Origin of the sequence: Tardiphaga sp. 37S4, assembly GCF_021044645.1 — a bacterium.
Lineage (GTDB): Bacteria > Pseudomonadota > Alphaproteobacteria > Rhizobiales > Xanthobacteraceae > Tardiphaga > Tardiphaga robiniae.
In genome coordinates this window covers 2336628-2563404 of sequence record NZ_CP088008.1, presented here as the reverse complement: position 1 = coordinate 2563404, position 226777 = coordinate 2336628, and the positions used below count along the sequence as shown (strand labels likewise).

At 62.1% G+C, this 226777-nt stretch carries 211 protein-coding genes, 5 tRNA genes and 1 other RNA gene (2 of these 217 only partly in view); 97 read left to right on the top strand and 120 right to left on the bottom strand.

Annotated elements, in window-relative coordinates; genetic code table 11:
• A protein-coding gene (locus LPB73_RS12515; protein WP_184516344.1) for a lytic murein transglycosylase crosses the window boundary here: on the bottom strand, nt 1–533 show its 5' portion. It extends 280 nt beyond the left edge of the window; the window shows 533 of its 813 coding nt (coding positions 1–533); its start codon is at nt 531–533; its stop codon lies off the left edge, out of view.
• A gap of 526 nt (nt 534–1059) precedes the next feature.
• Here LPB73_RS12515 and LPB73_RS12510 point away from each other — a divergent pair.
• Both LPB73_RS12510 and LPB73_RS12505 read left to right on the top strand, forming a co-directional pair.
• The gene (locus LPB73_RS12510; protein ID WP_089264465.1) at nt 1060–1434 is read left to right on the top strand and encodes a DUF3597 domain-containing protein; all 375 of its coding nucleotides are present in this window, start codon (nt 1060–1062) and stop codon (nt 1432–1434) included.
• 114 nt (nt 1435–1548) lie between these two features.
• Nucleotides 1549–2340: a fumarylacetoacetate hydrolase family protein gene (locus tag LPB73_RS12505; RefSeq protein ID WP_231080754.1), complete on the top strand. Its 792-nt coding sequence runs from the start codon at nt 1549–1551 to the stop codon at nt 2338–2340.
• 160 nt (nt 2341–2500) lie between these two features.
• Here LPB73_RS12505 and LPB73_RS12500 read toward each other — a convergent pair whose 3' ends face one another.
• Nucleotides 2501–2773, bottom strand: a complete 273-nt coding sequence (locus LPB73_RS12500; protein WP_231080753.1) for a GNAT family N-acetyltransferase — start codon at nt 2771–2773, stop codon at nt 2501–2503.
• Complete coding sequence (locus LPB73_RS12495) at nt 2770–3054, bottom strand: GNAT family N-acetyltransferase (RefSeq protein WP_093758688.1); 285 nt, start codon at nt 3052–3054, stop codon at nt 2770–2772. Before LPB73_RS12495 ends, LPB73_RS12500 begins: the two co-directional genes overlap by 4 nt.
• Nucleotides 3055–3338: 284 nt before the next feature.
• On the opposite strand from LPB73_RS12495, the gene LPB73_RS12490 reads away from it, so the two are divergent.
• Nucleotides 3339–3743, top strand: coding sequence for an SPW repeat domain-containing protein (locus LPB73_RS12490; RefSeq protein ID WP_089264717.1), 405 nt, complete (start codon nt 3339–3341; stop codon nt 3741–3743).
• A 67-nt stretch (nt 3744–3810) separates the two neighbouring features.
• Here the strand turns inward: LPB73_RS12490 and LPB73_RS29125 are convergent, their stop codons facing one another.
• The gene (locus tag LPB73_RS29125) at nt 3811–4236 is read right to left on the bottom strand and encodes an HAD-IA family hydrolase (protein WP_256461300.1); all 426 of its coding nucleotides are present in this window, start codon (nt 4234–4236) and stop codon (nt 3811–3813) included.
• A complete protein-coding gene (locus LPB73_RS29120) occupies nt 4166–4447 on the bottom strand; it encodes an HAD hydrolase-like protein (protein ID WP_256461299.1) in 282 nt (93 codons plus the stop codon). The genes LPB73_RS29125 and LPB73_RS29120 overlap by 71 nt, the downstream gene beginning before the upstream one ends.
• 228 nt (nt 4448–4675) lie before the next feature.
• On the opposite strand from LPB73_RS29120, the gene LPB73_RS12475 reads away from it, so the two are divergent.
• Complete coding sequence (locus tag LPB73_RS12475) at nt 4676–4816, top strand: hypothetical protein (protein ID WP_165826921.1); 141 nt, start codon at nt 4676–4678, stop codon at nt 4814–4816.
• Nucleotides 4817–4893: 77 nt separating this feature from the next.
• Here the strand turns inward: LPB73_RS12475 and LPB73_RS12470 are convergent, their stop codons facing one another.
• The 3 genes from LPB73_RS12470 to LPB73_RS12460 form a co-directional block, all read right to left on the bottom strand.
• Nucleotides 4894–5931 carry an FRG domain-containing protein gene (locus tag LPB73_RS12470; protein WP_231080752.1) on the bottom strand — a complete coding sequence of 346 codons (1038 nt, stop codon included), beginning with the start codon at nt 5929–5931 and terminating at the stop codon, nt 4894–4896.
• 7 nt (nt 5932–5938) lie between these two features.
• Nucleotides 5939–8917 carry an excinuclease ABC subunit UvrA gene (gene uvrA, locus LPB73_RS12465; protein ID WP_231080751.1) on the bottom strand — a complete coding sequence of 993 codons (2979 nt, stop codon included), beginning with the start codon at nt 8915–8917 and terminating at the stop codon, nt 5939–5941.
• A 252-nt stretch (nt 8918–9169) separates the two neighbouring features.
• The gene (locus tag LPB73_RS12460) at nt 9170–9901 is read right to left on the bottom strand and encodes an outer membrane protein (RefSeq protein WP_231080750.1); all 732 of its coding nucleotides are present in this window, start codon (nt 9899–9901) and stop codon (nt 9170–9172) included.
• A gap of 464 nt (nt 9902–10365) precedes the next feature.
• Here LPB73_RS12460 and LPB73_RS12455 point away from each other — a divergent pair, with 464 nt between their 5' ends.
• Both LPB73_RS12455 and LPB73_RS12450 read left to right on the top strand, forming a co-directional pair.
• Nucleotides 10366–10875, top strand: a complete 510-nt coding sequence (locus LPB73_RS12455) for a single-stranded DNA-binding protein (RefSeq protein ID WP_092142634.1) — start codon at nt 10366–10368, stop codon at nt 10873–10875.
• Between the two features lie 305 nt (nt 10876–11180).
• Complete coding sequence (locus LPB73_RS12450) at nt 11181–11387, top strand: hypothetical protein (RefSeq protein WP_231080749.1); 207 nt, start codon at nt 11181–11183, stop codon at nt 11385–11387.
• 161 nt (nt 11388–11548) lie between these two features.
• On the opposite strand, the gene LPB73_RS12445 is transcribed toward LPB73_RS12450, so the two are convergent.
• Complete coding sequence (locus LPB73_RS12445) at nt 11549–12286, bottom strand: class I SAM-dependent methyltransferase (RefSeq protein WP_231080748.1); 738 nt, start codon at nt 12284–12286, stop codon at nt 11549–11551.
• 228 nt (nt 12287–12514) lie between these two features.
• Between LPB73_RS12445 and LPB73_RS12440 the strand changes: the two genes are divergently transcribed.
• Nucleotides 12515–13339, top strand: coding sequence for a sulfate adenylyltransferase (locus LPB73_RS12440; protein ID WP_231080747.1), 825 nt, complete (start codon nt 12515–12517; stop codon nt 13337–13339).
• Between the two features lie 458 nt (nt 13340–13797).
• Nucleotides 13798–14202, top strand: coding sequence for a DUF2306 domain-containing protein (locus tag LPB73_RS12435; protein WP_093758683.1), 405 nt, complete (start codon nt 13798–13800; stop codon nt 14200–14202).
• Nucleotides 14203–14260: 58 nt separating this feature from the next.
• Here the strand turns inward: LPB73_RS12435 and LPB73_RS12430 are convergent, their stop codons facing one another.
• Nucleotides 14261–14668 (bottom strand): DUF1127 domain-containing protein, encoded by a 408-nt coding sequence (locus LPB73_RS12430; protein WP_231080746.1) that lies wholly within the window; start codon nt 14666–14668, stop codon nt 14261–14263.
• A gap of 507 nt (nt 14669–15175) precedes the next feature.
• On the opposite strand from LPB73_RS12430, the gene gyrA reads away from it, so the two are divergent.
• A complete protein-coding gene (gyrA, locus tag LPB73_RS12425) occupies nt 15176–17947 on the top strand; it encodes a DNA gyrase subunit A (RefSeq protein ID WP_231080745.1) in 2772 nt (923 codons plus the stop codon).
• Between the two features lie 144 nt (nt 17948–18091).
• Here gyrA and LPB73_RS12420 read toward each other — a convergent pair whose 3' ends face one another.
• Nucleotides 18092–18748, bottom strand: coding sequence for a hydrolase (locus LPB73_RS12420; RefSeq protein ID WP_120289867.1), 657 nt, complete (start codon nt 18746–18748; stop codon nt 18092–18094).
• Nucleotides 18749–18902: 154 nt separating this feature from the next.
• Between LPB73_RS12420 and LPB73_RS12415 the strand changes: the two genes are divergently transcribed.
• Complete coding sequence (locus LPB73_RS12415; protein ID WP_089264716.1) at nt 18903–19796, top strand: LysR family transcriptional regulator; 894 nt, start codon at nt 18903–18905, stop codon at nt 19794–19796.
• An 81-nt stretch (nt 19797–19877) separates the two neighbouring features.
• Here LPB73_RS12415 and LPB73_RS12410 read toward each other — a convergent pair whose 3' ends face one another.
• The 3 genes from LPB73_RS12410 to LPB73_RS12400 form a co-directional block, all read right to left on the bottom strand.
• A complete protein-coding gene (locus LPB73_RS12410) occupies nt 19878–21785 on the bottom strand; it encodes a potassium transporter Kup (RefSeq protein ID WP_089264451.1) in 1908 nt (635 codons plus the stop codon).
• Between the two features lie 211 nt (nt 21786–21996).
• Nucleotides 21997–22254 carry a hypothetical protein gene (locus LPB73_RS12405; RefSeq protein ID WP_089264450.1) on the bottom strand — a complete coding sequence of 86 codons (258 nt, stop codon included), beginning with the start codon at nt 22252–22254 and terminating at the stop codon, nt 21997–21999.
• A gap of 12 nt (nt 22255–22266) precedes the next feature.
• Nucleotides 22267–22509, bottom strand: a complete 243-nt coding sequence (locus LPB73_RS12400) for a hypothetical protein (protein ID WP_184516379.1) — start codon at nt 22507–22509, stop codon at nt 22267–22269.
• 70 nt (nt 22510–22579) lie between these two features.
• On the opposite strand from LPB73_RS12400, the gene coaD reads away from it, so the two are divergent.
• The 6 genes from coaD (at nt 22580) to tgt (ending at nt 26945) form a co-directional block, all read left to right on the top strand.
• On the top strand, nt 22580–23077 hold the full coding sequence (gene coaD / locus LPB73_RS12395; RefSeq protein WP_231080744.1) for a pantetheine-phosphate adenylyltransferase: 498 nt from the start codon (nt 22580–22582) through the stop codon (nt 23075–23077).
• Nucleotides 23078–23118: 41 nt separating this feature from the next.
• The gene (locus LPB73_RS12390) at nt 23119–23688 is read left to right on the top strand and encodes a peptidylprolyl isomerase (RefSeq protein ID WP_089264448.1); all 570 of its coding nucleotides are present in this window, start codon (nt 23119–23121) and stop codon (nt 23686–23688) included.
• 5 nt (nt 23689–23693) lie between these two features.
• Nucleotides 23694–24137 carry a hypothetical protein gene (locus tag LPB73_RS12385; protein ID WP_120290341.1) on the top strand — a complete coding sequence of 148 codons (444 nt, stop codon included), beginning with the start codon at nt 23694–23696 and terminating at the stop codon, nt 24135–24137.
• On the top strand, nt 24113–24580 hold the full coding sequence (locus tag LPB73_RS12380) for a peptidylprolyl isomerase (protein ID WP_231080743.1): 468 nt from the start codon (nt 24113–24115) through the stop codon (nt 24578–24580). Before LPB73_RS12385 ends, LPB73_RS12380 begins: the two co-directional genes overlap by 25 nt.
• Before the next feature lie 152 nt (nt 24581–24732).
• A complete protein-coding gene (queA, locus tag LPB73_RS12375; RefSeq protein ID WP_231080742.1) occupies nt 24733–25815 on the top strand; it encodes a tRNA preQ1(34) S-adenosylmethionine ribosyltransferase-isomerase QueA in 1083 nt (360 codons plus the stop codon).
• Entirely contained in the window at nt 25812–26945 is a 1134-nt protein-coding gene (gene tgt, locus LPB73_RS12370; RefSeq protein WP_231080741.1) for a tRNA guanosine(34) transglycosylase Tgt, read from the top strand. The genes queA and tgt overlap by 4 nt, the downstream gene beginning before the upstream one ends.
• 51 nt (nt 26946–26996) lie before the next feature.
• On the opposite strand, the gene lpxD is transcribed toward tgt, so the two are convergent.
• Nucleotides 26997–28043 (bottom strand): UDP-3-O-(3-hydroxymyristoyl)glucosamine N-acyltransferase, encoded by a 1047-nt coding sequence (lpxD, locus tag LPB73_RS12365; RefSeq protein ID WP_231080740.1) that lies wholly within the window; start codon nt 28041–28043, stop codon nt 26997–26999.
• A gap of 445 nt (nt 28044–28488) precedes the next feature.
• Nucleotides 28489–28707, bottom strand: a complete 219-nt coding sequence (locus tag LPB73_RS12360; RefSeq protein ID WP_231080739.1) for a hypothetical protein — start codon at nt 28705–28707, stop codon at nt 28489–28491.
• A 344-nt stretch (nt 28708–29051) separates the two neighbouring features.
• Between LPB73_RS12360 and LPB73_RS12355 the strand changes: the two genes are divergently transcribed.
• Complete coding sequence (locus LPB73_RS12355) at nt 29052–29291, top strand: BrnA antitoxin family protein (protein ID WP_231080738.1); 240 nt, start codon at nt 29052–29054, stop codon at nt 29289–29291.
• Nucleotides 29292–29313: 22 nt separating this feature from the next.
• On the opposite strand, the gene LPB73_RS12350 is transcribed toward LPB73_RS12355, so the two are convergent.
• The 8 genes from LPB73_RS12350 to LPB73_RS12315 all read right to left on the bottom strand — a co-directional run bounded on the left by LPB73_RS12350 (nt 29314) and on the right by LPB73_RS12315 (nt 37416).
• Nucleotides 29314–30744, bottom strand: a complete 1431-nt coding sequence (locus LPB73_RS12350) for a caspase family protein (protein WP_231080737.1) — start codon at nt 30742–30744, stop codon at nt 29314–29316.
• Between the two features lie 129 nt (nt 30745–30873).
• Entirely contained in the window at nt 30874–31752 is an 879-nt protein-coding gene (locus LPB73_RS12345; RefSeq protein ID WP_231080736.1) for a DMT family transporter, read from the bottom strand.
• Between the two features lie 221 nt (nt 31753–31973).
• On the bottom strand, nt 31974–32471 hold the full coding sequence (locus LPB73_RS12340) for a hypothetical protein (RefSeq protein WP_349768808.1): 498 nt from the start codon (nt 32469–32471) through the stop codon (nt 31974–31976).
• Between the two features lie 22 nt (nt 32472–32493).
• Entirely contained in the window at nt 32494–32853 is a 360-nt protein-coding gene (locus LPB73_RS12335) for a hypothetical protein (RefSeq protein ID WP_068730757.1), read from the bottom strand.
• 190 nt (nt 32854–33043) lie between these two features.
• A complete protein-coding gene (locus LPB73_RS12330) occupies nt 33044–33631 on the bottom strand; it encodes a formyltransferase family protein (protein ID WP_231080734.1) in 588 nt (195 codons plus the stop codon).
• 73 nt (nt 33632–33704) lie between these two features.
• Nucleotides 33705–33779 (bottom strand) — tRNA-Lys (locus LPB73_RS12325).
• A gap of 191 nt (nt 33780–33970) precedes the next feature.
• Nucleotides 33971–36640: a glycosyltransferase gene (locus tag LPB73_RS12320; protein WP_231080733.1), complete on the bottom strand. Its 2670-nt coding sequence runs from the start codon at nt 36638–36640 to the stop codon at nt 33971–33973.
• A gap of 200 nt (nt 36641–36840) precedes the next feature.
• Entirely contained in the window at nt 36841–37416 is a 576-nt protein-coding gene (locus LPB73_RS12315; protein WP_089264404.1) for a beta-1-3, beta-1-6-glucan biosynthesis protein, read from the bottom strand.
• Between the two features lie 202 nt (nt 37417–37618).
• Here LPB73_RS12315 and LPB73_RS12310 point away from each other — a divergent pair, with 202 nt between their 5' ends.
• Nucleotides 37619–39286 carry a beta-(1-6) glucans synthase gene (locus tag LPB73_RS12310; RefSeq protein ID WP_231081142.1) on the top strand — a complete coding sequence of 556 codons (1668 nt, stop codon included), beginning with the start codon at nt 37619–37621 and terminating at the stop codon, nt 39284–39286.
• On the opposite strand, the gene LPB73_RS12305 is transcribed toward LPB73_RS12310, so the two are convergent.
• Nucleotides 39246–39626, bottom strand: coding sequence for a hypothetical protein (locus LPB73_RS12305; RefSeq protein WP_068730752.1), 381 nt, complete (start codon nt 39624–39626; stop codon nt 39246–39248). The two genes, LPB73_RS12310 and LPB73_RS12305, sit on opposite strands and share 41 nt — an antisense overlap.
• 122 nt (nt 39627–39748) lie before the next feature.
• The gene (locus tag LPB73_RS12300) at nt 39749–40990 is read right to left on the bottom strand and encodes a hypothetical protein (protein ID WP_231080732.1); all 1242 of its coding nucleotides are present in this window, start codon (nt 40988–40990) and stop codon (nt 39749–39751) included.
• A gap of 171 nt (nt 40991–41161) precedes the next feature.
• Between LPB73_RS12300 and glmU the strand changes: the two genes are divergently transcribed.
• The gene (gene glmU, locus LPB73_RS12295; protein ID WP_231080731.1) at nt 41162–42514 is read left to right on the top strand and encodes a bifunctional UDP-N-acetylglucosamine diphosphorylase/glucosamine-1-phosphate N-acetyltransferase GlmU; all 1353 of its coding nucleotides are present in this window, start codon (nt 41162–41164) and stop codon (nt 42512–42514) included.
• 22 nt (nt 42515–42536) lie between these two features.
• Here the strand turns inward: glmU and LPB73_RS12290 are convergent, their stop codons facing one another.
• Complete coding sequence (locus LPB73_RS12290; RefSeq protein ID WP_231080730.1) at nt 42537–42686, bottom strand: hypothetical protein; 150 nt, start codon at nt 42684–42686, stop codon at nt 42537–42539.
• Between the two features lie 266 nt (nt 42687–42952).
• On the opposite strand from LPB73_RS12290, the gene glmS reads away from it, so the two are divergent.
• Entirely contained in the window at nt 42953–44779 is a 1827-nt protein-coding gene (gene glmS, locus LPB73_RS12285; RefSeq protein WP_231080729.1) for a glutamine--fructose-6-phosphate transaminase (isomerizing), read from the top strand.
• A gap of 148 nt (nt 44780–44927) precedes the next feature.
• Complete coding sequence (locus LPB73_RS12280; protein WP_374725664.1) at nt 44928–45701, top strand: DUF502 domain-containing protein; 774 nt, start codon at nt 44928–44930, stop codon at nt 45699–45701.
• Nucleotides 45702–46736: 1035 nt separating this feature from the next.
• On the opposite strand, the gene recG is transcribed toward LPB73_RS12280, so the two are convergent.
• The gene (gene recG, locus LPB73_RS12275; protein ID WP_231080728.1) at nt 46737–48842 is read right to left on the bottom strand and encodes an ATP-dependent DNA helicase RecG; all 2106 of its coding nucleotides are present in this window, start codon (nt 48840–48842) and stop codon (nt 46737–46739) included.
• Between the two features lie 178 nt (nt 48843–49020).
• Between recG and LPB73_RS12270 the strand changes: the two genes are divergently transcribed.
• Together LPB73_RS12270 and mfd are read left to right on the top strand one after the other, a co-directional pair.
• Nucleotides 49021–49311 (top strand): succinate dehydrogenase assembly factor 2, encoded by a 291-nt coding sequence (locus LPB73_RS12270; RefSeq protein ID WP_089264393.1) that lies wholly within the window; start codon nt 49021–49023, stop codon nt 49309–49311.
• Nucleotides 49308–52826 (top strand): transcription-repair coupling factor, encoded by a 3519-nt coding sequence (gene mfd / locus LPB73_RS12265; RefSeq protein WP_231080727.1) that lies wholly within the window; start codon nt 49308–49310, stop codon nt 52824–52826. Before LPB73_RS12270 ends, mfd begins: the two co-directional genes overlap by 4 nt.
• Before the next feature lie 55 nt (nt 52827–52881).
• On the opposite strand, the gene LPB73_RS12260 is transcribed toward mfd, so the two are convergent.
• From LPB73_RS12260 to LPB73_RS12245, 4 genes are all read right to left on the bottom strand, one after another.
• Complete coding sequence (locus LPB73_RS12260) at nt 52882–53274, bottom strand: PRC-barrel domain-containing protein (protein WP_093758623.1); 393 nt, start codon at nt 53272–53274, stop codon at nt 52882–52884.
• A 72-nt stretch (nt 53275–53346) separates the two neighbouring features.
• Complete coding sequence (locus LPB73_RS12255) at nt 53347–54582, bottom strand: GGDEF domain-containing protein (protein ID WP_231080726.1); 1236 nt, start codon at nt 54580–54582, stop codon at nt 53347–53349.
• Between the two features lie 105 nt (nt 54583–54687).
• Entirely contained in the window at nt 54688–56196 is a 1509-nt protein-coding gene (locus tag LPB73_RS12250) for a class I adenylate-forming enzyme family protein (protein ID WP_231080725.1), read from the bottom strand.
• Between the two features lie 4 nt (nt 56197–56200).
• Nucleotides 56201–57928 (bottom strand): extracellular solute-binding protein, encoded by a 1728-nt coding sequence (locus LPB73_RS12245; RefSeq protein WP_231081140.1) that lies wholly within the window; start codon nt 57926–57928, stop codon nt 56201–56203.
• Nucleotides 57929–58294: 366 nt separating this feature from the next.
• On the opposite strand from LPB73_RS12245, the gene LPB73_RS12240 reads away from it, so the two are divergent.
• On the top strand, nt 58295–59113 hold the full coding sequence (locus LPB73_RS12240; protein ID WP_093758618.1) for an invasion associated locus B family protein: 819 nt from the start codon (nt 58295–58297) through the stop codon (nt 59111–59113).
• 185 nt (nt 59114–59298) lie between these two features.
• On the opposite strand, the gene hspQ is transcribed toward LPB73_RS12240, so the two are convergent.
• The gene (gene hspQ / locus LPB73_RS12235) at nt 59299–59631 is read right to left on the bottom strand and encodes a heat shock protein HspQ (protein WP_089264388.1); all 333 of its coding nucleotides are present in this window, start codon (nt 59629–59631) and stop codon (nt 59299–59301) included.
• Nucleotides 59632–59752: 121 nt separating this feature from the next.
• Between hspQ and LPB73_RS12230 the strand changes: the two genes are divergently transcribed.
• Nucleotides 59753–60706: an AEC family transporter gene (locus tag LPB73_RS12230; protein WP_231080724.1), complete on the top strand. Its 954-nt coding sequence runs from the start codon at nt 59753–59755 to the stop codon at nt 60704–60706.
• A 14-nt stretch (nt 60707–60720) separates the two neighbouring features.
• Here LPB73_RS12230 and LPB73_RS12225 read toward each other — a convergent pair whose 3' ends face one another.
• Nucleotides 60721–61923, bottom strand: coding sequence for a UbiH/UbiF family hydroxylase (locus LPB73_RS12225; protein ID WP_231080723.1), 1203 nt, complete (start codon nt 61921–61923; stop codon nt 60721–60723).
• 136 nt (nt 61924–62059) lie between these two features.
• Between LPB73_RS12225 and pcsA the strand changes: the two genes are divergently transcribed.
• From pcsA to LPB73_RS12210, 3 genes are read left to right on the top strand one after another with little or no spacing between them, the layout of a single operon-like run.
• Nucleotides 62060–62794 carry a phosphatidylcholine synthase gene (gene pcsA / locus LPB73_RS12220; protein ID WP_231080722.1) on the top strand — a complete coding sequence of 245 codons (735 nt, stop codon included), beginning with the start codon at nt 62060–62062 and terminating at the stop codon, nt 62792–62794.
• A complete protein-coding gene (locus LPB73_RS12215; RefSeq protein ID WP_089264384.1) occupies nt 62791–63528 on the top strand; it encodes a TerC family protein in 738 nt (245 codons plus the stop codon). The genes pcsA and LPB73_RS12215 overlap by 4 nt, the downstream gene beginning before the upstream one ends.
• Nucleotides 63529–63584: 56 nt before the next feature.
• Nucleotides 63585–64559, top strand: coding sequence for a quinone oxidoreductase family protein (locus LPB73_RS12210; RefSeq protein WP_068731670.1), 975 nt, complete (start codon nt 63585–63587; stop codon nt 64557–64559).
• A 302-nt stretch (nt 64560–64861) separates the two neighbouring features.
• On the opposite strand, the gene LPB73_RS12205 is transcribed toward LPB73_RS12210, so the two are convergent.
• Both LPB73_RS12205 and rimO read right to left on the bottom strand, forming a co-directional pair.
• A complete protein-coding gene (locus LPB73_RS12205; protein ID WP_231080721.1) occupies nt 64862–65515 on the bottom strand; it encodes a TrmH family RNA methyltransferase in 654 nt (217 codons plus the stop codon).
• Between the two features lie 188 nt (nt 65516–65703).
• Nucleotides 65704–67032 carry a 30S ribosomal protein S12 methylthiotransferase RimO gene (rimO, locus tag LPB73_RS12200; protein ID WP_231080720.1) on the bottom strand — a complete coding sequence of 443 codons (1329 nt, stop codon included), beginning with the start codon at nt 67030–67032 and terminating at the stop codon, nt 65704–65706.
• A 111-nt stretch (nt 67033–67143) separates the two neighbouring features.
• Here rimO and LPB73_RS12195 point away from each other — a divergent pair, with 111 nt between their 5' ends.
• The gene (locus tag LPB73_RS12195; RefSeq protein ID WP_089264382.1) at nt 67144–67734 is read left to right on the top strand and encodes an ANTAR domain-containing response regulator; all 591 of its coding nucleotides are present in this window, start codon (nt 67144–67146) and stop codon (nt 67732–67734) included.
• Nucleotides 67734–68903, top strand: coding sequence for a CmpA/NrtA family ABC transporter substrate-binding protein (locus LPB73_RS12190; RefSeq protein WP_231081139.1), 1170 nt, complete (start codon nt 67734–67736; stop codon nt 68901–68903). The genes LPB73_RS12195 and LPB73_RS12190 overlap by 1 nt, the downstream gene beginning before the upstream one ends.
• Nucleotides 68904–68911: 8 nt before the next feature.
• On the opposite strand, the gene LPB73_RS12185 is transcribed toward LPB73_RS12190, so the two are convergent.
• A complete protein-coding gene (locus LPB73_RS12185; RefSeq protein WP_231080719.1) occupies nt 68912–69613 on the bottom strand; it encodes a phosphoadenylyl-sulfate reductase in 702 nt (233 codons plus the stop codon).
• Nucleotides 69614–69829: 216 nt separating this feature from the next.
• Here LPB73_RS12185 and cysD point away from each other — a divergent pair, with 216 nt between their 5' ends.
• The 14 genes from cysD to LPB73_RS12115 all read left to right on the top strand — a co-directional run bounded on the left by cysD (nt 69830) and on the right by LPB73_RS12115 (nt 87174).
• Nucleotides 69830–70669 carry a sulfate adenylyltransferase subunit CysD gene (gene cysD / locus LPB73_RS12180; protein WP_068731681.1) on the top strand — a complete coding sequence of 280 codons (840 nt, stop codon included), beginning with the start codon at nt 69830–69832 and terminating at the stop codon, nt 70667–70669.
• Between the two features lie 10 nt (nt 70670–70679).
• On the top strand, nt 70680–72602 hold the full coding sequence (gene cysC / locus LPB73_RS12175; RefSeq protein ID WP_231080718.1) for an adenylyl-sulfate kinase: 1923 nt from the start codon (nt 70680–70682) through the stop codon (nt 72600–72602).
• Between the two features lie 473 nt (nt 72603–73075).
• Nucleotides 73076–74863, top strand: coding sequence for a NirA family protein (locus tag LPB73_RS12170; RefSeq protein WP_231080717.1), 1788 nt, complete (start codon nt 73076–73078; stop codon nt 74861–74863).
• Entirely contained in the window at nt 74860–76464 is a 1605-nt protein-coding gene (locus LPB73_RS12165; RefSeq protein WP_231080716.1) for a sulfite reductase subunit alpha, read from the top strand. Before LPB73_RS12170 ends, LPB73_RS12165 begins: the two co-directional genes overlap by 4 nt.
• A 438-nt stretch (nt 76465–76902) precedes the next feature.
• Complete coding sequence (locus LPB73_RS12160; RefSeq protein ID WP_175369097.1) at nt 76903–78000, top strand: ABC transporter substrate-binding protein; 1098 nt, start codon at nt 76903–76905, stop codon at nt 77998–78000.
• Nucleotides 77978–79018: an ABC transporter permease gene (locus tag LPB73_RS12155; RefSeq protein ID WP_231080715.1), complete on the top strand. Its 1041-nt coding sequence runs from the start codon at nt 77978–77980 to the stop codon at nt 79016–79018. The genes LPB73_RS12160 and LPB73_RS12155 overlap by 23 nt, the downstream gene beginning before the upstream one ends.
• The gene (locus LPB73_RS12150) at nt 79012–79803 is read left to right on the top strand and encodes an ABC transporter ATP-binding protein (protein ID WP_231080714.1); all 792 of its coding nucleotides are present in this window, start codon (nt 79012–79014) and stop codon (nt 79801–79803) included. The genes LPB73_RS12155 and LPB73_RS12150 overlap by 7 nt, the downstream gene beginning before the upstream one ends.
• Nucleotides 79804–79919: 116 nt before the next feature.
• Complete coding sequence (locus LPB73_RS12145) at nt 79920–80876, top strand: ABC transporter substrate-binding protein (RefSeq protein WP_231080713.1); 957 nt, start codon at nt 79920–79922, stop codon at nt 80874–80876.
• A 25-nt stretch (nt 80877–80901) separates the two neighbouring features.
• Entirely contained in the window at nt 80902–81765 is an 864-nt protein-coding gene (locus LPB73_RS12140; RefSeq protein WP_231080712.1) for an ABC transporter permease, read from the top strand.
• A complete protein-coding gene (locus LPB73_RS12135; protein WP_231080711.1) occupies nt 81758–82564 on the top strand; it encodes an ABC transporter ATP-binding protein in 807 nt (268 codons plus the stop codon). Before LPB73_RS12140 ends, LPB73_RS12135 begins: the two co-directional genes overlap by 8 nt.
• A 168-nt stretch (nt 82565–82732) precedes the next feature.
• Nucleotides 82733–83875, top strand: coding sequence for an acyl-CoA dehydrogenase family protein (locus tag LPB73_RS12130; RefSeq protein ID WP_231080710.1), 1143 nt, complete (start codon nt 82733–82735; stop codon nt 83873–83875).
• 25 nt (nt 83876–83900) lie between these two features.
• Nucleotides 83901–84995 carry an LLM class flavin-dependent oxidoreductase gene (locus tag LPB73_RS12125; protein WP_231080709.1) on the top strand — a complete coding sequence of 365 codons (1095 nt, stop codon included), beginning with the start codon at nt 83901–83903 and terminating at the stop codon, nt 84993–84995.
• On the top strand, nt 84992–85936 hold the full coding sequence (locus LPB73_RS12120; RefSeq protein WP_175369091.1) for an ABC transporter substrate-binding protein: 945 nt from the start codon (nt 84992–84994) through the stop codon (nt 85934–85936). The genes LPB73_RS12125 and LPB73_RS12120 overlap by 4 nt, the downstream gene beginning before the upstream one ends.
• Before the next feature lie 197 nt (nt 85937–86133).
• Nucleotides 86134–87174 (top strand): aliphatic amidase, encoded by a 1041-nt coding sequence (locus LPB73_RS12115; RefSeq protein WP_175369090.1) that lies wholly within the window; start codon nt 86134–86136, stop codon nt 87172–87174.
• Nucleotides 87175–87339: 165 nt separating this feature from the next.
• On the opposite strand, the gene LPB73_RS12110 is transcribed toward LPB73_RS12115, so the two are convergent.
• From LPB73_RS12110 to pxpB, 3 genes are read right to left on the bottom strand one after another with little or no spacing between them, the layout of a single operon-like run.
• Nucleotides 87340–88110, bottom strand: a complete 771-nt coding sequence (locus LPB73_RS12110) for a LamB/YcsF family protein (protein ID WP_231080708.1) — start codon at nt 88108–88110, stop codon at nt 87340–87342.
• Nucleotides 88111–88141: 31 nt separating this feature from the next.
• Nucleotides 88142–89188, bottom strand: coding sequence for a biotin-dependent carboxyltransferase family protein (locus LPB73_RS12105; protein WP_231080707.1), 1047 nt, complete (start codon nt 89186–89188; stop codon nt 88142–88144).
• Complete coding sequence (pxpB, locus tag LPB73_RS12100) at nt 89185–89916, bottom strand: 5-oxoprolinase subunit PxpB (RefSeq protein ID WP_068731715.1); 732 nt, start codon at nt 89914–89916, stop codon at nt 89185–89187. The genes LPB73_RS12105 and pxpB overlap by 4 nt, the downstream gene beginning before the upstream one ends.
• A 252-nt stretch (nt 89917–90168) precedes the next feature.
• On the opposite strand from pxpB, the gene LPB73_RS12095 reads away from it, so the two are divergent.
• Nucleotides 90169–90867, top strand: a complete 699-nt coding sequence (locus tag LPB73_RS12095) for a ribonuclease activity regulator RraA (RefSeq protein ID WP_089264363.1) — start codon at nt 90169–90171, stop codon at nt 90865–90867.
• 138 nt (nt 90868–91005) lie between these two features.
• Nucleotides 91006–91410, top strand: a complete 405-nt coding sequence (locus LPB73_RS12090) for a (R)-mandelonitrile lyase (protein WP_089264362.1) — start codon at nt 91006–91008, stop codon at nt 91408–91410.
• Between the two features lie 37 nt (nt 91411–91447).
• On the opposite strand, the gene LPB73_RS12085 is transcribed toward LPB73_RS12090, so the two are convergent.
• Nucleotides 91448–91912, bottom strand: a complete 465-nt coding sequence (locus LPB73_RS12085; protein ID WP_089264361.1) for an Lrp/AsnC family transcriptional regulator — start codon at nt 91910–91912, stop codon at nt 91448–91450.
• A gap of 156 nt (nt 91913–92068) precedes the next feature.
• Between LPB73_RS12085 and LPB73_RS12080 the strand changes: the two genes are divergently transcribed.
• Nucleotides 92069–93082, top strand: a complete 1014-nt coding sequence (locus tag LPB73_RS12080) for a 1-aminocyclopropane-1-carboxylate deaminase (RefSeq protein ID WP_231080706.1) — start codon at nt 92069–92071, stop codon at nt 93080–93082.
• A gap of 53 nt (nt 93083–93135) precedes the next feature.
• On the opposite strand, the gene LPB73_RS12075 is transcribed toward LPB73_RS12080, so the two are convergent.
• The 5 genes from LPB73_RS12075 to LPB73_RS12055 form a co-directional block, all read right to left on the bottom strand.
• Nucleotides 93136–93927 carry a transporter substrate-binding domain-containing protein gene (locus tag LPB73_RS12075; RefSeq protein ID WP_231080705.1) on the bottom strand — a complete coding sequence of 264 codons (792 nt, stop codon included), beginning with the start codon at nt 93925–93927 and terminating at the stop codon, nt 93136–93138.
• A 109-nt stretch (nt 93928–94036) separates the two neighbouring features.
• On the bottom strand, nt 94037–94795 hold the full coding sequence (locus tag LPB73_RS12070; RefSeq protein ID WP_231080704.1) for a DUF2147 domain-containing protein: 759 nt from the start codon (nt 94793–94795) through the stop codon (nt 94037–94039).
• Nucleotides 94796–95013: 218 nt separating this feature from the next.
• Nucleotides 95014–95499: a hypothetical protein gene (locus LPB73_RS12065; protein ID WP_231080703.1), complete on the bottom strand. Its 486-nt coding sequence runs from the start codon at nt 95497–95499 to the stop codon at nt 95014–95016.
• 98 nt (nt 95500–95597) lie between these two features.
• The gene (locus tag LPB73_RS12060; RefSeq protein WP_231080702.1) at nt 95598–97022 is read right to left on the bottom strand and encodes an amidase; all 1425 of its coding nucleotides are present in this window, start codon (nt 97020–97022) and stop codon (nt 95598–95600) included.
• A gap of 70 nt (nt 97023–97092) precedes the next feature.
• The gene (locus LPB73_RS12055; protein WP_089264355.1) at nt 97093–98082 is read right to left on the bottom strand and encodes a hydroxyacid dehydrogenase; all 990 of its coding nucleotides are present in this window, start codon (nt 98080–98082) and stop codon (nt 97093–97095) included.
• Nucleotides 98083–98285: 203 nt separating this feature from the next.
• Between LPB73_RS12055 and LPB73_RS12050 the strand changes: the two genes are divergently transcribed.
• The 4 genes from LPB73_RS12050 (at nt 98286) to LPB73_RS12035 (ending at nt 100098) form a co-directional block, all read left to right on the top strand.
• Entirely contained in the window at nt 98286–98966 is a 681-nt protein-coding gene (locus LPB73_RS12050) for a Spy/CpxP family protein refolding chaperone (RefSeq protein ID WP_231081138.1), read from the top strand.
• A 65-nt stretch (nt 98967–99031) separates the two neighbouring features.
• Nucleotides 99032–99253, top strand: coding sequence for a hypothetical protein (locus LPB73_RS12045; RefSeq protein ID WP_120290333.1), 222 nt, complete (start codon nt 99032–99034; stop codon nt 99251–99253).
• A gap of 86 nt (nt 99254–99339) precedes the next feature.
• Nucleotides 99340–99594: a hypothetical protein gene (locus LPB73_RS12040; RefSeq protein ID WP_231080701.1), complete on the top strand. Its 255-nt coding sequence runs from the start codon at nt 99340–99342 to the stop codon at nt 99592–99594.
• Nucleotides 99595–99789: 195 nt separating this feature from the next.
• Nucleotides 99790–100098, top strand: a complete 309-nt coding sequence (locus LPB73_RS12035) for a DUF930 domain-containing protein (RefSeq protein WP_120289765.1) — start codon at nt 99790–99792, stop codon at nt 100096–100098.
• A 42-nt stretch (nt 100099–100140) separates the two neighbouring features.
• Here LPB73_RS12035 and LPB73_RS12030 read toward each other — a convergent pair whose 3' ends face one another.
• A complete protein-coding gene (locus LPB73_RS12030; RefSeq protein ID WP_231080700.1) occupies nt 100141–101016 on the bottom strand; it encodes a LysR family transcriptional regulator in 876 nt (291 codons plus the stop codon).
• Between the two features lie 287 nt (nt 101017–101303).
• Here LPB73_RS12030 and LPB73_RS12025 point away from each other — a divergent pair, with 287 nt between their 5' ends.
• Nucleotides 101304–101534, top strand: a complete 231-nt coding sequence (locus LPB73_RS12025; protein ID WP_089264350.1) for a hypothetical protein — start codon at nt 101304–101306, stop codon at nt 101532–101534.
• An 8-nt stretch (nt 101535–101542) separates the two neighbouring features.
• Here the strand turns inward: LPB73_RS12025 and LPB73_RS12020 are convergent, their stop codons facing one another.
• Nucleotides 101543–101731 (bottom strand): hypothetical protein, encoded by a 189-nt coding sequence (locus tag LPB73_RS12020; RefSeq protein ID WP_092142869.1) that lies wholly within the window; start codon nt 101729–101731, stop codon nt 101543–101545.
• A gap of 200 nt (nt 101732–101931) precedes the next feature.
• Between LPB73_RS12020 and LPB73_RS12015 the strand changes: the two genes are divergently transcribed.
• The gene (locus LPB73_RS12015; protein WP_068731744.1) at nt 101932–102156 is read left to right on the top strand and encodes a hypothetical protein; all 225 of its coding nucleotides are present in this window, start codon (nt 101932–101934) and stop codon (nt 102154–102156) included.
• A gap of 70 nt (nt 102157–102226) precedes the next feature.
• Here LPB73_RS12015 and LPB73_RS12010 read toward each other — a convergent pair whose 3' ends face one another.
• The gene (locus LPB73_RS12010) at nt 102227–103030 is read right to left on the bottom strand and encodes an outer membrane protein (RefSeq protein WP_120289759.1); all 804 of its coding nucleotides are present in this window, start codon (nt 103028–103030) and stop codon (nt 102227–102229) included.
• A gap of 167 nt (nt 103031–103197) precedes the next feature.
• Nucleotides 103198–103452, bottom strand: a complete 255-nt coding sequence (locus LPB73_RS12005; RefSeq protein WP_175369082.1) for a hypothetical protein — start codon at nt 103450–103452, stop codon at nt 103198–103200.
• Nucleotides 103453–104143: 691 nt separating this feature from the next.
• Between LPB73_RS12005 and LPB73_RS12000 the strand changes: the two genes are divergently transcribed.
• Complete coding sequence (locus LPB73_RS12000; RefSeq protein WP_231080699.1) at nt 104144–104734, top strand: hypothetical protein; 591 nt, start codon at nt 104144–104146, stop codon at nt 104732–104734.
• A 13-nt stretch (nt 104735–104747) separates the two neighbouring features.
• Here the strand turns inward: LPB73_RS12000 and LPB73_RS11995 are convergent, their stop codons facing one another.
• On the bottom strand, nt 104748–104990 hold the full coding sequence (locus LPB73_RS11995) for a hypothetical protein (protein WP_231080698.1): 243 nt from the start codon (nt 104988–104990) through the stop codon (nt 104748–104750).
• Between the two features lie 28 nt (nt 104991–105018).
• A tRNA-Ser gene (locus LPB73_RS11990) sits at nt 105019–105108 on the bottom strand.
• 167 nt (nt 105109–105275) lie between these two features.
• Here LPB73_RS11990 and LPB73_RS11985 point away from each other — a divergent pair.
• Together LPB73_RS11985 and ssrA are read left to right on the top strand one after the other, a co-directional pair.
• Entirely contained in the window at nt 105276–105638 is a 363-nt protein-coding gene (locus tag LPB73_RS11985) for a hypothetical protein (protein ID WP_231080697.1), read from the top strand.
• Nucleotides 105639–105669: 31 nt separating this feature from the next.
• Nucleotides 105670–106022, top strand: a transfer-messenger RNA (tmRNA) gene (ssrA, locus tag LPB73_RS11980).
• Between the two features lie 82 nt (nt 106023–106104).
• On the opposite strand, the gene LPB73_RS11975 is transcribed toward ssrA, so the two are convergent.
• Nucleotides 106105–106344 carry a hypothetical protein gene (locus tag LPB73_RS11975; RefSeq protein ID WP_175369058.1) on the bottom strand — a complete coding sequence of 80 codons (240 nt, stop codon included), beginning with the start codon at nt 106342–106344 and terminating at the stop codon, nt 106105–106107.
• Nucleotides 106345–106725: 381 nt separating this feature from the next.
• A complete protein-coding gene (locus LPB73_RS11970) occupies nt 106726–106983 on the bottom strand; it encodes a hypothetical protein (RefSeq protein WP_231080696.1) in 258 nt (85 codons plus the stop codon).
• 207 nt (nt 106984–107190) lie between these two features.
• Here LPB73_RS11970 and LPB73_RS11965 point away from each other — a divergent pair, with 207 nt between their 5' ends.
• A complete protein-coding gene (locus LPB73_RS11965) occupies nt 107191–107343 on the top strand; it encodes a hypothetical protein (protein ID WP_158596799.1) in 153 nt (50 codons plus the stop codon).
• Nucleotides 107344–107418: 75 nt separating this feature from the next.
• Here LPB73_RS11965 and LPB73_RS11960 read toward each other — a convergent pair whose 3' ends face one another.
• Nucleotides 107419–107583: a Flp family type IVb pilin gene (locus tag LPB73_RS11960; RefSeq protein ID WP_089264337.1), complete on the bottom strand. Its 165-nt coding sequence runs from the start codon at nt 107581–107583 to the stop codon at nt 107419–107421.
• A 337-nt stretch (nt 107584–107920) separates the two neighbouring features.
• Between LPB73_RS11960 and LPB73_RS11955 the strand changes: the two genes are divergently transcribed.
• The 7 genes from LPB73_RS11955 (at nt 107921) to LPB73_RS11925 (ending at nt 115216) form a co-directional block, all read left to right on the top strand.
• A complete protein-coding gene (locus LPB73_RS11955) occupies nt 107921–108856 on the top strand; it encodes a septal ring lytic transglycosylase RlpA family protein (RefSeq protein ID WP_231081137.1) in 936 nt (311 codons plus the stop codon).
• A gap of 122 nt (nt 108857–108978) precedes the next feature.
• Entirely contained in the window at nt 108979–110238 is a 1260-nt protein-coding gene (locus tag LPB73_RS11950) for a D-alanyl-D-alanine carboxypeptidase family protein (RefSeq protein WP_231080695.1), read from the top strand.
• Between the two features lies 1 nt (nt 110239).
• Complete coding sequence (gene tmk, locus LPB73_RS11945; protein ID WP_231080694.1) at nt 110240–110926, top strand: dTMP kinase; 687 nt, start codon at nt 110240–110242, stop codon at nt 110924–110926.
• The gene (locus tag LPB73_RS11940) at nt 110923–111969 is read left to right on the top strand and encodes a DNA polymerase III subunit delta' (protein WP_115028791.1); all 1047 of its coding nucleotides are present in this window, start codon (nt 110923–110925) and stop codon (nt 111967–111969) included. The genes tmk and LPB73_RS11940 overlap by 4 nt, the downstream gene beginning before the upstream one ends.
• A gap of 72 nt (nt 111970–112041) precedes the next feature.
• Entirely contained in the window at nt 112042–113607 is a 1566-nt protein-coding gene (metG, locus tag LPB73_RS11935) for a methionine--tRNA ligase (RefSeq protein ID WP_231080693.1), read from the top strand.
• 8 nt (nt 113608–113615) lie between these two features.
• Nucleotides 113616–114422: a TatD family hydrolase gene (locus tag LPB73_RS11930; RefSeq protein WP_231080692.1), complete on the top strand. Its 807-nt coding sequence runs from the start codon at nt 113616–113618 to the stop codon at nt 114420–114422.
• The gene (locus LPB73_RS11925; protein ID WP_231080691.1) at nt 114419–115216 is read left to right on the top strand and encodes an MBL fold metallo-hydrolase; all 798 of its coding nucleotides are present in this window, start codon (nt 114419–114421) and stop codon (nt 115214–115216) included. The genes LPB73_RS11930 and LPB73_RS11925 overlap by 4 nt, the downstream gene beginning before the upstream one ends.
• On the opposite strand, the gene LPB73_RS11920 is transcribed toward LPB73_RS11925, so the two are convergent.
• From LPB73_RS11920 to LPB73_RS11905, 4 genes are all read right to left on the bottom strand, one after another.
• Entirely contained in the window at nt 115197–115883 is a 687-nt protein-coding gene (locus tag LPB73_RS11920; protein WP_231080690.1) for a hypothetical protein, read from the bottom strand. The genes LPB73_RS11925 and LPB73_RS11920 overlap by 20 nt on opposite strands.
• Before the next feature lie 185 nt (nt 115884–116068).
• Nucleotides 116069–117718 (bottom strand): acyl-CoA synthetase, encoded by a 1650-nt coding sequence (locus LPB73_RS11915; RefSeq protein ID WP_231080689.1) that lies wholly within the window; start codon nt 117716–117718, stop codon nt 116069–116071.
• 121 nt (nt 117719–117839) lie between these two features.
• Complete coding sequence (locus LPB73_RS11910; RefSeq protein ID WP_231080688.1) at nt 117840–119735, bottom strand: TRAP transporter large permease subunit; 1896 nt, start codon at nt 119733–119735, stop codon at nt 117840–117842.
• Between the two features lie 11 nt (nt 119736–119746).
• Nucleotides 119747–120766 (bottom strand): TRAP transporter substrate-binding protein, encoded by a 1020-nt coding sequence (locus LPB73_RS11905; RefSeq protein ID WP_093758575.1) that lies wholly within the window; start codon nt 120764–120766, stop codon nt 119747–119749.
• Between the two features lie 231 nt (nt 120767–120997).
• On the opposite strand from LPB73_RS11905, the gene LPB73_RS11900 reads away from it, so the two are divergent.
• Complete coding sequence (locus LPB73_RS11900) at nt 120998–121771, top strand: SDR family NAD(P)-dependent oxidoreductase (RefSeq protein ID WP_231080687.1); 774 nt, start codon at nt 120998–121000, stop codon at nt 121769–121771.
• A 128-nt stretch (nt 121772–121899) separates the two neighbouring features.
• Here the strand turns inward: LPB73_RS11900 and LPB73_RS11895 are convergent, their stop codons facing one another.
• Nucleotides 121900–122748, bottom strand: a complete 849-nt coding sequence (locus LPB73_RS11895) for a helix-turn-helix transcriptional regulator (protein WP_231080686.1) — start codon at nt 122746–122748, stop codon at nt 121900–121902.
• 96 nt (nt 122749–122844) lie between these two features.
• On the opposite strand from LPB73_RS11895, the gene LPB73_RS11890 reads away from it, so the two are divergent.
• Nucleotides 122845–123735 carry an SDR family oxidoreductase gene (locus LPB73_RS11890; protein ID WP_231080685.1) on the top strand — a complete coding sequence of 297 codons (891 nt, stop codon included), beginning with the start codon at nt 122845–122847 and terminating at the stop codon, nt 123733–123735.
• A gap of 193 nt (nt 123736–123928) precedes the next feature.
• On the opposite strand, the gene LPB73_RS11885 is transcribed toward LPB73_RS11890, so the two are convergent.
• Entirely contained in the window at nt 123929–125206 is a 1278-nt protein-coding gene (locus tag LPB73_RS11885; protein WP_231080684.1) for a serine hydrolase domain-containing protein, read from the bottom strand.
• Nucleotides 125207–125339: 133 nt separating this feature from the next.
• Entirely contained in the window at nt 125340–126098 is a 759-nt protein-coding gene (locus LPB73_RS11880) for a hypothetical protein (RefSeq protein ID WP_231080683.1), read from the bottom strand.
• A gap of 65 nt (nt 126099–126163) precedes the next feature.
• Here LPB73_RS11880 and nthA point away from each other — a divergent pair, with 65 nt between their 5' ends.
• Together nthA and nthB are read left to right on the top strand one after the other, a co-directional pair.
• Nucleotides 126164–126787 (top strand): nitrile hydratase subunit alpha, encoded by a 624-nt coding sequence (gene nthA / locus LPB73_RS11875; RefSeq protein WP_231080682.1) that lies wholly within the window; start codon nt 126164–126166, stop codon nt 126785–126787.
• A complete protein-coding gene (gene nthB / locus LPB73_RS11870) occupies nt 126784–127443 on the top strand; it encodes a nitrile hydratase subunit beta (protein ID WP_231080681.1) in 660 nt (219 codons plus the stop codon). The genes nthA and nthB overlap by 4 nt, the downstream gene beginning before the upstream one ends.
• Before the next feature lie 5 nt (nt 127444–127448).
• Here the strand turns inward: nthB and LPB73_RS11865 are convergent, their stop codons facing one another.
• Complete coding sequence (locus tag LPB73_RS11865) at nt 127449–128192, bottom strand: Crp/Fnr family transcriptional regulator (protein ID WP_231080680.1); 744 nt, start codon at nt 128190–128192, stop codon at nt 127449–127451.
• A gap of 209 nt (nt 128193–128401) precedes the next feature.
• Here LPB73_RS11865 and LPB73_RS11860 point away from each other — a divergent pair, with 209 nt between their 5' ends.
• Genes LPB73_RS11860 through LPB73_RS11840 form a run of 5 tightly spaced genes read left to right on the top strand, consistent with a single transcriptional unit; the run spans nt 128402 to nt 132581 of the window.
• Nucleotides 128402–128599, top strand: coding sequence for a nitrate reductase (locus LPB73_RS11860; protein ID WP_184516569.1), 198 nt, complete (start codon nt 128402–128404; stop codon nt 128597–128599).
• A 9-nt stretch (nt 128600–128608) separates the two neighbouring features.
• Nucleotides 128609–128905 carry a chaperone NapD gene (locus LPB73_RS11855; protein WP_184516572.1) on the top strand — a complete coding sequence of 99 codons (297 nt, stop codon included), beginning with the start codon at nt 128609–128611 and terminating at the stop codon, nt 128903–128905.
• A gap of 12 nt (nt 128906–128917) precedes the next feature.
• On the top strand, nt 128918–131413 hold the full coding sequence (gene napA, locus LPB73_RS11850) for a periplasmic nitrate reductase subunit alpha (RefSeq protein ID WP_231080679.1): 2496 nt from the start codon (nt 128918–128920) through the stop codon (nt 131411–131413).
• On the top strand, nt 131386–131880 hold the full coding sequence (locus LPB73_RS11845; RefSeq protein ID WP_120289709.1) for a nitrate reductase cytochrome c-type subunit: 495 nt from the start codon (nt 131386–131388) through the stop codon (nt 131878–131880). Before napA ends, LPB73_RS11845 begins: the two co-directional genes overlap by 28 nt.
• Before the next feature lie 5 nt (nt 131881–131885).
• On the top strand, nt 131886–132581 hold the full coding sequence (locus LPB73_RS11840) for a NapC/NirT family cytochrome c (protein WP_089264317.1): 696 nt from the start codon (nt 131886–131888) through the stop codon (nt 132579–132581).
• Between the two features lie 37 nt (nt 132582–132618).
• Here the strand turns inward: LPB73_RS11840 and LPB73_RS11835 are convergent, their stop codons facing one another.
• The 4 genes from LPB73_RS11835 to LPB73_RS11820 form a co-directional block, all read right to left on the bottom strand.
• Complete coding sequence (locus LPB73_RS11835) at nt 132619–133596, bottom strand: Bug family tripartite tricarboxylate transporter substrate binding protein (RefSeq protein ID WP_231080678.1); 978 nt, start codon at nt 133594–133596, stop codon at nt 132619–132621.
• 108 nt (nt 133597–133704) lie between these two features.
• A complete protein-coding gene (locus tag LPB73_RS11830) occupies nt 133705–134682 on the bottom strand; it encodes a Bug family tripartite tricarboxylate transporter substrate binding protein (RefSeq protein ID WP_120289705.1) in 978 nt (325 codons plus the stop codon).
• 53 nt (nt 134683–134735) lie between these two features.
• Complete coding sequence (locus LPB73_RS11825) at nt 134736–136169, bottom strand: FAD-binding oxidoreductase (protein WP_231080677.1); 1434 nt, start codon at nt 136167–136169, stop codon at nt 134736–134738.
• 13 nt (nt 136170–136182) lie between these two features.
• Nucleotides 136183–136932 carry a FadR/GntR family transcriptional regulator gene (locus tag LPB73_RS11820; RefSeq protein WP_093758565.1) on the bottom strand — a complete coding sequence of 250 codons (750 nt, stop codon included), beginning with the start codon at nt 136930–136932 and terminating at the stop codon, nt 136183–136185.
• 304 nt (nt 136933–137236) lie between these two features.
• Here LPB73_RS11820 and LPB73_RS11815 point away from each other — a divergent pair, with 304 nt between their 5' ends.
• Both LPB73_RS11815 and LPB73_RS11810 read left to right on the top strand, forming a co-directional pair.
• Nucleotides 137237–138001, top strand: a complete 765-nt coding sequence (locus tag LPB73_RS11815) for an SDR family NAD(P)-dependent oxidoreductase (RefSeq protein WP_231080676.1) — start codon at nt 137237–137239, stop codon at nt 137999–138001.
• A gap of 91 nt (nt 138002–138092) precedes the next feature.
• Nucleotides 138093–138992: a dihydrodipicolinate synthase family protein gene (locus LPB73_RS11810; protein WP_231080675.1), complete on the top strand. Its 900-nt coding sequence runs from the start codon at nt 138093–138095 to the stop codon at nt 138990–138992.
• On the opposite strand, the gene queC is transcribed toward LPB73_RS11810, so the two are convergent.
• The gene (gene queC, locus LPB73_RS11805) at nt 138989–139705 is read right to left on the bottom strand and encodes a 7-cyano-7-deazaguanine synthase QueC (RefSeq protein WP_089264310.1); all 717 of its coding nucleotides are present in this window, start codon (nt 139703–139705) and stop codon (nt 138989–138991) included. The two genes, LPB73_RS11810 and queC, sit on opposite strands and share 4 nt — an antisense overlap.
• A 119-nt stretch (nt 139706–139824) precedes the next feature.
• On the opposite strand from queC, the gene mazG reads away from it, so the two are divergent.
• Both mazG and LPB73_RS11795 read left to right on the top strand, forming a co-directional pair.
• Nucleotides 139825–140649 carry a nucleoside triphosphate pyrophosphohydrolase gene (gene mazG / locus LPB73_RS11800; protein WP_120289699.1) on the top strand — a complete coding sequence of 275 codons (825 nt, stop codon included), beginning with the start codon at nt 139825–139827 and terminating at the stop codon, nt 140647–140649.
• Nucleotides 140650–140680: 31 nt separating this feature from the next.
• Nucleotides 140681–141466: a sulfite exporter TauE/SafE family protein gene (locus LPB73_RS11795; protein ID WP_231080674.1), complete on the top strand. Its 786-nt coding sequence runs from the start codon at nt 140681–140683 to the stop codon at nt 141464–141466.
• Nucleotides 141467–141483: 17 nt separating this feature from the next.
• Here the strand turns inward: LPB73_RS11795 and hflX are convergent, their stop codons facing one another.
• The 8 genes from hflX to dusB all read right to left on the bottom strand — a co-directional run bounded on the left by hflX (nt 141484) and on the right by dusB (nt 151776).
• On the bottom strand, nt 141484–142875 hold the full coding sequence (gene hflX / locus LPB73_RS11790) for a GTPase HflX (RefSeq protein WP_175369010.1): 1392 nt from the start codon (nt 142873–142875) through the stop codon (nt 141484–141486).
• A 23-nt stretch (nt 142876–142898) separates the two neighbouring features.
• The gene (gene hfq / locus LPB73_RS11785; RefSeq protein WP_068731834.1) at nt 142899–143144 is read right to left on the bottom strand and encodes an RNA chaperone Hfq; all 246 of its coding nucleotides are present in this window, start codon (nt 143142–143144) and stop codon (nt 142899–142901) included.
• A 187-nt stretch (nt 143145–143331) separates the two neighbouring features.
• The gene (locus LPB73_RS11780; RefSeq protein WP_089264306.1) at nt 143332–144189 is read right to left on the bottom strand and encodes a D-amino-acid transaminase; all 858 of its coding nucleotides are present in this window, start codon (nt 144187–144189) and stop codon (nt 143332–143334) included.
• 40 nt (nt 144190–144229) lie between these two features.
• Complete coding sequence (locus tag LPB73_RS11775; RefSeq protein WP_089264305.1) at nt 144230–145600, bottom strand: sigma-54-dependent transcriptional regulator; 1371 nt, start codon at nt 145598–145600, stop codon at nt 144230–144232.
• 32 nt (nt 145601–145632) lie between these two features.
• Nucleotides 145633–147918 (bottom strand): sensor histidine kinase NtrY-like, encoded by a 2286-nt coding sequence (locus tag LPB73_RS11770; RefSeq protein ID WP_089264304.1) that lies wholly within the window; start codon nt 147916–147918, stop codon nt 145633–145635.
• Between the two features lie 191 nt (nt 147919–148109).
• On the bottom strand, nt 148110–149552 hold the full coding sequence (gene ntrC / locus LPB73_RS11765; protein ID WP_068731842.1) for a nitrogen regulation protein NR(I): 1443 nt from the start codon (nt 149550–149552) through the stop codon (nt 148110–148112).
• A gap of 14 nt (nt 149553–149566) precedes the next feature.
• Complete coding sequence (locus LPB73_RS11760) at nt 149567–150745, bottom strand: two-component system sensor histidine kinase NtrB (RefSeq protein ID WP_231080673.1); 1179 nt, start codon at nt 150743–150745, stop codon at nt 149567–149569.
• Nucleotides 150742–151776 carry a tRNA dihydrouridine synthase DusB gene (gene dusB, locus LPB73_RS11755; RefSeq protein ID WP_414716888.1) on the bottom strand — a complete coding sequence of 345 codons (1035 nt, stop codon included), beginning with the start codon at nt 151774–151776 and terminating at the stop codon, nt 150742–150744. Before dusB ends, LPB73_RS11760 begins: the two co-directional genes overlap by 4 nt.
• Nucleotides 151777–152008: 232 nt before the next feature.
• Here dusB and LPB73_RS11750 point away from each other — a divergent pair, with 232 nt between their 5' ends.
• The gene (locus LPB73_RS11750) at nt 152009–153205 is read left to right on the top strand and encodes a bifunctional 2-C-methyl-D-erythritol 4-phosphate cytidylyltransferase/2-C-methyl-D-erythritol 2,4-cyclodiphosphate synthase (protein ID WP_231080672.1); all 1197 of its coding nucleotides are present in this window, start codon (nt 152009–152011) and stop codon (nt 153203–153205) included.
• A 1-nt stretch (nt 153206) separates the two neighbouring features.
• A complete protein-coding gene (locus LPB73_RS11745; RefSeq protein ID WP_093758557.1) occupies nt 153207–153830 on the top strand; it encodes a CinA family protein in 624 nt (207 codons plus the stop codon).
• Here the strand turns inward: LPB73_RS11745 and LPB73_RS11740 are convergent.
• Nucleotides 153820–154305, bottom strand: coding sequence for a type II toxin-antitoxin system RatA family toxin (locus LPB73_RS11740; RefSeq protein WP_231080671.1), 486 nt, complete (start codon nt 154303–154305; stop codon nt 153820–153822). The two genes, LPB73_RS11745 and LPB73_RS11740, sit on opposite strands and share 11 nt — an antisense overlap.
• A 10-nt stretch (nt 154306–154315) precedes the next feature.
• Complete coding sequence (gene lipA, locus LPB73_RS11735) at nt 154316–155275, bottom strand: lipoyl synthase (protein ID WP_231080670.1); 960 nt, start codon at nt 155273–155275, stop codon at nt 154316–154318.
• 100 nt (nt 155276–155375) lie between these two features.
• Between lipA and LPB73_RS11730 the strand changes: the two genes are divergently transcribed.
• Nucleotides 155376–155978, top strand: coding sequence for a DNA-3-methyladenine glycosylase (locus LPB73_RS11730; RefSeq protein WP_231080669.1), 603 nt, complete (start codon nt 155376–155378; stop codon nt 155976–155978).
• Between the two features lie 139 nt (nt 155979–156117).
• Here the strand turns inward: LPB73_RS11730 and LPB73_RS11725 are convergent, their stop codons facing one another.
• From LPB73_RS11725 to LPB73_RS11705, 5 genes are all read right to left on the bottom strand, one after another.
• Nucleotides 156118–158991, bottom strand: a complete 2874-nt coding sequence (locus tag LPB73_RS11725; RefSeq protein ID WP_231080668.1) for a valine--tRNA ligase — start codon at nt 158989–158991, stop codon at nt 156118–156120.
• A gap of 175 nt (nt 158992–159166) precedes the next feature.
• On the bottom strand, nt 159167–159916 hold the full coding sequence (locus LPB73_RS11720; protein ID WP_231080667.1) for a PopZ family protein: 750 nt from the start codon (nt 159914–159916) through the stop codon (nt 159167–159169).
• A 291-nt stretch (nt 159917–160207) separates the two neighbouring features.
• On the bottom strand, nt 160208–161599 hold the full coding sequence (locus LPB73_RS11715; protein ID WP_175369002.1) for a TolC family outer membrane protein: 1392 nt from the start codon (nt 161597–161599) through the stop codon (nt 160208–160210).
• A gap of 232 nt (nt 161600–161831) precedes the next feature.
• Nucleotides 161832–162410, bottom strand: a complete 579-nt coding sequence (locus LPB73_RS11710; protein WP_231080666.1) for a protein-L-isoaspartate O-methyltransferase family protein — start codon at nt 162408–162410, stop codon at nt 161832–161834.
• A 151-nt stretch (nt 162411–162561) separates the two neighbouring features.
• Nucleotides 162562–162636, bottom strand: a tRNA-Asn gene (locus LPB73_RS11705).
• Nucleotides 162637–162912: 276 nt separating this feature from the next.
• On the opposite strand from LPB73_RS11705, the gene LPB73_RS11700 reads away from it, so the two are divergent.
• A complete protein-coding gene (locus tag LPB73_RS11700) occupies nt 162913–163086 on the top strand; it encodes a hypothetical protein (protein WP_170849674.1) in 174 nt (57 codons plus the stop codon).
• A 48-nt stretch (nt 163087–163134) separates the two neighbouring features.
• Here LPB73_RS11700 and LPB73_RS11695 read toward each other — a convergent pair whose 3' ends face one another.
• From LPB73_RS11695 to LPB73_RS11680, 4 genes are read right to left on the bottom strand one after another with little or no spacing between them, the layout of a single operon-like run.
• Nucleotides 163135–163839 (bottom strand): ABC transporter ATP-binding protein, encoded by a 705-nt coding sequence (locus LPB73_RS11695; protein WP_231080665.1) that lies wholly within the window; start codon nt 163837–163839, stop codon nt 163135–163137.
• Nucleotides 163826–165706 carry an ATP-binding cassette domain-containing protein gene (locus tag LPB73_RS11690; RefSeq protein ID WP_414716887.1) on the bottom strand — a complete coding sequence of 627 codons (1881 nt, stop codon included), beginning with the start codon at nt 165704–165706 and terminating at the stop codon, nt 163826–163828. Before LPB73_RS11690 ends, LPB73_RS11695 begins: the two co-directional genes overlap by 14 nt.
• Nucleotides 165703–166578, bottom strand: coding sequence for a branched-chain amino acid ABC transporter permease (locus LPB73_RS11685; protein ID WP_175368999.1), 876 nt, complete (start codon nt 166576–166578; stop codon nt 165703–165705). The genes LPB73_RS11690 and LPB73_RS11685 overlap by 4 nt, the downstream gene beginning before the upstream one ends.
• An 8-nt stretch (nt 166579–166586) precedes the next feature.
• Nucleotides 166587–167903: an ABC transporter substrate-binding protein gene (locus LPB73_RS11680; RefSeq protein ID WP_175368998.1), complete on the bottom strand. Its 1317-nt coding sequence runs from the start codon at nt 167901–167903 to the stop codon at nt 166587–166589.
• A 346-nt stretch (nt 167904–168249) separates the two neighbouring features.
• Here LPB73_RS11680 and LPB73_RS11675 point away from each other — a divergent pair, with 346 nt between their 5' ends.
• From LPB73_RS11675 to LPB73_RS11660, 4 genes are all read left to right on the top strand, one after another.
• Nucleotides 168250–169221, top strand: coding sequence for a LysR family transcriptional regulator (locus tag LPB73_RS11675; RefSeq protein ID WP_231080663.1), 972 nt, complete (start codon nt 168250–168252; stop codon nt 169219–169221).
• 172 nt (nt 169222–169393) lie between these two features.
• Entirely contained in the window at nt 169394–169573 is a 180-nt protein-coding gene (locus LPB73_RS11670) for a hypothetical protein (protein WP_068736432.1), read from the top strand.
• A gap of 85 nt (nt 169574–169658) precedes the next feature.
• Nucleotides 169659–169732: transfer RNA gene (locus LPB73_RS11665), tRNA-Cys, on the top strand.
• Between the two features lie 131 nt (nt 169733–169863).
• On the top strand, nt 169864–170187 hold the full coding sequence (locus LPB73_RS11660) for a hypothetical protein (protein WP_231080662.1): 324 nt from the start codon (nt 169864–169866) through the stop codon (nt 170185–170187).
• Between the two features lie 27 nt (nt 170188–170214).
• On the opposite strand, the gene LPB73_RS11655 is transcribed toward LPB73_RS11660, so the two are convergent.
• From LPB73_RS11655 to LPB73_RS11635, 5 genes are all read right to left on the bottom strand, one after another.
• Complete coding sequence (locus tag LPB73_RS11655; protein WP_231080661.1) at nt 170215–170949, bottom strand: tRNA-uridine aminocarboxypropyltransferase; 735 nt, start codon at nt 170947–170949, stop codon at nt 170215–170217.
• Between the two features lie 56 nt (nt 170950–171005).
• Nucleotides 171006–174083, bottom strand: a complete 3078-nt coding sequence (locus LPB73_RS11650) for an efflux RND transporter permease subunit (RefSeq protein ID WP_305801706.1) — start codon at nt 174081–174083, stop codon at nt 171006–171008.
• A gap of 32 nt (nt 174084–174115) precedes the next feature.
• A complete protein-coding gene (locus LPB73_RS11645) occupies nt 174116–177238 on the bottom strand; it encodes an efflux RND transporter permease subunit (RefSeq protein WP_231080660.1) in 3123 nt (1040 codons plus the stop codon).
• Nucleotides 177239–177300: 62 nt separating this feature from the next.
• Nucleotides 177301–178689 (bottom strand): efflux RND transporter periplasmic adaptor subunit, encoded by a 1389-nt coding sequence (locus LPB73_RS11640; protein ID WP_231080659.1) that lies wholly within the window; start codon nt 178687–178689, stop codon nt 177301–177303.
• A complete protein-coding gene (locus LPB73_RS11635) occupies nt 178679–180115 on the bottom strand; it encodes an efflux transporter outer membrane subunit (RefSeq protein ID WP_414716908.1) in 1437 nt (478 codons plus the stop codon). The genes LPB73_RS11640 and LPB73_RS11635 overlap by 11 nt, the downstream gene beginning before the upstream one ends.
• 685 nt (nt 180116–180800) lie before the next feature.
• Between LPB73_RS11635 and LPB73_RS11630 the strand changes: the two genes are divergently transcribed.
• Together LPB73_RS11630 and LPB73_RS11625 are read left to right on the top strand one after the other, a co-directional pair.
• Entirely contained in the window at nt 180801–182030 is a 1230-nt protein-coding gene (locus tag LPB73_RS11630) for an SAM-dependent methyltransferase (RefSeq protein WP_231080658.1), read from the top strand.
• A gap of 125 nt (nt 182031–182155) precedes the next feature.
• Nucleotides 182156–183196, top strand: a complete 1041-nt coding sequence (locus LPB73_RS11625; RefSeq protein ID WP_231080657.1) for a cysteine synthase A — start codon at nt 182156–182158, stop codon at nt 183194–183196.
• Nucleotides 183197–183207: 11 nt separating this feature from the next.
• Here LPB73_RS11625 and LPB73_RS11620 read toward each other — a convergent pair whose 3' ends face one another.
• The 4 genes from LPB73_RS11620 to LPB73_RS11605 are packed head-to-tail and all read right to left on the bottom strand — an operon-like array spanning nt 183208 to nt 187726.
• Entirely contained in the window at nt 183208–183954 is a 747-nt protein-coding gene (locus LPB73_RS11620) for an amino acid ABC transporter ATP-binding protein (protein WP_305801704.1), read from the bottom strand.
• 6 nt (nt 183955–183960) lie between these two features.
• A complete protein-coding gene (locus LPB73_RS11615) occupies nt 183961–185481 on the bottom strand; it encodes an amino acid ABC transporter permease (RefSeq protein ID WP_231080656.1) in 1521 nt (506 codons plus the stop codon).
• Nucleotides 185478–186689, bottom strand: coding sequence for an amino acid ABC transporter permease (locus LPB73_RS11610; protein WP_231080655.1), 1212 nt, complete (start codon nt 186687–186689; stop codon nt 185478–185480). The genes LPB73_RS11615 and LPB73_RS11610 overlap by 4 nt, the downstream gene beginning before the upstream one ends.
• Before the next feature lie 20 nt (nt 186690–186709).
• On the bottom strand, nt 186710–187726 hold the full coding sequence (locus tag LPB73_RS11605; RefSeq protein WP_093758538.1) for an amino acid ABC transporter substrate-binding protein: 1017 nt from the start codon (nt 187724–187726) through the stop codon (nt 186710–186712).
• Nucleotides 187727–188062: 336 nt separating this feature from the next.
• On the opposite strand from LPB73_RS11605, the gene metC reads away from it, so the two are divergent.
• Nucleotides 188063–189259, top strand: a complete 1197-nt coding sequence (gene metC, locus LPB73_RS11600) for a cystathionine beta-lyase (RefSeq protein ID WP_231080654.1) — start codon at nt 188063–188065, stop codon at nt 189257–189259.
• Nucleotides 189260–189285: 26 nt separating this feature from the next.
• Here the strand turns inward: metC and LPB73_RS11595 are convergent, their stop codons facing one another.
• The 6 genes from LPB73_RS11595 to LPB73_RS11570 are packed head-to-tail and all read right to left on the bottom strand — an operon-like array spanning nt 189286 to nt 200495.
• Nucleotides 189286–189624 carry a lipid-A-disaccharide synthase N-terminal domain-containing protein gene (locus tag LPB73_RS11595; protein WP_089264280.1) on the bottom strand — a complete coding sequence of 113 codons (339 nt, stop codon included), beginning with the start codon at nt 189622–189624 and terminating at the stop codon, nt 189286–189288.
• Nucleotides 189625–190380: a glycosyltransferase family 2 protein gene (locus LPB73_RS11590; RefSeq protein WP_120289651.1), complete on the bottom strand. Its 756-nt coding sequence runs from the start codon at nt 190378–190380 to the stop codon at nt 189625–189627.
• A gap of 56 nt (nt 190381–190436) precedes the next feature.
• Nucleotides 190437–191279, bottom strand: a complete 843-nt coding sequence (locus LPB73_RS11585) for a phosphatase PAP2 family protein (RefSeq protein ID WP_175368988.1) — start codon at nt 191277–191279, stop codon at nt 190437–190439.
• Nucleotides 191279–193021, bottom strand: coding sequence for an ArnT family glycosyltransferase (locus LPB73_RS11580; protein WP_184516726.1), 1743 nt, complete (start codon nt 193019–193021; stop codon nt 191279–191281). Before LPB73_RS11580 ends, LPB73_RS11585 begins: the two co-directional genes overlap by 1 nt.
• Before the next feature lie 50 nt (nt 193022–193071).
• A complete protein-coding gene (gene pbpC / locus LPB73_RS11575) occupies nt 193072–195279 on the bottom strand; it encodes a penicillin-binding protein 1C (protein WP_414716886.1) in 2208 nt (735 codons plus the stop codon).
• Nucleotides 195276–200495 carry an alpha-2-macroglobulin family protein gene (locus LPB73_RS11570; RefSeq protein WP_231080652.1) on the bottom strand — a complete coding sequence of 1740 codons (5220 nt, stop codon included), beginning with the start codon at nt 200493–200495 and terminating at the stop codon, nt 195276–195278. The genes pbpC and LPB73_RS11570 overlap by 4 nt, the downstream gene beginning before the upstream one ends.
• A 508-nt stretch (nt 200496–201003) precedes the next feature.
• Between LPB73_RS11570 and LPB73_RS11565 the strand changes: the two genes are divergently transcribed.
• The 4 genes from LPB73_RS11565 (at nt 201004) to LPB73_RS11550 (ending at nt 206015) form a co-directional block, all read left to right on the top strand.
• The gene (locus LPB73_RS11565; protein WP_231080651.1) at nt 201004–201357 is read left to right on the top strand and encodes a hypothetical protein; all 354 of its coding nucleotides are present in this window, start codon (nt 201004–201006) and stop codon (nt 201355–201357) included.
• Nucleotides 201358–201627: 270 nt separating this feature from the next.
• Nucleotides 201628–201704, top strand: a tRNA-Arg gene (locus tag LPB73_RS11560).
• A gap of 405 nt (nt 201705–202109) precedes the next feature.
• A complete protein-coding gene (locus tag LPB73_RS11555) occupies nt 202110–204017 on the top strand; it encodes a hybrid sensor histidine kinase/response regulator (protein ID WP_231080650.1) in 1908 nt (635 codons plus the stop codon).
• Nucleotides 204018–205820: 1803 nt separating this feature from the next.
• Nucleotides 205821–206015 (top strand): hypothetical protein, encoded by a 195-nt coding sequence (locus LPB73_RS11550; protein WP_231080649.1) that lies wholly within the window; start codon nt 205821–205823, stop codon nt 206013–206015.
• A gap of 86 nt (nt 206016–206101) precedes the next feature.
• Here the strand turns inward: LPB73_RS11550 and LPB73_RS11545 are convergent, their stop codons facing one another.
• From LPB73_RS11545 to LPB73_RS11500, 10 genes are all read right to left on the bottom strand, one after another.
• Complete coding sequence (locus LPB73_RS11545; RefSeq protein ID WP_231080648.1) at nt 206102–206455, bottom strand: response regulator; 354 nt, start codon at nt 206453–206455, stop codon at nt 206102–206104.
• A 66-nt stretch (nt 206456–206521) separates the two neighbouring features.
• Nucleotides 206522–206698 carry a hypothetical protein gene (locus LPB73_RS11540; protein ID WP_170849671.1) on the bottom strand — a complete coding sequence of 59 codons (177 nt, stop codon included), beginning with the start codon at nt 206696–206698 and terminating at the stop codon, nt 206522–206524.
• 121 nt (nt 206699–206819) lie between these two features.
• Complete coding sequence (locus LPB73_RS11535; RefSeq protein ID WP_231080647.1) at nt 206820–208568, bottom strand: ABC transporter ATP-binding protein/permease; 1749 nt, start codon at nt 208566–208568, stop codon at nt 206820–206822.
• 89 nt (nt 208569–208657) lie between these two features.
• The gene (locus tag LPB73_RS11530; protein WP_231080646.1) at nt 208658–210931 is read right to left on the bottom strand and encodes a TonB-dependent hemoglobin/transferrin/lactoferrin family receptor; all 2274 of its coding nucleotides are present in this window, start codon (nt 210929–210931) and stop codon (nt 208658–208660) included.
• A gap of 189 nt (nt 210932–211120) precedes the next feature.
• A complete protein-coding gene (locus LPB73_RS11525) occupies nt 211121–212029 on the bottom strand; it encodes a ChaN family lipoprotein (RefSeq protein WP_231080645.1) in 909 nt (302 codons plus the stop codon).
• Nucleotides 212029–212757 (bottom strand): hypothetical protein, encoded by a 729-nt coding sequence (locus LPB73_RS11520; RefSeq protein ID WP_231080644.1) that lies wholly within the window; start codon nt 212755–212757, stop codon nt 212029–212031. The genes LPB73_RS11525 and LPB73_RS11520 overlap by 1 nt, the downstream gene beginning before the upstream one ends.
• 224 nt (nt 212758–212981) lie before the next feature.
• Nucleotides 212982–213596, bottom strand: coding sequence for an Isoquinoline 1-oxidoreductase subunit (locus tag LPB73_RS11515; RefSeq protein WP_231080643.1), 615 nt, complete (start codon nt 213594–213596; stop codon nt 212982–212984).
• A complete protein-coding gene (locus tag LPB73_RS11510) occupies nt 213593–214123 on the bottom strand; it encodes a (2Fe-2S)-binding protein (protein ID WP_184516750.1) in 531 nt (176 codons plus the stop codon). The genes LPB73_RS11515 and LPB73_RS11510 overlap by 4 nt, the downstream gene beginning before the upstream one ends.
• The gene (locus LPB73_RS11505; RefSeq protein WP_231080642.1) at nt 214120–216894 is read right to left on the bottom strand and encodes a xanthine dehydrogenase family protein molybdopterin-binding subunit; all 2775 of its coding nucleotides are present in this window, start codon (nt 216892–216894) and stop codon (nt 214120–214122) included. The genes LPB73_RS11510 and LPB73_RS11505 overlap by 4 nt, the downstream gene beginning before the upstream one ends.
• A gap of 40 nt (nt 216895–216934) precedes the next feature.
• The gene (locus LPB73_RS11500) at nt 216935–218023 is read right to left on the bottom strand and encodes a hypothetical protein (protein WP_231080641.1); all 1089 of its coding nucleotides are present in this window, start codon (nt 218021–218023) and stop codon (nt 216935–216937) included.
• Between the two features lie 383 nt (nt 218024–218406).
• Here LPB73_RS11500 and LPB73_RS11495 point away from each other — a divergent pair, with 383 nt between their 5' ends.
• On the top strand, nt 218407–218835 hold the full coding sequence (locus LPB73_RS11495; protein WP_231080640.1) for a DUF1801 domain-containing protein: 429 nt from the start codon (nt 218407–218409) through the stop codon (nt 218833–218835).
• A gap of 6 nt (nt 218836–218841) precedes the next feature.
• On the opposite strand, the gene LPB73_RS11490 is transcribed toward LPB73_RS11495, so the two are convergent.
• Complete coding sequence (locus LPB73_RS11490; RefSeq protein ID WP_231080639.1) at nt 218842–218985, bottom strand: hypothetical protein; 144 nt, start codon at nt 218983–218985, stop codon at nt 218842–218844.
• A 117-nt stretch (nt 218986–219102) separates the two neighbouring features.
• Between LPB73_RS11490 and LPB73_RS11485 the strand changes: the two genes are divergently transcribed.
• Both LPB73_RS11485 and LPB73_RS11480 read left to right on the top strand, forming a co-directional pair.
• Nucleotides 219103–219996, top strand: coding sequence for an FkbM family methyltransferase (locus LPB73_RS11485; RefSeq protein ID WP_231080638.1), 894 nt, complete (start codon nt 219103–219105; stop codon nt 219994–219996).
• 124 nt (nt 219997–220120) lie between these two features.
• Entirely contained in the window at nt 220121–221056 is a 936-nt protein-coding gene (locus LPB73_RS11480; RefSeq protein ID WP_231080637.1) for a TRAP transporter substrate-binding protein, read from the top strand.
• Nucleotides 221057–221072: 16 nt separating this feature from the next.
• On the opposite strand, the gene LPB73_RS11475 is transcribed toward LPB73_RS11480, so the two are convergent.
• From LPB73_RS11475 to LPB73_RS11465, 3 genes are all read right to left on the bottom strand, one after another.
• Complete coding sequence (locus LPB73_RS11475) at nt 221073–221573, bottom strand: FKBP-type peptidyl-prolyl cis-trans isomerase (protein WP_231080636.1); 501 nt, start codon at nt 221571–221573, stop codon at nt 221073–221075.
• A gap of 136 nt (nt 221574–221709) precedes the next feature.
• Complete coding sequence (locus LPB73_RS11470; RefSeq protein ID WP_089264262.1) at nt 221710–221889, bottom strand: hypothetical protein; 180 nt, start codon at nt 221887–221889, stop codon at nt 221710–221712.
• Nucleotides 221890–222026: 137 nt separating this feature from the next.
• Nucleotides 222027–222188 carry a hypothetical protein gene (locus LPB73_RS11465; protein ID WP_231080635.1) on the bottom strand — a complete coding sequence of 54 codons (162 nt, stop codon included), beginning with the start codon at nt 222186–222188 and terminating at the stop codon, nt 222027–222029.
• Between the two features lie 309 nt (nt 222189–222497).
• Here LPB73_RS11465 and LPB73_RS11460 point away from each other — a divergent pair, with 309 nt between their 5' ends.
• Nucleotides 222498–222839: a DUF6481 family protein gene (locus LPB73_RS11460; RefSeq protein WP_089264260.1), complete on the top strand. Its 342-nt coding sequence runs from the start codon at nt 222498–222500 to the stop codon at nt 222837–222839.
• Nucleotides 222840–222896: 57 nt separating this feature from the next.
• Here LPB73_RS11460 and LPB73_RS11455 read toward each other — a convergent pair whose 3' ends face one another.
• Complete coding sequence (locus LPB73_RS11455) at nt 222897–223385, bottom strand: cupin domain-containing protein (RefSeq protein ID WP_147421638.1); 489 nt, start codon at nt 223383–223385, stop codon at nt 222897–222899.
• 125 nt (nt 223386–223510) lie between these two features.
• Nucleotides 223511–223753: a pentapeptide MXKDX repeat protein gene (locus LPB73_RS11450; protein ID WP_120290317.1), complete on the bottom strand. Its 243-nt coding sequence runs from the start codon at nt 223751–223753 to the stop codon at nt 223511–223513.
• 250 nt (nt 223754–224003) lie between these two features.
• Here LPB73_RS11450 and dctP point away from each other — a divergent pair, with 250 nt between their 5' ends.
• Complete coding sequence (dctP, locus tag LPB73_RS11445) at nt 224004–225026, top strand: TRAP transporter substrate-binding protein DctP (protein ID WP_231080634.1); 1023 nt, start codon at nt 224004–224006, stop codon at nt 225024–225026.
• 27 nt (nt 225027–225053) lie between these two features.
• Here dctP and LPB73_RS11440 read toward each other — a convergent pair whose 3' ends face one another.
• A complete protein-coding gene (locus LPB73_RS11440) occupies nt 225054–225950 on the bottom strand; it encodes a hydroxymethylglutaryl-CoA lyase (protein WP_231080633.1) in 897 nt (298 codons plus the stop codon).
• A gap of 32 nt (nt 225951–225982) precedes the next feature.
• A protein-coding gene (locus LPB73_RS11435) for an acetyl/propionyl/methylcrotonyl-CoA carboxylase subunit alpha (RefSeq protein ID WP_231080632.1) crosses the window boundary here: on the bottom strand, nt 225983–226777 show its 3' portion. It continues 1218 nt past the right edge of the window; 795 of the gene's 2013 nt are visible here — the last part of the coding sequence; its start codon lies off the right edge, out of view; its stop codon occupies nt 225983–225985.

Here is a 226777-nt window from a genome sequence, read left to right as displayed (position 1 = left end):
TGCATCTCGGCAGGCGCGAGGTCGCCGCGGTCGACAATGCGCAGGGCATCGAGCAATTCACCGCGAAACATCTCGGCGCGTCGGCAATCATATGCGAGCGACGCGATGGCGCGGATGGTAGGGAATTTGCCGACATTCACGCCATAGTCGGTCTCCAACCCCCAGATCGCCACCAGCACCGGACCGGGCACGCCATATTGCTGTTCAATGCGCCCGAGCACCGAGCCGTAACGCTTCAGCATGTCGCTGCCGCGACGCAGCCTTGGTGGCACCATCCGTCCGGAAAATTCCTCGAAGCTTTGTTTGAAGACCTGCTGGCCGCGGTCGCGCGACAATACGCTGTTGTCGAGGGTGACGCCGGTCAGTGCCGCATCGACGGTCTTCTGCGAAATGCCCTTGCCGACGGCTTCCGTCTTGAAGGCGGCGAGCCAGCCATCGAAACTCCCGGTGCCGCAGGAAGGCGCAGCAAGGGCCGGCGCTAGCGGCGAGATCAGGACTGTACCAAGCAGAAACGTACAAAGCAGGGCGCGCATGGTCTCAAGGCTCTCATTCGATCGTGAATAATGTCGCGACGATATTGCGCGATAAGCCTTCCGGTGAACCGCGGCCAAAACAAGGCTTGCGCAGTGATATCAGAACAGCATGACGGCCTCTCGCGCAATTCTGCGAGAGGCATCATTGGGCGAGATCAGACTATCGGTCCACGTTACTCGTCGCTGCGCCATTGAAGACGATGAACTGCCAGCCTTGCCGCGCGGTCAGCACCTGACGCCGTGGCTCACGCTTCGGTGAAAATGTCGTCCGACATTCACAGCGCTGCAATGCAGCGGCCGGGCTTTTGCCTCAATTCAGTCGGACCTTGCTACCGATGTCAAACGGTCTGCCGATAACTTTGCCAACTGGCTTGGGCAGTTGCTTGGAACGACTCTTCCCCGCAGTCTATCGCGTCGCATTGGCAAGCGAACGGTGGGCGGATACAAGTATGAACCGGCTGGTGCTGCCGGAACCAAACACGGCACGAATTCTTCAATCTGTCACGAAAGCTATTGGGAGCGACATATGAGCATTTTCGGAAAGATCATGGGCGCGATTTTCGGCACCAGCGCCAGTGCAGCATCCCCTGATGCCGCGCCGGCCGCCGGCGGTTCGGCTCCCGCAGGCGCCGCGCCGATGGACAGTGTTGACGTTGCTGCGATCCTCGACAAGGCCGTGGCGGCCAAGGGCGAGAAGCTGGAATGGAAGACCTCGATCGTCGACCTGATGAAGGCGCTCGACATCGACTCCAGCCTGTCGGCTCGCAAGGATCTCGCCAAGGAGCTCGGTTACACCGGCGACACCAGCGATTCCGCCAGCATGAACATCTGGCTGCACAAGCAGATGATGACCAAGCTCGCTGCCAATGGCGGCAAGCTGCCGGCCGACATCAAGCACTAAACTTCCCGTTTGGGACGGAGTCGAAGGCCCGCGCTCGCGCGGGCCTTTTTGCTGTGGTATACCAGCGCGCATAAATACAAGACCAGAAAACAAGAACATACGAGGAGAAACGCCATGGACCCCATCAACCGCAGAACGATTCTGACCACCGGTGCCGTTGCCCTGGCTGGCAGCGCATTGGCGGGCGAGGCCGCGCAGGCGCAGGCCGGTCCCAAGGGCATATTCTCGGTCGCGACGGTGACGATTCCCATCGTCGGCGAGACCGACGTGTTTCCGGTGCGCCGCATCTATTGCATCGGTCGCAACTACGCGGCGCATTCCCGCGAGATGGGATCGGACCCGACGCGCGAGCCGCCGTTCTTCTTCCAGAAGCCAACCGACGCGATCCAGAACGTCAAGATCGGCGAGGTCGCCGATCACCCGTATCCGTCGCTCACCAAGAACTATCATTACGAGGTCGAACTCGTCGCCGCGCTGAAATCCGGCGGCACCAATATCCCCGTCGATAAGGCGCTCGACCATGTCTATGGCTATGCTGTCGGACTCGACATGACCCGCCGCGATCTGCAGCGCGCCATGGGCGACGAGAAGAAGCCATGGGAGATCGGCAAGAGTTTTGACCACGCCGCAGTCATCGGCCCGATCCATCCGGTCGCCAAGACCGGGCACATGACCAAGGGTCCGATCTCGCTCGCGGTCAATGACACCGTGAAGCAGACCTCCGACCTCGACAAGATGATCTGGAGCGTCGCCGAGCAGATATCGAAACTCTCGGACGCCTTCGAGCTGAAGGCCGGCGACATCATCTATTCCGGCACACCGGAGAATGTCGGCCCGGTCGTGAAAGGCGACGTGCTGCTCTGCAAGATCCAGGGCTTGCCGGACATGTCGATCAAGGTCGTTTGAGGTTTTGCCACACACTTGTCATTCCGGGATGCGCGCAAGTCGGCAGAGCCGACTAAAGCGCAGACCCGGAATCCCGATGCAATGAGAACTCAAAACATTTCCAGATTCCGGGTTCGCGATCGCCAAGTCGCGCTCGCGCCCCGGAAAGACGTGTGTGTGGCTAGCCGACCAGATCCGCATAGTCCGGATGCTGGTGAAGATAGTCCACCACAAACGAGCAACCCGCCACGACCTTCAGCCCATCCGCACGGATCAATCCGAGCGCGCCCTTGACCAGTTCTGACGCGATGCCGCGGCCGCGCAGGGCAGGCGGCGTCTCGGTATGCGTGATGATGACGCGATCGCCGGCACGGCGATAATTCGCAAAGGCGACGGAGTCGCCGACATCCAGCTCGAAGCGATTGAGCGCCTTGTTGTCGCGAACGCCGGTCATGCCGCGTCTTTCAGCAAATCCTGATAGTCCGCATGCTTCGCGATATATGCCGCGATGAAGGGGCACTGCGCCACGACCTTCAATCCCTGTGCACGGACGGCATCGAGCGCGCCGCGGGCAAGCTGTGAGCCGATACCTCTGCCGCCCAATTCCTGCGGCACGACGGTGTGGACGAAGGTGATGGTATCGGACGTCCGGGTATATTCGGTGAAAGCAATATGGCCGTCGACCGCAAGTTCGAAACGGTGAAGCGAAGTATTGTTATAGACCGCGTTGCTCATTCTCATTCCATTCACAGGTGTCCGGGAGAAGGTAGCAGTCATTTCTAAACGGGTGCAATACAGCCGCCGCATGCTTCATCTGATAGGGGAAATCCATGTCGTCGCGCAGGGCTCTTTGCCGTTCTGCGCGCTGTGAAAAATGGCTTTGGCGTGGCCTTGCAAAGGCAAAGCGGGTTCCTACGTCAATTGTAGACATACGCCCCGAAGCGGCCGGATCGGTCGTTTGACAGTTGGAGTGTCATGCCAACGGCCGCTGACGTATGCCTCTTTTGGAGGAGGTCACGATGTCAGACTCTCGGTTTCTCGGTACGCATCGCACGTGGGAAGACTGGTTTGGCATGGCGCTTGGCGTTCTGATTGCGCTCTCGCCCTGGTTTCCTACGCAGAACGGTCATCAATATACCGGGGGGACCCCCAGCGCCATAATCATTAACACGGTGGCGGTTGGCGTCCTGGTATTTGGCCTTGCGCAGCTTGAGTATGTCGCGCTGCAACGCTGGGAGGAGGTGGCCGCGATCATTCTCGGTCTGTGGCTGATCGCCTCGCCACTTTTCTTTGGTTATTCCGGCGACGGCATGCTCAGATTCATCCATACCTGCCTCGGCGGTCTCGTGGTGCTGCTGGCAGCACTGCAGTTGTGGCAGGACTGGGATTTGAGTGATGGGGAAATGGCCCAGCACGGGCAGTGACAACAAGCGATCAGGCCCGCCGGTCTTGTCGTGAGGCCGGCGGGTTTCGTCTGTCTTTGGCCGGCCGTTAGCGTCCTGGCACAGCCAGCGTCGCGATGACTTCGTCGATCCGGGAAAACACATAATTCGGCGTGCGCGCTTTCAGGGCCGCTCCGCTGGTATAGCCCCACGTCACCGCGCCAAAATCGATTCCGGCCTCGCGTGCAGCGTCGATATCGCGGATCTCGTCGCCGATGCTGATCGTGTCATCGACAGAGATGCCGGTGAGCTCAAGGATGCGCTGGAATTTCGCCGTCTTGCCGAACAGGCCGGCGCCGCAGGCGAAATAGGCGACGTGCTGGTCGAGATCGCCGAGCACGTGTCGGACATTGTCCTCGCTATCGGAGCTGACGATCGCAATCGTCATGCCACGCGCCTTCAATTCACAGAACATGCGGTCGACGCCTGGAAACAGCGAAATGCGGTCGATCTGCTGCGCCTTGCGCTTGCGCATGTCGCGCGCAATCAACGGGATCCCGCCATTTGGCGACACCGAGCAGCCGGATCAGCTCACCGGCGCCGACGCTCCGCAACTCGTCGATGCGGTCGCGTTCGACGCGCTGAAACTTGTGTTTGTCGGCGACGGAATTGATGACGCTGAGGAACCACGAAAAGCTGTCGGACAGCGTGCCGTCGAAATCGAAGATGGCGAGCTTATAGGGCATGGCTGGCGGGCGGGGCGGTGGCCGGGGTCTCGGTCTCGGCTGGATGTTTGGCAGTGGCGGTCACGGGCTGGTTCTCGTCTGAGTCGTGGCCGATATGCGACCCGTCGCAAGGATGATCCCATCAGACCCGGTTTTCAACCCGCATCCGCGCGGCGAAACGATGCACGAGCCGCACGCAAGCGTGCTAAGTCCGTCATTACCGTTTCATATCACCCGCAGGAGGCCCTCATGGCAGACGATAGACCGAACCAGAAAGGCCCCAACACCAAGAAGAAGCAGAAGTGCAAGAATTGCGAAGGCAAGGGCCTGTTGAAGAAGGGCGAGAAGGTGGTGAAGTGCCAGCGCTGTCACGGGACGGGGCTGAGGTAACTGAAGCTAACAGAGGCTCATATAGAAGAGCATTCGTAAGCAACAGTGTTCGATAACTCGGCATAACAAGTCAAAAATTACTGTTGCGCCCGAAGCAGCCAGCGACGCTCCACATCTGAAGAAACATTATCTAATGTTGGCATGAACGACGCTCTGTTAATTCGTTCACGACGCAGAATGTCAGCTACGCCGGAAACATGCTCGTGCGAAAGAGTAACCTTCCGCAGAATAGGTAAGCCGACATTTGACTCGCGAACGAATTCATCCAAACTTGGGCGAGCTCCAGCATTCAGCATATAATAAATGCCGCTGCCGCCTATACAGGTGAAGAGCCCCGACTGAGCGGCAAGGTATGGATTGTCCCGGATAGGTGGACGATAAACGATGATGGCAGGTTGGATGTTTGCATCCAGACCATTCGGGAAAGTTACGCCGGGTGTTTTAACCGTTGCAGCATTGATCCGATGAATAGCCCAAACTGCAATCTTCTTTCCAATTTGAGGCGTTGTTATCTTTTCAATAGAGAAGAAGCACGCAGCGAGCGGATTGACTGACCAATCGAGTAATCGCGTCGGCAAACCATGATGCTGAGCGAGCGCTAGGCCGGCCGGTATGTCGCTATACCAAAAAATCTCGTCGGCTATTAGTGGCACGCCGGGATTATGCAGCCAATCGCCGTTCACATACGGATCGATAACGGATGGCATGGGCGTATTTAGCCCGGTATCGTTGCAAGAACTTGCGAAATCCCAAAGAGGCAGCAGCTCAGCGTTCGCGTCAACGACGAGCTGGCGAGCTAAACCCGCGTCATTTGCGCCAAAAACACGCTCACTAGTGGTAAAGTTATTGGGCGGAAAGACCCACTTTAATCTTGGGTCCGGCTGCGTGCGATCAAATCGAGCAGTCGCCTCGATTTTAGCGGCACCGATGATTGGATTTCCTGGCCTCCACGCGGACGGCAATAATCCCCACGATTCATCAGAATGACCTCTAAAGGCCCAAGGCATGCTGTCGCCATCCCACCAAGCTTTGTGAGAGCGGCGCATGAGTGAAACGAACTCTAACGGCGTCTGAGCCTCTGCAACCTCGATTCCTGGTCCTGCAGAGGTCCACATCTGAGTCTCACTCCGCTGCTTCGCTCGCCTGCTTCCGCTTCTTCGGCTTGCCCGCCTTTTCCAGCACCGGCTTCAAAAACTTGCCCGTATAGCTGCGCGGTGCCTTCACGATATCTTCCGGCGGACCCCAGGCGACGATTTCACCGCCGCCGTCGCCGCCTTCGGGGCCGAGGTCGATGACCCAATCGGCGGTCTTGATGACTTCGAGATTATGCTCGATCACCACCACCGTGTTGCCCTGCGCCACCAGCTCATGAAGCACTTCCAGCAGTTTGGCGACGTCGTGGAAGTGAAGTCCCGTGGTCGGCTCGTCGAGAATGTAGAGCGTGCGACCGGTCGCGCGCTTGCTCAGCTCCTTGGCGAGCTTCACGCGCTGCGCTTCGCCGCCGGATAGCGTCGTCGCCTGCTGGCCGACATGGATATAGTCCAGCCCGACGCGATGCAGCGTCTTGAACGTCTCGCGCACGCGCGGCACCGCCTTGAAGAAGTCGGCGGCTTCTTCCACGGTCATGTCGAGCACGTCGGCGATCGACTTGCCCTTGAACAGAACTTCCAGCGTCTCGCGGTTGTAGCGTTTGCCCTTGCAGGTGTCGCAGGTGACATAGACGTCGGGCAGGAAGTGCATCTCGATCTTGATGACGCCGTCGCCCTGGCAGGCCTCGCAGCGGCCGCCCTTGACGTTGAACGAGAAGCGGCCGGCCTCGTAGCCGCGTGCCTTGGATTCCGGCAGGCCGGCAAACCATTCGCGGATCGGCGTGAAGGCGCCGGTATAGGTCGCCGGATTCGAGCGCGGGGTGCGGCCGATCGGCGACTGGTCGATCTCGATGATCTTGTCGATATGCTCCAGGCCTTCGATGCGGTCATGCGGCGCGGCGCCTTCGCTGGCGCCGTTGAGCTTGCGCGCGATGGCCTTGTAGAGCGTGTCGATCAGCAGCGTCGACTTGCCGCCGCCGGAGACGCCGGTGACCGCGGTGAACAGGCCGAGCGGGACTTCCGCCGAGACGTTCTTGAGATTGTTGCCACGCGCATTGATCACCTTGATGGTGCGGCGATGGTTCGGCGGACGACGCTCCGGCACCGGCACCGACATTTCGCCGGTGAGATATTTTCCGGTCAGCGACTTCGGATTCTTCATCACCTCTTGTGGCGTGCCCTGGGCGACGATGTTGCCGCCATGGGTGCCGGCGCCGGGGCCGACGTCCACGACGTAGTCGGCCGCGATCACCGCGTCCTCGTCATGCTCGACCACGATCACGGTATTGCCGAGATCGCGCAGCCGCCGCAGCGTATCCAGCAGCCGCGCATTGTCGCGCTGATGCAGGCCGATGGATGGCTCGTCGAGCACATAGAGCACGCCGGTGAGGCCCGAGCCGATCTGTGACGCCAGGCGAATACGCTGGCTCTCACCGCCCGACAACGTGCCGGATGAGCGCGCCAGCGTGAGATAGTTGAGGCCGACATCGAGCAGGAAGGAGAGGCGCTCGCGGATTTCCTTGAGAATGCGGACGGCGATCTCGTTCTGCTGCTTGTTGAGCAGATCCGGCACGGACTCGAACCAGTCGCCAGCCTTGCGCACCGACATTTCCGAGATGTTGCCGATATGCTTGCCGCCGATCTTCACACTGAGCGCTTCGGGCTTCAGCCGATAGCCCTCGCAGGCATCGCAGGGCACGTCGGAAAAATACTTGCCGAGTTCTTCGCGCGCCCATTCGCTTTCGGTCTCACGGAAGCGGCGGTCGATATTGGTGACGACGCCCTCGAACGGCTTCTTGGTGTCGTAGGAGCGCACGCCGTCTTCATAGGAGAACTTGATCTCGTCATCGCCGGAGCCGTGCAGGATGGCGTTCTGCGTCTTCTTCGGCAGGTCCTTCCACTTGGTGTCGAGGGTGAACTTGTAGAACTTGCCGAGCGCCGTCAGCGTCTGCACGTAATAGGGCGACGACGACTTCGCCCATGGCGCGATGGCGCCCTTGCGCAGCGTCAGTTCCTTGTCGGGAATGACGAGATCGGCATCGATGGTCTGCTCGACACCGAGGCCACCGCATTTCGGACAGGCGCCATAAGGGTTGTTGAACGAAAACAGTCTGGGTTCGATTTCCGGAATTGTGAAGCCGGAGACCGGACAGGCGAACTTCTCGGAAAACAGGATGCGCTCGGCACCTGTCTTGTCGTGAATCTTCGCCACCTTCTTGTCGGATTTCTTTTCTTCCGCGGGAGCGGCAGGAGCGTCCGCATATTCGATGACCGCAAGACCTTCGGCGAGCTTCAGCGCGGTCTCAAAACTTTCCGCGAGGCGCTGGCCGATATCCGGCCTGACAACGATGCGATCGACGACGACGTCGATGTCATGCGGAAACTTCTTGTCGAGTACGGGCGCTTCGGCGAGTTCATGGAAGGTGCCGTCGATCTTGACGCGCTGAAAACCCTTCTTGAGATATTCCGCCAGCTCCTTGCGATACTCGCCCTTGCGGCCGCGCACCACGGGCGCAAGCAGATAGAGACGCGTGCCTTCCGGCAGCGCCAGCACGCGATCGACCATCATCGACACCGTCTGGCTCTCGATCGGCAATCCGGTCGCCGGCGAATAGGGAATGCCGACGCGCGCCCACAACAGGCGCATATAGTCGTAGATCTCGGTCACAGTGCCGACGGTCGAGCGTGGATTCTTCGACGTGGTCTTTTGCTCGATGGAAATGGCCGGCGACAACCCGTCGATCTGATCGACATCCGGCTTCTGCATCATCTCCAGGAACTGCCGGGCGTAAGCCGACAGCGACTCCACGTAGCGGCGCTGGCCTTCGGCATAGATCGTATCGAAGGCGAGGGACGATTTGCCGGAGCCGGACAGACCGGTGAACACCACCAGCTTGTCGCGCGGAATCGTCAGATCGACATTCTTGAGATTGTGCTCGCGCGCGCCGCGGATGGTGATGCTGCGCATGTTGGCGGCGGCCTGCTGCCGCTTCGCCTTGATGATCTCGTCCATACAGGCAATTCCCCGGCGCGTCGGGCGCGCCACATCCGGGCGCGCATCGCCGGCCGGGCCGGGATCAACGCCGATTGATTGTCATCGGAACATAGGAAGAACGAGGACGGATTTCCAGTGCTCCGCAGCAACGATCAACGGTTTGTTGGCGGAGGGGTTGCAGGGAGGGCGCTGGTCAGTCCTCCAAAAGCAAAAAGGCCGGCGTTTCCGCCGGCCTTTCCGTAGTCATGAGCCTGAAATCAGGCGCGAAGCTCAGTACTTCGCGACGACCGGGCCACCCCAGTTGAAGCGGTAGTTCAGGCCAGCCTTGACGGTGTGCTCGTCGTTCTTGGACGACAGGCCGATGATGCCAACCGGCGACGGAGCAGCGAAGGTGGTCTTGCCGAAGTCGTAGTACTGGTACTCAACCTTGCCCGACCAGTTCTGGGTGAACAGGTATTCGAGGCCGGCGCCGACGGTGTAACCGTCATGCTTGGTGCCAGCTGCGAAAGCCACCGGAACGGCGCCAACGGTCGTGACCAGCGATTCGCTGTAGTCGGAGTAAGCGTAGCCGCCCTTCACGTAGAGCAGTGCCGGACCCCAGGTGTAACCGATGCGACCGGTGACCGAGGCGAGGCCCTTCTGGTTCAGGTTGTAGGTGACGCCAGCCGGAACGAAAGCGACGTTGGTGTTGTTCGAACCAACCCAGCTGTACTGACCTTCGATGCCGAACACCCAGTTCGGAGCGAACTGGTAGTCGTAACCGATCTGCACGCCGCCGAGGAAACGGCCGTCCGAATTGTCGGAGGTGCCGCCGAAGCCGTTCGAACCGTTGAACGCGCCGCCGACGTGACCGCCGATGTAGAAACCGGTCCAGTTGTAGATCGGGGCGGGAACATAGGCCGGAGCCTTGGTGTAGGGACGAGCGGCCAGGTCAGCGGCCATTGCCGGAACCGAAGCGCCCAGAGCGATCAGGGCAACGGTGCCCAACAGAAACTTCTTCATGTGAATTCTCCCCAAAATTGCTTCGCGTCGGCGAAGCCTCGTGTCCCGGCGCAAGCGCCAAATGCAATTCAGTGATCGAAATATACGCAAGTCTGCCAAAAAGTCCGTCACTCAAATAGCACACTCGTCTTCGATGTTTGGCCGTTTCTAAGTTAATGAAAGGTATATGAATTTTGGCCGGGTGCGGTTCCCTTCGGGTTCCACTATTGCTCGACTCAGACGCGACAGCGACGACTCGGCACTTCGTCGTCGCCCAACAATTCGCCAAGGGGTGTCCTTGAGAACAAAAGTGGAACATGCTATATGCGAGGACGATCATATAAGAGATCGTGGATAACCCCGTCGCGGGGGCCTGCGCGGGAGCGCGGACCGTATAGGGTCCCATTATCAGCGGCGTTTGCGCGCGGGCCAGGGCCTGCGCCGGCGCCCAATCAGCAATTCAGATTCGAGAGTAGGAGAGTGGCATGGCGGGTAGCGTCAACAAGGTGATTTTGGTCGGCAATCTCGGCAAGGATCCAGAAGTCCGCCGGATGCAGAACGGCAATCCGGTCGTCAACCTGACCGTCGCGACTTCGGATACCTGGCGCGACAAGGGCACCGGCGAGCGCAAGGAAAAGACCGAGTGGCATCGTGTCGTGATCTTCAGCGAAGGTCTCGCCAAGGTGGCCGAACAGTATCTGAAGAAGGGCGCCAAGGTTTACATCGAGGGCGCGCTGCAGACCCGCAAATGGACCGATCCGCAGGGTGTCGAGAAATACTCCACCGAGATCGTGCTGCAGGGCTTCAATTCGACGCTGACCATGCTCGACGGCAAGGGCGGCGGCGCGGGTGGTGGCGGCGGTTACGGCGGTGATGACATGGGCGACAGCTTCGGCGGCGGCCAGTCGAGCGCTCCGCCGCAGCGCCGCGTGGCCGCACCGGCAGGTGGCGGTGGTGGCCGCGGCAGCGACATGGATGACGACATCCCGTTCTGACTGTTGGTTGGAGCTGTGTGTAAACTAAAAAACGCTTTCGTCGCTTCTTCAATGACTTAGCGTTTTTCAGCTTCCGGATTGCCGACGAGACTCGAATCAGATTCTGCGGGGCCCGCTTGTGTAAACAAGGGGGCTTTCGTTTGATAAATCAACGCATTGCCAGCCGATTTCGCGTAAAACCCGTTGTAATGGAGGGCGGCGAGAGGTTTGGGCTTCTCTTGGACAGGGAGAGCGGGCTGCCGGACCCTTGGGCTACTCGCTACAGCGCCGTATTCCTCAGGAGCAAAGCCGGATCGATCAACACGATGTTGAAGGTGCTTCGCTCGATCGCGGCGACCGAAGAGTGGGCCGCATTGCGCGGGGTCAGCCTGATCGAGCGGCTGGAGACCGGCGATCTACTGACGCAGGAGGAAACCATCGATCTCGTGAACTCGCTTCGTCTTGCACGCTCACCTGCCGTGGGAGGGCATGAGGCGTCGGTGACGCGAGAGGTGGTGGCTCCGAATAGCTGAGCACAACATTCGCATGATGGCCGCGCTCGTTGAGCCGCTTGCACAGCGCGTGGGCGAAGGTGGTGCCGGGCCAAAGAACTCGATGATCATGCTCCCGAACCTCAAGAGGTTGTTGGTGCCTGCACGATTCGCCGAGGGTCCTGCACCTGAGGAAACAGGCGTTACCGCTTTCGCGCCGCGACAATAAAACTCTCCGCCAATAATCCCGGCACCTTGAGCCTCCGGCACGCCTTTTCGAATGGCTCGATCAGCGCCTCGCAGAGATGTGGAAACAACCGGCCCGGTCGCGGGAGATAGCCGTAATACGTGCTCTCCACGACCTCAAATCCCTCATCCGACAGCAGGCTTGAAAATTGATACAAAGTCAGGGTGTGTCGAGGTCTGCTCGGATATGCCCAGTTCAGGACACGACTGAACGACCCGATGGGTGACGTTGCATTGAGCTGGATATTGCACACCAATACGCCGTCGTTGCGAAGATGCCGATAGATCGCCCGCAATGCGTCGCGCCTAAGCGTGTCTTCTGCATTCAAGAAGAACCGAAATGCGGTGGCAACGTCAAATGTCTGTTCGAGAGGAACCTTGGTGACGTCGACGCATAGCAGCGTCACGTTGTCTGGCACCGAAGCTGCCGAAAGCATCGCTTCTGACACATCGACCCCGACAACCGAGCCGAACAACCGAGCGGCGACCTTCGCAATGCGTCCGGTTCCGCAGGCGAAGTCGAGGCTTGTTCGCTGTGGCCCTCCGAGCCGGCGCAGAATGCTTTCGAGCAAGGGCTGTTCGACGTCCCGCCACAATGCCGCGCAATGGCCCACCTCGAAGGTGCTGACGTAGTCGGCAACGACATCAACCGACTGGTGGCTCGCGCGATAGCTGAACGTGTCTCCGTTGAGCATAAGGATATGTCCCTCGAGTCCGCCGACGCTAACCTCGATGTCGGGACGACGTCTTCATGCATTCGCACGATGCCGGAACGGAGCGGCAGGCGTGATCCGACTAGTCGACGGGCGGCAGTCCGCGGATCCGAACAGTCATTCAAATGAACGTTGGTGTGGTTTGTAATCCGGCTAAGCTCTGACCTGCAGGTAAATGACAGCTTGTTCCGAGGCGCTGGGCATTCCACCATGATCATCGAGTTATTTGGGCCGCCTGGTGCAGGCAAGACCACACTTCTTCGCGGCCTCTGCCGGGGGCTGGCGCAAGAAGGCATCAACCTGAAGACAGTGAACGGTTATCGCCTGATTGAATATGCGTCGGCCCAGGATGACGGCCCGGAGACGCGCCATGGCATTGGGCGTATTGGCAGAAAGATTGCCACCTCCGGTCCTGTCTTGCTATCGACCCTGCCGAAGGACGGTGTCGCGGCGCGGCTTCTAGCATCAATCCCGCTACGAAGCCGCACATGGTCATGGCGCATGAAGGTCGACATCGCTCTACTGTGCGAATCTTGGCGTAAAGCGCAGGAATCGGAAGGTTACTTCATTTTTGAAGAAGGCCTGATCCAGGCATTGTGTGCGCTAGTTTTGCTGGCGCGAACTCCAAGCATTGACGTGGTTCGTGACTGCCTAGCGTTCCTGCCGCGACCGGACCTGCTTGTCCAGCTCGATGCGCCGCAGGAAACGTTGCGCCGCCGTCTTACGGATCGGCATGCGCACCAGCCGCTCATCGAAGTCCTCCTGTTCGAACTCGGCGTGGACAGGGGCTTGAAGCAGGCCAATATCTCAAGGGAGATCGGCGAGTGCTTGCGCCGGGACGGATGGTCCTTGATACAAGTCAACGGTGCCGACCCCCTCAATTTCGATAAGGTCATCACGCGAGTCCTGGGAGAGCATATCAATGAGACCGTCCTGGGTGACCAAGGCGATAAAAGCCAAACCGCTGGATTAGCTGGCAACTGTGAACTTGATGGATCTCAACATTTCGCACGGGGGCCTGGTGGCAGCATCTGACGCTCGCTCACGATTTGAATCATTGCGTGGTCGAGCCCCGGTCCGCCCGGAGCGAGGCATGGATACTTTGGGTCGCCTCGACTAGCGCGGTCCCCTGTCTCGGAGAGCCTTGCGTCCGAAACCAACCATTCAGCCACGATCAGCCCGTGAGGCGCGCACGAAACAAGGTGCAGCCGTCCGCCAGGCGCGACCTGGAGATATCCCGGAATCCAGCCTCGGTCACCGGCGCGCTCCTCGACCGCCTCACGCATCACGTCCATAACCACATATAACCCTTCTGATCTGCTGTCAGGACGTCCTGAACTTCTGCATCGCGCGCTGTGAGCTGATTGCTTGCAGCGCGTTTTGCTTTTTTGAGGGGACGGTTAGCTGCGGCAACGTGGCGGCAATATGATCTTTACAATGGAAAGATTTCTGCGATGGTGAGCTGACTCTGCCTGCTGAACGCGAGGGCCACCATGTCGCTGCAGCCGCTGCTTGATGCCGCCGCTCCAATCCCGCTGCATGCTTTTGCGGCCATGGTCGCATTCGTGCTCGGTGTCGTTCAATTGATCGCGCCCAAGGGCACGCTGCCACACAGGACGCTCGGCTGGATCTGGGTGATCCTGCTCGCCACCGTTGCGATCAGCTCGTTTGGGATCCATGGCCATAGCTACCGGCTCTGGCGAGACTGGAGCCCGATCCACCTGCTGTCGATCATCGCGCCGGTGATGCTGGTGGTCGGAGTGGTCGCCGCACGCCGGCACCGCGTCAGGGCGCATGCCATCACCATGATTTCGATCTTCGCCGGCGCCCTGGTGATCGCCGGCGTGTTCACCCTCGTGCCCGGCCGGGTCATGCACACCGTGGTGTTCGGTCGCTGAGTGAGGCGGCGATCGGCGACGCCGCCATCGGGCGGTTGCGAGCCTTCCCGAAGTCGCATCAGGTCCCGGAATGCATCCATAGACGCGTCATGCCGTCCCTCTGTCTATCGGCCGCTCGGTGAGCGACGATGCACTCGATCTCGGAGCTCGTTATTCCGATATCCATCAGCTCTCTTTCAGTCAGGTTGCGTAGAGTAGCTCGCGACCTGTGACGTTGGCGCCGCGTCTGAATCACGAGCCAATATCGCCTGAGCAAGTCGAAGACGCTTCGCGTGGATGCCACCGGCGGTCCAGCAGCATCCTTTTCCGACAAAGCGTCGTCCCGCGCAGCGATGGCGGCATTCGGGCGCACCGCTGCCAAAACGTCGTCAGCGGCGTCTTGCGCCAGTGCGACGGAGGCGTCGGTACCGAGCCCTGCGATATCGCGCCTGGTCTCGGCTGTGAAATTGCTGTGTTGGGTTGGCATCGGGTGCTCCTGCTGTTGCGCACGGCAGGAAGAGGCCAAACAAAAGGCCCCGCCCGATGCCGGCGAGGCCTGATGAGAAGATCGCGTCGTCGAATTCCTAGCGCACGACTCCCTCCACGGCCCAGCCAAAGCGGGACATGTGTTTACGGTTGACGATGCGCGCTGATCTAATCATCTGACTAGAATACCGTTTAAGGCATGAAAATCAAGGGTTGCTTCGGTGGAAGTTGCACCCTGGAGGCGATCTCGTCGCACGCCTTCGCGATCATCAGAGCCTTCCTGCTCGCGTCGTTCAATTCATCGCGCACGCAAGATTGCCGCTGGATTTCCGCAAGATTCGGCGGGTTCGGGCTGGCTTATTCGGGGCCACTTCACAAGCCCTGTACAGCTCCCGTAAGCATTTGAAAAATCAGCAGGAAAATAGAGCCACGGGCGTTGTCTGCGGGGTGGCTTGAAGCCGCGCGATGCGCTATATGATTCCCAGCAAAACCTGACCGGAAATCATCCTTGTCCGACACTGAAGACCAGAAGCCTGGGGAGCCACCGGCCCCCTCGGATATTCGTCCCGTATCCATCCTCGATGAGATGAAGCGTTCGTATCTCGATTACGCCATGAGCGTGATCGTGGCGCGTGCGCTGCCGGATGCGCGCGACGGCTTGAAGCCGGTGCATCGGCGCATTCTCTACGCGATGTATGAGAACGGCTTCGAGTGGAACAAGCCGTATCGCAAGTCGGCGCGAACCGTCGGCGACGTGATCGGTAAATATCATCCGCATGGCGACCAGTCGGTCTATGACGCCATGGTCCGCATGGCGCAGGACTTCTCGATGCGCGTGCCGCTGATCGACGGTCAGGGCAATTTCGGTTCGGTCGATGGCGATCAGGCCGCGGCCATGCGCTATACCGAGTCGCGCCTGACCAAGATCGCGCAGTCGCTGCTCGACGATCTCGACAAGGACACCGTCGACTATCAGGACAACTACGATGGCTCGTTCCGTGAGCCACGCGTGCTGCCGGCCAAGTTTCCGAATCTGCTGGTGAATGGCGGCGGCGGCATTGCCGTCGGCATGGCCACCAACATCCCGCCGCACAATCTCGGCGAAGTCATCGACGCCTGCGTCGCGCTGATCGATGATCCGTCACTGACCATTGACGATCTGAACAAGATCATCCCGGGTCCGGATTTCCCGACCGGTGGCATCATTCTCGGCCGGGCCGGGATTCGTACGGCCTATCACACCGGCCGCGGTTCCATCGTGATGCGCGGCAAGGTCTCGATCGAGCCGACGCGCAAGGACCGCGAAGCGATCATCGTCTCGGAAATTCCCTACCAGGTGAACAAGGCCACCATGGTGGAGCGCATTGCCGAACTGGTGCGCGACAAGAAGATCGAAGGCATTTCCGATCTACGCGACGAATCCGACCGCGACGGTTTTCGCGTCGTCGTCGAATTGAAGCGGGACGCGGTGCCGGAGGTGGTGCTCAACCAGCTTTACAAGTTCACGCCGCTGCAGACCAATTTCGGCGCCAACATGGTGGCGCTCGACACCGGCCGTCCGTTGCTGATGAACCTGAAGGACCTGCTGACGATCTTCGTCGCGTTCCGCGAACAGGTCGTCACGCGCCGTACCAAATTCCTGCTCAACAAGGCGCGCGACCGCGCGCATATCCTCGTCGGCCTCGCGATTGCGGTGGCGAATATCGACGAGGTCATTCGTGTGATCCGGACCTCGCCGGATCCGACAACTGCGCGCGACATCCTGATGGAGCGCCGCTGGCCAGCGCAGGATGTGGCGACGATGATGATGCTGATCGACGATCCGCGCCATCGCCTCGAGGAAGACGGCACCGCGCGGCTGTCCTTCGAACAGGCCAAGGCCATTCTCGATCTGCGCCTCGCACGTTTAACAGCTCTGGGCCGCGAAGAAATCTCCGACGAGCTGGACAAGCTCGCCGTCGAGATTGCGGACTATCTGGAGATCCTGCGTTCGCGCGCGCGCGTCCAGGGCATCATCAAGGACGAACTCGGCGCGGTGAAGGCGGAATTCGCGACGCCGCGCAAGACCGTCATCATGGAGCAGGAAGGCGAGGTCGAAGACGAAGACCTGATCCAGCGCGAAGACATGGTGGTGACGGTATCGCATCATGGCTACGTCAAGCGCGTGCCGCTCTCGACCTATCGGGCGCAGCGCCGAGGCGGCAAGGGCCGCTCCGGCATGGCGACGCGCGACGAGGATTTCGTCTCGCGTCTGTTCGTGGCCTCGACCCATACGCCGGTGCTGTTCTTCTCGTCGCGTGGCCAGGTCTACAAGGAAAAGGTCTGGCGCTTGCCGATCGCGCCGCCAAACGGCCGCGGCAAGGCGATGATCAATATCCTGCCGCTGGAGCAGGGCGAACGCATCACCACGATCATGCCGCTGCCTGAGGACGAGGCGACGTGGAACGATCTCGACGTGATGTTCGCGACCACCGGCGGCAACGTCCGCCGCAACAAGTTGTCGGACTTCGTCGATGTCAGGCGTTCGGGCATCATCGCCATGAAGCTCGATGAGGGCGAAGCGATCGTCGATGTGCAGATCGCTACCGAGCATGATGACGTGCTGCTGACCGCTGCCGGCGGCCAGTGCATCCGTTTCCCGGTGACTGACGTCCGTGTGTTCCAGGGCCGCAGCTCCATGGGCGTGCGCGGCATCTCGCTGGCGGACGGCGACAAGCTGATCTCGCTCACCATCCTGCGCCACCTCGAGGCCAATTCCGACGAACGCGCGGCCTATCTGCGTCGTGCCAATGCGGTACGTCGCGGCGGCGCCGAGGAGCGTGCCGATGTTGCGGACGAAGCGGCGGCTGCCGTGGAGACCGAAGAGGCGACGGGAGCCATCGAACTCGGCGAGCAGCGCTATGTCGAGATGTCGGCGTCCGAGCAGTTCGTGCTGACCATCAGCGAAAACGGCTATGGCAAGCGGACCTCGTCGTTCGAGTACCGCACCACCGGCCGCGGCGGTAAGGGCATCGTCGCCATGTCGGTCAACAACCGTAATGGCAAGCTGATCGCTTCGTTCCCGGTCGAGGACAGCGACCAGATCATGCTTGTCACCGACAAGGGCCAGCTCATCCGCTGCCCGGTGGAAGGTATCCGCATTGCCGGCCGTTCGACCCAGGGCGTCATCGTGTTCAACACGGCTGACGACGAGCACGTCGTGTCGGTCGAGCATATCGGCGAGGCGGGCGAGGGCGAAGAGGGCGAGAATGGCAACGGTGTGCCGGTGGCGGAGGGCTGAGGCTCTCCGCAGCGGCTGGCACGTTGATAAAAAACCCGCGGTCATGCCGCGGGTTTTTCTTTTATGTATGTGATGTGCGGGATGGGTTGAGCGAAGCGAGAACCCAACACCTCGCGCTTGCTCGGTCGAAAGAGGTTTTCGGCGCTATGCGCCTGCGCTCTTCGGCACCGGCGTATTGAGCAGCTGTTGCTCCCACAGATACGCAATGCCGCTGCCGCCTGCATGCTGCGTCATCACTTCCGTTAGCTTGGCGGCACTCTCAGCCCGCGCCCAGTCGCGCTGCCATTCGGCGGCCACTGCCAGCCAGGTCATCATGTTGGCGCCGGCCGCGATCATGCGCTGGATGGCGACCTGATGGGCCTCGACCGAAACGGCGCCCGAGGCATCGGTGACGACCGTTACGTCCCAGCCCTCGCCGAGGGCCTGGATCGTCGGCATCGCGACGCAGATCTCAGTCCACAGGCCCGCGATGATCAATTGCTTGCGGCCCGTTGCCTTGACGGCGTCCACCGCCTTCGGGTCTTCCCAGGTGTTGATGAAGGTCCGGTCGATCACCTCCTGGCCGGGGAACACGTCGGTGATCTGAGGGAATAAGAGACCGCCACGCTCGGCGAGCACCGAGGTCAGGATGGTGGGAACGCCGAACGCCTTGGCGGCCTTCGCCAGGCCCGCCGTATTGTTGATCACCATCTGCGGTTCATGGCTGTTCACGTTGGCGAGCTGGTAGGGCTGGTGGTCGATCAGAATGAGGACCGAGTCTTCGGGACGAAGGAGCGACGCAAGGCCATTACGAAAGGTCATGAATATATCCTCTGGTGCCGTTGTGAGTGAGATTGGTCTTCTTGATGGGACATGCGCCAACGGCGGCGCTGTCTCGAGGGGTATTGCCGTTCTTGGGCTTGATGAGGTAGTGCCCTTCCGTGGCAAGCTGTGTTGCGGAATGGGGAACGCCGAATTGGATATCGAAGCGCTCAGGACATTCGTGGAAGTTGCCGATGCCGGGGGCGTTTCGCCCGCTGCGCGTCGGCTCAGCGTCTCCAAGTCGATCGTCAGTCGGCAGCTTGCTCGCATTGAAGCGGAACTTGGCGTGCAGCTTCTCGCACGAACCACGCGCGGCGCTGCGCTCACCGAAGCGGGAGTCGCGTTTCGCGACCATGCAGCGCGAGCTTGCGCCGAGATCGACGCGGCCAGGGAATTGCTCCTGCCTGATGGTGAGCTTTGCGGCCGCTTGCGCATTGCCGTGCCGCTGACTTTCGGCCCAACGCACTTAGCTCCTGTGCTTGCGGACATGGCGCGACGGCACCCGCAGCTCCACATCCATAGCGTCTACAGTGATCGCTTCGTTGATCTCATCGCAGAAGGTTTCGATTGCGCCATCCGGGTTGGCTATCTTCCGGACTCCAACCTGATCGCGCGACACGTCGGGCCAATCTATGGAAAACTGGTCGCCAGCCCGGACTATATCGCAGCGCATGGTTCCCCCGAGACGCCGGACGACCTCGTTGCGCATCAGGCTCTCATGCAGGGCACAGAAGCCTGGCAATTCATGGATGGCGACAAGACAATCACGGTGCGCCCGCAAGGGCGCTTCAAAGCCGATAACGGCACGGCTCTCCGCGCCGCAGCATTGGCAGGACTGGGCATCGCTTGGCTCCCCGATGGCATCACCCATGACGATGTCGCCTCGGGAACGCTTGTTCCGGTCATGACACGCCATCCGCCGCCACCGGCAGGTGTCTATGTCATCCGCCCGCCAAGTCAGCATCCCCCTCGAAAGGTACGAGTCCTCACCGAAATGCTCATCGCGTGTTTCGCAGAGGCTCCGCGCCTTGCGGGCGTGGGTCGCTAGAGCGCAGGCAGGCAGACCTCGACGTTCGGCCAGGCCTGCTGCGAGCAGTCGCGGCCGGCCGAGGCTTAAGTCGCGCGCGGCTTAAATCTCGATCTCGGTGCCGAATTCGACGACCTGCTTGGTCGGCACGCCGAAGAACGCCGCGGAGCGCTCGGCGTTGCGCTGGAGGAACGCGAATACGGTTTCGCGCCACACCGCCATCCCGGCGACCTTGTCGCTGGGAATGATGGTCTCCCGGCCGATGTAATAGGTGATCTCGGCGAGGTCGATGCCGGGCAGCTTACCCTGTTCGGAGGCCAGGCCGAGCCCGTCGGAAATCGTTGGATATTGCATGAAGCCGTAATGCAGGATGACGCGCGTGATCCCTTCAATGACTTCGATAATCTCGGCGCGATCGGCATCCGGGACGCGCGGCACTTCGGAGATCAGCACAGTCACCAGAATGACGCGCTCATGTAGGACGTGGTTGTGCTTGACGAATTGCGTCAGTGCCAGCGGCACGCCATTCGGCATGGATGCCAGGAACACCGCGGTGCCATTGAGGCGCGCATGGCAGCGACTCACGGCCGTCTCGATCAGGTCCTCTTCGGGTTGACGCAGTTTGGCGCGGGCGCTTTCAACGAGTTTGACGCCGCTGCGCCATGTCAGCATCAGGAACGCCACAGCAGCCGCCAAGAACAGCGGAAACCAGCCGCCTTCGAACAGCTTCGTGGAATTGGCGGCGAAGAAGATGCAATCGATGATGAAGAAGAAGCCATTCACCGACACGACGAGAAGCGGCGGATAACCCCATTGCAGCGCGACCAGTGCCGCGAGCAGCGTGGTGATCGCCATCAGCAGCGATACGGCGATGCCATAGGCACCTGCCAGCGCGTCGGATGTGCCGAAGCTGAGCACGGCGGCCAGCGTCGCCGCCGCCAGCAGCCAGTTCACCAGCGGCACATAGATCTGGCCCATGGCGTGGCTGGTGGTGTGCCGGATCTGCATCCGCGGCAGGAAGCCGAGCTGGATCGATTGCTGCGTCAGCGAGAACACGCCGGAGATGATAGCTTGCGAGGCGATCACCGTCGCGACGGTGGCAAAAGCCACCAGCGGGTAGTGCAGCCAGTCCGGCGCCAGTTGATAGAACGGGTTGTTGATGGCGGTAGGGTCGGCGATCAGCAGTCCCGCCTGGCCGAAATAGTTCAGCACCAGCGCCGGCAGGGCGATGGCAAACCAGGCGAGCCGGATCGGCATCCGGCCGAAATGGCCCATATCGGCATACATCGCTTCGCCGCCGGTCACGGCTAGGAAGGCGGCGCCGAGAATGGCAAAGCTGATGTGGAAGTCCTGGTGGATCAGGAATTCGAAGGCATAGAGTGGACTGACGGCAGCGAGCACGCCGGGCGATTGCACGATGCCATGGATGCCGAGCAGCGCCAGCACGGCAAACCAGCCCAGCATCACTGGCCCGAAGATGCCGCCGATGAAACCGGTGCCCTTGCTCTGCATCAGAAACAGCCCGATCAGAATGATGACGGTGAGCGGCACCACGGCCGGCGCAAGCGACGGTGCATCGACCTTGAGGCCTTCAATGGCTGATAGCACCGAGATCGCCGGCGTAATGGCGCCATCGCCATAGAGCAGGGCGGCGCCGACGAGACCGACGACCAGCAGATGTATGCGCCACGTGCCCGGCTCTGCGTTGCGCGCGTGGAGCAGTGCCAGCAGGGCAACGATGCCGCCTTCGCCGCGGTTGTCGGCGCGCAAAATCAGAAGCGCGTATTTCAGGGAGATAATCAGGATCAACGCCCAGAGGATCAGCGACACCACGCCGAGCGTTGCTTCGGACGTGAGAGGCCCGCCATGGGCGGCTGCCTTCACGGCTTCCTTGAGTGCATAAAGGGGGCTGGTGCCGATATCACCATAGACGACGCCGAGCGCGCCGATCGTTGCCGTGAGAGGAAGTCCGCCAGAGTGGCCTGGCGATGCGGCTGGGATGGCGGTCACTGGCAGCCCTCACGGGACTCGCGCTTTCACGATCGCGCTTGACCAGCAGTCTGCGACGTTGCGTCGCGAATTGCTATGAAATTAGTTGAAGTAGCTGTCGCGAGAATTTCACTGAACTATGCCTCGCGCGCGTTGGGGGAGTGTAGTTCGATGGCCCGGATTAAGTATCAGTACACCCCGGTTCTGACCGGGGTGCGGTATCCTTTGCCGCTTAGCGACGCTCGGTGGTCACGAGGCGGACTTCGCGGACAGTGATCGTCTTGCTGGCTGCGTTACGCAGGCAGGACGCCTCGAAGTTCGGCCAGGCCTGCTCGGAGCAGTTGCGACCTACCGTGTGGATGTCCAGGCGGTCGGCCTTGGCGAGGGCCACCGGCACCGACGCCTCGACCTTCGGAGCGAAGCCCGGCAGAACGGTGAGGGCGGCTGCGATGAAAGCTGCGACGGCAACTGCTGAGAGAGTCTTGATCATGACGGTCCCCTGTCATTCGGGCCGTTTTGGCCCGGTTTGTTTGTCGCTTCCTGTGCTTGCCTGATTAATCAGACCCGGTTTCAGGAAGTTGTCGTGTCCGGGCAAAGTGGTTTCATCCGGCCCGGTTTGTGTTTCGTCCGTACGCGCATGACGACACATGAGGCTCGAAAGCCCAATGTTTTCAATATCGTTGCTGCGTACCCAGTAGACGCGCTGACCCGGCATCCGGTTCGAGCCCTGTCCGAAAATAAACATCGGCCATTCGGCCCCAGCGGGCGGAACCAAGTTGGCTTGCGGCTCGAACGGGGGCGGGGTAGGAGGGGGAATGCCCCGTATCGCGCTTTATCCCGGTTCATTCGATCCCGTCACCAATGGCCATCTCGATGTGGTCCGCCATGCCGTTGGCCTGTGCGACAAGCTCGTGGTCGCGATCGGCGTGCACCCCGGCAAGAAGCCGCTGTTCTCGACGGACGAGCGGCTGGAGATGGTGAAGCAGGTGTTCGGACCGCTGGCCTCAGCCGCCTGCTGCGAATTCGACTGCACGACCTATGACAATCTCACCACCACACTGGCGCAGCAGATCGGTGCGACCATCATGATCCGCGGGCTGCGCGACGGCACCGATCTCGATTACGAGATGCAGATCGTCGGCATGAACGAGACCATGGCGCCGGATGTGCAGACGGTATTTCTTCCGGCCTCGGTGAGCGTCCGCCCGATCACCGCCACACTGGTCCGGCAAATCGCCGCCATGGGCGGCGACGTTTCGGCTTTCGTCCCGGACGCGGTTGCCAAGAGCCTCAAGTCCAAATTCGCCGCTTAATCAAACGCCGGCTGACCGGCTTTCTCTGATCCGGAGTTTCCATGATCCGTATAGTCGCACTTGCTGCCGCGCTGATGTTCGCGGCTCCCGCTTTCGCGCAGGCTCCGGCAGCCCTTCCGGCTGGCCTCGACAAGGCCAATTCGGTCGTGATCGACACGACCAAGGGCCGGATCATCATCAAGCTGCGCACCGATATCGCCCCGCAGCACGCCGAGCGGATCAAGCTGCTCGCCCGCGAAGGCTACTATAACAACGTGCCGTTCCACCGCGTGATGGACGGCTTCATGGCGCAGACCGGCGACGGCAAGAACTTCAACGGCACCGGCGGATCGAAGTATCCGAACCTGAAGGCCGAATTCTCGCAGGTGCCGTACAAGCGCGGCGTTGTTGGCATGGCACGTGCCGGCGATCCGGATTCGGCCAATTCGCAGTTCTTCATCATGTTCGCGGAGGGCTCGTCGCTGAACGGCAAATACACCGTGGTTGGCGACGTCGTCGCCGGCATGGACGTCGTCGACAAGCTCAAGAAGGCGCCTCCCGGTTCGGCCAGCGGCGCCGTGACCGACCCTGACAAGATGGTCAAGGTTCAGGTCGCTTCCGACATCAAGTGAGCATCATGATGCCGCGATGCAGGGTGATTGCTCTGCTCGCGGCATTATTGCTGTCTGGCGTTCTTCAGGCGCATCCGGCATCGGCTCAGTCTGACGCCGTGAGTACGCTGGAGGGCATGTTCGGAAGGCTGAAAGCGTGCTGGCATCCGCCCGCCTTGCCGCGCGGCCATCCGGGCATGGAGATCACGGTACTGTTCAGCTTCAAGCGATCCGGTGAACTTCTCGGAAGGCCGCGAATTACCTTCGAGACGCCGGATGCCTCCGAGGCCGACAGCGTTGCTTACCGAACGGCTGTGATGGAGACATTGCAACATTGCACGCCGATGCCATTTACCGGGGGCCTGGGCGACGCGGTCGCTGGACGCCCCTTCCGAGTGCGGTTTGACGACCGCCGAAACCAACCCAAACCAGTAGAGAGACGAGCATGGCTGTTACCGAGAATACTTTGATCCTTGAAACCACCCAGGGTCCCGTCACCATCGAGATGCGCCCGGATCTGGCACCGGGCCATGTCGCCCGTATCAAGGAGCTCGTGCGCGAAGGCTTCTACGACGGTATCGTCTTCCACCGCGTCATCGACGGCTTCATGGCGCAGACCGGCTGTCCGCAGGGCACCGGCACCGGCGGTTCGGGCAAGAAGCTGAAGGCCGAATTCAATAACGAGCCGCATGTGCGCGGCACGCTGTCGATGGCGCGCGCGGCCAGCCCGGATTCCGGAGACAGCCAGTTCTTCATCTGCTTCGACGACGCGTCGTTCCTCAACAAGCAGTACACTGTCTGGGGCAAGGTCACCGAAGGCATGGAGAACGTCGACAAGATCAAGCGCGGCGAGCCGGTGCAGAACCCCGACAAGATCGTCAAGGCGCATATGGCCGCCGACGCGGCTGACTAAGTTAAGCTCCTCCCTCACGTTCGTCATGCCCGGGCAGCGCGAAGCGAACTTCGCTAGTTGTCCCGGGCATCCTCGTTTTATAGGCATCAACACCAAGGCGTGGATGGCCGGGACAAGCCCGGCCATGACGGAGTGGGAATAACTACAAACCCATGCGTACCGATATCTTCGATTTCGAACTTCCGGCCGAGAACATCGCGCTGCGGCCTGCCAGCCCGCGCGACGCCGCGCGGCTACTTGTCGTTCAGCCGGGTATCGGCGTGCAGGATCATGTCGTCTCGGATCTGCCGACCTGGCTGAAGCCCGGCGATCAGCTGGTCGTCAACGACACCAGGGTTATCTCGGCGCAACTCACCGGCCGCCGCATTGGCCGCGAGACCGAACCGAAGATCGATGCGACGCTGATCAAGCGCCTCGACGGTTCGCGCTGGCAGGCGCTGGTACGGCCTGCCAAGAAGCTCGTCGAAGGCGATACGGTGCGCTTCGGCAATGAAGGCCGCGTCTGCCTGCTCGGACATCTCGACGCGCAAGTCGAGCACAAGGGTGATGCCGGCGAGATCATCTTCTCTTTCTCGTTTCACGGCCCGGCGCTGGATCAGGCGATTGCCGAACTCGGCGCGCCGCCGCTGCCGCCTTACATCGCCGGAAAACGCGCTCCGGACGAGCGTGACACGGCCGATTATCAAACCATGTTCGCCGCCAATGACGGCGCCGTCGCCGCACCGACGGCGGGACTGCATTTCACGCCGGCACTGGAAGCCGCTCTGAAGGCGCGCGGCGTCGGCCTGCATCGCATCACGCTGCATGTCGGAGCAGGGACGTTCCTGCCGGTGAAGGTCGACGACACCGCAGAGCACAAGATGCATTCCGAGTGGGGTACGATCTCGCGCGCGACGGCGGATGCATTGAACGCAGCGCATGCGGCCGGCGGACGCGTTGTTGCCGTCGGCACGACCTCAATGCGTTTGCTGGAAAGCGCAACGTCCGAGGACGGCGTTATTCATCCGTTCGCTGACGAGACTGCGATCTTCATCACGCCGGGCTATCGCTTCCGCGCCGTCGATATCATGCTCACGAATTTCCATCTGCCGCGTTCGACGCTGTTCATGCTGGTCTCTGCCTTTGCTGGCATGGATACGATGAAGCAGGCCTATGCCCATGCTATCGCGACCGGCTATCGTTTCTATTCATACGGCGACGCCAGTCTGCTGTTTCGGGACACAAGCAATCAATGACCGTCGCCAATCATTTCGAACTGCTGCGCACGGACGGCACGGCACGCAGGGGTCAGCTGACGACGCCGCACGGCGTGGTCCGCACGCCGGCCTTCATGCCGGTCGGCACCCTCGGTGCGATGAAGAGCCTGCACTGGCGCGATGTGCGCGATGCGGGCGCGGATATCGTGCTGGGCAATACCTACCATTTGATGCTGCGTCCCGGCGCGGAACGCGTCGCGTCGTTCGGCGGTCTGCAGAAATTCACCACCTGGAACGGGCCGATGCTGACCGATTCCGGCGGCTTCCAGGTGATGTCACTGGCGCAGCTCCGCAAGGTGACCGAGCAGGGCGTCACGTTCCGTTCGCATATCGACGGCGCCAAGTTCGAACTGACGCCGGAGCGCGCCATCGAGATCCAGCGGCTGTTGAACTCCGACATCGCGATGCAGCTCGATGAATGCGTGCGGCTGCCGGCGGAGCACGCCGATATCGACCGCGCCATGCAGCTGTCGCTGCGCTGGGCCGAGCGCTGCAAGCGCGCCTTCGAGACAGCGCCGGACGGCTACATGCTGTTCGGCATCGCGCAGGGCGGCGACGTACCAGCACTGCGCCGTGCCAGCGCGCAGGGGCTCATCGATATCGGCTTTCATGGCTACGCGATCGGAGGCCTTGCGGTCGGCGAGCCGCAGGCCGTGATGCTGGCGATGATCGAGGAAGTGGTTCCGATCCTGCCTTCGGACCGCCCGCGCTATCTGATGGGCGTCGGCACGCCGGATGATATGCTGGAAGCGGTGGCGCGCGGCGTCGACATGTTCGACTGCGTGATGCCGACGCGGAACGGCCGTCACGGCATGGCCTTCACGCGCTATGGCCAGATCAATATGCGCAATGCGCGGCATCAGGACGATCCGCGTCCACTGGACGAAGAGAGCACCTGGCCGGCCGCGCGAGACTATTCGCGCGCCTACCTGCATCACCTCGTGCGCTCCGGCGAAACGCTGGGCGCGATGCTGCTGTCGGAAATCAACATCGCCTATTACCAGAGCCTGATGCAGGGTATCCGCGCAGCCATCGAGGCCGGAACGTTCGAAGAGTTTCGGGCGCATACGCGTGAGTGCTGGGCACGTGGCGATATTCCGCCGCGGTAACCGCTCGTCGCGTGTGGAGAAAACACTAACCTGTCCATCAACCTGTCAGGTTCATCGATCGTTTGTCTCGCGGTAACCGGCCGCAAGCATTTCCATAGCCTTGTATTGCCGGAAAAACCTGCGGCTGGGCCGGGCCGGGAATCCTGCCCACCGCTCTCCTGCGGGCACGTCGCGCGTGACGCCGCTCGCACCGGCTATCTGTGCGCCGTCGCCGATTGTCAGATGAGGAGCAATTCCAGTCTGGCCGCCTATTGCAACAAAACTCCCGAGAGTTGCGGACCCGGCAATTCCGACTTGCGCGGCGATGAGGCAGTGTCTGCCAATCGTCACGTTGTGGGCGACCTGTACGAGGTTATCGAGCTTCGTCCCTTCGCCGATAAACGTGTTACGGGTCGACCCGCGATCGATGGTCGTGTTTGCGCCTATTTCGACGCAGTCCTCAATAATGACGCCTCCGACCTGGAGAATTTTTATATGTCCGCCTTTGTCGGGCACGAATCCGAAGCCGTCCTGCCCGATCGATACGCCTGGATGGACAATGACGTGATTGCCGATAGTTGCGTGCGCAATGATAGCGCCGGCGCCGACCGAGCTATGGCTCCCGATGGTGACGTCTGGACCGATCACGACGTTTGACCCGATATAAGTACGTTCACCGATCCTGGCCCGGGGACCGATCACTGCGCCGGGATCGATGGTAGCCCCGCAATCGATGATGGCCGAAGCATGAATCGTGGCGTTCGGAGAAATGCCGTCGGTCTCGAAAAGTGACCCCGGGATAGCCGCCCCTGGATAGAGCAGGGCGAGGATTCTCGAGTAAATCAAATACGGCTGAGGTGTCACAAAAGAGTAGGTTTCCTTTGGAACGGACGCGCTGAAGCGCGGGGAGACGAGACAAGCGCCCGCATTCGTCTGCCTCAAGGCCTCAAGATACTTGTGATTGTCCATATAGCTAAGCTCGCCGCGGCGCGCTGTCTCTAGCGCTGCTCCAGCCGAAATGAGGAAATCTTTTGTAACAAAAAGTAAGCCCGCGATGCCTGCGACCTCACTAGCGGTAATCGTGCGCTTAGGCACGAAGAAGGGAATTTGACCGGTCATGACCGACTCCAGTGCGGGTATCCCCTCGACCCGAGAGACGGCTTCTCCGCTGTAGACCCGACAGCTGGTTAGCACGGCTTGGGAACATCAGAAATGGCGAAGGTGTGACTGCGGCGTGGTCGTTACTTGGTGCACGCGTGACGGTGCAGAAATCGTTTGCGCGGATCGCTGGCCTTGACGCTTGCCAATGCTGCGCCAACGCGGACGCCGGTCACGACGATATGCTGAGCCTCGGCGCGAGCGGCTGCTTTGTTGGGAGCATCAATGACGCATGGGCGATGCTGGCAGCGTTCGCCTTACTGGGCGTATTGGTTGGGCCATTCGCGTGGAAAGCAGACCTGGACGGGTAAGGAGAGGCGCGGAGAATGTGATAGTCGCAATCGGTGTCTCCCTCGGATCGCGAAGCAATCCAAGATCAGTTCACGCGGGGTCCACGCGAACAGCGCTAGTTGTTGCAGACCGTCCGGCGAAATGCATGCTTGGTCACAAAGCCATAGCCGCATGTATCGCAGGTCCAGAGATAGCTGACGACGTCGTCGGTGAGAAAGGCCGACGCCTCGGCAGCAATCATCGAGTCCGCACAAACCGGGCAGGTCGGAAGATCGCTGCCACGCGGCGCGGGATGGGACGTTTTGGTCGTACGGACTTCAGCTGATGCTGACATCGTGACCTCCTTCGTCGTCTCATCGGACATGACACGATCCTAATCCGATTTGTTTGACCGTGTCGCAACACAAATGCGTTGCTTTGAAGTTTTTTAAGTCAACACATGTTTGTGCCGCAGCGCGGTCACCTTTGTGCGATGCCACGTGCGTCACGAAGAATGCGCCTGTTACGATGAATGACATTTGTAAAATTTGCTGACATTGCCGGTCGTGCAGCAGAGGCGAGTAGCCGCCACATCGCGCCCTTGTGCGGACGCATCTTCGGCGACACCGTGGAAGCGATTGTGCAGCCGCTCAGCGGGCGCTATCTCTCGACGGCAACGTTTGAAGGAATCTGACCGAGATGGCACAGCCCCCGCGACGCCCGCGCACGCTCCAGGATGCCCGCACCGAGGCGGAGGCGGCGTTCAAGAAGACCACCGCGAAGCCGGTCGAGGCACCGGTCGCCAAGGCAGCCGTTCCCGGCGTGCGCGAACTGGTGTCGCTGCGGATCGATCAGGACGTGCTGGAATATTTTCAGCAGGACGGGCCGGGCTGGCAGGACCGCATGAACGACGCGCTGCGCAAGGCAGCCGGCAAGTAGGCTGCCGCTCCAGGTAGCGGGCTTAGCGGTTCAGGAAGCCGCCAACGACGCCGCCGATGAACCGGCCGGGACCGGCAGGATCGATGGCCGGGGCGGGCGCGGGCGCGGCCTGGCGCCTGACCACCGGCGCTTCCTCATAGGTCTGCTGTTGTACCTGGCGGCGCACCGGCTTCGGTGCGGGTGCCGGTTCCTCCTTCAGCGCGACGACCTCGGTGAGCAGTGCGGCATGCTGCACCTTGTTGAGATAGCCCGACGTCGGGTAACCGCGTGCCGCCTGCCAGCGCGTGATCACGCCACGGGTCCCGGCATCGAAGCTGCCGGTCGCCTGGGTGTCGAAGCCAAGGCCGTTGAGACGGCGCTGCACGTCGCGGCGCTTGACCTTGTCGAGGCCGATCTTGTCCTCGGTGAGCTGGTTGGCTGCCTCGGTAAACACGGCCTTGTCCACACCGGGCGCAGCGGTACGGGGCGCGGTGGCGGCTTCCTGTAGTGCGGCGATGCGGGCGAGGGCGAGCGGCTTGAACTGGCCGTTCGGGTACATGGAGATGTAGGCGTTCAGTTCCTCAGGCCGGTTGGAGTCCTTGATCGAGCGCCAGAACTCAAGCTCGACATCGGAGCCGGCGGTGGCGGCCGCGGGCATGGTGGCGGTGGGGCTGGCCGCGGCAACGGCGACCTGCGCCTGAACGTCCGGATTGAGATAGACTGCGCCGATCAGATTGGTGTGGCCCCAGGGCAGCTGGCCTTTGTTGGTTTCGTCCTGCACCTGTGCGCGCACTTTCGTCATCGCCTGCTGGATCTCGGCGCCGGGCGTGGTGATGTTGTTGAGCAGCGCGCGGGTAAACGGGCTGTTGCTTCCGCTCTTGCCGTCGAGGGCGGTCTGGCCGGGGCTGGTGGCGAATGCGATCAGCGTGCCTTCGCCGGATTTCATCTCCGCAAGACCGGACGACACCGCGACGCTGCGCGTGGCAGATCCGCTGGAGCGGATCTTGGCGGCAAACGGATTGTCGCGGCAGGCATCGAGGAATACCAGCTTCACCTTGGCATCGCCCATGGTCTGGTCGAGGGTGGTCTCGACATTGATCGCTGCGCCGAGCTTGACGTCCATCTCCGACTTCAGATTGGCATCAATCGGCAAAAGGTAGTTGATGTTGTTCACCGAGATACCGTGGCCGGCATAGAAGAACACCGCGACATCGGCACCCTGCGCCTTGCGGCCGAAGTCGAGCAGCTTTTCCGTCATGCCGTCGCGCGTCAGGTTCGATCCTTCGATGACGTCGAAGCCGACATTGCGTAGCGCGCTCGCCATGGCCTTCGCGTCGATCGGCGGGTTCGGCAACGGATCGACATTCTTGTAGCTGCCATTGCCAACGACGAAAGCGACGCGCTTGTCGGCGAGCGCTGCATCCGCGCTGAACAGGATGGACAGCGCAGACAGGGCAAAAGCGAAATGGCGCACGATACGATCTCCCCACGAATCCGGTCATTCGACCCTAGACACATTGGGAAAAGTACCAATTGCGGGCGTGCGCCAAAATGTCGAGACACGCACTCGGAGAATAAAATCGAAAAAGGGGAACCCGATGCGTCAGGCCGCCGCACGCACCGGCGGTCGATCGGTACTGAGCAGGTTCAGCGTGTTGCCGGCGAGAATGAGAGCTGCGCCGAGCAGTGTGAACATGTCGAGCCGTTCAGAGTATAGTAACCATCCGATGGTGGCACTGAGTGGTACGCGCAGAAAGTCCATCGGCACGACCACCGTCGCATCGGCATAGAGCATCGCGCGCGCCATGCAGAAGTGGGAAAACGTGCCGCAGAAGGCGACCACGAAAAGCCAGCCCCAGACATAGGCCGATGGCCACTGCCAGGAGTATAGCGCGGGGAAAACGCCGGCCACCGACTGCACCACGATCATCCAGAAGATGATCTTCAGCGCGCTGTCCGTGCGCGTCAGTGACTTGATCAATGTGATCGATATGCCGAAGCCAAACGCGGCGGCCAGCGCGATCAGCTGGCCGGGATTGACGACGCCCGTGGTCGGGCGAACGATGACGATCACGCCGATCAGGCCGAGCACGATGGCCACGATCTTCCAGAGTGTCATGCGCTCGCCGAGAAAGAACGCCGCCATGATCGCGATCCAGATCGGCATGGTGAACTCGATCGAGACGAGCTGGCTCAGGGGAATGAGCGTGAGTGCGTAGAACCAGCCGAGCTGCGCGCCGTAATGCACGAGGTTGCGCGACACATGCGCCAGCGGCCGTGTGGTCTTCATGGCGCGAAAGCCGCCGTTGAAATACAGGATCGGCAACAGCATGACGAAGCCGAAGACGGAGCGGATCTCCATCACCTGGAAGACATTGAGTTCGCGCAGCGTCTCGCGACCGCCGATGGCGACGAACAGCATCAGAAGCAGCCAGCCGGACATCCACAGCGCGGCGCGGGCCTTCGACGGGGGGCGATCCATAATCCCTGAGAACCAGTTTCTTGCGCTGCAATGATTCACGCAGCGGTGTAGCTTTACGGACAGGCTCTATCGGCGACATCGCCGGGCTTTGCAACGGACGAATCCGGTGGGGCTGCGTTGCGAGAGATCGTGCGGACGCTCTCAGGCCGAGGACATACAGGCAAAACAAAACCCCGGCTGTTTGAAACAACCGGGGTTCGAATTCCAGGCGTGCGGAACGATCAGCTGCGGCTGAGCGAAATGCTGGCGCCCCTGAACTGGCCTTCGGAAGTGATCGAAACTTGCTGCTTGTTGCCGGTCGTCGTCAGGATCAGCTTCGCGCTGAAGGCTGGCGAGGAAACGTCAACATTGAACTTGCCGGCGGTTGCCCGACCCTCGAGCGACCCTGTCACGCCGCGGGTCGTCTCAGCCCAGCTGCCAGACAGCTCGCCGCCTCTGGACTTCACGTCGCTCTTCAGTTCGAACTTGTAGCTGTCGCTGGCGCAGAGCAGGGACTGGTTCAGTCCCGCGCCGTCGCCGCTCACGGCATAGGTCGCCTTGCAGCGAATGCGCTCCTTGGAGCCGTCCTCGAGCGAGATCGTCCCGTTACCCGACCATACTCCGGCCATACCGGCGAACGGCGCTGACTGGGCATATGCCGACGCAGACGTCAGACCGAGCGTGGCGCAGAGCACCGCCGTCCGAACGAGCGAACGCGGAGAGGTCGAGGTAGGCATCATGAGGAGCATTCCTGGTTGGGGATTACTGACGCGAAGCTTCCCACCGGCCGCTGCAGGGGACGCCGCCCGAGGCGCCGTTCCACTTGCCCGATCCGGTGTTGCCGGACAACTGGCCGTTGGCGAAAGCAGGTCCGATCGATACGCGCACGGTGCCTTCGCGGCCAACCTTGCCGTTGACGTCGGCGCCGGGCGCAGTGATGCGGCCTTCGGTGACGGTCAACGGATAGCGAGCCGTCGGCTCGCAGCTGCCGGTCTTGGTAACGATGGTCACATTCCAGAGCCCGTCATAGGCATTGTCGGCTGCGAACGAAGGAGCCGAAATCAACGCTGCGCTGGCAATCAGCGAAACGGACAAGGCGGAACGGATGCGGTCAAAACGCATTGAATCAAATCCTCGATGTTGTGATGGCCACCTTATTGGGGGGTAATGTGTCCAAAATTTGCTGCGTTGCCGCATAGACCCAAAACAACTCACGGGATGCAAGCCGCGACGGGCAAATTGGTTCCCTTTATCGACAGATTTGGTTGATTCGGGCGGGTTCCGGGGCCTTTTTAACCAGTTTTGGAGGCTTCTAGGCCAGTTTTGGCGCATTGGTCGCGAATTGCTCGTCTTGGTAGGTTGCGGGCAAACGCTTGTGGACAGCCGCGAAGTCCACGACCTCGCCGAGCAGCTTGAGGCCCAGCGGCGCCAACGCGCGCTCCCAAAGTTCGCGAGCGGTTTCGCCTTTTTTCACGAAGCACCATTCCTGCGCGGCGATGGCGCCACCGTCCATGACATCGGCAAGGTGATAGATGGTGCCGCCGGCGATCGGATCGCCTTCCTTGATGGTCCATTCCACGGCAGCGATGCCACGGTGACGGGGCAACAGTGACGGATGGTAGCCAATGCCGCCAAGGCTGGCTGCGGCGAGCGCATCCTTGCCGATGCGGGCGTGGCTGTGCGCCGTAATGATCAGCTCGGTGCCCTCGGCGATCTCGGAGGCCACGACGAGCTTCGGATTGGCCTGGACTGTCACCGGGATGCCGGCAGCCTTGGCGGCTGCCGCGAGACGGTCCTCGGCATCTGCAACCACCACGGACGCGATCTCGACGTTGTGGGTCTTCAGCATATCGAGGGTCGTGACGCCGAAGTGTTTGGAGCCGACGAGGGTAATCCGCATGTTCGATTGTCCGGTGTTCAGAGGCTGAGGATGGTGTGAAAACCGGAAGTTCCGGCGTGGCTCATCGCGGCGATGGTGGGCGGGGAGGGGATCGAACCCTCGACCAGTCGATTAAAAGTCGAATGCTCTACCACTGAGCTACCCGCCCTAAAGTGCCGTATTGACGAAGCTAAACGGAGGAAACCGACCCTTGCGGGGCGCGGTGAGGCCGATCAGCCACGGCCGCGATGGCGCCCGCAATGCAGCGTATCGCGTGACCGGCTGTGTAAAAGGCGGGTCCGCCGGGGTCAAGGGCAGGGCTTGATGTTATGGACATGAACCGCGCCCCATTGGCGCGGTTCAGCTTGCTTCGCGCTGGGCCTCGGGACGGGACACGTCGATCGGCGGCATCGCCACCGGGCGAAGGCCGATCAGCTCGGCCGTGCGAACCGTCGTGTTGCGCCACCACTGGAAGTCGTTGGCGCGCGAATTCTCCAGGATGGCAATCATCACCGCCGACAGGAACGGCAGGCTCTGCAGCACCAGCACGCCGGCGAAGATGTAGATCTCGGTGACCTGCTTGGAGTTGTTGGAGAACACCAGCACGCCGCAGCTGATCAGCAGAAGCACTCCGATCACGGCTTCCCAGAAGGCCTGGAATTCGATCGACATGGTCGACTTGCCGCCCTTGGAGGTCACGGTGAAGGGCAGGTGATCCTTGATTAGGCCATCGGCGACGGCGCGCGACACTGTCCACTGCACCGACATGGCGGCGATCATCGCGCCCAGCATCTGCCACAGGCCGATCTTCACGCGCAGCCGGTACAAGACGATGAAGTGCGCCAGCGACACCACGAATGACGCGATGATCGGCAGCGTCAGGATCTTGTCGGGGATGGCGATATCGGCGAAGGCGATGATCGGCACCCAGATGATGTTGAGGATCGCCACCACGACGCCGAGGCTTTCGGCGCCGAGCCAGTTCAGCCAACCCATACCGAATTCGCGCTTCTGGTCCTGGGTCATGCGGCTCGCGCCCGGCATGAAACGGCGCCAGTGCTTCTTGATGATCTGGAAGCCGCCATAGGCCCAGCGATGACGCTGTTTCTTGAACGCCTCATAGGTGTCCGGCAGCACGCCGTAGCCGTAACGTTCCTTCGTGTAATGCGTCAGCCAGCCATGCTGCATGATGGCGAGGCCGAGATCCGAGTCCTCACAGATGGTGTCGCCGGCCCAGCCGCCCGCCATGTCCATCGCGGAGCGACGGATCAGGCACATGGTGCCATGGACGATGATCGCATTGGCCTCGTTGCGCTGGACCATGCCGATGTCGAAGAACCCGGCATATTCGCCGTTCATGATGTAGTGCATCAGTGAACGGTCGCCGTCGCGGTGGTCCTGGGGCGCCTGCACGAGGCCGACACGCGGATCGTTGAAGGCTGGGACGAGATCCTTCAGCCAATTCGGCTCCACCACATAGTCGGCGTCGATGATGCCGATCACTTCGGCATCCGCCGCGGTACGGTCCATGGCGATGCGCAGGGCGCCGGCCTTGAAGCCCTCGACCTTCTCCGCATTGATGAAGATGAAACGCTCGCCGAGCATGCGGCAATGATCCTGGATCGGCTGCCAATAGGCCGGATCCGGCGTGTTGTTGATGATCACCACGCATTCGAAATTCGGATAGTCGAGCCGGGCGACCGCGTCCAATGTCAGCTTCAGCATGTCCGGCTGTTCCCGATAGGCCGGAATGTGGATCGACACCTTCGGGTAGTTCTGTTCGGCGTCTGCAGCGGCACGTAGCTTTTCGCTGCGTTCGGCTGTCAGCAGCCGCAATGGCTTCCGGCCGAAGGCGATGGCCGCAATCTCCTCGATGCGCGCCAACGCGATCAGGAGCAGCGGGATCAGCAGGATGCAGCCGAGTGAGAGGGCGAAGGCCGATCCCCAGACGAAATAGTGGGTCTGCTGATAGGCGAAGATGGTTGCCGCCCAGGCGCCAACGGCATTGGCTGCGGTCGAGAGCACGAGAGCCTGCATCGCTGTCGCGCCAACGATCTGCAGGATCGGCAGCGACAGCAGGATGCCAACGAGAAGCGCAATACTGGCGTTCTTCCAGTGGTCCGGATCCACGACCGGACCGGTCCATGGGAATTTCGGCTCACGCGAGGCGTTGAGAACGCCCCAATAGGGGCCGACGCCGCCTTCGAAGAATTTCCAGGGCTGATCGATGGCTTCGACGATGTTGTAGTCCATGCCGATCGCTTCGGCGCGGGTCACGAAGTTGCGCAGCACGACGGCCTGCTTGAACGGGCCGGGCACGGCCCTGCGCAGATTATAGCCCTCGCTCGGCCAGCCGAATTCGGCGATCACGATGCGCTTGCCGGGAAAGGTCTCGCGCAGCACGCCGTAGAGATGAACGGCCTGGTCGACGGCCTGGGTGTCGGTGAAGTTTTCCCAATAGGGCAGGATGTGGGCCGCGATGAAGTCCACCGACGAGGCGAGCTGCGGATTGTCGCGCCAGATGTTCCAGATTTCACCGGTCGTGACGGGAACCGTGACCTGGCGCTTTACCCGGCGGATATATTCGACGAGGTCCTCGAGCTTGAGTTCATCGCGATACAGCGTTTCGTTGCCGACGACGATGCCGATGACGTTCGGGTTCTTCTTCGCCAGCTCAACGGCGGAGGCAATTTCGCGCTCGTTGCGATCCGCGTTCTTGTCGATCCAGGCGCCGACGGTGACCTTGAGGCCGAACTCGTTGGCGATGGCGGGCACCATTTCCACACCGCCGGTCGACGAATACAGACGGATGGCACGGGTGATGGTCGACAGCTTCTTGAGGTCGGCGCGAATCTTCTCGACGGTCGGAATGTTGTCCACGTCGGGATGCGCCGTGCCCTCGAACGGCGCATAGGAGAGGCTGGGAATCATGCCCTTGAAATCGGGAGCTTCCTGCTTCTCGCGCAATACGCCCCATAGGGCGGCATGAACGGCGGTCACGAACAATAAAACGGCGACGACAGCGCGCATCGCAACTGAACCATAACGGGGCGAGCGTGGCCGGGAAGCGGACCCGTCCCCGAGGTCCGACCAGTACAACGGTAACGGAGACTATATCCGCCACACGAATTAACAACTCATACGCTGCCGTGGCCTTTTGAGGGCGGCACCATTATTCAAATGCGATTAGGCGCCGCCAGCTGAATGCCGCCTGAACAGAGCGCGCCACATTACTTCGGCGCTTCAGCAGGCGGTTTGGCGTCCGGCTGCGGAGCGGCTGCCGGCGCTGCGCCGCCACCGGCAGGCGCAGGTGTTGCCGGCTGGCTCAGCGCGGCAGGCTGCGGCTGCGCATTCGGATTGATCCAGCAGCCATGGACGCGGCTGTTGAGACTGTCAGCGATTTTCGGATCAATTAGCGGTCCGAATTTGACCAGACAGCGGAACGTCGCCTGCACATGACCGCCGGGGCAACCGAATCGGTCGTAGAGATCGAGGTGACGGAACGCGGTGTCGAGATCGTCGCGCCACATCAGCACCACGACGCGGCGGCCAAGCCAGACGCATTCGGGATTGCCGGCAGGACCATTGATCGCCTGGGTCGCCTCGACAAATTCGTCGGATTTCTTCTGGCTCTCACGGGCAACGTCGGCAGGCGTCACGGGCGCATTTGCCGCAGGCTTCTGATCCTGTGCGCGAACTGGGCCGCTCTGGGCCAACGCGCAGCCAACACCCAGCAGCAGAGCAAGGCCTGGAACGGCGAGACAACGCAGAACCGCAGATTGGAACCCGAACACCAGTCGACGCATAAAGTCCCCGATAAGTTGGCTGCCAGGCAGTTCTGACGCCCTCGCCAGATGCCGTTCAAATGGGCCCCCAATACGGCGGCGACCACGGCTGAATCCCATGACGGACATTTTTGATTTTGTCCAGCAACGCCGGAAGTTTGTCTGATTTTCGTGGCGGGTCGGGCCGACAAGTCCGTGATTGCCGGCATGATGCACTTGGCAGATTGGCGATGACCGGCTAATCGACGGACGACTTTGGAGGACGGAACCAATTTCCACCCGCACGCCGCTGGCGCTTCTCATCCTTTCCCTTGGTACGATCGCAGCGGTTTGGTGGTGGCTCGCCACGCCGGTCACGCTGGTGCGCGCGCCGATCGATCCCGCCGCCAAACTGGAATGCGTCTCCTATGCGCCGTTCCGCGGCGAGCAAACGCCGCTGAACTCGACCGCCATCATTCCGGCGAGCCAGATTGCCGCCGACATGGCGCAGCTGGCGCAGATCACCAAATGCGTGCGGACCTATTCGATCGATAACGGCCTTGATCAGGTGCCGGAACTGGCCGGCAAGGTCGGACTGAAGGTCATTCAGGGCGTGTGGCTCGGGAGCAACCGGCTCAAGAACCTGGCGCAGATCGCCGGCGTCGTGGACCTCACCAAGCGCTTTCCGAATGTGATCACCAGTGTGGTCGTCGGCAACGAGGTGCTGTTGCGCGGCGAGATGACGGCTGCCGATCTCGTCGGCAACATCCGGTCGGTGAAGGCGCAGGTCGGCAAGATCCCCGTGACCTATGCCGATGTCTGGGAGTTCTGGCTGAAGAATCGCGAGATCTATGACGCGGTCGATTTCGTCACGATCCACATCCTGCCCTATTGGGAGGACTTCCCGATTCGCGCGAAGAGCGCCGCCGCCCATGTGGACTCGATCCGCAAGCGTCTCGCCGTGGCGTTTCCATCCAAGGAAATCCTGATCGGCGAAACAGGTTGGCCGAGTGCCGGGCGGATGCGTGATGGCGCGTTGCCGTCGCGCACCAACCAGGCACGGGTCGTGTCCGAAATCCTCGATCTGGCCAAGCGCGAGGGGTTCCGTGTCAATCTGATCGAAGCCTATGACCAGCCGTGGAAGCGCGACCTTGAAGGTACAGTCGGCGGCTATTGGGGCCTGATCTACGATGAGCCGCGCGAATTGAAGTATCCACCGGGCGTTCCGATCACCAATTATCCGTCGTGGAAGCTGCAGATGGGGCTCGGCATGGGCCTGAGCTTCCTGGTTTTCGTGACCGGCATGTTGACGCTTCGTCGACGGCCATGGTCGCCGCGTCTGTCGGCCTGGCTGACCGTTGCAGTATCGGCCACGGTGGCCGGCGTCCTGCTGGGCGTTGCTGCAGACAAGCTGATCTATGAAAGCTATGGCGTCGGCCGCTGGATCCAGTGGAGCGCGCTGCTGGCCGCCGGTGTCGCGTCGCCGCTGCTTTGCGCCTATGCGACGATGTCCGGCCGCTCGCTACCGACCTTCCTCCAACTGGTCGGACCGAGCCGGTTCCTGGCCCGTTCGTGGTCGACTGTTCTGCTCGGGCTGACCCTGGCTGTGGCGGCGCTGATCGGCGCCGAGACCGCGCTCGGTTTCGTGTTCGATCCGCGTTACCGCGACTTTCCGTTCGCGGCGCTGACCATGGCGGTGGTGCCGTTCGCCGGACTGATGGCTGTCAACCGTCCGCAGGAAGGCGTACGGCCGATCGCCGAGTCGGTGTTTGCCGGAGTGCTCGTGCTGTCGGCCCTGTATATCGGCTTCAACGAAGGGCCGGATAACTGGCAGTCGCTGTGGACCTGCGCGATCTATCTGCTGTTCGGCATCACGCTGTGGCAGGCGCGGGCCGTGCAAAGCCCAGAATGAGCAGGCCGATCGCGATGCCCGACAGGGCAACGTTATAGAGCACGATCCCGAAACCGGCTGCGATCAGTGCGACAGTGATGAGCACGATCGATGGCCGCAGCAGATTCAGCGTCGCAATGACGATCGCGGCGATGCCGAACACCGAATTCTTGAACAGATAGGTCATCACCAGCCGGCTCTTGCACAGGGTGCTCTGCAGGCCGGCGTCGCAGGCGAGCGCCGTCGTCGACAATTCGATTGCCAGATAACGCAGATAGATGGCGTAGCCGACGGACAGGAAGCCGACGATGAGAAGCCATTGCACCTGACGGGCGGTGAGCTTGAACGGATCTTTTTTCATGCGGAAACCATGGTTCAAAACGCGGTGCGGAACAACCCGGCATGCGGTCGCGGTGAGAGGTCGGACCTAGATAACACTTTAGCCGCGCACGCCAAGGGATTGAAAATCTGATCTTTTGATCCTTAGCGCAGACCCAGGAACGAGGTCAGCGACGATTGCGGCTTGGGCGGCGCAACTTCTTCAACGGGCTTGGGCGGCGGCGCTTGTTCGGTGCGTTCCTGTGGCTTGGGCGCGGCGCGCCTGCGTGGCGCCGGTCTGGCTGGTACAGGCGCAGCTTCCGCGGGCGCCGTCTCGGCCTTCATAGCAAGGCGCTGACCATCGAAGATCGACGTCTCGCAGGGCCGGCTGCTTTCGGTCAGCGCGGCGCAGATCTTCGCGGCGGCTGCAGCATCGCTGAGTGGACCGGCGACGAGGCGCAGTTGCATTCCGAGTCCGGTCGGGCGTTCCTTCACCATCATGATTGGGCGCAGTCCGTTCAGCGCGCGTGACTTGGACATGCCGCGCCAGATTGCGCGCAGGCCGTCCACCGAATTGGCGCCGCCGATATCGACGCCGAACTCCGTGCGGGCGACCGGCGTCGCCACGGCCTCGACGGCTGTAGGGGTGGGCTCGGTCGCGGCCGGTTGGACCGATGCCGTTGTCTCCGGAGCGGCCGGAGGAGCTTCGATGGTCGGCGCCGGTTCGCTCAATTTGGTGGCCGCAGCATCGGGCGGTGCCGTCATCGATTTCCATGCAACGAGCGGCGCAGAGGCTGGTGGATTGATTGTCGATGAAGCCGCTGCTTGCGCCGGTTTGGCGGCTGTCGTTTCGGCAGGCGGCGCGATGACAGCCACGGGACCGATGATCGGCGTCGACGGAATGCTCGGAAGCTCTGCCACCGGCTTTGGCTCGGTGGCTGCCGGCGGGGCAACGACGGATGCGGTGGCAGATGGCTGCGGTGCTGGCGTGGTTGTGGCGGCTGTCGGCGTTGGAATGGTCTGGCGCTTGATCGATCCGGTGACTGAATCCAGTCCCTGTTCGACGGAGGTGACGCGGGCATAGAGCCGGTCACGGTCGCTGTTCAGCGTCTCGATGGCCAGCGTCAGGCGCCGGGCCTCGGCCTGGGTCTCCTTGGCGACGAGTTGGATCTGCTGCGACTGCCGCGCGAAGGTATCGGATGTGGCGACCTGATCGCGGCGCAACTGGACCTGCGACTGGCTGGCCAGAATGGCAACTACCACCGCGCCCACGGCGGCAACGCCCCAGGAGCCCAGCCGCCACATCATGCGGCGGTCGACCTTGTCTTCCTCAGCCAGAAATCCGGTCAGCCAGCCGCTATGCTCGGCTGAGAGAGTATCGGCCCACTTGTCGTGCTTATCCGCCATTCGACGTCTGCGTCGCCCCATCGCCCCTGCGAATCACAGTTCAACATTATCAGGAAACCGGCGGGAACCTGAGGTTGTCGGGCCACACGGCGGCCCAAACCGGTTTCCAGATTGGCCCAAAACCATTTAAGACGGCCGCGGCGCATGAGCGCCGCCACAACGGGGATTCGGATGACGGGCAGAACCAGCCTCACCATCGTGCTCGCGGCCGGCGAGGGAACGCGGATGCGGTCCTCGACGCCGAAGGTGCTGCATCAGGTCGCCAGCCAGTCGCTGCTGGGCCATGTGCTTGCGGCGGCGCCTCATGGGGCAGGCTCTGCGCTGGCCGTCGTTGTCGGTCCCGATCGTCAGGACGTGGCCGATGAAGCCAGGCGGGTGCGGCCCGATGCCGCAACATTCGTTCAGCACGAGCGTCTCGGCACCGCCCATGCCGTGCTGGCGGCAAAGGACGCCATTGCAAAGGGCGCCGACGATCTGCTGATCGCCTTCGGCGACACGCCGCTGATTTCAGCCGAGACGTTCGAGCGTTTGCGTGCGCCCTTGAAGGCAGGTGCTGCGCTGACCGTGCTCGGCTTTCGTGCGGCCGATCCGACCGGTTATGGCCGGCTCCTGGTTGAAGGCGATCAGCTCGTCGCGATCCGTGAACATGCGGATGCCACACCGGCCGAACGCGAGGTGGATCTCTGCAATGCCGGCGTGATGGCATTCGCCGGCAAGACCGCGCTCACAATCATCGAGCAGATCGGCACGTCCAACAGCAAGGGCGAATACTATCTCACCGATGCCGTCGAGATTGTGCGCAGCATGGGCTTGCGGGCGAGCGTGATCGAGACCGGTGAGGATGAAGTCCGCGGCATCAACACCAAGGCGCAGCTCGCGGAAGCCGAAGCGATCATGCAGGCAAGGCTGCGCAAGGCCGCGCTCGACGCGGGTGTGACCATCGTCGCACCGGAGACCGTGCACCTTGCGGCCGATACGACGTTCGGCAGCGACGTCACGATCGAGCAGTATGTGGTGATCGGGCCCGGCGTCAGTATCGCCGACAGCGCTGTCATTCACGCCTTCTCGCACATCGTGCAGGCGGCCATCGGCAAGAAGGCCTCGATCGGTCCTTACGCACGCATCCGGCCGGGAACGTCGGTCGGCGAGGGCGCGCGCATTGGCAACTTCGTTGAGGCCAAGGCGGCCATTCTGGAAGCGGGCGTGAAGGTCAACCACCTGACCTATGTCGGCGACACGCATATCGGTGCCGGCGCCAATATCGGCGCGGGCACCATCACCTGCAATTACGATGGTTTCAACAAGCACAAGACGGTCATCGGCGCCGGTGCCTTTGTCGGCTCGAATTCGTCGCTGGTCGCACCAGTGAAGATCGGGGCCGGCGCTTACATCGGTTCGGGCTCAGTGATCACCCGCGATGTGCCGGACGATGCGCTTGCGGTAGAGCGCAACGAAGTGTCGATGAAGGAAGGCTGGGGCAAACGCTTCCGCGACAAGAACGCGGCGAACAAGAAGCCGAAGTGAGCGCGCGGTGTTCGCGATGACGTCAGGTCACTGAGGTCTTCAGGTGCCAACCACGGCGGATAGGGCGCTTGGCGACAATTTCTTCCTGCGGCGTATGGGGCTCGGCGACATGCGGTTTGACCGCAATATCACGCTGCGGCGGCGGCCAATGCGCCAGTTTGCTCTGCGACATCTCGACATGTCGCAGCCGTGACCCGGCGATCGATCGGGGGGCTCTGGGGTCTCGCTCCTCCCACATGGACGTCTACTCCGGTCAGGCGTAGATGCTTCCGCAAACACGTTGATGGTTTGTTAAACGCGTCGCGCAAAATGCCCCTACAACCGCGGTAACTTGTCTCAATCGGCAATAATTATTGAGTAACAGTCGATTTGCGATTCTCGCTAAGAGAGTTCCAGTATTTCTGGGCAATTTGATACCACTTGGAGAGATAACCCCGCATGTGCGGCATCGTCGGAATTTTGGGACGCGGTCCGGTTGCTGACCAGATCGTGGACTCGCTGAAGCGCCTCGAATATCGCGGCTACGATTCCGCTGGCGTCGCCACGCTGGAAGGCGCGCATATCGATCGCCGCCGCGCCGAAGGCAAGCTGAAGAATCTCGAAGCCAAGCTCGGCAAGTCGCCGCTCGCAGGTCATATCGGCATCGGTCACACACGCTGGGCGACCCATGGCAAGCCCACCGAAGCCAATGCGCATCCGCACGCCGCCGAAGGCGTCGCGGTCGTGCATAACGGCATCATCGAGAATTTCCGCGAATTGCGTCTCGAGCTCGAAAAGAGCGGCGCCAAATTTGCCAGCGAGACCGACACGGAAGTCGTCGCGCATCTCGTCAGTTCCTATCTGCAGAAGGGCGCATCGCCGGTCGAAGCTGTGAAGCAGGCGCTGCCGCGCCTGAAAGGCGCGTTCGCATTGGCTTTCGTGTTCAAGGATCACGACAACCTGATGATCGGCGCCCGTAAGGGCTCGCCGCTTGCAGTCGGCTATGGTGACGGCGAGATGTATCTTGGCTCCGACGCGATTGCGCTGGCGCCGTTCACCGACGACATCAGCTATCTCGAAGACGGCGACTGGGTGGTGCTGACCCGCAAGGGCTGCGAGATCCACGATGAATCCGGCAAGGTCGTGAAGCGCGACGTGCTGAAATCCGGCGCGTCGGCCTTCATGGTCGATAAGGCCAACTATCGCCACTTCATGGCCAAGGAAATTCACGAGCAACCCGAAGTCGTTGGTCACACGCTGGCGCGTTATGTCGATCTGGCGAACGAGCGCGTTGCGCTGCCGATGACGCTGCCGTTCGACTTCAAGGACATCCAGCGCATTTCGATCACCGCCTGCGGCACTGCGAGCTACGCGGGTTTCATCGCTAAATACTGGTTCGAACGTTTTGCGCGCGTGCCGGTCGAAGTCGATGTCGCCTCCGAATTCCGCTATCGCGAAGCCCCGGTGCGCAAGGGCGATCTGGCGATCTTCATCTCACAGTCCGGCGAGACGGCCGATACGCTGGCAGCGCTGCGTTACGCCAAAGAGCAGGGCATGCACACGCTCGCTGTCGTCAACGTCACGACCTCGACCATTGCGCGCGAGAGCGAGACCGTGATGCCGACACTGGCTGGTCCGGAAATCGGCGTGGCTTCTACCAAGGCTTTCACCTGCCAACTGATGGCGCTGGCGACGCTTGCGATCGCAGCCGGCAAGGCCCGCGGCGAGCTGTCCGACGCCGACGAAGCCAAACTGGTTCACGGTCTCGTCAAGGTCCCCCGTCTGATGACGGATGCGCTGACGCACGAAGCTGCGATCGAGAAGCTGGCGCGCGACATCGCCAAGTCGAAGGACGTGCTTTATCTCGGCCGCGGCACCAGCTATCCGCTGGCACTGGAGGGCGCGCTGAAGCTGAAGGAAATCTCCTACATCCATGCCGAGGGCTATGCGGCCGGCGAACTCAAGCACGGCCCGATCGCGCTGATCGACGAGACCATGCCGGTGGTCGTGATCGCGCCTTATGACCGGGTGTTCGACAAGACCGTGTCGAACATGCAGGAGGTAGCAGCGCGCGGCGGCAACATCATTCTGATGACCGACGCCAAGGGCGCCGAGGAGGCCACCGTGGACTCCATGGTGACCATTGTGATGCCGGACATGGACGCAGCCTTCACACCACTGGTCTATGCCGTGCCGGTGCAGTTGCTCGCCTATCACACCGCCGTGGTGATGGGCACTGACGTCGACCAGCCGCGCAATCTGGCGAAATCGGTCACGGTGGAATAGGCCGGCGAAGCGGCAAGATTGTCGCAGGCGGCCGGTTTGGCCGCCTGGCGCCGCCAAGTGGCTTCCCCCGCACTGGCGAAATCCTGCTAGGATACCCATAAGGACTGACGGCGCGGTTTCGCGCGCCGCGCCAGATGGATTTGAAACGCTGATGGAACGCCCCGATTTGCCGTTGACCCCGCCCGTTGGCGACCCGCCGCCCGAGGCGCCGCGCGGCTTCATGGCCCGGATCCGCAACTATTTCCTCACCGGTCTGATCGTTGCCGGTCCGGTCGCGATTACCTTTTACCTCACCTGGTGGTTCGTCACCTGGGTCGATGCCATCGTGCGGCCGCTGGTACCGGAGGCCTATCGGCCCGAACAGTATCTGCCTTACGGTATTCCGGGCTCCGGCCTGATCGTCGCTTTCGTGGCGCTGACCCTGCTGGGTTTCCTCACCGCTAACCTGATCGGCCGCTCCCTGGTCGATCTCGGCGAGAACCTGCTTGGCCGCATGCCGGTGGTGCGCGCGATCTATCGCGGGCTGAAGCAGGTGTTCGAGACGCTGTTCTCGGGTTCGGGATCGAGTTTCCGTAAAGTCGGTCTCGTCGAATTCCCGTCGCCCGGTATGTGGTCGATCGTGCTGATCTCGCAGCCGCCAAGTACCGAAGTCGCGAAGAGCCTGCCGGGGCAGGAGGAACACATCTCGGTGTTCCTGCCCTGCGCGCCGAATCCGACGACGGGATTCTTCTTCTATGTGCCGAAGAGCAAGATCATCGACATCGACATGTCCGCCGAGGATGCCGCGACGCTGATCATGTCGGCGGGCGTCGTCCAACCGGGCTCAGATTCGCAGAAGAAGATCGCAGCATTGGCGCAGATGGCAACGGCAGCGGGTATCGCGAATGCTCCGCCAGCGAAGCAGCCAGCACAGGTGGATTAGGTCGTAGAGCTTTCTTTCCCTCCCTCAAGCGGCGAAGCCGCGCAGTGGGGAGGGTGGCTGGCCGAAGGCCAGACGGGTGGGGTGGTGCCACGAACGCTGTCCTCGCATGGGGAGAGACCCCACCCCGGCCTATCGGCCGACCATGGCGGACGAATTCGTCCGCCAGACCCCACTGCGCAGCTTCGCTGCTTGGGGGAGGGATATCGCGACCGCCTGCGCGTCTCAGCTTCTTCGAATTTCAAACAGCCACTGTTCTTCAGACATGCGTCATCGCCCCCATTGTTTGCGGCGCGGGGGCGCCGTCGTTGCTTGCATTCCCTGCCCCTGTGAGAGGGCGTGCGGAACGCCAGGTGCCCGTTGCACCCTTGGGCCTGATGCGAATGCGGTCTTCCGCAATTGAGAGTGCATCAGGGCTTTCGGAGGCGCCGAGCAAGTGCCCGACGTTCCGCCTGCGGTGTTTTTTCGGTTGCTTGCACATCTGCCATGGCGAACGGTCCCATCACCAAAATTAATGTCCCAGGGCGGAGGGACAGGGTAGCCGCAAAGCACTTGGCCGAACGCGTTTCGATTTGGTCGTCCGTCACACTGTCCAGGGCTCTTTCCATCTCAAGGTCGGCCGTGTCCTTGCCAGTGGCAGTGCTGGCGCAGATCCGTCCTGCCCGAAGACAGACGTTCCCCCATGAACCGCGTAACGCCGCATCTCCGGCGTCCACCGCATCCCACCCCGCGAACGTGACGATCGCGATCGCCCCTCTCGGTGGGGCAGGACGGAGGGGAATATAAACCTGATAGGGATGGTGTCAACGGGAGATAGGAAAAAATGTATGAATACCGTATTGTCCCACGCTCGTCATTCCGGGGCGGCTGCGCGCCTTCGCGCAGGCGAACCCGGAATCCCAGCATAGGAGTCTCTAGTCAGCTCCAACACTCTGAGATTCCCCGCCACTCCAATTGGAGTGGCTGAGGTTCGCACTACGCGGCTGCGCCGCTTCGTGGGCCCCGGAATGACGATGGACACTTTGGGATTTCCGGCGGCTATCCGGCACCGATCAGCGGGATCGCCTCGTCGCGTTCATAGAGATACAGCAAGCACCGCAGCGCCTCGCCGCGCTCGCCTGTCAGTTTCGGATTGTCCTGCAAAATCCGCAGCGCTTCGTCGCGCGCCTGCGTGATCAGCTGTGCATGGACTTCGGACCGCGCGATGCGAAAGCCGGGCATGCCGCTCTGACGTGTGCCGAGCACGTCGCCTTCGCCGCGCAGCTTCAAATCTTCCTCGGCAATCCGGAAGCCATCGGTGGAATCCTTGATTACCTTGAGGCGTTTGGTGGCGATCTCGCCGAGCGGCTCGCGATAGAGCAGGAGGCAGGTCGACGCCTCGGAGCCGCGCCCGATACGGCCACGGAGCTGATGCAACTGCGCGAGGCCGAAACGCTCGGCATTCTCGATTACCATGATCGTTGCGGCGGGCACGTCGACACCGACTTCGACCACGGTCGTGGCGACCAGGATCTGCGTCTCGCCGGCGGCGAAGCGCGCCATCGCCGCATCCTTTTCGGTGCCTTTCATTCGGCCGTGCACGATTCCAACCTTGTCGCCGAACCGCTGCTGCAGGCTCTCGAAGCGCTCTTCGGCATTGGTGAGTTTCGGGCCGTCCATTTCGGACTCTTCGACCAGCGGCACGATCCAGTAGATCAGCTTGCCGTTGTCCACGGCGCGGCCGATGCCGTCGATGACTTCCTGCAGCCGGCTCGCCGACATAGTGCGGGTCTCGATCGGCTGGCGGCCCGCCGGCTTCTCGCGCAGTTCCGAAATGTCCATGTCGCCAAAGTAAGTCAGCACCAATGTGCGTGGGATCGGCGTCGCCGACAGCACCAGCACATCCACCGCGCTGCCCTTGTTGGTGAGCGTGAGACGTTCGCGGACGCCGAAGCGGTGCTGCTCGTCGACGACAGCCAGTGCGAGCGCCTTGAATTCCACATCGTCTTGAATGAGCGCATGCGTGCCGACGATGAAGTCGATCTCGCCTGCGGCGAGCCGCGCCAGGATATCCTTGCGCTCGCGGCCTTTCTCGCGGCCGGTGAGGATGGCGACGCGCAGGCCTGCACGCTCCGCCAGCGGCGTGATGGTCTTGATGTGCTGGCGCGCGAGAATTTCCGTCGGCGCCATCAAGGCTGTCTGCTTGCCGACCTCGGCAGCGGCCGCAGCGGCCAGCAGCGCCACGACGGTCTTGCCCGAGCCGACATCGCCCTGCAGCAGCCGCAGCATGCGTAGCGGCTTGGTGAGATCGTCGGCAATGGCCGCGGTCGCCTGCTGCTGCGATAGCGTCAGCGCATAGGGCAGGGCGTCGATGATCTTGCGGCGGATGTGACCATCGCCGGCATTGCGATCGCCGGCGGGACGACGGAGTTGCGCACGCACCAGCGCCAGCGCGAGTTGGCCGGCGAGCAGTTCATCGAAAGCGAGACGCGACCAGAACGGCCCTTCCGGCAGGACGTCGGTGATCTCGACCGGGACATGCACGCGCTGCAACGCCTCCGCCAGCGATGGGAACTTGCAGCGCCGGATCACTTCCGGGCTGATCCATTCCGGCAGCGCCGGCAGCTTGGTCAGCGCCTGCGCGATGGCCTTGCGCAGCGAAGTGATCGCGAGGCCCTGGGTCAGCGGATAGACCGCGTCGATGCCCGTGAGTTTGGCGAAGCCCTCCTCGTCGACCACGCGGTCGGGATGGGTGATTTGGAGCATGCCGTCGAACAGCTGCGTCGTGCCGGACACATAACGTTTCTCGCCAACCGGCAGCAGCTTTTCGATCTGGCCCGGATACGTCCGGAAATAGGTCAGGATCACCGTGCCGGTGTCATCGTGGGCATAGACCAGATGCGGCGCGCGGGAGCGGCCGGGCGGCGGCTCGCGATGGCGGTCGACGATGACTTCGAGGGTCACCATGGCGCCGATCTCGGCCTCGTTGATCTTCGGCCTGTCGCGGCGGTCGATCAGGCTGACGGGGAGATGCAGCAGGAGATCGACGATGCGCGGGGTCTCGGCGCGGTCCAGCAGGAAGCGCAGCAGCTTGTCCTGCTTCGGCCCGATGCCGGACATGCTGGTGACCGGGACGAACAGGGGATTGAGCACTTCAGGGCGCATCAGGACGACTCAGGTGGCCAGCACGGCGAGAGAGCTACGGTATTTGCGAGACTTGGATGCATTTCAAGGCGAAAGCAATGCGTTATGAGGTGCTGACAGGGGCGGAAGCGGAGGCTATATGAGCCTGCCCGGCACGTCCGGGCTTTCTGCGTTTGCGGGCTTTGGGCGGGATGGACAGATGACGGGAACGACACGATCGAGCAATGGCCTGGATGACCGCCGCAAGCGGCTGCTGTTCCGCTGCTGGCACCGCGGCACGCGCGAGATGGATCTCATTCTGGGCCGCTTTGCGGATGCCGAGATCGGCATTCTGGCGGACCTCGAACTCAAGCAGCTCGAAGACCTGATTGGCCTCGAAGACCCCGAGCTCTATCCGGCCTTTGTCGGTGATACCCAATTGGACGAACAGTACCGCACGCCGCTGTTCGAGCGCATCAAGCTGTTCCGGAATCTGGACAAGCCTCTATGAAATCCCCCGTTGCCTCGCCGGCCGCGCAGCTTGCGCCCGGCCGTGCGCTGACCTTTGCCAATGTCGCCGAGGGCGCCGAAGGACTGATCGTTGCCGATCTGGCACGCGCCGTTGCGGCCAAGCCGAAGCCGCCGGCCGTCAGCCTGACCGTGATCTGCCGTGACGGGCCGCGGATGCAGCAGCTCGCGCGCTCGCTGGAATTCTTCGCGCCGGATCTGCCGGTGCTGCAATTCCCGGCCTGGGACTGCCAGCCCTACGACCGCGTCTCGCCCCATGGCGGCATTCTCGCGCATCGCATGACCACACTGGCGCGGCTGTCGCGCCTCACCGGCAGCGACAAGCCGATGATCGTGCTGACCACGGTCAACGCCGTCGTGCAGCGCGTGCCGGCCCGCGAGATCGTCGCGGCGCAGGCGCTGTCGGTCGCGCCCGGCCATGTGGTGCCGATGGACTCCATCGTCGCCTGGCTCGAACACAACGGCTACACCCGCTCCGGTACGGTGCGCGAGCCCGGCGAATATGCCGTGCGCGGCGGCATCCTCGATCTGTTTCCGGCGGGCCTCGACCAGCCGGTACGTTTCGACTTCTTCGGCGACAGCCTGGAATCGATCCGGGCCTTCGATGCCGAGACGCAACGCACGCTGATGGATATGCGCGCGCTGGATCTGGTGCCGGTGTCTGAATTCCAGCTCATCACCGAAACCATCCGCCGTTTCCGCATGGGCTATGTCGCGCAGTTCGGCGCGCCGGAGCGTGACGACCAGCTCTATGAAGCGGTCAGCGAAGGCCGCCGCCATCCCGGCATGGAGCACTGGCTGCCGCTGTTCCAGGACCGCATGGACACGCTGTTCGATTATCTGCCGGGCACGCCGGTTACCATCGAGCCGCAGGGCGAAGATGCCGCGACCGAACGCTTCAAGCAGATCGGCGATTATTACGAGGCGCGCCGCGAAGCCATGGGCATCCCCGGCGGCGGCGCGATCTACAAGCCGCTGCCGCCGGACCGGCTCTATCTGACCGACAGCGAGTGGCACAAACGGCTGGATGATCTCGCAATGGCGCGGTTGTCGCCGTTCGCCGTGCCGGACGGCACGCCGGGCGTGGTCGACGCGGGCGCACGGGCAGGCCGCAATTTCGCGCCGGAGCGCGCCGACGCCAATGTGAATGTGTTCGAGCGCGTGGTGGCTCATATCCAGGCGCTGCAGGCGGAGCGCAAGAAGGTCGTCGTTGCGCTGTGGAGCGAGGGCTCGCGCGACCGCATGGCCAGCATGCTGAAGGACCACAAGCTGCTCAACCAGCAGATGGTGAATTCCTGGCGCGCGGTGCAGGCGACGCCGCGCAACGAGACCATGCTGGCCGTCGTCGGCATGGAGAGCGGTTTCGAGACCGACCAGATCGCCGTCATCAGCGAACAGGACATCCTCGGCGACCGTCTGGTACGGCCGCGCAAGGCGAGCCGCAAGCTCGACAATTTCATCTCGGAAGTGACGAGCCTCGCGGCGGGCGACATCGTGGTGCATGTGGAGCACGGCATCGGCCGGTTCGTCGGGTTGCAGACGCTGCAGGTCGGCGGCGCGCCGCATGACTGTCTCGAACTGCGCTATGCCAACGAGACCAAGCTGTTTCTCCCCGTCGAGAATATCGAGCTGCTGTCGCGCTACGGCTCCGACGCGACCAATGTCGAGCTCGACAAGCTCGGCGGCTCCGGCTGGCAGGCCCGCAAGGCCAAGCTCAAGAACCGAATCCAGGAAATTGCCGGCGAACTCATCAAGATCGCGGCCGAGCGGCATCTGCGCGAGACCGAGCGGATCGTCGTACCGCGCGAGCAGTATGACGAATTCTGCGCGCGCTTCCCCTATGAGGAAACCGAGGACCAGCAGACCGCGATCAACGCCGCGCTGCACGATCTCGAACATGGCAAGCCGATGGATCGCCTGATCTGCGGCGATGTCGGCTTCGGCAAAACGGAAGTGGCCATGCGCGCCACCTTTGCCGTCGCCATGGAAGGCAAGCAGGTCGCCGTCGTGGTGCCGACCACGCTCCTGGCGCGTCAGCACGCGAAGAACTTCACCGAGCGCTTCAAGGGGTTTCCGGTGAATGTCGCGCAGGCCTCAAGGCTGGTCGCGCCGAAAGAACTGACAGCGACCAAGAAGGGCCTTGCGGATGGCTCCATCGACATCGTCGTGGGCACGCATGCGCTGCTCGGCAAATCCATCAAGTTCAAGGACCTGGGTCTCGTCGTGGTTGACGAGGAGCAGCACTTTGGCGTGACGCATAAGGAGCGGCTGAAGCAGCTCCGCGCCAATGTCCATGTGCTGACGCTGTCCGCGACGCCGATCCCGCGCACGCTGCAACTCGCACTCACCGGCGTGCGCGATCTGTCGATCATCGCCTCGGCGCCGGTCGATCGTCTCGCCGTGCGCACTTTCGTGGCGCCGCATGATCCCTTGATGATCCGCGAGGCGCTGCTGCGCGAGCGCTATCGCGGCGGTCAGGCGTTCTATGTGGTGCCGCGCATCGACGACCTCGCCGAGGTGAAGGACTTCCTCGACAAGCATGTGCCGGAGATGAAGGTCGCCGTGGCCCATGGCCAAATGGCGCCGACGGTCATCGAGGACATCATGTCGGCCTTCTATGACGGCAAATACGACATCCTGCTGTCGACCACGATCGTGGAGTCGGGCCTCGATATCCCGAACGCCAATACGCTGATCATCCACCGCGCCGACATGTTCGGTCTGGCGCAGCTCTATCAGCTCCGTGGTCGCGTCGGCCGCTCCAAGCTGCGCGCTTATGCGCTGTTCACGCTGCCGTCGACGCACAAGATCACCGGGCAAGCGGAACGCCGGCTGAAAGTGCTGCAGTCGCTGGAGAACCTCGGCGCCGGCTTCCAGCTCGCCTCGCACGATCTGGATATCCGCGGCGCCGGCAATCTGCTCGGCGAAGAGCAGTCCGGTCATATCAAGGAAGTCGGCTTCGAGCTCTACCAGTCGATGCTGGAAGAGGCGATCCTTGCGCTCAAGTCAGGCATCTCCGAGCCGGTCGCCGACAGGTGGTCGCCGACGATCACGCTCGGCATGCCGGTGATGATCCCCGACGATTTCGTCGCCGATCTTGCGGTGCGGCTGTCGCTGTATCGCCGGCTCGCCGATCTCGAAACCGATGACGAGATCGCTGCCTTCGCCGCCGAACTGCGCGACCGTTTCGGCGTGCTGCCGGACGAGGTGCGCTATCTGTTCAAGATCGCGGCCATCAAGGCCTATTGCCGCCGCGCCAATGTCGAGAAGGTCGATGCCGGTCCGAAGGGCGTTGTGATCTCGTTCCGCGACAACTCGTTCGCGCAGCCGGACCGACTGGTATTCTTCATCAAGCAGTATGGCCAGGCCGCCAAGGTGCGCCCAGACATGAAGGTGGTGTTCCTGCAGGATTGGGGAACACCGGAAGAACGTCTCGAAGGCGCAACAGAAATCCTGCGCGCGCTGGCGGGGCTCGCGGAGAGCAAGAAGGCGGCTTAACGACAACCGGCCGCCGGCATCGCTGCCGACGGCCGTTTGTTGAACTACGCGACGCTTACTTTGGATACTTGAATTCCGGAGCGGCCTTCAGCGCTTCCTTGGTGGTGTTCATCGACGCCACCCACTTGTTGTCCTTGTTCAGGCTCACCTTCACCGAAGCCGGCGAGACCGCGACATAGTGTTCGCCCATGCCGAGGAAGCCGCCGACTGACAGAATCAGCGCGTCGACCTGATTGTTCTTGATTGCGAGATCGCTGATCTCGCCGATCGTTTCATCCTTCTGGTTGGTGATGTTCAGGCCCTTGAGCTTGGACGAGAACATCTCCTCCTTGGAGACGGTCGAAAACTTTGCCTCGGCGGGCGCAGCACCCGTCGTGACTGTCGACTGCGCGAGAACCGGCGTGGCGAGAAGGGCGAGGGAAGCGGTGATCAGTGCAAGCTTTTTCATTATCGTTGTCTCCATTGCAGATGCACCTACAATGCGATGTTCGATACTTCGTTCCTGATTTTATTTCTGGAACTAAGACGCTGCGCGTTGCGCGTCCTCGCCATGCAGGCGCGCCAGCAGCGACTTCGCGGTATCCGTTGGCTCCATCGTGATCACCGTGACATGGGGATCGTTGCGCGCATCGCGCTTGGGTCCGTGCATGGTGTGCTTCATCACGCTGGAGAGGCGCCTGGCGATCATATGGGCGTTGCGCTGGTCGGTTTCGGCGAAAGCGACCACGATCGAGCCGTCACTCTGCAGCGTGCCGAAGTCCATCCGCCGCATCAGCCGGCTGATGATCCGCGCAGCGTCGCGCTGCGCGCGCAGCGGGATATTGTCGAATGAGAACCGGGCCATCGATAATCCGCCGCCGCGGGTCTGTGTGTGATAGACGGCGGTCGCGATGTCGCGTTCGAAGGCGGCAGCCGTCAGCAGGCCAGTGGCGGGATCGAGCAGCCCGTCGGATTCGATCGACTTCAAGGTGCGGCCGAGACGTGCCTCGAAGGCATGCTGGCGCAGCAGCGGCAGCGCCGTGGCCGCGACGGTATCGGCGTCGCCGACGACCATTTCGAGATTGGCAAGATCGTAGCTCGGCGTCAGGCCGGGCACGGTGACGACAACGGGCAGATTGCGGAAGCGTGCGTCCTCGGTGAGGACAGTGAGAAACGCGTCAACGACGCGCGTGCTGAAGCCTTCGCCGATGACGATGCCGTCGAGGTCGCGCGCATTGAGATGCTTGGCGGCAGCCTCGATGCTGAGCGCGCCGACCACGCCGACGCGTTCGCCGAGCGCAACCGACAGCGCGGCATAACCACCGCCGCGGCCGATCAGCATCACCGTCGCATCGTCCAGCGGGTCCGACTGCAGGGACATGCGATGCAGGTTTTCGGCGGTCAGGCGTCGCATGACCGTGGCGTGCAGCGTGCGCACACGCAGCGCGTTGCGCAGTCGCGCGCTGAGTCGATCGAAATTGCCGTCGGTCTGCGTGAGCGGGATCGCATGGCCGGGCAAGTCCGTGGCGGGATCGATCGCGATCAGCGGCACATAAGGTTGCTTGGCGCCAAGGCGCTTCGCCAGCGCCTGGAAGGTCGGCATGTCGTCAGCGGAAGCCGACACCACGACGGCGGCCGGCTGTACCCGCGCCACCGCATCCAGTGCCTCGGCCCATGTCGCATCGACAACCGGGAAGATGTTGCTCTCCGCCAGGGCTGTCGCAAACGCGGCCGGCTGCTGGTTGGAGACGGCGACGATCGTGGCCTGGTCGGACATGCTTGAGCTGAACCTCTACGCGAAACTGATCGCGGCAGGCTAGCCCGACGTCCTTAATGCAGAGTCAATGAGATCGCTCGCATTTTCAGGATCGCTTTTGCTCGCTCAGTCGGCTGCGGCACGGTCGCGGAAGGCTTCGACCATCAGCGGATTGAGGCCGAGTTCCGTCAGAGCGTCGCGGGCGCGGCCGTTATTGCTGGCGCGGCCGGCGAGGCGGTAGCCGCTGAGCCGATCGGGGAGCGCGGTAAGCATCGCGTTCTCGCCGAGCCGCTTGGCCCATTCGTTGAGGTCCTGCGCCAGAAAGCGATAGCCGCCGACGGCCATGATGCCCGAGGGCGGCGCAGTGATGTTGATCGCGCCGGTCGCACGGTCGAGCCGGGCCATATAGCCGGTATCGACATAATCGAGCGGCTGGGCGGGGATCAGCGCGTTGCTGGCGTCAGCCTGGGCCGTATAGGCCAGCACCGGCACCATCGGGCCGCGGAGGCCCAGCGTGCCCCTGGGCGTCAGCATGATATCGCCGGCAATGGAGGAGCCTTGCTGGGCGCGCGGCGCGCCATGCGGGCCCGGCATGATGGGGACGGGCAAGCCGTCGCCGCCGCGGATGGCGCCGAACAGACCGGCTTCGCCGAACAGATAGACGTCGGTGAACGATGCCTGGGAGCCCGGCCATGCAGGCGAGGCGGCGACCTGTTCAGGCGCGCGCCACAGGCCGAGCACATAACGCAGCACCGGAGACCGATCGAGCAACCCGCCTTCGGCGAGGCGCTGCGCCAGCGGCGCCGGCGCCACCAGCACGTCGCAGGCGTTGGCAGCGATGCTACGTTCCAGCACCGCATTGTCGAACGGATGATGCAGGGCCAGCACGCCGCCAGAGAGCAACCAGGTCACCAGCGACGAGGCGATACTGGCGAAAGACGACGGCACCAGCGCCGACATGATCGTGGCGCCCTGCGGCATGCCGCTTTCCAGGAACACAGCAAGGCCGCCCGAGATCAGGTTGAGATGCGTGCGCGGCACTGCGCGGAAGCCATCGGACGTGACATCGAAGGAGACGATGGCCGCGCGGCGGGCGTCCTGCACCACCGGTGTGGGTTCGGCGAATTCGCCCGTCAATACGGCGTCGAGCGGGGTCATGCCTTCCGGCAGGTCGCTGCCGAAGCCGCCGACATAGCGGATCGAGAAGGCTTCAGCCGCAGCGTTCATGATCAGATCGGCATGGCTGACGCCATCGATCTTGCTCGACGTCACCAGCGCACGCGCACTGCAGCGATTCAGTGCCATGGTCAGGTCGGCCTGGCGCCAGAGCTGCGGCAGCATCGCGACGACGAGGCCGGCGCGATGCGCAGCCAGCACGGTCAGCACGAATTCCACGGTGTTCGGCAATTGGACGGCGATGACCGAATTGGCGGGGAGGCCGGCCTCCATGAAATGCGCCGTCAGCGCCGAGATCGCGCGGTCGGCATCCGCAAAGGTCAGCCGCTGCGGTTCCGTCGCCGTGATGCGCAGCTTGTCGGCGGGATCGACCAGCGCCAGCGCCTGCGGCTGCCGGCTGAGAATGCGGCGAAACAGACCGTCGAGGGTGGGCGAGGCGTTCGGCGTGGGTGATGTCACGGTGTCACTTCCGGTTCGGCGGCGAAGCTGGCAGCGTTCTGGCCCACCAGGTCTCCGGCAAATAGCCTGAGAGTGCGATGGTCGAAGGTCGTTCTATCCGATTCCATCGCGCAATCCATTGCTCGCCGACATAGTAGAGCGGGATAGCGTAGAAACCGGCGATCAGCGCGCGGTCCATGGCGCGGACGGCATCGACGAAGGGACCGTGGTCGCGGGCCTCCAGCATGGCGGAGATCATGGCGTCGACCGCGGGATTCTTCGCGCCCATGTAGTTGCGGGTGCCGGGATTGTCGGCGGCTTCCGAACCCCAGTAGAACGACTGTTCGTTGCCCGGCGACAGCGACTGATCCCAGCGATTCTGGATCATGTCGAATTCGAAATTGATGCGGCGCTGGTCGAACTGCACGGCATCGATAGAGCGAATATTGGCAATGATGCCGGCGCGCTTGAGATCGCGTGCATAGGCCAGCGCGATGCGTTCCTGATCGCGGGTGGTGACGAGGATCTCGAAGGCGAGGGGCGTTTTGTCTGACTGCCGCCGCAGCACGTTGTTATCGAGCACGTAGCCGGCATCCTTCAGCAGTGCCAGCGCAGTTCGCAGCGCGGGACGGTCACGGCCCGAACCATCGCTGACCGGCAAGCGGTAGCTGCCATCGAGAATGTTGGCCGCGATGCTTGCGCCATAGGGCTGCAGCAGCGTTCGTTCGCGATCATCCGCTGAGCGCATGTAGGCCGAGAGATCCGAGCCCGCGAAGAAGCCGGCCGAACGGGCATAGAGGCCGAAGAAGTAGGTGCGGTTGATCCACTCGAAATCGAACAGCAGCGTCAGCGCCTGACGTACGCGGATATCGGCGAACATCGGCCGCCGCGTGTTGAACACCAGAAATTCCGACGGCTTCGGCAGGCCGGTCTTGATGCTGTCGCGGATCACTTCGCCGGACGTGGCGGCGGGGAATGTGTAGCCGTCGTGCCAGCGCAGCGGCTCATTCTCGACGCGGAAGTCGTAGAGGCCGCGCTTGAAGGCTTCGAAATGGGTGTTGGCCTCGCGATAGTAGTCGAGGCGGATCTCGTCGAAGTTCCACAGCCCGCGATTGATCGGCAGATCGCGGCCCCAATAAGCGAGATTGCGGGTGAGGGTCACCGCGGCGCCGGGTTTCACACCCGTCACCGTATAGGGCCCGGAGCCCAGCGGCGGCGCCATCGAGGTTTCCTCGAACGTGTCGGGATTGACGGCGTGTTTCGGCAGCACCGGCATCAGGCCGAGGATCAGCGGCAATTCGCGATCCGCCTGGCCGCCGAAGTCGAAGCGCACCGTGCGCTCATCCAGCGCCTCGGCCTTGGCGACTTTCGAATAATACTGCCGGTGATTGGGCCGGCCCTTGTCGCGCAGCAACTGCCAGGAGAACAACACGTCTGCAGCGAGGACGGGCTTGCCGTCGGAGAATTGGGCCTGGGGATTGATCCGGAAGGTGACGAAGCTTCTGGTATCGTCGGTTTCGACGCTCTCGGCGAGCAGGCCATAAAGCGTGAAGGCCTCGTTCTGGCCGCGGGCCATCAGGCTTTCGATCACATAGCCGCGCATCTGCGGCACCGCGATGCCCCGGACGATGAAGGGATTGAGACTGTCGAAGGTGCCGAGCACGCCCTGGACCATGCGGCCGCCTTTCGGCGCGTCGGGATTGGCATAGGGCATCTGCCTGAAATCGGGTGGCAGGGCCGGGGCGCCGTGCATGGCGATCGCGTGGCTGGGATCGGCCTGTGCGGAATCGGCCACTGGGGCGGCCAGAGCTGTCCAGCAGGCCAGCGCCGCGATCACCTTGGACAGGGTCGAGAGACCCTGTGCATGTGTGCGATTTGATTCGGTTGATTTCACAGAGGAACTTTACCATGGCTGCCCGCCCCGAACCTGTGCCGTGCATCAAATAGGGCTGGCGCCATTGATCTTTTCGTCGGCCGCTGTATTGAAAGCGGACAATTGACGAGGACGGCGCGGCCTGTCACGTAACGGCCTTAATTGGCACCGAGACACCCGCCAACGGGTGACTGTCAGCGCCGCCTCCGGGATATGAGCGCCTCCGTTCAGAAAGGGTTTTCCGAAATGAATTTCCGTCTCTTGGCTGCGTCGGTTCTGCCGCGCGGGCGGGGCTTCGCGCTTCTGGCGGCGACGGCCTTGACCGCCACGATGATCGCTCCGGTTGCGCATGCGCAGGCTCCCGCGCCTGCTGCGCCGCCGGCCGCGGCGCCGAAGGCTGCTGCGCCTAAGGCTGCCCCGAAGGCCGCTCCGAAGGCTGCTGCTCCGGCCGCTCCCGCCGCCCAGGCGCCGGCCGCAGGTGCGCCGCCGGCCGATCAGCAGGTTCAGCTGATTTATGCGCCCTGGACCAAGTTCTGCCTCAAGGGCCAGGACGCTAACGCCAAGCAGGTCTGCTTCACCGGCAAGGACGGTCGCATCGAGTCGGGCCAGCCCGTCATCGCCGCCGTCATCATCGAGCCGGAAGGCGAACCGAAGAAGATCCTGCGCGTGACGCTGCCGCTCGGCATGCAGCTCGTGCACGGCACCCGCGTGATCGTGGACAGCAATGCCCCTGCGCAGAGCCCCTATGTGATCTGCTTCGCCAACGGCTGTATGTCCGATTACGAAGTCACTCCGGAGCTGCTGGCCAATCTGAAGAAGGGCCAGAACCTGATCGTGCAGGCGATCAACTCCAACGGCGCACCGCTGACGCTGCCGCTGCCGCTGGCCGAATTCGCCAAGGCCTATGACGGCCCGCCGACCGATCCGAAGGTGTTCGAGGAAACCCAGAAGAAGCTGCAGGAAGAGCTGCAGAAGCGCGCAGCGGAAGCCCGCGCCAAGCTCGAAGCCCAGCAGCCGGCAGCTGGTGCAGCACCGGCGGCTCCGGCCAATCCGGCCGCGAAGTAAGCTGGTTTAAAAGACAAACGAAAAGGCGCTCAGAAATGAGCGCCTTTTTTGTTGGGGTGAGGTGTTGACCCATCCACGTCATTGCGAGCGCAGCGAAGCAATCCAGCAAGCCAAAAGCTGGATTGCTTCGTCGCAAGTGCTCCTCGCAATGACGGACGAGGGAGAGGCGTGAAACATTAAGCGGGCTAATTCAGCGACGGATTGCGCGGCCGATAACTGCCGGACTTGTCCTTGATGAAGATCTCGGCGACCTGGGAATGCCGGATCGGCTCGCCGGATTCATCGGGAAGCAGGTTCTGCTCGGAGACATAAGCGACGTATTCCGACTCAGAATTCTCGGCCAGCAGATGGTAAAATGGCTGATCCTTGTTCGGACGGACGTCTTCGGGGATCGACAGCCACCATTCTTCGGTGTTGTTGAATTCCGGATCGATGTCGAACACCACCCCCCGGAACGAAAAGATCCGGTGGCGGACGATCTGTCCAATCTGGAATTTGGCGGTCCGCGCTTTAATCATTCTGGTCGAATAGACCAGGATTGTGGCCGATGCTAGAGGCAAACGACGGAATTAAGACAGCCGGAAGCCGCTCCCCGCTATCCCGCCCGCCGGGCCAAGAACCAAGAAAAACACGCTCGACATGATGGACGTCCTCAATCTTGCACTGCCGTATTTCGGGCTGATCTTCATCGGCTTCGCCTGCGGCAAGGTGAAGAACCTGCCCGAAACGGGCCTCGCCTGGATGAATTTTTTCCTTCTGTATGTGTCGTTGCCGGCGCTGTTCTTTCGCATCATGGCCAAGACGCCGTTCGAGGAGCTCAACAATCTGCCCTTCGTGATCGGAACCACGCTGGCGACCGCGACGGCGTTCTTTCTGTCGGTCGGCACCGGTAAATTCCTGGGCCGGCTGACCATGCGCGAGGCCGGGATGGCGGGGCTCGCCGGCGGCTATGGCAATATCGGCTATATGGGCCCGGGGCTGGCGCTGGCGGTGCTCGGCCCCAAGGCGGCAGTGCCGACCGCTTTGGTGTTCTGTTTCGACAGCATCTTCCTGTTCTCGATCGCGCCGCTGATGATGGCGCTGACCTCAGGCGACAAGCGCCCGCTGCTGCCGACCATTGGCATCGTCATCAAGCATATCGTGCTGCATCCGCTGATCGTGGCAGCCTATCTCGGCGCCTTTGTCGCGGCGTTTCACATCCAGATGCCGGTCGCGGTCGACGGCATGCTGCTGTTCCTGCAGAATTCGGCGGCGCCCGTCGCATTGTTCGCACTCGGCGTCACGGTCGCTCTGCGTCCTCTGGGACGCGTGCCATGGGAAATCCCGGGCCTGATTTTCATCAAGCTGTTGCTGCATCCCTTGATCGTGTTCGGCCTGATGCTGTTGCTCGGACCGTTCCCGCCGGTATGGGCCGCGACGGCCGTGCTGCTCGCGTCATTGCCGCCGGCGCTGAACGTGTTCGTGATCGCGCGGCAATACGATAGCTGGATCGAACCGGCATCGGTTGCGGTGTTGCTCGGTACGTTCGTGTCCGTGCTGACGCTCACTTCGGTGATGTATTTCCTGAAGAGCGGCCAGATCGCGTTCCCTTAGGACGCGCGAGATCTCTAGGAAGCATTCTTGCGCCACGATGGCGACAGGCCCTCGCGCATCGCAAGGCGGCGCAACGGGCCTATGGACCCCATCGCATGCATGCCGGCCGCACGGATCACCTGCATCGGCAAGAGATCGCTGAGCAGCGAACGGTTCGCCATGTCGATGGCGAAGGTTCGCGAGGCGATGTCGCTGCGCCGGATCTTCTCGAAACGCGCCAGCACCGGCGCTGCCCCGATATCCGCGCCATTCATGCCGGCATCGCGAACGACGTCAGCGATATCGCCGGCGTCGCGCAGGCCAAGATTGAGACCCTGCGCACCGATCGGCGGCACCACATGGGCGGCTTCGCCGACCAGTACGATGCGGTTCTTTGCTAGCTGTGTGGGCTGCTCGATGGCCAATGGAAACACATGCCTGCCGGGCTCGACCTGAACCCGGCCGAGGATCGAATGCGATTGTTTCTCGGCGGCGTCCGACAATGCCTCGTCGCTCAATGCCATCAGGCGCTCGGCATCCCGGGGCTTGTTGACCCAGACGACGCTGGAGCGATTGCCGGGCAGGGGCACGAACACGCAGGGACCGGCGGGGGTGTGAAACTCCGTCGACATGTTCTTGTGCGGCCGGCTATGCGCGATGTTGAAGGTCAGCGCGGTCTGGTCAAGCGCGCGTCGCTTGACTGAAATGCCCGCGGCCTCGCGGCACAGGGACTGGCGGCCATCGGCGCCGACGACCAGCCGCGCCACCAGGACCTGGCCTTGCCGCGTGCGGACCTGAACCTGCATCTCGTCCGGCGAGACCGTATCGGCTTCATCATCGATGCGAATGAGATTGGTCAATTCCGCGGCGCGCGCTTCGAGCGCGATCATCAATTCGCGGTTCTCGATATTGTAGCCGAAGGTCTCGAGGCCGATCTCGCTGCAGACGAATTTGACTTCGGGGGCGCGGATCAGCCGGCCCGTGTCGTCCACCAGCCGCATGGTCGTCAGCGCGGCCGCCTTGTCGGCGCAGCGGCGCCAGACGTCGAGGCTTTCCAGAAACGCGACGGAGCCGCCCAGCAGCGCGGTGGTGCGGTTGTCGCCATAGGGGACGCGGCGGGCGACGAGGGCGGTACGGGCACCGGTCTCGGCCAGCGCGAGGGCGGCAGCAAGGCCGGCAGGACCGCCGCCGACAACGGCGACATCATAGATGGAGGTGGAAACAGGGGTCTCGGTCATGGCCGGACCATCGGCCTTTGGCCCGGTATTTTCAAGCCGTTACGCGCCGCGGAATCGTTCCCGCGTGATCGGGCGGCCGAGTGCCGCATCGGTGCCTGTGCAAATCGGGCGGATTCCTGCTAGCAATTCCCGGCACATGACCGCTTCGAGTCCGGACCAACTCCCGTCGTCGTCACGATCCGCGCGCGCGGCGGCGTTCTCGGTTCACATCTTTACTGCGCTCGGTGCCGGTGTGGCACTCATCGCCATGATGAGCGCCGTGCGCGGCGAATGGGCTGTGATGTTCGGCTGGCTCGGTTTGGCGCTGATCATCGACGGGCTCGATGGCCCGATCGCCCGACACTTCGACGTCGGCCGCGTGTTGCCGGATTGGTCGGGCGACGCGCTCGATTTCGTGGTCGACTTCCTCACTTACGTCTTCGTGCCGGCCTATGCGATCGCGGCCTCCGGTCTGTTGGTGCCGTGGACAGCGGTGTTGCTCGGTGCCGGGATCGTCATCACCAGCGCATTATATTTTGCCGACAAACGCATGAAGACCGACGACAACCACTTTCGCGGTTTTCCGGCACTGTGGAATGGGGCGGCGTTCTATCTGTTCCTGCTGCAACCATCATCCGTCATAGCCAGCCTTGCGATGCTGGCGCTGATTGTCCTGACCTTTGTGCCGGTGCATGTGCTGCATCCCGTTCGCGTGACGCGTCTGCGCCGGTTGAACCTGTCGCTGATGGCGATATGGGCTGTGCTGGCCGTCATCACGCTGATACAGAACTTCGCTGTTGCTTTGCCTATTACGGTAGCGCTCTGCGCGATCGCTTTTTACATTGTCTGCGGTGACGCCGTCATCCGCCTCATGAGGCCCTCCAAATCATGATCGAACTGTTTTCCAGCCCTGAAGCCTGGGCCGCGCTCTTGACGCTGACCGCGCTCGAAATCGTACTTGGTATCGACAATGTGATTTTCCTGTCGGTGCTGGTGTCGCGGCTGCCGGAGCCGCAGGCCACCCGCGCACGCCAGATCGGTCTCGCGCTGGCGCTGGTGTTCCGCATCATCCTGCTGAGTGTCCTCGTCTGGCTGATCGGCCTGACCGAACCCGTCATCACGGTGAGAGGCCTCGCATTCTCCTGGCGCGATCTAATCCTGATCGGTGGCGGTCTGTTCCTGATCGCCAAGGCAACGCACGAGATTCATGCCGAGGTCGAGGCGCGCGAGGGACCCGGCAACGAGAAGCCGGCACCGAACGCCTTTGCCTGGGTGATCCTGCAGGTTATCGTCGTTGATCTCGTGTTCTCGCTCGACTCCATCATCACTGCGATCGGCATGGCACAGGACATCGAGATCATGGTGGCCGCCGTCATCATTGCCTGCGCGGTGATGTATGTATCGTCCGGACCCGTGGCGCGCTTTGTGGCGCAATATCCGACCACCAAGATGCTGGCGCTGGCCTTCCTGGTGTTGATCGGCGTCTCACTGATGGCGGATGGATTTAAATTCCACATCCCGCGTGGCTACATCTATTTCGCCATCCTGTTCTCGGCGGCGGTCGAGTTGTTCAACGTGCTGGCGAAGCGCAACCGCCGAAAGCGGGCCCAGCCGGGCACAGGTTGACATCACGCGACTGTCGGTTATCGCTTGAGACCAAAGTCACTCAGGGAGATTGAACGATGACCAAAGCCGTCCGCGTCCACGAGATCGGTGGACCCGAAGTCCTCACTTATGAAGACGTGCAGGTCCCGGCACCGGCTGCGGGCGAGGTGCGCATCCGCCAGCATGCCATCGGTGTCAATTTTATCGATACATACTTCCGCAGCGGCCTCTACAAGGCGCCGCAGCTACCGTTCATTGCCGGTAATGAGGCCTCGGGCGAAGTGATCGAGGTCGGTCCGGGCGTCACCGGCTTTCATCCCGGCGACCGCGTCGCCTATTATTCGGCCCTCGGCAGCTATGCCACCGAGCGCGTGTTTGCCGCCGACCGGCTGGTGAAACTGCCCGATCGCATCACCCACGAGCAGGGTGCCGTGCTGATGCTGAAGGGCCTCACGGTCTGGTATCTGCTGCACAAGACTTTCAAGGTCGAGCCGCATCACCGCGTGCTGATCCATGCTGCAGCGGGCGGCATCGGTCTGCTCGCCTGCCAGTGGGCGAAAGCCATGGGCGCGCATGTGATCGGCACTGTCGGCTCGAAGGAGAAGGGCGAGTTGGCGCTGGCCAATGGCTGCGATCACGTCATCTATTACAACGAAGAGAACTTCGTCGATCGCGTGAAGCAGATCAGCCGTAACGAACTCTGCGACGTGGTCTATGACGGCGTTGGCAAGACCACCTATCCGGGGTCGCTGTCATGCCTGAAGCCACGCGGCATGTGGGTGTCGTTCGGCAACGCGTCGGGTCCTGTGCCGCCATTCGCCATCGCCGAACTCAATAATCACGGCTCGCTGTTCGCGACGCGTCCGAAGCTGAATGACTATGTCGCCAAGCGCTCGGAATTGCTGGAGGGCGCCGACACGCTGTTCTCGGCTGTGATCGACGGAAAGCTGCATGTGCCGATCAATCACGCTTATGCGCTGAAGGATGCGGCCAAGGCGCATGTGGATCTGGAAGCACGCAAGACCACGGGCGCGGTGATTTTGAAGGTGTGAGGTTGCTTTCTTCTCCCTCCCTCAAGCGGCGAAGCCGCGCAGCGGGGAGGGTGGCACGAAGCGAGCGTTCAGCGAGCATCGTGACGGGTGGGATGGTGCCGCATAGTGTGACGTCACGTGGGGCACCCCCACCCCGGCCTATCGGCCGACCCTCCCCACTGCGCTTCGCTTGGGGGAGGGTGCCACTGGTATCGGCGTTCTAGCTAGAACCCCGCCACCGTCCCGTGCAGATCATACGCATCCGCGCGCTCGATCTTCGCGGTGACGATCTCGCCGACCTTCAACGGGGCGCGAGCGGAGAATTAGACGGGGCGTAGATCTGATGAACTGCCCGATCGGACAGGCTTACTGCTCTTTTTTGTATCGATCTTCTTTTTTAAGTTGAATTGGAATGCGCGCCTTTGCTTGGTGACCTCATACAACACAATGCCAGACGAGGTACCCAAATTGAGGCTTTCAATAATCCCATACATGGGAATGTTGATGCAGAGATCGCTCCGTTTGATAGCAGTCTCGCTAATTCCTGTTCCTTCATTTCCGAACCAGACAGCAAGTTTTTTGTATGACGTGTAGTCGTGCTCATGAAGCACAACGTTCTTGCGTCCTTTCACATGGGGCGACGTAACAACCGAAACAAAGCCATTTTTGTTCAAATGATCCATGCAGCTGTCCGTGTCTTTGAACTTCTTGACAAAGCTCCATTTGATAGCAGATGCGGAAATTGCACTCAGCTTCCGCTTTTCGCGCATCTCCTCCCATTCATCAGGCAACGAATTCTGGTTCGTTATGACGTAAGCTTTCTCGACGCCGAGTGCGTTAACATTTCTAATAATTGTGCCAATGTTTCTTACGTCCGTGGGATTCTCAATGACGGCAATCAGGTTTTTGCACCTGAAGTCTTTGATCTTGTCCGCCCGAGCGCGAAGCGTCGGCTTAGACGTTGATTTCTCTTCCATGACTGACCCATGCGAATACAACGGAGCGTTCCAAGACGCTCGCGATCATATCGCATCGGTGGGAGATTTGAAGCGGGGTATTTAAAGTGTTTGATACCGCCGGTTCTAACACCCGCACCTTTCAGTATATGAAGTCATGCGAGTTCAGAGCATGCGTCAATCGAATCGAGACATTGTGAGGGCCGCGCTTAAAACCCCGCCACCGTCCCGTGCAGATCATACGCATCCGCGCGTTCGATCTTCGCCGTGACGATCTCGCCGACCTTTAGCGGCCGGCGTGCGGTGATATAGACCGAACCGTCGATATCGGGAGCGTCCGCCTTCGAGCGGCCCTTCGACACGGTCGGGCCGACCTCGTCGATGATGACCTGCTGCCGGGTGCCCACCTTGCGCTTGAGGCGGCGCGCCGAGATCTTCTGCTGACGCTCCATCAACGCATTCCAGCGCTGCTGCTTGATTTCTTCAGGCACCGCATTGGCGATGGCGTTGGAGGTCGCGCCGGCCACGGACTCGTATTTGAATGCGCCGACGCGGTCGATCTGCGCTTCCTCCAGCCAGTCGAGCAGATACTGGAAATCGCTTTCGGTCTCGCCGGGGAAGCCGACGATGAAGGTCGAGCGCAGTGTGAGATCGGGGCATTCCTCGCGCCACTTCTTGATGCGCGCGAGGGTCTTGTCCTGCGCGGCCGGGCGCTTCATCGCCTTCAATACTTCCGGGGCCGCGTGCTGGAACGGGATGTCGAGATAGGGCAGCACATTGCTGCCCGCATTCATCAACCCGATGACTTCGTCGACATGCGGATACGGGTAAACATATTGCAGCCGCACCCAGGCGCCGAGTTCGCCGAGCTCCTTGGCGAGATCATAGAACTTGGCGCGGACCTCGCGATCCTTCCACGGGCTGCTGGCGTATTTGATATCGACGCCGTAAGCCGAGGTGTCCTGCGACACGACCAGCAATTCCTTGACGCCGGCCTTCACCAGCTTCTCGGCTTCGAGCAGGACTTCGTTGGCCGGACGCGAGACGAGATCGCCGCGCAGCTTCGGGATGATGCAGAAGGTGCAACGATTGTTGCAGCCTTCGGAGATCTTCAGATAGGCGTAGTGCCGCGGCGTCAGCTTGATGCCCTGCGGAGGTACCAGATCGATGTGCGGATTGTGCACCGGCGGCAGCGCACGATGCACGGCGTCGAGCACGCTTTCATATTGCTGCGGCCCGGTGATCGACAGCAGGTTGGGATAGGCGGCTTCGATCTGCTCGGGCTCGGCGCCCATGCAGCCGGTGACAATGACCTTGCCGTTCTGCGCCATGGCTTCGCCGATGGCGCCTAGCGACTCCGCTTTGGCGCTGTCGAGAAAGCCGCAGGTGTTGACGATGACGATGTCGGCGCCGTCGTGCTTGCGGGCGAGTTCGTAACCTTCGGCCCGCAGGCGCGTGATGATGCGCTCGGAATCCACCAGGGCCTTCGGGCATCCCAGCGAGACAAAGGAGATTTTGGGCGCGGCGGCCTGTTGCATATTCGATCTGCCTGATTGAGAGGCAGCAGGTAGTCCCATTTGCCCATAATTACAAGGCTTTAAGCCGTGCGCGGGCGTGCTATGGGTATGCTGCATCCATGTGAGTGCCCGATGCCTGCCGACCAGTCGCCCAAAATTGTCATTGTCGACGAGAGCCCGATCCGGGCCGCGATCCTTGAAGAAGGGCTGCGGGAGGCTGGCTATGTGGACGTCCAGCATATCCGGGAGATGCATAACCTGCTGGCCCGGATTTATGCCCTGGATCCGGACGTTATCGTCATCGACCTCGAAAACCCCAGCCGCGACGTGCTGGAACAAATGTTCCAGGTGTCCCGCGCGGTGCGCCGGCCGGTCGCCATGTTCGTCGACCAGAGCGACGCCGAGTCGGCGCGGGCTTCGGTCGAGGCGGGGGTATCCTCATACATCGTGGACGGGCTGAAGAAGGAGCGGATCAAGCCGATCCTCGATCTCTGCATCTCCCGTTTCAATGCTTTCTCCAAATTGCAGGACGAGCTCGAGCGCACCAAGTCGGCGCTGGAGGAGCGCAAGATCATCGACCGCGCCAAGGGCATCGTGATGAAGCTCAAGGGCCTCAATGAAGAAGAGGCTTACGTATTGCTGCGATCCACGGCGATGCGTGAAAAGAAGAAAATCGGCGAGATCGCGCAGTCGATCATCACCGCAGCGGAGTTGCTGAAATGATCGACCACCCGCTTCGCATCGGCTTCATTCCGCTGGCCGACGCCGCCGCCCTGATTGTCGCGGTCGACAAGGGGTTCACGAAAGCCGAGGGGCTGAATGTCGAATTGGTCCGGGAAGTGTCGTGGTCGAATGTCCGCGATAAGCTGAATATCGGCCTGTTCGAAGCGGCGCATCTGCTGGCGCCCGTTGCCATCGCGTCCAGCCTCGGGCTCGGGCACGTGAAAGTGCCGATCGTGGCGTCGTTTAATCTCGGCATCAACGGCAATGCCATCACCGTCTCGCCGGCGCTGCATGCAGCGCTGATGTCGGAACTCGACGGTGACCCGACCGATCCGATGGCCACCGCGCAGGCGCTGCGCCGCGTGGTCGTCGCCCGTGCCCGTGCCGGCGCCGATCCCTTGACCTTCGGCATGACGTTTCCGTTCTCGACGCATAATTACCAGCTCCGTTTCTGGATGGCGGCCGGCGGCGTCGATCCCGATGAGGACGTCCGTCTCGTGGTGCTGCCGCCGCCTTACATGGTCGACAGTCTCGCCAACGGTCACGTCGATGCGTTCTGTGTCGGCGCGCCCTGGAATTCTGTCGCGGTCGATCTCGGCGTCGGCCATATTCTGCATTTCGTCTCCGACATCCTGCTGCGCGCTGCCGAGAAGGTGCTGGCGATGAGGCAGAACTGGGCGGAGAAGAACCCGGACACCGTGGCGGCACTCACCCGGGCGCATGTGAGCGCGGCTGCCTTCATCGAGGCCCCGGAGAACCGCAATGAGATTGCCGCGATTCTCGCCAAGCCCCAATATATCGGCGTCTCGCCGGAGGTCCTGCTGCGGACGCTGGATGGCCGGCTGAAGATTTCACCGGATGGCACCATGCGCGAGAGTGGGCGCTATCTGCTGGTCGGCCGCGAAGGAGCCGGGCGTCCCGATCCGGTTCAGGCCGCCTGGCTCTATGCCCAGATGGTGCGCTGGGGACAGGCCGCGATCAGCCCCGAGGCGCTGAAGATCGCACAGGGTGTGTTCCGCCCCGACCTCTACGATGCCGCGCTCGGTATCACCGGGAGCGCTTTGACTGATGTGCCCGACGCGGTGGGCGCCTTCGCTGGACCTCCATTCGATCCGAGCAACATCGCTGCCCATCTCGCTGCGTTCGAGATCGCGCATATGAAGTCGTAGCGGCGGCGTCAGTTCGCCGATGTGTGGATGCCGCATTCCGTTTTGGCGCGGCCGCGCCAGCGGCCGGCGCGGGGGTCCTCGCCAGGCGCGGTGCGGGACGTGCAGGGCATGCAGCCGACCGACGCAAAGCCTGAGGCCACGAGCGGATGTGGCGGCAGCTTCGCCGACGCATAGATCAGCCCGATCTCGTCCGGCGTGACATTGGCGAATGGATTGAATTTCAATTTTGAACCATCGTCCTCGACGACGGGAATGACGGCGCGCGATGCGCCCTGAAATCGTTTGCGGCCGTTGATCCACGCGCTGAACGGCGTCAGTGCCTGCGCCAGCGGCTCGACCTTCCGGATCCGGCAGCAGGTGTCGGGATCGGACGACCACAAATCCCCATCGCTGTCGTGAGCGGCAAGCGCATCTACCGCGGGACGGATCGTTCGCACGTCGCGCAGGCCCAGCGTCAGGATCAGTTGGTCGCGATAGGCGAGTGTCTCCTCGAACATCCAGCCGGTGTCGAGAAACAGCACGGGGATGGCGGGATCGACATCGGCCATCACCTTCAGCAACGCCGCAGATTCCGTACCAAACGAAGATACCAGCGCGAGTCTATCCCGGCCCACGACATCAAGTGCCGCGGCAATCACCTTGGCGGGCGAGGCGGATTGCAGCGCTTGATCGTATTGGACAGCACCTGCGACGGCTCCGGGCGACAACATCTCGAACTCCTCAACACATCCGGCTTGACTGGAATAAGATTCTATATATCAGTTGTTTGTCGCCTCTTAATAGAAAAATATTCTTTCTATTTGAGAAGCGCAGTTTAGATTTTTTGACCCCATAAATCGAGTTCCAGAGATGCACTTTCTCCGAGCGTATCCGCTTCGTGAGCAACGGCGAATCTCACGGCGGTTTTGAGGACCTGGAGAAGGCGTATGACGTCGACCAATCTCGAACGCGTCCGATCGGACGTGGTATCGATGGACCACCTCGATCAACTGGAAGCGCAGAGCATCTACATCCTGCGCGAGGGCTTCGCCCGGCTGAAGAAGCTGGCCTTGCTGTGGTCGCTCGGCAAGGACTCCAACGTCATGATCTGGCTGGCGCGCAAAGCGTTTTTCGGCCACGTACCGTTCCCCGCGCTGCATGTCGATACCGGCAAGAAGTTTCCGGAGATGTACGCATTCCGCGATCACTATTCGAAGGAGTGGGGACTCGACCTCACCGTCGAATATTGCCCGTCGATCGATAGTGTCGATCCGACACTGCCGCCAGCGGCGCGCTCCGCAGCGCGCAAGACCGAAGGTCTCAAACTTGCGTTGGCGAAGCACGGCTTCGACGGATTGATCGCCGGCATTCGCCGCGACGAAGAGGCGACCCGCGCCAAGGAGCGTGTGTTCTCGCCGCGCGGTGTCGAGGGCGGATGGGACGTGCGCGACCAGCCACCGGAATTCTGGGACCAGTTCAACGCCTCGCCGCCGCCCGGTGCGCATCTGCGCATTCATCCGATCCTGCATTGGACCGAAGCGGACATCTGGGCCTACACGGCGCGCGAAAACATCCCGATCATTCCGCTCTATCTGGCCAAAGACGGTAAGCGCTACCGCTCGCTGGGTGATGCCGACATCACCAATCCCGTCGCATCCACCGCCAGCACGATTGCCGAAATCCTGGTCGAGCTCGACGGCACCACGATTCCCGAGCGCGCCGGCCGCGCACTCGATCACGAGACCGAAGACGCCTTCGAGCGACTGCGCGTCGCGGGCTATCTGTAGAGGTGATGCCATGACCAAACCCGTCAATCCGACCTCGCTCGGAATGCCCAACGGCACCACGCGCCCGCAACTGCGCATTGTCATCGTCGGCCATGTGGATCACGGCAAGTCGACGCTGGTCGGTCGCCTGCTGCACGAGACCGGTGGCTTGCCGGATGGCAAGCTGGAGATGCTGAAAGCGGTGAGCGCCCGGCGCGGCATGCCGTTCGAATGGTCGTTCCTGCTCGATGCGCTGCAGACCGAGCGTGACCAGGGCATCACCATCGATACCACGCAGATCCGCTTCCGCACCAAATTGCGCGACGTCATTCTGATCGACGCGCCCGGCCACGCCGAGTTTCTGCGTAACATGATCACCGGTGCATCGCAGGCCGATGGCGCCGTGCTGATCGTCGATGCGCTGGAAGGCGTTCGCGATCAGACCCGGCGCCATGCCTATCTGCTGCATCTGCTGGGCGTGAAGCAGGTGGCCGTCGTCGTCAACAAGATGGACCGCGTCGATTTCAGCGCCGAGCGCTTTCAGGCGATCAGCGACGAAATTTCGGCGCATCTCATTGAACTCGGCGTCACGCCCGCCGCGGTGATTCCGATTTCGGCGCGGGATGGCGATGGCGTGGCCACCCATACCGACCGTATCGGCTGGTATCGCGGGCCAACAGTCGTGGGCGCGCTCGATGCGTTGAAGCCGGCACTCGCGCTTGATGAATTGCCGCTGCGGCTACCGGTACAGGCGATCTACAAGTTCGACGACCGCCGCATCGTGGCCGGGCGTATCGAGGCCGGGCATCTGGCTGTCGGCGACGACGTGGTGATCATGCCCGCCGGCAAGCGAGCAAAGATCAAGAGCGTGGAGCGCTGGTCGGCGACGCCGCTGGAAGGCGAGCACGGGGCAGGGCGATCCGTCGGTATCACGCTCGACCGCGAACTGTTCGTCGAGCGCGGCGACGTGATCGCGCATGCTGGCGCGGTGCCATCGGATACACGACGACTGCGGGCGCGGATCTTCTGGCTGCACGATCAGCCGCTGACAGCGGGATCGTCGATCCTGGTGCGGCTCGGCGTGCGCGAAGTGCGCGGCCGTGTGATCGCGATCGAGAAGGCGATCGATCCCGGTGAACTGGCCAGTGTCGAGACCAAACAGATCGCACGCAATCACGTCGGTGAAATCGAGATCGCACTGTCGCAACCGGTCGCCGCCGATCGCTATGTCGACAATCCGCGCACCGGACGTCTCGTGATCGAGGTCGGCGGCCGGATCGCCGGTGGCGGTCTCGTGCTCTCCTTTGATGCTGCCCAACGCGCGGCGTCGTCGGACATCGTGCCGGTGCAGTCGGCACTGCAGCCTGAGGAACGTTCGGCGCGCTACCGCCATCAAGGCGCGGTGGTGTGGTTCACGGGATTGCCGGGATCGGGCAAGTCGACGCTGGCGCGCGCGCTGGAGCACCGTCTGTTCGCCAAAGGCGGTTCGCCGATCCTGCTCGACGGCGATACGCTGCGCGCCGGACTCAATCGCGACCTCGGCTTCTCCGCTGCCGATCGCAGCGAGAATGTCCGGCGGCTGGCGGAGATGGCCGGCCATCTCGCCCGCAACGGTCATATCGCCATCGTCGCGGCTGTGTCGCCCTCGCGCGGCGACCGCGCCGAGGCCCGCAACGCTGTCGATACTGCATTTCGCGAGATCTATGTCGCGACGCCGGCGGAGATCTGCGAGCAGCGCGATCCCAAGGGGCATTACGCCAAGGCCCGCGCCGGAGACCTGCCGGGCTTCACCGGTATCGCCAACGACTATCAGGCGCCGGAGACGGTCGAACTGCGGATCGACACGTCGACGGTCGATGTGGGTCGCGCGATAGATGGCATCGAGGACATGTTGCGGCAGACGCAAGTGCTGGACGACGGAGCCGCTAATCTGGCGGCGTTCGAGGCGGTCTAACGGTTAGGCCCGCGCTCACTTTTGCGCCTCATGATGAGGTCAAGGAAAGCTGGTTCGCCAGCTTTCCTCTTGGCGAGGCGACAAATCCGAAAGGCCACGAGTCCAGGCTGGGTTCCTTCGTCGCAAGGGCCCTCGCACCGATAGCTGCCATTGACGTTCCCACCGTCTAATTATTGAGCGTGCGGTGCACAAACGCTGGCACCGAACGGCCGGGTTCGGCCCGATCTCGACCTCAATCCCCTGATTTATTGATATTTTTCCCCCGATGACGATCTGGCACGAGACTTGAATGTCTCTAGTCAACCGGCGTTCGCTGATGCCCGCCGGCCAGTTCAGATGGATTTCCGCAGCAACGAGGCTGATCGGATCGCTTCAGAATTCAAGCCGGCGCGACGCGCTGACTTGAGCCTGTGCGGTCCGCGATCCTTATCCCCGTTGAAGCCACGCTGTGGCCCGCAGGAGCTTCGTCCCGCATGAAAATTGAAACGCTCTCCATCGACTTTACTGACGAACAGAAGCGCTACCTGGAAGGCTTTTCGACCGGGCTGCAGATCAGTCGCGTCGGCAAGGGTCTCGGCGGCGCTGCGTCAGCCAAGGCCAATGCGGAGCCGACCGGACCGGATGCGCCGCATATCAAGGCGCAGGACCGCACGATTGCGTCGGGCAAGAAGCTGGTCGAGCAGGAGAAATGGAAGCGCGAGGAACACCCGTTCGACGCCTATCCGCGGCTGCGCGATCAGGCCGCGATCGATGCGCGGCCATCGCCGGCCGACAATTTTCGCTGGCGCTATTACGGCATCTTCTATGTGGGTCCGACGCAGGACTCCTATATGTGCCGGCTTCGGATCCCGAACGGCATCATGAAGCACTGGCAGCTTGCAGGTCTTGCCGATCTCAGTGACGAGCTCTGCGGTCCGTTCTCCCATGTGACCACGCGCGCCAATCTGCAGGTGCGCGAGATTCCGCCGAAACATGCCGTGAAGCTGATCGAGGGTATCCAGGATCTCGGTCTGTGCTCACGTGGCTCCGGGGCTGACAACATCCGCAACGTCACGGGCACGCCGACCGCGGGCATCGACCCGCAGGAACTGCTGGACACGCGGCCCTATGCGCGCGAGTGGCACTATCACATTCTCAACGACCGCACGCTGACCGGCCTGCCGCGCAAATTCAACGTCGCCTTCGACGGCGCCGGCAAGATCGCCGTGCTGGAGGACACCAACGACATCGCCTTCCAGGCAGTCGAAGTGAAAGATGGTTTCGGCGCCGCGCCCGGCGTCTGGTTCAAGCTAGGGATCGGCGGCATCACCGGCCACAAGGATTTCGCCACCGATACCGGCATCATCGTGAGACCGGAGGACTCTACCAAGGTCTCCGACGCCATCGTGCGCGTCTTCATCGATCTCGGCGATCGCACCAACCGGCTGAAGGCGCGGTTGAAGTATGTGATCGACGGCATGGGCGTGGAGAAGTTCCTGACCATCGTCGAGGAGAAGCTCGGCGCGCCGTTTACCCGCGTTCCGGCGGACGCGTTGCTGCCGCGCCCAAGCTTCGATCGTACGGCGCATATCGGGGTGCACAGACAGAAGCAGGACGGGTTGAACTGGATCGGTGTGGTGCTGCCGCTGGGCAAGGTGACGACCGATCAGATGCGGGGGCTTTCGAAGATTGCGGCCGATCTCGGCGACGGCGATATCCGCCTTACGGTGTGGCAGAACCTGCTCATCCCCGGTGTGAAAGACGCGAATGTCGCGCTGGCGACTGCGGCCATCGAAGCCCTCGGCCTTGCCATCAAGACCACCGAGATTCGCGCCGGCCTGATCGCCTGCACAGGCCGCGCTGGCTGCAAGTTCGGCAATGCGGATACCAAGCGCACGGCAACAAACATCGCCGAATGGTGTGATACGCGCGTCGAGGTCGATACGCCGATCAACATCCATCTCACCGGCTGCCATCATTCCTGCGCGCAGCATTACATCAGCGACATCGGCATGATCGGCGCGCGCGTGGCGCTGGACGATAGCGACGACACCGTGGATGGCTTTCACATCTTCACCGGCGGCGGTTTCGGCCCGCAGGCCGATGTCGGGCAGGAGGTCTATCAGAACGTGAAGTCCGAGGACGCGCCCGTCGTCGTCGAGCGGCTGCTGAAAGCCTATCTCGCCCACCGCGCGTCGCCGGACGAGACCTTCCTCACTTTCTCGCGCCGTCACGACGCAGCTTCGTTGCGCAAGCTTGCTGATGAACAGGTGTCCGCATGAACCAGATGACGCCGCCGCCCAAACTCGAGATCATTCCTGCGTCTGCGCCGTTCTCGGAAGCGCAACGCTCCTGGCTGAACGGCTTCTTCGCCGGCCTGCTGTCCGATGCGTCGGCGACGCCGCTCTCTGCAGAGCAGGGCGCCGCGATCATGGAAGAGGACGACGGTGCGCCGTGGCATGACCAAACCATGCCGATCGCCGATCGCATGAAGCTCGCCGAAGGCAAGCCGGTTCGTCGCAAGATGATGGCGGCGATGGCGCAGCAGGACTGCGGCCAGTGCGGCTATAACTGCAACGACTATTCCGACGCGATCGCCTCCAAGGCCGAAGCGCGGCTGAATCTCTGCGTGCCCGGCGGCAAGGAGACCGCGCGGATGCTGAAGTCGCTCTATGAAGAGCTCGACAAGGCACCGGCCGGCGCCACGCCCGCGGCGGCAGCGACGAGTGCTGCAGAACCGGTCGAAGTCGCGGCGCCTGATCCCTCGACGCTCGGCCGCTCGCGCGACAATCCCGCACCCGCGGTGTTTCTCGGCCGCCGCCTGCTCAATGGCAAAGGCTCCGAGAAAGAGACCTGGCATATCGATTTCGATCTATCGGGCTGTGGCCTCGATTACGTCGTCGGCGACAGTTTCGGCATCTTTGCGTCGAACGATCTCGGTCATGTCGACCAGATCATCGCGCTGCTCGGCGCGTCGCATACGACGGAAGTGCGCGGCAAGACGCTGCGTGAAGTACTGCAATACGACGTCTCGCTGGCCCCGGCGCCGGATTCGCTGTTCGAGCTGATGTCCTATCTCACCGGCGGGGCGCAGCGCGCCAAGGCACGCGCACTGGCGCAGGGCGAGGACCCCGATGGCGATGCCGCGACGCTCGACGTGATGGCTGCGTTGCAGAAATTCTCCGGCGTGCGGCCGCACCCGGAAGCTTTCATCGAGGCGCTTGAGCCACTGCAGCCGCGGCTCTACTCGATCTCGTCGTCGCACAATGCGACGCCCGGCAAACTGTCTCTCACCGTCGATATCGTTCGTTACATGGTCGGCAAGCGGAAGCGCCATGGTCTGGCCTCGAGCTTCCTCGCCGATCGCATTCAGCCCGGCGACGAGCTCAAGGTCTATGTCCAGAAGGCGCATGGTTTTGCGCTGCCGGAAAATCCGGAGACGCCGATCATCATGGTGGGGCCGGGCACGGGAATCGCGCCGTTCAGGGCGTTCCTGCACGATCGCAAGGCCACCAAGGCGCCGGGCAAGAACTGGCTGTTCTTCGGCCATCAGCGCAGCGCCTCGGATTTCTTCTATGCCGACGAACTCAATGGCATGAAGACCGAAGGCTTCCTCACACGGTTGTCGCTGGCCTGGTCGCGTGACGCCGGTGAGAAATTCTACGTGCAGGATCGCATGCGTGAGGTCGGCCGCGACGTCTGGACGTGGCTCGCCGAAGGCGCCCATGTCTATGTCTGCGGCGATGCCAAGCGCATGGCCAAGGATGTGGAGCGGGCTCTGGTCGATATCGCCGCCCAGCATGGCGCGCGTTCGACCGACGAGGCGGTGATGTTTGTCGGCGAGCTGAAGAAGAAGGGGCGGTTTCAGCTCGACGTATATTGATATCTCTACCCCTCATCCTGAGGAGCCCGCCATTAGCGGGCGTCTCGAAGGATGGCCGCAGACTCGGAGCGCCGGCATCTCATGGTTCGAGACGGCGCTTCGCGCCTCCTCACCATGAGGGGAGCGCGCGTTTGCGAGAGAACTGTTTTGCTTCAACTGCGTCATCAGTAGAACGCTTCCTCAGCGATAAATTGCGATCTCTCCCGGCGCTGCTCTCATTGGAGATAATCTCTCCATCCTGCGCGACATTCAAAATTCCATTTTATTGACCGAAGCCGCCGCGCTGCGCATCCTCGTACCATTGAAATCACAGGGGCGGGAGTCGTCGGACTCTCACGGCTGAGCTTCCACTCAACACATTGACCATCGCATCAGCGTGAGCCGCAACACCATGCGTTGTGGCCATGGGCAGCGCTGTGCCGATCGCAAGGAGACCAGATGTCGAACGATGATCACAACCGCAAGCCGCTGATGGATCGCCGGTCGCTGCTGCGCGGCGGCGCTGCGGCTGCATTGGCCGCGCCACTCGGCGTATGGGGCGCGCAGGCCTTTCCGTTTCGGCAGGCGTCACCCATTGATTTTTCCGAATTTCCGATCTGCAGGACCGCATCGGAGGCGCCCGCGCTCACCGGTGCACCGCGTAAATTGAAGCTATCCTGGAATGCAGGCGCGGTCTGTCTTGCGCCGCTGCCGGTCGCCATCGATCACGGCTTCTTCCAGAAGCAGAACCTTGACGTCGAGCTGGTCAACTACAGCGGCTCGACGGACCAGCTTCTCGAAGCCATTGCCACCGGAAAATCCGATGCGGGCCTGGGTATGGCGCTGCGCTGGCTGAAGCCCTTGGAGCAGGGCTTTGACGTCAAGATTGTCGCCGGCACTCATGGCGGCTGCCTGCGCGCGCTGGCACCGGCGAAGTCGGAGGTGAAAAGCGTTGCGGATTTCAAGGGCAAGACCATCGCCGTCGGCGATATGGCCGGCCCCGACAAGAACTTCTTCTCGATCCAGCTCGCCAAGGCCGGACTCAATCCGGACAAGGACGTCGAGTGGCGGCAATATCCCGGCAATCTGGTGCGGCTCGCCGTGGAGAAGGGCGAAGCACAGATCGGACTGGCATCCGATCCGCTGGCCTATCTTTGGCTCAAGGATGGGGAGCTGAAGGAAGTCGGCTCCAATCTCGATGGCCCCTACAAGGATATCAGTTGCTGCATCGTCGGCGTGCGCGGCAGCCTCCTGCGTGACGATCCACTGGTCGCACGCGGCCTGACGCAGGCGCTGCTCGATGCTGCGATGTTCGCATCGCAGAATCCGGAGAAGGCTGCGAAGTCGTTCCAGCCCTATGCGCCGAAGAATGCCACCGTTGAAGATCTGCTGGGCATGGTGAAGTATCATACCCATCATCATCACCCCGTGGGCGATGCGCTGAAGCGCGAGCTGAAATCCTACGCCGACGATCTCAAGACGGTTTCCGTGTTCAAGCCGTCAACCGACACCACCAAATTCGCGGAGCGCATCTATGCCGACGTATTCCGCGTCTGAGATCGCACCGCTTGGCGGTGACCGCGAGACCGCGCTCATTGCTGGCGATGGCGGACTTCAATTCATCAGCAAGCTTCGTTTCAGCTTTACGGGGATCGGGGCAGGGCTCGCATGGCTGGCTTTCGGCCTGTCATGCCTGCGATGGCCAGATATCGGCGACTGGCCACGCACCGAGGCTGTAGCCTATACGGCATTCGCGATTGCTGGCGGCATCGCGATTGCGACCACGGCGCAGGCAGCGCTCGGCAAATTCGGCGAGGGCGTGCAGCGACGCGCGCCCTGGCTGTTTGCCTTGGGAGCGTTCCTGACGCTGTGGGAGCTTGCAACGGCAAAATTCGGCTGGCTGCCGCTGCCGTTCTTTCCACCGCCGCAGTCCATCGTCGAGGTCTATACCGACGACCTGCCGAAACTGCTGGACAGCGCTTTCGCCTCGGTGAAGCTGCAGCTTGGCGGCTACTTCATCGGCGCGGCCGTAGGCTTCCTCACCGGCGTCTCCATCGGCTGGTCACGGCTCGCGGGCTACTGGGTGCATCCAATCCTGCGCTTCATCGGACCATTGCCGGCGACGGCCTGGCTGCCGATTGCGTTCTTCACGTTCCCGTCGGCCTGGAGCGCCAGCACGTTTCTGATCGCGCTGGCCACCGGCTTTCCGGTGACGGTGCTCACGTGGTCGGGCGTGGCCAGCGTCAGCACCGCCTATTACGATGTCGCGCGAACGCTCGGCGCAAGACCGTCTTTCCTGGTGACTAAGGTCGCAATCCCCGCGGCACTCCCGCATGTGTTTGTCGGTCTGTTTATGGGGCTCGGCGCGTCCTTCGCGGTGCTGGTCGTGGCCGAGATGATCGGCGTCAAGGCGGGCCTCGGCTTCTATCTGCAATGGGCGCAGGGCTGGGCGTCCTACAACAACATGTATGCGGCACTGATCGTGATGTCGCTGCTCTGCTCCGGCGCGATCACGCTGCTGTTCAAGGTGCGCGATCACCTGCTGGTCTGGCAGAAGGGGGTCGTCAAATGGTAGCGCTGGCAAAACCGTTTCAGCCCGCAGCGACCGGCGCGTCGCTGGATGTCAAAGGCGTCAGCCATGCCTTCGATATCGATGGCAACGTGCTGCCGGTGCTCGACGATGTCAGCATCAGCGTTGCGCCCGGCGAGTTCGTAGCACTGCTCGGCCCCTCCGGTTGCGGCAAGTCCACGCTGCTGCGTCTGGTCGCCGGTCTCGAGCCGCCGCGTGCCGGCGCGCTGGAAGAAGATGGCGTTGCCATCACCGGACCTTATCCGTCCCGCGTCGTGGTGTTTCAGGATCCGACGCTATTTCCGTGGCGGACGGTCTGGGACAATGTCGCGCTTGGACTGGAGGCGCAGGGTGTGCTCAAGACGCAGCGTCACCGCGTCAATGCGGCGATCGATCTCGTCGGCCTCGGAGCCTTCCGGAAGGCCTATCCGCATCAACTCTCGGGTGGCATGGCGCAGCGCGTGGCGCTGGCGCGCGCGCTGGTAAACGATCCGCGCATCCTTGTGCTCGATGAGCCACTCGGCAAACTGGATTCGCTGACACGCATCACCATGCAGGCCGAACTGGTGTCGCTCTGGCAACGCAACGGCTTTACAGCACTGCTGGTGACCCATGACGTGGAGGAGGCATTGTTTCTCGCCAACCGCGTCATCGTGTTCAGCGATCGTCCGGCACGCGTGACGGCGGATATCACGGTCGACCGGCCCTATCCGCGCCATCGCGGCGATCCGCATCTGGCCGAGCTGCGACGACAGATCCTGGGGTTGCTCGGGCTGGACGCGACGTGGTGAGCTCCTCCCGACTATGGTCCGTTGCGGGTGAGGGTACGCTCCACCGATAGCTGCATACGAGGCATGGTTATTGCATTCCTTTTAGGCTGACACACGGTTCAGCCCAAGGGAACGACATGTACAGCACCAACCGACGTGATTTCATCCGCCTGACGGCCATGGCCGCGGCGCTGTCCACGACCAGCATCAAGGCCTTCGCCGCTGACCGCGTGGTCAAGATCGGAACGCTGAAGCTCATTCACGGCGTCACGCCGTATTTCTACGAGAAATTCGCGCCTGATGGCGTCAAATTCGAGGTGATCCCATTCGAAACCCCGACCGACGGCAAGAACGCCGTCGTGACGGGCACTGTCGATTTCGGCATCTTCGGTTTTGCCGCGGCGACGCTCGGCGGCGCCAATGGCGAGCCGATCGTGGTGATCGCGTCTGCCTGCAATCGTGGCATGGCGGTCGTCGCCAAGAAGGATTCCGGGATCAATACGATCAAGGACCTGAAGGGCAAGAAGGTCGCGATCCTGCCGGGCTCGACCCAGGAAGTCGTGATCCTCGATCGTCTCTCCGCCGAAGGCATGACGGTGAAGGACGTCGAGTCCGTCCGTCTGTCGTTCAGTGACATGGCGCCGGCGCTCGCCCGCGGCGACATCGACGCCTATGTGGGCGCCGAGCCCGGGCCTGGCATCAGCCTCGCCAATGGCGTCGGTCAGATCGTCGAATATCCCTATACGACGCCGACCGGTTCGCTGAACATGGTGCTGGCCACGCGCCGCGAACTGATCGAGAAAGATCCGGAACTGATCAAGGCGCTGCTCAAGACCCACCGCCTGGCCAGCGAATATGCCATGAAAGACCGCGAGGCCTTTATCGCCATCGCCATGCAGAAGCTCGGCCAGCAGAAGCCGTCGATCGAGAAGGCCGCGCCGAATGTAGAGCTAACCTGGAATATCGACGACCAGTTCATGAAGCAGGCGGAATATTACGGTGGCCAGATGCTGTCCAAGAAGCAGATCCGGCAGCTGCCGGACTACAAGACCTTCATCGATGCGAGCTTCGTGAAGGCGCTGGCGGCCACGTGAGCGCGTTGTGAGCCTGCAAAGCACGATGGACGATACGTCCAACAGGGTCGAGCTTGCGCCGGCAGCGGAAACCCCGGTGCCTGCGGCCGGCAAGCGCGGGCAGGGCGTGCAGCGGGCGCGCACAGTTGCGCTCGCGCTGATCGTGCCGGTCTGCCTGATGGTGATTTGGGACGTCATGGTGCGCTGGACCGGCACGCGACTGGTGCCGTCGCCCTATGGCGTCGCCGTAATGATGTGGGATTTCGCTTTCGGCGGAGTCTATGACGACGCGTACAGCGCCAGCCTGCCGATCCATTTCTGGAAGAGCGTGCAGCGTGTCTATGGCGGCTTTCTCTGTGCGGCGGCGGTCGGCATTCCGCTCGGGCTGATGATCGGGCGTATGCCGTTGCTACGCAAGCTGCTCGATCCGACGCTGTCGTTGCTGCGACCGATCCCGGTGACGGCATGGCTGCCGTTGTCGATGATCTTCTTTGGTCTCGGACCGCGCGCGGCGATCTTCCTGGTATTCCTCGGCGCGTTCTTCCCAATCCTGCTCAATACGGTTTTCGGTGTTCGCTCCGTCGATATCAGGTTGTTCGAAGCGGCGGAGATGCTCGGCTGCAGCGGCGCGCAGCAATTCCGCTCCGTCGTCTTACCGGCAGCGCTACCCAGCATTTTCAACGGCCTTCGTCTCGGTGCAGGTTTCGCATGGATCCTGATCGTGGTCGGCGAGATGACCGGCGTGCCCGAAGGCCTCGGCGCTGTCATCATGGATGGCCGCACACTGTCGCGCACCGATCTCGTGATCACCGGCATGATCATCATCGGCATCACCGGCTTCGTGTCGGATCGCATCCTGCTGATGCTCAGCAACTACTTCCTTCGTTGGAGCCCACAGCATCATGCTTGATCGACCAACCACAATTGCGCCTGATATCCTCGAGGTCAGCGACGTCGGGAAAATCTATCAGGCCTCCAACGGCCCGGTTGAAGCGCTGCGCAGTGTCAATCTCACCATCCGCAAGGGCGAGTTCGTTTGCCTGCTCGGCGCGTCCGGTTGCGGCAAGTCCACCTTGCTGCGCATCGTCGCCGGCTTTGAGACGGCGACGATGGGTTCCGTGACCATGTATGGCTTTCCCGTCGACAAGCCGGGCCCGGATCGCGGCATAGTGTTTCAGGATTACGCGTTGTTTCCGTGGCTGACGGTGCGCGACAATATCGGCTTCGGCCCCAAACATCGCCGTGTAGCGAGCAAGGTCGTGGGCGAACTCACCGACAAGTTCATGGCCATGGTGGGATTGACGGCCTTTGCCGATCGCTATCCGCACCAGCTCTCCGGCGGCATGAAGCAACGTGTCGCTATCGCGCGCGTGCTCAGCAACGACACCGACATGCTGCTGATGGACGAACCGTTCGGCGCGCTGGATGCGCTGACCCGCAGCAAGCTGCAGGAAGAACTCGTTGAGATCTGGCGCACCACCGGCCTTACGGTGATCTTTGTGACGCATTCGGTCGAGGAGGCGGTGATGCTGGCGGATCGCGTGATCGTGATGTCGGCGGGGCCGGGCCGGATCGACTGCGAAATCGAGGTCGACCTTCCGCGCCCGCGCGACGTCGCATCGCCGGAGTTCAACGCTTTGCGGCGCGAGGTGACGCAGAAGCTCACGAGCCATATCGCCGGCAGTCGGGGCAAGGCGGCAGATTCCTGAATCGGGCTTCAAAATCGCGCGAATAAAATTCTCGCCTGAGGTCACCGGAGAGAATTTTCACCTGTGGGTCTGAGGCCCATCAGTCCCGCTGTCGTTATTTCCGAGTACCGCTTGTAACGCCTGCCGAACGGCATTCTCTAGGGTTAGAGAAGCCGAAAGCAATACAATATGGACGCGGTTCCCAGCATTATTGACAGAGTTAATTTGCTCGTTCCAGGATTTGCGGAACGTGCGCCATCGCATGATCGTGCGGCAAGTTTTCCATTTGAGAATTTTCAGGAACTGTCCGAGGCGGGCCTTCTGGCGCTGCCGGTGCCAAAGGCGCTGGGCGGCGTGGGCGCCGGGGTGCGCGAGGCTGCGCGCGTCGTAAACGCGGTTGGCAAGGCCGATGCCGCGACCGCGCTTGTATTGGCGATGCACTATATCCACCATCTGGTCATCACGCGGAACGGCAACTGGCCTGCGCATCTGGCGCAGCGCGTGTCGCGCGACCCCGTGAATGGCCCTGCGCTGATCAACGCGTTGCGCGTCGAGCCCGATCAGGGATCGCCATCGCGGGGCGGTCTGCCTCAAACCACAGCGAAGCGCACGGCCGAAGGCTGGCGCATGACCGGCCGCAAGATCTATTCGACCGGTGCGCCGATCCTCAAATGGTACACTGTTTGGGCCAAGACGGACGAGCCCGACGTGCGCGTCGGCGTCTTTCTGGTGCCGGCGGGTCTGCCAGGCACCGAGATCGTCGAGACCTGGGATCATCTCGGTCTGCGCGCCAGCGGCAGCCATGACGTCGTGTTCGACGACGTGCTCATTCCGCTCGACAACGAGGTGGATCTGCGCCGTCCCAGTGATTGGGGTGCGCCGGATGTGTCGCAGGCGACCATCCAGGCCGTGCTGGTCGGTGCCGTCTATGACGGCGTGGCGCGGGCGGCGCGCGACTGGCTGATCGACTTTCTCAAGACCCGCACGCCGTCGAGCCTCGGCGCGCCGCTGGCGACGCTGCCGCGGGCGCAAGAGATCGTCGGCGGCATCGAGGCGAAGCTCGCGGTGAATGCGCGGCTGCTCGAGACCTTTGCACGGGATATCGATGACGGTGTTACGCTGACGCCGGTTGAGGCGAATATCCTCAAACTCACGGTTACCAATAATGCCGTGGCTGTCGTCGAAGACGCGCTGTCGCTGACCAGCAATCACGGACTGACCCGCGCCAATCCGCTGGAGCGGCATTATCGCGACGTGCTGTGTGGCCGCGTGCACACGCCGCAGGACGACAGCACCAAGATTTCCGCCGGACGCATCGCGCTCGGCATCTGAACAACAGCAGGAAGTGGAGACAACCATGTCCGTCGAATTCATCGGCTTCATCACCAACAATGACGCATCTGAGACCCGCGTGCGCTCCGGCGCGGTGCTCGATCCCAGCTATATCGAAACCGTAGCGAAGGCGCACGAGCTCGCCGGGTTCGACCGCGCGCTGCTCGCCTTCCATTCGACCTCGCCGGACGGCCTGCAGGTCGCCCAGCATGCGCTCGGCGTCACCGAAAAGCTGAAGGTGATGATCGCGCAGCGTCCGGGTTTCACCGCGCCGACGGTGCTGGCGCGCCAGCTCGCCACCATCGAGAATTTCCACCATGGCCGCGTCTCGCTGCACGTCATCACCGGCGGCAATGCCAAGGAGCTGCGGCAGGACGGCAATACGCTCGACGACAAGGACGAGCGTTACGCGCGCACCAGCGAATGGCTCGACATCATCAAGCAGGAATGGACGAGCGAGAAACCATTCGACTATGCCGGTAAGTATTATCAGGTTGAGGGCGGCTTCTCGCAGGTGAAGCCGACCGTGCCGATCCATGTCTTCGTCGGCGGCGCGTCAGATGCGGCCATCGACGTGTCGGGCAAACATGCCGACACCTTCGCGCTGTGGGGTGAATCCTATGCGCAAGTCCGCGACGTCACCGGCCGCGTGCGGGCCGCTGCTGCCAAGTATGGTCGTCCGGCGCCGCGATTCAGCCTGTCGGTGCGCCCGATCATTGCCGACACCGAGGAGAAAGCCTGGGCCAAGGCCGATGATATTCTCGCCCGGGCCACCGCGCTGCAGGACAAGACCGGCTATCGCAAGCCGGCCGATGGCCATGCCACCGCCGGTGCGAAGCGTCTGCTGGCGCTGGCCGAGCAGGGCACCCGCATCGACAAGCGGCTGTGGACCGAGATGGCCGCGCTCACCGGCGCGAACAGCAACACCACCGCGCTGGTCGGCACGCCCGAGCAGGTCGCCGAAGTGTTCGCCGACTATTACGATCTTGGCGTCAGCCATTTCCTGATCCGCGGCTTTGATCCCCTGATCGACGCCATCGATTACGGCCGCGAACTGATCCCGCGCACCCGCGAACTGATTGCGGCGCGTGACGCCGCCAAGGGAGTTGTCGCAGCATGAAACGGCTTGTTCTTGCCGCCGGTCTGATCCTCGCGGCTTTTGCCACTTCCGCCCACGCCGAGACCACGCTGATCGTCGGCGACCAGAAGGGCAATGCGCGCGCCGTGATGGAAGCATCCGGCGTGCTGAAAGACGTGCCCTACAAGATCGAGTGGAAGGAATTCGCCGCGGCAGCGCCGCTGCTGGAAGCGCTCGGTGCCGGTGCACTCGATAGCGGGCTGGTCGGCGATGCGCCCTTCACCTTTGCAGCAGCGGCCAATGTGCCGGTCAAGGCCATCGGCGCGATCCGGCAGACCGGCGACGGTCTCGCCGTGCTGGTGCCGAAGGACTCGACGATCAAGAGCTTCGACGATCTGAAGGGCAAGAAGATCGCCACTGGCCGCGGCTCGATCGGGCATCAGCTCATTCTCGCCGCGCTGGAACAAAAGGGCTGGACGGCGAGCGATGTGCAGATCGTGTTCCTCGCTCCGTCGGATGCCAAGGTCGCTTATACCCGCGGCTCAGTCGATGCGTGGTCGACCTGGGAGCCCTATGTGAGCCAGGAAGAGGTGCTGTTCCAGTCGCGTGTCCTGCTGAATGCCGAGGGCCTGACATCGGGGCTGAGCTTTGTCGTGGCGACGCCGAATGCGATCCGCGACAAGCATGCCGAACTCGAGGACTATCTCCGCCGCCTCACTGCGGCCCGGGCCTGGGCGCTGAAGAACGCGGATGCTTACGCGCAGACCTGGGGCAAGCTGATGAACGTGGCGCCGTCGGTGCCGCTGAACTGGCTGACACGTGCAAAAATCCGCATCGCACCGATCGACGATGGCGTCGCCGCGGATGAACAGAAGACCATCGATCTCTATTTGCGCAGCGGACTGATCAAGCAGAAGCTCGATGCCAATGCGATCGTGGATCGATCGTTCAACGATGCCATCGGGAAGGGGGCGGGGCTGTAGTCGAGCCTCCTCAGACTCCGACGTCATACGCGGGCTTGACCCGCGTATCCATCTTAGCGACGGAAGATGGATGGCCGGGTCAGGCCCGGCCATGACAACGTTCTTGATTGGCGTCGCAGAACAGACATCCGTAAATCCACGTATTCCCGGTCTCCCTCCGTCGGCCCACCATCGCCCGGCAACGGAGACCAGCGCAGATGCATCACGGCGATATTTCATCCAGCAAGGACGCGGTCGGCGTCGCCGTCGTGAATTACAAGATGCCGCGGCTTCACACGAAGGCCGAGGTGCTGGCCAATGCGCAGAAGATCGCCGACATGATCGTCGGCATGAAGATCGGTCTGCCCGGCATGGATCTGGTGGTGTTCCCGGAATATTCGACCCAGGGCATCATGTACGACTCCAAGGAAATGTACGAGACCGCCTCGATCGTACCCGGCGAGGAAACCGAGATTTTCGCGGAGGCCTGCCGCAAGGCCAAGGTCTGGGGCGTGTTCTCGCTGACCGGCGAACGCCATGAACAGCATCCGCACAAGGCGCCGTACAACACGCTGATCCTGATGAACGATCAGGGCGAGATCGTTCAGAAATATCGCAAGATCATGCCATGGGTGCCCATCGAAGGCTGGTATCCCGGCAATTGCACTTATGTCTCCGAGGGGCCGAAGGGCCTGAAGATTTCGCTGATCATCTGCGATGACGGCAACTATCCCGAAATCTGGCGCGACTGCGCCATGAAGGGCGCCGAACTGATCGTGCGCTGCCAGGGCTACATGTATCCCGCCAAGGATCAGCAGGTGCTGATGGCCAAGGCGATGGCCTGGGCCAACAATACTTATGTTGCCGTTGCCAATGCCTCAGGCTTCGACGGCGTCTATTCGTATTTCGGCCATTCGGCGATCATCGGTTTCGATGGCCGCACGCTCGGCGAATGCGGCGAGGAAGACTACGGCATTCAATATGCGGCGCTGTCGAAATCGCTGATCCGCGACGCGCGCCGCACCGGACAGTCGGAGAACCATCTCTTCAAGCTGCTGCATCGCGGCTACACCGGCACGATCAATTCCGGCGAAAGCAACAAGGGCGTCGCGGCGTGTCCGTTCGATTTCTATGCAAACTGGGTCAACAATCCCGACAAGGCGCGCGAGAATGTCGAGGCCTTCACGCGGCCGACGGTCGGTGTCGAGGAATGCCCGATCGAGGGACTGCCACATGAGGGGATGTTGAACGATCGGTGATGAATTCACTGTCATTCCGGGGCGCGTGCGCATCTTTGCGCATGCGAACCCGGAATCTCAAGATGAGTCCCCACTGTCCGCCCCCGTCATGTTAGAGGTGATGAACATTTCGGGATTCCGGGTTCGCGTGCGAAGACGCACGCGCCCCGGAATGACGGTGGAGTTCTAAAGCGCCGTCTTGAACGGCGCCACATCGATCCCCGCCGCCTTCAGCCCATCTCGTACATGGCGGCCAAGTTCGACGGCTCCCGGCGTGTCGCCGTGAATGCACACGGTGTCCATCTTCATCTTGATCACCTTGCCAGTGATCGAGATGACTTCCCCGGTCTGTGCCATCTTCACCACACGATCAGCAACCATCACCGGATCATGCAGTACCGCACCGGGCTTCTTGCGCGAGACGAGATTGCCGTTGTCCTCATAGGCGCGGTCGGCGAACACTTCATGTGCCAGAGGGAGTCCGGCGGCTTCGCCGGCAGTTACAAGTTTGGAATTCGCCAGCACCACGAAGGTCAGATCGCGGTCGACGGCTTTGATGCCGGCGGCGATGGCGCGGGCGGTCATGTCGTCCTCGCAAGCGACGTTGGAGATCGCGCCGTGGGCCTTCACATGGGTGACCTTGTAGCCTTCCATGGCGGCGATCGCCTGCAAGGCGCCGATCTGGTACGCGATCAGGTTCTCGATCTCGAGTGCGGTGAGACCGACGATAGGCCGGCGGCCGAAACCGTGCAGGTCGCGATAGCCGGGATGCGCGCCGATCTTGACGTTCCGCGCCTTGGCGAGCTGCACCGTCTTGCGCATCACATCGGCGTCGCCCGCGTGATAGCCGCAGGCGATGTTCACGGAGGACGCGAGGTCGATCATCGCGGCGTCGTTGCCCATCTCCCACATGCCGAAGCTTTCGCCGAGGTCGCAGTTCAGATCGATGGTCGCCATAGTCGTGCTCTTTCGTGAGTAGGATTCGAAATCAGTCTTGCGCGTCTGCCGTCTGCGGTGCCTGCCACGTATTGTCATCGGTTGCACTGACGGCGACACCAGCGACATTGGACGACAGCAGCGCCTTGATGTCCAACATCAGGATGTTGGAATCATGGACACGACCGGGCAGGCTCTGCAGCAGTTCGGCGAAGGCGCGATATTCCGCCTGCGCCTCGGCCATGGTGATGGCTTTAAAGCGGAAAGCGCGGCCCGGCTGGGTCTGGCCGAACCGGCCGAGATCCGTCGAGATCACCGTGGCGATCTTCGGATAGCCGCCCGACGTGCCCCGGTCGGGCATCAGCACGATGGGCTGGCCGTTGCCGGGTACCTGGATCGAGCCGTTCACGGTGCCGTCGGAAACGATGTTGTGCCCGTGCAGATGTTTAATGACGGGACCTTCGAGGCGATAGCCCATACGGTCGCTGGTCGCCGAGATCTTCCACTCGCTGCTGAGGAACACTTCTTTGGCGTCACCGAATTCATCGTCTTGTGGTCCAAGCACCACGCGGATCGGACCTTCGGCCGGCGCAGGCAAATCGATGCGCTTCTCGTTGGCGCTGCTCGCAGCCGCCACCAGCAATTCGTCACCGGCCTGCAGCGGGCGCGGATAGGGACTGCCGAGACCGGCGCGGGCGTTCACGGCCAGGCTGCCGAACATCGGCTCGCCGCGCACGCCGCCTTCGATCGCGAGATAGCCGAAGGTGCCGGCGCGGGCGACGCCGAGATTGAGGCTCTCGCCATCGGCCAGCGTGACGGATGTATTGACGTTGAAGGGCGTGCCCGCGATATCGGCCGGCCGCGTCGCGCCGGTGAGTGCAACACGCACGGCGCCGCCTTTGGCGGTGAAGACTGAATTGAGCGGGCCGAGTTCGATGGTGGCTGCGAACAGCGTGTTGCCGAGCAGGGCATTGGCGGCGGCCATCGCCAGTCGATCGACGGCGCCCGATGGCACCAGGCCATAGCGCTGCGCGCCGAACCGGCCGACATCCTGCACTGACGTGCCGGGGCTCACGGAAGTGACGATGAGCTTGCTCATGATGCGATCAGCTCCGCGACGAATGCACCGGCTTCGGCCGCGCGGTCCTGCTCGGCAAATGTCTTCTCGTCGACAGCGGCGAAGGTGATGGCGTCGCCGGGTTCAAGCAGGAAGATGGGATCGCGGCCGAGCTGATAGGTGCGCACGGCGGTCCGTCCGAGCAGATGCCAACCGCTGGGGCCGGCAAGGCATTGCACGCCGGTCTGGATGCCGCCGATGGAAATCGTGCCGGGCGGTGTCAGCAGTCGGGGATTCTGCCGGCGCGACATCTGCATCGAACTCGGCAGCCCGCTGAGATAGGACCAGCCCGGCGTGAAGCCGATCATCGCCACCTTGTAGTCGCCGCCTACATGGCGTGCGACCACTTCGTCCGGCGTGATGTTGAGCGCCTTGGCGACGTCTTCGAGATCGATGCCGTTTTCGCCGCCATAGGCGACCGGGATGCGCCAGCGCCGGGCCGCCTTGGCTTCGGGGAGCGGCTGGAGCGCCAGTTCGGTCAGCTTCTCACCCAAAGCATCGAAGCCGATCTGCAGCGGATCGTAATGCACCAGCAGGGAGCGATAGGTCGGCACGGTTTCGGTGACGGCAGCAAGACCGGCCGACGCGACGAGTTTGTCGAGCGCCAACACCCGGCGGTTGGCTTCCTCGTCGATGGTGCGGCTGAATTCGACGGTGATGGCAGCATCGCCACTGGGGAGGATGCGGGGCGGGGAGAGAGCTGCGACCATGGCCTCACAACGTCAGTATTGGACAATCATGCATAGCGCGTTTTACCAGCGAGTGGAATTCGCAATCTGAAAATAGCCGTGCATCTTCAATAAATTAATACGCATGTTGGCGATAAGCCGTACTGATCGCAGAGGTTTCATCACATTGCATGGCGCTTTGAAGCAGCAGCCCTTGACGCGCTGGCATTCCACCGCAAGATGCGCCGCCGTAAGTCCAACGTCCTGCACCCTCTGACCTGAAGAGCCCTGCGTATGTCCCTGACACCCGAAGCCATTGCCACCCTGTCGAAGGTCACCACCGCGACCATCACCACCGTTCTCCTGAAGAAGGGCCTGCGCAATGTCTGGCTGCGCGGCGCCAAGCCGCTGCGCCCCGGTCAGCCCCGTCTCGTCGGTCCGGCCTTCACTCTCCGTTTTGTGCCGGCGCGCGAGGATCTCGCTACCCCGGAATCGTGGTCGTCGCCGATCTCGACCCGCACCGCGATCGAAGCTATGCCGGAAGGCTGCATCGCCGTGGTCGACGCCATGGGCATCACCGACGCCGGCATCTTCGGCGACATCCTCTGCGCCCGCATGCAGAAGCGCGGCGTCGCTGCGCTGATCACCGACGGCGTGGTGCGTGACATCGAAGGCGTGCTCGGCACCAATCTGCCGGTCTGGTGCGACGGCTATGCCGCTCCGCCGTCAGTTGCCGGCCTGACCTTTGTCGGCTGGGGTGAACCGATCGGCTGCGGCGGCGTTGCCATCTTCCCGGACGACGTCATCGTTGCCGACCAGGACGGCGCTGTCGTGATTCCGAAGGCCTTCCTCGATCTCATCCTCGCCGAAGGCGCCGAGCAGGAGCGCATGGAAGCCTGGATCGTCAACGAGGTGAATAACGGCGCCACGCTGCCCGGCCTGTATCCGATGAATGCCGAGACCAAGGCGCGCTACGCCGCGTCGAAGAAGTAATCAACCAAACCAATACCCTCATCCTGAGGAGCGGCCGCTTGGCCGCGTCTCGAAGGGCGAGGGAGTGTTCATCCCTCATGGTTCGAGACGGCGCTGCGCGCCTCCTCACCATGAGGGCCAGAGATTGGAGACCGTGCCATGAAGCTTTTCCCCGCAGGTTCGCGCCCGACCAAAAGGGCGCCAGAGGAATACTTCACGGGCACGGTCTGGCAGGACCCGGTCATTGTCGCGGAAGCGCCAGCGCGGCTGGTGACTTTTCGCGTCAGCTTCGAGCCCGGCGCACGCACGGCCTGGCATACCCACCCGTTCGGGCAGACGCTCTATGTCATCGCGGGCGTCGGGCGCTTTCAGACCGAAGGCGAGCCGGTCGTTGAGATCAAGCCGGGCGACACCGTCTGGATTCCACCGGGCGAGAAACACTGGCACGGCGCGGCGCCGACCACCGGCATGACCCATATCGCCATGCAGGAAGCGCTCGACGGCAAGACCGCGGACTGGATGGAAAAGGTCAGCGACGAACAATATGCGAAGCCGGTCGGCTAGGACGGCCAGGCATTACCGGGTGCGGACGACGCTGGGTTCAAAAGTCTAGCGGCGCATTGTCCACCACCTCTTTCATAACGAAAAAGGTTCGGGTCTGACGGACGCCGGGCAGCGCGATGAGCTGCGTGCCGTGGATACGATTGAAATCGGCCATGTCGCCGACGCGGATTTTTAGGAAATAGTCGAAGTCGCCGGCGACCAGGTGGCAATCGAGAACGAATTTTAGTTTGGCCACCGCCTTTTCAAATACTGCAAAGCTTTCCGGCGTCGAGCGATCGAGCACGACACCGACCATGACCAGCGCGCCGCGATTGACCTTCTCGGGCGCAATGATGGCGCGCGTATTCCGGATATAGCCCTCGTCAAACAGCTGCTGCGTGCGGCGATGACATGTGGCGGGACTGACATTCACCTTGGCCGCCAGATCAGCATTGCTCAAACGCCCGTCTTTCTGCAGCAAATGCAGCATGCGAAGTCCGATTTTATCCAGATTTTCTGCCATGAAAGAATCTTCCGAATTTTTGGAATTTAATGCGTCTTACTTCCATTTTAGATGGATATGGTACGATATATAGCAGAGCACAGCCATATCTTTGAAAGCACCTTCCGTGCCGAAAATGCTAGCTGTAGCGCCAGTTTTCACGACAACAGGTGTCACATGCTCGAAGGCTTCGAACGCTATCCGCTCACCTTTGGACCCACCTATATCGAGAAGCTGGAGAAGCTCTCGGCCCATCTCGGCGGCAAGGTCGAACTCTACGCCAAGCGCGAGGACTGCAATTCCGGTCTGGCCTATGGCGGCAACAAGCTGCGCAAGCTCGAATACATCATCCCCGATGCCATCGCGTCGAACGCCGATACGCTGGTATCGATCGGCGGCGTACAGTCCAATCACACGCGCATGGTCGCGGCCGTTGCAGCCAAGATCGGTATGAAGTGCCGGCTGGTGCAGGAGAGCTGGGTGCCGCATGAGGACGCCGTCTACGACCGTGTCGGCAATATCATGCTCAGCCGGATCATGGGAGCGGATGTGCAGCTCGTCGACGAAGGCTTTGACATCGGCATCCGCCATAGCTGGGAAGAGGCGATCGAGGATGTGAAGGCCAAGGGCGGCAAACCCTACGCCATTCCGGCCGGTGCCTCCGTACACAAATTCGGCGGTCTCGGCTATGTCGGCTTTGCCGAAGAAGTCCGGGCGCAGGAGAAGGAGCTCGGCTTTGCATTCGACTACATTGTCGTCTGCACCGTGACCGGCTCGACCCATGCCGGCATGCTGGTGGGTTTCGCCAAGGACGACCGCCAGCGCAGGGTGATCGGCATCGACGCCTCTTTCACGCCGGCCCAGACCAAGGCGCAGGTTCTGCAGATCGCGCAGGACACGGCCAAGCTGGTCAAATTAGGCAAAGACCTCGTCGAGGACGATGTGGTGCTGATCGAGGACTACGCCTATCCCGTCTATGGCGTGCCATCGGAAGAGACCAAGGACGCCATCCGTCTCTGCGCGCGTCTGGAGGGCATGATCACCGACCCTGTCTATGAAGGGAAATCGATGCAGGGGATGATCGACCTCGTGCAGAAGGGTTACTTCCCTGAAGGATCCAAGGTGCTCTATGCACATCTCGGCGGCGCGCCGGCGCTGAATGGATATGGCTACGCGTTCCGTAATGGATAGTGCCGTCGCATCGCGTGCGCCGGCTTTGCGTCCGGCGCGCCGATTGCCTCCGGTCACTCGAACCAGCGGTTGACGGTCGCACGGAAACTGCCGTCTTCCTGCATGATGTGCAGCCACTGATCGACAAAGGCTTTCAGCGCCACATCGCGCTGGAGCCAATAGGCCTTCTCGGCGAAATCGAACGGCGTGTCGGGATGTACGGCGCAGAGCACACCGTGATGCAGTTTCTGCTGATAGCGGGTCTCTGACGCATCGGTCATCATCAGGTCGGCACGGCCTTGTGCGATCTCGTCGAAGATGCGGGTATTGTCGTTGAAGACGGTGATTTCGGCCGACTTGATATGCGTCCGTGCAAAGCGCTCATTGGTGCCGCCTGGATTCACGATCACCTTGATACCTGGCCGATCGATCTCAGCGAGCGTGCCGAATTTCCCTGCATCGGCGCAGCGCGCGATCGGCGTCTTGCCCTCGCGCATGATGGGGATCGAGAACACACCCTTCTTCTGCCGGTCGAGGGTAATCGACACGCCGCCCATCACCACATCGAACTGGTCTGCCGCAAAGTCTGCTGACAGTTTTGGCCAGCTGGTCTTCACATAGTCGACCTTGACGCCGAGTGCCTTTCCGAGCGCTTCCGCCATCTCGACGTCGAAGCCCTTGAACGATGTCGTGGTCGGATCGAACGCGCTGAACGGCATGTAGTCGCCGGTCAATCCAACACGCAGCGTCCCCCGGGCAATGATATCGTCGAGGCGGGACGGTGAGGGCACAGGGGCGGGCGTCTGTGCCTGCAAGGGCGCCGCAAGCAGCACACAGGCTGCCAGCCAGGCGATGATCCGGATCATGACGTCTCCCCCGTTTGTATCGCGAAGCGCACCGTTCAGGGGCGCACCGCGTTACGATCAGCTTACAGGGGATGTTGGGCCTTTCAATCGACGAGCGCGTCTGCTGGGATCAGTTCACCCGCGTCCAGGTCTGTCCGCCGCAGAACATGCCACCGAAGGCGCAGCCCTGGACGCGCAGCGTGTCACTGCCCTTCAGAGCGATGGTCGATTCGTAGGTGCTGCCGCTGTTCGGATCGAAGATCTTTCCCGCCCATTTGTTGTTGCCGGGCTTCATGTTGATCAGCACCTTCTCCCCATTGGCCTCGGTCTTGGCATTCATTGAATAGCCGCACAGATTGGCGCCGCATTGTTCGATGCGAACCTTGCCCTCCTTCTTCTCGGTCATCCAGATGCCGAGCGGCGTTGCCGCGGCGGCAGGCGTAGCCGGTGCGGGCGCATCCTGCTTGTTGACTGGATCTGTGGGCGGTGCGTTGGCGATGACCGTAGAGGACGCAGATTTCTCGGCAGGCGCGGGAGCCGGGGCAGGCTGCGGGGCCACCGCGACGGATGGCGTGACAGGTGCCGCCGGAGCTGCCGCCTCCTTTGGGGCGACAACGGGCTTCTGCGTCTCCACAGGCTTGGCCATCTGTTCGGATCGCGGAGTGTTGGGGGCCTGCTCGCGCGTCTCGCGGTCACGCTCGCGCTTGCTGCGCTTGGTGCCATATTCGTAGACGCCGGGAATGGAAACCGAGATGCAGTCCGTCGAATTGCAGTCGCTTGGCGCTTCGATGGTAATGGTGCGGCCACCGATGTCGAACGAGTAGCTGTCGCCGGCCTGAGCGGCGGTGCTGGCCAGCAGGATGGCGGCGAGGGCGAAGAGCGGCTTCATGTGTCCTCCAAAGCGGTTGAAATCCTGCCCCTGAACCGAGCTGCGGATGCGCCCGAACACTGTGATCCGCGTCACTCAGGGGGAATTGCAATTGCTTTGGTGTGTGGCGCCGACTGAAGAAGTGGTTCAATCCTACGCCGGACATATGCCGTTTCAGGCAGCCTGACAGGCCCAAACGCCGCCGCTGACGGCGGCGGCGTTTTGAAACCTGGCTTTCGTCAGTAGTCGCTGTAGCGCGAGACGCTGCTGCCCACGGTCATCTGGCTCTTCAGCGTCTCGAAACGATCGCGGGCGGCGCGCTCGCGCCCGTCGATGAAATCGATGATTTCGTCACGCGGCATCGGGCCTGACGAAATCGGCCGCGAACTACCGATAGTTTCATCGACGAAATACTGGCCGTCGTCGTCGCGGCGTGCGGTCCAGCGAAAGCGGATGGCATCGAGCGGACCCGGACCGAGACGGGAGTAGCCATCGACCTCGAGGGCCTCTGGAACCGTAGAGGGCGACTCGTGCTCGACGAGCGGCGCTTCGGGTTCGGCGGCGACCATGACAGATACAGTCTCGGTGACCACGGTTTCGGTGACGACGGTGATCGAAGCGGGCTCGGCGTCGCCGTGTTCGGCCACTTGCGATTCCGCTTCCTTGCGGTCGAGAATGCTCGCAATGGCCGCGAGGGCGTGATCGGTCGGATCGTTCTGGGTCATCAAAATGCGCCTCCCGGCAATTACGCAAAATCCACGGATAGCCAACATCTAACATCTAATCGGCTGTGGTTTCATTTTGGTAATCGCTGTGGCTGTTTTTAGGCAGAGATCGGCGGACGCCTGTCTTTCCAGGGCCGGATCTGCTCGAGTTGCCCGGCCAGACGGAACAGCATGGCCTCGTCGCCGAAATGCGCCGTGAACATCATACCGATCGGCAGGCCTTTGCTGCTCCAGGCCAGGGGCACCGACATGGACGGCTGGCCGGTCATGTTGGCCATACTGGTGCCTGGCATGTAGCGGCGCAGCAAAGGCGCGACATGGCCGAGATCGTCCGACATCGTGTCGATCTCACCGATCCTGATCGGCGGCGTGCAGAGCGTCGGCGACAGGAAGATGTCGCAGCCGGTAAAGAATTCGGTGACACTGCGGGAGATCTGGAATGCGTTCTGCAGTGCTGTCACGTAGTCGACTGCGCTTGCCTTGCGGGCATTATGTGCGCTGCCGAGTGTGAGTTTCTCGAAATCATCCGAGGTCATCGGGCGGCCGAACTTCTTCTCCGCGAACTGCACGGTAACCGCCGTATTGGCCGACACGATCGCCGCAATCACTTGCGCAGGGTCCAGCGGCAACACCGGCGCGCGTTCTTCGACATGATGCCCCTGTGCTTCGAGCAACCTGGCGACATCGCGGACGGCAGCGGCGACTTCGGGATCGATTGCATCGCCATAGGGCGACTTGTCGGTGAAGAAGATGCGCAGCCTGCCGGGACCACGGCTGACTTCATGGAGGAAGGGACGTTCCGGTGCGGGCGCCATATAGGGGCTGGTCAGTTCGGGTCCGTGAACAGCATCAAGCATCGCGGCGCTGTCGCGTACGCTGATGCTCACGACGTGGCCGCAGGAAAAGCCGCCCCAGCCTTCGGCCTTGTCAGGACCCGTCGGATTGCGAGCGCGGGTCGGCTTCAGACCGAATACGCCGCAGGCCGAGGCGGGAATACGGATCGAGCCGCCGCCGTCGCTGGCATGGGCAACCGGCAGGATGCGCGCAGCCACGGCAGCTGCTGCGCCGCCGGACGAGCCGCCTGATGCATGATCGGGATTCCAGGGATTGCGCGTCGGTCCATGCAGCCGGCATTCGGTCGTCGGCATGAGCCCGAATTCGGGGCTCGCGCTCTTGCCGAATATCGTCAGGCCGGCCTTGAGGAAGCGCTGGGCGAGGGTGCCGGTGTGATCGGCGACGAAGTCCTTGTAGAGGCTGGCCCCGAAGGTCGTGCGCGTGCCGTCGAGGAGTTCGAGATCCTTCAGCAGGAATGGCACGCCGGTGAACGGCCCGTCGGGCAACCCCTCGTCGATCTGGCGCCGCGCATAGTCCTCATGGCGCACCACGACAGCGTTGATCCGGGGATTGACGCGCTCGGTGCGCGCCACCGCCTCATCGAGCAGTTCGCGCGGGCTGACCTGCTTGCTGCGCACCAGCCCGGCAAGGCCGAGCGCGTCGTGATCGCCGTATTCCTTGAATGCCATCGCGGGGTACTCTGGTGAGGACTGCGGCAGTGCTAGCGCGGATCAATCATCCGCGCCAGCAATCGACGGTTCAGCCGAACACGTCCGCGTTGACGGCATTTTGCTTGATCGGCTCGCCGTCGAGCACGCTGAGCATGTTGCGCGCGGTTTGCGCGCCCATGCGGTCGAGTGCTTCACGCGTCACGCCGGCGACATGCGGCGCGATGATCACGTTCGGCAGTTCGAACAGCGCATGACCGAGCGGCGGCGGTTCGGCCTCGAACACGTCGAGGCCGGCACCGGCGAGCTTGCCCGAGACCAGCGCGTCATGCAGCGCGGCCTCGACGATGATGCCGCCACGCGCGGTGTTGATGAGATAGGCCGACGGCTTCATGCGGGCGATCCGTGCAGCGTTGAACAGGCCAGTCGTCTCCGGAGTCTTCGGGCAATGCAGGCTGACAAAGTCCGCACGGGGCAGGGCCGCGTCGAGATCGCTGACAGGCTCGCAGCCGGCAGCCTTGATTGTATCGGCCGAGACATAGGGGTCATAGACCAGCACGTTCATTTCCATCGCCTGGCAGCGCTTGGCGGTGCGGGTGCCGATGCGGCCGAAGCCGACCACCAGCACGGTCTTGCCGAACAGGTCGAATGGCAGCGCTCCGAAACGCGACGCCCATTTGCCTTCCTTGACCATGGCGTGCAGTTCGACTGCGCGCTTGGCGAGCGTCAGCATCATGAACAGCGCCTGTTCCGCAACCGAGGGCGAGTTGGCGGTGCCAGCGATCATCAGCGGCACCTTGCGCTTGGACAGCGCCGGCACATCGACCGCGTCGTAGCCGACGCCGATGCGCGCCACCACCTTCATGTCCTTGCAGGCTTCGAGTTCGGACTCGCCGAACCGCGTGGCGCCGAGCGCGGTGCCGTGCACCGGTGCGTGTTGCTCAATCAGCTTGATGTAGTCGGCAGCGGAAATCAGATTGCTGAACTTGACCACTTCGATGTCATCGCGTGCATTGAACAGGTCCATTCCCTGGGTCGACATCGACTCGGTGATCAGAAGTTTCTTCTTGTTGGTCGCCATTTCCACCCCTTGAAGCATTCTACGTTGTTGCGCACCTGCCAATGGCCGCGCGGGCGTTATCTAACAGGCTTGGCTCGATGAGGTCTACCATTGGCGGAGACGTGGCGTGTGGACTTGGCCGTGTTGAAGCCACTATGGTTGCTGATGATCACAAGTGATTTGCTGCGCCGCGAAATTGCGGTGAGGAGACGATGATGACCAGAATGAATTTGCCCAAGCGCACGCATCGACCACTGCGCCATGTGCTGTGCGTCGCCGCCGTTCTGCTGCTCGGAAATTCCGCAGCGGTCCATGCGCAGGGGCTGGTGCAGGGCGTGCAGCAGGGTGCAAGAGACGGCAATCGTGCGGCCGGGCCGATTGGCGGTGTTTTGGGTGGTGCGATCGGCGGCGTCGTGGGCGTTGTCGGCGGCGTGCTGGGCGTGCCCTCGAACAATGTTCGCGGTCCCGTGGGCGGGCAGTCGAGCGCCAAACAAACCAAGGCCGCCAAGAAGGGCAAGAAGGGCGCTCAACCCACGGCGGAGCCGGAACTCACCGCCGAGCAGATCGTCGCGAATAGTGACGCCAACACTAGCCGTATCAAGATGTCGCTCAACCTGACGCCGGAGCAGGAAAAGAACTGGGCCGGTTTTAGCAACGCCATGCATACGCTCGGCAATAACGGCGCGGAGCGTCTGAAACTGCGTATTGCCCGCGCCAAGCGCGATCCGCCGGATGACATCATCGAGCAGATGCGCAACGAGGCTCAGTTCCTCAACGACCGGGCCGTCGATCAGCGCGCCGTTGCCGATGCCGCGGAGCCGCTATTCGCCACGCTGGATGACAAGCAGAAGACGCTGTTCATTCAGGAGATGGTCGGCCTCAGCCGCGAGCGCGGTCTCGACTAATCGCCGCAGAGAGGAACCTCTTGGCCACGGGGACGTTTTTCCTTCATCAGATGAAGGAGACGATCATGGCTGAGAAATTCGATCCCGCACCCCACGATAAATATGCTGTTGGCGTGAAGGAGGCAGCGCGCGCTGATCGCAAAACGTCTGAGGAACTCAAGACCGGCCTGAAGGACAGTTTCCCGGCTTCGGATCCTGTGAGTGCGACGCAGCCGGACCGGTCGAAACACGATAACGACGACGGCTCATCGCTCTGGAACAAGATCACGGGCGTCTTCAAATCCTGACGGCGTGCGCGTTGCTGTAATAATAAGTTAACCATGTGCGCCGCACAATCACATCGGGCTTTGGCTGATGATGGAGGCTGGCGTTGGTGACCGTGTTCTCTGACAGTGATCCTGAAGCAACCGATATCCCTGCGGCTTCACGGCGGGGCGATATCTTCACCATCCACGCGACGCGCAATGATCAGAGCATGGTGACGCACCGGATCATTCCGGACGTCGCCGTCGCGCAGGCCCGGACGCTCAACGATGCGGGGTGGCGGGTCAGTATCTCCGGTCTCGGTGGCCGCCAATTCTCGCCATCGGAATTTCATCAGTTGCTGACGTTCAAACGGATCGGCTGACGATCCCGAACTTGGAACCCCGCCGGTAACACGAGCGGGGTTTTTTGCGCGTGCGAACATGGTAGGTTCGCGCCACAAAAATCCTCGTAAGTCAAATAAGGTAATTGGCCTAAGGCAATGATAAAACTAGTATTCGCAGTTATTGCATTTATCGGCATCGCTCCCCTACATGCAGCGTCGTCCCGGACCGATCAGATGCTCAAACTGTCACCGGAAACCCGTCTGGAGCAGCGTTGCGATGCGCGCGCCATGGGCTCCGTGGGCCGCGAGCACAAGGGATACAAGCCGGACGAGTTCGTGGCCTACGCATTTGCCGATCCGGTCATTCGAGGCAACCAGATCAAAGCGCCGGGCGGTGCCATCCGCAGCGGGGGCAAGTGGTACAGGCTGTCCTATGTCTGCGAGACCAGCCCTGACGGGCTCGACGTCAAATCCTTTGCCTATCAGCTCGGCACCGAAGTGCCGCGCAGCGAATGGGACGAACACTATCTCGTGCCACGCTGACTGCCGATGGGGATTGCGGCCGGGCTCACGATCATGACGGCGCTACAGGTTCACGACGGCCGGCGATTTGAAAAAGCGTGACGAGATCTCGTTGAGCAATTCCGTGCTCTGCATTGTTTCCAGGTTCGAGCGCGCACACAGCAACGCTTTGACGGGCGGCAGGTGCGGCAGGTAATATTCCTGCGCCCAGACAAGTGCAGGCGGAATCATCCGCTTCGGGATCGCGGTGATGCCGATGCCGCTTTCCACAGCCGCCAACTTGGCGTGATAGTCGGGACTGTTGAATACGATCTTGTAGGACAGACCGTGGCGCGTCAGGGTCCGGATCATCAGATCGTCGCCCGGCCATGTCAGAATGGGGATCGGCGCGCCCGAACTGAGGACGAAGTCCTTTGCGCGCACCCACACGAACTCCTCATCGGCCTCGTTGACGATCAGGTGCGATATCTCGCTGCTCATTTCCGGATTTTCGAGAATGTAGGCGATATCGATATAGCCGTCGATCAGGCCTTTGGTGATGCCCACGGAGTTGTCAGTGTGAATGATCAGATCGGCCAGACTTTGGGAGGTCTGATGGCTGAAGAAATCCTGCACGAACAGTGTGCTCAATCCAAACCGGATCGGCTGCGGAAGATTGGCCACGCCGCCAATCCGCAACATCTGGTCGTTGGCTTCCAGAATCCGTCTGGCCTGATGCAGCACCAGCTTGCCGAGCTGGGTAGCCGTCGTGCCGTTGACCGTTCTGGTGAAGAGGTTGCCTCCCACCATGGTCTGAATACGCTTGATTTGGGAACTGACAGCGGGTTGGCTCAGGCCCAGCCGTTCGGCAGCCTTGGTCAGGCTGCCGGTTTCCGCGATCGCCACCACGGTGCGAACGATCTCGATGGGGATATTGAGCGGCTGATATCGCTTGTGCATTGCGACATTCCAGGGTCGTCGAGCAGATCGATCCATCAATATCTATAGTTGTGTGATGATGAACCGCAATCGAAGAATTTAGATATACTCTAAACTGCGTGAAAAGACGTATCGCGTGGAATCCGTAATCTGGATAATCCTGCCGGAACAAGGTAGCTCAATACGGCGGCGATTCCTTAAGGGCGCAGAGATTCTTTTAAGCAATTACAGGTTGTCTGTTTCGGCGCTCGGCACGCGTGAAAACGCGATAGTCTGGGCAGGCTGTCATCGGTTTTCGGAGACTGCAGATGTCCGGCACCCGCAGAGTTCATCTGAACGATAACATTCGCACCGAACATCTGAAATGTTCGGGCTGCAGGACCCAAGTTTATCTGATCAAGATCGAGACGGACGACGAGGGCGGTGAAATTCGCACCTTTGGCTGTCCACATTGTGCCGCGTCGAAATCGCTGCGTTTGGCGCCACGCCGGCAACACCTCAAGCCCGCTGAACTCGTTGCGGACCAGGTCGTCTGCTGATCGAACGACTACAGTCGGTCGACGCGCAAAAAGAATGCCCAGATGATGGACAGGACGGCGGCGATGACAAGCCATGACGGGTTCATGCAGAATATGTCGCCGTAGTGGCACACCTGCATCGCCCATCTGCTGTTGTTGATACTCGCTGCGTAAAACACGCCGGCAGCGACCGTCAGAATGCTCGCGATCATGAACATGGGACGCTCCAATAATATTGGCGCCACACTGTTCTGCATTCTTGAAGCAGCCGTGAATCGAATCGACGAAAGTCGGGGGCTTTGCGCATTTTTGATACGCGCACTCCAGCCCGATACCGTCGCGGATCCGCTTGAGGCTTTGTTAACCGCGAGTCGCCCAGAGTTCCCGATGGGACATTGCGACGTTGGGGAGGCCCGATTTGGCCAAATACGAAACGACGAAATACGCGCAGATGCGCCGCTGCCGGATGGCGCATCTTCATGGTGAGTTGATCGACGAGCGATTCAGCGACGATGCCGACAGCGTTTTCGTCAACGGCTATGTTCACGCCGTTCGTCCGGATCTGACCTGCTGGCCACTGCGCTGGACGATCACCGTGGAGCCGTATCCGGTCGAAAGTCGCGTTCTGGCGATGACCGGCTGATCGGCGCACGCACCTCGAAACAAAAAGCCCTCGCTAGCGAGGGCTTTTTGTTTCGAGGTCTTTGCAGCGATCAGTAGCGCGCGACCGACGGGCCGCCGAAATGATAGTTCAGTCCGCCGCGTACCGTATTGGTCTTCAGGTCGATATCGTGGGCAATGATACCGGTCGCAGCGCCTGGTCCGGTGAAGGTCGGCGCCGAGACCGATTGCTTGCCGAAATCGGTATGGAGATATTCGACCTTCGCCGACCAGTTTTTGGTGAACGCATGTTCGATGCCGGCGCCGATGGTCCAACCTGCCACAGTCTTTGACAGTGACGCGGTTTCGTTCTGGCCAGTCGTGTCGGTTAGCGAGGAGGCGAAATTCAACTCGGTGAGCGCGAGGCCGCCGGTTGCGTAGAAAAGCGTACGATCGACCGTGTAACCAACGCGCGGGCGCAGCGTGACCAGCCAATCACTCGTTACGGAATTTGTGGTGGTGAACGAACCGCCGGCCGGGAAGGGCGCGGTGAAACCGCGCGACTGCTTCAGGCCGAAATAGTTCGCGTCGGCCTCGACGCCAAACAACCAGCGGTCCACCTGATGATTGTAGCCGACCTGACCGCCGCCGGTGAAGCCATCAGGATTGAGGCGCGGCGAGGCAGCCGCAATTGCCTGCTGGTTTGCGATCGGCGCGGTGCCATTGACGAAAGCGTTGGAGACGTTGCTCTGGCCCCAGGAACCGCCGGCGTTGCCGCCGACATACCAGCCGCCCCAGCTATAGCCTGCTTCGGTCGTCGCGGGCGTCTTGGTCCAGACGCGCGACTGCAGGTCGGCAGCAGCGGCATTCACCGCGCCCGACGCTGCGATGATCGCGGCCAGCCAAAGGGTTCGCATCCAGGACCTTCCATCGCTCTGAAGATATTGAGCGAATTCGACACAAGCTTTAGCTGGAAACGCTGACCTTGGCTGTCACCGGGGGGCAACAGAAGCAGAACAATACCTGAGTACGGCAGCAAAAAGCCCGGCCGTTGGGCGGCCGGGCTTTCCGTAACTTGATGCGATCAGTAGGCGCAGACGTTGACGGTCCGGACGCGCGGCCCACGGCGGGTTTCCACCACGCGGCGCTGCAGGCAGCCGTCGGTCAGGCCGCCGACATAGAAGGTCGGCCCGCCATAGAAGGCGTGGTGACCGTAGCCACCCCATCCACCGTGCCAGCCACCGACATGCCAGCCGTGAGCCGATGCAGCGCTGGGGGCGAGGGCGGCTGCACCGAGCGAGGCTGCAGCGATCAGTCCGAGGGTTACTTTGCGAAACATAGATCTTCTCCATTGGGTGGGCGCGCGAGCGCTTTGCTGTGTCCCTGCCCATCAGTCGCTACCCTCGTCGGGCGCGTTCAAAGCGGTTCTGGAGAATCGTGTTTCAGTCTTGTTTCGTCGGAGACAGCTTTCATCGAAGCCGAATGTCTCGATCAGAGCAGCGCAGTGGCTGCAAGCGCACCAACTAGCTGAGTTGCGAGATGGCTGAGCGGCCGTGTCGCGAAATCGTCGCGCGCTTAGAAGCGGGCGCGGTAACCGTCATAGGCGTGAGCGGCCAGAATGCCGGCGCTGAGAAATCCGAAGAGTGCAGTGACGGTCTCAATCATCGTGGTGGTCCTTATTCCCCCGCGAACTACAGACGGCACGGGGGGCCGCACAGTCAAAGAGATTCGCGGTCGGCTTTTCATTCGGAGCTGTAGTGATGCGTCGTTGCAACATTTTACGCGGTTGCGAGGAGTGATCGCGGCGCAACGGCGATGACAATGCGGCGCCGGCGAGGCGATGCCAGCCCGGCGCAGGGTTAACGGGCGCTGAAGGCGTATCTGCGCGGGCATGATGAGGCGACATGGGGGATGACCGAGTCGCAGCAGTTCACCTCAGTGGATTTTTTGCTTACATACGCTTCAAGGAATCGCGCCGGTTGTCTCGCTCCCCGAGCCGCAGGATCGGACGTCGCAAGTGAGGATCTCCAGTGGCCGATACGTTCAATAACGAGATCAATGTCGGGCCGCCCCCTGTGCCGCTGCGCAAACGCAGGTCGTTCGGCCCGTTCGGAGTTGTCGCCGTGCTGTTGATCCTCGCTGGCGGCGGTGGATATCTCTGGCTGAACTACCACGACACACTGACCGACATGGCACAGGCGGTGACAGGAAGCACTGGCCCCAGAGAGAGCGCCCCGGTGTTGGCGAGCGCGGCGGAGGGCAGCGTCAGCGCGACTGATTTCGCAGCGTTCCAACAGCAGACCGGAAGCGCGATCCAGGCTGCTACCGAACTGCTGACGGCGCAGCAGACGGAGTTGAAGCGCCTGTCCGATCAGATCCAGGGCCTCACGACCCAGGTCGTTGGACTAACCGCCAAGATCGATACGCTGCAGGGCAGGGGCGTTCTCTCCCCGCCGGCTCCAGCCGCTGCGGCGCCAGCGCCCATGGCCGCAGCTCCGGCTGCGCCAGTGGCCGCGCGCCCGGCACCCACGGCGCCGCGCAAGCGCCCCGCCGATCGTCCCGCCGGTGCCATCTCGGTCGGCGGCGCTCCGCTCCCGGCAGCGACACAGCCGCCGCGGTGATCCCTCAAGCGGCCTAACGCGTCTGGGGCCGTCGTGTTTTTTTGGGCGGCCTGTGGCGGCTGAGATCGGGCGGCCCGCCGATGACCTTGGTCTTCACGAATTCGCATTTCGGACAGGTGAAGGTGCACTTGTCGCCGCCGCCGGGATCCGGCTCGCTAGCCAGCAATGTCATCCGCGCCCGGCACATCGCGCAACGCGGCGGCTTGAGCGAGACGAGTGTTTCAGCGGTTGTCGTTGGCTCGGATTGATCGATCATGTCGTCCGATCAAGGATGATGCGGCGAATGGCGGAAAGGGTGGGATTCGAACCCACGGTACCCTTGCAGGCACGGCGGTTTTCAAGACCGCTGCCTTAAACCACTCGGCCACCTTTCCGTCGTGGGACAGCGCTTAGCAAAGCGGCCTGCCGAGGGAAAGAGAGGATTGCGCCGGGGCGGCTGTCCGGGGCTGAAATCATCGGCACGGGGATTCCCTTGGGCCGGTCGGTGCCGGGCGCCGGGCGTGCTAAGCAAAGCCTGACGATTCTGAGGACGGAGACCAACATGGCAAACCCGACACCGCGCGCCGACGCCTTGCGTGCGATGCGCGAGGCCAAATTCGAAGCCGCGCAGCGGCTGATCAAGGAGGCCGGCAAGGCCGCCGCGCCCGCGGAGAGCAAGCCTGCGCCTGCGGCGAAGAAGGTGGCTGTCGCGAAGCCTGCCGGGAAGCCGGCCGTCGAGGTTCTGGCGGTCGAGACGCAGGGTTCAGGGCCTCAGGTTGCGGACGTGCCGCCGGTCGAAGCTCCGGTTGCCGAAGCCAAACCTGCAAAGACCAAGGCACCTAAAGAAAAGCCGGCCAAGGCGGAAGCGGCCAAGGGCGCCGCCAAAAAGACCGCCACCAAAAAGAGTTCCGCCAAGAAGGGCTAGCGGCATTCCGCCCGGAATGCAGGGCGGACCGAGCCTAGATTTCGCCTGAGATCGCGCCTATATCTGGTTCGTCGCAAGACGATGGCGCTGAACCTCTCAATGGACTGCGGGCAGACCCGGGGGCAGTACCCGGCGCCTCCACCTCAGCAGCTCGCGATCTCACCCAGGTGAGGTCGATTTCGCCGGACGGTGAAATGCACGGGCTGCTCAGGCGGGGGCGAAACAGGATCGATGGCCGCGAAGAAGTTGTGAATTGTGCTCGGCATGATACCGCCGTTATCGGGTCAAAACCTAAATGCAAACGATAACGTTCGCATGAACGAAGTGCGCCTCGCGGCGTAACCGTTCGGGGTAGGTCCACCTTGCAACAGAACGGCCATGGCCGCGTCAACCTTCGGGTTGGCGCGGCTTTTAATTTGCAGAGTGCTTTTAGTTTACGGTGTCGGAGAATGGCGCTTTTGCGCGCTCAGTGCCTGGTCTTGCCTGTCTGCAAGAACGGCTGCCGCGCAGTTTCGTGTTTCTGATAGAGTTCGAGCCAGCGCCGGTCTTCGGCATGGGCCCATTGTTCGAGCGAGATCCCAGGCGGGCGGCCGTGACCGATGGTGCCGTCAAGGCGGGTGAATTCCGCAGTCTCTTCCACGGTCAGCCCGATCAGCACCCGGATGCCCTGGTCATTCAACTCATAGCTGTCGTCATCGTCGATCATGCCGGCAATTGAGCAAGGCAGCAGGTGCGGTCAATGCAATTACCGGTTTAACCTAACCAATCAACCTTACCGGCAGCATGTGCGTCTGATCGTCGGTAGGCATCCATCGTCACGATGCGATGGTGCCCCGCTTTGCTGCCAGCTCACTCCGCGTCATTACGAAGCGCCGCGCGCCGCGGCTATGCTTGCCGTGGACGCACAAATTATAGCCGAAGCCACGACGCAATTTTAACAGAATGCATGCTCACATTCAGTGTCGTTCGGTCGATGCAATGGAGCAGGCAATGGCACGCAATTTCGGCGTTCCCCGACAGTTCCGCCCGCGGGCGCAGGCGTCCGTCTGGCCGCTATGGGTGATGGCTTTCGCGGTCGTCACCGTGATCAATGCAGCGACATTCCTTCCGCACTAGCGGCAGCGGGTGGCTGCTCACTCGACGCTGCAGCATTCGGCAGGCGCCACGACCCGAGCACATAGAGCTTCATGCTGTTCTGGAAGCGCGATGTGACGACGGTGAAGATCGCTTGGGGATGTTCGGCCCAGATCGCGATCTGGTAGAGCGTCACGATCAGGTGGCCATCGCGAAACCTGTACTCTCCCGCACCGGTTATTCCGCCGCAATCCGTCCTTGAAACGTCCATCTCCATCCCCAACATCCCGCCGCAAGAGTCCCGCCAGGAATCGCGTCAGCGCGTTCCGCTATCAAATCCAAATCATGCGCGATCGTTCAACTAACAAATAGTTGAAACGGACGGGGGAGCGAGTTGCGGAAATTAATCTCCGTTAGCGGCGGGCCGCAAATTCAAAACAAACCGCAGCGGGGATCTTAAAAATCATCATGTATTGCTGTGCCCAACGAGAATGCCGGGGGCTTTGTGGTGATCGAGACCTTGTTGTTGCTGAGTGTTGTTGCCGGTGTCGGCGGCCTGCTGGTGCAGGTTTATCGCTGGCGTCAGGACGTGCTGTACGGCCCGTATATCCGCCGCGAGTGGTACGATTGATCGTGCGAGACGTAACTTGAGGGAGAACTCCGCGCGCCGTGGCGGCGCGGGGAGTGATGATGGATCGTCAGGTCGTCACTTCAGCGACGAGTTGATCGACGTGAACTTGCCATTGAGCTTAGTGCCCATGCCGTTGATGACGGCAATGATGGCGAGGGCAATGCCGGCAGCAATCAGTCCATATTCGATGGCCGTGGCGCCGGTTTCGTCTGCGATAAATCGCTTGATGAGGTTTTTCATAGTGGTGCACGCTACGAAGCTCGTCTGAATCCGGGGTAAATATGTAAGCGTCGATCCCGGAAAAAATGCGCGTGTTCTGAAGTGGTTGAACACAATCACGGTGCCGTCTCACCGATCGCCAGAGGAACTTCTAGCGCGACGTGTGCGGTGCGAGCGACACCCGGCGTGCGGGCTGAAAACCCACATCCTCTGTTTACCATACGGGGGCTCTCCCCATTTCCGCCGCGATCCGGCTGCGATATATTCACCACTTGATGCGGAAGTGGGCCGCATCGGGATTTTGGTCGTGGGGATGCCCGGAGATGGGCAGGCGGCCGCTGGAATGGTATTGGGGCGTATGGGGATTCGTGGGTCAAACCGACTCGGCCAGGCTGTTCAGGCAGCAGCGGCCATCAGCGCCTGTCTGGCGCTGGCCAATTGTTCCTCCTCCACCACCAGCTTCAGCCGCCTCGATCCGAAATATGGCGTCTCAAGCAGTCCTCGGGTCGTCGGGATGGGCGAGCCGGTTCCCAAGGGCGGCGGCACCTACCGTATCGGCAAGCCCTACACCGTCGCCGGTAAGCTCTATGTGCCGGAAGAAAACATCAATTACCGCGCTGAAGGCATCGCCTCCTGGTATGGCGACGCGTTCCATGGCCGTCTGACAGCCAATGGCGAAGTGTTCGACATGGCCTCGCTCACCGCGGCCCATCCGACGCTGCCGATCCCGAGCTATGCCCGTGTGACCAACGTCTATAACGGCAAGTCGCTGATCGTGCGCGTCAACGATCGTGGCCCGTATCACGGCAACCGCCTGATCGACGTCTCGAACAAGGCCGCCGAACTGCTCGAATTCAAGGGTAACGGCACCGCCAAGGTTCGCGTCGAATATGTCGGCCGCGCGCCGCTGGAAGGGTCGGACGATCGCCAGCTCGTTGCCACGCTGCGCACCGGTGAGCCGGCACCGTCGCCATCGCTGGTGCGTGTCGCCTCGGCGCGCTCCTTCGTGCCCGACATGCAGGGCGGTCGCGTCGTCTCCCGCGATGTTCCTCTGCCGGAGGGCCGCCCGTATTCGCTCGGCAATACCTCGGCCGATGTGGCGTCGATCCGTTCGACGTCGGAAATGTCGGCATCGAGCCGCATGCGCACGGCATCGGCGCCGCGGATGACCGAGAACCATCGCGCGGTGTCCTATGAGAGCAACGCCGCTTATGCTGCGCCTGCCGAGCCGGATGACGGCACGGTCGATGCGCGCGGCGCCCAGGCGATCCTGTCCGGTCGCGGTCTCTACTAAGCCGGTTCGTCGTTCACGACCGACATCAGACGGGCGCAGCATGGCGCCCTGATCCGCGTTGCACCTTGCCGCGTTGTTTGCCATCGGCGATCCTGTTAAGACCTGAGCACTCAGGACAGCACATGGCATTTGGCTCCATCCCCTTGAAACGACCGCAATTCGCCGCGCGGAGCTGGCGGACGCTTCTGGCTGCCCTGGTGACGTTTGGCGTCGCCTTCGGCCCAACAGCGCAGGCTGCGAACCAGAGCGTGCAGGGCGCCAAGAAGGTCGTCGAGGACGGCGGTTACGACACCGATGCGCCGACCGCGATCCTTATCGAGGCCGGCTCCGGCAGTGTGCTGTTCGAGAAAAATGCCGACGAGCTCCGCGCGCCCTCCAGCATGATGAAGCTGATGACCGTCGAACTGGTGTTTGACGCGCTGACCCGCGGCGACATCAAGCTCACAGATGAATATCGCGTCAGCGAGAATTCCTGGCGCAAGGGCGGCGCGCCGGCCGGCGCGTCGACCATGTTCGCTGCCATCAACAGCCGTGTGCCGGTCGCTGATCTCTTGCGCGGCGCCATCATCCAGAGCGGCAACGACTCTTGCATGATCCTGGCGGAGGGCATCGCAGGCGGCGAGGCGGCCTTTGCCGAGAAGATGACGGCACGGGCGCGGGCGCTGGGCATGCCGAAATCCACCTTCGCCAATTCCAACGGTTTGCCGGACCCTGGCAACAAGATGACGGTGCGCGAGCTTGGTCTGCTCGCCCGACATATCGTTCGCACCTATCCGGAATTCTACAAACTGTTCGGCGAGCGCGAATTCACCTGGAACAAGATCCGTCAGCAGAACCGCAATCCGTTGCTGGCGACGCTGGACGGCGCTGACGGTTTCAAGACCGGCTACACCAAGGATGGTGGCTACGGCATGGTCGGCTCGGCCATCCGCGACGGCATGCGGCTGATCGTGGTGATCAACGGTCTGGACGATCCGGACGATCGTGCGACCGAGGCGAAGAAGCTGCTGGAATGGGGCTTCAAGAATTTCGAGGCTCGCACGCTGTTCGCAGCCGACCAGACCGTCGGCTTCGCCAAGGTGTTTGGCGGCGAGAGCCGCTCGGTCGCGCTCTCGGCCAAGGAGCCAGTGAAGGTGATGGTGCAGAAGAACGGCACCGACAAGCTGATCGCTCGCGTCGTCTATAAAGGCCCCGTGCGTGCACCCATCGAGCCCGGTCAGCCGGTCGGCGTGATCAAGGTCTGGCGCGGCGCCAATATCGCCGTCGAGACGCCGCTCTATACGGCGGCCGCGGTCGGCACGGGATCGACCATGCGGCGCGCCGTGGACGGCGCCGGTGAGCTGGTGATCGGACTGTTCCGCGCCGGCGCCGAGAAGCTCTGACATGACGGACACGCCCACGACACCGCCGCTGCGCGGTCGCTTCGTCAGTTTCGAGGGCGGCGAGGGCGCCGGCAAATCGACCCAGATCAAGATTCTGGCCGACCGGCTGGAGGCCGAAGGCAAGCGCGTCATCGTCACCCGCGAGCCCGGCGGCTCGCCCGGTGCCGAGATCATCCGCCATGTGGTGCTGTCGGGCATGGGCAAGCTGCTGGGGCCCGAAGCCGAGACGCTGCTGTTTGCCGCCGCGCGCGATGACCATGTCCATGCGGTGATTGCGCCGGCGCTGGAGCAGGGCATCTGGGTGCTGTGTGATCGCTTCTCGGATTCAACGCGGGCCTATCAGGGCCGACTCGGGCATGTCTCGCCGGAACTGCTCAATGCGATGGAGCGCGTCACCATCGGACGGCTCAAACCGGATCTCACCGTCATTCTCGATATCCCGGTCTCGATCGGCATGCGACGCGCAGCAGCGCGGCGCGGCAATGATGTGCCCGATAGATTCGAGGCCGAGGGCATCGCCTTTCATCAAGGGCTGCGTGACGCGTTCCGGCAGATCGCGGCCGATGAACCGCAACGCTGCGTACTGATCGACGCCAATGCAGATTCAAAGATCGTATCGAACAATATCTGGGGCGTGTTGCGCCGACGCCTTCTAACGCCGTCGAACCACGAGGTCAATTCGGCATGAGCGCAAAGTCGTCCGAGCAAACGATCTCGGTTCCGCATCCGCGCGAGACGACCGCGCTGTTCGGTCATCAGGATGCCGAGGCCACGCTGCTCAATGCCTATCGCGGCGGCCGCATTCCGCATGCCTGGCTGATCGGCGGCCCGCAGGGCATCGGCAAGGCGACTTTGGCCTATCGCATGGCGCGTTTCGTGCTGGCGCATCGCGATCCCGCATCACCGCAAGTGCAATCCGCAACATCGCTCGGTCTCGATCCGATGCATCCGATCGTGCGCCAGGTCGCCGCCGAATCCCATGGCGGGCTGCTGACGCTGGAACGTTCGCTCAACGACAAGGGCGTGATGCGCACGGTCATCACTGTCGATGAGACCCGGCAGACCGTGTCCTTCTTCGGCTCGACCGCCGCTGTCGACGGCTGGCGCGTCTGCATCGTCGACACTGTCGATGAGCTGAATGCCAACGCCGCCAACGCGCTGCTGAAGGTGCTTGAAGAGCCGCCGTTGCGTTCGCTGTTCCTGCTGGTGACACATGCGCAGGCGCGCGTGTTGCCGACCATCCAGTCGCGCTGTCGCAAGCTGGCGCTGCGTCCGCTGTCCGTCGCCGACGTGACCCGCGCCACGTCGCAGGCCGCCGAGATCGAGACCAGCGATCCCTTGCTCAAAGAGGTCGCTGAAGCCTCCGAAGGCAGCGTGTCGCGTGCTCTGAATTTGCTCGGTGGCGGCGCGTTGAAACTGCACCAGCGCACCGCCTCGCTGCTGAATACGCTGCCCCATGTCGATCCGCGCGAGTTGCATGCGCTGGGGGATGCGCTGGGGACCAGTGACCGTGTCGCGCTCGGCGCCTTTGTCGACAGTGTCGACCGCTGGATCGGCGAGCGGATGCGGGCCGATGACGCCAATGCCAACGCCAATCTGCCCCGCCTTGCGCGGCTGGCGGAGGTATGGGAAAAGATCAACCGAGCCGCGCGCGAGACCGAATCCTACAATCTCGAGCGAAAACCGCTGGTTTTCTCGGTGTTTGGACTGCTCGCGGAAGCAACGCGCTGATCGCTGCGAGACTGGTTTCAGCCGATCCGCGCTTCACCAAGATCGTCTTATTCAAGGTCCGTAAAGTCAGCCATGACATCTGCAACCGATGCAACCCGACCGGCGTATTTTCTGACAACGCCGATCTTCTATCCCAATGGCGTGCCGCATATCGGTCATGCCTATACGGTCATGGCGACCGACACGATTGCCCGCTTCCAGAGGCTCGACGGTTATGACGTTCGTTTCCTGACCGGAACGGATGAGCACGGTCTCAAGATGCAGCAGACGGCCGTCAAGGAAGGCCTGACACCGCTCGAACTGGCAGACCGGAATTCTGCGCGTTTTCGCGAGATGGATGCTGCGCTCAACATTTCCTATGACGACTACATTCGCACCACCGAGAAGCGCCATGAGCGCTCCGTTCAGGCGCTGTGGGTCGCCCTGGAGAAGGCGGGCGCCATCTATCTCGACAAATATGCCGGCTGGTATTCGGTTCGCCAGGAAGCCTATTTCGACGAAGCGGAAACGACGCTCGGCGACGATGGTGTCCGGCGTGAGCCGCTCGGCTCGCCGGTGGAGTGGACCGAGGAGGAAACCTATTTCTTCCGTCTGTCCGCCTACCAGGACAAGCTGCTCGATCTATACGCGCGCGTTCCGGACTTCGTGTTGCCGCGCGAGCGTCTCAACGAAGTGACGAGTTTCGTCAAGGGCGGCCTGCAGGATCTGTCGATTTCGCGGACCACGTTCGACTGGGGCATCAAGGTGCCGGGTGCGCCCGGCCATGTGATGTATGTCTGGATCGATGCGCTGACCAACTACATCACGGCAGCCGGCTATCCGGATGTCGATGGCGACGACTTCAAACGCTATTGGCCTGCCAACCTGCATGTGATCGGCAAGGATATCGTTCGCTTTCACGCGGTATACTGGCCTGCATTCCTGATGGCTGCGGGGGTCGATGTCCCGCATCGGGTCTTCAGTCACGGATTTCTTCTCAACCGTGGTGAGAAGATGTCGAAGTCGGTCGGCAACGTGGTCGATCCGATCGGCATGGCCCAGCAATATGGCGTCGATCAGATGCGCTATTTCTTCATGCGCGAAGTCTCGTTCGGGCAGGACGGCAGCTACAATCACGAAGCCATCGTCAATCGCACCAATGCCGATCTCGCCAACGATCTCGGCAATCTCGCGCAGCGCTCGCTGTCGATGATCGCCAAGCAATATGGCGGCGTGCTGCCGGAGCCGGGCGCGTTCAGCGACAACGACAAGGCCATCCTGGCGCAGGCCGATGGCATGCTGGAGCTCGCACGCACCGCGATGGCGACGCAGCAGATCCATCAGGCGCTGAATGCGGTCTGGGCCGTGGTTGCCGAAGCCAACCGCTATTTCGCGGGCGAGGCGCCGTGGGCGCTGGCCAAGACCGATCCGAAGAAGCAGGCCACGGTGCTCTACGTGACCGCCGAAGTCGTGCGTCAGGTTGCGATCCTGGCGCAGCCGGTAATGCCGGCGTCATGTGCGAAGCTGCTCGACGTGCTCGGGATCCCCGAAAGCGAGCGCGACTTCACGGCAATTGCGACCCGCATTAGGCCGGGCACGCAGCTGCCGACACCCACCGGCGTATTCCCGCGCTATGTCGAGCCCGCCGCCGCGACCTGAGTTCAACGATGCTTGTCGATAGTCACTGTCATCTCGATTTCCCCGATTTCGCCGAAGATCTCGACGGTATCGTCGCGCGTGCCGAAGCCGCTGGCGTCGGCAAGCTCGTGACCATCTCGACGCGGGTGCGCCGCCTGCCGGCGCTGCTCGCGATCGCGGAGCGCTTTCCGAACGTCTATTGCTCGGTCGGCACCCATCCGCACAATGCGGACGAGGAAGACGGCATCCCGGCGGAAGAACTGATCGAACTGACGAAACATCCGAAGGTCATTGCTCTCGGCGAAGCCGGGCTCGATAATTTCTACGAGCATGAATCGTCCGGCGCTCAGGAGCGCGGCTTCCGCGCCCATATCGCTGCGGCACGTGCGACCGGATTGCCACTGGTGATCCATACCCGCGAAGCGGATGAACAGTGCGGCACCATTCTCGCAGACGAGATGGCGAAGGGCGCGTTCAAGGCGGTGCTGCATTGCTACACCGGCGGACGGGAGCTGGCGATGAAGGCCATCGACATGGGACTGTCGATCTCCTTCACCGGCATCATCACCTTCAAGAAGTCGCAGGAACTGCGCGACCTCGCGGCTGAGCTGCCGGCCGACCGCATCATGGTCGAGACCGACGCGCCGTATCTGGCGCCCGGCAAATGGCGCGGCAAGCGCAACGAGCCGTCCTATGTGGTCGAGACGGCGAAGGTGCTCGCGGAAACGCGAGGCGTGTCGCTCGAAGAACTGTCGCGGCAGACCACCGAAAACTTCTTCCGCCTGTTCAGCAAGGCATCCGCCGGGAGCGCGCCTGGCACTGGCGTGCCGGCATGACGCTGGTGCTCACCATTCTCGGCTCGGGATCTTCGGCGGGTGTGCCGCGTCCCGCGCTGGGCTGGGGCGCCTGCGATCCCGCCAATCCCAGGAATCGTCGCCGTCGGTGTTCGATGATGGCGGAGCGGATCGGGCCCGAGGGCGTCACGCGCGTTGTCATCGACACCTCGCCGGATCTGCGCGAGCAACTCATCGACGCCGATGTCGATGACATCGATGCGGTCTTCCTGACGCATGAGCATGCGGACCAGACCCACGGCATGGACGACCTCCGCTCAGTGGTGCTCAAGCGCCGCAAGCGTATCCCGGTCTATATGAACGCCTCGACGGCGACTGATATCATGCTGCGCTTCGGCTACTGCTTTCAGTCGCCTCCCGGCAGCGACTATCCGCCGATCCTCGATCGCCTCAGCATCGAGGCCGGCGAGAGCCGAACCATCACGGGGAAGGGCGGCGACCTGACGCTGACACCGTTCCTGGTCCAGCATGGCAATATCCCGGCGCTGGGCTACCGGATCGGCAACACCGCCTATACGCCTGATCTCAACGACATCCCGGAAGAGAGCTGGCCGGCGCTCGCAGGTCTCGACCTCTGGATCGTCGACGGGCTGCGCTACACACAGCATCCCAGCCATTTCAGCATCAGTGATGCGCTGCGCTGGCGCGATCGCTTCAAGCCGAAGCGGACGGTGATCACCAATATGACGGCGGATGTGGATTACGAGGCGGTAAAAGCGATACTGCCGGAGAGTGTGGTCCCCGCCTATGACGGGATCAGACTGACGCTGGAGTAATTTGAGCAGCGAGTTTTTTCATTGCTGCATTTTCAAAGGTCACTTCGCCGGCCTCTCGACCATGCAAAGCTATCTCTGCGGCGATTGAGCGACCGATAATCCGCTGATCAATATTGCCAAACCGACCAGGCACGAGACGTCCCAGCCAACCGACCCAGGCCGGGGTATGCGCATTGCCGACAATAATGCCGGGGCGAAAGATGGCGAGGCGGGTAAAACCGACCTTGCGCAGATTGTCTTCCTTCATGCCCATGACGCGGACATAGCGAAGCCGGCTTTGGGCTGTGCTTCCTACTGCAGACAGCAGGCAGAACTGGGCGATGCCGGCGTTACGGCAGCCACGCGCGAAGGCGCCGACAACGCCGATTTCAAGTTGCTTCAGCTCCTCTTCGCTCCAGCGCATCGAGCCGGAACCGACACCCACACAACTCACGGCGCTGGCGGGCCCTTGGCTTAAAGCTTCACGGGCTAAGGCGGCAGTGCGTTCGGCAAAGTCAGCAGCGCCGGTATCAAGAACGACGTTGCGCACGCGTGATCGCGCGGCAATGGGTTTCCTGGTGATCATCACCACTTCGCGGCATTCGGGAACTGCCAGCAGCTCGGTGACGGCTGCACCACCGACTTGCCCGGTACCGCCGAGAATGATTGCGGCGAAGTTCTGCGTCATATGTGGGACCTCTGCGTCGGCAAAGGGGACGACGAGACCCTTACACCAATCTCGTCATTCCGGGGCGCTCGCGCATCTTGCGCGGGCGAACCCGGAATCCAGAAGTGTTTTGAACATAACGGGATTCCGGGCTCGTGCTCTCGGCTTCGCCGAGACCCCGCCCTGGAATGACGAGTTTGCTGCAATCAGCTATTGAACGATCCCGTCGACTTCACCTGATCCCGCAGCAGGAACTTCTGGATCTTCCCCGTCGACGTTTTCGGGATCACGCCGAACACCACGGCCTTCGGCGTCTTGAAACCGGGCATCTGCGCGCGGCAGAACGCGATGATGTCGGCTTCCGTCGCCGCGGCATTGGCCTTCAGCTCCACGAAAGCACAGGGCACTTCGCCCCATTTCGCATCGGGCTTGGCGACCACGGCCGCGAACAGCACGGCCGGGTGTTTGTAGAGTACGTCCTCGACTTCCACTGACGAGATGTTCTCGCCGCCGGAGATGATGATGTCCTTGGAGCGGTCCTTGATGGTCACGTAGCCGGCAGCGTCGAGCACGCCGAGATCGCCGGTGTGGAACCAGCCGCCTTCGAAGGCCTCCTTGGTGGCCTTCTCGTTCTTCAGGTAGCCCTTCATCACGATATTGCCCCGGAACATGACCTCGCCAATGGTCTCGCCGTCGTGCGGCACTTCCAGCATCGTTTCGGGATCGATCACCGTCACGGCTTCCTGCAGGTGATAGGGCACGCCCTGGCGGCGCTTCAGGTTGGCACGTTCATCCGCGGGCAGGGCGTCCCAGCCGGGCTGCTCGGCGCAGACCGAGGCGGGGCCATAGACCTCGGTCAGGCCGTAAACGTGAGTCAGCTTGATGCCGATCTTCTCGGCACCCGACAGCACCGCCATCGGCGGCGGTGCGCCAGCGATCGAGCCCTGCACGAGAGGCCCGCCCGAATAGATCGGCGCATCCGGCGCATTGATCAGCGTGTTGTAGACGATCGGTGCGCCGGACATGTGGGTGACGCCGTGCTCGCGCATCAGCGCGAAGATCTTGGTCGGGTCGACCTTGCGCAGGCAGACATTGACGCCGGCACTCGCCGCGACTGTCCAGGGGAAGCACCAGCCATTGCAGTGGAACATCGGCAGGGTCCAGAGATAGACCGGATGCTGGCCGAGACCGGCCGCGAGAATGTTGGAGACGGCATTGAGATAGGCGCCGCGGTGATGGGTGACGACGCCCTTCGGATTGCCTGTGGTTCCCGAGGTGTAGCCAAGCGCGATGGCGTCCCATTCATCGAGCGGGAAGGCGCTGGTGAAATCGGGACTGCCTTCGGCGAGGGCGGCTTCATATTCGAGTTCCCCGATCCGCTGACCGCCGGCGAAGGACGCGTCGTCGACATCGATCACGGTCGGATTCGGGCCGGTCATAAGGCGGAGGGCCTCGGTGATCACGCCGGAGAATTCCGGATCGACCAGCAGCAGCCTGGCGCCGCCATGGTCGAGCTGGAACGCGATGGCCGCGGCGTCGAGCCGGATGTTCAGGGCGTTGAGGACGGCACCGGTCATCGGCACCGCGAAGTGCGCTTCGTTCATCGCGGGCAGGTTCGGCAGCATCGCCGCGACGGTGTCACCGCGCCCAATGCCCCGCCCGGTCAGGAACGAGGCAAAGCGCCGGCAGCGTTCATAGGTTTGCGCCCAGGTGAAACGACGTCCCTCATAGACGGTGCTGGTGAGGTCTGGATAAACCGCCGCGCTGCGCTTGAGAAAACTCAGCGGCGACAGCGGCACGAAGTTGGCCGGAGTCTGGTCGAGGCCGACGCTATAGGCGCCCTGATCTGGGATCATAGTGGCCCTTTCGTATTTGGATCAGTGAGTTGTACCGAATATCTCACTTATCAGTTTATCGCAGGAATGATCTTCTAAAATTACATGAGGTCGAGGCTTTAACACGCTGATTTGACGTCACTTAGAGGAATCCGATCGATATCCACGGGAAGATCGCGACGATGATCAGGCCAATCAGCAGCGCCAGAAGATAACCAAGGATCGGCCGGATGCCTTCCGCGGGATCGACACGGCCGATGGCGCAGGCGGCATAGTAGCCCACGCCGAAGGGCGGCGCGAACAGTCCGATGCCCATGGCGAGGATCACGACCATCGCATAGTGGACCTCGTGGACGCCGACCAGCCGCGCGATCGGGAACAGCAGCGGCCCGAACAGCACGATGGCGGGGATGCCTTCAAGTACGCTGCCGAGGATGACAAAGGCCACGATGGAGACCGCGATGAAGGTGGCACCGCCGCCCGGCAGGCCCGTCATGGCCGCGGCCAGCGAGCGCGAGAAGCCGGACTGGGTCAGGCCCCAGGCCATGCCGGTCGCGGTTCCGATGATCAGCAGGATTGCGCCGGAGAGGCAGGCCGTATCGACCAGCATCGGCTTCAGCCGGTTCCAGTCGAACTGACGATAGATCAACAGGCCCGCGAGCACGGCATAGACGATGCCGATGGTGGAGACCTCCGTGGCGGTCGCCACACCCTCGACCACGGCGGCGCGGATCACGAAGGGCAGCGCGATGGCCGGCACCGAGATGATGAAAGCCTTGAAGATGTCGCGCCCGGAAGCCCGTTTGACGTGGCTCAGGTCCTCGCCGCGATAGCGCCACCACACCAGCACGCCCAGCGTGATTGCGAGCACCACACCCGGCAGCAAGCCGCCGGTGAACAGCGCCGAGATCGACACGCCGGTGACCGAGCCGATGGTGATCAGCACCAGGCTCGGCGGAATGGTCTCGGTCTGCGCGCCGGTCGCCGAGAGCAGGGCGACGAGATCGCCCGGCTTGGCGCCGCGCGCCTTCATTTCAGGGAACAGCACCGGCGCTACCGCCGCCATGTCGGCGGCCTTGGAGCCGGAAATGCCGGAAACGAGATACATCGCGCCGATCAGCACGTAATGCAGGCCGCCGCGGACGTGGCCGAGCAGGCTGGCGAGAAACGCCACCATGGCGCGGGCCATGCCGGTCATCTCGATCAGCAGGCCGAGGAACACGAATAGCGGGACAGACAGCAGGATGAGATGGCTCATGCCCTCGTCCATGCGGCCGACCAGCACCATCATCGGCGTCCGTGTGGTCAGCGCCATATAGCCGAAGATCGCGAGGCCAAAACCGAAGGCAATGGGCACGCCGGCGAATACGCACAGCGCCACGACGCCGACGAAGAAGATGATCAGGTTGAGATTGCCGAGGGTCCGCAGCAGGGGCTCGGCGAGCCAGAACAGGCCGATGATCGCCACGACGGTGCCGAGCGCCGTCAGCACGGTGCGAACCTGGCCGTAGCGCACCAGCCGCAGCAGCGCGAAGACGATCATCAGCGAGATGCCGACCGGCAGCGCCGCCGCGCGAAAGCTGTTGGCGATCTGCAGCGCCGGTGTCGTGATGTAGCTTTCCTCATAGGCGTATTCGAAGGACGGCGCGACGATCATCAACAGGAAGGCGAGTGCGGCGCAGGTCCCGACGACGTCGAGAAACGCCCACATCCGCGGACCGACCGACGCCACAAGCGCGGTCATCCGCATATGCTCGCCGCGCCGGAACGCCACGGCGGAGCCGAGCATCGCCAGCCACAGGAACAGGATCGAGGACAATTCGTCCGACCAGATCAGCGGGCGGTGGAAGCCGTAACGGGCCACCACGCCGATGAACAGGATGATCACCTCCGCCACCACCAGCAGCGCCGCGGGAATCTCGACCAGATGGCCGAGCGCGCGGTCGATGGATGTCAGGATCGCGTCGCGGCGGGAGAGGGGCGCCCTCTCCACGCTGGACGCCCCGCTTTCAAGGGCGGAGATGTCATGCACGGCCATATTGGTTCCGATCAGCCGAGCTTGCCGACGGCCTTCTCAAGGATGGCCCAGGCTTCGTCGCCATACTTGCCCTGCCATTCCTTGTAGAAGCCGGCCGACTTCAGCTTGTCGCGGAACGGGCCGGGCTCTAGCTCATTGAAGGCCAGCCCCTTGGATTCCAGTTCGCCGCGCAGATTGGCGTTGAGTTTGGCGACGTCCTCGCGCTCCTTCATGCCGGCGGCATTGATGTTCTTGGCGACGATGTCGCGCAGATCGGCCGGCAGCTTCTCCCAGGCGCGGCGGTTGGCCAGGAACCAGTAGCCGTCCCACATGTGGTTGGTCAGCGAGCAGAACTTCTGCACTTCGTAGAACTTCGCCGTCGAGATGATCGCCAGCGGGTTTTCCTGGCCTTCGACGACCTTGGTCTGCATCGCCGAATAGACTTCGCTGATATTGATCGAGGCGGGCGCACTGTCGAACGCCTTGAACATCGAGGTCCAGAGCGGCGACACCGGCACGCGGATCTTGAAGCCCTTCAGGTCGTCCGGGCTCTTGATCGGTTTGGAGGACGAGGTGATTTCGCGAAAACCGTTGTCCCAGATCTTGTCCATGACCACGAGATTGGCCTTGGTGATCTCCTTGCGGATATAGGCGCCAAGATCGCCGTCCATGGCCTTCCAGACCGTGTCGTAATTCGGGAAGGCGAAGCCGATGCCGTTGATAGAGGCGGCGGGGACGAGGGTGGCCAGGATCAGGCCGGACAGTGTGAAGAACTCGACGCCGCCGGAGCGGATCTGGCTCAGCATGTCGGTGTCGGAGCCGAGCTGGTTGTTCGGGAATACCTGCAGATCAACCTTGCCGTTGGTCTCGGTCTTGATCGCCGCCGACATCTCGCGGGCGCGAATGTTCATCGGATGCGTATCGGGCAGGTTATTCGCGTATTTGTAGACGTATTCGGCCTGCTGCGCGCGCGCGATGAACGGCATGCTGACGCCGCCAAACGCGGTCGCGGCGGCCGATGCCTTCAGCAGAGTCCGGCGTGAAATCGTCATTTTGTTTCTCCCAACCACTTCTTTGTTTGCCTTTGTGAGGCCCAAGGGCCCCTTGCCGTCTGGTCATCATGCCCGGGCTGCCCGGTCAAGCCTTTTCGCCGTGCGACCAAAGGCCAAGGCCCAATAGAGGACGCCCGCGCACGGCTTTTGCACCACGCGAATTTGTGGGAAGCATCGCGCGACTGAAGCCGCCGGCAGCCAGGACCGGTGGAGGAAACGCAAGGACAGCATATGAATAGGGATCACGGCGTAGCGATCATCACCGGCGGCGCATCGGGAATCGGTTTGGCAATCGCCAAGGCGGCCGTGGGTGAGGGCTGGAAAGTGCTGCTTGCCGACCTCACCCAGCCTGCTCTGGATGCCGCCAAGGCCCAGGTCGACGCCATCAAAGCCGGTGTGACCAAAACCGTTGTCATGGATGTGGCCAATGAAGACGCCGTGATTGCCGGCCTGAAGGACTGCGAAGCCGGTTTCGGCCCGGTGCGCGGTCTGGTGAATTCTGCGGGTATCGGCCGTCAGGTGCCGTTCTTCGAGACCTCGGTGAAACTGTTTCGCGAGATCCTCGACATCAATCTGGTCGGCACCTTTGCCGTTGCTAAGGAAGCTGCGCGGCTGATGAAGGCTCATGGCGGCGGCGCCATCGTCAATGTGGCGTCGGTGTCGGGGCTGCGCGGCAATATCGAGCGCTCGGCCTATGGCGCATCCAAGGGCGGCGTCGTCACGCTGACCCAGGTGATGGCTTGCGAGCTGGCGCCGCTGAAGATCCGTGTGAACGCCATTGCGCCGGGTCCGTTCGAGACGCCCATGGTGCAGGAGATGCATACGGTGGCAACGCGGGAAGGCTGGATGCAGGTGGTGCCGCAGCGGCGTTATGCCGAGCCGGAGGAGGTCGCTGGTGCCGCGATGTTCCTGCTGGATGACAGCAAGTCGAGCTTCGTGACCGGCCACATTCTCAATGTCGATGGCGGCTTCGCCGCGCATGGGTTGCTGCCGAAATATCCGTAGCAAGAAACTCGTCATTCCGGGGCGCGGGCGCACTTTCGCGCACGCGAACCTGGAATCTCATTGTGAGTCACACTTCGAGGTTCCGGGTTCGGCCGCGGCTGTCGCCGCATGCGCCCCGGAACGACGAGTTATGGGCCTTTCGCCGCGATCAGCGCCTTCATCCGCTCGGCATCTGCAGCCGTCTCCGGCGTATAGACCACCATGCCCAAATTCGGCTGGCCATCGACCGAAAATGTCGAATAGCTCATCGTGAATGGCCCGACCTCGGGATGGTTCACATGCTTCTTGCCTTCGCCATAGCTGCTGACGTCGTTGTCATGCCACATGGCTGCGAAGTCAGGGCTGATCCGGCACAGTTCAGCGATCAACGTCTGGGCGCGTTCTGATGCGCCGCTGCGCGTGATGTCGGCGCGAAATGCCGCCACGGCGAAACGTGCATCATTCTCCCAGTCCGGCATCTTGGCGCGGACATTTGGCCGGCAGAACAGGATTCGCAGAACGTTGCGGTCCTCGGGCGCGATGTTCGGATAGTCGCCAAGCACGGCCAGTGCCGCACGATTCCAGGCCACGATGTCCCAGGTCGCCTTGCGCACGACGGCAGCGCTGAACTCCATCGAATCCAGCACGCGCTGCAGCGTCGGTGTGACGATATCGGACGGCGCAAAGCGCACCTCGGGTAGCCGGTGCTGCGCCAGCAAAAATAGATGCTCGCGCTCGACTGCCGACAGTTCCAGCGCGCGTGAGATGCGGTTCAGCACATCGGCCGATGGTGCGCCGCCGCGTCCTTGTTCCAGCCAAGTGTACCAGGTGGCGCTGACATTGGCGCGCTGCGCGACTTCCTCACGCCGCAGGCCGGGCGTGCGGCGGCGCTCGGACGAGAAGCCGAATGCCACGGGATCCAGCCTGGCGCGGCGATCCCTGAGATAAGCGCCCAGCGGATTGGAGCCAGCGCCGGAAGTTGTTTCGGTGACCGTCATGCTCAGCCTGTTAGTCGCCATACCCGTATAACGTCACGGCTTCACGCAGTGTACCGCAGGACCGATACATCCGCGCATTCACGAGAGGAATATCACATGCGTGTCTTCGTTACCGGTGCTTCGGGCTTTGTCGGATCTGCGGTCGTTCAGGAACTGATCGGCGCCGGTCATCAGGTGCTCGGTCTCGCGCGCTCGGATGCATCTGCCAAGGCGCTGGCCGACACTGGTGCCCAGATCCATCGCGGCGATCTGGAAGATCTGGACAGCCTGCGGTCCGGGGCTGCCAATTCAGACGGCGTGATCCATACGGCCTTCATCCACGACTTCTCGAAATTCAAGGAAAACTGCGCGATCGACGCGCGTGCCATCGAGACGCTTGGCGACGTGCTGGCGGGCTCCGAGCGGCCCTTGATCGTGACCTCCGGCATGGCCTTCATCGCGCCCGGACGTCTGGCGACCGAAGACATGGGCCCGTCGAGCGCGTCGCCAAGCCCGCGCGTATCGGAACAGGTCGCCGAACGTCTGGCGGCACGCGGCGTGCGTACTTCGTCGGTCAGGCTGCCGCCATCGGTCCATGGCGATGGCGATCATGGCTTCGTGCCGATGCTGATCAATATCGCGCGGGAGAAGGGCGCCTCGACCTACTTCGGCGACGGTCTCAACCGCTGGCCCGCCGCACATCGACTAGACGTCGCCCGGCTCTACAGGCTCGTCCTCGAGCACGGTTCCGCCGACATTCGGTATCACGCCAGCGCCGAACAAGGCGTCGCATTCCGTGAGATTGCAGAGGTCATCGGTCGGCACCTGAACCTGCCGGTCGTCTCGAAATCGCCGGCCGAAGCCGCCGATCACTTCGGCTGGTTCGCAGGCTTCGCCTCGATGGATGCGCCGGCGTCCAGCGCCTGGACGCAGCAGCGACTGGACTGGCAACCAACGCAGCCGGGATTGATCGCGGACCTCGATCACGTCAGATATTTCGGCGGCTGAAGAGCGCAATGACGTGGGGCCACAAACTGGCTCGAATGGCCGTTAGTTCAAGCGGATATCGCAACAATTTGAGCTAAGTCTCTGGGATCGCTACGGGATAATATATTCCATAATATACCTTATGCGAATCCGAGATATTGGCATGTGGTCCCAGTTTCAGTTCTCTTAAAGCCGCACCCCGGCGACGCTCCCGCTATTTCGTGATCGCGTCGTAAACCAGCGTCTTCAGGATCGGCTGGATGCGGCCGCGCTGGGTCGGCGTCTGCACCATCAGGATCATCACCATGTCCTGATCGGGATAGGTCCAGAAGTAAGTCCCGGCGGCGCCGCCCCAGGCCATCTCGCCGACGAAACCCGGTACGCCGTCTTCGCCGGGTCCGGTGCGAACACCGAAGCCGAGGCCGTAACCGAAACCGGCGCCGGGATAGTAATAGGCCCAGGGCTTCACATCGCTGGCCGGCGCGACCTGGTTCTGGCGCATCAGCTGAACCGACTCGGGCTTCAGGATTTGGACGCCGTCGAGCGTGCCGCCATTGATCAGCATCTGCAGGAAGCGCGCGTAATCGCCCGTGGTGGCGTTGAGCCCGCCTCCTCCGGATTCCCATTTCCGCTTCACCGTGGGATCGCTGATGGTCTCGTTGCCGATGATGCGGTCAGTTGGCATCGGCTGCGCAATGCGCGGCGCCTTGGCGGGATCGAGCACGTAGTAGCCGGTGTCGGTCATGCCCAGCGGATCGAACAGATACTGCTTCTGAAAATCGTACAGCGACTGGCCCGATGCGATTTCGATGATGCGGCCGAGAAGATCGGTCGAATGGCCATAGTCCCAGACTGTGGCCGGCTGATAGGCCAGCGGCAGTTTCGCAAGCCGCGCGGCAAAGTCGGTATTGTCGAAATCGCCGTCGAACAGGCCGGCATCGAGATAAAGCTGCGTAATCAGCCCGAGATTGGTGAAGGCCGAACTGATGCCGGACGACTGCCGCATCAGGTCGAGTACGGTGATGGGCTTCAGCGCGGGTGTGAAGTCGAGATAGGGTTTGCCGCTGGCATCCGTGCGTTCGGTCGCGACCTGCGGATGGGCGAAAGACGGAATGAACTTGGCGATGGGATCGTCGAGCCTGAGCTTACCCTGCTCCACCAAAATCATCGCCGCGACCGATGTCACCGGCTTGGACATCGAATAGAGCCGGAAGATCGTATCCGTCGTCATCGGCGCCATGGTCGCGGGATCGCGGACGCCAAAGCCCTCATAATAGACCGGCTTGCCGCGGTGCTGGATCAGCATGATCGCGCCGGCGAGATGGCCCTGGCCGACTTCGCGGTCGAGCATGTCGGAGACGCGGTTCAGGCCGTCCTGGGAAAAGCTGCTCAGATCAGGCTTGTCCGTCAGCAGGCTGGTGCCTGCCAATGCGGGCGTGACCAGCGCTGCGGCGATGGTGAGGACGGACAGGAAGTCGCAAGATCGTCGCAAGATTGACACTGGATTTCCGCAAGCAGGCTTGAACACGGCCGGACGTTAACATCGAGATATTTCAGATGCTTGTCCGAAAATCACGCAATTTGCCGATATCGCGGTTTTACGGCGATCGATGGCCTCATGTGAATCACAAATGCGCGTCGGGTTTGCTCACGCTTCCGGGCGGCGGAAACCGGATCGTGGTGCCCAAAGTGATCCAGTTGGAATTCTCCCCGGTGATGTTGCGGCCATAGATCACGTCGACCGAGAAGATGTCGTTGGGCCGATAGCGCACGCCGGTCTGGATGCGTGGCTGGATCACGCTGGCGAATTCGGCGCGACCCGCCTGCCCGTACAGTTCCACTGTGTATTGCAGCACGTCGGTGAATTTCCAGTCGAAGCCGACGCCATAGGTGAAGTAGTGGCGATCGACGGTGCGATCCCACAGCCAGCCGGCATTGAGATTGATGCGCATGGTTTCGTTGAAGCGATAGGTCGCCGGAATTTCGGCGAAGACCGCGGTGTTCTGGCCGGTCACAGCGTCGAATGTGCCGCTGGCCAGCGCCGATACGCCGAATTTTCCGATGCCGGTCGGCTCAATGTTGATCTTCGCCTTTGGCGCCAGCGTGGTGCTGAACTCGCCATCGGAGCGGCTGTGATTGGTGAGCACGCTGAGTTCGACCGGACGCGTGATCTCCACCACGCAGGACGGATTGGCCACCGCCGCAAAGTCGCTATTGGTGGCCATCGAATACCAGCTCTCGACCTTGCAGGAGCCGAGGTCCGAAATATCCGCCGCATCGACCGCATAGGCGCCATTGGCCGCCTCTGCATGGCCCGAAGCCACCAGCAGCGCGACCAGAACGAAGCCGAACAGCGTCAGCGCGCGATAACGAGGAGCAGCCATGCTGTAGACCTAGCTGAGTCCCGAAATCCTCGACAGAACAATCGCGTCTCGCTTATCCTGCCGGTATGACCGAACACCATCATCACGACCACGATCATTCCGAATTGTCGGACACCGAGCTGCGCGTCCGTGCACTCGAGACCATCCTGACCGAGAAAGGCTATATCGATCCGGCAGCGCTGGACGCGATGATCCAGGCCTATGAGACCAAGATCGGGCCGCACAACGGCGCCCTGGTGGTCGCGAAAGCCTGGACCGATCCGGCCTTCAAGGAAGCGCTGCTGGCCGATGGCTCGGCGGCGGTCGGCACCCTCGGCCATGTCAGCCGCACGGGCGATCATCTCGTGGTGGTCGAGAACACGCCCGAGCGCCACAACATGGTCGTGTGCACGCTGTGCTCCTGTTACCCCTGGGAAATGCTCGGCCTGCCCCCGGTCTGGTACAAGGCCGCGCCCTACCGCTCCCGCGCCGTGAAGGATCCGCGCGGCGTGCTGGCCGACTTCGGCTTCACGATTCCGAATGATACGGAAATTCGCGTATGGGATTCGACGGCTGAAACCCGCTTCCTGGTGTTGCCGATGCGGCCGGCAGGCACCGAGGGCTGGAGCGAACAACAACTGGCCGAACTGGTCACGCGCGACTCAATGATCGGCACAGGTCTGGTGACAGCGCCGGGAGCGCCGTCATGAACGGCGTCCACGACATGGGCGGCATGGACGGTTTCGGCAAGGTCGAGCCGGAACCGAACGAGCCGATGTTTCATGCGGAGTGGGAAGCACGCGTGCTGGCCATGGTGCGCGCCATGGGCGCGGCAGGCGCCTTCAACATCGACGCCTCGCGCTTCTATCGCGAGACGCTGCCGCCGGAGGTCTATCTCTCCAGCAGCTACTACAAGAAATGGTTTCTCGGCCTTGAGGATATGCTGGTCGAGCGTGGCTTCCTCGCTGCCGATGAGATCAAGGCCGGCCACGCATCCGTGCCGCCGAAGCCGCTGAAGCGCGGCAACTTCACCGTTGATAGTGTCGAGCGCGTGCTGACCCGAGGCTCATTCACGCGCCCTGCTTCGGCGCCTGCTGCATTCGCGATCGGCGATCGGGTGCGGATGAAGAACATCCATCCGACCACCCATACGCGCTTGCCGCGCTATGTCCGCGGTCATGTCGGCGTGATCGAGCGGATACACGGCGCCCATGTCTATCCCGACACTGCGGCGCATGAGCTGGGCGAAAATCCGCAGTGGCTTTACACTGTCGTGTTCGACGGCGCCGAACTGTGGGGACCCGATGGCGATCCGACGCTGAAAGTGTCGGTCGAGGCGTTCGAGCCATATCTCGACCCGGCGTAATTGCCTCAGTGCGCCCGCACGTCGCCCGCCAGGCCCGCGAGTCTGGCGGGATCGATGACCGTCAAGCGGCCGCGACCGGCTTTCAGGATCAGCATCCGGTTCCAGGCCGAAACGGTGCGGCTGACCGTGAACAGCGTGGTGTCGCTGAGTTCGGCCAGTTCCTGGCGCGAGATCCTCAGTTCGATCGGAACGCACTCACCATCCGTATCTCCTTCCCGCACCAGGCGCAGAACGATCCGTGCGATACGTCGATCGGCATTCTCACTCGTTGCCTCGTGAAGACGGCGCAGCAGATGATCGGTTTGCCGTCCGACAATACCGAGGACATTGATCGCGAGCTGCGGGACAACATGCATCAGTCCGCTGAAGCGATCGGCGGACCAGCACAGCAGTTCGGTCGCGACTGTGGCGCGCAGGGTTGTCGGGCGAGAAAAATTGCCGAACATCGATGCGGCTCCGGCGAGATCGCCGCGTCGCATGAATTGCAGCGTTTTCTGCGCGCCATGCGCATCGATCATTGTCTTCTTGAGCTGACCATCGATGACCACAGCGACTATCGCCGGTACGTCGCCCTGTTGCCAGAGCGAACAACCGCAATCCAGAACGTGCTTTCTGCCAGCTTCGATGACGATGCCGCGTGCGCCCTCGTCCAGGCCCGCAAAAAGCGGCGTTTGACCAAACGAATTGCACATCTCACGATCCATTGCTCGCCTTCCGGAACGAGCGATTTCGCCGAGCAGCTGTCGCAATCAAATAAAACTGTCATCAAAGATTCTGATGCGAGCGGCTCTGCACGACGACATCGCGATCAGAACAACGATATCAAATAAATCCTCCGCAGAGTTTGTTGTTTGATCCAGCGCAAAGAAGGTGGGCGCTGCAGCAGGCATATTGCCCTCGCTCTAGGCGAATCTCGCCTCTTCTCCAGGCATATGGCCGCAAACCGAAGGGGGAGCGTATGGTGACGGACCAGAATATTGCTCAGCCTGCAGAGGCTCAAAGACGCAACAGCCGCATGTCGGAGTTGCTCGTCTTTCTCACGATCGTCGTTCTCATCTGGCCCGTCGTCGCGGTGGGCGTGGTCGGCGGTTACGGCTTTCTGGTCTGGATGATCCAGATGATTTTCGGCCCGCCCGGCCCGCCTCTGCTTCACTAGGACTTTCACATGACAGACAAACTTACCAGACGCGCTCTGTTGACCGGCGCGACCGCCGGCGCGTCCGCGCACGACAATGAGCACATCTCCAGCGCCGTCGTGTCGGTGCTTCCGGCCCATATCGACGCGGTATCTGCGCGGTTGTCGAACCTTCCCGGTGTCGAGATACATCACCGCACGGCCTCCAAACTCGTGGCGGTCCTCGAAGGGCCAGGCAGCGGCTCACTAGGTGCGATGCTCGCAGACATCTCATCGTGGCCGGGCGTGCTCTCGGCCAACATGGTCTTCGAACAGCGTCTCGACTAGGAGAACGACGAAATGCCCCTTTCGCGGCGTGATCTACTCAAGGCTCAGGCAGCAGCCATCGCTGCAGCGGCGGCTGGCATCAACGTTCCGGCGGCCGCTCAGTCGATTGCCGGCGGCGTCGGGTCGCTGTCCATCAAATGGTCGAAGGCGCCGTGCCGGTTCTGCGGCACCGGTTGTGGCGTCATGGTCGGCGTCAAGGACAACAAGGTCGTCGCCACCCATGGCGACACGCTGGCGGAAGTAAACCGCGGCCTGAACTGCATCAAGGGCTACTTCCTCTCCAAGATCATGTACGGCGCCGACCGCCTGACCACGCCCCTCCTCCGCAAGAAGAACGGCGTGTTCGACAAGAACGGCGAACTCACGCCGGTGAGCTGGGACGAAGCATTCGACACCATGGCGCAGCGCGCCAAAGCGACGCTGAAAGAAAAAGGACCGACTGCAATCGGCATGTTCGGATCGGGCCAATGGACGATCCTCGAAGGTTATGCCGCGACCAAGCTGATGCGCGCGGGTTTCCGCTCCAACAATCTCGATCCCAATGCACGGCATTGCATGGCGTCTGCGGCCGTGGCTTTCATGCGCACCTTCGGCATGGACGAGCCGATGGGATGCTATGATGACTTCGAGGCCGCCGATGCCTTCGTGCTGTGGGGCTCGAACATGGCCGAGATGCATCCGATCCTGTGGACGCGCCTCACCGATCGCCGCCTTGGTCATCCGCATGTGAAAGTCGCGGTGCTCTCGACCTTCACGCATCGCAGCTCTGACCTTGCCGACATCCCGATCGTGTTCAAGCCGGGCACTGATCTGGCCATTCTCAACTTCATCGCCAACCACATTATCTCGACTGGTCGCGTGAACACCGAATTCGTCAACAACCATACGACGTTCGTGAAGGGCACGACGGACATCGGCTACGGGTTGCGTCCCGAACATCCGCTGGAGAAGAAAGCCAAGGGCGCAGCCACGGCCGCAGCGACGACGCCAATCGATTTCGCGGCCTACGCCGAATTCGTGAAGGACTATTCGCTCGAGAAGGTGTCGAAGCTGACCGGTGTCGAGCCCGGCTTTCTGCTGGAGCTCGCCGAGCTCTATGCCGATCCGAAGCGCAAGGTGATGTCGCTCTGGACCATGGGTTTCAACCAGCACGTCCGCGGCGTCTGGGCCAACCAGCTCGTCTACAACATCCATCTGCTGACTGGCAAAATCTCCGAGCCCGGCAACTCGCCGTTCTCGCTGACGGGCCAGCCATCGGCCTGCGGCACGGCGCGCGAGGTCGGCACCTTCGCGCACCGCCTCCCCGCCGACATGGTGGTAACCAACCCGGAGCACCGCAAGCACGCTGAAGAAATCTGGCGCGTGCCGCATGGCCTCCTGCCCGACAAGATCGGTTATCACGCCGTCGAGCAGGACCGCATGCTGCATGACGGCAAGCTGAACTTCTACTGGGTTCAGGTGAACAACAATGTGCAGGCGGCGCCCAACAGTTCGGGTGAGACATATCCGGGCTATCGCAACCCCGCCAACTTCATCGTCGTATCGGATGCCTATCCGACGGTGACGGCGATGTCCGCCGATTGCGTGTTGCCGGCGGCGATGTGGGTCGAGAAGGAAGGCGCCTACGGCAATGCCGAACGACGCACCCATGTCTGGCGCCAGCTGGTCGATGCGCCCGGCCAGGCGCGCTCGGATCTCTGGCAGCTGATGGAGTTCTCCAAGCGGTTCACGACGGACGAGGTGTGGCCCGCCGACCTCCTCGACGCCAATCCGAACTACAAGGGCAAGACGCTGTTCGATGTGCTGTATCGCAACGGCGAGGTCGACAAATTTCCCGTCGGCGAAATCCCCGCTGACTATGGAAACCACGAGTCCAAGGACTTCGGTTTCTATGTGCAGAAGGGGCTGTTCGAGGAATATGCCACGTTCGGCCGCGGCCATGGCCACGACCTTGCGCCCTGGGACGCCTATCACGAGGTGCGCGGCCTTCGCTGGCCGGTGGTCAATGGCAAGGAGACCAAGTGGCGCTACCGCGAAGGTCTCGATCCCTACGTGAAGCCGGGCAAGAAGATCGAATTCTACGGCAACCCGGATGGACGCGCGCGCATCATCGCGGTGCCCTATGAGCCGCCGGCCGAGTCGCCCGATGCTGAGTTCGATCTCTGGCTGGTGACCGGCCGTGTGCTGGAGCACTGGCACTCCGGTTCGATGACCATGCGCGTCCCTGAACTCTACAAGGCGTTTCCCGGCGCGCGCTGCTTCATGCATGCCGAAGACGCGCGCGCACGCGGCTTGAACCAGGGCGCCGAAATCCGGCTGATGTCGCGGCGCGGTGAGATCCGCACGCGCGTCGATACGACCGGACGTAACCGCATGCCCCGCGGCGTGGTGTTCGTGCCGTGGTTCGATGCCAGCCAGCTGATCAACAAGGTCACGCTGGATGCAACCGACCCGATCTCCAAACAGGCGGACTTCAAGAAATGCGCGGTCAAGATCGTTTCCGTTTAAGTGCGATGAAGACGGTCATCGCGGCAATCATCGCCGGCACCATGGTGCTGGTGTCCGGTGCGATCTATGCGCAGTCTGTCCAGACAACGCCACGGATCGTGCCGCGCGTCACCGGCGCAGCGCAGCCGATGGGCGACGTTCCTGCGCCGCCCTTCCCGCGGCCCGTCACCGACGACAAGCGCGTGATGCGGAACTATCCGGAGCAGCCGCCGGTCATTCCGCATTCGATCGAAAACTATCAGCTCACGCTGCGGGCCAATCGCTGTCTTGAATGCCATCGCCGCGAGTATACCGAAGGCTCCGGTGCGCCGATGATCAGCATTACGCATTTCATGGATCGCGATGGCCAGATGCTCGCCGATGTGACACCGCGACGCTATTTCTGCACGGCCTGCCACGTGCCGCAAACCGATGCGCGTCCGCTGGTACCGAACACCTTCACCGACATGAAGGCATCCGGCAGGTGAGCGCCATGAAGTGGTTGATATCCAAGTTTCTGTGGTTCTGGCGCATCGCCAGCCGACCGGCCACGCATATCAGTCTCGGCGTGCTGGCGCTGGGCGGCTTCCTCGGTGGCGTGATCTTCTGGGGCGGTTTCAATACGGCGCTGGAAGTCACCAATACCGAGAAATTCTGCACCGGCTGTCATGAGATGCGTGACAACGTGTATCAGGAGCTGCAGCGAACGCCGCATTTCGCCAATCGATCCGGCGTGCGTGCCACCTGTCCGGATTGCCATGTGCCGCATAACTGGACCGACAAGATCGCGCGCAAGATGCAGGCGTCGAAGGAAGTGTGGGGCAAGATTTTCGGCACGATCTCGACGCGCGAGAAGTTCCTCGACATGCGTCTGGAGCTTGCCAAACATGAATGGGCGCGCCTGAAGGCCAATGACTCGCTGGAGTGCCGCAACTGCCACTCGGCGATCGCAATGGATTTCACCAAACAGGCGCCCCGCGCGGCGGCGATCCATGCCAAGTTCCTCGTCACCGGCGAGCGCACCTGTATCGATTGCCACAAGGGCATCGCGCATGAATTGCCTGACATGTCCGGGATCGAGCCCGGCTGGAGCGCCCCGGCCGAACTTCGCGACCGCCATAGCCACCACACGCCCGATGCGGATCGGTTGTCGCGCTATCTGGCATCGGTGAAGGAGACGCAGCCGTAGGGTGAATGAGCGAAGCTGACCCACCCTACGGCACAGCTCAGTTCATCGTGATGTTGGCCTTCTCGATCACACTCTTCCAGCGCTGCGTCTCGCTGGCGATGTATTTGGCGAACTCGTCCGGCGGGACCGCCACGGCGACGGCGCCGAGCTCGGACATCTTCTTCTTCGTCTCGGGCAACTGCATGAATTCGCGGATCGAGACCGACAGTCTGTCGGTGATCGCCTTCGGCGTGCCGGCCGGTGCCATGAAGCCGTGCCAGGCGACGGCTTCAAAACCCGGCAGGAATTCGGACACCGCCGGCAGGTTCGGATCAAACTCGGCGCGCTTCGGCGAGGCCGTCGCCAGCATCGCGAGCTTGCCGGCCGCCGCATGCGGCAGCAGCAGTGGCACGTTGTCGAAGGCGATATCGATCTGGCCGCTCAGCAAGTCCGTGACCATCTGGCTTGAACCCTTGTAAGGCACGTGCACCATCTTGGTGCCGGTCATCTGCTGGAACAGTTCGCCGGCAAGATGCTGCGTGGTGCCGACGCCGGCCGAACCGAATGTCACCTTGTCGGGATTGGCTTTGATATAGGCGATCAGGTCCGGCACCGCGCGCGCCGCGATCCTGGTCGGGTTCACTACCAAGACATTTGGCACCATGCTGATCTGCGCGATCGGCACGAGATCCTTTTCAGGATTGTAGGACAGTTTTGCGCCATACAGCGTCGGATTGATCGACAGCGCCGAGGTGCTGGCAAGGCCGATCGTGTAGCCATCAGGCGTAGCGCGGGCGACGCGGGTGACGCCGATGATACTGCCGGCGCCGCCGACATTCTCGATGATGACGGTCGCGCCCATCTTCTTCTGCAGATGTTCCGACACCATGCGCGCAAAGATATCGGCGGTGCCGCCGGCGGCAAACGGAACGATGCTGGTGATCGGGCGGCTCGGGTAATTCGTGTCCTGGGCCGTCGCTTGCGTGAGCGTTCCAAGCGTCAGGCAGGCAGCCGTCAGGATTGACCGAAGTCTCATTGAACATTCCTCCATGTGTTTTTCTATTTTGATCGTCGGCGTCCTTTGGTGGACGCTCGATATCGCAGGTGGTGACGAACGTGACGTCGTCACCACCTGCGTGGTCGCCTAGTTCATCGTGACGTTGGCCTTCTCCATCACACCCTTCCAGCGCAAGGTCTCGCTGGCGATGTATTTGGTGAACTCATCCTGTGGGATCGCCACGGCGACTGCGCCGAGTTCAGCCATCTTCTTCTTGGTCTCCGGCAGGCTCATGAATTCGCGGATTTCCGCCGAGAGCTTGTCGACGATCGGTTTCGGAGTCGCAGCAGGCGCGATGAAGCCGTGCCAGGCTACAGCCTCGAAGCCCGGCAGGAATTCGGCGACGGCCGGCACATTCGCGTCGAACTCGGCGCGCTTCGGCGTTGCCGTGGCGAGCATCGCCAGCTTGCCGCCGGCCACATGCGGCAGCAGCAGCGGGACGTTGTCGAAAGCGATGTCGATCTGACCCGAGATCAGGTCGGTGACCATCTGGCTCGAGCCCTTGTAGGGCACGTGAACCATCTTGGTGCCGGTCATCTGCTGGAACAACTCGCCGGCAAGATGCTGCGACGTGCCCGGTCCGGCCGAGCCGAACGTCACTTTGTCTGGATTGGCCTTCATGTATTCGATCAACTCTGGAACCGTGCGGGCCTTGATGCGATCGGGATTCACCACCAGCACGTTAGGTACGATGCTCACTTGGGCGAAGGCCACCAGATCCTTCTCCGGCTGGAACTGAAGCTTGCTGCCATAGAGCGAGGGCGCGATCGCCAGCGGCGAGGTGCTGGCGAGGCCGATCGTGTAGCCATCAGGCTGCGCCTTGGCGACACGGTTGACGCCGATATTGCCGCCGGCGCCGCCCATATTTTCGACCAGCACGGTGGCGCCGAGCTTCTTTTGCAGGTTCTCCGACACCATGCGGGCGATGATGTCCACGGTGCCGCCGGCCGCGAAGGGCACGACGATGGTGATCGGCTTGGTGGGGTATTTCGCATCTTGCGCGCTCGCCTGCCCGACGGCGCCCACGGCGACGCAGGCCGCCATCAGGATGGATTTGATCTTCATGCGTGTTCCTCTTCTCGAATGAGTGTTCTGATGAATGCTTGCGGCCGCCTCGCTTATTGCGCAGGCAGCACTTTTCCGGGATTCATGATGTCGTTCGGATCCAGCATCTGCTTGACGCTACGCAGCAGCCGCAGCTCGGTCGGCTTGGTGACGCGTGCAAGCCGTTCGCGATTGGCGATGCCGATGCCGTGCTCGGCACTGATGCTGCCGCCGAGCGCGACGGTCTCTTCATCGACGATGGTGTTGATGCCGCGGATCGTGTCCTGGATCTGATCCTTCTGGTTCTGCTCGAGGCCTGGAATGATCGCGAGGATGTGGATGTTGCCATCGCCGATATGGCCGTGCATCACGATGCGTGCGTCGGGCCGATAGGCGGCGATGCGCTTCTCCACCTGCGTGACGAACGTTGCCTGCTGCGACAAGGGCACGGCGCTATCGTGCGAGATGACGTAACCGGCCTTCTTGCTGCCTTCCGACACGCTGTGGCGGATCTTCCAGAACGCCGCGGCCTGCGTCTCGCTGGAGGCCACCAGCGCATCGGCGACCAGCTCGCGCTCATAGGCATTGCTGAGCAACGCTTCGAGCGCTGCATTCAGATCCACCGACACCAGCGTGTCGACGAGCTCGATCAGCACGTACCAGGGCGTATCCAGCTCGAACGGGATGTTCACTAGCGGCAGGTTCTCGGCGATAACCTCGATCTGGCCGCGCGACATCACCTCGAAGGCGCCGATGCGGTCACCGAGTTCGGTACGTGCCTGCGCGAGCAGGTCGAGCACCGCATCGATGCTGTTCAACTTGGCGAAGGACACTGCCCTCGCCCTTGGCTTCGGAAACAGCTTCAGTACAGCACCAGTGATGATGCCGAGCGTGCCTTCGGCGCCGATGAAGAGCTGCTTGGTATCGAAGCCCGTGGAGTCCTTGCGCAGCGCCGTCATGCCGTCGAGGATCTCGCCATCGGGCAGCACGACTTCGAGGCCAAGCGTGAGTTCGCGTGTGGTGCCGTAGCGCAACACGGCGGTGCCTCCGGCATTGGTGGAAAGATTGCCGCCGATCTGGCACGAACCTTCAGCGCCAAGGCTGAGCGGAAACAGGCGGTCGATATCGTCGGCAGCCTTCTGGATGTCAGCGAGGATGCAGCCGGCGTCGACGGCGATGGAATCGCCGAGACGGCTGACGCTGCGGATCCTGTTGAGGCGATCGAGACGCAGCACAATCATGGTGTGCTCGCCGAGCGGAGTCGCAGCGCCGCACATGCCGGTGTTGCCGCCCTGCGGGACAATCGCGATGCCCGCAGCCGCACAGACCTTCACGACATCAGAGACTTCCTGCGTCGAGCCGGGTTTCACGACGGCCAACGCCTTGCCGTGATAGCGGCCGCGCCAGTCCACCACATAGGGTTCGAAATCGCCGCCGGGGCCGATGACGTGACGGGGGTCGCCGACGATGCCGGCCAGCGTTGCAAGAAATGCGGTATGGTCAGTCAATTCACTCTCCCCGTCACCGGAACGACAGGTCGAGCAGACGGCCTTCGAACAGGCGGTCGCGCGACGTTTCGAGATGGAGACGCATGGCCGTGCGCGCTGCCTCGGCATCGCGGTCACGGATCGCTTCAAAAATACTGCTGTGTTCCTCGAACACCTGCTCGAGGCCGGGCCGCGGCCCCATCAGCGACAGGCCGTGCAGCTTCATGCCGACAGCGACATGGTCCTTGAGGGCGTTCAGCGAGGTCGCGAAATAGTGGTTGTTGGTCGCCTCGGAGACAGCGAGATGGAAGGCGTAGTCGGCGTCTTCGCGATGCTTGCGCTTCTTGGTCGCCTCGCGCAGCAGGCCGAGCGCGGCTTCCATCTTGCCGAGATTGTCGTCGCTGCGTCGGAGCGCTGCAAAATGCGCGGCATCGGCTTCCATGGTGATGCGGAATTCGAAGCAACGCTGGATGTCCGCGATGGTCTCCACCCGCGCGAAGCCGAGTGGCTGTGGCTGCGCACGCATCTGGACGAAACTGCCTGCGCCCTGTCGCGACGTGATCAGGCCGTCTTCGCGCAACCGGCCGAGCGCTTCGCGCAGCACCGGGCGGGAGACGTCGAACATATCGGAAAGTTCGTGCTCGCCGGGTAGCTTCTGGTCCGGCGCGTAGTCGCCATTGGCGATGCGCTGCGCGAGTTCGCCATAGACCTTGTCGACGAGCGAACCAGCGGCACCGCGCGGACGCGGCGCTTCAGGCAATTCAGAGGGATCAATCGGCTTCATGATCAGTCAAACCGCGGCTCACAGGGATGGCGGCGGAGGTTTCGTGTGACAGTCCGATCGCCCGGGAGCGCCGTCGCATGGAAACACTTCCTCGCCCAAAAATTTCGGCGACCATGGGAGGCGGCGGCAAACTTGTCAACATGTCAATGTCGCGCAGATGGACTGTAATGGTTGTATATCATTGATATATAAAGGTTAAATCGCATGATCTGATCAAATATCGTGCTGCGTCGCACAAATTCTGGCAACTTGTCAGGTTGCTGAAATCGTGGTCGAACGCTCGCTCAATCGGAAAGGACCAGGCGTGACCAACGGACTGAACGGCAAGGCTATCGTGATCATCGGCGCAAGCTCCGGCATCGGCGCTGCCGTGGCGAAGAAATTCGGCGCCCTCGGTGCCAGGCTGATCGTGCACTACAACGGCAATCCGGAAGGCGCCGAGGAAGTGGTCGCCAATATCCGCGCGAGTGGTGGCACGGCTGACCTAGTGCGCGGCGACGTGTCGGAGCGTACTGAGGCTGCGCGCGTGATCGACGAAGCCCATGCCAAGCTCGGCCGCATCGACGTGCTGATCAACAATGCCGGTGCCATGTTCGGCCGCACCTCGATCGCGAACGCCACCGACGAGCAGTATGACGACGTGATCGACCTCAATATCGGCTCGGTGTTCTTCGCCTGCCGCAAGGCCGCGAAGATCATGGAGACGCAGCGTTCAGGCTCGATCATCAACACGACGTCGGTTGCGGCCCGCAATGGCGGCAGCGGCGGCGCCGGTCTCTATGGCTCGGCCAAGGGTTTTGTCTCGACGATCACGCGTGTGCTGGCGAAGGAGCTGGCTCCGTTCAACGTGCGCGCCAATGCGGTGGCACCGGGCGTGATCATGACGCCGTTCCACCAGCGCTATTCGACCGCGGAGCAGCTCGAAGGCGCCCGCCAGGGCATCCCGCTCGGCCGGATCGGCACGCCGGAGGATTGCGTCGGCGCCTATCAGTTCCTCGCCGACGAGACCATGAGCAGCTACATCACCGGTCAGGTCATCGAGGTGAATGGCGGCCAGATCATGCCGTAACGTATTTACCTCTCCCTGCTTGCGGGGAGAGGTAAAAAACAAGCGCTTCGTTAGAAGAACTCCTGCAACACGCACCCGAAAGAGCACAACGATGACAGCTCCCTTCCCGACCGGCGTCTACTGCGCCGCGACCACCCCCTTCAACGCCGACCTGTCGGTGGATCAGGGCCTGTTCACCTCCCACTGCCAGCGCCTGCTCGATGACGGCTGCACCGGCATCGCCATGCTCGGCACCACCGGCGAGGCCAATTCGCTGTCATCGCGCGAGCGCATGGCACTGCTGGAAGCCGTGGTGAAATCCGGGATCGCGCCGTCGAAGCTGCTGCCGGGCACCGGCGTTGCGTCGATCATGGAAACGGTCGAACTCACGAAGCACGCTGTCGCCAATGGCGTCGGTGCCGTCGTGATGCTGCCACCGTTCTACTACAAGGGCGTGTCCGATGATGGCATCGTCGATGCCTATACGGCTGTGATCGAGCGCGTCGCCGATCCGCGCCTGCGCGTTGTGCTCTATCACATCCCGCAGATGTCGGCGGTGCCGATCTCGCTCGACGTCATCGATCGGTTGCGCAAGCGCTTCCCGGAGATAGTGGTCGGTATCAAGGATTCCGCGGGCGAGTTCGCCAACATGAGCGCTATCGTCGACCGCTTCCCGGGTTTCTCGGTACTGGTCGGCGCCGATCCCCTAATGTTGAAGCTGCTGCCGATGGGCGGCGCCGGCTGCATCACGGCGACCTCCAACCTCGTGAGCCGCGAGCTCGCCACGGTGTTCAATGGCTACAAGGATCCGGCCAAGGCGGCCGAGGTTGCTACTGCGCAGGAGCGTATCGTCGCGGCGCGCAATGCGGTGTCCAGCTATGCGCAGCTTCCCTCGCTCAAGGTGCTGCTGGCGAAGCGCGACAACAATGACAATTGGCTGCGGGTGCGTCCGCCGCTGACGGGCCTCAGTGCTGCCGAAGCGGCCAAGGTCCGCGAGTCGCTGTCCGTCTAGACAGCCGTGGCTGCGAACGCGCGCCAGCCTTTGGCGCGTAGTTCGCAGGCCGGGCACTTGCCGCAGCCATAGCCCCAGTCGTGTAACGCGCCGCGCTCACCGAGATAGCAGGTGTGCGAGTGTTCGCGGATCAGGTCGACGAGGCCCTGCCCGCCAAGCTCATGCGCCAGCGCCCAGGTCGCCGCCTTGTCGCGCCACATCAGCGGCGTGTGCAGCGTGAAATTCTTGGCCATGCCGAGATTGAGCGCCTGCTGCAGCGCCTTGATGGTGTCGTCGCGACAATCGGGATAGCCGGAGTAATCCGTCTCGCACATGCCGCCGATGATGTGGGTGATGCCGCGTCGATAGGCCAGCGCTGCGGCGAATGTCAGGAACACCAGATTGCGGCCGGGCACGAAGGTGTTGGGCAGCCCGTCGGCCCCCATCTCGATGGCGACGTCACGCGTCAGCGCGGTGTCGGAAATGTCGCTCAGCGTGGGGATGTCCAGCGTGTGGCTGTCACCGAGTTTCGTGGCCCAATCAGCATTCAAGGCCTTCACGCCCGCCAGCAGCTTGTCGCGGCTGTCGAGTTCGATGGCGTGGCGCTGGCCGTAAGCGAAGCCGAGCATCTCGACGCGCTTGAAGCGCGCCAGCGCCCAGGCCAGACAGGTTGCGGAATCCTGGCCGCCGGAGAACAGCACCAGCGCGGTTTGATCTGGGAAAGTGTCGCTCATCGGCTGCAGATAGCACTCCCCAGAGCTGTGTGAAAGACAGGCAAAACCGGGCATTTCCGCTGGGCCACGCCGCCGTCCTGCGGCATAGCAAAGGCTCCTGCTGTGAACCGTGGTGCCTCATGACCCCTTCCCGCGATATCGCCGGCCTGATCGAGATCATGGCCCAGTTGCGCACGCCCGTGACCGGCTGCCCATGGGATCTGGAGCAGGACTTCGCGAGTATCGCGCCCTATACGATCGAGGAGGCCTATGAGGTCGCCGATGCCATCGTCAGGCACGATCTCCACGACCTCTGCGACGAACTCGGAGATCTCTTGCTGCAGGTGGTGTTCCACGCCCGGATGGCCGAAGAGCAGAACGCATTCGCGTTCGGCGACGTCGTGGAGGCGATCACCCGCAAGATGATCCGCCGGCATCCGCATGTGTTTCCCGGCAAGGATGGCAAGATCGCACCGACGGATGTGAAGGGGACGTGGGGGCGTATCAAGGCCGAGGAAAAGGCTGAACGCGCCGCCCGGCGCGGCGTTGAGGCCGCGCCGCCCTCCTCGTTCCTTGCCAGCGTCAAGGCCGGGCAACCCGCGTTGAGCCAGGCCATGGAGCTGCAGACAAAAGCCTCCAGCGTCGGCTTTGACTGGAATGACCCACGCGCGGTGCTGGCGAAAATCCGCGAGGAAGCCGACGAGATCGAAGCCGCACTCGATCGCGGCGATCAGTCCGAAGTGGCGGCCGAGACCGGCGATCTGATGTTCGCGCTGGTCAATCTCGCGCGGCACGTGAAGGCAGATCCGGAGCTGGCGCTCCGCGGCACCAATGCGAAATTCGAACGGCGCTTCGGCTATATCGAACGGGCGCTCGCGGCGAAGGGAAGCTCGCTACAGGAGGCGTCGCTCGGACAGATGGATGCGCTGTGGAACGAGGCGAAGGGTAACGAAATCGCGGATTGAATGACTCGCAACCGCCAAGGAACAATCGACGATGACACTGACTGACGTCCTCGGCGGTCTTCTGGCGGGCGGTGTCGGCGGCATGGCGTCCGGCTTGCTCGGTATTACCAGTGGCGGAATCCTCGTCCCGCTGCTGGTGCTCCTGCTTGGCAAAGATCAGCACGTCGCCCAGGGCGTTTCTCTCGTCGTGCAGGTCGTGCCCACCAGTCTTTCCGGCGTCCGCAACTATCAACGCAGCGGCCATCACGTGCCGCCGCGCTGGCTTGCCTGGCTGGCCATCGGATTTGCAGTGGGCGGGTGCGTTGGCGCCTTGCTCGCAACAACCGTTTCTGCTCGCGCGCTGCAATGGACTTTTGTCGGCTATCTGCTGGTTCTCGAAGTGATCGTCATCCGTCGGCCGTCACGTCCCGAGCTCGAAGGCACTGCAGACGAAGCGAAAGAGGTGCCGTTACGCGGGTCAGCGCTCGTTGCCATCGGCGCGGTCGCGGGCTGGTCGTCGGGATTTCTGGGGATCGGCGGCGGGCTTGCGATCACCGCCTTGATGACGGGCCTGCTGAAGGTGTCCCAGCATCAATCCCAGGCCCTTAGCCTTGCCGTCACAGCACTACCCGTCACTTTACCGGCCGCCCTGCTCTATGTGCAGCAGGGCACAGAGCTGCCGTGGCTCGCGATTGCAAGTCTGATCATTGGGCTGTGGATCGGTACCGGTCTTGGATCATGGCTGGCGAATCGCATGAGTCAGAGAGCTTTGCGGATGACACTCATCGCTGTCATCGCCAGCATGGCAGTGTTCATGGCGTTTAAAGCTGCAACCTGAACAACAACGGAGTTTCGTCAGGCACTCAGATCCACGACCGGATGCAGCACCGCACTGAACCGACTCATGACGATATCGCGTTTGGTCTCATCGACACGCACCACCATGTCGAAATGGCCGTCGTGCAATTCTTTCACCAGTACTTCCGCATTGCGATGCAGCCAGCTCACGCCGGCACCGTCCGCAGCGTCGATCGACAGATCCAGCGTGATGCGGCTGGCGGCGAGCCGTGTTTCGATGGCAGCGAGCAGATCGTCGATGCCCTCGCCGGTTTCGGCTGAGACCATGAAGCACGGCTTGTCCAGCGGCCGCCGCGCCGCGATATTGGCGAGGTTCTCGCGCTCCTCCGGAGGGAAACGATCGATCTTGTTCCAGACTTCGAGAATGCGCGCTGTTGCATCCGTATCGATGCCGAGCTTGCGCAGCACGTTGTCGACGTCGCTTTGCTGCGCTTCCGCATCCTCATGCGAGATGTCGCGGACATGGAGAATGATGTCGGCTTCCAGTACCTCTTCCAGCGTCGCGCGAAACGCGGCTACGAGCTGGGTCGGCAGGTTGGAGATGAAGCCCACCGTGTCCGACAGCATGGCCTTGCCGCCATGCGGCAGCGTCAGCGCGCGCAGCGTCGGATCGAGGGTCGCGAACAACATGTCCTCGGCCTGCACGTCGGCGCGCGTCAGCCGGTTGAACAGCGTCGACTTGCCGGCATTGGTGTAACCGACCAGCGCAACAACGCGATACGGCACGCGCTGGCGGCCGGCGCGATGCAGGCGCCGCGTCGCCTGGACCTTCTTCAGATCGGCTTCGAGCCGCGCGATGCGGTCGCCGATCATGCGGCGATCCGCCTCGATCTGGGTTTCGCCGGGGCCGCCCATGAAGCCAAAGCCGCCGCGCTGGCGCTCCAGATGGGTCCATGAGCGGACGAGACGGCTGCGCTGATAGTTGAGATGCGCGAGCTCGACCTGCAGCGTGCCTTCCTTGGTCTTGGCACGGCGGCCGAAGATTTCGAGGATGAGGCCGGTACGGTCGAGCACCTTGGCCTTCAGTTCCTTTTCGAGATTGCGCTGCTGGATCGGCGACAGCGCGCAGTCCATCACCACGATGCCTATCTCGTTCGCCGCGATCAGGCCGGCGATCTCCTCGACCTTGCCCTTGCCGAGATAGGTGGCCGGGCGGATCTGGCTCAGCGGCGCGGCAACGGCCTCGACCACGGTGAGGTCAATGGCGCGTGCGAGACCGACCGCCTCTTCGAGCCGGGCTTCCGTATCGCGGACATGAGAATAGGCTTGCGCGTCGGCGTCGCCCCGCCGTTCGCGCAGGTAAGGACCGACCACGAGAACGCGGCCGGTCGATTCGCTGCTGGCCGAGGGCCGGTCAGCAGCATTGCCTTCGAAGCTACGAAATTCCAATCAAGCGTCTCTCAGGAGTTCGCTCAAGCCGGATCCTCGCCACCCTCAAAAAGCTGAATCGGTGCGCCCGGCATGATGGTCGAGATCGCATGCTTATACACCAGCTGCGAGTGTCCGTCGCGCCGGAGCAGAAGACAGAAATTATCGAACCAGGTGACAATGCCCTGCAATTTGACGCCGTTCACCAGAAAGATCGTGAGCGGAGTCTTGGTCTTGCGTACGTGGTTGAGGAAGGTGTCCTGTAGATTCTGTGCGCGGTCTGCCGCCATTTTTTTTAATCCCGCAGTCTGTTTTGTTGCTTTTTTTGAACCCGGCGCAGCCCTCTCCGGGGCCTTACCAAGCTGCCGCACTTTCCCCTGAGATCCCCCTCCGGGAGCGCGACGACGTGATTAGACGGCAGGCGCGCTTTTTAGGCAAGCCGGAACGCGGAATTGGTGCCTAAAAGCCCGGCAAATTTTATGAAATCGCTGCGAATTTATGGAATTCCTGCCTCAGGCGCGTCGCGATACCACCAGGCTTGCCGTCACCGATCGGTTTGCCGTCGATATTGATGACCGGCATCACGATCTGACTCGCCGACGAGACGAAGGCTTCCGCGGCGTCATAAGCCTCTGCCGGTGTGAAGTTCCGCTCTTCCAGCTTGAGCTGCATCGAAGCCAGAACCTCGATCAGTACGGCCCGGGTGATGCCTGCGAGAATGCCTGACGCGGCCGTGCGCGTCACCACCTTGCCGTCCTTGGTGACGATCCAGGCGTTGCACGACGCGCCCTCCGTGACGAAACCGTCGGCGTCGACATACCAGGCTTCATAGGCGCCCTTGTCGCGGGCTTCCTGTCGCGCCAGCACATTGGGCAGCAGGCCGACGGTCTTGATGTCGACGCGCGGCCAGCGATTCTCCGCCGTGGTGATGACCTTCACGCCCTTGGCAGCAGTCGCCTGGTTCTTGGCGAAGTTGAGCGATTTCGCCGTCACGACCACGCTGGGTTTCACGTCCGGCGACGGAAATCCGTGATCGCGATGGGCGACGCCACGGCTGATCTGCAGATAGACGATGCCGTAATTGATGCGGTTGCGACGAATGACTTCCTGCATCACCACCTTGAGCGATGTCAGCGGCATGGCCTCGGCGATGCGCAGCTCCCGCAACGAGCGCTGCATGCGCGCAATATGGCGGGGAAAGTCGACCATCTTGCCGCCGATGATCTCGCAGACCTCGTAAATGCCATCGGCGAACTGATAGCCGCGGTCCTCGACGTTCACGGCGGCATCGCGCAGGTTGACGTATTGACCATTCACATAGGCGATGCGCGACATGTTCGTTCCGAGGCTTGGGTTGAAACTTGAGGTGGGTGATTTAGCCGACGCCGAGTGCCTTGAGCTTGCGGTGCAAGGCGGAGCGCTCCATGCCGACGAATTCAGCGGTGCGCGAGATATTACCCGAAAAACGGCTGATCTGTGCAATCAGATAATCGCGTTCGAACACTTCACGGGCTTCGCGCAGCGGCAGGCCCATAATGTGCTCGCCATTGTTACTGGTCGGCATCGACGGCACCATTGAGCCGACGTCCTGCGGCAGCATGTCGGCGGTGATGATCACTTCCGGCCCGCCGCCGGCCAGGATCATGACGCGTTCGACGTTGTTGCGAAGCTGGCGGATATTGCCCGGCCAGACATGGGATTGCAGGACAGCCATGGCGTCCTCGCCGATCTGCCGCTTCGGCAGGCCCGTCGCGATGGAGATCTGCTCCATGAAATATTCGATGAGCTCCGGAATATCCTCGCGATGCTCAGACAGCGGCGGCACGCGGATCGGCACCACCGAGAGGCGATGATAAAGATCCTCACGGAAACGACCTTCGGCGATTTCCTCTTCGAGATTGCGCGCGGTCGACGAAATGATGCGGACGTCGACATTGACCTTGGTGGTTCCCCCTGCCCGCATGAAAGTCTGATCGACCAGCACGCGCAGGATCTTGTTCTGGGTCTCGCGCGGCAGATCGCCGATCTCGTCGATGAACAGCGTGCCGCCATGGGCTTCTTCCAGAGCGCCAGCCTTGCGCGCCTGTTCGCCATTGGACTGTTCGATGCCGAACAGTTCGACTTCCATGCGCTCCGGCGTAATCGCCGCAGCGTTGATGACGACGAACGGCCCCGTGGAGCGGGCAGAGGCCGTGTGCAGCGTGCGCGCGGCGAGCTCCTTGCCGGCGCCCGACGGGCCGACGATCAGAATGCGGCTATTGGCCTTCGCGGCGCGATCGATGGTCTGGCGCAGCTGGTTCATGGCGGCCGAGCGTCCCGTCAGCGAATTGGCGACCGGTGCGAGTTGCTTCAGTTCCTTGACTTCGCGTTTCAGGCGCGAGGTTTCGAGCGCGCGCGTCGCGACAAGGATCAGCCGGTCAGCCTTGAACGGCTTTTCGATGAAGTCGTAGGCGCCGCGCTTGATCGCCGCGACGGCGGTTTCGATATTGCCGTGGCCTGAGATCATCACCACAGGCAATTCGGGATTGTCGCGTTTGACCTGCTCGAGCAGTTGCAGGCCGTCGAGCTTGCTGCCCTGCAGCCAGATGTCGAGAAACACCATGTTGGGGCGGCGATTGGCGATTTCCGCGAGCGCGGAATCGCTGTCTCGTGCGGTGCGGGTGGTGAAGCCCTCATCGTCCAGAATGCCCGCAACAAGATCGCGAATATCGGCTTCATCGTCGACGATCAGAATGTCATTTGCCATGGGTCAAAATATCCTGGTCACGTTTATTCTTGTCAGTTGCCGGTAGCAGTTTTGATCTTCGGTTCGTCATCAGGCGGGGCTTCCGGTTCACTCTTATCCGCGTCAGCCTTCTGACCGGAGATAGAAAACCGCAGTCGCATCCAGGCACCGCGCTGTCCTGGACGAACGCTTGATGCGTCGCCAAGTTCGATGCCTCCACCATGATCCTCGAGCACCTTGCCGACGATCGCGAGGCCGAGGCCAGTGCCCTTCTCGCGAGTCGTTACATAGGGTTCGAGCAAACGCGACCTGTTGACGGTCGGCAGACCGATGCCGTTGTCGATCACGTCGATCAAGATCATGTCGTTCTCGCGCGACGCTGTGACATCAATACGACCTTTGCCGAGTTCTTCTGGCGGCACGGCCTCGATCGCCTCTGTCGCATTCTTGATGATATTGGTGAGCGCCTGCGAGATCAGTCGGCGGTCGAACCGCGCGCGCATCGGCTCTTCCTTGATCTCGGCGGAGATGTCGAGGTCGGGGTGACCGACCCGCATCAGGAATACGGCCTGACGCACAGTGTCGGCGACATCCTCACCCTCGATCACGGGCTTGGGCATGCGCGCAAAGCGCGAAAATTCGTCGACCATGCGCCGGATATCGTCGACCTGCCGGACGATGGTGTCGGTGCATTGTTCGAAGATCGCCTTGTCGTCGACGATCACCTTGCCGAACTTGCGCTTGATGCGCTCGGCGGAGAGCTGGATCGGTGTCAGCGGATTTTTGATCTCATGCGCGATGCGGCGCGCCACGTCGGCCCAGGCCGAGGTGCGCTGTGCCGAGACGAGTTCGGTGATGTCGTCGAGGGTGATGATGTAGCTGTCGCGCGACTGGCTGGTCTGTTCGGCGCTGACGCGCACCGACAGATTTCGCTCTTGCCCGTCGCGGGTGATCGTCACCTGCCCCTGCACCAGCCGCTGCGATCCCTCGCGTGCGGTCTGCATCAATTCATCGAGCTCGGGAATGATCTCGTGCAGCGGGTGGCCAAGCGTCTCGGACTCCGAATGTCCGACCAGCTTCTCGGCCGAGCGGTTGAGAATGCCGATCATGTTCGAGCCATCGACGCCGATGATGCCGGCGCTGGCCGATGACAACACGGCCTCGATGAAACGGCGGCGGCTGTCGATGACGTCGCTGGCGCTGACCAGTTCGTCACGCTGGGTGCGCAGCTCCTGCGTCATCTTGTTGAAGGTCTCGCCGAGATGGGCGAGATCGCCCTCCGACTGGATCACCGGCACCTGAACATGAAGATCACCGGTCGAGACCATGTTCGCTGCGCCCATCAGGCGGCGGATCGGCGCTACCAGCCAGTTGGCGAAATTCAGGCCGATCAGCACGGCGGACATCAGCACCGTCAGTGCGATCACGGTGAACATCAGCGCGAAGGCGACCTGAATACCGAGCCTGCGCGATTCCAGTTCTGCATATTCGGCCGCGCCGGCCTGGCTCTGGTTCATCTGCGCGACCACGCGCGGATCGAGCTTGCGGGCGACATAGAGGAACATGTTGTCGAACGCCCGCAACCGGATCACGGCGGCGACGTAATTTCCCTCGGGGATCACGGCGATGGCCGGCTCGGACGCGCTGACATTGACGAGGAAGTCTGCCGGCGGCGGTGAGAATTCCTGTTTGATGCCGGGCTGGTCGGGTTCGATGACGTTGCGATCCTTGTCGATCAACATGGCGCCCGGCAGATTGCGCGCGGTTGCATTTGCCAGCATCAACGAACGGAACGTGCCGCGGTCCTGATAGAAGAGCGGCTGGATGCGCGCGAGATCGTCGGCCATGCCGAGGATATCGCCGCCAATCAACTGGCCGTGCTCGTGCAGATAGGCGCTGGCAATCACGAGCGAATTGTTGATGACCGCCTTGGTTGGGCCGGAGAACAGCCGGTCGAGGCCGCGGTCGAGGGTCACATTGGCGACGATCGAGACGAGCACCGCCGGCAGCACGGCGATCACCGAGAACAGGCTGACGATCTGGACATGCAGCCGGGCCGCCGCCCTGCCCCTGCGACGCGCCTGGACGACCTTCCAGATCTCCCGCGCGATGATCAGGACCAGCAGGAGGACGCTGGCGGCATTGATCAGCAGGAAGGTGACGACGACCTGATGGGTCGGCGCGATCGGCGTGAGGCCGTTCAGGACGAGGAAGGTTAGGCATGACGACAGGAGTGCCAAGCCGACGGCCAATGGCACGAACAGCCGCCGCAGGGTCCACCTGCGCGGCTCCGCCATCGACGGTTCATAGGCTGTAGCCGACGTGTCTGCGCTGGTCATTCCGACAATGTGGTGAGCGTGGACGCCGTGCGGCTGCCGGAGACAGCCCGGACCGCACTGATGCAATCATACAACAATGTTGCCCAATTACGACAAATCCACGGCGCAGACTAGCCAACGAAAACGCATACCCTGCGTTTCGTGTGTTTTTGCGTCTCAAACCCTGGAATTGCTCGATCCCGCTACCGAGATCAGCCGCCGGTTCGATAGACCTGAATGTCGAGATCGCGAATTTTCTTCCGTAGCGTGTTGCGGTTGAGGCCGAGCAGATCCGCAGCGCGAATCTGGTTACCTCGGGTCGCGGCCAGTGCTGCGGTCAGCAGCGGCACCTCGATCTCGCGGAGAATGCGGTGATAGAGACCCGGCGGTGGCACGCCGTTCGGGAAGCCGGAGAAGTGCGAGGACAGATAGACCTCGACGGCGCCACCGAGATTATCCACGCCGGTCGGCGCGCTACCACCCGAGGCCACAGCGGGCGGCGCCAGTTCGCCGTCGATCACTGAGCCGGTAATGACATCCTGCGGATAGAGTGCTGCCAGACGGCGCGCGAGGTTTTCCAGTTCGCGAACGTTGCCCGGCCAGCGATGCTGCTTCATGCGCTCGAGCGCCAAGGCGTCGAGCTTCTTCGGCGGCAGGCCGTCCTTCTCCGCGAGTGCAAAGAAGTGGCGGATCAGATCGGGCAGATCCTCGATGCGCTCGCGCAGCGGCGGCAGGCGCAGCGGCACGACGTTGAGGCGGAAGAACAGATCCTCGCGGAATAGGCCCTGCTGGATCAGGATACGCAGATCCTTGTTGGAGGCGGCGACGATCCGCACGTCGGTCTTGATCGGCGTGCGGCCGCCAACGGTCGTGTATTCGCCCTGCTGCAACACGCGCAGCAAACGGGTCTGGGCTTCCATCGGCATGTCGCCGATTTCGTCCAAAAACAGTGTGCCGCCTTCAGCCTGCTCGAAGCGGCCGGTGGCGCGGGCATTGGCGCCGGTGAAGGCGCCGCGCTCGTGGCCGAACAATTCGGATTCGATAAGATCGCGCGGGATCGCCGCCATGTTGACCGCCACGAACGGGCCATTGCGGCGCTTGCCGTAGTCGTGCAGCGCGCGGGCCACCAGTTCCTTGCCGGTGCCGGACTCGCCGGAGATCATCACCGTCAGATCGGTCTGCATCAGGCGGGCGAGGACGCGGTAGATTTCCTGCATCGCCGGCGAACGGCCGACCAGTGGGATCGAGTCGAACTCGCCGTCATCGGCGTGGCTTGCGACACGCTCCTTCGGCTCGGACAGCGCGCGACCGACGATGGCGATCAATTCCTTCAGATCGAACGGCTTCGGCAGATATTCATAGGCACCGCGCTCGGAGGCGCGGATCGCGGTCATGAAGGTGTTCTGCGCGCTCATCACGATAACCGGCAGATTGGGCCGCATCTTCTTGATACGCGGCAGCAGATCGAACGCGTTCTCGTCAGGCATCACCACGTCGGTGATCACAAGGTCGCCCTCGCCCTGACTGACCCAGCGCCACAACGTGGCTGCGTTCCCGGTCAGGCGAACCTCATATCCGGCGCGCGATAGCGCCTGATTGAGGACGGTGCGGATCGCCGTATCATCGTCCGCAACCAGAATGCTACCTGCAGCCATCGTTAGTCCTCGTCTTACGTCTGTGAGGTGTGCGTCGGTGCCGCGGGGGCATCGGCGCTGCTCGGATCAAGGGTCTTGTCGTCCAATTTCTTGGCGGGGTTGAACATCGGCAACAGCACGCGAAAAGTCGTCTTTCGTGGCTGAGATTCACATTCGATGATCCCACCGTGATCGCCGACAATCTTCGCAACCAATGCAAGACCCAGGCCGCTTCCGGTGGGCTTGGTGGTGACGAAGGGATCGAACAGGTTGGGCAGAAGATCTTCGGGAACGCCAGGGCCGTTGTCCTTGACGCAGAACTCCAGCGGCAGCGAGACGCGCGATTTCTTGCCCGGCACTGACAGGCGGACGCCCGGCCGGAACGCGGTGGTGAGCTGGATCTCGCCATCGGAGCCGAGATCGACGATGGCCTCCGCGGCGTTCTTCACCAGATTCAGGAACACCTGGATCAGCTGGTCCTGATTGGCCAGCACCGGCGGCAGCGACGGGTCGTAATCCTCGATGAAGCGGATGTTGCGGGCGAAGCCGGACTGCGCGAGGCGCTTCACGTGATCGAGGACGGAGTGAATGTTGACCGGGCCACGCGCCACCGGGCGGTCGTCGCCGAACACTTCCATGCGATCGACCAGCGTCACGATGCGATCGGCTTCGTCCATGATCAGGCGTGTCAGCATGCGGTCTTCCGACGATGCCGACTGCTCAAGTAGCTGAGCGGCTCCGCGAATGCCCGACAGCGGGTTCTTGATTTCATGCGCCAGCATGGCCGCCAGCGCGATCACGGATCGGGCCGCGCTACGATGGGTGAGCTGTCGATCCATCTTGTCGGCGATGGTGCGCTCCTGGAGCATCACCACAATATGGCCCGGACGCTCGGTGAGCGGCGCGACATGCAGATCGACCTGGCGGTCGCCGCCGATGCGCGGCGTGCCGAGATCGACCTTGTATTCGTTAACCGGCGAACCGGCGGCGCGAACCTGATCGATCAGCGCCAGCAGCGGACTGCCGAATGGCACCAGTTCTTTCAGAGACTGCCTGCGCAGGAACTGCGTAGAAATCTCGAAAAAGGATTCCGCAGCCATGTTGGCGTCGACAATCTTGCCATCGGGCGCAATCAGGATCACCGGATTAGGTAGCGCGTTGAGAATGGCCTCACTGTCGGTCGGGACAGGGCGACGGTGCTCTGCGGCGTTCATGCGGCAGCACTCCATGCGAAATCATCGAAAGCGTCATTCAGAGACCGCTGCACACCGGAGGAATCTTCGGATGTAAGGATCTTCTGTCGCCAGGTCTTCAGGGTCTCGGTCGGCGCGCAGCTCGTAGCCGCGGCCGCATCGAGCGCCCAGCCGAGATGTTTGCGCGCGTGGCGCAAGCCGATGCGCAGGCCGTAGTGACTGATAACATCGTCGTAGAGGGCGCAGATATAAGCGAGCTGCTGCTGCAGCGACGGCACGGCTTCCGCGATGCCGGTTTCAAGACGTCGGCCGATCTGGCCGGGCAGCCACGGCATACCCTGCGCGCCCCGCCCCATCATCACGGCATCGGCTCCAGACATCTTCAGCGCGCTCACCGCCTTGTCGTAGGAGGTGATGTCACCATTGACGATCACTGGGATGCTCACCGCGTCCTTCACCGGGCGCACGGCGCTCCAGTCTGCTTCGCCCTTGTAGAACTGGCATCGCGTGCGGCCGTGGACGGTGATGAGCTGCACGCCCGCCTGTTCTGCGCGCTGCGCAAGCTCAGGCGCGTTCAGCATGCGATCGTCCCAGCCCAGACGCATCTTGAGAGTTACAGGCACTTTCACGGCAGCGATGGTCGCCTCGATCAGCTTCAACGCATGATCGAGGTCGCGCATCAGCGCGGAGCCGGACTGACCACCAGTCACATGCCGCGCCGGGCAGCCCATATTGATATCGATGATGTCGGCGCCGGCGGCTTCGGCCACTCGGGCCCCCTCCGCCATCCAGTGGGTCTCACAGCCGGCCAGTTGGACCACATGCGGGCCAATCCCTGTCGCTTCGCAGCGCAATACCGACATGGGACGACCATTGACGAGATCGTCGCTGGCGGTCATTTCTGACACGACGAGGCCGGCTCCGAGTTCGGCGGTGAGCCGCCGGAATGGCGCATCGGTGATACCCGACATCGGCGCCAAAACGACCCGGTTGGCGATCTCGATGCCACCGATTTGTAACGGCTTGCTGTATACTGAGTCCGGGGTGGTCACAGACCTGCTCGTCGTTCTCTCGTCCGCTGCATTGCGGGCATAGGGCGCATAATGCGCACATTTGTTGTGCAGTCAACCGTCATGCCTACACATTAGACAGATGCGCTCATTTTGCAAGTGCAGTGCAGCAATGCACTCTTATGCAGCCACGAGAATGTAATCATACTGTTTTTGCGTGCGGCCGTGCTAAGGGCTGTGCGATCACCGCTTACCCCTTAATCACCTGACCCTGATGACAAAATCACCTAATCCTGCCGGTTTGAAGACAGCCGCCATTATCGTTGCCGCCGGCCGCGGCCTCCGCGCTGGCGCCGGTGGACCGAAGCAATATCGCATGATCGGAGGCCGCAGCGTTATCTCGCGGGCCATGGAGCCGTTCTGCAACCATCCCCAGGTCTTTGCGGTCCAGCCGATTACAAATCCCGACGACATTGCTGTCTTCAACGAGGCGGTCAGTGAATTGCGGTATCATGTTCCTGCCAATGGCGGCGCGACGCGTCAGGCGTCGGTGCATGCTGGACTCGAAGCACTGGCAGATCACGCGCCGGACATCGTGCTGATTCACGATGCAGCCCGCCCGTTCGTAACCCCTGCTTTGATCGAGCGCGCGATTGCCGCGGCACAGATCACTGGCGCTGCCGTGCCGGGCGTTGCCGTCACGGATACGATCAAACAGGTCAACGAGGCCGGACACGTGGAAGCGACGCCGGACCGTGCACGCTTGCGCAGCGCGCAAACGCCACAGGCATTTCGTTTTGATGTCATCCTTGAAGCGCATCGTCGTGCTGCAAAGGAAGGCCGCGATGATTTCACCGACGATGCCGCGCTCGCCGAATGGGCGGGATTGACCGTGGCAACCTTTGAAGGCGATCTTGCAAATATGAAGCTCACGACTCCCGAAGATTTCATTCGCGAAGAAGCGCGTCTCGCCGCCTCGCTCGGCGATATCCGCATGGGCACGGGCTATGATGTCCACGCCTTCGGCGATGGCGATCACCTGATGATCTGCGGCGTGCGCGTACCGCATACGCGCGGCTTCCTTGCTCACTCGGATGGCGACGTCGGTCTACATGCGCTGGTCGATGCGATCCTGGGCGCGCTGGCCGATGGCGATATCGGTTCGCACTTCCCGCCGAGTGATGACAAATGGAAGGGCGCCGCGTCGGACAAGTTCCTGAAATACGCCGTGGAGCGCGTGACCGCGCGTGGCGGCCGTATAGCCAATCTTGAAGTGACGTTGATCTGCGAGCGACCCAAAATCGGTCCGCTGCGTGATGCGATGCGCGCGAAGATCAGCGAGATCTCCGGTGTGGCATTGTCACGCGTCGCGGTGAAGGCGACCACCAGCGAACGTCTCGGCTTCACCGGCCGTGAAGAAGGTATCGCCGCGACTGCGGCTGCTACCATTCGCCTTCCCTGGATGGACTGACATGGCAGCGAGCGACGCACGAGCCCTCTCCCGCGCGCTGCTCGATCTCTGCCGCAGCCGCAAGCTGACGATCGCGACCGCTGAGTCCTGCACCGGCGGCCTCGTCGCTGGCGCGCTGACCGAAATTCCCGGCTCGTCCGACGTGATCGATCGCGGCTTCGTCACCTATTCCAATGCGGCCAAACACGCGATGCTCGGCGTCAAGACGGCGACGCTCGACAGCTTTGGTGCGGTCAGCAAGGAGACCGCGATCCAGATGGCGGTCGGTGCGCTCGAAGAAGCGGATGTCGATCTCGCGGTCTCGATCACCGGGATCGCAGGCCCCGGAGGCGCAACGCCGGGCAAGCCGGTCGGCCTCGTGCATTTTGCTGTGGCGTCGCGTGACGGCCGCATCGTCAACAAGGAATGCCGTTTCGGAGCCATCGGCCGCAGCGCGGTGCGTCAGCGCTCCGTGCTTGAAGCTCTGCGGATGCTGATGGAACTGGCACGCGGACCACAGCCGCCGGCCAAGAAGCGCGAAGCTGCGAGCCTGGCGCGCCCGCGCGTGGCACGGTCGCCGCGGCGGACCGCCGTCAAACGACGCAGGCCGACCGCGCCGCTGAAGAAGCCGACGACTAAGAAGTAGACGGAACGCTCGATACGCGCGGCACACGATAGACTTCATCCGCGCGCTTTTCGAAGGCTACCGCAAAGCGCTGGAATGCCGCGTCGAACATCGTTCCCATCAGCATCGCCAACATGCGGCTCTTGAACTCATAGGCAATGAAGAAGCCGACGTCGCATTCCTGATCTTCAGCCTTCGGCTCGAAGGTCCAGCGGTTTTCGAGATTGCTGAACGGACCGCGCAGATATTCGACCATGATCTTCAGGTTCGGCCGATCCAGCGTCACGCGGCTGGTGAAGGATTCCTGCACCAGCTTGAACGACACGGTCATGTCGGCAACGATGACCTCGGTGCCATTCTCCTGCGGCGTGCGCTGGCGAATCTTCAACGACTTGCACAACGGCACGAATTCCGGATAGCGCTCGACATCGGCAACCAGATCGAACATCTGGGAGGCGCTGTGGCGCACGCGGCGCTTGTTGGCAAATCTCGGCATTGTCGCGTTCTCAGCGCGCGAGGGCGGCGCGCGCAGCCTGCAGCTTGGCGAAATCCTCGCCGGCATGATGCGACGAGCGCGTTAGCGGGCTCGCCGACACCATCAGGAAGCCCTTGGTGTAGGCGACCTTCTCATAGCCTGCGAATTCATCCGGCGTGACATAGCGCGACACCACGTGATGCTTGCGCGTCGGCTGCAGATACTGGCCGATCGTGAGGAAGTCGATATCGGCGGAACGCATGTCGTCCATCACCTGCAGCACCTCGTGGCGCTCCTCGCCGAGGCCAACCATGATGCCGGACTTGGTGAAGATGGTCGGGTCGAGTTCCTTGACCTTCTGCAGCAGGCGCAGCGAATGGAAATAACGCGCGCCCGGCCGCACCGTCAGATAGCGCGACGGCACGGTTTCGAGATTGTGATTGAATACGTCGGGCTTCGCCGCGACGACGACTTCGAGGGCGCCCGGCTTGCGCAGGAAGTCAGGCGTCAGGATTTCGATGGTGGTCGTGGGACATGCCACGCGGATCGCACGAATCGTCTGCGCAAAATGCTCGGCGCCGCCATCGGCGAGATCGTCGCGGTCCACCGAGGTGATGACCACGTGATGCAGGCCGAGCTTGCGGACGGCTTCGGCGACATGCTCGGGCTCCATGCCGTCGAGAGCGTTGGGCATCCCCGTTTTCACGTTGCAGAACGCACAGGCGCGGGTGCAGGTGTCACCCATGATCATGAAGGTGGCGTGCTTCTTCTGCCAGCACTCGCCGATATTCGGGCAGCCGGCTTCCTCGCACACGGTAACAAGGCCGTTTTCCTTGACGATCTTGCGGGTGTCGCCATAGCCACGGCTGGTTGGCGCGCGGACACGGATCCAGTCCGGCTTCGGCGGCGAGAACGAATCCGGCCGATTCACTTTTTCAGGGTGACGTGGGCGGAGCTGCGTGGTGGATACGGTATCGAGGACGACGACCATGAACTGTCCGTTCTGAGTGAAGCCTTAGGTAATCCGCCGGGCCCTGTCCTGCAACCCGCCCTCGCCTTGCCAGGCCCTGCATCGTAACATAGCAGGCAGAATGGCTCCAAAACCTCACCAAATCCCTCAAAAGCTCGGCAAGGCACTCAAACGCAGCTTTTTCGCGCGGAGCGTGCACGATGTGGCTCCCGAACTGATCGGTGCGACGCTGCTGGTGGACGGCGTCGGCGGCGAGATCGTCGAGGTCGAGGCCTATCATCACACCGAGCCCGCGGCCCATTCCTTCAACGGGCAGACGCCGCGCAACCAGATCATGTTCGGGCCGCCCGGCTTTGCCTATGTCTACCGCTCCTACGGCATCCACTGGTGCGTGAATTTCGTCTGCGAGGCCGAGGGTTCGGCCAGCGCGGTGCTGATCCGGGCCCTGCAGCCGACCTTCGGGATTGGCGAGATGCAGCTGCGACGCGGGCTACAGGATGAGCGTATGCTGTGCTCCGGGCCTGGCAAGGTGTGCCAGGCGCTCGGCATCAGCATCGCGCATAACGGGCTGGCTTTGGACAAGCCGCCGATTGCGATTCACGCAAGGACAGAAGTGCCGGACATTGTCGCAGGCATCCGCATCGGCATCACCAAGGCCGTGGAATTGCCGTGGCGATACGGGGTGAGAGGCTCGCGTTATCTCAGCAAGCCGTTTGCGAGGTAATTATAGCGCCGTCATGCCCGGGCTTGTCCCGGGTATCCACGCCTTGGCCACTACTACTAGCACGGAAGACGTGGATGGCCGGGACAAGCCCGGCCATGACGAACATTGAGACTTGTGGCAGTCGCGGAATTGCGGCGCATCACACCGCGTTCTTGAGCCGCTCCAGCGCTTCCAGCGTCTTGGCCTTGCGGGCCTCGGCTGCCTCGCGCTTTTCGCGTTCTTCCTCGACGATCTCTTCCGCGGCGTTGGCGACAAATTTCTCGTTGGAGAGTTTGGCGTCGGCGCGCTTGATGTCGGCTTCGGCTTTCACGAGCTCCTTGTCGAGACGCGTCTTCTCGGCGCCGAAATCAATGACGCCCTTCAACGGCAGCGCTGCGACTTCACCGCGGATCAGAAGCTGCACGGCACCCTGCGGGGCGACATCGGCGAAGGATATGTCGCCGAGACGAGCGAGGCGCTTGACGACATCGCTCCAGCGCTGGGCACGGGCTTGAGTTTCCACAGAAGCGCCGGCCAGCACCAGTGGCGTCAATGTGGCCGGCACGATGTTCATTTCGGCACGCACCGAACGAACCTCCGTCACCAGATCGATGACCCAGCCGATTTCGGCTTCGGCGGCGTCATCCTTGAAGTCGGCGACTGGTTCGGGATCGCCCATCAGGATCGGTGCGACGATCGGATCGCTCGCGGCAGTCGCGATGATCAGCGCTTCCTGCTCGCGCGTCAGGCCGCTCGCCTTGCGCGACCATGGCGCCAGCGCCAGCAGACCGTCGCGCGGCGCCGTCACGGCCCAGAGTTCTTCCGTGATGAACGGCATGAACGGATGCAGCAGCTTCAGGATCTCGTCACGCGCCCAGGCGACCATTGCGCGGGTTTCGGTCTTGGCCGGACCGTCCTCGCCCATCATGAAGGGCTTGGCGAGTTCGAGATACCAGTCGCAATACACGTTCCAGACGAAGCGATAGGCCGCGCCCGCGGCATCGTTGAAGCGATAGGCTTCGATGGCCTCGGTGACTTCGCGCGTCGCCTTCACGGTCTCATGCGCGATCCAGCGGTTGAGCACTTCCTTGGCCTTGGTCGGATCGAAAGCCGCCGGCAGCACGCACTCGTTCATCTCGGCGAAGCGGCAGGCATTCCAGAGCTTGGTCGCGAAATTGCGATAGCCCTCGACGCGCTGGGTCGCGAGCTTGATGTCGCGGCCCTGTGCGGCCATCGCAGCCAGCGTAAAGCGTAGCGCGTCGGCGCCGTACTGGTCGATCAGGTTCAGGGGATCGATGACGTTGCCCTTCGACTTCGACATCTTGGCGCCCTTCTCGTCGCGGACGAGGGCGTGGATGTAGACGGTCGGGAACGGCACGTCCTTCTTGAAGTGCATGCCCATCATCATCATCCGGGCGACCCAGAAGAAGATGATGTCGAAGCCGGTGACCAGCACATTGGTGGGATAGTAGCGATCCACATCGACCGAGCTCTGCGGCCAGCCCAGCGTCGAGAACGGCCACAGCGCCGACGAGAACCAGGTGTCGAGCACGTCTTCATCGCGCGTGATGAAGCCCTCGCGCTTCGCCGGATCGAGCGCCATATCGTGGCCCTGCTCTTCCGTGATTACCTCCTGCTCGACATAATAGCCGAGCGCGTTGCCGACCGCTTCTTCCTCGGTCTCGGCGACGAACACTTTGCCATCCGGGCCATACCAGGCCGGGATCTGATGGCCCCACCAGAGCTGGCGCGAGATGCACCATGGCTGGATGTTCTCCATCCACTCGTAATAGGTCTTTTCCCAGTTCTTCGGCACGAACTCGGTCGCGCCGGTGCGCACAGCGGCGATCGCCGGCTGCGCCATGGTCTTGGCGTCGACATACCACTGGTCGGTCAGATAGGGCTCGATGACGACGCCGGAGCGATCGCCATGCGGCACCATATGCGTGTTGGGCTCGATCTTCTCCAGGAAGCCGAAATCTTCCAGCCGCTGCACGATGGTCTTGCGCGCCTTGAAGCGCTCCATGCCGTGCAATTCTTCGACCAGCTCTGACGCTGCGACAGGCAGTCCGCGCAGATAGTCCTCGTTGTCGGCGAGTGCGAGCTTGCCTTCGATATCGAGGATGCTGATGCGTGCAAGGCCGTGGCGGTTGCCGACTTCGAAGTCGTTGAAGTCATGCGCCGGCGTGATCTTCACCGCGCCAGAACCCTTCTCCGGGTCGGAATATTCGTCGGCGACGATCGGGATCAGACGGCCGACCAGCGGCAGAACCACGTTCTTGCCGATCAGATGGGTGTAGCGTTCGTCATCCGGATTCACGGCGACGCCGCTGTCGCCGAGCATCGTCTCGGGACGCGTGGTGGCAACGGTGATGAACGAGGTCGGATCTTCCGGATCGAAATTCTTGCCTTCGAGCGGATAGCGCAGATGCCAGAGGTTACCCTTGACCTCGACCTGCTGCACTTCGAGATCGGAAATCGCCGTCAGCAGCTTTGGATCCCAGTTCACAAGGCGCTTGTCCTTGTAGATCAGGCCCTCGCGGTGCAACTGCACGAACACCTTGATGACCGCCTCGGACAGGCCCTCGTCCATGGTGAAGCGCTCGCGCGACCAGTCGCAGGAGGCGCCGAGGCGCTTCAACTGATTGACGATCACGCCGCCGCTCTCGGCCTTCCACTTCCAGACGCGTTCGAGAAATGCCTCGCGGCCCATGTCGCGGCGGCCGGGCTCCTGGCGCTCCATCAACTGGCGCTCGACCACCATCTGGGTCGCGATGCCCGCATGGTCGGTGCCGGGCTGCCACAGCACATCTCGGCCGCGCATGCGCTCGAAGCGACAGAGCACGTCCTGCAGCGTGTTGTTGAGGGCGTGGCCCATATGCAGCGAACCGGTGACGTTCGGCGGCGGGATCACGATCGTATAGGGCTCGGCATCTACCCGGTCCGCGCGGCCCGCCTTGAACGCGCCTTCGGCTTCCCAGGCGCTCGCGATGCGGGTCTCGATATCGGCGGGCTGATAGGTCTTTTCGATCATGACAATTCAATCAAATCAGGGGTTTTTGGCCACGGTTTTGCGGCCTGGGGCGAACGCAGGAAGCCGATGGCGCTAGAAACCCGCCAGCGCGGCTCAAGTCAACATATAGGGCTGTTTAGCCACCCCGGAGGGCCAAACGAAGGCCCCGAAAGGCCGTCGTTGCCTGTCTCGCGGCCTAGCGGCCGCCGCCGCGCGAGACGCGCTCGATCTCAGCCTTGACGATGCGCTCGACGAGGCCCGGCAGGTTGTCGTCCAGCCAGGACTTCAGCATCGGACGCAGCATCTCCTTGACGAGATCCTCAAGGGTCCGCGCGTTGTTGCTCAGGACCGTATTGGCCAGCGCATTGAAGGCCGACTCCACGGACGACACGGTGCTGTGTGACAGGATCTGCTGCTGCGGTGCGACCGGGGGCGGATCATAGGACGGCGGGTCGAAGCGCGGTGCGGGTCGTTGGCTGCTGGCAGCGACAGCTTCGGCGAATTCGAGGTCGTCATCCGGCTCGACATGCTGGAATGCGGGTTCCGGCTCGGGGTCGGCGACCACCATCTCGTCGGTCAGTTCGAACACATCACCGTCGGGCTGCGCCGGGCGCACCTCTTCCTCGGTGGTCGCGGCTTCCAAGCTGGCCAACATCGCGTCGATGTCGTCCTGGCTGTTGGAGGCAGCAGGCTCCGGCTCCGGCGGCGGTGGCGCGGGCTTCGGGGCTGGAGGCGGTGCTTTGGCGGCAGCAGCCTGCGCGGCAGGAATCGCCGACGGCGGGATGTCTGTCATCGCAGCAGGCTTGGGTGCAGGAGCTGGCTTGGGCGGCGGCGGAGGAGCAACTTCGGCGACGGCCGGCTTCGCTTCGTCGTCGGCGATGATACGTCGGATCGACGCCAGAATCTCCTCCATCGAGGGCTCCTGGACCTTTGCAGGTTGCGTCATGTCCGACTCCGCATCATCAACGCTCTCGTCAATATTTTACACCAGACGAGGCTGAATTTGCGGGTTGTCGTTTTGACGACCGTTCGATTCAGCGCGCAAGCCTGACTTGTCCCCAAGATCAAGCGAGGCCTGACCACCAGCTGTCGCGCGGGAAATGCCCAAGGAATTAGGAGAGGCATTCCGAATCGCTAAGCCAGCAATGCAAACGGTACGTCATCGGACAAATTGATTGCAAGCAAAGGGCCGCACAAGCGGCCCTTTCGACACGATATCAGGTGATATCCGAGCGCGTTAGCGTCCGTCGGGCGTACGCACGCCGACCCAGCTATCGCGCACCTGATGATAGTGCACGCTGGGGTCATACACATTGGTGTTCAGCTTCATCACCATCGGTGACAGACGGCCAACTGCGTTGAGCACCGAGTATGATGCCACCACACGATCATGCTGCGCCGTGACAAGTGCGACGCGCGCGTTCACCAGCGCCTGCTGGGCATTCAACACGTCGAGCGTGGTGCGCTGGCCGGCCTTGGCTTCTTCGCGAACGCCGTTCAGCGCAATTTCGGAAGCCTGCACCTGTGCCTGTGCGGACGAGACCTGCGCCCTACCCGCCAGCAACTGACCCCAGGCCTGCACGACGCTCGCGCGCGCCTGATCGCGCGTCTGGTCGAGAGCGAGGCGTTGCTGCGCGAGCGTTTCCTTGGACTGACGGATCAGCGAATATTCGCCGCCGCCCTGGTAAACCGGGACCGACACCTGGGCGATGCCTGACGCCGTCAGACCGCGCGGCTGCGAGATCGACTGTTCCCAACCCTGCTGGATGTTGGCCGTCAGCGTCACTGTTGGAAACAGTGCGCCTTCGTTGACCTTGGTGTTCAGGAAACTGATGTCGACCCCGAACATTGCTGCGGTCACGCTCGGATTTTCAGTGAGGCCGAGCTCGATAGCGGCAGGTAGCGTGGCGGGCAGAAAGCGGTCGACTGGCGAACCTGCCTGCAAAGCCACCGGCTCGTTGCCGATAATGCGGCGGAAATTCGAGCGCGTGGTCGTCAGCGTCGATTCGGCGCTCAGCAACTGCGTACGGCCGGCGGCGAGCTGCGCCTCGGACTGCGCCACGTCGGTGCGCGTGACTTCGCCGACATTGAACCGGTCGCGGGTCTGCTTCAGCGTCTGCTCGAGCACACGCACGTTGCTGCGCTGAACCTCGACGGTGGCCGCGTCGCGCAGGTAATCCATGTAGATAGTCGCGGCGGAAAGCAACACTGACTGTTCCAGCACGCGCAGGCCTTCGCGTGCGGACGATACCTGGCTTTCGGCAGCTCGGGTACGGTTTGCAGTCTGCTGGCCGTTGTACACATTCTGAGTGATGGTCGCGCCAACGGCGCGGGGAACCTGCACGCCGTGAATTGCGGTCGCAGTACCTGCAATGCTGTTGACCGCGTCCGTGTACTGATAGCCGCCGCTCGCGGTGATAGCGACCCTCGGCCGATAACCCGACAAAGCCTGCGGCACGTTCTCGTCAGTGACGCGCACCGAAGCGCGCTGGGCATTCAATTGAGGATTGTTCTGATAAGCGCGAACCAACGCCGCTTCGATCGTGTCAGCCAGAACGGGTGACGCTCCGGCAAATGCCAGCAAAAGGGCCGCAGCTGCAGCACCGGTGAGAGCTTTTACGCCGCCCATTCTTGGTAATCCATTCATGCCGTTCACTGATCCGGGCGCACACTTATGGCGACCGAACAGATGATGTCCGTTAGCGAGTCTCCACTCACCATATTCCGCGCATTGGCGAGACGGAACCTCTCGTGGAAACTTGACAGTGAAAACTTGGCGAATGGGACATCCAAGCCACACTTGTAATTACCGCTGGCGATATTAGCGGTGCCCCGATGCCCGATCAGGGCCGCAGTCAGCCCTAGAAAACGAATGCCGGGAGCTTTTCCATGCCCGGCAGAACCGGTGCGGTAGCATCGAACAGGGGGCGGGAGCCAAAATCCTCGTGGGAATGGGTCACGATCACGGCGCGGGCGGGCTTGGTCAGGGCGAACACGCCCACCAGTTGGCCACCAGAGGCCAGCTGCTTGTAGAGCCCCGTCGGGACGATTTCCGTCGCGCCGGCCAGAACGATCAGATCATAGGGGCCGTTGGCGGCGTCGCCATCGGCCGGCATGCCGGCCGCGCTGGTGACCTGCCCGGCAAACTGGGCGATGACGGCGGCCGCATAGCCCGTGGGGCAACCAACCACCAGAACCTTGTCGGTCGCCTTTACGTCGGAGGCCTGCAGCATCCGCGCCAGCACCACCGGCTTGATCAGAAAGCGATTCGGGGCGACTTCCAGGTCGAGGTCCAGATAGGCCATGGCGCGCTGGCTGGCAGGAACGAACTCCTCGCGCGGCACCGCGAGCATGGCATCAATGATGCGCAAATCGGTGACGTCGCTGGGACGCACCTGACCATCAACCATCTTCTGGCGTGCGGTCGAAAAGTCGGACATGAGCAATCCCTTGCAAACGGCTGGAAGTTCCTTTTGCAGGAATTACGGCAGCGCACAGCGGGATGCAAGGTTCGTAAAAACTCAGCAGCCAACGCGCTATCGAGGCGGTCCCGAGCGCGGTTTCTGGCAGCCATTTTTGCGGAAGGATGTTTGGCTCCCCGGGCTGGATTCGAACCAGCGACCATTCGATTAACAGTCGAATGCTCTACCGCTGAGCTACCAGGGAACGTGCGAAGCTTGTTCGCAGGCCGCAGCGTATAACAAAGCGATCCGCGCTTGGAAAGCAGGAAATGCACCTCTTCCCATAGAGGCCGCCAATCGGGGAAAACTCCGAAAAAGCCTCATGTTACGGGATTTTCTTGATGCTTGACCCGTTCTCGCCGGGCCCATGTCGCATGCGCGCGCAGAATAATCTTTCCAACCGTGTCGCTATTTAGTCTTATTGCACCGCAAGACTGCCCTTCGCGACGTTGAACAAGTTCCGAATCGAACGAGGTGACCGATGCCAGCCACGCACACCGACCGCGCGCTTCCGACCGACCTCAACTCCCTGCCCTTTATCAGTGATGACGAATGCGTCACCCGGCTCGCCGAAGCCGTCGAGGCGCATGACAGCGATCACCTCGATGAGGTGGCGCTCCTGATCGGGCGCCTCGCGGTGCCGATCGAAATCTAGGGAATCACGTTGCCCGGGGCCATTGTCTCCGGGATTACGTCCCGGGAATCACATTCCGACGCCGAGGAAATCCCGCATCAGGTCTGGGCTGGCGTTGAGGTCCGCAGGCGTGCCTTCGAACACCACGTGGCCGTTATTGAGCCCGTAGACGCGGTTGGCGAAACTCAATGCCGCCGCAACGTTCTGCTCGACCACAATCATGGTGCGGCCTTCAGCAGCCAGATTGCGTGAGACCTCGACGAGATCGCGCACGATCAGCGGCGCTAGGCCCTCGAACGGCTCGTCCAGCAAGATGATGCGCGCATCACGGATCAACGCGCGTGCAATCGCCAGCATCTGCTGTTCGCCGCCAGACAGTGTGCGTCCGGCCGATTTGCGGCGCTCCTTGAGGCGCGGAAACACTTCGTAGATGCGATCGTAGGACCAGGCATTGGGCGCTGTCAGCGCGGCAATGCGCAGGTTTTCCTCGACCGTCAGGCCACCGAAAATAGCGCGCTCTTCCGGCACCAGTTGGACGCCCATGCTGGCGATCGTCGAGGGCGGCATGCCCTCGATGGATTTGCCGTCGAGACGGATATGGCCGCTGCGCGGCGACAGTACGCCCATGATCGAGCGCAGCGTCGTGGTCTTGCCGGCGCCGTTGCGGCCGAGCAGTGCCACGACCTCGCCCTGATCGACCCTGATCGACAGGTCGAACAGCACGTGGGAATCGCCATACAGCGTATTGATCTTGTCGACTTCAAGCAGGCTCATGCGCGTGCAGCCCTCCCAGATAGGCGTCCTGCACGGCCGGATTGCGCCGGATCTCGTCGGCGGTGCCGTCCGCCAGCAGCCGGCCCTCATAGAGCACGGTGATGCGCTCGGCGAGTTCGAAGATGGCGTCGAGATCGTGCTCGACGATGACCACGGTTCGCGAGCGCCCGATGTCGCGAATGAAGGCGCAGGTCGCGATGCGTTCTGCCGGGCTCATGCCGGCTAAGGGTTCGTCCAGCAGCAATACGTTCGGGCTGGTGGCCAGCGCCATCCCGATTTCGAGCCGGCGCTTTTCGCCGTAGGCCAGAATATGTGCCGGCGTATCGGCGCGTTCGACCAGATTGAGCAGGCCGAGGATCGAGGCGATCTGCTCCTCGACGTCGGGAATGCTGCCGGCTCCGCGCAACAGATCGAAGCGCATCGGGCCGCGACGGCGTGCCAGTGCCGCGATACGCAGGTTCTTGCGCACCGTCAGATTGGGAAACAGCTGATTGAGCTGATTGCTCTTGGCGATGCCGAGCTGCGCCGCGCGGCTGACGCCGACGCCCGTGATTTTCGCGCCGAACAGCAGGACCTCGCCGGAGGACGGGCTGACTTCGTCGAGCAGCATCTTGAACAGCGTGCTCTTGCCAGCGCCATTCGGGCCTATCACGGCATGGATCGAGCCGCGGCGGACCTTGAAGGAGACGCCATCGACGGCTTTGAGGCCACCATAGTGCCGCGCCAGAGATTTGGCTTCGAGCGCCACGTCGCTATCATCCGTCGCAGGTTCGGCAAGCGTCAGCTTGACGTCCTTGGGCGGCGCGGCGGGTTTGATTGCCGCATCGATATTGTGCGCCTCGATGGCTTCGGTTTTGGCCTCGGCGGCTCGTGCGGCAGCCAGGTTACGGCGCTCGTTCCACCAATGGGCGATCTCGCCGCAGATGCCGCGGCGCAGCCCGATGACCAGAACGATGAAAGCGATCCCGAGCACCAGCTTCCACAGGATCGCAAAGCCCGGAATGAGCTGCAGATTGTCGCGCAGCCACAGCCAGACGGCCGCGCCGACCAGCGGACCGATTAGCGTGCCGGCTCCGCCGACAATGGTTTGAACTACGAGCTGTCCCGACGTCTCCAGCGAGAACGCATCCGGCGGCATGTAGCTCTGGAACGAGCCGAGCAGACCGCCGGCAAGACCGGCATAGAGCGCAGCGATGACGAAGGCCGTCAGCTTGTAGGCCGGCACGTTATGGCCAAGCATCGCGACGCGGCCGGTATTCTCCTTGATCGCCAGCAGAATCGCACCGACCGGCGAGCCCACGATGCGGCGCGCCAGCACATAGCCGAGGAAGAAGATCACCGCGAACAGGACATACATCGGCATGCCCGCACTGATGCGGATCGCACTGGCGCCGAAGCCGAGCACCGGCACCGGCACACCGGGGATGCCGTTCTCGCCGCCGGTGTAGTCCGACAGCGGGGAATTCTCGATGAAATAGGCCATCTGGCCGAAGGCCAGCGTGATCATCGTGAAATAGATGCCGACCCGGCGCACGGCGAACCAGCCGACCAGGAGGCCGAACAGGCCGGCTGCGATGGTGCCGATCAAAAGCGCCAACCAGACGCTATCGATGGTGTGGGACACCAGCAGATAGGCGCTGACAAAGCCGCCGACGCCGAAAAATGCGGCCTGTCCAAAGGACAGCAGGCCCGTCAGGCCGAACAGGATATCGAAGCCGAGGCCGATCAGGCCCCAGTTCAACACACGTGTCAGCAGATCGGTCGAGAAACCGAGATGCGGAAACACGATGGGTGCCACGATCAGCGTGCACAGCACCGCGAGTTCGGGAAGCCAGCCCCGCAAGCCGCCGGAACGAGGACGCATCATGCGCGGCCTTCCGAACCGAACAGGCCTTGCGGGCGCATGATCAGCAGCACCGCCATCAGCGCGTAGAGCATCACTTCCGAATAGGACGAGTTGAAAGCACTGGTCAGGCTGATGATCTCGCCCGCGATCAGGCCGCCGATGACTGCGCCCGGGAACGAGCCGAGGCCGCCGAGCACGATGACCACGAAAGACTGCGCCATGAAATTGGCGCCCATGTCCGGCGTCACGGCCACGACCGGCGCATAGAGCATGCCGGCGAGACCGACGGCGACAACGCCGATGGCGAAGACCAGCAGGAAGGCGCGGCGCACATTGATGCCGAGGATGCCGACCATGCCGGGATTCTCGATGCCGGCGCGAACCACAAGGCCCATCGAGGTGCGATAGAGCACGAGATAGAGACTGAGCAGCAGCCCGGCGATGATGGCGATCAGTTGCAGGCGATAAGTCGGATAGATCAGGAAGCCCATCTGGGTCGCGCCCTGCCCCCAGGACGGCACCGGCACACGCTGCGCATTGCCGCCGAAGGCTGCACGGACGCATTCGACGAGCACGATGCCGACACCGTAGGTGACAAGGATCTGATCCTCATGCGGCCTGTCGTAGAAATAACGGATGATGATGCGTTCCAGCAAGAAGCCGAGCACCAGCATGAAGCCGCAGCCGACGACGATCGCGAGCACGAAAGACGACGTGTATTGCAGCAGGACGAAAGCGGCATAGGCGCCCACGGCGAACAGCGCGCCGTGAGCGAAGTTGAGGACGCCAAGCGTGCCCAGGATGATCGTCAGCCCGCTACTGACGAGGGCCAGCAGTGTGCCGAGGGCCAGGCCATTAAAGGCCTGGGAGATGAGGACGGGCCAGCTTGGCATGGTGATCCTTAGGTGTAGGGGCCGAGCTTGCAGCCGAAGAAGTCCGGCGCGTTCATCACGCTCTCGCCATCCGCAATATCGACGATCTCGTAGAAGTCTTCCTTGTTCTTCATCTCGGACGGCTTCTTGCCGCGCAGGATCGGGATCGGCCGCACCATCTGGTGATCTTCGGCGCGGAAATAGACCTTGCCGATGGTGGTCTCGTAAGGCTGCACCTTGGAGCTCTCCATCGCCTTGATCACATCGACCGGATTGAACGTACCGGCGCGTTCGACCGACATCGCCCACAGATAGGTCTGCATGTAGCCGATATGCGCGCCCCAGCGCGGATAGTACTTGTTCTGCGCCACGAAGCTCTCGACGAAGGTCTTGGCGAGCGGATAGGTGTCCTGCAGTCCCCACCAGAAGTCGCAGCTGCCATAGACGCCCTGCATCAGCTCGGCGCCGAGCTCCTTGTCCTGAAACGAGGACAGGTTCGGCACCACAAGCTTCATGCGCTTGAGCACGCCGAACTGTTCGGCCTGCTTGGTCGAAGCGACCGCATCGCCGCCGAAGGCGATGTTGACGAATACGTCCGCGCCGCTATTGGCGATGTTCAGGAGCGCCGACGAATAGTCGGTGGTGCCGAGCGGCACGACTTCCTTGGCGACTTGCTTCCAGCCCTGCTCCGCCGAGAACTTGGCGAAGCTGTCATAGACGGTATGGCCATAGGTGTAGTCAGGCACGAGGAAGGCCGACTTCACGTTCTTGCCGAGCGCCTTGGCGACGACGGGCGCCATCGCTTTCGCGGCCATGTAAGCGTTCTGCTGCGAGCGGAAGCCGTAGCGCTGGCAGTTCTTGCCAGTGATGTCGTTGGAGCCGGCGATGCCGACCATGTACAGCACCTTCTCGCGCGAACCGAGTTCTTCGAGCGCGATGGCGCTGGCTGATGACACCGAGCCCGACACCATGATCGCCTTGTCGCGCTGGATGAACTGCGTCGCGCTCTGCACGTCGAGGTTGGGCTTACCTTCGGTGTCGGAGACCTTGTACTTGATCTGCCGGCCGAGCACGCCCTTGCCCTTGAGGCCCCACTTCTGCGCGATGTCGCCGCCGGCATTGATCTGCGCGATGGCCAGTTCATAGCCGAGCTTGAGATCTCCGCCGTCGCCCGAGAACACACCGGTGAGCGGTATGGTCAGACCGACGAAGACCGAATCCGCAGTGACGCCTTCCGGAAATGTGCCGATCGTCGCCGGCGATTGCGCGAACGCGCTGCCTGGAAGCATGAGGCCCGCGGCAGTGCCGACTCCCCCGAGCAAAAGCTGTCGACGGTCAAACTGCATGACACACCCTTCTGGTTCGATCACCGCCGCCATTGGCCGGTGAGCTGCGATGGGGGCTGGCCCCCGCGAAATTGAGCTTCTGGAACGGCATGCCGTCGCGACTCTCGTGGTGCCTGCGAGATCATCGCAAGAGCCTCATTCATGGTCACTCGCTGAACCCGGACTTCCGGCAGCGCTGCGTCCGCAAAGCGAGAGAGACGGATCGTTCTTTGTTCCCGTCAGGCTAGGTTGCTTCGGATCGCACGGGGTATAGACAATCCTGCAAAGGGCCTTGCAGACTGGCTTTTCCACCGCGACAAGGCGTCCCAGTAGCGCGTGCTGGCACAGCTCTTGCTGTTAACTCTGCATGGAAAACTTCAAATCGCTCGATTGGGACGACCTCAAGGTCTTCATTCACGCGGCGCGCGGCGGCAGCCTTGGCAGTGCGGCCAAGCGCCTCCGGGTCGATCAATCCACCATCAGTCGCCGCATCGCGCATCTCGAGAGCACGCTGGGTGTGGCGCTGTTCGAGCGATTGCCGTCCGGACTGAAGGTCAACGAGACCGGCGACCGCCTGCTCTGCCATGCCGAGCGGATCGAGAGCGCCGTGATCGCCATGCGGGAAGACGTGCAATGCGGCGGCAGCCGTATGGCTGGCCGGGTCCGTCTTGCCACGATGGAAGGCATCGCCTCGCTCTACCTCGCCTACCGCTTCGTCGAATTGCGCAAACAGCATCCCGACCTGACCGTCGAGCTGCTGACGTCACCGCAGAGCGTCTCGGTGAACCGGCGCGAGGCCGATCTGTTTCTGAGCTTCTTCCGCCCGACCGGTCAGGGCATGGTGTCCGAGCGGATCGGCTGCTTTCAGCTCGGGCTCTATGCGTCGCAAGAGTATCTCGACGCGCATGGCGTGCCGAAGAGCCCATCCGAACTCACAAAGCACAGCTTCGTCACCTATATCGACGACCAGATCCAGCTCGACTCCGTGCGCTGGCTCGATGACATCATCAAGAGCCCGCCGGTTTCGTTCCATTCCAACAGCATGTGCGCGCAGATGAACGCTGCGGCCGGCGGCATTGGGCTTGTACTGCTGCCAAGTTTTGCAACGGCGCGTCGCCCCGACCTGATCCCGGTGCTGCACGACAAGCTGTCCACCACGCGAGAGCTGTGGATCAACGTCCATAACGATCTGCAATTCGTGCCGCGCATCCGCGCGGTGTCGAGCTTCCTGAAGTCGACCTTCAAGGCGGATCCTCTGATGCAGGCCAGCACGAAGGGCCGCAAGATGCTGGATACGCTGCTGGAGACGGACACACCCGTCACGGAGCAAACAGTTTGATGTTACCGTGAACCATCGGATTGGTGCATGGAACCCCGCACCTGATTCAATGAGGTAAACGTCCCGGTAACCATGACGGGCCTCACGTGTGGATCGGTACAATTTGAACGATCCATTCAACAGCCCAACAAAGGCTTTGCGTCAGATTGCTCTCAAGACAGGGAGCTAAAAGATGAGCGAAGCCGAATTTGACTATCTGCTGGAGACAGTCCGGGCCGAAATCGAGGCCGATGTGCGGGACGATCTGCGCAGCCAGGAAATGTTCTTCGCCCCGATTCCGACCGCTGCGAACGACAATGACGGCCCCTGGCCGCTGATTCCGTTTCCGGATGGCTGGCAGGCCTCCTGCTGATCTTGTGTCGGTATGTCGGACCCCACGAAAGATTTCAGCCGGGCATTGCCTAAATGGCGAACGGTCTGTAACTAACCCGCTATGGGGCCATGTGGCGGAATGGTTACGCGCCGGTCTGCAAAACCGTTTATTCGGGTTCGATTCCCGACGTGGCCTCCATCAATCCAATCAATAACTTAGCCTGCCAGACCCGTGATCGGGGCGCGACTGCTATGAGTGGTGCGCTGCAACACTTCGCTTGGCAGGATTGGAGTATTGATCGTAGCATCCTGCTAACCCTAGGGGGCACGATGAACATCCGGGTCTTGATCGCCACATTGCTGATGACCTCGCCAGGCTGGGCCCAGGCCAAACCGCCCGTTCCGGTTCGCACCGATCCCTGTGCGCCGATTGGCCGGACCGCCGACGGCCAGCTGGTCTATTCCCTGAAGTGCGAGAAGCTGCCGGTTCCGGTGGTGCCGCCGCAGGCTGCAGCCCCGGCACCGCCTCCCGCACCCGTCGTGGAAGAAGCTCGCGGCGGACTGTTCCGCAATCCGTTTTCGTCGCTCGTCAGACCGTCATCATCGAGTGACGAGCGTGAAGCCGGCGTCGGTCCGCCGCCCAGCAGCCGATAGGCCGGGATCAATCAAAACCGAACGCGATCAGGCGTGCTTCTTACGCCGCCAGTCGCGCTTGGGTTTGGGCTTTGGCGCCAGTTCCGGCATGAGGGTCTGGGCTTCGCGATATTTCGCCAGCATCCGCTCGAAAGCCTCGTTCAGCGTGGTCTCGATCTCCGGCTTCCGTTCGAGGCTGGCCAGCAACATCCCCGCGGCTTCGATGGTCGACAGGCCGTCCTTGCGCGGTTCGCGGCGCAGCTTGCCGTAAAGCGACGGTTTGGCCGGTCCGAGAATGACGCGCTGGCATTTCAGCATCCAGGCGTTGCGCCACCACAACGCCTTGGCCTGGCTCCAGGTGCCGTCGAGCAGCACGATGCCCTGAATGTCCTTGAGCAGTGCGCGCTGGTTTTCCTCAGCCTGACCCTTGCGGTCGATGGCGAGGATATCCCGGTCGGTCTCGTAATCGGTGACCTTGGCCGAGCCAAGGTAGAGGATCGCCCAGCGGGCGGGATCGGCGACCGGCTTGCCCAGCGCCTTAGCGAGGCTCGGCCAGGACAGGCCGATTTTGACCGTGGCCTTCTTGAAATGTAGCGCGGCGACGCGGGCGGTGCCCAGCGCCCTGTCCTGTTCCTGCGGATGCTGCAGGATCAGGAGCTCGATCTTGTTGTCGATGGGCGTAATGCTGTCGCAGATGCACAGCGGCATCGGCTTGTGGCAATGCGGACATTCCGGGATCGCCTCAGCGACCTCAGCGGCTTGCAGATCTGATTTCTTGGACATTGCCCGCTATACGCCGCGCGGCCCGAGGCTTCAACCGCCGTAACGCCCGGATTTCGCTATTCGGCCGGGGCCGGCAGCGGTGCCGGGCGGAAGCGGTTACGCAGCCGGTCGATCAGGAGATAGATCACCGGCGTCGTGTAGAGCGTCAGCACCTGCGAGACGAACAGCCCGCCGATGATGGTGATGCCCAGCGGGCGGCGCAGCTCGGTGCCCGGCCCGGTCGCGATGACCAGCGGGATCGCCGCGAATACCGCCGCCAGCGAGGTCATCAGGATTGGGCGGAAGCGCACGGTGCAGGCCTCGAAGATCGCCTCGGCGGGCGACAGTCCGCGATGCCGCTCCGCCTCGATGGCGAAATCGACCATCATGATTCCGTTCTTCTTGACGATGCCGATGAGGAGAATGATCCCGACGAAGGCGATCACGGTCAGCGGCGTGTTGGTGATCTGCAACGCCAGCAATGCGCCGAGCCCCGCCGAGGGCAACGTCGAGATGATGGTCAAAGGATGCACGAGGCTCTCATAGAGCACCCCGAGCACGATATACATTGCGATGAGCGCGCCGAGGATCAGCAGCGGCTGCCGCCCCGTGGTCTTGCTGAAGTCACCGGCATTGCCATCGAATCCGCCCCGGATTCCTTCGGGCATATGCAGTTCGTCGACCGCGCGCTGGATGTTGCCTGTCACGGCATCGAGCTGCACGCCAGGCAGCGTGTTGAACGACACCGTCGTCGACGGGAATCCCTGCGAGTGGAACACCGCCAGCGCGGACAACGTGCGCGACATGCGCACAACCGCCGACAGCGGCACCTGCGCCCCATTCAGGCCGGCAACATAGATGCGGTCGAGATCGGACGGATCGTTCTGGAATTTCGGATCGATTTCCAGCACCACCTTGTACTGGTTGCGCTGGGTGTAGATCGTCGAGATCTGCCGCTGCGAGAATGCGTTGTTCAAGGCGTTGTCGATGTCCTGCACCTTGACGCCGAGGCTCGATGCCATCTTGCGGTCGATGGTCAGCGTCAATTGCAATCCGCCGGGATCGCGGTCGCTCGACACGTCGGTGATGCCCTCGACGCTCTCCAGCCGTTTGCCGACCAGCGGTGCCCATTTCTGCAGGAGATCGAGATTGGTCGAGGTCAGCGTGTATTGATAGTTGGAGTCACTCTGGCGTCCGCCGGCGCGCAGATCCTGCGCAGCAAACATGAAGAGACGGATACCCGGAACCGCGCTGAGCTTCGGACGCAACCGATTGATGACGTCTTCAGTCGATGCGCCGTTGCGCTCCTCTGGTGGTTTCAAGGCGATAAACATGGTGCCCCGGTTGGCGCCGCCGCCGCCCGGCCCGCCAGTGCCGCCAAGCGACGAACCGATACTGGCCACGCCGGGATCGCTCAGCACGAGATCAGCCATATGCTGCTGCAATCCGAGCATCGCCTGAAACGAGACATCGGCCGATGCGCGCGTTGCACCGATCACGAAGCCACTGTCGTCGTTCGGGAAAAAACCTTTCGGCGTCTTGATGTAGAGTGTGACCGTCAGCGCGATGGTGGCGAAGAACACCAACAGCGTCAGGAGTGGAAAACCCAGCACCACATGCAGCGTGCGTTCATAGAACGCCACGACGCGTGACAGCGTGCCTTCGACGATACGGTCGAAACGGGTCTCGGTGCTCGACAGGCCGCTCTTGATATATTGCGCACAGATCATCGGCGTCACCGTCAGCGATACCAGTGTCGAGACGACAATCGAGAATGTTAGCGTCAAAGAGAATTCGCGCAGCAATCGGCCGACCAGACCGTCCATGAAGATCAGCGGGATGAAGGCAGCAATCAACGACAGGCTGATCGACAGCACCGTGAAGCCGATCTGCCTGGCGCCGGCGAGCGCCGCCTGCATCGGCGCCATGCCCTCTTCGAGATTGCGGTACATGTTCTCGATCATGACGATGGCGTCGTCGACCACGAAGCCGACAGAGATCGCCAGCGCCATCAGCGACAGGTTGTTGATCGAGAAGCCGGCCAGCCACATGCCGACGCAGGTGCCGGCCAGCGCCAGCGGCACCGAGACGCCGGCTGCGATGGTGGGGGTGCCACGACGCAGGAACAGGAACACCACGGCCATCACCAGCACGGCGGTGGCAAACAGCGTCCACTCCATGTCCTCGACCGAGGCGCGAATGGTGCCGGTACGATCAGTCAGAACCGAAATCTCGATCCCGGCAGGAATCCATTGTTTCAGATCGGGGATCAGCGCTTTCACGCGATCGACGGTGTCGATGACGTTGGCGTCGCCCTGTTTGGTGATCTGGATCAGCACCGCCGGCTGCTTGTTGAACCAGGCAACCGAGCGGCTGTTGCGCGTCGCATCCTGAACATCGGCGACATCAGACAGCCGCAGATAATTGCCGTTCGAACTCTTGACGATGATCTCGCGAAATTCTTCCGCCGTGCGCATCTGCGGATTCATCGAGATCGTCTCGCTCTGCCGCGATCCCTGGAAGATGCCGACAGGACCAAGCGGATTGGCATTGACGATGGCGGTGCGCACGTCGTCGGTGGCGATCCCGGCATTCGACAGCGCGACCGGATTGAGCTGGATGCGCACCGCGGGCTGGTCGGCGCCGCTGGCAGTGACTTCGCCGACCCCGGGCACCTGCGACAGCCGCTGTACGATCACGGTGTCGGCGACATCGTAGATCGCGGACGCGGACATCGTTGGCGACGTCAAAGCGAGAATGAAGACAGGTGCGGCGGACGGGTTGGCCTTGCGGAAGGTCGGCAATGTCGGAAGATCGGTCGGTAGGTCTGCCATCGAGGCATTGATGGCTGCCTGGACGTCGCGCGCGGCGCGATCGACGTCGCGGCCGATGGCGAACTGCAGCTGAATGCTGGTCGAGCCCAAGGAGCTTGTCGAGGTGATCTGATCGAGGCCGGCGATGATGCCCAGACGTCGTTCCAGGGGCGCAGCAACGGTCGCCGCCATGATCGACGGATCGGCGCCGGGCCGCGACGCCTGCACGCGAATCATCGGGAAATCGACATTGGGCGTCGCAGCGACCGGCAGGAAGTGATAGGCGACGACGCCGAGAAGAAACAGTCCGATCGCCAGCAACGTGGTGCCGACCGGCCGCATGATGAATGGCGCTGAGATGGAGATGGAAGCCACTAGGGCGGCCCCCCTGCTCCCGCCGTTCCGGCTGCACCCGCAACGGGCGTCGCACTCTTCTCGAAACGGCGATTGATGCGATCCAGCGCCAGATAGATCACCGGCGTGGTGTAGAGCGTCAGGATCTGGCTGAGTAGCAGACCGCCGATGATCGACACACCGAGCGGGAAGCGCAATTCTGCACCGGTGCCGCTTTCGATCGCCAGCGGCAACGCTCCAAACAATGCCGCCAGCGTCGTCATCATGATGGGCCGGAACCGCAGCAGACAGGCTTCGACGATCGCCGCTTCCGGTGCCATGCCGCGATTGCGTTCGGCATCCAGCGCAAAGTCGATCATCATGATCGCGTTCTTCTTGACGATGCCCATCAGCAGGATGATGCCTATCAAGCCAATGACGGACAGGTCCTGTCCGGTCAGCATCAGTGCGAGGATCGCACCGACGCCAGCCGATGGCAGCGTCGAGAGAATCGTGATCGGATGAATGTAGCTCTCATAGAGCACACCGAGCACAATATAGATCGTCACCAGCGCCGCGAGGATCAGCCAAGGCTGTCCGGACAGCGACTTGGAGAATTCCGCAGCATCGCCGGAGAACATCCCGACAATGCTGGTTGGCATGCCGATCCGGGTCTCGATCTTTTTGACTTCCTCAACCGCGTCACCAAGCGCTTCGTTTGGTCCAAGGTTGAAGCTGAGCGAGATGGCGGGGAATTGCGCCTGATGCGAGATCGCCAGTGGCGCCGTGGTACGCGTCAGTGTGGCTACGGCAGACAGCGGCACCTGCGCGCCGGCCACACCGGGCAGATACAGTTTCGACAGCACGTCGGGATCGCGCTGCTGTGACGGCAATGCCTCCAGCACAACGCGGTACTGATTGGCCTGTCCGTAGATGGTCGAAATCTGGCGCTGCGCGAAGGCGTCATTCAGCGTGTCGGTGACGCCCTGCAGATTGACGCCGAGCTGACCGGCGCGCTGCCGGTTGATATCGAGCGAGGCCCGCAATCCGCCCGTCTGGGCTTCCGAGGAGACGTCCCGGAACATCGGATCGCGGCGCAATTCAGCAACCAGTTTCTGCGACCACTCGGTCACCTGCGCCGCATCAGTCCCGGTCAGCGTATATTGATACTGCGAACGGCTCGCCTGCGTGCTGATCTGGATATCCTGCACCGGCTGGAAATACACGGTCATGCCCGGGATCGCCGCGACGCGATCCTTGAGCCGCGCGATTACGGCGGTCATGTCATCCTTGCGCTCGCCGCGCGGCTTCAGGGTCATCACCAGCCGGCCGACATTGGTGGTCGGATTGACCGAGCCGCCGCCGATCACCGAGATGATTCCCGTTACATCCGGATCGGCCTGGATCGCTGCGGCTGCCGCGCCCTGCCGGCTCTGCATTTCTGCGAAGGACACGTCGGCACCAGCCTCCGTCACAGCCGTGATCGAGGCGGTGTCCTGCAGCGGCAGGAAGCCCTTGGGGGCGATGACATAGAGGCCCAGCGTTGCGACGATGGTCAGGAACGTGACGACCAGCGTCGCTGGCTGATGCTGCAACACCCACAGCAGCGTGCGGTGATAGAATGCCACCATACGGTCGATGAAGCGGCTAACGGCTCCCAGACCCGGCACCTGCCATTCATCCTTGGTGTGCTTCAAAAGTCGCGAGCACATCATCGGCGTCAACGTCAGCGAGACCACGGCAGACATGACCACGGCGATGGTCAGCGTCATCGCAAACTCGCGGAACATGCGGCCTACAAGGCCAGACATGAACAGCAGCGGGATGAAGACAGCGATCAGCGACACCGTTAGCGAGATCACCGTGAAGCCGATTTCCTTCGCTCCCGCCAGCGCCGCTTCCATCGGGCTCTCGCCCTCTTCCATGTGACGGACGATGTTTTCGATCATCACGATGGCGTCGTCGACCACGAAACCGGTGCCGATGGTCAGCGCCATCAGGCTGAGATTGTCGAGGCTGAAGCCGGCGAAATACATCACGCCGAAGGACGTGATCAGCGACAGCGGCAGCGCTACGCCGGCAATCAGCGTTGCACGCAGCGACCGGAGGAACAGCAGCACCACCAAAGTCACGAGGATCACGGACAGCACCAGCGTGAATTGCACGTCATGGACCGAGGCGCGAATGGTCACGGTGCGGTCGCTCACGATGGTCAGCTTGACACCGGCCGGCATCGAGCGCTGCACCTTCGGAATTTCCTCGCGGATCTGGCGAACGACCTCGATGACATTTGCACCGGGTTGACGCTGGATCTCGATGATGACGGCGGGCGTGCCTTGATACCAACCGCCAGTGCGGTCGTTTTCCAGCCCATCGACGATCTGCGCGATGTCGCCGATGGTCACAGGGGATCCGTTGCGATAAGCGATAATGATCGGCCGATACTGATCCGCCGCCGCGATCTGGTCGTTAGCCGCAATCGTGTAGGCCTGCTGCGCGCCATCGAGCGAGCCCTTGGGACCCGACACATTGGCGCCGGCGATCGCTGCGCGCAGATCTTCCATCGCGATGCCGTAGGCAGCGAGCCGCGCCAGATCCGCCTGCACCCGCACCGCTGGCTTCAAGCCGCCAAGCACGGCAACCTTGCCGACACCCGAAATCTGGCTGAGCCGCTGCGCCAGCAATGTGTCGGACAGGTCGCTCATCGATCGCAGCGAGATGGTGTCCGAGGTCAGCGCCAATGTCATCACCGGCGCGTCGGCCGGATTGACCTTCGCGTAGACCGGCGGATATGGCAGGTTTTTCGGCAAAACGCCGGCGGCCGCATTGATCGCCGCCTGCACGTCCTGGGTCGCGCCATCGATGTCGCGGTTCAGGTCGAACTGCAGCGAAATCTGGCTGACGCCGAACGAGCTCGTCGAGGTCATCGATGACAGTGACGGAATCTGTCCGAGCTGACGTTCCAGAGGCGCGGTGATCAGCGACGCTGTCACTTCGGGGCTCGCGCCCGGCAATTGCGTCGAGACCTGCACGGTCGGGAAATCGACCTGCGGCAGCGCCGATACCGGAAGCCCGAAGTAGCCAAGCGCGCCACCGATCAACAACGCGATGCCGAGCAGCGACGTCGCGATGGGCCGGCGGATGAAGGGTTCCGAGACGCTCATGACTGTGCGCTCTCTTGTATCGAAATCATCAACTCAAGCGATCGATCGTGCGAACATCATGGCTACTTCGCTCCCGATGGCGCGGCGCTCGGTCCGGCTGGAGGCGGCGTCTGGCCAATCGGCGCCTGCGGATTGCCTTGGCCACCCGCACCACCTGAATTCTGGCCGCGCTTGCCACGACGCTCGCCAGCATCATTGCCCTTGCCCCCGCCACGCTTGCGGGGTGCCAAGTCGGCGGTCGGCTCCTGATCGTTGGTGCCGACAGACACCTTCGATCCTTCTGCGAGATTGGCAAAACCCGTGGTGACAACACGCTCGGTCGCCGACAGGCCCTTGGCGATGACGGCCGTAGTCTCGTTCTGCTGCGTCACGGTGACCGGCACCGCCTTGACGATGTCGCCCTCCTCGATCACGTAACTGAACGTACCGGCGGGACCGCGCTGCACAGCCGAGGTCGGCACCACCATCGCATCCTTCAGGGTCTCGACTTTCAGCCGGACATTGACGAACTGACCGGGCCAGAGCTGATAATTCGGGTTCGGGAATTCGGCCTTCAGCTTCACTGTGCCGGTGGTGGTATCGACCTGATTGTCGATGCCGGTGAGCGTACCGGTGTCGATGACGGTGACGCCGTCATTGCCGAACACGTCGACCATCAGCGTGCCCTTGGCAGCAGCGGCATTGGCGCGGACGATCTGCTGCTGCGGCAGGCTGAACAGCACAGCGATGGGCTGCAGCTGCGTGATCACCACGAGGCCCGTGGTGTCGGAGGCGTGGATGATGTTGCCCTGGTCGACCTGACGCAGGCCGGCCCGGCCAGAGAGCGGCGCGATGATCTTGGTGTAGCTCAGCGTTGCGGCGGCATTGTCGATGGCAGCCTGATCGGCATTCACCAGCGCCTCCTGCTGGGCAACGAGAGACTTCTGGGTGTCGGCCTGCTGCTTGGAACCGGCGTTTGACGTTGCAAGCTGCTGGTAACGGATCAGGTCGAGCCGCGCATTGGCCAGCGTCGCTTCGTCCTGCGCCTTCTTGGCAACAGCCTGATCGTACAGCGCCTTGTAGAGGACCGGGTCAATCTCGCCGAGCACATCGCCCGCCTTGACGTCCTGGCCTTCCTTGAAATTGACCTTGATCAGTTTGCCGTCGACCTGTGCGCGCACGGTGACATTGTTCAAGGCCTTCACCGAGCCGACGCCATCGAGATAGACCGGCACGTCCTGGATCTTCGGCGTCGCCGCGAGCACCGGCACCGTCATCATGTCCGGCCGGAAACCGCCGCGGTTGGCGGTCTGACGCTGCTGGAAGGCGTTCCAGCCGATATAGCCGAGCCCGCCGAGGATCAGCAGCGTCACGGCGATCGACACAGTACGGCGGCGCGCCTTGCCGGCGACCTTGGCGACACCATCGCCCGTCGCTTTCGCGGCCTCTTTCAACTCCGGCTTAAAGAGCATTGACCGGTCTTTCCATTTTCGGCTCCCAGCCGCCCCCCAGCGCCTGATAGAGGCTGACGATCGCCTGCAGCCGCGCCAGTTGCGCCTGCGACAGAACATCTTCCGCTTGGAACAGCGTCAGCTGGGTGTTTAGCACAGTTACGATGTCAGCGGTTCCAGCCCGCAATTGCTGCTCGGACAGTTCGAAGGCCCGCTTTGACGCCCGGACCACCTCGCGCTGCAGCCGCAGCCGCTCTGTGGTCTGGCGGATCGCGACCAGCGCGTTGTCCACGTCGGCAAAGGACTGCACGACCGTCTTGCGATAGGTCTGCAGGAGCTCGTCCTGCCGTGCCTGGGTCAGCTCGAAATTGCCCTGGATCCGCCCGCCATCGAAGATCGGCTGTGTCAGGCCGCCGACGAGGCTGAAGAAGGCGGCATTGGGTTGGAACAGCGAGGCCAGCGCTGCGCTCTGATAACCGCCCGAGCCGGTCAACTGGATACTCGGAAAGAACTGCGCCCGGGCGCTGCCGACATTGGCCGTGGCCGAGGCCAATTGCGCCTCCTGCCGGCGGATATCCGGCCGCTGGGTTAACAGCTCTGACGGCAGGCCGGGCGTGACGCGCGGGGCTGCGATATTGTTCAGCGACCCGCCGGCCACGCGCACGCTTTCAGGGGGGCGGGACACTAGCGTCGCGAGCGCATTGACGTTCTGCGCCAGCGTGGTCCGCAGCGGCGGCACCGCAGCGCGCTGATTGGCCAGCACGCTTTCCTGCTGCGCGACATCGAGATCGGTGCCGGTGCCGGCACTGAAGCGCTGTTTGATCGCATCAAGGATACGCTGCGCGCTGGCGATGTTGCGCTCCGCCGTGCGAATGCGGTCCTGCGATGTCAGCACCTGGAAATAGGCATTGGCGACCGCCGCCATAGTGGTCAGCGCCACCACGTCGCGGTCGAAACGATTGGCCGTCGAGGTTTCTTCCGCAGCCAGCGCCGCGTCGCGGTTCTTGCCCCAGAAATCGATCTCGTAGCTGGCCGAGAGCGAGGCCGAATAGGTCACCACCTCGCGGCCGCCATTGGTCAGGCCGCTAGAGCTTGAGCCCGAGGTCCGCGAATAGGTCTCCTGCCCGCCGCCGCTCACGCTGGGCAGCAGCGCTGCGCCGGTGATTCGTGCCTGCGCATCGGCCTGCATGATTCGCGATGTGGCCGCAGCGATATCGAGGTTGACCGTCTGGGCCTCCTCCATCAGCTGCGTCAGTTCCTTGGAGCGAAAGCCGCGCCACCAGTCCAACGTCGGCGTGGCGCCGTTCGGATTGGCCAGCCGTGCCGCCTTATAGCCCGCGGGAATATCGAGGGCCGGATCAGGCAGATCCTTGGTCAAAATGCAGCCTGCCGAACTGGCAACAACGGCAAAGGCGACGACCGAACGCCCAATCTTTTTCGCGAACACGAGATTCACCGCACGAACATCCGGACAAGGCTCCGCTGCGCGCGCTTTGCGCCGAGATTCGGGGCGTTGGAGTATGCAGCCTGAGACACGTTCACCGGGTGATGCTTGTCAATGAAGCGAGCCCGCATTCTAGCGGCCCAATCATCCTGCGGACAGTGTTCTTACGTGTCGCAACGTGCAAGCGACACGAATGCTAGATGCCCACAAATGAGTGGATTTGCACAGATTCTCCCGATTTTGTGGGGTTTTTTGGTCCCTAACAGAAGCGCCGGCAGGTCAGGCTTACGAAGATTTCATGTGTTCATTTGTTGCTGACGCCCGGATTGCGTTCCCCTGTGCACCGGCAGCGTTTTGAAACCCGCCGGGATGTGATGTATGCGCGGCTCCCATGGGCCATCGCTTCAGTTGCCGCGTGAAGAGCTGTTGGTCGATCATGATCGGCTTGACGATGCGGAGCGGATGCCACCGCCGTTCGACGTCAATCGTGCCGCGTGAAGCAAACCATGCAAGAAATACCCGCTTGGCGAGCAAACAAGGCCGCGCTTATACTCCTGCAAAATCGTCCGCGCGTTGACAGAATTTCGCAGCGCACAAAGACGATCCTGTTCGACAAAAGAGCGGCGGCCACATCCTTCCATGCGACTTGAATTCGGGCACAGAACCACGAACTCCCCTGGATCTGCACATGTCTGATCTGATCGTTCTCACTCCGGAAAATGTCGACACGGCGCTGCCCGATCTGCCGCGCATCGTCCGGCTGGCATTGGGCTTCGGCTCACGTCTGCGCCGCGGCACGCTCGACGTGACACTTCCCGATGGCCGGCGTGTCCGCCTCGGCGGCATGGAACCTGGTCCTGCCGCGGAGATGACGATCACCAGCTATGCGTTCGCGTCGCGTCTTGTGAATGGCGGCGATATCGGCATCGCGGAAGCCTATCTACACCGCGAATGGGACACGCCGGATCTCACGCAATTCCTGTATCTGTTCTGCGTCAATCACGATCTCATTCAGGTGATGCTCGGCAACAATCCGCTGATGCGCTTCGTCCAGATCGTTCGTCACTGGTTCAATCGCAACACCAAGCGGCAAGCTCGCAAGAACATCTACGCGCACTACGACATCGGCAACGCGTTCTATTCTGCGTGGCTCGATCCGAGCATGACCTATTCGTCCGCGATTTTCGAAGACGGTACGCAGGATCTCACGGCCGCGCAAAACAATAAATATCGCCGGCTTGCAGAAGCAATCGATCTGAAGCCCGGCCAGAAGGTGTTGGAGATCGGCTGCGGCTGGGGTGGCTTTGCCGAATATGCCGCGAAGAACTACGGCGCACATGTCACCGGTCTCACCATCTCGACCGAACAGCGCGATTTCGCACGTAAGCGGATGCAGGACGCGGGCCTTGGCGACAAGGTCGAGATCAAGTTTCAGGACTATCGCGACGAACGTGGACAGTATGACCGCATCGCTTCGATCGAGATGATCGAGGCCGTTGGCGAACAGTTCTGGCCGCAGTATTTCTCACAATTGCGCGACCGGCTGCTGCCCGGCGGATTGATCGGTATCCAGGCCATCACGATCCAAGACAAGTTCTTCCAGACCTATCGGCGCGAGGTCGACTTCATTCAGCGCTACGTCTTTCCCGGCGGCATGCTGCCGTCGCCGGAAATCCTGAAATCCCTCGGGGCCAGATACGGCGTTCCTGTCATCAAGGAACGCATATTCGGACTGGATTATGCCAAGACGCTGGCGACCTGGAGAGATAGTTTCCGCGCGGCCTGGCCAAGCCTGACGCCGCTCGGTTTCGACGACCGGTTCCGGCGGCTCTGGGAATACTACCTGGCCTATTGCGAGGCCGGTTTCCTGTCGGGGAATATCGACGTTCGCCAGGTCGTATTCGCAAAAGCCCCATAGCCCGCGCTCTGGACTTTCCGCACTGCGGCACCAGATCTTGAGGCCAGACCCTTCCCTTGTCTGGCCCGGCGGCCTCCACTAGGGTCGCCGCGAGATCGACAACCCGAGCGAAGAATTTCAGCACCATGACCTTCAACAAAGACGTCGTCGAGGCGATCGGCAACACGCCTCTGATCAAGCTGAAGCGCGCATCCGAACTGACTGGCTGCACCATTCTCGGCAAGGCCGAGTTCATGAATCCCGGCCAGTCGGTGAAGGACCGCGCCGGCAAATGGATGATCCTCGAAGCCGAGAAGCGCGGTGATCTGAAGCCCGGCGGTCTCATTGTCGAGTCGACTGCGGGCAATACAGGTATCGGTCTCGCCGTGGTGGCGAGCGCGCGTGGATATCGCACGCTGATCGTGATCCCGGAGACGCAGAGCCAGGAAAAGAAAGATATGCTGCGGCTCAACGGCGCCGAACTGATCGAAGTGCCGGCGCTGCCATTCGCCAATCCGAACAACTATCAGCATGTCGGACGACGGCTCGCAGATCAGCTGCGCAAGACTGAGCCGAACGGCGTTCTGTTTGCCGATCAGTGGAACAATCTCGACAACGCCAAAGCCCATTACGAATCGACGGGCCCGGAGATCTGGGAGCAGACTGGCGGCAAGGTGGACGGCTTCATCTCGGCGGTCGGCACCGGCGGTACGCTGGCCGGCACGACCCGCTACCTGAAGGAAAAGAACAACAACATCGTTACGGCCTGCGCCGATCCAAATGGCTTTGCGATGTATAACTGGTTCAAGCATGGCGAAGCCAAATCCACGCCCGGCGATTCCATCACGGAAGGCATCGGGATCGGCCGCGTGACGCCGGTCATTGAGACCGCGAAGGTCGATACCGCCTTCCTGATCCCTGACGAGGAAGCCGTCGCCGTCATCTATGACCTGCTGCAGCACGAAGGCCTCTGCCTCGGCGGCTCGACCGGCATCAACATCGCCGGCGCGATCCATCTCGCGAAGGAGTTGGGCCCGGGCAAGACCATCGTCACCCTTCTCTGCGACTCCGGCGGCCGCTATCAGTCGAAGCTGTTCAACCCCGACTTCATGCGCAGCAAGAACCTGCCGGTGCCGGCATGGCTGGAGACGAAGAGCGATATCTTAGTGCCGTTCGAGAAAGTCTGAGGCGCAACGCCTCAGCGGAGAATCTGGCTCAGGAACAGCTTCGTCCGCGCATGCTGCGGATTGGCGAAGAACTTGTCCGGTGTATTCGCCTCGATGATCTGTCCGGCATCCATGAACACGACGCGGCTGGCGACTTCCCTGGCAAAGCCCATCTCGTGGGTGACGACCAGCATGGTCATGCCCTCATTGGCAAGATCGACCATGGTGTCGAGCACCTCTTTCACCATCTCCGGATCGAGAGCCGAGGTCGGCTCGTCGAACAGCATCACCTTGGGATTCATCGTCAGCGCTCGCGCGATCGCCACACGCTGCTGCTGCCCGCCGGAGAGCTGACCGGGATAGGCACTGGCCTTGTCCGGAATGCGCACCCGCTCCAGATACTTCATCGCCGCAGCATCGGCGTCCTTCTTCGGCATATGCCGTACCCAGATCGGCGCCAGTGTGCAGTTCTCAAGCACCGTCAGATGCGGAAACAGGTTGAAGCTCTGGAACACCATCCCGACATCACGCCTGATATCGTCGACGCGGCGCAGGTTGGGACCGAGTTCGATGCCGTCGACCGTGATGCGGCCTTCCTGAAACTCCTCCAGCGCATTGATGCAGCGGATCAGCGTCGATTTGCCCGAGCCCGACGGCCCGCAGATCACGATGCGCTCGCTGCGGCCGACCGCAAGATCGATGTCGCGCAGCACGTGGAAATCGCCGAACCATTTGTTGAGGCCGGCAATCGAGACGATGGGATTTACGGATACGGACATATCACCTCAACTCCGCCGATGCGCATTCAGCCGACGCTCGACGAACAACGAATAGCGCGAGATGCCGAAGCACATCACGAAATACATGATGCCGGTAAAGGCAAAACCGGTGAACAGGGTCGTCGGCGTCGACCAATTCGGATCTGCGAACGCCGCGCGGAGCTGGCCGAGCAAATCGAACAGCGCCACGATCGACACCAGTGACGTATCCTTCAAAAGCGCGATGAAGCTATTGACGAGGCCGGGAATAACATGGCGCAGCGCCTGCGGCATCACCACCAGCCGCGTCGTCTTCCACCAGGACAGGCCCAGCGCACTCGCCGCCTCCGCCTGCCCGCGCGGGATTGCCTGCAGTCCGCCGCGGATCACCTCGGCATTATAGGCACCAGCGAATAGCGCTATGCCGATCAGCGCACGCACCAGGCCATCGACAGTGAAATTGCCAGGCAGGAACAGCGGCAGCATGTAAGTGGCAAAGAACAATACGGTGATCAGCGGCACGCCGCGCCAGAATTCGATGAAAGCAATCGAGAACAGCCGGATCAGCGGGATGGTCGAGCGTCGGCCGAGCGCCAGCGCGATACCAACGGGCATCGACGTCACGATGCCGGTGATCGAAACCACCAGCGTCACCAGCAATCCCCCCCAGAGCCGCGTATCGACGATCGGCAATCCGCCATGATCAAGCCGCAGCAGGGCGATGACGACGGCGATGCCAGCGAAGACGGAGATACTGTTGGCCAGCGCACGCCAGCCGCTGCGGAAGTGGCCGTTCAACAAGAAGATAAGTAGCGAGGCAATGATGGCGGTTGTCGTCAGTTCGAACCAGACAGGTTTGCCATGATTGACGCCTTCGTTGCGCAACCATTCGAACGGCAGCGCGACGAGTTGCAGGCCGTCACCGAATGTCACGATGCCGTTGCCGATCAACCTGAGCAGATCACCAAAGACAGCAATATCGGACAGAAGGCCCATGCCCCTGAGCCGGTGACCCACATCCGTGATGTGGACCGCGACGGTCGACAGAAAATCCGCGGCCCAACTGATTCCGAAGCCATTGATGCCACCGCCATACAGCAGGAAGAACGCCACGACAGGGAAGGCAAGGAAGAACAGTCCGGCATTCACGCTCTTCGCGGGCAGACGCGGGATCAGCAGCGGCAACAGCAATAGCGCGCCGAGCAGGAAAGTGAGATTGACGCGCCAGCGTTCCGGCTCCGGATAGAAGCCGTAGATAAATTGTGTGAACTTGGCCTGCACGAATGGCCAGCAGGCGCCAACGGCGCGGCCAACGTTTTCCGGCAGACACGCCGTGCGGTCCTGCCCCTGCCAGACGGCGTCGATCAGCAGGAATTTGACCGTGGGGGCAATGGTGAACCACAGCAACAACAGACTGACGACAGTCAGCAGAATATTGGTCGGTGAATTCAGCAACCGTGTCTGCACAAAGCCGATGAAACCCGTGCTGTGCACGGGTGCGGCGCGCTCTGCAACCAGTTCTTTTGCAATGAAGCTGGTGTCGCTCATGCACTCATGCTCCGCGAGATCCGCCAGCCATAGAGGCTCATGATGGCGCTCGTGATCAGCGAGATCACGAGATAGACCGCCATGGTGATGGCGATGATCTCGATGGCCTGCCCGGTCTGGCTCATGGTCGTCCCGGCAAAGACCGAGACCAGATCGGGATAGCCGATGGCAACAGCCAGCGACGAATTCTTGGTGAGGTTGAGATACTGATTGGTGAGTGGCGGCAGGATCACGCGCATCGCCTGCGGCACCACGATCAGTCGGAGCGTTGCACCCCGGCTAAGCCCGAGCGATGCGCCCGCCTCGCTCTGTCCCTTGTGCACCGACTGGACTCCCGCGCGAACGATCTCGGCGATGAAGGCGGCGGTGTAGGTCGAGAGCGCCAGTGTCAGCGCGACGAATTCCGGCAGCACACGCAGGCCGCCCGAAAAATTAAAACCTCTCAATACCGGATACTCGAATGTCACGGGCTTGCCGAGCACGAGCGCCGTCAGAAGTGGCAAGCCGACCAGCAAGCCCAAGGTCATCGGCCAGACGGCTACTACACGCCCATTGGCGAAGAGCTGGTGTCGCGCATAAATGCGCAAGACCACCGCGGCGATGATCGCAACGATCACAGCGACCGCGAACGCCGTGAAAGCCTCCGTCCCGATCGGCTTCGGCAATCCAAAGCCGCGATTGCTAAGAAAGAAACTGTCCAGCAACGAGATACTCTGCCGCGGCTGCGGCAGAGTGGCGAGCACGGCGAGATACCAGAAGAGGATCTGGAACAGCAGCGGCAGGTTACGGATCAGTTCGACATAGCCGCCTGCGATCCGCGCCAGCAGCCAGTTCGGCGACATCCGGCCGAGGCCGACGATGAATCCGATGATGGTCGCAAAGAATATGCCGATCAGCGACACGACGAGTGTGTTGACGAGGCCGACGAAAAACACCTGCAGATAGGTGTCCGATTCCGAATACGGGATCAGCGCCTGACTGACCGCAAAGCCCGCGGTATTTGATAGGAATCCGAAGCCGGATGCGATCTTCTGCGCGGCCAGGTTGGAGCGTGCATTCTCGACGATCTCATAGCCGATCCAGACAAGGGCTGCGACGAACACGACCTGGAGCACAAAGCCGCTCCAGCCCGCCTGCCCGCCCAGCAGACGTCGCAGTTTTGCAACGAGTTGCAGCGGCGGTTTTCTGGCTTCGGTCGATGTCGCCACGGGCGATGATGATGATGCGCTCAGCGGATCGGCGGCGCGTATTGGATGCCACCCTTGTTCCAGAGCTGGTTCAGTCCGCGCGAGATCCCGAGCTTGGAGCCTGCGCCGACATTGCGGTCGAACACCTCGCCGTAATTGCCGGTCGCCTTGATGATGCGCGCGAACCAGTCCTTGGTGAGGCCCAGTGTTTCACCGAGATTGCCGTCGGTGCCGAAGATGCGCTTCAGCTCCGGCTTGTCGGATTTTGCCTGGTCATCGACGTTCTTCTGGGTAATCCCGAGCTCTTCGGCATTGACCATCGCGAACAGCGTCCAGCGCACCACATCGAGCCACTGATCGTCGCCGTGACGCACCAATGGGCCAAGCGGCTCCTTGGAAATCACCTCAGGGAGCACGGCATGATCTGCAGGCACTGTGAGCTTCAGGCGTTCTGCATAAAGTTGCGAGAGATCAGCCGTGAAGACGTCGCAGCGGCCCGACTCATAGGCCTTAATGGTTTCGTCGGCGGTCGAGAACGCGATTACCTCATACTTCATGTTGTTGCCCTTGAAGTAGTCGGCAACATTCTGCTCGTTGGTGGTGCCGGTCTGCAGGCAGATCGAGGCGCTGTTGAGTTCGAGCGCCGAATTCACCTTGAGCGCCTTGCGGACCAGAAAGCCCTGGCCATCATAGTAATTGATGCCGGCGAAGTTTACGCCGAGCGACGTATCGCGCGATAGCGTCCAGGTCGTATTGCGCGACAGCACGTCGATCTCGCCGGACTGCAAGGCAGTAAAGCGATCCTTCGCCGAGAGCGGCACATATTTGACCTTGGTGGCATCGTTGAAGATCGCCGCCGCAATGCCGCGGCACAGGTCGACATCGAAACCCACCCAGTTGCCCTTGTCATCCGGCGCCGAGAAACCCGGCAAGCCCTGGGTGACGCCGCAGGACAGCATGCCGCGGTCCTTCACGGTCTTGAGCGTCTGCGCAGATGCGCCTTGCGCGGTCAGACTGGCGGCAAGAGCGAGAGAGAACATCAAGGTTGCGCGTTTCATGTAAGGCCTCTTTGGGGACGTCAGGACGCTCGGTCGACGCAAAGAATTGAATGACGAGCCTACGGATCAGTTCCATAGCCGTGAATGGCCCGACCGGAAAGGCGAACGACAGCAGAGACGATCTAAAAAGACCGCACGAATCAGCAGGAAATCGCAGATTTCGCGGCAGGCCCCCCAACGTGCCGCGGGGGATCGCGAGGTCCGCAACAGAGAACGATCAGCCAGCCGGGTCAAGGGGTTGACGGCCATCCGCCGTGTCCTCTTAGTGACGGAACCAGCCATTCGGCAACCCAGATGCCAATGGCCTTGCAACACCTGCAGACCGGCGGCCCCATTATGACAGCTTCGAACGATAATCACGGCACCACCTCGCTCAACACGGACACCGTGATCGTCACCGCCGGCCGCGACACCAAATCGCAGCGGGGCTTCGTCAATCCACCGGTCGTGCGTGGCTCCACGGTGCTGTATCCGACCGCCGACGACCTCCACGCGCATCGCGGCGAGTTTCAGTATGGCCGCCACGGCACGCCGACCACCAAGGCATTGCAGGAAGCGCTGATGGCACTGGAAGGCCCGAAATGTGCCGGCGTGGGGCTCGTGCCATCGGGCCTCGCCGCGATCTCTACCGCCCTGCTCTCGGTGCTCAAGGCCGGCGATCATCTCCTCGTCAGCGACAGCGCCTATCGGCCGACACGCAATTTCTGCAACGGCATGCTGGCGCGCTACGGCATCGAGACCACCTATTTCGATCCGCTGATCGGCGCCGGCATTGAAGCGCTGTTCAAATCGAATACCCGCGCCGTCCTGGTCGAAGCGCCGGGCTCACAATCCTTCGAAATGCCGGATGTGCCTCTCATTGCCGGCATTGCGCATGCGCGCGGCGCGCTGGTGCTGGACGACAACACCTGGGCCACGCCGCTCTATCATCGCTCGCTCGAACAGGGCGTCGATATCAGTATCCAGGCGGCGACCAAATATATCGGCGGCCACTCGGACATCATGTTCGGCACCATCTCCGCCAATGACGCAGCCTGGCCGCTGATCAGCGAAGGCATCAGGCTGCTCGGGACATGTGCCGGCCCGGACGACGTCTTCCTCGCGCTGCGCGGACTACGCACTATGTCGGTGCGCCTCGCGCATCATCAGCGCTCGGCGCTGGAGATGGCCCGGTGGCTGGAGACCCGCCCCGAAGTGCTGAAGGTGCTGCATCCCGCTTTGCCCAGCCATCCAGGCCACGCCATCTGGAAGCGCGACTTTACAGGCGCATCCGGCCTGTTCAGCATCATCCTGAAGCCGTCGCCGCAAAAGGCCGTCGATGCCCTGCTCGACACCGTCAAGCTGTTCGGCATGGGCTATTCCTGGGGCGGCTTCGAGAGCCTCGTGATCCCGTTCGACTGCTCGGATTATCGGAGCGCGACGACATGGGCACCCGGCGGTCCGGCCCTGCGGTTTCATATCGGGCTGGAAAGCGTGGATGATCTGAAGGCCGATCTGGAGCGAGGCCTGGCGGCGTTCAATGCGGCGCTTTGATCGGTGAGGACGCCAGACGAAGACGCTCAGCTCTCGAGCGTCTTCGATCCGCTGCCGCGGTTCTTGATGATCAGCATGATGTTGCGGACATAGATTACGGTGGCAAAAGCTTGGCCGAGGATGATCACCGGCTCGCGCTTGGCTATGCCGTAGATCAGCGTCATGAACCCGCCGGCCATGGAGAAGAACCAGAAGGCCATCGGCACCACGCTCTGTCCGGCGCGTTCGCTGGAAATCCACTGCACGAGAAAGCGCGCGGTAAACAGCAGTTGCGCGATCAAGCCAAAGGCGAGCCAGAAATCGAACTTCGCGACGAATACGTCGTAGATATAGTCGCCAAGCGCCTGACCGTATTGAATCAGCATTTATTTGAACTCGGTTGCGACCGGCGTCGTACGCTTGCGGCGGATCAGCCACCAGACGCCAGCGAGATCCATGATGCCGATCCAGAGCCGATCGAAAAAACCATAATTGGACACACCGGAATGGCGCGGCCGATCGGTGACATCGACATAGGCGATGTCGAAGCCCTCACGACGCACCAGCGCCGGGAGGAAGCGATGCAGACCATCGAAATAAGGCATCGACAAGAACACATCACGGCGGAACGCCTTCAGACCGCAGCCGGTATCACGGGTACCGTCCTTGAGGATCGCATTGCGTACGGCATTGGCGATCTTCGATTGGGCTTTCTTGAAGCCGGTATCCTTGCGGCCAACGCGCTGCCCGGCGGCGAGACCAACACGGCCGCCGCCATCCTGAATGGCCAAAATCAGGTTGGGCAGGAATGCCGGATTGTTCTGGCCATCGCCGTCCAGCGTGGCCACGATGGCGCCGCGGGCGTTGCGCACGCCGGTTCGCACGGCGGCCGACTGGCCGGATGATGCGGCGTGATCGATGCGGCGCAAGTTGGCGCGCGTTTGCATCAATTCGGCGAGCCGTGCCGGCGTGGCGTCGGTGGAGCCGTCATTGACGTAGATGATCTCGTAGGGCCAGCGGCCGTCGAGCGCAGCCGTAATTTCAGCGATCAAAGGCGCGACATTGTCCTGCTCGTTGCGCACGGGCACGACAATGGAGACGTCGACAGGGGCAGCTTCGGGAGCGGACAAATCGGAGCTCATGGTTGGAGGGCGGTCCTGCGGGAACTTGTCGCAGCCGGCCCGGCGAAGACCGCTTATTATGGGGCCGCGGTCCCGCGGGCAACCCTTTTGAGATGGCCTGCGGACGGCCCTGGCAGCGGGTCGATCGTGCCGTCCTGGTGGATGGTGAAAGCCAGATGCCGGGCCGCAAACCAGTATCGCACCGTCATGGCGCCAATCCAGCCGACCAGCCCGCCGCCGACCACGTCACTGGCATGATGCGCCAGCAGGACGAGCCGACTGGCACAGATGGCGACGGCGTAGACGATCATCACCGTGCGCAGCCGCGGCCAAAGCGCGGCGACCGCGAAAGCCAATGCGAAACTCGTGGTCGCATGACCCGACGGGAAACTGGCATAGGCCGGCGTCCAGGCGAAATGCGAAAAGTGAAAGGGGTCTGCCGCGCCACTGACGAAAGGCCGGCCACGGCCGAGCATACCTTTGATGATTTCAGCCACGAAGACCGACAGCGCGACCGACAGGAAGATGTACTGAATGCGCGTGCCGAAGCTGACAAGTACGGCGCGCGACGTGCCGTGCCGCAGCGGCGCCAGCAGGGCCAGAACGATCATAAACGCGAACAACGCCAGCAGGACATATTCGTCCTTGCCGAAGTCAGTGAAGATACGCAGCGGCCACAGGCCAGCCGTGCCCCGCGCCGGCATCAGTCCGATCTCGGTGGCATCGACGATGAACATCAGTGCGATGATGATCACGGCTGTCACGGCGCCAAGCGCCAGCGAACGGCGCGCCCAATAACGAGCAGCTTCGGCACGCCGCGAATGCGACGGTGCGCGAACAAGCTGTGCGAATGACTGCCAGACAAGCGCAACGAGTTGCGACAGATAGGTCTGTGGCTGCGATTTGTCCGGGGCTACCATTACTCGGTCCCTTCGGAGCGATAGATCGCCACCGAAATCGCTTTGCCCTGGGAGAAGTTATAGCCGTCGATGCGGGTTGCCATGTTGTAGCGCAGGCCGATGGCCTCGGCGCGCATCGCGAACTGGCGTTCTGAACGCAATTCGACAAGCGCGAAGCGACAGCTGCCCTGCCCGAGGAAATCCGCCGCGCCGGCACCATCAGTGAGTTGTGTGGATGTGCCGGTCATGAACACCAGGCTCGGCTCGTGATATCCCGCTGCCGCAGCCTTGGGACCGACGCAGACCACGTTACGCAGCGCACGTGCGATCTGCACACTCGGAAACAGCGGTCGGAGCGACGGCAGCAGCACGCCATAAAAGGCGGCGCTCATGAACAATGAGGCCACAACCGCATTCAGCAACGAGCGTTCTGCGCGGGCGTTATCATACAGCCACCAGGCAAACAGGCCGAACACCAGTGCTGCGGCGGCAAATGGCCAGGCCAGAAACACCGGGTGGCGGACGATCGCGACGGCACCGATCTCGGCGACCACAGCGGTTAGCGCCGGGATCGCGAACCACCAAGCCGCGCCGCGCGCCAGCCAATTGCGCGCCAGCACCTGGCGTTCAAGCGCGCCGATGACGAGGATGGCGATCGCCGGATAGAGCGGCAGCACGTAATGCGGCAGCTTGGTCATCACGACTTCGAACACGATCCAGGATGGGATCAGCCAGGCCAGCAGATATTGTGCGCCGGGCTCGCGGCGCGCGCGCCAGATCGCCGGCGTGGCCATACCGGCCAGCGGTGCCCCGGGCCAGAAGGTAATCCAGAACAGCAGGAAATACATGCCCGGAGGCGCGCCGTGGGATTCTTGTGCAGCCAGTTTGCTCAGCATGTCGCCACCGAGCGAATTGGAGAAGAACGCTTGCCCCGACTTCAGGAAGATCGCGACGAACCACGGCAGCACCAGCAACAGCATCCAGATGACGCCGACCAGCGGCCGTAATCGCCACAGCCATGCGACCGAGCGATCCATGATCGCCAGCGCAATGATCGTCAGCCCGACGAACATCAGGATCAGCGGGCCCTTGACCAGAATGCTGATCGCCATGGCCGTCCAGAACACCGCCGGCTCCTGCCAGCGCGACTTGTCGGCCTCCTCGCCGCGCTGCCACGCCAGGTAAATCCGCGCCATCGCGCCCATCACGGCGATGACGGTCAGCAACAGCATCGCATCGGTCTTGGCGAGCCGGGCCTCGACGTTGAGCAAGACCGAACTGCACATGATCAACGCAGCCAGCACGGCGCCGCGCCGCGCCAGGAAGGCCAACGCGGTCCAATAGGTCAGCAGCACTGCACCAATGGCGCCGATCAGCGATGGCACCCGATAGAGCCAGATGCGGACTTCGGCGTTCTGCAGCCCGAGCGCATCGGCGATCTCGACCACAGACGCCTGCATCCAGTAGATGCCGACCGGCTTCTTGTAGCGGACCTCGTCCTGGAACCGGATGTCGACGAAATCGCCGGTCTCGACCATCTGCTTGGTCGCCTGCGCGAAGCGCGCTTCGTCGCGGTCGATCGGCGGGATGGTGAAGAAGCCCGGCAGGAAGAATAGGAACCCGCAAATCGTCAGGAACGCGACTGCGCGGGCATGGCCGGAGCTGACGAAATCAAGCACGCGCACCAGTCTGCTGCCTGGATCGACACGGGTTTTCGGCTCGCGCGGGGCGCCAAATCGGGGTCTTGGATAGGTCTCGGCCATGCCTGTCGCATACGCTGAAACCGCCGACCGGACAACCAGTTAGCCCGTGCTTATTGGATTCTGACCACAACTGTGTCTGCGGTGCCCATGGCGTCCATGACCGTCAGCCGGACGAAACCCGGACCAGGCGGATCGACCAGCCGCTGGCGCCGGCTGTCGAGTTCCCCGGCGGCCATGCCATTGACCAGGACGGTCATGGGCAGCACCCCGCCGGCAACCTTGACCGGGACTGCCGAAAGCTGCCCCTCGCCGCCACTGGCATCGATCCGGGAACCGTTTAGCGGGAACTGGATGTGCAGGGCCTGATCGCTGCCAGTACGGATCAACTCGCCGACCGGGCGGAACCGACGCAGCGGCAGCGGCAATTTTGCATTATTGGCCATTAGCACGCCCTTGGGCGCCTTCGGCAACGGAGCCGGCAGCTTGCCGGTCCGGGCAAAGGCATCGAACAGGATCGGAGCCGCGGCCGTGCGACCGACCAGGCCGGGCACCGGCGCGCCATCGGGCCGGCCGACCCAGACGCCGATGGTCATGCGTCCGTCGAAACCGATCGACCAGGCGTCACGATAGCCGTAGCTGGTGCCGGTCTTGAAGGCGATCCGGTTATGCGCGGCATTCTCCGGCGGCGGTGTGCCGATCAGAACATTGCCGACCTGCCAGGCTGCAACCGGGTCCATCAGCCGCAAGGGCTCGCGATCGTCGCCGCCATTGGCCTGCATGATCTCCCGGAGCGGCTTCGAACTGCCGAGCCGCGCCACGCCCGTATAAAGCTGGACGAGGTCTTGCAGCGTAATGCCGACGCCGCCGAGGCCCATGGCCAGACCGGGCGCCTCCCCGGGCGGCAGCACCAGATTGCCACCCGCCTGCTTGAGCCGTGACGACAGCCGCGATGCGCCGACACGATCGAGCAGTGCGATAGCCGGGACGTTTAGCGAGAGCTGCAGCGCCTTGCGCACCGGCACGGTGCCCTGAAAGCTCATGTCGAAATTCTCCGGCGCGTAACTGCCGAAGCGAACGGGCCGATCCTCGATCAGGCTTTCCGGATGCACGAAGCCATCTTCAAAGGCGAGGCCATAGATGAATGGCTTCAGCGTCGAGCCCGGAGAACGCACCGCGCGGGTCATATCGACCTGCCCGGCGCGGCGATCGTCGAAATAGTCGGGCGAACCGACATGGGCGAGCACGTCGCCGCTCTCGTTATCGACAGCGATGAGGCCGATGGAGATATTGTTGCCCAGCGTCGCCGCGCGGTCATGCGCGAGGCCTTCAAGCGCACGCTGGATCCCGGCATCGAGCGCCAGCTTGATGATGGGGCGATCTCTGTGCAGCGACATGGCCTGATCCGCGGAATGCGGCGCCAGGATCGGCATCGGCTTGCGCAGCTTCGGCACGCTGACGGATTTTGCCTGCATGGCATCGGCAGCCGACACCCTGCCCTCGCCGACCATACGTTCGAGCACGCGGTCGCGCGCCACGCGGGCATTGCCGGGATGGCGATCAAGCCGGCGGTGTTCCGGCGATTGCGGCAGCGCTACGAGCAATGCAGATTCCGCCAGCGACAGCCGTTTGGGCTCCTTGCCGAAATAGGCGATCGACGCGGCGCGAAGACCTTCGAGATTGCCGCCGAACGGCGCCAGCGCCAGATAGAGATCGAGGATCTGATCCTTGCTCATCTGCCGCTCGATCTGCAGCGCGCGGACGGCCTGTCTGATCTTTGCCGATATCGAGCGTTGCTGCCGCGGCTCGATCAGCCGTGCAAGTTGCATGGTGATGGTCGAGCCACCCGACACGATCTCGCCGCGTGTCACGAGTTGAAGCGCGGCGCGGCCAAGCGCCAGTGGATCGACGCCATGATGGCTGTAGAAGCGCTTGTCCTCATAGCCGAGCAGTATGTTGAGATAACCGGGGTCAACGAATGTCTTCGCGTCGACCGGCAGCCGCCAGCGTCCGTCGGTCATGGCATAGGCGCGCAGGAGCTTGCCGTTGCGATCGATAACGGTAGTGGAGATTTTGCGGGCCTGGTCGAGCGGCAAAGGGCCGAGGGAGGCCACCCACGCGGCGGTCGCTGCACCAGTCAGGACCACAACTACGGTGGCAGCGGCGACAGCCTTTCGGATAAGCCACCAGCCTCTCCTCACGTCGTGGCCGGGCTTGTCCCGGCCATCCACGTCTTGCCCACGATCCACACAAGAATACATGGATCCCCGGGACAGGCCCGGGGATGACGGAGTGTGTGGTGTGGACGTCACCTCGTTCATTTCGCCTTCGCGACCTCGATCGAGCCCGTCCCCGTCCGACCGTAGCGCGACGGGTTATACATGTCCTCCACATAGGCCTGCGGCAGCACGTACTTTCCGGGCGACACTGCGCGGACGATGTAAGCGACGGTGAACACCGCCTTGTCGTCGCTCTTCCGGTCGATCGCCGCTGTGAAGCGGTCGTCGCGGAATTCGGTGTTCTCAGGTTCTTCGCCATCCTCGATCCAGTCCAGCGTGCCGCTGTCGCCCGACGACACCAGATGCGGATTGTCGATCTCGAAACCGGCCGGCAGATAGTCGGCCACCATGATGTGCCCGTATTCCGGCTTGGCCTCGGTGATCTTCAGCACCACGGCAAAGCGATCGTTCTGCTTGGCCTTGGTGACGTCGGCAGGCTTGCCGTCGAGCGTGAAGTAATTGCGCTCGATCTTGAAGCCGTTGGATGCCGCCGGCTCTGGCGTGATCGGCGAACCGGACACCGAGACGACCGCCTGCACCGGCGTATCGCCAGTGTTGGTGATCTTGATCGGTTGCCCGGACATCTCCGCCGCCTTGTAGCTGCGATAGAGAGCGGTCTTCACAGCCGAGCCGTTGACGTCGAGCGCCAGCGTGTTGGCTTCCTTGGCCAGCGCACGCGATGCCAGCACCAGCCACGCATTCTCCTGCGTTGAGGTGAACGGCGTCAGGCCGCGCGCGGCCTCGACACGCTGGACCGCCTGCGTCAGCGTTGCACGCGGCGCATTGCCTTCGCTGGCCAACGAGACCAGCGCGGCCGCGTCGCGGAGCGCTGAGCCGTAATCGACGCGGCCAAATTCGATGGCCGGCTTCGGAGCGAGGCTTTCGACGGCCGCCGCATAGACACGTTCCGCACGGGCACGGTCACCGACCAGCGCCAGCGCCGCCGCCAGCTGTGACTTGGCGATGGGCGTCGCCAGGTTCTTCAGCTTGGTGTCGGCGAGATAGCGCAGATCGCCGATTGGCGCAGTGCCGTTTTTGGCCAGCACGTAAAGCCCGTAAGCAAGATCGCGGCCGCCATCCTTCTCCGGTTCGTCAGCATTGACGACCGAATTGCGCACGCGGTCGAGCGCGGCACGGAACAGCACGTCCGGCACCACAAAACCTTTTTCGCGGGCGCGGGTCAGGAAGTCCGTGACATAAGCATCGAGCCAGGCATCGTCGCCGCCCGCCGACCACAGGCCGAACGAGCCGTTCGAGCCCTGACGCGCCAGCAGTCTGTCGATCGAGTCCTTGATGCGCTGATCGACACCGGTATCCATCGCCAGATGCGCGCCGGCCGCGAGATCGTTCACATAGAGGAGCGGCATCGCGCGGCTGGTGATCTGCTCGGAGCAGCCATAGGGATAGCGATCCAGCGCCTTCAGGATGGTCGCTGCATCCAATGCGGTGGACAGGCTGACCGACAGCGAGACGCCGCCGGTGCCCGATACGAGATCGGAGAACATGTCCGACGTCAGCGTCAGGCTCTCGCCCTTCGCCAGCGTGCGGATCGAGCGCCGCGCCAGCACCTGCGTGGCCGCCTTGACGTCGAGCACATAGTACCGTGCCAGCGTCAGCCCGTTCGGTCCCTTGATATCGACATCGAACTGGGCCGTGCCCGCACCGGATGCATCGATGGCCAGCGCCATCGAGGTCCGCTGTTTGGCCGCGAGCTTGATCGTCGTCGCCGGATTGCCGGTCACCTTGACGGGGCCGGAGGTCTTTACAGCGATGGTGTAGTCGCCCGGTGCGCCTTCGACATTGTCGAGGTCGAAGCTCATGGTGCCCTTGTCGCCGGACAGCAGGAACCGCGGCAGGGTCGCAGTGAGCACCACGGGATCGCGCACCGTGACGTCCACAGTGGCGCGGCCGAGTTTGGTCGCGGTCCAGGCCACGGCCATCACGCGGGCAGTGCCGGCGAATTCGGGAATCTCGAACTCGATTTGCGCAGTGCCGTCGGCGGCCACGGTGACGATGCCGGAATACAACGCCATCGGCTTCTGGGTCGGCGGCGAGCCCTCGATCTGCGCGCCGGCACTATCACCGCCAGTGCGCAACTGACCGCGGGTGCCCTGCATGCCGTCGATCAACTGCCCATAGATGTCGCGAATTTCCGACGTCATGCGGCGCTGGCCGAGATAGTAATCGTCCGGCGCTGGCGGCTTGTAATTGGTCAGGTTGAGAATGCCGACATCGACCGCAGCCACCACGATCTTGGCGTCCTCGCCGGGATTGAGCCCGCCGAGTTTCACCGGCAGCTTCAGCGTCGTGCTGGGCCGGATCAGCGCCGGCGGCGACAGTGCGACGTCGAGCGTGCGTGCTTTTTTGTCCATACCGAACCACTTCAACCCGATGGCGCGGCCGGGCATCCGCTTGGCGGCGGCGTCGAGAGGTCGGCGCAGCGTGGCCACCACATAGGCGCCTGTGCCCCAGTCCTTGCCGACCGGGATCTTGATCTGCGACTGGCCTTCCTTGACGGCGATGCTCTGGGTGGTCAGCAGGCGATCGCCCAGCACATTGATGGTCAGCAGGCCGGCGGTGCGGGCATTGACCGAAACGATCATGGTGTCGCCCGACAGATATTCCGGCTTGTCGATGGAGGTCTCCAGCAGGTCCGGCGTATCGGCGCTGCCGTCGGAATACCAGCCGACATCGAACTGCACCGAGGTGATCGGACCGTCGGCTTCATTCGATTTAACGTCGAGCCGATAGCGGCCGGGCTGCGGCTGCAGCGAGATGCGGGCCGGCGCATTGGCGGCGATGGTGAGATCGCCATCGGCAACACGCTTGGTCGACTTGACCGGCTCGTAATCCCAGGACGAATTCTGCCGGTACCACTGATAGCGGGATTCCATCTTGAGCAATTCGTAACGCAGCCCGCTGCGGGCCAGCGAGGTTCCTTCCGGCGACACGACCACGACGTGGAAAGCCGCGTTATCTCCCTCGGCGACATTCTTATCCTTGAACAACGGCTTCACGCCGATCATCGGCGCGTTGGGCGCAACCGGCAGTACGAACTTGCGCTCGACGGCACGACCGCCGGCTTCCGTCATACGGATGAAGATCTGCGCTTCCTGCGGCCGGGTCGAAGACGGCGGCTTAGCAAGGCTGACCGGGAACGTGGCGACGCCATTAGCGTCAGCTTCGGGCAGCCCCTCGATAGGCGTGCGTTCGTTGCTGGCGCTTTCCTCGTCGGCAACGCCGAACTGGTAGCCGGCGAATCCTGGGCGATTCGCGGCAGGGCTGACAAGCAGATCGCCTTCGAGCTGCAGCCCCGACGCGGGCGCACCATAGAGGAAGCGACCATCCACCTTAAGTTCTACAGGAGCATCAGCTTTGATCAGCTTATCCTTGGAAGATATATCGAATTCAATCCGGTCCGGGACGTAATCCTCGACCATGAAAGTAGTCTCACCGACCGATGGCGCCTTCGGATCGGTGAAGGCGCGGACACGCCAGGTGCCGGTTGGGACCGCAGAGTTCAGCGGCAGCGTCAGGCTGCGACCGCCTGCGCCTTGGTCCTGCAACACCGTTCGACGGAACTCGACGCCATCCGGGCGTTCGACGACGAGGGTCATCGGGCCGGAGGTCACGGCATTGCCCTGCCCGTCGCGCAACAGCGCGGTGAGATAGACCGTCTCACCGGAGCGATAGACGCCGCGCTCGGCATAGACGAAGGCATCGGCACCGGCAGGAACCGCACGGCCCGAGACGCCACGATCGCTGAGATCGAAGGCGTTCGATTTGAGACTCAGGAACGCATAGTCGTTCTTGTTTGATGTCACCGTCAGCAATGCTGGCGACAGACCGCCCTCGCCCTTGGCGAGCCCCGCCTCGAACAGTACATGGCCGGAGTCGTCGGTCTTCCTAGTCGCAAGAATCTCGTTGTTGCGCGCGACCAGCCGGACATCGGCCTTGGCCATCGGATCGGTCGAAGCGAGCGAATTGACGAAGACGTGGATGCCGTCATTGCCCGAGAAAGCCGTGAGACCAAGATCCGACACGATGAACCACTGGGTCGCCAGCGAGCCGTCGTCATCGCCACCGCCTGAGCCCGGCCCCTTGGCCGCCGCGGTCATCACATAGACGCCTGGCTGCAACTCGCCGATGGCCTGATCGACAGGGAATGCCGTGGTGACGTCGGCATTGAGCGTCGACGCCGTAGCCAGCTCGCCGGTCCAGACCTTCATGCCGCGCTCGTCGCCGAGGCTGTCGAGCTGGTACTTGCTCAGCGCCGTCTGGAAGTCGCTGCCGATGACAGTGTTGATCAGGTTGCGATCGCCGATCCGGAACACATTGACGGTGACCGCTTGGGTGTTGACCGAGACCACGGGGATGCCCTGCTGGCCTGTGCGCGGCAGCACATAGGCGCGGCCGGTGAAGCGCACGAACGGCTTGCGGTCGCGCACATAGATGTTGAACTCGGCCGACTTCGGCAGACTCTCCTTCACCGTCGACGGCAGACCGGCCCGCAGGTTGATATTGTAGCGCTCGCCATGCTTGAGGCCTTCGACGCAGAGCTGCTTCTCCTCGGAGGTCAGGGCCGGCTTGTCACTGCCGGCGAGCGCCAGGAACGGCGCGAAATCGACCCGCTTGGCGAGTTCTTCCGAGAACTGGAAACACGCGCGCGGCGAGGCGGAATCCGAGTCCACTGTGTAATCGAGCAGCCGGAAGCCGTGATCGTCGCGCAGCTTCTCGTATTGACCGCGGACATCGGCGACCTCGCGCATCTCGAGCGACAGGCGCAGCGCGTCCAGCGCCGGACGCCACAGTTTGCGTTCTTCCATGGCCCGGCCGAGCACGGCCAGCGCCTCGGCCTCCTCGCCGGCATTGCCGGCGCGCTGATAGGCGATATAGGCCGCCGTCGCAGCGCGCTCGCGCAGGAAGGTGGTTTCGGACGAGGTTGCCGGGCGGATCTGGAAGATCGTCTTGGCGAGCCGCAGCCAGTTGGCGCTGTCATCGGGCGCAATCACCACGATCTGGCCCAGCGTCTGCAGACCGGCCCGGAAATCGGACCGTTTGAAGGCCGCGTCCGCGTCGGTGCGCAAAGTTGCCGCGCTCTTGGCGACGGGCCCCGCCTCGCTCTTGATCTGCGCCTCGAGCTTGATCGCGGAATCCGCCAGCTCATCCCGTCGGAAAGCCTTGTCGGCCGCGTGAGCCGAGACGAGGCCGAACGCCAGCGTGGCGCAGACAGTGACGGCGCGAACCAGACCAATCATGGACAACTCCCTGCACGGACGAATGCCGCCTGGATTCAAATGTGCGTAAAAACGGTGACGGACTCATGGCCAGCTTGTTCGCGAGTCTCTCGACCGGCGCAACGCGAGACACGACGATTGCTGGCAACATCATGTGACGAACCCGGGTAACTCAAATCGCAGCCCCACGCGCAAGCCGCGGGCATCATGGCGGCGGGCCCTGCCGAAAGCAAAGCCACGTCACCGCCGATTGGTCGCGCCTGTGTAGGAAACGGTTCGAGCACGCGCCGACGATTTTGGTGACAGTTTTACAACGGGTCATACGCGCATGAACGGCCGGCCCGGCCCGCGATCGCCCCCTACGCGTTTTAATCAAACGCGACACGTTAAGACTAAAAGCAGCGTGTTGGGGACGACCCGAGATCACGGGTACCCAAGTCTTCCAGCTGCGGTCAGATGGGTGTGCCTTGCGGCACCGGATGATCACGGCGATCGCCCGCCCGCTCGGTCGTTCTGGGCGCATCGCATCATGATCGAACTTCTTTTGGCGACAAGTTCACTGGCGGGCCTCGCCGTCGGACTCGTCGGCCCCGTATGGGTCATTGTCGTGACGACCGTGCTGGTCGCTGTCCTGTCCGCCGCCGTGACATGGGGCCAGGGATTTTCGGCGCTGGGCGGCGTCGCGGTCACGACGGGATGTCTGATCGCGTGCCAGATCTCCTATATGGCCGGCCGTTTCGTGACCAGGCAATACGGCTTCCCGGAACAGCTATTTGAGGACGACATCGACGGCGAACCAGGCGAGACCGGCCAGCGCGGCATCTCCAGTGACAATGGCAAGGACGGCAAGCCACCATCGCGGCCCCCGCCGTCGGAGCCTTAGGGCCCGCCAGTCTGCCGACGCCGACTCTGCGAGACGATCCCCGAACGGGACAGGAATCGAAGCGACGTCAAAGGCACAGACGGACGTTCGGTTTTGGGACGAAAAGCGGATCAAGTCGGCACACTTTCTGGCTGAAATCGCGGGTTCACCGCTCAATCAGCAAGAGAAAGGCCAGCCCACCAACCGCCCAAACGCTTGAAAACCGTGTCCGAATCCGGCCAATTTACCCGGTCTGTCCAAGCCATACCGACGATGATATGACGACGCGCCGGTCCCATAGCTCAACTGGATAGAGTAACGGATTTCTACTCCGTGGGTTGCAGGTTCGAATCCTGCTGGGATCGCCACGTCATTTCCCGATTCCAATACTTTCAATGACTTGCAGTACATTATAACGCGGTAACTTTTTTCACGGTCAACGCGCCCCAATCAGAGACGCCGTCGTGGGTCTTTGCAGGATTGGCGTTTGTGATCGCACTGATCATATACGGATCGTGGATTGGACAGATCGCGACGAATTTTTCAACGCTGCGGCGGCCTTCTTCAGCGCCGCGTTGACTTCGCCTAAACAGGACTTAACTCCCTGGCACTTCGTTAGTTCCGCCTCCCCCAAAAACTGTCTTCTTGTGTCCCACGCATGACGGCTTACGCTGAAGACCTTGCGGATCTCTCCGTCGCCGTGCCGACAGCGGTGCAGCCTTGTGGGCACCGCCAAACTGGACACGCGTTAGTAGTTTCGCGGGAAGTGAACGATGGCAGAGACAAATAGCGCTGGACGCGGTCTTTTCGAAAGCGAGCGCGCCTTTCGGCTCCTCGTTCAAGGCGTCACAGATTATGCGATCTATCTGCTGGACCTGAACGGCATTGTATCAAATTGGAATACAGGCGCCGAGAAGATCAAAGGATATTCCGCTGATGAAATCGTGGGTCAGCATTTTTCGGTTTTCTACCCCCCGGAGGATCGCGAAGCCGGACTTCCCGCTGCTGCGCTAGAGGCCGCGCGGCGGGACAAGCGCTTCGAAGCGGAAGGCTGGCGGATGCGTAAGGACGGTTCGCGATTTTTCGCTTCCGTCGTCATTGATGCCATTTATGAAGATGGTGTGCTTGTCGGTTTCGCGAAAATCACGCGGGACATCACCGAGCGGATGCAGGCGCGCTTCGCATTAAACGAGAGCGAGAACCATTTTCGCCTGCTAGTGGGAAATGTCACCGACTACGCTTTGTATATGCTTGATCCGGAAGGTCGGATCACCAGCTGGAACTTGGGCGGCCAGCGAATCAAGGGCTATCTTCCCGAAGAAATTATCGGACAGCACTTCTCGCGATTTTACACCCCTGGTGATCGCGAAGCGGGAAAGCCGGCGCGTGCTCTGGAGACTGCCCGTAAGAACGGCCGTTACGAGGAGGAAGGCTTACGCGTTCGCAAAGACGGCACGTTTTTCTGGGCGAGTGTGGTCATCGATCCCGTCCGCAATGATGCAGGCGAGTTGATCGGCTTTGCCAAGATTACGCGCGACATCACGGAACGACGCCTGGCGGTGCAGCAACTTGAAAATATGCAAAGGCAGCTGGCTGAATCACAGAAGATGGATGCGCTCGGTCAGCTGACCGGTGGAGTGGCACATGATTTTAATAACCTGCTTATGGCGGTTACCGGTAACGCTCGGCTTATCAAGCGCCACGCCATTGACCCTCGCGTGGTCAAGGCAGCAGAAGCGATAGAGGCAAGCGTTCGCCGCGGGGCGGCACTGACGCGCCAACTGCTGACTTTTGCGCGGCGCCAACAAGTCGACCCGGTGCTGCTTGACGTTGGAGAGACAGTGCAAGCTGTACGCGAAGTCTTGGCCACAGTCCTAGGCAGCGCGATAAAGCTCGAAATCTCCGTACCCGCCGGAGTCTGGCCGGTCTTCGCGGATCCAACCGAGCTCGAGACCGCAATCATCAATCTCGGCATCAACTCGCGTGATGCCATGCCCGACGGGGGCACGTTGACGATCACAGCAGAAAATCATCGTGTCGCGGACGGAGAAGATATAGGCGAGCATGTGAATATCAAAGTGATCGATACCGGCGCTGGTATTCCTGAGGATGTCATTGCGAAGGTGTTCGATCCCTTTTTCACGACCAAGCCTGTCGGCAAGGGAACGGGATTGGGGCTCTCGCAAGTCCATGGCTTTGTCAACCAGGCTGGCGGCAGTGTAGAAATCAAAAGCAAGCTCGGCGCAGGCACGGAAATCGTCATTCGGCTCCCACGCGGAGAGGGCCATGCTGGCGTGCATGAAGCAGAGGTTCTGGCCGAAGGCGCCGGCACCGTTCTTCTCGTTGAAGACAATCCAGATGTCGCAACCTCCAGCACCGTTCTTTTGGAAGAGCTGGGATATCGCGTGAAATGGGTAACGGACGCAGAATCCGCAATGCGCGAGATTGAACGCGACGGCATCGACATTGTATTTAGTGATATTGTGATGCCCGGAAAGTTGGATGGTCTCGGCCTCGCTCGCAATCTCAGACGGAGTCACCCGCACATGCCGGTGGTGCTTGCGACGGGCTATAGTGACGCCTCCCGGAAATCAGGTTCAGAGTTTCTGCTATTGCGCAAACCCTACGAGCTTCACGAGCTCAGCAATGCATTAGAGACAGCTCGCAGCAGTATCGCTTGACAGCATCCTCTGACCATCCACGTGAAGCGCGCCGGTCGGGCCGGCTCTGGCACCGCTTTCTGTGCCAAACCGGTTTCGGAGGTGACCTCCTTCACAATCGCGAATTTGTTGCGCCGCAGAGCGACCTATGGCGCCGGATTCGGCTCGGAACGATATTCGATTACTGAGATTGATCGCATACCGGCACGGAAGCAGCGCTCCCGATGCAGATCCCTACGGTATTTCGGGCGATTTATTTCTCCGAGGCTCTTTACGTCTGATTTGTGGAGCGCAGAATGAGGTCTGTTCTGAAGTGGGGAGGAAGCGATGAAAGAGCTTCTACATGCACGAGCAATGGAGAGCATGTGTCGACAGCGCGCCTCGTTTTTTCCCGAGGAAAGTTGGAAATTTCTAGCCGAAGCCGAAAGGTGGAAGCATCGGGCGCTTGATTTGATCAGTGACCATCACGTTGACTGTAACCAGCCAACTCTGCCAGATGCTGCTGAACCTTCTCACATTCACGCGTCACGCTAGGTCTTTCATTTCGGCAATGCTGGAACTTTTATTCGCGTATCAATGCGAGCTGCGCCGCATCTTTCGAACTAGCACGCGAAAGCTGATGGCCCGATATCGATAGGCCCGCTCTTCGCGGGCCTTGCGATACTTTGTCTCATGGAACTACACTCATCTTCTTGTCGTTGGTTCAACGCGCCCGCTGTTTTGCGAAATGGTGGAGTGTTTGTCGCGCGGTGAAACCTAGGACGTCGATGGCTCCCACAAAGCTCCAACGAAAAGCGATCGCAACAGCTGTTCAACTGAGGGCCATGTCTCGAAGGTGCAAAGAGTTCGCCAGATTCGTAGGATTTCGGTCAGTATCAGGTCGGCTGAATACTTTGGCGGCGAAATACCAGGAAGAAGCTTGGCAGGTTGAGGAACGCGCGGGACTGCACTTGAACGGAGGGGATCCCGACGAGCCCTCGAGCAGATAGATTTCAGGCGAGAAGGCCTGACCATGGCCTGGAATGCCGGCCGCCGATTTACTGATGGAAGCCCAAGCGATCGCGTCATGCGACGAGCCGGTTACACGCGGCCGCGACACAGCACCATGCAGTAGTACGCTCTGTCGCTCGCGGAACACCGCACGTTCTTAGGCAAGAGTAGAACGTCCTCGACAGCCTAAGCGATGAATGCCCCGCGTGCTGAAGGCCGGTTCGTCATGAACATCAGCAATCGCTATCTTGAGCCTTCGCCCCGTCGGCCTGCTGCGCCGCAGTTGGCTTCCCTTGCATTTGCTTCTGGGCGTCCTCAGATGAAGCAGGAATATTCCCGGACTGCTGGTTCATGGCGCTCGTCGGCGGGTGCTGATCAGTTTTGGAATTTGCACCGACAGTCGAGCCGGTGTTGCCTGGAGTCGGGCCTGAACCAGCGTCGCGCATTTCAGTCGTTTTGCTGGTGTTGCATGGACCCGCTTGGACCGACGCGCTACCGAGACCCAGCGTGGCTGCACAAACTAGTACAACTTGGCGTGTTACTTTCATCTGCCTCTCCCTTGGGTAAGGCCCGCATAGCCACGCCCTCGCGAGGATGCCGGCCTTTGCCTTAACCGGCCCGATGACGCCAAGTTCCGAACTCGCTCGGAAACTGAGGCCGCGGATACCTTCTTGATAAAGAGCCTGAGGCGACGCGCCAGATGCGTCGCTTTTCCGCACGATCGTATCCCTTAAGAGAGTTCACTTAGCTCACATCAAGCCCAGCTGCGGCGCGCGCGACTTCGCCAAATTTGCCGGCCTTGACACGGCCGCCTTTGAGGCGCCGAACACTGCAATGGCAAATAAAGCTCAGTTCTCCATTCTCGCTTACCAGCGACGGCCAGGATTTTGGCGCGCAGCTATTTCCCGCAAAGATGGAGCCGTCCTGACCATGAATGGCGTTGCATTGAAAAGCTTTGTCACGTCCGAAGATTTCCCGTCAGAAGACGAGGCTTACACGGACGCCGAGAAAGCTATCCGTTTGATTTAGGCGCTGGATTCTACCGACGCAGAACGCGGGCGTTATCGGATCAAGCTGCGTATGCCCGGGCATTCTGGCGGCGCGACGCAGACACCCTAGCGCATGTTCTCGAACGTCCGCATCGCAGATATCACCGCCGTGGTCAGGTAGGGCTTCGGAATGAAAAGCGCGTTGGCCGGAATCGTCATGGGCCTCGCCTTCCCAGTTGTGATAATGATGTGGATCGGTGGCCACCTGTCACGAACAGCAGCAGCTAGCTTGAGGCCATCCATGGAGCCGGGCATATCGATGTCCGTGAATACGAGGTGGATATCCTGGCGGGCCTCTAGGACGGCAATTGCCTGATTGGCGTCGCCTACCTGCAAAACATCGAAGCCTGATTCGACCAATTCTTCGCTGATCAAATCCCGAATGAGGGGGTCATCCTCAACAACCAGCACTGTCGGCATTCCGAAACCTCGAGAGCCAACATGGCACTCCTCCTAAGTTAGTTAGCGTACAATCGTTCCCGATCATTACTTCGGAGACTTGAGATTGGAATCCCGCCAAGCCCTCGAACGAGCATCCGCCTCGTAGTCTCGAGCTTTCTTCAAGTGAGCCTGCTTGGCATCGCCCTCGGGGAGCTTGCCGGCCTTGTCAGACTGGATTTTCCCCAGCCGGCGGTTTTCTTCAGCGTCGGGCACTTGCTTCATGACACACCTCCGGTTTTTTCAGACCGGATAATGGATTTCTGTTCAGAGAGTTCCCGCGTAACGAACATGCAATCTGTTGGCGCCGGGCCAGTCTACAGAGACAAACGGGACTGGGTGACGGTCAAGCCAGTCGCAAAGCACCGCTATTCGGCCCCATAGCGCCCTCGTCAGAACGAGTGTCGAGCACGACGCGCCGGATGCTTGCAAAGCCGTGCGGCTCACGATGGGCCACCACCACGAGTGTGGCGTCCGGCAATTCACTGCGCAGCAGCGCCATGACGATGCGTTCGGATTCCGCATCCAGCGCACTCGTCGCCTCGTCGGCAAAGATCCAGTCGGGCTTGCTGACCATCACGCGCACCAGCGCCAGACGCTGTTGCTCCCCGACCGACAGGCCGCTGGCACTGTCGTCCCCGGCGTCGAGACGCGGACCGAGGCCTACCCCGCGCAGCAGCCGCTCCACGGTCTCACGCGGCACGCTGCCAGGATCGGCGGGATAGACCGCGGCATCCATCAGGGAACACAGCGGCATGTAGACCTGCTGCGGCATGAAGGCGAGTTGGCCCGACGGCAACGTCACCTGTCCTTCCGCATGCGGCCACAGCCCGGCCAGCGCCTTGATCAGCGTACTCTTGCCAAGACCTGAGGCACCGCTGAGCCAGACTGTCTCCCCGCGCGCGACCGAGAGGCTCGGCAGCTCAACCAGCATACGGCCGTCCGGGGCGCGGATACCGAGACCGCGGATCTGCAAGTTGCTATCGCCGGATTGCTCGCGGCGCAGCGCATGGGCCTCCGGCGCTACACCGTCCATGGCATCCATGAAGCCCTGTAGACGCCGCGTCGTTGCCACCAGGTCGGAGATAAACTTATAACTGAAGATGAACCAGGACAGCGTCGTGACGACGTTGGTGAAGGCGGCAGCGAGTTGGGTCAGCCCTCCCAACGTGATCTTGCCAGCCAGAAAGGCCGGCAACGCTAGAAACGTCGGAATCCGCAGCACACTCTGGAAATAAGGCCGCGTAAACAGGCCGTAGATGAACTCGCGACGGATCACCTGATGCCAGACACTCACCACGTCGTTGAACCTGTCGGCGAGCATGCGTCGCTCCGCCGTCTCGCCGTCTGAGAGTGCAATGGCCGATGCATTCTCGCGCATATGGACGAGCGCAAAACGAAAATCGGCCTCTCGCCGCTGCTCATTCATCAGCAAACCAGGCAGTTGCCGCCCGAGAACATGGGTCAACGTGGTCGCCAGTGCCACGTAGATCGGCGCGGCCCAGACCATGTAGCGCGGGATTTCGATTCCGACGCCCCATAGCGAAAACTGCAGCGCAAAGGTCGACAACTGCCAGAGCAGCATGACGTAGGACACGAGCCCGATCAGGCTCATGATGAAATCCAGGACACCGGCACGGATATCGTCCTTGCTGCCGAGGATCGCCTCGGCGAACATATTGCAATCTTCGGCAATGCGCTGATCCGGATTGTCGACCTTGGCATGACCGCCGAGGCTCGGATGCAGAAACCAATGCGCCTTGTTGGTCGTCCAACGCTCCAGCAGCGTGTCGGACAGCCTTTGCCGCCAGCGAAACTGCAGCCGCCGCTTGCAGTATTTGGCGATGAGATAGAGGCTGGCAGAAATTCCGACGAGAACGGCGAAGACACCGATCTGGGTGATCGCAGCCTGCGCATCTATCTTCTGCAGCGCATTGAAGAAGTCGGCGCTCCACTGCACCTGCCGCAACGTGACTTGAATGATCGCAAGCTGGCAGGCGACGATGACGACCAGCAACATCAGGCTGAAGCCACTCCCCGGCCCGGTCGCCGCGATCCAGACGAACCGCCAGATCTGATGGATGATTGCGCGCATGATGATGGCCTGTCGTTATCTCTGTTCAACAGCAGAAGCCGGAGCCGAACTCGCGCCGGGCTCCGGCTGATTTCATGTGCCCGACGCGATCAGAACGCGTAGCTGGCGCCGACTTTAAAAGTCCGCCCCGGTGCGGTCCGCAGTTCGATCGGATTGGCCATCGCCACGGCAGCGGTTGCCGTGTTGGTATAAGTGGTCGTTCCCGCAAGCGAAGGGAAATAACGGGCGTCGCTGATATTCAGCACCGATGCGCGCAGCGTCAGGCCTGGTGCGATCTGCGGCTTGTAACCAATGATCGCATCGAACACGATGTAGCTGTCGGGCCGGTAGTAGGTCGGATCGCTGCGTGACAACGCACCGGCGGACCAGGTCGAGATCAGCTGTGCATCGAAGCCGTTCGGCCGATCATTATAGCGCAAACCCATCACGCCGGAGAACGGCGTGGTACCATCGAACGCAGTTTCTGCGCTGGTTGCAGTCGCCTTTTGCCTACCTTGGGTGTAGGCGACCGAGAGGTTCGCACTCCAGTAGTCCGTGAAGTGATATTCGGTAGCGAATTCGAAGCCCAGCAGATTCACCTTCGAAAGGTTGGCATAGGTCAGATCGAACAGGCCGGGGAAGTTGGTGCTCGGCGTATTGACGAAATTCTGGATGAAATCCGTGTAGTCCGACTTGAACACCGTGGCCGTGAAATAGCCCTGCGTGAACTGACCGCGCAGACCAATCTCGTAACTCTTGACCTCCTCCGGACGCAGGCCGGGATTCGGAACCAGATCCATATTGGTGCCGGCACCACCAGGCAGCGACGTATACAACTGCTGCGACGTCGGCATCTTGAAACCCTCGGCATAGCGACCGACCAGCGAGAAATTCTCATCCAGCTTGAACACCGAGCCGAACTGCTTCACCAGCTTTTCACTCTGGACGTCGCGGGGTTCCTTACCCGCCACCGCGCGATAGAACGGATTTGGCCGCGGATCGAGCTCGTAAGTGGCGTAACGGACGCCGGGTGTCAGGATCCAGCGATTGTTGAGCAGCGATATTTCGTCCTGGATGAAGCCATCGACGCGGGTCGTGGTCGCATCGGCGAAATTGAAGCCTCCGGCGTTCGCAACGGTAGTTATGTTGGTGGTCAGGTTCGTTGTCGTGTCACGTCGTTGGTAATCGGTCTCGGCAACGCTGGCATAGACGCCATAAGTGAAAGCGTGACGCGCCCATGGCGTGTTGAAGGACGAATTGAACTGGATATCGCCCTCGGTGAACTGTTCCTTGTAATCGAGCAGGAAGTCCAGCCGATCGAGCTGGCCGTTGGCGAGACGGCGCTGGCGAACGCCAGTGAAGTCGCGCTCCTGATCCGAATGCGAGACCTGCCATTTGATCTGGTCGATCCAACCTGCATTCGGGGTGTACTTGTGCGCGAGCGTATAGCGCTCGCGGCTCTGGATCTGGTTTCGGATGTAACTCAGATTGGTGATGCCGGTCGACTGCAGCCCGAGATCCAACCGTTGATCGACGGTGGCACTCTTCCTGAGAAAATCTGCCGTAAACTTCACTTCGTTCTGATTGTCGGGTGTCCAGACCAGTTTGTTGAGCACGCTCACATCATCGCCATCCAGCGGGTTCAGCTGATTACAGCGAATAGCTTCCGCCGGACGTGGACATCCATAGATGCCGCCGTCGGCGCGTGCCTTGGACAGCGTGCCCTCGCTATAGCTGCGCTGCGAGGCGCTGATCATGGCAGCGAAGTCGCCGAAACGAAACGCGGTCGTGCCCGTCTTCACCCAGCTCTTGTCGTATGAATCGTAATTCGTATCGAGCTGACCACCAAAATTGCGGCCCTTCAGGTAGTCCTCGGGGTCCTTGGTGACGAAGGCCACCACGCCGCCCAGCGCGTCCGCGCCCCACATCACGCCGGCCGGACCGCGCATGATTTCTACGGCCTTCAAGTTCGACATATCGATGAAGTCGCGGTTACCGTCGACGATGCTCTCGATGACACGCGTGCCGTCAACGAGCATTTGAACGCGGTTGTTCGAGACGCCACGGATTGTGAAGCCGGCGAGATTGCCGAATGGATCGGTTGATGAGGTCACTTTGGCGACCGAAATGCCTGGTTCGTAACGAACCAGGTCCTGCACGTCGCGGACCATGCGATCGTCGAGCTCCTTGCGTCCGATCACCGTGACGTTCTGAGCCAGGTTCAAGACGTTCCGTGCGTTACGATCGGCATAGACGCTGATCGGATCGAGCGACACACCGTAGCTGGCAGCAATCCGATCCGCGGCTTCCAGACGCTTTTTCTCGTCGGCGGTCTGGCCATGAGCTGCGCCCATGAGCACGATGGGAAGTGCAAGTGCGAGCATGGTCGTGCTGCGCGCGGCGGTCGCCCTTCGGCGGATAGTCCCGGTCATAGTGTCCCTAGCATTTTCATGTAATCGCTGAGGACCGTTTCGTTTCTTAATGTATTCGAGTCAATTATATCGCCTCAATAAAGTCCTAAAATTGCCTCCTTGAAGAAAGAATACATTTAAGAACATCGATATTACTTTTAATTATTGTAATTCTACTTTCGCCTCTGCTGCTACTCTGGCCTTGTGCTCTTCAATGGCCTTCAGCATTTTCGCCGGCATCGGCGCTTCGGGATCCGGTTCATCGAGCCGGAAGACTGCGTCGGAAATTCCTGATGCATGTGAGACGTCGATTTGTGCGGACGTCGTCGGCAACAGCACACCCGTCGACGTCACACCGAGATCAGCGAGCTGATATGGCGTACCGTGGCCATATTCGAGATGGCCGCGCCCGATGATGCCGATCACCAGTGGCGGCTCCGGCTGCTGCAATGCCCGCGCAATGCTGCTGGCGAAGGCACGGTCCCAAGTCTGCTGCGCGCGAACGAAACGATCCGTTGCTGACGATGGCGGCGCGGCAGCGCCGTCGGCGACGGGGCCACGACCGAGACCGAGATTGGCGAGATACTGCCGATAGGCAGGCGTTGCTTCCGCCGATGGCGTCAGGCCATCGCGCTCGTTTTCGGGGATAGCTTCCCACCCTTCCTTACCGACGCGCGTCACCAGCGGGCGATGACAGTTTAGCGCCAGCATCTTCACGCGATGCTGCCGGCAGAAGTGAAACAGCGGCAGATAGAGCTGCGCGTCAAAGCCCCAAACGGTGCCCCACTCGACCTTGTCGAGAAACGCGTCCGTGCCGAGCTCTCCATCGACCCATTCGTCGAGCACGGCCTGTACGCGGCGCGGAAACATCTCGAAGCCGACGGCGATATTCGGGCGGAGAAAACGCAGCACCGTGGCGACGTGCAGTTGCCAGCGATGGATTTCTGCAACCGTGTGAGTCTCGCCGAGAAGCACCACCTGCCGCGTTGCCATCTCGGCGAGCAGCGCGCGCTCGTCGAGATGCTCGCCACTGGTCGGATCGAGCCAGGTCGCGCGCGGGTGATCGCGCATCACGCAGCTCCAAATGCCGTGGCGGGACCCCGCAGGAACAGGCCGAGCGATTTGTCGCCGGGGCCGATCGCCACGAGTTCGACAGTACCGTCAGCGGCGACATCACTTCGCTTCCACGCCGTGACGCCGCCGCCGCGTAAATGGAGATGGAAGTCCGATGTGATGATGTTGACGTAGCCCATGGCCGGATTGATCTCGGGAACGAGCCCGTGCCAGCGCTGCGTCACGCCCGGCCGACGCATCTCGATCGTGATCTCGGCTTCGGCCGCGCGCGCGGCCTTGAGCGGTTGCAGGCCAACATCATCCGCGTCCAGTGTCGCAGGCGCAGACTCCAACGCCGGCTTCACCAGCGGTTCGATGGCAACGCCTTCGAAAGCCTTGAGTGCGGTATCGAACTGCTCGACGCCTTCGAGACCCACTACGCTGAACACGATCTTGCCGGTCGGTTCCTGAAATTCTATCCGCGGCAGGACTTTGTCCTTCATCTTGCTCGAATAGTCGACGACGACCTGCGACAAGTTGTTCAGGTTGATTTCGCTATCATGTGCAGGACCGACGCAGAACATCATGGTGCCGTCACGTTCGAGTTTCTGCACGACACCGATGCGTTCGAACACCACGTCATCGTCGCGTACCGCGATCATGATGCGGCCAAGCAATGGCAGGCGGCTGAACACGTTAAGGGGTGGCGCCAAGAGCTGGCGGCGAAGGTCTGCTTGCTGGTCCATGATCTTTCCAAGACGCGTAATCGCGATCACGTCGTCTCTGCAGCACGGAACAACGCGCGTCTACACGCCGAGACGCTTCAGCTCTCGCATTTGAGAAATTCCACAAACCGACTTAGATTTGGAATAATGCTAACTATCAAAACTATTTTATGCCTGCGACAAAATGGCAGTGCGCATGATCATCATTGCGACGTCATTTGCGAACACGCGAGCTCCCGATTGTCTCAGCCCGGACAGGCTGCGCCGGTCTTCGCCCAGGCTTCCACGAGAGCGCCCGCCTCGGCCTGCGTACCCGGCGCAGGCGCACGTCCGTAACCCGGCGCCCAGGCCCAGCCGACCAGCGTATCCTTGCCAATGTGGTCGATGAGATCCTCGACCTTGCGGCCGCCATTGCGTGCGGGATCTTTGATCTGCGCGCAGATCTCTGCGACGGTCTTGCCTTCCCATGCCATCTCGCGCGGCGCCAGGTGCCATTCGTGATGACCGGGGATGCGGCCGGGTTCGAAATTGGCGTCCTTGTGACAGGAGTTGCAGCGCATCGCCGCGGTGCCGTGGCCATCGGACCCACGCGTCACCGGCGGCTGATGCAAACGGCGCGCATCGCCCTGCCGCGGCATGTCGCCGGCGGGATGGCAGTTCACGCAGCGCGGATGCGTCAACACCTTGCCGAGTTCGGTAAAGATCGCTGCGGAGCGCGCACTGGTATCGGCGATGCCATTGAAACTCTCCGGGCTCGCCAGCCCTTTCGATGCGCCCTGCCCGGCCGCATAGGCCGTGAGCATGCTCATCCCGAGCGTCGCGACGACAACCAGAGTCTTGACGCGTGTCTCGGCTCTCATCCGCGCGGCTCCTGAATGAGATAGCGCTTCGCGTCGCTGAGGATCACATCGAGCACGGCCTCATGATACTTGAAGTAGCCGGTGCAGCGACACAGATGCCCGTCAAGCGCCTCGGCGATCCTCTCTTCAAGGCCCGCGCGCGGCACAGGCGTCCTGGCCATCTGCTCGAGCAGCACCTGCCCTTCATTGAGAAAACCGGCGGTACAGTAACCGCACTGGAACGCGAAATGCCTGATGAAGGCCTTCTGCAACGGCGACAGCTCGCCGTTCTTGGCGTGGCCCTCGACCGTGCGGATGGTCTTGCCGTGGAAGCTCGCCGCCGAGGTCACGCAGGTCGGATTGGTGTGGCAGGTGCCGTCGGGCTCGTCGACGATCACGACACAGCTCAGGCACTGCGCGGCGCCGCAGCCGAATTTGGTGCCGGTCATGCCCAGATATTCGCGCAGGAAGTCGTTCATGGAGAGATCGTCGCGCACCTCGGTGGGCGCATGGACCTGTCCGTTGATGGTGATGCCCAGTGTCGTCACGCGAGCGCTCCCTTGAGCATGGCCTGTGTCACCGGCAGCGCCGCGAAGCGGTGGCCGATGGCGTCATGGATGGCGTTGAGCAATGCCGGCACGATGGGGATCATCACCACCTCGGCCATGCCCTTCGGCAATTCGTCCGGTGTCAGCGGCGGCATCAGCTCAATCTCGACGTCGCGCAGCGACAGGTCTGATCCTCGCGCCACCAGATATTGACCGAGATTCCATTGCCCGTTGCCGGGTCCGCCCTCAAACGGCGGCAGCGTTTCCAAAAGTGCGTAACCGACGCCCATGGCGAAGCCGCCTTGTGCCTGGCCAATCACGACCTCCGGCACCAGCGCCTGCCCGCATTCGAATGCGGTATAGGCTTTGGCGATGCGCAGCACGCCGGTCGCTTTCTCGATCTCGACCCGGACTGTTGCACCGCATGCCGCTGTATAGGCCGTGCCCATCCGGTTGTTATCGGTTGGCGGGAACAACACGCTGGCACGGTTGATGCGCGTGAATTTGCCGGCGCCACGACGTAGCGCGAGCCCGTCGATCTCGGCGCGATACTGCTCGCCGTTAATGGGGAAACGTGCGCGTGCCCACGACCAGCGCGAGAACCCGTGCGCCACGGCGCCGGTGACCAGATTGCGTGCATGGGCCGCAGCGGCGAGTTTGTCCAACGGCAGCGACGGCAGGCCCGCCATTGTGAGCTGTCCGTCCTTCCACTGCGCTTTGGCAAAGTCCCTGGCGCGTGGATCGCGCGGGCCGATATTCCATAGCGCCAGCGCCGCCGGCCACAGACCGAAGCGGAAGATCACCCGCGCAGCTTCCGCCGCGGCATGGGTACCGACATGGGCGCCGATGGAGGCTGACGTGGCCGAACTGATCGACGGCACCCAGCGCGGATCCTTCTCGGCCTTGTCCTGGGTCTTCTGGTCCATGGTGTAGCAATCGCCGGAGGTCACCAGCTCCAGCGCATCGAACACGCCGACCTGCGACACCGCCACTTCGTCAGCAATGCTGCCGAGGTGCAATGCGACGCGATTGGCCAGCGCCGTGCCGATGCCATTGCCCATCTCCACATGGTCGCAGAAGATCGCGATCCTGCCGTCGGGGCTGAGTTCAACGCGACCGTTAGAACTATCGCCGCCGGTGCCGTAGTCCTTGGTCACACAGGCGACGCCGGTGCCGACCAGTATGCCACTGGTCGCGCGCGCCTTCTCTGCAGCTCGTTGCTTCCAGATCGCGTGCTGCTCGAGCTTGTCGAGAACCTCTAAGCTCCGCACCGAGACGATATAGGGATTGCCGGTCATGGTGCGGCCATCCTGCTTCAGGGCATTGCGTCGCCGGAAGTCGATGGGATCGAGCTTCAGCGCAAGCGCCGCCTCGTCGATCAGAACTTCCAGCGCGGTCATGGTCTGCAGCGAACCGTAGCCGCGCATCGAGCCCGCGGTCACGCCGCGGGTATGCTCTGCCACAGTCGTCACATCGACCTTCGGCACGTCATAGATACCAATCGCAGCCGTTGCGGCGCAGGTGGCGACATTGGCCGAGAAATTGGCGAGACCACCGCCATCGAGCACGTGATCGGCGGCGAAGGCCGTGATCTTGCCAGAGGCGCGATCGACCGACATGCGCGAGCGCATCTTGATGGCGTGGCGTTTGATGCCAGCCTGAAATTGCTGATACCGATCGTGCGCCAGCCGCACCGGACGGTCCGGGAAGAATATCGCCGCCAGCGTCACATAGAAAATGAATGGCGTATGGTCGCGGCCGCCGAAACCGCCCCCCACATAGGCGAATTGCGCGTTGATCGCACTCGGCTTGAACGGCGCTTTGGTTTCGCCAAGCAGAAACGCGATTGATTCCGCCGCTTCATACGGCGACTGCACGCCCAGCACCAGTTCGAGCGCCTTGTCTTTTGCGCTGTACCAGCCCAGCCCGCATTCCGGCTCCATAAACATCGGATCGACGGACTGCGTATCGAAGGTGCGGTCCAGTACCAGAGCCGAAGACTCGCTGGCGGCGATCTCGGCACGGATCTGGTCGCCATAGACCGCAGCCTTCTCGTAACCGGCCTCGTTCTTGTGCGCGGTCGAGGACCATACCGGCAGCGCGGACGCCTGGGTACGGCCGGGCGTGACCCAGCCGGCAAGGACCGGCGAGTAGACATCTGGCGCATCGGGCGTGGCGCCGGCAACGCGGGTGAAACGATACGCCGCATAGTTCGGCATTACGATCGGGCCGGTCTCCTCGCCAAACTGCACGAAGGTACCATCGCGCAAGGCCATCCGCGCGCGGTCATAGGTGTCGAACTGCTCAAAGATCAGCAGCGCAACAGGCTGGCCCATATAGAGCGGCGTCTTGCCGACGGGACAGAACAGATCGCCTTCATAGTAGGCGGGAACGCGGATGTTGATCCTGGCGAGATCCACCGCGGTGACGATTACCGTAGGCTTCAGCGCCCCGCTCAACCGCGCGAGGTCCATGCCAAGATAAACATGAGTGGCATCGGGCGCGCGCACCAAAATCGCGTGCGAGGTCTTGGCCGGCCAGCCCGGCAGGTCATTCGCCCGGAAATCCGAGGCATAGAGTTTCGAGCCGGTGACCTTGGCGACGCCATCGACACGGCCGGCGCCGCCGATAGCGGGATTCAACTTGCCCCGCCCCGGCAGTGTCTCGCGTGCCGGGAACGCCACCGGCTCCGCCGCAGCTAGATGCGACAGGCTGAGCGAAATACCGCCAGCCGATACCCACTTCATAAACTCGCGACGCGAAGTCCGCATGCTTCCACCCCTGATCGACAGTCGTCCGCCGCCGCGCCGATTACTTGAGATCGGCGATGGTGGCCGGCCCCGGCCCGGTCGTGATCAGCGTCGGCCACTGGTTGGAGCCGAACGGCACCACGGGCGGCAGGAACGGCGTCATGCCGCGCTTGGCGCTCTCGGCGATGATGGCAGCGCGGGCGTCGCCCCCCATCAATTCGTAGTCCATCAGGTGATAGTTGCCGAAGAACAGCGCCCCCACGGAGCGATCCGCGATGATGCGCGTCAGCGACTCCAGCATATCGGCCTGCGTGGTGGTGAACGACACGGTCTCGATCAGCAGCAGACGATCGTTGATGGCCTCCGGCGGGAAGAACTGTGCCAGCACGCTGAACAGCACGTTGTTCTGCCGTGCCACGTAAATCGTGTTGCTCGCGGCATAGGCCTTGTCCCAATCGGGACCCAGCATCTTCTTCCAGTCGCCCAGCACGGTCATCCAGTGATTGACCTGGGTCTGCGCGGCCCAAGTCACGTTCTTCGCAAGGAACGGCGCCTGCTTCTTGCCAAATGTCTCCAGTGTATCGAAGGGAATGACGCCCTTGGCGATGCACTCATCCATGAAAGCCAGGTTGTTCTGCAGAATGGTGCGGTTGTTGTCGCGCCAGTCGGCCTGCATCGGCGTGAGGTCGAGACCATCCAGCGCCGACTGCATGCGGCTGCGATAGGCCTTCATCGAGCCGAGCCAGGATTTGTTGTCGGGATTGTTCACATAGGGGCCGACCACCTCGGCCAGCGCCATGGTGCTGTGCCCGACCGACTTGAGCAGCTGATAGACCATCGGCACCGAGGGCGCGTCGAGTGGCGGTTTGCCGGGCTGGTACAACGTGAATTTGCCGCCGGCGCCGGAGAACAGGCCGAGGATCACGGGATGCTTGGCGAGAATATTGGTGCGGAAGACTTTCGCTGCGTCGCCATAAAGCTCAAACATGCCGGTGTTGAGCGCGAGCATATCCTTGGTGGCGGTCTCGGCAGGCGTTGTCGCGGTCAGCCCGGAAATCGGCGCCATGTAGGATGGCAGGGTCTGGGCATGGGCGGCGCCGACGCCCCCCAACAGGACAGCCGCAAGGGCGACAGCGTGGCGATACGTCATATCCGGACTCCTCCGAGTCATCTTGGCGATTGCTACTGTCACGACTAGCGCAGCACATCTTAAAAATCTGCCTTTCCATTCAGCAGAAATGGTCGCGACATAGTTGACGAAAGCAAACCCGCCGTGACGGGCGGAATGCTCTCGAATGCAACTGAACTGAATAAGAAAAACGCTACGAATCACGCAAAGCGCTGGTAGTTCAAGGCTACACGCAATTTCGTGACACAGGAATTGGTTCGCGATCCGGAATGCGCAGCGCGTAGCGGTTTTTCGTTCGCCTGTAGCGGAGGCTGGACGCTCGAAACAGGCGGGGTTATTTTCACGACACGTAGGTAAGCACCACTAATAGAGCTGTATGGCTCCGGGCGTCGAAGGGGGAGCGCATGGCAAAAAAGACGCCCAGCAAATCGACGGAGATCAACGAGGCAGGTTCTCCCTCCGTGCTGATCGACACGAAGATCAAGGAGCTGGGTGACTGGCGCGGTGAGATGCTCGCTTCCGTCCGAAAGATCATCAGGCAGGCTGTCCCCGACGTGGTCGAGGAATGGAAGTGGCGCGGCGTTCCGGTCTGGGAACACGCGGGCATCATCTGCACCGGCGAGACCTACAAGGCGGTCGTGAAGATGACCTTCGCGAAGGGCGCATCGCTCGATGACCCGTCTGGCCTGTTCAACTCCAGCCTCGACGGCAACACCCGGCGGGCCATCGATATTCACGAGGGCGACAAGCTGGATGAAAAGGCGCTGAAGGCGCTCATCCGCGCTGCGGTGGCGCTGAACACCTCGACAAAGAAGAAGCCAAAGAAAGCGTGAGCGTCGTTATTTAGCGACCGGCCATGACAGGTCGTAAGACATCACATAGATGACGATGGCTGCCAGGCACAGAACAACACCGATCCAGAACAGCGGCGAATGATGGATGGGGCGGTTGCGCGCCGCATCATCCCTTTGTTCGTCTTTCATTCGTCCTCCATTCCGGCGCCAAGTACCTCAATCGCTCGAATTGTCGCGCGACACTCTGACACGCTGCCTGCGCCCACTGAAGCAAGCATTGTCGCACCATTCGCAGGAAAGGTACGCATGCGGCACGGCGCGATTCGACGCAACGATGATGGTTTATCCGCGCTGCTCCAGCCAGCACAGCTGACCGATGTCGTCGACATTGGCGCCAATCCCATCGATGGCGATCCGCCCTATAAGCCGATGCTGCAAAGCAGACTTTGCCGCGTTACCGGTTTCGATCCGCATCCGCAGGCATTGGCGCAACTGCAGGCACACAAGGGCGCGTTTGAGACCTATCTTCCTTATGCCGTCGGCGATGGCGGCAGCCATACGCTGAACATCTGCCGCGGCATCGGCTTTGCCAGCCTGCTGCAGCCTGAGCCGAAAACACTCACGCACTTTCCGAATTTTACCGAGCTCGGACGTGTCGTCGACAGGCTCCCGCTCGATACACGGCGGCTCGATGATATCGCCGAGATCGACCACATCGATCTCTTGAAGATCGACATTCAGGGTGGCGAACTGTCGGTGTTCAGGAACGGTCGCAGCAAACTGGCAAAGGCCGTCGCCATTCAGACCGAAGTCTCCTTCGTGCCGCTCTATGAGAAGCAGCCGGTGTTCGGCGACATCGATCTCGAACTGCGCAGCCTCGGCTTCATTCCGCACATGTTCGCGGCCATCAACAAGAAGATGATCGCGCCGATGATGGGCCCCAACCCTGCTGCTGCCATTAATCAACTCGTCGAGGCCGACGTCGTCTATGTCCGGGATTTCATCCAGGCCGAGGCGATGGATAGCGAGCAGCTCAAGCACCTCGCGCTGATCGCGCATCATTGCTACGGCTCGTTCGATCTGGCGCTGAACTGTGTGCATCATCTCGCCAGCCGCGGTGCCGTCGCGCCCGATGCCAAGAACCGCTATGTCGCCCTGCTCCAGGCCAATCGCCCCAAAGTAGCTGGCGGCAGACTTTAAACTTCTCCGGTTCCGACGTAACATGGCGTCCGGCGCAGGGGGCGCGCCGACGCTTGCATCAGATTCCAGCCAGGACACGGGGCAGACAATGCTTTCTCGGCGCCGACTTTTGCTGACTGCGGGAATGGCGATCGCCTGCCCTGCAGTCCTGCGCGCCGAGCCGCTGAAGATGCGCCTCGCCCATAGCCTGCCGACCACCCATCCCGTCCACCCGGCCATGCAGCACTTTGCCGACCTGGCGCGTGAGCGTTCGCAGGGCGAACTCGACATCGCGCTGTTTGCGGACGGGCAGCTCGGTCAGGAAGTCGACCTGCTGTCGCAGGTACAGGCCGGCAAGCTGGATTTTCTGAAAGTCAGCGCCAGCGTGCTCGAACGCGTCCATCCGGCCTACAAGGTTCTCAACCTGCCTTTCACGTTCCGCGATCGCGCGCACTGGCTGAAAGTAACGAGCAACGAGGTTGGCAACGACATTCTGGCCTCGACCACTTCGGCCGGCCTCACCGGCCTGACCTTTTACGACGCCGGCGCGCGCAGCTTCTATGGGCGGAAACCGATCCTTCATCCCGACGATCTCAAGGGCATGAAGATCCGCATCCAACCATCGGAGACCATGGTCAAGCTGATGCAGCTGTTCGGCGCCGAAGGCATCGAACTGTCATGGAGCAATGTCTATGTCGCGCTGAAGTCGGGATTGGTCGATGGTGCAGAGAACAGCGTGGCTGCGCTGATTGTCGGCAAGCATGCCGAAGTCGCAACCCACTACTCGTTCGACGAACACACCATGATTCCGGACGTGCTGCTGGTAGGCGCCGGCCGGCTCAACAGCATGACGCCGAAACAGCGGGAGATCATCCGCGAAGCCGCCGCCCTGTCGTATCATCACATGAACAAGCTGTGGACCGCATTCGAGGCGCAAACGCGCCTGCAGGTCGAGGCGATGGGCGTGACATTCGTCAAGCCGGACAAGGCCCCCTTCATCGCGAAGGCAGCGCCCCTCGCCGACATCTATGCCGGCGAGGAAGCGTCACGGACATTGCTGCGCAGGATCGCGCAGGCATAGGTTCGTTTGATCGGGCTTATTTGACGCCGAGCAGTTCGACGTCGAAGATCAACGTCGCATTTGGCGGGATCACGCCGCCAGCACCACGCGCGCCATAGCCGAGATCCGGCGGAATGATCAGCGTGCGCTTGCCGCCGACCTTCATGGTGGCGACGCCTTCGTCCCAGCCCTTGATGACACGCGACATGCCGATCGGGAATTCGAACGGCTCGTTGCGATCGACCGACGAGTCGAATTTCTTGCCCTTGACGCCGTTCTCATAGAGCCAGCCGGTGTAATGCATCACGCAGGTCTGTCCCTTGGCCGGCGTTGCGCCGGTGCCAACGGCGGTGTCTTCGATCTGGAGGCCTGAAGCTGTGGTCATGGTTTTTCCTGCGGCTGGCGCCATTTTCTGCGGCGCTTGTTTTTGAGGCGCTTGCGCCATGGCGGAAGAAAGGGAGACGTCGGACACGGCCACGATCATGGCCGCACTGAGCGCGACGGCCGTGGCTCTGACGGCACGCTGGGAGTTTCGCATCATGTCTCCTGGATGGTTGGGTCTGCGAGCGGCGCAGTCATGCCCCGTCATCGCACCGCAACGCAAGTCCTGGCAATGCCGAATCCCGAAGCCGCGATCCATGGAAATCGCTCAATGAGGATGCTTGAATCGGTCCTCAGTCAGGCTTCGAGCTGCGTCGGGCCAGCTGACCCTTGTAATTTTCAAGCAACCGGGTCGCCAACTCTGTCGCCTCATCGCTTGCCTGAATCGAGCGACTGTCGGACATCGGCTCTGCGAGCGAGGCCGGATGTTTGAAGCTGAACGAGCGGATGACGCGATCGATGGCTGCTTGCATGGATAACTCCCGATGGCGACAGGAACTCCGCATTTCGCGGAAAGTTCCTGATCAGTCAGCCGGAGGGCACCGCAGGTTCAAGGCAGCAGCACGGCCGCTGCAAAGCCGCAACATGGCCATTTTGGCTACAAATGTTGCTAAGGGCCTGCTTCTGCTGCGAATTGCAGCCCTTTGAAAGTCAGTCGCTTGGGGTCGCGAACGCCCGCCAGATACAGGCCGCGAATGAAGTGGGTCACCATGTCGCGATCACAGCCGGTCAGAATGACCACGGCATCGACGGCTGTCTTCTGGGCATCCATATCGGTCCTCGCGCCGCACAGGCGGCTTGCTCCGCGCGCTCCAAATCGCCGGATGACCAAAACATGCCCGATTCCCGGGATTTGCGGATATACGCGGATCACCCCGGCGCAAGTTCCGCCCCAGCCTCGCGCAGGCCTCCTTGCCGGCAAATCATGCGTAAGATTGCCGTAAATCGCAGATAGTTGATGCGTTGCCGCGCTGTCGGCTGTAAACCGCAGCGGAGTTTCGGCCATTGCCTGGGTGTTTGCCCGGCTGCCGCACCCGACAATGACCCACCCCAAACCGAAGAAAGCGACAAGGCCTCGTTCATGTCATTTAAGGAACCCAGCTTCGCGGATCGCCAGAAGGCTGCGATCGAAGCCAAGAAGAACATTCTGAACAAATTCAAGGCAGCACCGGGGCCCGATGATCCTGCCGTGAAGGCGCGCGCCGCCGAGCGCGAAGCCGCTGCCGTCGCACGCGCGGAAGCCAAGGCCATCCGCGACGCTGAGAAGGCCGTCCAGAAGGCTCGCGAAGCCGAAGAAGCGGCTGCCGCTGTAGCCCAGGCTGCGCGCGAAAAGGAAGAAGCCGCGCTTGCCCAGGCCGCGCTGGAAGCCCAGCAGAAAGCCGCCCGCGACGCCCGCTACGCCGCCCGCAAGAAGCGTAAATAAGCACGAGATCAGCGTGCCATCATCCGATGGCACGCTGCCTGAATTGATTGTCCGAGGTCAGTTCGTTTTGCCGAATTGCGGCTCGTCGGGTTTGACGAAATTGTTGCCGCTCGGGCCGTAGCCGGTGATCTGAATCACGGCCCCCTCTTCCCGTGTGCCGTCCCAATGCACCGCACCGGCGGGATGCACCATGTAGCCGCCGGTCTTCATCGGGATCGACTTTTCGGGCACGAAGGCTTCGCCCGTGCCGGTGTACCAGGTGCCCGACAGCACCACGACGTGACGATCTTCCGGATGCTTGTGCGGCTTGCTCATGATGCCGGGCGGCCACTTGATCCGCAGAACATAGATGCCCTGCTTCGAGGGATCTCCGTAAAGTGTCGCGACTTCAACGCCGACACCGAACGGATTCTTCCAGACTTCCTCGCCCTGATTGATGCGCACGAAGCCCATCTGATCGGTGGCGCTCCATGTCGTCACGCTTGGAAACAGTGTTGCTGCGATCAGACAAGTCGCCGCAACGACGAGGCGTCGTTCTTTTTTCATCATGGCCTCCCAGGCATTTTCTTGTGCGCGGAGGCTATGCCGAGTTTTCAGGTCCAGCAACGAGCAGCGCAACATGACAAGCCCGTCGCGCGGACGGGCCCGTCACAGCGATGCGTGTGAAGACGTTACTTCTTCATCATTCCATCGTCCTTCTTCATCATGCCGTCTTTCTTCATGCCATCGTCCTTCTTCATACCGTCGTGAGACATGGCATCCTTCTTCATACCGTCGCCCTTCGACATGGTGTCCTTTTTCATGCCGTCATCCTTACTCATCTTGTCTTGAGCGAAGGCGGCAGGTGCCAGCGCGAGGCTGAGCGAGACGAGCGCGGCGGACACGCCGAGCGCAAACCTGGTGGAGATGGTCATGATGTTTTTCCTCGGATCCATTTCTGAAGCGCGACGTCTGTCGCTATGAACCAGACGTACCGAGGTCGCGGTTTGTTACGTCGCATCAAAAAAGTCTTGATGATGCATCCGATAGCCATTGCGTGCGACGCAACATCACTTGCCCGCCGGTTCGGATTGTATAAACGAAGGGACGCGCGGTGACGGAGCAACAGGACGCGGGCGCATTTTGTCCCGCCCGGCACCAGACGAACACTTTCAGGAGTTACGCATGCTGACTCGCCGCCACATCCTTGGATCGGCCCTCGCCGTGCCTGCGATCCTCCGTTGCGGCATCAATACGGCGCAGGCAGCGACTACACTGAAGATCTCGCACCAGTTTCCCGGCGGCACCATCGATAACGGCGACTTCCGCGACCGTCTGGTCCGGACTTTCGCCGCCGCCATCGCCAAGCAGAGTGGCGGCGACCTCGTTGCCGAGGTTTATCCGGATTCGTCGCTGATCAAGGCAGATGCGCAATTTTCCGCCATGCGCAAAGGGACTCTCGATCTCAGCCTTTATCCCTTGCCTTATGCCGGCAATGAATTGCCGGAAGCGAATATCGGCCTGATGCCCGGTCTGGTCTCGACCTACGATCAGGGCTTGCGCTGGAAGAACCTGCCGATCGGCAAGGCACTGAGCGACATTCTCGCCGACAAGGGCATCATGCTGCTGACCTGGGTATGGCAGGCCGGCGGTGTGGCTAGCCGCTCACGCCCGCTCGTTGTGCCTGAGGACGCCAAGGGGCTCACGGTACGCGGTGGTTCGCGCGAGATGAACATGATGCTGCAGACTGCCGGCGCACGCGTGCTCTCAATGCCGTCTAACGAAATTTACGCAGCAATGAAGAGCGGCGCCTGTGATGCCGGCATCACCTCATCGACCAGCCTCATCTCATTCAAGCTGAGCGAAGTCGCCAAGCATCTGACCTCCGGCGCGGGTGCGTCCTACTGGTTCATGCTTGAGCCTCTGCTAATGTCCAAGGCTGTGTTCGACAAGTTGCCAAAAGCACACCAGGATATTCTGGTCTCGGTCGGCGGCGAGATGGAAGCCTTCGGCAAGGCGGGCGCGCAGCAAGACGATGTCGAAGTGTCCAGGGTCTATGAGAAGGCCGGCGCCAAGGTCAGCGCGCTCGACGCTGCGACCGTCGGCAAGTGGCGCGATATCGCGCGCGATACGGCATGGAAGGACTATGTCGCCAAGACGCCGCTCACCGCGAACCTCCTCAAGCTCGCGCTGGACGTCCCGGCCTGACCTATCCTGTCGTCCGCCAGCTGGCTCTCAGCGCGTCTTCGCGTTGAGCGCGGAGGCGACACGGCTGACCGGCGGGCGGCCGATCAGATCGCTGATTGTGTTGGTCGCAGCGAGCAGCTTGTTCATATCGACGCCCGTGGCAACCCCCATGCCTTCCAGCATGTAGACCACATCTTCGGTGCCGACATTGCCGGTCGCACCGGGCGCATAGGGGCAGCCACCGAGACCGCCGGCAGCGCTGTCGACAACGCGACAGCCTTCTTCCATCCCGGCATAGAGATTGGCCAGCGCCTGACCATAAGTGTCGTGGAAGTGCATCGCGAGCTTCGGCATGGGAACCGAGCCAGCAACGGCGCGCAGCATCTGCCGCGCCTTCGACGGCGTCCCGACACCGATCGTGTCGCCGAGTGAGACTTCGTAGCAGCCGAGATCAAACAGTGTCTTCGAGACATCGACGACCGCCTGCGGCGCGACGTCGCCATCATAGGGACAACCGAGAACGCAGGACACGTAACCCCGCACGCGGATGCCGTCGGCCTTGGCGCGCTCGATCACCGGCTTGAAGCGCTCGATGGATTCGGCGACCGAGCAATTGATGTTGGCACGCGAAAAGCCTTCCGAGGCCGAGGCGAACACCGCGATGACTTTCGCGCCGACCGCCTTCGCGCCCTCATAGCCCTTCTCGTTCGGCACCAGCACATGGAATTCACCGGGCAAATCGCGCACGCCGAGAAATACCTGATCCGAACCCATCATTTTGGGGATCGCCTTGGGCGACACGAACGAGCCGACCTCGACCGTATGCAGGCCAGCCCCGACCAACGCCTTCACGAAGGCGATGCGGTCTTCGACCGACACCGGCGTCTTTTCATTCTGCAGACCGTCGCGCGGACCGACCTCGACGATACGAACCTGATCACTCATGCTTGTTTCAATCTCACACGTCTTCCAGAAGATCAGGCGCTCGGCTCGACTTCCGCGAGCTCGACGCCTTCTCCAACGATATCGCCGACCTTGCACTTGATGCGCTTGAGCACGCCGGCAAACGGCGCACGCAATGTCTGCTCCATCTTCATGACTTCCAAGGTCAGGATAGCAGCGCCTTTCTCAAGGGTCGCGCCCTCCTCGGCCAGCAGCGCCACCACGGTGCCGGGCAACGGCGCAACGATCTTGTCCTCGCCGACTTGCTCTTCATCGTCGCCGCCGAACGGATCGACCCAATGCATGTCGAAACGGCCGTGACGCGTACGCAGGTAGAGTTCGTGGCCCTCGATCACCGAAACGATGTGCGAACGCGCTCCGTCCAGCGTCAGATCGAAATGCCCGTCATCGGCCGCAGCCGTCTCAAACGCCAGTTCGCGAGTGCCGATCGAAATCGTTGCAGGACCGCTGCCGTAATTCAACGTCACGCGCTGCTCGTCCGAACCATGCTTGAATTTGAACACCCGCTGGCGACGCCCGACCGGCATCCAACCAGCCGTCTGCCAGGGCGAGGTACCGGCGGCCCGTGCTGCCTGCGCTTCGTTCGAGACGATGGCGGCGACGGCCGCGCATAGTTCGAGATCGCCAGGCGCCGCCGAGTTCGGCGTCAACACTTTTAATTCACGCTCGATAAAGCCGGTGTCGATGGTGTTGGCACGCACATCCGGATGCGTCACAAGCGCCGACAGGAACGGCGTGTTGGTGACGATGCCGCGAATATCGGTTTCTTCCAGCCCACGGTTGAGCCGGTTGATCGCGGCATCGCGCGT

What these genes read in the sequence shown, in the direction of transcription:
- LPB73_RS12510 (WP_089264465.1), top strand. Translation starts at nt 1,060, where the DNA reads ATGAGCATTTTCGGAAAGATCATGGGCGCGATTTTCGGCACCAGCGCC.
- LPB73_RS12505 (WP_231080754.1), top strand. Translation starts at nt 1,549, where the DNA reads ATGGACCCCATCAACCGCAGAACGATTCTGACCACCGGTGCCGTTGCC.
- LPB73_RS12500 (WP_231080753.1), bottom strand. Translation starts at nt 2,773, where the DNA reads ATGACCGGCGTTCGCGACAACAAGGCGCTCAATCGCTTCGAGCTGGAT.
- LPB73_RS12495 (WP_093758688.1), bottom strand. Translation starts at nt 3,054, where the DNA reads ATGAGCAACGCGGTCTATAACAATACTTCGCTTCACCGTTTCGAACTT.
- LPB73_RS12490 (WP_089264717.1), top strand. Translation starts at nt 3,339, where the DNA reads ATGTCAGACTCTCGGTTTCTCGGTACGCATCGCACGTGGGAAGACTGG.
- LPB73_RS29125 (WP_256461300.1), bottom strand. Translation starts at nt 4,236, where the DNA reads ATGCGCAAGCGCAAGGCGCAGCAGATCGACCGCATTTCGCTGTTTCCA.
- LPB73_RS29120 (WP_256461299.1), bottom strand. Translation starts at nt 4,447, where the DNA reads ATGCCCTATAAGCTCGCCATCTTCGATTTCGACGGCACGCTGTCCGAC.
- LPB73_RS12475 (WP_165826921.1), top strand. Translation starts at nt 4,676, where the DNA reads ATGGCAGACGATAGACCGAACCAGAAAGGCCCCAACACCAAGAAGAAG.
- LPB73_RS12470 (WP_231080752.1), bottom strand. Translation starts at nt 5,931, where the DNA reads ATGTGGACCTCTGCAGGACCAGGAATCGAGGTTGCAGAGGCTCAGACG.
- uvrA (WP_231080751.1), bottom strand. Translation starts at nt 8,917, where the DNA reads ATGGACGAGATCATCAAGGCGAAGCGGCAGCAGGCCGCCGCCAACATG.
- LPB73_RS12460 (WP_231080750.1), bottom strand. Translation starts at nt 9,901, where the DNA reads ATGAAGAAGTTTCTGTTGGGCACCGTTGCCCTGATCGCTCTGGGCGCT.
- LPB73_RS12455 (WP_092142634.1), top strand. Translation starts at nt 10,366, where the DNA reads ATGGCGGGTAGCGTCAACAAGGTGATTTTGGTCGGCAATCTCGGCAAG.
- LPB73_RS12450 (WP_231080749.1), top strand. Translation starts at nt 11,181, where the DNA reads ATGTTGAAGGTGCTTCGCTCGATCGCGGCGACCGAAGAGTGGGCCGCA.
- LPB73_RS12445 (WP_231080748.1), bottom strand. Translation starts at nt 12,286, where the DNA reads ATGCTCAACGGAGACACGTTCAGCTATCGCGCGAGCCACCAGTCGGTT.
- LPB73_RS12440 (WP_231080747.1), top strand. Translation starts at nt 12,515, where the DNA reads ATGATCATCGAGTTATTTGGGCCGCCTGGTGCAGGCAAGACCACACTT.
- LPB73_RS12435 (WP_093758683.1), top strand. Translation starts at nt 13,798, where the DNA reads ATGTCGCTGCAGCCGCTGCTTGATGCCGCCGCTCCAATCCCGCTGCAT.
- LPB73_RS12430 (WP_231080746.1), bottom strand. Translation starts at nt 14,668, where the DNA reads ATGCCAACCCAACACAGCAATTTCACAGCCGAGACCAGGCGCGATATC.
- LPB73_RS12420 (WP_120289867.1), bottom strand. Translation starts at nt 18,748, where the DNA reads ATGACCTTTCGTAATGGCCTTGCGTCGCTCCTTCGTCCCGAAGACTCG.
- LPB73_RS12405 (WP_089264450.1), bottom strand. Translation starts at nt 22,254, where the DNA reads ATGATCAAGACTCTCTCAGCAGTTGCCGTCGCAGCTTTCATCGCAGCC.
- LPB73_RS12400 (WP_184516379.1), bottom strand. Translation starts at nt 22,509, where the DNA reads ATGTTTATTTTCGGACAGGGCTCGAACCGGATGCCGGGTCAGCGCGTC.
- coaD (WP_231080744.1), top strand. Translation starts at nt 22,580, where the DNA reads ATGCCCCGTATCGCGCTTTATCCCGGTTCATTCGATCCCGTCACCAAT.
- LPB73_RS12390 (WP_089264448.1), top strand. Translation starts at nt 23,119, where the DNA reads ATGATCCGTATAGTCGCACTTGCTGCCGCGCTGATGTTCGCGGCTCCC.
- LPB73_RS12385 (WP_120290341.1), top strand. Translation starts at nt 23,694, where the DNA reads ATGATGCCGCGATGCAGGGTGATTGCTCTGCTCGCGGCATTATTGCTG.
- LPB73_RS12380 (WP_231080743.1), top strand. Translation starts at nt 24,113, where the DNA reads ATGGCTGTTACCGAGAATACTTTGATCCTTGAAACCACCCAGGGTCCC.
- queA (WP_231080742.1), top strand. Translation starts at nt 24,733, where the DNA reads ATGCGTACCGATATCTTCGATTTCGAACTTCCGGCCGAGAACATCGCG.
- tgt (WP_231080741.1), top strand. Translation starts at nt 25,812, where the DNA reads ATGACCGTCGCCAATCATTTCGAACTGCTGCGCACGGACGGCACGGCA.
- lpxD (WP_231080740.1), bottom strand. Translation starts at nt 28,043, where the DNA reads ATGACCGGTCAAATTCCCTTCTTCGTGCCTAAGCGCACGATTACCGCT.
- LPB73_RS12360 (WP_231080739.1), bottom strand. Translation starts at nt 28,707, where the DNA reads ATGTCAGCATCAGCTGAAGTCCGTACGACCAAAACGTCCCATCCCGCG.
- LPB73_RS12355 (WP_231080738.1), top strand. Translation starts at nt 29,052, where the DNA reads ATGGCACAGCCCCCGCGACGCCCGCGCACGCTCCAGGATGCCCGCACC.
- LPB73_RS12345 (WP_231080736.1), bottom strand. Translation starts at nt 31,752, where the DNA reads ATGGATCGCCCCCCGTCGAAGGCCCGCGCCGCGCTGTGGATGTCCGGC.
- LPB73_RS12340 (WP_349768808.1), bottom strand. Translation starts at nt 32,471, where the DNA reads ATGATGCCTACCTCGACCTCTCCGCGTTCGCTCGTTCGGACGGCGGTG.
- LPB73_RS12335 (WP_068730757.1), bottom strand. Translation starts at nt 32,853, where the DNA reads ATGCGTTTTGACCGCATCCGTTCCGCCTTGTCCGTTTCGCTGATTGCC.
- LPB73_RS12330 (WP_231080734.1), bottom strand. Translation starts at nt 33,631, where the DNA reads ATGCGGATTACCCTCGTCGGCTCCAAACACTTCGGCGTCACGACCCTC.
- LPB73_RS12320 (WP_231080733.1), bottom strand. Translation starts at nt 36,640, where the DNA reads ATGCGCGCTGTCGTCGCCGTTTTATTGTTCGTGACCGCCGTTCATGCC.
- LPB73_RS12315 (WP_089264404.1), bottom strand. Translation starts at nt 37,416, where the DNA reads ATGCGTCGACTGGTGTTCGGGTTCCAATCTGCGGTTCTGCGTTGTCTC.
- LPB73_RS12305 (WP_068730752.1), bottom strand. Translation starts at nt 39,626, where the DNA reads ATGAAAAAAGATCCGTTCAAGCTCACCGCCCGTCAGGTGCAATGGCTT.
- LPB73_RS12300 (WP_231080732.1), bottom strand. Translation starts at nt 40,990, where the DNA reads ATGGCGGATAAGCACGACAAGTGGGCCGATACTCTCTCAGCCGAGCAT.
- glmU (WP_231080731.1), top strand. Translation starts at nt 41,162, where the DNA reads ATGACGGGCAGAACCAGCCTCACCATCGTGCTCGCGGCCGGCGAGGGA.
- LPB73_RS12290 (WP_231080730.1), bottom strand. Translation starts at nt 42,686, where the DNA reads ATGTCGCAGAGCAAACTGGCGCATTGGCCGCCGCCGCAGCGTGATATT.
- glmS (WP_231080729.1), top strand. Translation starts at nt 42,953, where the DNA reads ATGTGCGGCATCGTCGGAATTTTGGGACGCGGTCCGGTTGCTGACCAG.
- recG (WP_231080728.1), bottom strand. Translation starts at nt 48,842, where the DNA reads ATGCGCCCTGAAGTGCTCAATCCCCTGTTCGTCCCGGTCACCAGCATG.
- LPB73_RS12270 (WP_089264393.1), top strand. Translation starts at nt 49,021, where the DNA reads ATGACGGGAACGACACGATCGAGCAATGGCCTGGATGACCGCCGCAAG.
- mfd (WP_231080727.1), top strand. Translation starts at nt 49,308, where the DNA reads ATGAAATCCCCCGTTGCCTCGCCGGCCGCGCAGCTTGCGCCCGGCCGT.
- LPB73_RS12260 (WP_093758623.1), bottom strand. Translation starts at nt 53,274, where the DNA reads ATGAAAAAGCTTGCACTGATCACCGCTTCCCTCGCCCTTCTCGCCACG.
- LPB73_RS12255 (WP_231080726.1), bottom strand. Translation starts at nt 54,582, where the DNA reads ATGTCCGACCAGGCCACGATCGTCGCCGTCTCCAACCAGCAGCCGGCC.
- LPB73_RS12245 (WP_231081140.1), bottom strand. Translation starts at nt 57,928, where the DNA reads ATGCACGGCGCCCCGGCCCTGCCACCCGATTTCAGGCAGATGCCCTAT.
- LPB73_RS12240 (WP_093758618.1), top strand. Translation starts at nt 58,295, where the DNA reads ATGAATTTCCGTCTCTTGGCTGCGTCGGTTCTGCCGCGCGGGCGGGGC.
- hspQ (WP_089264388.1), bottom strand. Translation starts at nt 59,631, where the DNA reads ATGATTAAAGCGCGGACCGCCAAATTCCAGATTGGACAGATCGTCCGC.
- LPB73_RS12230 (WP_231080724.1), top strand. Translation starts at nt 59,753, where the DNA reads ATGATGGACGTCCTCAATCTTGCACTGCCGTATTTCGGGCTGATCTTC.
- LPB73_RS12225 (WP_231080723.1), bottom strand. Translation starts at nt 61,923, where the DNA reads ATGACCGAGACCCCTGTTTCCACCTCCATCTATGATGTCGCCGTTGTC.
- pcsA (WP_231080722.1), top strand. Translation starts at nt 62,060, where the DNA reads ATGACCGCTTCGAGTCCGGACCAACTCCCGTCGTCGTCACGATCCGCG.
- LPB73_RS12215 (WP_089264384.1), top strand. Translation starts at nt 62,791, where the DNA reads ATGATCGAACTGTTTTCCAGCCCTGAAGCCTGGGCCGCGCTCTTGACG.
- LPB73_RS12210 (WP_068731670.1), top strand. Translation starts at nt 63,585, where the DNA reads ATGACCAAAGCCGTCCGCGTCCACGAGATCGGTGGACCCGAAGTCCTC.
- LPB73_RS12205 (WP_231080721.1), bottom strand. Translation starts at nt 65,515, where the DNA reads ATGGAAGAGAAATCAACGTCTAAGCCGACGCTTCGCGCTCGGGCGGAC.
- rimO (WP_231080720.1), bottom strand. Translation starts at nt 67,032, where the DNA reads ATGCAACAGGCCGCCGCGCCCAAAATCTCCTTTGTCTCGCTGGGATGC.
- LPB73_RS12195 (WP_089264382.1), top strand. Translation starts at nt 67,144, where the DNA reads ATGCCTGCCGACCAGTCGCCCAAAATTGTCATTGTCGACGAGAGCCCG.
- LPB73_RS12185 (WP_231080719.1), bottom strand. Translation starts at nt 69,613, where the DNA reads ATGTTGTCGCCCGGAGCCGTCGCAGGTGCTGTCCAATACGATCAAGCG.
- cysD (WP_068731681.1), top strand. Translation starts at nt 69,830, where the DNA reads ATGACGTCGACCAATCTCGAACGCGTCCGATCGGACGTGGTATCGATG.
- cysC (WP_231080718.1), top strand. Translation starts at nt 70,680, where the DNA reads ATGACCAAACCCGTCAATCCGACCTCGCTCGGAATGCCCAACGGCACC.
- LPB73_RS12170 (WP_231080717.1), top strand. Translation starts at nt 73,076, where the DNA reads ATGAAAATTGAAACGCTCTCCATCGACTTTACTGACGAACAGAAGCGC.
- LPB73_RS12165 (WP_231080716.1), top strand. Translation starts at nt 74,860, where the DNA reads ATGAACCAGATGACGCCGCCGCCCAAACTCGAGATCATTCCTGCGTCT.
- LPB73_RS12160 (WP_175369097.1), top strand. Translation starts at nt 76,903, where the DNA reads ATGTCGAACGATGATCACAACCGCAAGCCGCTGATGGATCGCCGGTCG.
- LPB73_RS12155 (WP_231080715.1), top strand. Translation starts at nt 77,978, where the DNA reads ATGCCGACGTATTCCGCGTCTGAGATCGCACCGCTTGGCGGTGACCGC.
- LPB73_RS12150 (WP_231080714.1), top strand. Translation starts at nt 79,012, where the DNA reads ATGGTAGCGCTGGCAAAACCGTTTCAGCCCGCAGCGACCGGCGCGTCG.
- LPB73_RS12145 (WP_231080713.1), top strand. Translation starts at nt 79,920, where the DNA reads ATGTACAGCACCAACCGACGTGATTTCATCCGCCTGACGGCCATGGCC.
- LPB73_RS12140 (WP_231080712.1), top strand. Translation starts at nt 80,902, where the DNA reads ATGGACGATACGTCCAACAGGGTCGAGCTTGCGCCGGCAGCGGAAACC.
- LPB73_RS12135 (WP_231080711.1), top strand. Translation starts at nt 81,758, where the DNA reads ATGCTTGATCGACCAACCACAATTGCGCCTGATATCCTCGAGGTCAGC.
- LPB73_RS12130 (WP_231080710.1), top strand. Translation starts at nt 82,733, where the DNA reads ATGGACGCGGTTCCCAGCATTATTGACAGAGTTAATTTGCTCGTTCCA.
- LPB73_RS12125 (WP_231080709.1), top strand. Translation starts at nt 83,901, where the DNA reads ATGTCCGTCGAATTCATCGGCTTCATCACCAACAATGACGCATCTGAG.
- LPB73_RS12120 (WP_175369091.1), top strand. Translation starts at nt 84,992, where the DNA reads ATGAAACGGCTTGTTCTTGCCGCCGGTCTGATCCTCGCGGCTTTTGCC.
- LPB73_RS12115 (WP_175369090.1), top strand. Translation starts at nt 86,134, where the DNA reads ATGCATCACGGCGATATTTCATCCAGCAAGGACGCGGTCGGCGTCGCC.
- LPB73_RS12110 (WP_231080708.1), bottom strand. Translation starts at nt 88,110, where the DNA reads ATGGCGACCATCGATCTGAACTGCGACCTCGGCGAAAGCTTCGGCATG.
- LPB73_RS12105 (WP_231080707.1), bottom strand. Translation starts at nt 89,188, where the DNA reads ATGAGCAAGCTCATCGTCACTTCCGTGAGCCCCGGCACGTCAGTGCAG.
- pxpB (WP_068731715.1), bottom strand. Translation starts at nt 89,916, where the DNA reads ATGGTCGCAGCTCTCTCCCCGCCCCGCATCCTCCCCAGTGGCGATGCT.
- LPB73_RS12095 (WP_089264363.1), top strand. Translation starts at nt 90,169, where the DNA reads ATGTCCCTGACACCCGAAGCCATTGCCACCCTGTCGAAGGTCACCACC.
- LPB73_RS12090 (WP_089264362.1), top strand. Translation starts at nt 91,006, where the DNA reads ATGAAGCTTTTCCCCGCAGGTTCGCGCCCGACCAAAAGGGCGCCAGAG.
- LPB73_RS12085 (WP_089264361.1), bottom strand. Translation starts at nt 91,912, where the DNA reads ATGGCAGAAAATCTGGATAAAATCGGACTTCGCATGCTGCATTTGCTG.
- LPB73_RS12080 (WP_231080706.1), top strand. Translation starts at nt 92,069, where the DNA reads ATGCTCGAAGGCTTCGAACGCTATCCGCTCACCTTTGGACCCACCTAT.
- LPB73_RS12075 (WP_231080705.1), bottom strand. Translation starts at nt 93,927, where the DNA reads ATGATCCGGATCATCGCCTGGCTGGCAGCCTGTGTGCTGCTTGCGGCG.
- LPB73_RS12070 (WP_231080704.1), bottom strand. Translation starts at nt 94,795, where the DNA reads ATGAAGCCGCTCTTCGCCCTCGCCGCCATCCTGCTGGCCAGCACCGCC.
- LPB73_RS12065 (WP_231080703.1), bottom strand. Translation starts at nt 95,499, where the DNA reads ATGACCCAGAACGATCCGACCGATCACGCCCTCGCGGCCATTGCGAGC.
- LPB73_RS12060 (WP_231080702.1), bottom strand. Translation starts at nt 97,022, where the DNA reads ATGGCATTCAAGGAATACGGCGATCACGACGCGCTCGGCCTTGCCGGG.
- LPB73_RS12055 (WP_089264355.1), bottom strand. Translation starts at nt 98,082, where the DNA reads ATGGCGACCAACAAGAAGAAACTTCTGATCACCGAGTCGATGTCGACC.
- LPB73_RS12050 (WP_231081138.1), top strand. Translation starts at nt 98,286, where the DNA reads ATGAATTTGCCCAAGCGCACGCATCGACCACTGCGCCATGTGCTGTGC.
- LPB73_RS12045 (WP_120290333.1), top strand. Translation starts at nt 99,032, where the DNA reads ATGGCTGAGAAATTCGATCCCGCACCCCACGATAAATATGCTGTTGGC.
- LPB73_RS12035 (WP_120289765.1), top strand. Translation starts at nt 99,790, where the DNA reads ATGCTCAAACTGTCACCGGAAACCCGTCTGGAGCAGCGTTGCGATGCG.
- LPB73_RS12030 (WP_231080700.1), bottom strand. Translation starts at nt 101,016, where the DNA reads ATGCACAAGCGATATCAGCCGCTCAATATCCCCATCGAGATCGTTCGC.
- LPB73_RS12025 (WP_089264350.1), top strand. Translation starts at nt 101,304, where the DNA reads ATGTCCGGCACCCGCAGAGTTCATCTGAACGATAACATTCGCACCGAA.
- LPB73_RS12020 (WP_092142869.1), bottom strand. Translation starts at nt 101,731, where the DNA reads ATGTTCATGATCGCGAGCATTCTGACGGTCGCTGCCGGCGTGTTTTAC.
- LPB73_RS12010 (WP_120289759.1), bottom strand. Translation starts at nt 103,030, where the DNA reads ATGCGAACCCTTTGGCTGGCCGCGATCATCGCAGCGTCGGGCGCGGTG.
- LPB73_RS12005 (WP_175369082.1), bottom strand. Translation starts at nt 103,452, where the DNA reads ATGTTTCGCAAAGTAACCCTCGGACTGATCGCTGCAGCCTCGCTCGGT.
- LPB73_RS11995 (WP_231080698.1), bottom strand. Translation starts at nt 104,990, where the DNA reads ATGATCGATCAATCCGAGCCAACGACAACCGCTGAAACACTCGTCTCG.
- LPB73_RS11985 (WP_231080697.1), top strand. Translation starts at nt 105,276, where the DNA reads ATGGCAAACCCGACACCGCGCGCCGACGCCTTGCGTGCGATGCGCGAG.
- LPB73_RS11975 (WP_175369058.1), bottom strand. Translation starts at nt 106,344, where the DNA reads ATGATCGACGATGACGACAGCTATGAGTTGAATGACCAGGGCATCCGG.
- LPB73_RS11970 (WP_231080696.1), bottom strand. Translation starts at nt 106,983, where the DNA reads ATGGACGTTTCAAGGACGGATTGCGGCGGAATAACCGGTGCGGGAGAG.
- LPB73_RS11960 (WP_089264337.1), bottom strand. Translation starts at nt 107,583, where the DNA reads ATGAAAAACCTCATCAAGCGATTTATCGCAGACGAAACCGGCGCCACG.
- LPB73_RS11955 (WP_231081137.1), top strand. Translation starts at nt 107,921, where the DNA reads ATGGGGATTCGTGGGTCAAACCGACTCGGCCAGGCTGTTCAGGCAGCA.
- LPB73_RS11950 (WP_231080695.1), top strand. Translation starts at nt 108,979, where the DNA reads ATGGCATTTGGCTCCATCCCCTTGAAACGACCGCAATTCGCCGCGCGG.
- tmk (WP_231080694.1), top strand. Translation starts at nt 110,240, where the DNA reads ATGACGGACACGCCCACGACACCGCCGCTGCGCGGTCGCTTCGTCAGT.
- LPB73_RS11940 (WP_115028791.1), top strand. Translation starts at nt 110,923, where the DNA reads ATGAGCGCAAAGTCGTCCGAGCAAACGATCTCGGTTCCGCATCCGCGC.
- metG (WP_231080693.1), top strand. Translation starts at nt 112,042, where the DNA reads ATGACATCTGCAACCGATGCAACCCGACCGGCGTATTTTCTGACAACG.
- LPB73_RS11930 (WP_231080692.1), top strand. Translation starts at nt 113,616, where the DNA reads ATGCTTGTCGATAGTCACTGTCATCTCGATTTCCCCGATTTCGCCGAA.
- LPB73_RS11925 (WP_231080691.1), top strand. Translation starts at nt 114,419, where the DNA reads ATGACGCTGGTGCTCACCATTCTCGGCTCGGGATCTTCGGCGGGTGTG.
- LPB73_RS11920 (WP_231080690.1), bottom strand. Translation starts at nt 115,883, where the DNA reads ATGACGCAGAACTTCGCCGCAATCATTCTCGGCGGTACCGGGCAAGTC.
- LPB73_RS11915 (WP_231080689.1), bottom strand. Translation starts at nt 117,718, where the DNA reads ATGATCCCAGATCAGGGCGCCTATAGCGTCGGCCTCGACCAGACTCCG.
- LPB73_RS11910 (WP_231080688.1), bottom strand. Translation starts at nt 119,735, where the DNA reads ATGGCCGTGCATGACATCTCCGCCCTTGAAAGCGGGGCGTCCAGCGTG.
- LPB73_RS11905 (WP_093758575.1), bottom strand. Translation starts at nt 120,766, where the DNA reads ATGACGATTTCACGCCGGACTCTGCTGAAGGCATCGGCCGCCGCGACC.
- LPB73_RS11900 (WP_231080687.1), top strand. Translation starts at nt 120,998, where the DNA reads ATGAATAGGGATCACGGCGTAGCGATCATCACCGGCGGCGCATCGGGA.
- LPB73_RS11895 (WP_231080686.1), bottom strand. Translation starts at nt 122,748, where the DNA reads ATGACGGTCACCGAAACAACTTCCGGCGCTGGCTCCAATCCGCTGGGC.
- LPB73_RS11890 (WP_231080685.1), top strand. Translation starts at nt 122,845, where the DNA reads ATGCGTGTCTTCGTTACCGGTGCTTCGGGCTTTGTCGGATCTGCGGTC.
- LPB73_RS11880 (WP_231080683.1), bottom strand. Translation starts at nt 126,098, where the DNA reads ATGGCTGCTCCTCGTTATCGCGCGCTGACGCTGTTCGGCTTCGTTCTG.
- nthA (WP_231080682.1), top strand. Translation starts at nt 126,164, where the DNA reads ATGACCGAACACCATCATCACGACCACGATCATTCCGAATTGTCGGAC.
- nthB (WP_231080681.1), top strand. Translation starts at nt 126,784, where the DNA reads ATGAACGGCGTCCACGACATGGGCGGCATGGACGGTTTCGGCAAGGTC.
- LPB73_RS11860 (WP_184516569.1), top strand. Translation starts at nt 128,402, where the DNA reads ATGGTGACGGACCAGAATATTGCTCAGCCTGCAGAGGCTCAAAGACGC.
- LPB73_RS11855 (WP_184516572.1), top strand. Translation starts at nt 128,609, where the DNA reads ATGACAGACAAACTTACCAGACGCGCTCTGTTGACCGGCGCGACCGCC.
- napA (WP_231080679.1), top strand. Translation starts at nt 128,918, where the DNA reads ATGCCCCTTTCGCGGCGTGATCTACTCAAGGCTCAGGCAGCAGCCATC.
- LPB73_RS11845 (WP_120289709.1), top strand. Translation starts at nt 131,386, where the DNA reads ATGCGCGGTCAAGATCGTTTCCGTTTAAGTGCGATGAAGACGGTCATC.
- LPB73_RS11840 (WP_089264317.1), top strand. Translation starts at nt 131,886, where the DNA reads ATGAAGTGGTTGATATCCAAGTTTCTGTGGTTCTGGCGCATCGCCAGC.
- LPB73_RS11835 (WP_231080678.1), bottom strand. Translation starts at nt 133,596, where the DNA reads ATGAGACTTCGGTCAATCCTGACGGCTGCCTGCCTGACGCTTGGAACG.
- LPB73_RS11830 (WP_120289705.1), bottom strand. Translation starts at nt 134,682, where the DNA reads ATGAAGATCAAATCCATCCTGATGGCGGCCTGCGTCGCCGTGGGCGCC.
- LPB73_RS11820 (WP_093758565.1), bottom strand. Translation starts at nt 136,932, where the DNA reads ATGAAGCCGATTGATCCCTCTGAATTGCCTGAAGCGCCGCGTCCGCGC.
- LPB73_RS11810 (WP_231080675.1), top strand. Translation starts at nt 138,093, where the DNA reads ATGACAGCTCCCTTCCCGACCGGCGTCTACTGCGCCGCGACCACCCCC.
- queC (WP_089264310.1), bottom strand. Translation starts at nt 139,705, where the DNA reads ATGAGCGACACTTTCCCAGATCAAACCGCGCTGGTGCTGTTCTCCGGC.
- mazG (WP_120289699.1), top strand. Translation starts at nt 139,825, where the DNA reads ATGACCCCTTCCCGCGATATCGCCGGCCTGATCGAGATCATGGCCCAG.
- LPB73_RS11795 (WP_231080674.1), top strand. Translation starts at nt 140,681, where the DNA reads ATGACACTGACTGACGTCCTCGGCGGTCTTCTGGCGGGCGGTGTCGGC.
- hfq (WP_068731834.1), bottom strand. Translation starts at nt 143,144, where the DNA reads ATGGCGGCAGACCGCGCACAGAATCTACAGGACACCTTCCTCAACCAC.
- LPB73_RS11780 (WP_089264306.1), bottom strand. Translation starts at nt 144,189, where the DNA reads ATGTCGCGCATCGCCTATGTGAATGGTCAATACGTCAACCTGCGCGAT.
- LPB73_RS11775 (WP_089264305.1), bottom strand. Translation starts at nt 145,600, where the DNA reads ATGGCAAATGACATTCTGATCGTCGACGATGAAGCCGATATTCGCGAT.
- LPB73_RS11770 (WP_089264304.1), bottom strand. Translation starts at nt 147,918, where the DNA reads ATGACCAGCGCAGACACGTCGGCTACAGCCTATGAACCGTCGATGGCG.
- ntrC (WP_068731842.1), bottom strand. Translation starts at nt 149,552, where the DNA reads ATGGCTGCAGGTAGCATTCTGGTTGCGGACGATGATACGGCGATCCGC.
- LPB73_RS11760 (WP_231080673.1), bottom strand. Translation starts at nt 150,745, where the DNA reads ATGAACGCCGCAGAGCACCGTCGCCCTGTCCCGACCGACAGTGAGGCC.
- LPB73_RS11750 (WP_231080672.1), top strand. Translation starts at nt 152,009, where the DNA reads ATGACAAAATCACCTAATCCTGCCGGTTTGAAGACAGCCGCCATTATC.
- LPB73_RS11745 (WP_093758557.1), top strand. Translation starts at nt 153,207, where the DNA reads ATGGCAGCGAGCGACGCACGAGCCCTCTCCCGCGCGCTGCTCGATCTC.
- LPB73_RS11740 (WP_231080671.1), bottom strand. Translation starts at nt 154,305, where the DNA reads ATGCCGAGATTTGCCAACAAGCGCCGCGTGCGCCACAGCGCCTCCCAG.
- lipA (WP_231080670.1), bottom strand. Translation starts at nt 155,275, where the DNA reads ATGGTCGTCGTCCTCGATACCGTATCCACCACGCAGCTCCGCCCACGT.
- LPB73_RS11730 (WP_231080669.1), top strand. Translation starts at nt 155,376, where the DNA reads ATGGCTCCAAAACCTCACCAAATCCCTCAAAAGCTCGGCAAGGCACTC.
- LPB73_RS11725 (WP_231080668.1), bottom strand. Translation starts at nt 158,991, where the DNA reads ATGATCGAAAAGACCTATCAGCCCGCCGATATCGAGACCCGCATCGCG.
- LPB73_RS11720 (WP_231080667.1), bottom strand. Translation starts at nt 159,916, where the DNA reads ATGACGCAACCTGCAAAGGTCCAGGAGCCCTCGATGGAGGAGATTCTG.
- LPB73_RS11715 (WP_175369002.1), bottom strand. Translation starts at nt 161,599, where the DNA reads ATGGGCGGCGTAAAAGCTCTCACCGGTGCTGCAGCTGCGGCCCTTTTG.
- LPB73_RS11710 (WP_231080666.1), bottom strand. Translation starts at nt 162,410, where the DNA reads ATGTCCGACTTTTCGACCGCACGCCAGAAGATGGTTGATGGTCAGGTG.
- LPB73_RS11700 (WP_170849674.1), top strand. Translation starts at nt 162,913, where the DNA reads ATGCCAGCCACGCACACCGACCGCGCGCTTCCGACCGACCTCAACTCC.
- LPB73_RS11695 (WP_231080665.1), bottom strand. Translation starts at nt 163,839, where the DNA reads ATGAGCCTGCTTGAAGTCGACAAGATCAATACGCTGTATGGCGATTCC.
- LPB73_RS11690 (WP_414716887.1), bottom strand. Translation starts at nt 165,706, where the DNA reads ATGATGCGTCCTCGTTCCGGCGGCTTGCGGGGCTGGCTTCCCGAACTC.
- LPB73_RS11685 (WP_175368999.1), bottom strand. Translation starts at nt 166,578, where the DNA reads ATGCCAAGCTGGCCCGTCCTCATCTCCCAGGCCTTTAATGGCCTGGCC.
- LPB73_RS11680 (WP_175368998.1), bottom strand. Translation starts at nt 167,903, where the DNA reads ATGCAGTTTGACCGTCGACAGCTTTTGCTCGGGGGAGTCGGCACTGCC.
- LPB73_RS11675 (WP_231080663.1), top strand. Translation starts at nt 168,250, where the DNA reads ATGGAAAACTTCAAATCGCTCGATTGGGACGACCTCAAGGTCTTCATT.
- LPB73_RS11670 (WP_068736432.1), top strand. Translation starts at nt 169,394, where the DNA reads ATGAGCGAAGCCGAATTTGACTATCTGCTGGAGACAGTCCGGGCCGAA.
- LPB73_RS11660 (WP_231080662.1), top strand. Translation starts at nt 169,864, where the DNA reads ATGAACATCCGGGTCTTGATCGCCACATTGCTGATGACCTCGCCAGGC.
- LPB73_RS11655 (WP_231080661.1), bottom strand. Translation starts at nt 170,949, where the DNA reads ATGTCCAAGAAATCAGATCTGCAAGCCGCTGAGGTCGCTGAGGCGATC.
- LPB73_RS11650 (WP_305801706.1), bottom strand. Translation starts at nt 174,083, where the DNA reads ATGCGGCCGGTCGGCACCACGTTGCTGGCGATCGGACTGTTTCTTCTC.
- LPB73_RS11645 (WP_231080660.1), bottom strand. Translation starts at nt 177,238, where the DNA reads ATGAGCGTCTCGGAACCCTTCATCCGCCGGCCCATCGCGACGTCGCTG.
- LPB73_RS11640 (WP_231080659.1), bottom strand. Translation starts at nt 178,689, where the DNA reads ATGCTCTTTAAGCCGGAGTTGAAAGAGGCCGCGAAAGCGACGGGCGAT.
- LPB73_RS11630 (WP_231080658.1), top strand. Translation starts at nt 180,801, where the DNA reads ATGTCTGATCTGATCGTTCTCACTCCGGAAAATGTCGACACGGCGCTG.
- LPB73_RS11625 (WP_231080657.1), top strand. Translation starts at nt 182,156, where the DNA reads ATGACCTTCAACAAAGACGTCGTCGAGGCGATCGGCAACACGCCTCTG.
- LPB73_RS11620 (WP_305801704.1), bottom strand. Translation starts at nt 183,954, where the DNA reads ATGTCCGTATCCGTAAATCCCATCGTCTCGATTGCCGGCCTCAACAAA.
- LPB73_RS11615 (WP_231080656.1), bottom strand. Translation starts at nt 185,481, where the DNA reads ATGAGCGACACCAGCTTCATTGCAAAAGAACTGGTTGCAGAGCGCGCC.
- LPB73_RS11605 (WP_093758538.1), bottom strand. Translation starts at nt 187,726, where the DNA reads ATGAAACGCGCAACCTTGATGTTCTCTCTCGCTCTTGCCGCCAGTCTG.
- metC (WP_231080654.1), top strand. Translation starts at nt 188,063, where the DNA reads ATGACAGCTTCGAACGATAATCACGGCACCACCTCGCTCAACACGGAC.
- LPB73_RS11595 (WP_089264280.1), bottom strand. Translation starts at nt 189,624, where the DNA reads ATGCTGATTCAATACGGTCAGGCGCTTGGCGACTATATCTACGACGTA.
- LPB73_RS11590 (WP_120289651.1), bottom strand. Translation starts at nt 190,380, where the DNA reads ATGAGCTCCGATTTGTCCGCTCCCGAAGCTGCCCCTGTCGACGTCTCC.
- LPB73_RS11585 (WP_175368988.1), bottom strand. Translation starts at nt 191,279, where the DNA reads ATGGTAGCCCCGGACAAATCGCAGCCACAGACCTATCTGTCGCAACTC.
- LPB73_RS11580 (WP_184516726.1), bottom strand. Translation starts at nt 193,021, where the DNA reads ATGGCCGAGACCTATCCAAGACCCCGATTTGGCGCCCCGCGCGAGCCG.
- pbpC (WP_414716886.1), bottom strand. Translation starts at nt 195,279, where the DNA reads ATGAACGAGGTGACGTCCACACCACACACTCCGTCATCCCCGGGCCTG.
- LPB73_RS11570 (WP_231080652.1), bottom strand. Translation starts at nt 200,495, where the DNA reads ATGATTGGTCTGGTTCGCGCCGTCACTGTCTGCGCCACGCTGGCGTTC.
- LPB73_RS11565 (WP_231080651.1), top strand. Translation starts at nt 201,004, where the DNA reads ATGATCGAACTTCTTTTGGCGACAAGTTCACTGGCGGGCCTCGCCGTC.
- LPB73_RS11555 (WP_231080650.1), top strand. Translation starts at nt 202,110, where the DNA reads ATGGCAGAGACAAATAGCGCTGGACGCGGTCTTTTCGAAAGCGAGCGC.
- LPB73_RS11550 (WP_231080649.1), top strand. Translation starts at nt 205,821, where the DNA reads ATGGCAAATAAAGCTCAGTTCTCCATTCTCGCTTACCAGCGACGGCCA.
- LPB73_RS11545 (WP_231080648.1), bottom strand. Translation starts at nt 206,455, where the DNA reads ATGCCGACAGTGCTGGTTGTTGAGGATGACCCCCTCATTCGGGATTTG.
- LPB73_RS11540 (WP_170849671.1), bottom strand. Translation starts at nt 206,698, where the DNA reads ATGAAGCAAGTGCCCGACGCTGAAGAAAACCGCCGGCTGGGGAAAATC.
- LPB73_RS11535 (WP_231080647.1), bottom strand. Translation starts at nt 208,568, where the DNA reads ATGCGCGCAATCATCCATCAGATCTGGCGGTTCGTCTGGATCGCGGCG.
- LPB73_RS11530 (WP_231080646.1), bottom strand. Translation starts at nt 210,931, where the DNA reads ATGCTCGCACTTGCACTTCCCATCGTGCTCATGGGCGCAGCTCATGGC.
- LPB73_RS11525 (WP_231080645.1), bottom strand. Translation starts at nt 212,029, where the DNA reads ATGCGCGATCACCCGCGCGCGACCTGGCTCGATCCGACCAGTGGCGAG.
- LPB73_RS11520 (WP_231080644.1), bottom strand. Translation starts at nt 212,757, where the DNA reads ATGGACCAGCAAGCAGACCTTCGCCGCCAGCTCTTGGCGCCACCCCTT.
- LPB73_RS11515 (WP_231080643.1), bottom strand. Translation starts at nt 213,596, where the DNA reads ATGAGAGCCGAGACACGCGTCAAGACTCTGGTTGTCGTCGCGACGCTC.
- LPB73_RS11505 (WP_231080642.1), bottom strand. Translation starts at nt 216,894, where the DNA reads ATGCGGACTTCGCGTCGCGAGTTTATGAAGTGGGTATCGGCTGGCGGT.
- LPB73_RS11500 (WP_231080641.1), bottom strand. Translation starts at nt 218,023, where the DNA reads ATGACGTATCGCCACGCTGTCGCCCTTGCGGCTGTCCTGTTGGGGGGC.
- LPB73_RS11495 (WP_231080640.1), top strand. Translation starts at nt 218,407, where the DNA reads ATGGCAAAAAAGACGCCCAGCAAATCGACGGAGATCAACGAGGCAGGT.
- LPB73_RS11490 (WP_231080639.1), bottom strand. Translation starts at nt 218,985, where the DNA reads ATGAAAGACGAACAAAGGGATGATGCGGCGCGCAACCGCCCCATCCAT.
- LPB73_RS11485 (WP_231080638.1), top strand. Translation starts at nt 219,103, where the DNA reads ATGCGGCACGGCGCGATTCGACGCAACGATGATGGTTTATCCGCGCTG.
- LPB73_RS11480 (WP_231080637.1), top strand. Translation starts at nt 220,121, where the DNA reads ATGGCGATCGCCTGCCCTGCAGTCCTGCGCGCCGAGCCGCTGAAGATG.
- LPB73_RS11475 (WP_231080636.1), bottom strand. Translation starts at nt 221,573, where the DNA reads ATGCGAAACTCCCAGCGTGCCGTCAGAGCCACGGCCGTCGCGCTCAGT.
- LPB73_RS11470 (WP_089264262.1), bottom strand. Translation starts at nt 221,889, where the DNA reads ATGCAAGCAGCCATCGATCGCGTCATCCGCTCGTTCAGCTTCAAACAT.
- LPB73_RS11465 (WP_231080635.1), bottom strand. Translation starts at nt 222,188, where the DNA reads ATGGATGCCCAGAAGACAGCCGTCGATGCCGTGGTCATTCTGACCGGC.
- LPB73_RS11460 (WP_089264260.1), top strand. Translation starts at nt 222,498, where the DNA reads ATGTCATTTAAGGAACCCAGCTTCGCGGATCGCCAGAAGGCTGCGATC.
- LPB73_RS11455 (WP_147421638.1), bottom strand. Translation starts at nt 223,385, where the DNA reads ATGAAAAAAGAACGACGCCTCGTCGTTGCGGCGACTTGTCTGATCGCA.
- LPB73_RS11450 (WP_120290317.1), bottom strand. Translation starts at nt 223,753, where the DNA reads ATGACCATCTCCACCAGGTTTGCGCTCGGCGTGTCCGCCGCGCTCGTC.
- dctP (WP_231080634.1), top strand. Translation starts at nt 224,004, where the DNA reads ATGCTGACTCGCCGCCACATCCTTGGATCGGCCCTCGCCGTGCCTGCG.
- LPB73_RS11440 (WP_231080633.1), bottom strand. Translation starts at nt 225,950, where the DNA reads ATGAGTGATCAGGTTCGTATCGTCGAGGTCGGTCCGCGCGACGGTCTG.